Origin of the sequence: Microbacterium salitolerans (assembly GCF_019720895.1) — a bacterium.
GTDB lineage: Bacteria > Actinomycetota > Actinomycetes > Actinomycetales > Microbacteriaceae > Microbacterium.
The window spans coordinates 282,921-511,162 of the sequence record NZ_JAHKSH010000003.1 but is presented as its reverse complement, the minus strand read 5'-3'; the positions used below and the strand labels follow the sequence as shown (position 1 = coordinate 511,162).

At 70.6% G+C, this 228,242-nt stretch carries 210 protein-coding genes and 1 tRNA gene (2 of these 211 cut by a window edge); 72 read left to right on the top strand and 139 right to left on the bottom strand.

The genetic code is table 11. From position 1 onward, the window contains the following. From KOL93_RS08915 to KOL93_RS08900, 4 genes are all read right to left on the bottom strand, one after another. Positions 1-517, bottom strand: partial view of a GH1 family beta-glucosidase gene (locus tag KOL93_RS08915; protein WP_221584981.1) — the start only. 893 nt of this gene lie to the left of the window's left edge; only the first 517 of its 1,410 coding nucleotides appear in the window; it begins with the start codon at positions 515-517; its stop codon lies beyond the left edge, outside the window. A 70-nt stretch (positions 518-587) separates the two neighbouring features. Next, positions 588-1,412 carry a carbohydrate ABC transporter permease gene (locus KOL93_RS08910; RefSeq protein ID WP_260406352.1) on the bottom strand — a complete coding sequence of 275 codons (825 nt, stop codon included), beginning with the start codon at positions 1,410-1,412 and terminating at the stop codon, positions 588-590. Between the two features lie 89 nt (positions 1,413-1,501). Further along, a complete protein-coding gene (locus KOL93_RS08905; protein ID WP_221585125.1) occupies positions 1,502-2,527 on the bottom strand; it encodes a carbohydrate ABC transporter permease in 1,026 nt (341 codons plus the stop codon). 89 nt (positions 2,528-2,616) lie between these two features. Next, the gene (locus KOL93_RS08900; RefSeq protein ID WP_308291588.1) at positions 2,617-3,927 is read right to left on the bottom strand and encodes an ABC transporter substrate-binding protein; all 1,311 of its coding nucleotides are present in this window, start codon (positions 3,925-3,927) and stop codon (positions 2,617-2,619) included. Between the two features lie 134 nt (positions 3,928-4,061). Here KOL93_RS08900 and zapE point away from each other — a divergent pair, with 134 nt between their 5' ends. The 6 genes from zapE (at position 4,062) to KOL93_RS08870 (ending at position 7,891) form a co-directional block, all read left to right on the top strand. After that, the gene (gene zapE / locus KOL93_RS08895) at positions 4,062-5,147 is read left to right on the top strand and encodes an AFG1/ZapE family ATPase (RefSeq protein ID WP_221584978.1); all 1,086 of its coding nucleotides are present in this window, start codon (positions 4,062-4,064) and stop codon (positions 5,145-5,147) included. Between the two features lie 88 nt (positions 5,148-5,235). Then, complete coding sequence (gene purS, locus KOL93_RS08890; RefSeq protein ID WP_221584977.1) at positions 5,236-5,484, top strand: phosphoribosylformylglycinamidine synthase subunit PurS; 249 nt, start codon at positions 5,236-5,238, stop codon at positions 5,482-5,484. Next, positions 5,481-6,188: a phosphoribosylformylglycinamidine synthase subunit PurQ gene (purQ, locus tag KOL93_RS08885; protein ID WP_221584976.1), complete on the top strand. Its 708-nt coding sequence runs from the start codon at positions 5,481-5,483 to the stop codon at positions 6,186-6,188. Before purS ends, purQ begins: the two co-directional genes overlap by 4 nt. 182 nt (positions 6,189-6,370) lie before the next feature. After that, positions 6,371-7,303, top strand: coding sequence for an NAD(P)-dependent oxidoreductase (locus KOL93_RS08880; protein ID WP_308291587.1), 933 nt, complete (start codon positions 6,371-6,373; stop codon positions 7,301-7,303). Positions 7,304-7,366: 63 nt separating this feature from the next. Then, positions 7,367-7,627 (top strand): hypothetical protein, encoded by a 261-nt coding sequence (locus KOL93_RS08875; protein ID WP_221584974.1) that lies wholly within the window; start codon positions 7,367-7,369, stop codon positions 7,625-7,627. A 33-nt stretch (positions 7,628-7,660) separates the two neighbouring features. After that, positions 7,661-7,891 (top strand): hypothetical protein, encoded by a 231-nt coding sequence (locus tag KOL93_RS08870; RefSeq protein WP_221584973.1) that lies wholly within the window; start codon positions 7,661-7,663, stop codon positions 7,889-7,891. A gap of 78 nt (positions 7,892-7,969) precedes the next feature. Here the strand turns inward: KOL93_RS08870 and KOL93_RS08865 are convergent, their stop codons facing one another. From KOL93_RS08865 to KOL93_RS08835, 7 genes are read right to left on the bottom strand one after another with little or no spacing between them, the layout of a single operon-like run. Beyond that, on the bottom strand, positions 7,970-8,836 hold the full coding sequence (locus tag KOL93_RS08865) for an ROK family protein (protein WP_221584972.1): 867 nt from the start codon (positions 8,834-8,836) through the stop codon (positions 7,970-7,972). Beyond that, complete coding sequence (locus KOL93_RS08860) at positions 8,833-9,561, bottom strand: copper homeostasis protein CutC (protein ID WP_221584971.1); 729 nt, start codon at positions 9,559-9,561, stop codon at positions 8,833-8,835. The genes KOL93_RS08865 and KOL93_RS08860 overlap by 4 nt, the downstream gene beginning before the upstream one ends. Then, complete coding sequence (locus KOL93_RS08855; RefSeq protein ID WP_260406167.1) at positions 9,558-11,102, bottom strand: M81 family metallopeptidase; 1,545 nt, start codon at positions 11,100-11,102, stop codon at positions 9,558-9,560. Before KOL93_RS08855 ends, KOL93_RS08860 begins: the two co-directional genes overlap by 4 nt. Further along, positions 11,099-12,766, bottom strand: coding sequence for a dipeptide ABC transporter ATP-binding protein (locus KOL93_RS08850; RefSeq protein WP_221584969.1), 1,668 nt, complete (start codon positions 12,764-12,766; stop codon positions 11,099-11,101). The genes KOL93_RS08855 and KOL93_RS08850 overlap by 4 nt, the downstream gene beginning before the upstream one ends. Beyond that, the gene (locus tag KOL93_RS08845) at positions 12,766-13,602 is read right to left on the bottom strand and encodes an ABC transporter permease (protein WP_221584968.1); all 837 of its coding nucleotides are present in this window, start codon (positions 13,600-13,602) and stop codon (positions 12,766-12,768) included. Before KOL93_RS08845 ends, KOL93_RS08850 begins: the two co-directional genes overlap by 1 nt. Next, positions 13,599-14,630, bottom strand: a complete 1,032-nt coding sequence (locus KOL93_RS08840; protein ID WP_308291586.1) for an ABC transporter permease — start codon at positions 14,628-14,630, stop codon at positions 13,599-13,601. Before KOL93_RS08840 ends, KOL93_RS08845 begins: the two co-directional genes overlap by 4 nt. Positions 14,631-14,640: 10 nt before the next feature. Further along, the gene (locus KOL93_RS08835; protein ID WP_221584967.1) at positions 14,641-16,449 is read right to left on the bottom strand and encodes a peptide ABC transporter substrate-binding protein; all 1,809 of its coding nucleotides are present in this window, start codon (positions 16,447-16,449) and stop codon (positions 14,641-14,643) included. A gap of 208 nt (positions 16,450-16,657) precedes the next feature. On the opposite strand from KOL93_RS08835, the gene KOL93_RS08830 reads away from it, so the two are divergent. Next, entirely contained in the window at positions 16,658-17,794 is a 1,137-nt protein-coding gene (locus KOL93_RS08830; protein WP_221584966.1) for an ROK family transcriptional regulator, read from the top strand. A gap of 37 nt (positions 17,795-17,831) precedes the next feature. On the opposite strand, the gene KOL93_RS08825 is transcribed toward KOL93_RS08830, so the two are convergent. Next, entirely contained in the window at positions 17,832-19,421 is a 1,590-nt protein-coding gene (locus tag KOL93_RS08825) for a tannase/feruloyl esterase family alpha/beta hydrolase (protein WP_221584965.1), read from the bottom strand. Between the two features lie 139 nt (positions 19,422-19,560). Then, positions 19,561-20,259: a nucleotidyltransferase family protein gene (locus KOL93_RS08820; RefSeq protein WP_221585124.1), complete on the bottom strand. Its 699-nt coding sequence runs from the start codon at positions 20,257-20,259 to the stop codon at positions 19,561-19,563. Between the two features lie 81 nt (positions 20,260-20,340). Here KOL93_RS08820 and KOL93_RS08815 point away from each other — a divergent pair, with 81 nt between their 5' ends. Genes KOL93_RS08815 through KOL93_RS08805 form a run of 3 tightly spaced genes read left to right on the top strand, consistent with a single transcriptional unit; the run spans position 20,341 to position 25,108 of the window. Beyond that, positions 20,341-21,579 (top strand): XdhC family protein, encoded by a 1,239-nt coding sequence (locus KOL93_RS08815; protein ID WP_221584964.1) that lies wholly within the window; start codon positions 20,341-20,343, stop codon positions 21,577-21,579. After that, the gene (locus KOL93_RS08810; protein ID WP_221584963.1) at positions 21,570-22,361 is read left to right on the top strand and encodes an FAD binding domain-containing protein; all 792 of its coding nucleotides are present in this window, start codon (positions 21,570-21,572) and stop codon (positions 22,359-22,361) included. The genes KOL93_RS08815 and KOL93_RS08810 overlap by 10 nt, the downstream gene beginning before the upstream one ends. Continuing rightward, complete coding sequence (locus KOL93_RS08805; RefSeq protein ID WP_221584962.1) at positions 22,358-25,108, top strand: molybdopterin-dependent oxidoreductase; 2,751 nt, start codon at positions 22,358-22,360, stop codon at positions 25,106-25,108. The genes KOL93_RS08810 and KOL93_RS08805 overlap by 4 nt, the downstream gene beginning before the upstream one ends. Positions 25,109-25,135: 27 nt before the next feature. Here KOL93_RS08805 and KOL93_RS08800 read toward each other — a convergent pair whose 3' ends face one another. Continuing rightward, positions 25,136-26,584 (bottom strand): NCS2 family permease, encoded by a 1,449-nt coding sequence (locus KOL93_RS08800; protein ID WP_221584961.1) that lies wholly within the window; start codon positions 26,582-26,584, stop codon positions 25,136-25,138. A gap of 165 nt (positions 26,585-26,749) precedes the next feature. On the opposite strand from KOL93_RS08800, the gene KOL93_RS08795 reads away from it, so the two are divergent. Continuing rightward, on the top strand, positions 26,750-27,502 hold the full coding sequence (locus KOL93_RS08795) for an SDR family NAD(P)-dependent oxidoreductase (protein ID WP_221584960.1): 753 nt from the start codon (positions 26,750-26,752) through the stop codon (positions 27,500-27,502). A gap of 60 nt (positions 27,503-27,562) precedes the next feature. Here the strand turns inward: KOL93_RS08795 and KOL93_RS08790 are convergent, their stop codons facing one another. Genes KOL93_RS08790 through KOL93_RS08775 form a run of 4 tightly spaced genes read right to left on the bottom strand, consistent with a single transcriptional unit; the run spans position 27,563 to position 31,155 of the window. Continuing rightward, the gene (locus KOL93_RS08790) at positions 27,563-28,429 is read right to left on the bottom strand and encodes an ABC transporter permease (RefSeq protein WP_260406162.1); all 867 of its coding nucleotides are present in this window, start codon (positions 28,427-28,429) and stop codon (positions 27,563-27,565) included. Next, complete coding sequence (locus KOL93_RS08785) at positions 28,426-29,253, bottom strand: ABC transporter permease (protein WP_221584959.1); 828 nt, start codon at positions 29,251-29,253, stop codon at positions 28,426-28,428. The genes KOL93_RS08790 and KOL93_RS08785 overlap by 4 nt, the downstream gene beginning before the upstream one ends. Continuing rightward, complete coding sequence (locus KOL93_RS08780; RefSeq protein ID WP_221584958.1) at positions 29,243-30,061, bottom strand: ABC transporter ATP-binding protein; 819 nt, start codon at positions 30,059-30,061, stop codon at positions 29,243-29,245. The genes KOL93_RS08785 and KOL93_RS08780 overlap by 11 nt, the downstream gene beginning before the upstream one ends. Positions 30,062-30,066: 5 nt before the next feature. Beyond that, positions 30,067-31,155 (bottom strand): ABC transporter substrate-binding protein, encoded by a 1,089-nt coding sequence (locus KOL93_RS08775; RefSeq protein WP_221584957.1) that lies wholly within the window; start codon positions 31,153-31,155, stop codon positions 30,067-30,069. 567 nt (positions 31,156-31,722) lie between these two features. Between KOL93_RS08775 and KOL93_RS08770 the strand changes: the two genes are divergently transcribed. Further along, a complete protein-coding gene (locus tag KOL93_RS08770) occupies positions 31,723-32,559 on the top strand; it encodes a DUF559 domain-containing protein (RefSeq protein WP_221584956.1) in 837 nt (278 codons plus the stop codon). Between the two features lie 291 nt (positions 32,560-32,850). Here the strand turns inward: KOL93_RS08770 and KOL93_RS08765 are convergent, their stop codons facing one another. From KOL93_RS08765 to KOL93_RS08705, 13 genes are all read right to left on the bottom strand, one after another. Then, positions 32,851-33,297 (bottom strand): YbhB/YbcL family Raf kinase inhibitor-like protein, encoded by a 447-nt coding sequence (locus KOL93_RS08765; protein ID WP_260406160.1) that lies wholly within the window; start codon positions 33,295-33,297, stop codon positions 32,851-32,853. 102 nt (positions 33,298-33,399) lie between these two features. After that, the gene (locus tag KOL93_RS08760; RefSeq protein ID WP_221584955.1) at positions 33,400-34,719 is read right to left on the bottom strand and encodes an allantoate amidohydrolase; all 1,320 of its coding nucleotides are present in this window, start codon (positions 34,717-34,719) and stop codon (positions 33,400-33,402) included. Beyond that, complete coding sequence (locus KOL93_RS08755; RefSeq protein ID WP_260406154.1) at positions 34,716-35,942, bottom strand: pyridoxal-phosphate-dependent aminotransferase family protein; 1,227 nt, start codon at positions 35,940-35,942, stop codon at positions 34,716-34,718. Before KOL93_RS08755 ends, KOL93_RS08760 begins: the two co-directional genes overlap by 4 nt. Beyond that, on the bottom strand, positions 35,939-37,531 hold the full coding sequence (locus KOL93_RS08750; protein ID WP_221584954.1) for an AtzH-like domain-containing protein: 1,593 nt from the start codon (positions 37,529-37,531) through the stop codon (positions 35,939-35,941). Before KOL93_RS08750 ends, KOL93_RS08755 begins: the two co-directional genes overlap by 4 nt. After that, complete coding sequence (locus tag KOL93_RS08745; RefSeq protein WP_221584953.1) at positions 37,528-38,661, bottom strand: acetamidase/formamidase family protein; 1,134 nt, start codon at positions 38,659-38,661, stop codon at positions 37,528-37,530. Before KOL93_RS08745 ends, KOL93_RS08750 begins: the two co-directional genes overlap by 4 nt. Continuing rightward, complete coding sequence (allB, locus tag KOL93_RS08740; RefSeq protein WP_308291585.1) at positions 38,661-40,052, bottom strand: allantoinase AllB; 1,392 nt, start codon at positions 40,050-40,052, stop codon at positions 38,661-38,663. The genes KOL93_RS08745 and allB overlap by 1 nt, the downstream gene beginning before the upstream one ends. 43 nt (positions 40,053-40,095) lie before the next feature. Further along, on the bottom strand, positions 40,096-40,827 hold the full coding sequence (locus tag KOL93_RS08735) for an aspartate/glutamate racemase family protein (protein WP_221584951.1): 732 nt from the start codon (positions 40,825-40,827) through the stop codon (positions 40,096-40,098). 52 nt (positions 40,828-40,879) lie between these two features. Then, positions 40,880-41,860: an ornithine cyclodeaminase family protein gene (locus tag KOL93_RS08730; RefSeq protein WP_221584950.1), complete on the bottom strand. Its 981-nt coding sequence runs from the start codon at positions 41,858-41,860 to the stop codon at positions 40,880-40,882. Further along, positions 41,857-43,065, bottom strand: coding sequence for an amidohydrolase family protein (locus KOL93_RS08725; protein ID WP_221584949.1), 1,209 nt, complete (start codon positions 43,063-43,065; stop codon positions 41,857-41,859). The genes KOL93_RS08730 and KOL93_RS08725 overlap by 4 nt, the downstream gene beginning before the upstream one ends. Further along, positions 43,062-44,606, bottom strand: a complete 1,545-nt coding sequence (locus tag KOL93_RS08720) for an ABC transporter substrate-binding protein (RefSeq protein ID WP_221584948.1) — start codon at positions 44,604-44,606, stop codon at positions 43,062-43,064. Before KOL93_RS08720 ends, KOL93_RS08725 begins: the two co-directional genes overlap by 4 nt. A gap of 14 nt (positions 44,607-44,620) precedes the next feature. Beyond that, complete coding sequence (locus tag KOL93_RS08715) at positions 44,621-46,219, bottom strand: dipeptide ABC transporter ATP-binding protein (protein ID WP_221584947.1); 1,599 nt, start codon at positions 46,217-46,219, stop codon at positions 44,621-44,623. Further along, positions 46,216-47,109, bottom strand: a complete 894-nt coding sequence (locus tag KOL93_RS08710; protein WP_221584946.1) for an ABC transporter permease — start codon at positions 47,107-47,109, stop codon at positions 46,216-46,218. The genes KOL93_RS08715 and KOL93_RS08710 overlap by 4 nt, the downstream gene beginning before the upstream one ends. Continuing rightward, positions 47,106-48,023 carry an ABC transporter permease gene (locus tag KOL93_RS08705; protein WP_221584945.1) on the bottom strand — a complete coding sequence of 306 codons (918 nt, stop codon included), beginning with the start codon at positions 48,021-48,023 and terminating at the stop codon, positions 47,106-47,108. The genes KOL93_RS08710 and KOL93_RS08705 overlap by 4 nt, the downstream gene beginning before the upstream one ends. A 181-nt stretch (positions 48,024-48,204) precedes the next feature. On the opposite strand from KOL93_RS08705, the gene KOL93_RS08700 reads away from it, so the two are divergent. The 4 genes from KOL93_RS08700 (at position 48,205) to pucL (ending at position 50,719) form a co-directional block, all read left to right on the top strand. Next, positions 48,205-48,897, top strand: a complete 693-nt coding sequence (locus tag KOL93_RS08700) for a GntR family transcriptional regulator (RefSeq protein WP_221584944.1) — start codon at positions 48,205-48,207, stop codon at positions 48,895-48,897. A gap of 67 nt (positions 48,898-48,964) precedes the next feature. After that, positions 48,965-49,483: a 2-oxo-4-hydroxy-4-carboxy-5-ureidoimidazoline decarboxylase gene (gene uraD, locus KOL93_RS08695; protein WP_221584943.1), complete on the top strand. Its 519-nt coding sequence runs from the start codon at positions 48,965-48,967 to the stop codon at positions 49,481-49,483. Further along, positions 49,483-49,803 (top strand): hydroxyisourate hydrolase, encoded by a 321-nt coding sequence (gene uraH, locus KOL93_RS08690; RefSeq protein WP_221584942.1) that lies wholly within the window; start codon positions 49,483-49,485, stop codon positions 49,801-49,803. Before uraD ends, uraH begins: the two co-directional genes overlap by 1 nt. A 1-nt stretch (position 49,804) precedes the next feature. After that, complete coding sequence (gene pucL / locus KOL93_RS08685; RefSeq protein ID WP_221584941.1) at positions 49,805-50,719, top strand: factor-independent urate hydroxylase; 915 nt, start codon at positions 49,805-49,807, stop codon at positions 50,717-50,719. A gap of 56 nt (positions 50,720-50,775) precedes the next feature. On the opposite strand, the gene mmsB is transcribed toward pucL, so the two are convergent. The 3 genes from mmsB to chvE form a co-directional block, all read right to left on the bottom strand. Next, positions 50,776-51,999 (bottom strand): multiple monosaccharide ABC transporter permease, encoded by a 1,224-nt coding sequence (gene mmsB, locus KOL93_RS08680; RefSeq protein WP_221584940.1) that lies wholly within the window; start codon positions 51,997-51,999, stop codon positions 50,776-50,778. Beyond that, complete coding sequence (gene mmsA / locus KOL93_RS08675; RefSeq protein WP_221585120.1) at positions 51,996-53,543, bottom strand: multiple monosaccharide ABC transporter ATP-binding protein; 1,548 nt, start codon at positions 53,541-53,543, stop codon at positions 51,996-51,998. Before mmsA ends, mmsB begins: the two co-directional genes overlap by 4 nt. 84 nt (positions 53,544-53,627) lie before the next feature. Beyond that, entirely contained in the window at positions 53,628-54,779 is a 1,152-nt protein-coding gene (gene chvE / locus KOL93_RS08670) for a multiple monosaccharide ABC transporter substrate-binding protein (protein WP_221584939.1), read from the bottom strand. 244 nt (positions 54,780-55,023) lie between these two features. Here chvE and KOL93_RS08665 point away from each other — a divergent pair, with 244 nt between their 5' ends. Both KOL93_RS08665 and KOL93_RS08660 read left to right on the top strand, forming a co-directional pair. Then, the gene (locus KOL93_RS08665) at positions 55,024-56,550 is read left to right on the top strand and encodes a sugar ABC transporter ATP-binding protein (protein ID WP_221584938.1); all 1,527 of its coding nucleotides are present in this window, start codon (positions 55,024-55,026) and stop codon (positions 56,548-56,550) included. Positions 56,551-56,552: 2 nt separating this feature from the next. Next, entirely contained in the window at positions 56,553-57,809 is a 1,257-nt protein-coding gene (locus KOL93_RS08660) for an ROK family protein (protein WP_221584937.1), read from the top strand. Between the two features lie 46 nt (positions 57,810-57,855). On the opposite strand, the gene KOL93_RS08655 is transcribed toward KOL93_RS08660, so the two are convergent. From KOL93_RS08655 to KOL93_RS08645, 3 genes are all read right to left on the bottom strand, one after another. Beyond that, complete coding sequence (locus tag KOL93_RS08655) at positions 57,856-59,340, bottom strand: nucleobase:cation symporter-2 family protein (RefSeq protein WP_221584936.1); 1,485 nt, start codon at positions 59,338-59,340, stop codon at positions 57,856-57,858. 133 nt (positions 59,341-59,473) lie between these two features. Beyond that, the gene (locus KOL93_RS08650; RefSeq protein WP_260406345.1) at positions 59,474-59,941 is read right to left on the bottom strand and encodes a DUF4143 domain-containing protein; all 468 of its coding nucleotides are present in this window, start codon (positions 59,939-59,941) and stop codon (positions 59,474-59,476) included. Positions 59,942-60,000: 59 nt separating this feature from the next. After that, the gene (locus KOL93_RS08645) at positions 60,001-60,399 is read right to left on the bottom strand and encodes a PPOX class F420-dependent oxidoreductase (RefSeq protein ID WP_221584934.1); all 399 of its coding nucleotides are present in this window, start codon (positions 60,397-60,399) and stop codon (positions 60,001-60,003) included. 285 nt (positions 60,400-60,684) lie between these two features. Here KOL93_RS08645 and KOL93_RS08640 point away from each other — a divergent pair, with 285 nt between their 5' ends. Further along, complete coding sequence (locus KOL93_RS08640; RefSeq protein WP_221584933.1) at positions 60,685-61,875, top strand: VRR-NUC domain-containing protein; 1,191 nt, start codon at positions 60,685-60,687, stop codon at positions 61,873-61,875. 83 nt (positions 61,876-61,958) lie between these two features. On the opposite strand, the gene KOL93_RS08635 is transcribed toward KOL93_RS08640, so the two are convergent. Further along, on the bottom strand, positions 61,959-62,477 hold the full coding sequence (locus tag KOL93_RS08635; RefSeq protein ID WP_221584932.1) for an adenine phosphoribosyltransferase: 519 nt from the start codon (positions 62,475-62,477) through the stop codon (positions 61,959-61,961). A gap of 71 nt (positions 62,478-62,548) precedes the next feature. On the opposite strand from KOL93_RS08635, the gene KOL93_RS08630 reads away from it, so the two are divergent. Both KOL93_RS08630 and KOL93_RS08625 read left to right on the top strand, forming a co-directional pair. Beyond that, the gene (locus KOL93_RS08630; RefSeq protein ID WP_221584931.1) at positions 62,549-62,692 is read left to right on the top strand and encodes an LPXTG cell wall anchor domain-containing protein; all 144 of its coding nucleotides are present in this window, start codon (positions 62,549-62,551) and stop codon (positions 62,690-62,692) included. 63 nt (positions 62,693-62,755) lie between these two features. Continuing rightward, positions 62,756-63,337: a hypothetical protein gene (locus tag KOL93_RS08625; RefSeq protein WP_221584930.1), complete on the top strand. Its 582-nt coding sequence runs from the start codon at positions 62,756-62,758 to the stop codon at positions 63,335-63,337. Positions 63,338-63,440: 103 nt separating this feature from the next. Here KOL93_RS08625 and glgB read toward each other — a convergent pair whose 3' ends face one another. From glgB to KOL93_RS08605, 4 genes are read right to left on the bottom strand one after another with little or no spacing between them, the layout of a single operon-like run. Continuing rightward, a complete protein-coding gene (gene glgB, locus KOL93_RS08620; protein ID WP_221584929.1) occupies positions 63,441-65,690 on the bottom strand; it encodes a 1,4-alpha-glucan branching protein GlgB in 2,250 nt (749 codons plus the stop codon). Then, a complete protein-coding gene (locus KOL93_RS08615) occupies positions 65,687-67,120 on the bottom strand; it encodes a maltokinase N-terminal cap-like domain-containing protein (protein ID WP_221584928.1) in 1,434 nt (477 codons plus the stop codon). Before KOL93_RS08615 ends, glgB begins: the two co-directional genes overlap by 4 nt. Beyond that, the gene (gene treS / locus KOL93_RS08610) at positions 67,117-68,877 is read right to left on the bottom strand and encodes a maltose alpha-D-glucosyltransferase (protein ID WP_221584927.1); all 1,761 of its coding nucleotides are present in this window, start codon (positions 68,875-68,877) and stop codon (positions 67,117-67,119) included. The genes KOL93_RS08615 and treS overlap by 4 nt, the downstream gene beginning before the upstream one ends. Further along, a complete protein-coding gene (locus KOL93_RS08605) occupies positions 68,877-70,826 on the bottom strand; it encodes a maltotransferase domain-containing protein (RefSeq protein WP_221584926.1) in 1,950 nt (649 codons plus the stop codon). The genes treS and KOL93_RS08605 overlap by 1 nt, the downstream gene beginning before the upstream one ends. A 138-nt stretch (positions 70,827-70,964) precedes the next feature. On the opposite strand from KOL93_RS08605, the gene KOL93_RS08600 reads away from it, so the two are divergent. The 3 genes from KOL93_RS08600 (at position 70,965) to KOL93_RS08590 (ending at position 74,177) form a co-directional block, all read left to right on the top strand. Further along, entirely contained in the window at positions 70,965-71,606 is a 642-nt protein-coding gene (locus tag KOL93_RS08600; protein WP_221584925.1) for a TetR/AcrR family transcriptional regulator, read from the top strand. Further along, the gene (locus KOL93_RS08595; protein WP_221584924.1) at positions 71,603-72,178 is read left to right on the top strand and encodes a P-loop NTPase family protein; all 576 of its coding nucleotides are present in this window, start codon (positions 71,603-71,605) and stop codon (positions 72,176-72,178) included. Before KOL93_RS08600 ends, KOL93_RS08595 begins: the two co-directional genes overlap by 4 nt. Positions 72,179-72,284: 106 nt before the next feature. Next, complete coding sequence (locus KOL93_RS08590) at positions 72,285-74,177, top strand: YhgE/Pip domain-containing protein (protein ID WP_221584923.1); 1,893 nt, start codon at positions 72,285-72,287, stop codon at positions 74,175-74,177. Between the two features lie 113 nt (positions 74,178-74,290). Here KOL93_RS08590 and KOL93_RS08585 read toward each other — a convergent pair whose 3' ends face one another. From KOL93_RS08585 to KOL93_RS08545, 9 genes are read right to left on the bottom strand one after another with little or no spacing between them, the layout of a single operon-like run. After that, a complete protein-coding gene (locus KOL93_RS08585; RefSeq protein WP_221584922.1) occupies positions 74,291-75,373 on the bottom strand; it encodes an aminopeptidase in 1,083 nt (360 codons plus the stop codon). Further along, positions 75,370-76,884, bottom strand: coding sequence for an FGGY-family carbohydrate kinase (locus KOL93_RS16355; RefSeq protein ID WP_221584921.1), 1,515 nt, complete (start codon positions 76,882-76,884; stop codon positions 75,370-75,372). The genes KOL93_RS08585 and KOL93_RS16355 overlap by 4 nt, the downstream gene beginning before the upstream one ends. Next, positions 76,881-77,696, bottom strand: coding sequence for a BtpA/SgcQ family protein (locus tag KOL93_RS08575; protein ID WP_221584920.1), 816 nt, complete (start codon positions 77,694-77,696; stop codon positions 76,881-76,883). Before KOL93_RS08575 ends, KOL93_RS16355 begins: the two co-directional genes overlap by 4 nt. Before the next feature lie 16 nt (positions 77,697-77,712). Then, positions 77,713-78,330 carry a DAK2 domain-containing protein gene (locus KOL93_RS08570; RefSeq protein WP_221584919.1) on the bottom strand — a complete coding sequence of 206 codons (618 nt, stop codon included), beginning with the start codon at positions 78,328-78,330 and terminating at the stop codon, positions 77,713-77,715. A gap of 6 nt (positions 78,331-78,336) precedes the next feature. Then, the gene (locus KOL93_RS08565) at positions 78,337-79,338 is read right to left on the bottom strand and encodes a dihydroxyacetone kinase subunit DhaK (RefSeq protein ID WP_221584918.1); all 1,002 of its coding nucleotides are present in this window, start codon (positions 79,336-79,338) and stop codon (positions 78,337-78,339) included. Further along, positions 79,335-80,408, bottom strand: coding sequence for an ABC transporter permease (locus KOL93_RS08560; RefSeq protein ID WP_308291584.1), 1,074 nt, complete (start codon positions 80,406-80,408; stop codon positions 79,335-79,337). The genes KOL93_RS08565 and KOL93_RS08560 overlap by 4 nt, the downstream gene beginning before the upstream one ends. Next, the gene (locus tag KOL93_RS08555; protein WP_221584917.1) at positions 80,405-81,463 is read right to left on the bottom strand and encodes an ABC transporter permease; all 1,059 of its coding nucleotides are present in this window, start codon (positions 81,461-81,463) and stop codon (positions 80,405-80,407) included. The genes KOL93_RS08560 and KOL93_RS08555 overlap by 4 nt, the downstream gene beginning before the upstream one ends. Then, positions 81,460-82,974: a sugar ABC transporter ATP-binding protein gene (locus tag KOL93_RS08550; protein ID WP_221584916.1), complete on the bottom strand. Its 1,515-nt coding sequence runs from the start codon at positions 82,972-82,974 to the stop codon at positions 81,460-81,462. The genes KOL93_RS08555 and KOL93_RS08550 overlap by 4 nt, the downstream gene beginning before the upstream one ends. 57 nt (positions 82,975-83,031) lie before the next feature. Then, positions 83,032-84,078, bottom strand: a complete 1,047-nt coding sequence (locus tag KOL93_RS08545) for an autoinducer 2 ABC transporter substrate-binding protein (protein WP_221584915.1) — start codon at positions 84,076-84,078, stop codon at positions 83,032-83,034. 236 nt (positions 84,079-84,314) lie between these two features. Here KOL93_RS08545 and KOL93_RS08540 point away from each other — a divergent pair, with 236 nt between their 5' ends. Further along, positions 84,315-85,052 carry a DeoR/GlpR family DNA-binding transcription regulator gene (locus KOL93_RS08540; protein WP_221584914.1) on the top strand — a complete coding sequence of 246 codons (738 nt, stop codon included), beginning with the start codon at positions 84,315-84,317 and terminating at the stop codon, positions 85,050-85,052. Here the strand turns inward: KOL93_RS08540 and KOL93_RS08535 are convergent. The 6 genes from KOL93_RS08535 to KOL93_RS08510 form a co-directional block, all read right to left on the bottom strand. Further along, positions 85,036-85,824 carry an ABC transporter ATP-binding protein gene (locus KOL93_RS08535; RefSeq protein ID WP_221584913.1) on the bottom strand — a complete coding sequence of 263 codons (789 nt, stop codon included), beginning with the start codon at positions 85,822-85,824 and terminating at the stop codon, positions 85,036-85,038. The two genes, KOL93_RS08540 and KOL93_RS08535, sit on opposite strands and share 17 nt — an antisense overlap. Beyond that, the gene (locus tag KOL93_RS08530) at positions 85,821-86,672 is read right to left on the bottom strand and encodes an ABC transporter permease (RefSeq protein ID WP_221584912.1); all 852 of its coding nucleotides are present in this window, start codon (positions 86,670-86,672) and stop codon (positions 85,821-85,823) included. The genes KOL93_RS08535 and KOL93_RS08530 overlap by 4 nt, the downstream gene beginning before the upstream one ends. After that, a complete protein-coding gene (locus KOL93_RS08525; protein WP_221584911.1) occupies positions 86,669-87,484 on the bottom strand; it encodes an ABC transporter permease in 816 nt (271 codons plus the stop codon). Before KOL93_RS08525 ends, KOL93_RS08530 begins: the two co-directional genes overlap by 4 nt. 20 nt (positions 87,485-87,504) lie before the next feature. Further along, positions 87,505-88,497: an ABC transporter substrate-binding protein gene (locus tag KOL93_RS08520; RefSeq protein ID WP_221584910.1), complete on the bottom strand. Its 993-nt coding sequence runs from the start codon at positions 88,495-88,497 to the stop codon at positions 87,505-87,507. Positions 88,498-88,573: 76 nt separating this feature from the next. Then, complete coding sequence (locus KOL93_RS08515; RefSeq protein ID WP_221584909.1) at positions 88,574-90,199, bottom strand: AMP-binding protein; 1,626 nt, start codon at positions 90,197-90,199, stop codon at positions 88,574-88,576. A gap of 7 nt (positions 90,200-90,206) precedes the next feature. Next, positions 90,207-90,665, bottom strand: coding sequence for a MaoC family dehydratase (locus KOL93_RS08510; RefSeq protein ID WP_221584908.1), 459 nt, complete (start codon positions 90,663-90,665; stop codon positions 90,207-90,209). 99 nt (positions 90,666-90,764) lie between these two features. Between KOL93_RS08510 and KOL93_RS08505 the strand changes: the two genes are divergently transcribed. Next, entirely contained in the window at positions 90,765-91,211 is a 447-nt protein-coding gene (locus tag KOL93_RS08505) for a MarR family winged helix-turn-helix transcriptional regulator (protein ID WP_221584907.1), read from the top strand. On the opposite strand, the gene KOL93_RS08500 is transcribed toward KOL93_RS08505, so the two are convergent. Then, positions 91,208-91,492 (bottom strand): putative quinol monooxygenase, encoded by a 285-nt coding sequence (locus tag KOL93_RS08500; RefSeq protein WP_221584906.1) that lies wholly within the window; start codon positions 91,490-91,492, stop codon positions 91,208-91,210. The two genes, KOL93_RS08505 and KOL93_RS08500, sit on opposite strands and share 4 nt — an antisense overlap. A 119-nt stretch (positions 91,493-91,611) precedes the next feature. Here KOL93_RS08500 and KOL93_RS08495 point away from each other — a divergent pair, with 119 nt between their 5' ends. Next, positions 91,612-92,631 carry a winged helix DNA-binding domain-containing protein gene (locus KOL93_RS08495; RefSeq protein WP_221584905.1) on the top strand — a complete coding sequence of 340 codons (1,020 nt, stop codon included), beginning with the start codon at positions 91,612-91,614 and terminating at the stop codon, positions 92,629-92,631. A gap of 62 nt (positions 92,632-92,693) precedes the next feature. Continuing rightward, positions 92,694-95,264, top strand: coding sequence for an alpha-glucan family phosphorylase (gene glgP, locus KOL93_RS08490; protein ID WP_221584904.1), 2,571 nt, complete (start codon positions 92,694-92,696; stop codon positions 95,262-95,264). A 62-nt stretch (positions 95,265-95,326) separates the two neighbouring features. Here the strand turns inward: glgP and KOL93_RS08485 are convergent, their stop codons facing one another. From KOL93_RS08485 to KOL93_RS08465, 5 genes are read right to left on the bottom strand one after another with little or no spacing between them, the layout of a single operon-like run. Next, positions 95,327-96,427, bottom strand: a complete 1,101-nt coding sequence (locus KOL93_RS08485) for a Gfo/Idh/MocA family protein (protein WP_260406132.1) — start codon at positions 96,425-96,427, stop codon at positions 95,327-95,329. Continuing rightward, entirely contained in the window at positions 96,424-97,212 is a 789-nt protein-coding gene (locus KOL93_RS08480; protein WP_221584902.1) for a ThuA domain-containing protein, read from the bottom strand. Before KOL93_RS08480 ends, KOL93_RS08485 begins: the two co-directional genes overlap by 4 nt. Positions 97,213-97,250: 38 nt before the next feature. Further along, positions 97,251-98,114 (bottom strand): carbohydrate ABC transporter permease, encoded by an 864-nt coding sequence (locus KOL93_RS08475; RefSeq protein ID WP_221584901.1) that lies wholly within the window; start codon positions 98,112-98,114, stop codon positions 97,251-97,253. Between the two features lie 10 nt (positions 98,115-98,124). Further along, a complete protein-coding gene (locus tag KOL93_RS08470; protein WP_260406128.1) occupies positions 98,125-99,045 on the bottom strand; it encodes a carbohydrate ABC transporter permease in 921 nt (306 codons plus the stop codon). Between the two features lie 50 nt (positions 99,046-99,095). Then, complete coding sequence (locus KOL93_RS08465) at positions 99,096-100,313, bottom strand: sugar ABC transporter substrate-binding protein (RefSeq protein ID WP_260406126.1); 1,218 nt, start codon at positions 100,311-100,313, stop codon at positions 99,096-99,098. A gap of 159 nt (positions 100,314-100,472) precedes the next feature. Here KOL93_RS08465 and KOL93_RS08460 point away from each other — a divergent pair, with 159 nt between their 5' ends. Then, on the top strand, positions 100,473-101,477 hold the full coding sequence (locus KOL93_RS08460) for a LacI family DNA-binding transcriptional regulator (protein WP_221584898.1): 1,005 nt from the start codon (positions 100,473-100,475) through the stop codon (positions 101,475-101,477). 76 nt (positions 101,478-101,553) lie between these two features. On the opposite strand, the gene glgX is transcribed toward KOL93_RS08460, so the two are convergent. The 8 genes from glgX to KOL93_RS08420 form a co-directional block, all read right to left on the bottom strand. Further along, positions 101,554-103,704, bottom strand: coding sequence for a glycogen debranching protein GlgX (gene glgX, locus KOL93_RS08455; protein WP_221584897.1), 2,151 nt, complete (start codon positions 103,702-103,704; stop codon positions 101,554-101,556). A gap of 138 nt (positions 103,705-103,842) precedes the next feature. Beyond that, positions 103,843-104,274 (bottom strand): heat shock protein transcriptional repressor HspR, encoded by a 432-nt coding sequence (locus tag KOL93_RS08450; protein ID WP_221584896.1) that lies wholly within the window; start codon positions 104,272-104,274, stop codon positions 103,843-103,845. Positions 104,275-104,423: 149 nt separating this feature from the next. Then, positions 104,424-105,374 (bottom strand): DnaJ C-terminal domain-containing protein, encoded by a 951-nt coding sequence (locus tag KOL93_RS08445; RefSeq protein WP_221584895.1) that lies wholly within the window; start codon positions 105,372-105,374, stop codon positions 104,424-104,426. A gap of 73 nt (positions 105,375-105,447) precedes the next feature. Then, on the bottom strand, positions 105,448-106,059 hold the full coding sequence (locus tag KOL93_RS08440) for a nucleotide exchange factor GrpE (RefSeq protein ID WP_221584894.1): 612 nt from the start codon (positions 106,057-106,059) through the stop codon (positions 105,448-105,450). Positions 106,060-106,061: 2 nt separating this feature from the next. After that, positions 106,062-107,915 carry a molecular chaperone DnaK gene (dnaK, locus tag KOL93_RS08435; protein WP_221584893.1) on the bottom strand — a complete coding sequence of 618 codons (1,854 nt, stop codon included), beginning with the start codon at positions 107,913-107,915 and terminating at the stop codon, positions 106,062-106,064. Between the two features lie 187 nt (positions 107,916-108,102). Then, complete coding sequence (locus KOL93_RS08430) at positions 108,103-109,632, bottom strand: tripartite tricarboxylate transporter permease (protein ID WP_221584892.1); 1,530 nt, start codon at positions 109,630-109,632, stop codon at positions 108,103-108,105. A 9-nt stretch (positions 109,633-109,641) separates the two neighbouring features. Then, positions 109,642-110,058, bottom strand: a complete 417-nt coding sequence (locus KOL93_RS08425) for a tripartite tricarboxylate transporter TctB family protein (RefSeq protein ID WP_221584891.1) — start codon at positions 110,056-110,058, stop codon at positions 109,642-109,644. A 75-nt stretch (positions 110,059-110,133) separates the two neighbouring features. Continuing rightward, the gene (locus KOL93_RS08420) at positions 110,134-111,183 is read right to left on the bottom strand and encodes a type 2 periplasmic-binding domain-containing protein (RefSeq protein ID WP_221584890.1); all 1,050 of its coding nucleotides are present in this window, start codon (positions 111,181-111,183) and stop codon (positions 110,134-110,136) included. A 187-nt stretch (positions 111,184-111,370) separates the two neighbouring features. Between KOL93_RS08420 and KOL93_RS08415 the strand changes: the two genes are divergently transcribed. The 6 genes from KOL93_RS08415 (at position 111,371) to KOL93_RS08390 (ending at position 118,126) form a co-directional block, all read left to right on the top strand. Continuing rightward, positions 111,371-112,261, top strand: coding sequence for a LysR substrate-binding domain-containing protein (locus KOL93_RS08415; RefSeq protein WP_221584889.1), 891 nt, complete (start codon positions 111,371-111,373; stop codon positions 112,259-112,261). A 53-nt stretch (positions 112,262-112,314) separates the two neighbouring features. After that, entirely contained in the window at positions 112,315-113,445 is a 1,131-nt protein-coding gene (locus tag KOL93_RS08410) for an L-talarate/galactarate dehydratase (RefSeq protein WP_221584888.1), read from the top strand. After that, positions 113,438-114,136 (top strand): FadR/GntR family transcriptional regulator, encoded by a 699-nt coding sequence (locus KOL93_RS08405; RefSeq protein WP_221584887.1) that lies wholly within the window; start codon positions 113,438-113,440, stop codon positions 114,134-114,136. The genes KOL93_RS08410 and KOL93_RS08405 overlap by 8 nt, the downstream gene beginning before the upstream one ends. 134 nt (positions 114,137-114,270) lie before the next feature. Continuing rightward, positions 114,271-115,206 carry a 5-dehydro-4-deoxyglucarate dehydratase gene (locus tag KOL93_RS08400; protein ID WP_221584886.1) on the top strand — a complete coding sequence of 312 codons (936 nt, stop codon included), beginning with the start codon at positions 114,271-114,273 and terminating at the stop codon, positions 115,204-115,206. A 20-nt stretch (positions 115,207-115,226) separates the two neighbouring features. Further along, a complete protein-coding gene (locus KOL93_RS08395; RefSeq protein WP_221584885.1) occupies positions 115,227-116,804 on the top strand; it encodes an aldehyde dehydrogenase (NADP(+)) in 1,578 nt (525 codons plus the stop codon). Beyond that, on the top strand, positions 116,801-118,126 hold the full coding sequence (locus KOL93_RS08390) for an enolase C-terminal domain-like protein (RefSeq protein ID WP_221584884.1): 1,326 nt from the start codon (positions 116,801-116,803) through the stop codon (positions 118,124-118,126). Before KOL93_RS08395 ends, KOL93_RS08390 begins: the two co-directional genes overlap by 4 nt. 89 nt (positions 118,127-118,215) lie before the next feature. On the opposite strand, the gene KOL93_RS08385 is transcribed toward KOL93_RS08390, so the two are convergent. Then, positions 118,216-119,403, bottom strand: coding sequence for an MFS transporter (locus KOL93_RS08385; protein WP_308291583.1), 1,188 nt, complete (start codon positions 119,401-119,403; stop codon positions 118,216-118,218). 59 nt (positions 119,404-119,462) lie between these two features. Here KOL93_RS08385 and KOL93_RS08380 point away from each other — a divergent pair, with 59 nt between their 5' ends. The 3 genes from KOL93_RS08380 (at position 119,463) to KOL93_RS16185 (ending at position 124,430) form a co-directional block, all read left to right on the top strand. Next, positions 119,463-120,869 carry an MFS transporter gene (locus KOL93_RS08380; RefSeq protein WP_221584882.1) on the top strand — a complete coding sequence of 469 codons (1,407 nt, stop codon included), beginning with the start codon at positions 119,463-119,465 and terminating at the stop codon, positions 120,867-120,869. 36 nt (positions 120,870-120,905) lie between these two features. Further along, positions 120,906-121,742 (top strand): HAD-IIB family hydrolase, encoded by an 837-nt coding sequence (locus KOL93_RS08375; RefSeq protein ID WP_221584881.1) that lies wholly within the window; start codon positions 120,906-120,908, stop codon positions 121,740-121,742. 231 nt (positions 121,743-121,973) lie between these two features. Beyond that, positions 121,974-124,430 carry a helix-turn-helix transcriptional regulator gene (locus KOL93_RS16185; RefSeq protein ID WP_260406121.1) on the top strand — a complete coding sequence of 819 codons (2,457 nt, stop codon included), beginning with the start codon at positions 121,974-121,976 and terminating at the stop codon, positions 124,428-124,430. A 60-nt stretch (positions 124,431-124,490) separates the two neighbouring features. Here KOL93_RS16185 and KOL93_RS08365 read toward each other — a convergent pair whose 3' ends face one another. Next, on the bottom strand, positions 124,491-125,318 hold the full coding sequence (locus KOL93_RS08365; protein ID WP_221584880.1) for a PhzF family phenazine biosynthesis protein: 828 nt from the start codon (positions 125,316-125,318) through the stop codon (positions 124,491-124,493). A gap of 86 nt (positions 125,319-125,404) precedes the next feature. Here KOL93_RS08365 and KOL93_RS08360 point away from each other — a divergent pair, with 86 nt between their 5' ends. The 5 genes from KOL93_RS08360 (at position 125,405) to KOL93_RS08340 (ending at position 131,977) form a co-directional block, all read left to right on the top strand. Next, the gene (locus KOL93_RS08360) at positions 125,405-126,031 is read left to right on the top strand and encodes a SagB/ThcOx family dehydrogenase (protein ID WP_221584879.1); all 627 of its coding nucleotides are present in this window, start codon (positions 125,405-125,407) and stop codon (positions 126,029-126,031) included. 232 nt (positions 126,032-126,263) lie between these two features. Next, the gene (locus tag KOL93_RS08355; RefSeq protein WP_308291582.1) at positions 126,264-128,561 is read left to right on the top strand and encodes an immune inhibitor A domain-containing protein; all 2,298 of its coding nucleotides are present in this window, start codon (positions 126,264-126,266) and stop codon (positions 128,559-128,561) included. Positions 128,562-128,662: 101 nt separating this feature from the next. Next, positions 128,663-131,011: a tetratricopeptide repeat protein gene (locus KOL93_RS08350; protein WP_221584877.1), complete on the top strand. Its 2,349-nt coding sequence runs from the start codon at positions 128,663-128,665 to the stop codon at positions 131,009-131,011. A gap of 140 nt (positions 131,012-131,151) precedes the next feature. After that, positions 131,152-131,448, top strand: a complete 297-nt coding sequence (locus KOL93_RS08345; protein ID WP_221584876.1) for an antibiotic biosynthesis monooxygenase family protein — start codon at positions 131,152-131,154, stop codon at positions 131,446-131,448. 70 nt (positions 131,449-131,518) lie between these two features. Continuing rightward, positions 131,519-131,977 (top strand): nitroreductase/quinone reductase family protein, encoded by a 459-nt coding sequence (locus KOL93_RS08340; RefSeq protein ID WP_221584875.1) that lies wholly within the window; start codon positions 131,519-131,521, stop codon positions 131,975-131,977. A 101-nt stretch (positions 131,978-132,078) separates the two neighbouring features. Here KOL93_RS08340 and KOL93_RS08335 read toward each other — a convergent pair whose 3' ends face one another. Then, positions 132,079-132,879: a siderophore-interacting protein gene (locus tag KOL93_RS08335; RefSeq protein WP_221584874.1), complete on the bottom strand. Its 801-nt coding sequence runs from the start codon at positions 132,877-132,879 to the stop codon at positions 132,079-132,081. A gap of 111 nt (positions 132,880-132,990) precedes the next feature. Here KOL93_RS08335 and KOL93_RS08330 point away from each other — a divergent pair, with 111 nt between their 5' ends. Then, positions 132,991-133,623, top strand: a complete 633-nt coding sequence (locus KOL93_RS08330) for an SH3 domain-containing protein (protein ID WP_221584873.1) — start codon at positions 132,991-132,993, stop codon at positions 133,621-133,623. 57 nt (positions 133,624-133,680) lie between these two features. Here the strand turns inward: KOL93_RS08330 and KOL93_RS16440 are convergent, their stop codons facing one another. Beyond that, positions 133,681-133,941 (bottom strand): monooxygenase family protein, encoded by a 261-nt coding sequence (locus tag KOL93_RS16440; protein ID WP_374107115.1) that lies wholly within the window; start codon positions 133,939-133,941, stop codon positions 133,681-133,683. A gap of 132 nt (positions 133,942-134,073) precedes the next feature. Between KOL93_RS16440 and KOL93_RS08320 the strand changes: the two genes are divergently transcribed. Continuing rightward, a complete protein-coding gene (locus KOL93_RS08320) occupies positions 134,074-134,505 on the top strand; it encodes a VOC family protein (protein WP_308291581.1) in 432 nt (143 codons plus the stop codon). 91 nt (positions 134,506-134,596) lie between these two features. Here KOL93_RS08320 and KOL93_RS08315 read toward each other — a convergent pair whose 3' ends face one another. Continuing rightward, positions 134,597-135,373 carry an alpha/beta fold hydrolase gene (locus KOL93_RS08315; protein ID WP_221584871.1) on the bottom strand — a complete coding sequence of 259 codons (777 nt, stop codon included), beginning with the start codon at positions 135,371-135,373 and terminating at the stop codon, positions 134,597-134,599. A gap of 216 nt (positions 135,374-135,589) precedes the next feature. On the opposite strand from KOL93_RS08315, the gene KOL93_RS08310 reads away from it, so the two are divergent. Next, positions 135,590-136,447 carry a CPBP family intramembrane glutamic endopeptidase gene (locus tag KOL93_RS08310; RefSeq protein WP_221584870.1) on the top strand — a complete coding sequence of 286 codons (858 nt, stop codon included), beginning with the start codon at positions 135,590-135,592 and terminating at the stop codon, positions 136,445-136,447. 55 nt (positions 136,448-136,502) lie between these two features. Here the strand turns inward: KOL93_RS08310 and KOL93_RS08305 are convergent, their stop codons facing one another. The 3 genes from KOL93_RS08305 to KOL93_RS08295 form a co-directional block, all read right to left on the bottom strand. Next, entirely contained in the window at positions 136,503-137,549 is a 1,047-nt protein-coding gene (locus KOL93_RS08305; protein ID WP_221584869.1) for a hypothetical protein, read from the bottom strand. Then, entirely contained in the window at positions 137,519-138,385 is an 867-nt protein-coding gene (locus tag KOL93_RS16350; protein WP_221584868.1) for a DUF1266 domain-containing protein, read from the bottom strand. The genes KOL93_RS08305 and KOL93_RS16350 overlap by 31 nt, the downstream gene beginning before the upstream one ends. A gap of 70 nt (positions 138,386-138,455) precedes the next feature. Then, complete coding sequence (locus tag KOL93_RS08295) at positions 138,456-139,688, bottom strand: DUF418 domain-containing protein (protein ID WP_221584867.1); 1,233 nt, start codon at positions 139,686-139,688, stop codon at positions 138,456-138,458. A gap of 149 nt (positions 139,689-139,837) precedes the next feature. Here KOL93_RS08295 and KOL93_RS08290 point away from each other — a divergent pair, with 149 nt between their 5' ends. Further along, positions 139,838-140,200: a YchJ family protein gene (locus tag KOL93_RS08290; protein ID WP_308291580.1), complete on the top strand. Its 363-nt coding sequence runs from the start codon at positions 139,838-139,840 to the stop codon at positions 140,198-140,200. Between the two features lie 128 nt (positions 140,201-140,328). Here KOL93_RS08290 and KOL93_RS08285 read toward each other — a convergent pair whose 3' ends face one another. After that, positions 140,329-140,631, bottom strand: a complete 303-nt coding sequence (locus KOL93_RS08285) for a TfoX/Sxy family protein (protein WP_221584865.1) — start codon at positions 140,629-140,631, stop codon at positions 140,329-140,331. A gap of 212 nt (positions 140,632-140,843) precedes the next feature. Here KOL93_RS08285 and KOL93_RS08280 point away from each other — a divergent pair, with 212 nt between their 5' ends. After that, positions 140,844-141,719 carry a glycerophosphodiester phosphodiesterase gene (locus KOL93_RS08280; protein WP_221584864.1) on the top strand — a complete coding sequence of 292 codons (876 nt, stop codon included), beginning with the start codon at positions 140,844-140,846 and terminating at the stop codon, positions 141,717-141,719. Positions 141,720-142,063: 344 nt separating this feature from the next. Here the strand turns inward: KOL93_RS08280 and KOL93_RS08275 are convergent, their stop codons facing one another. Both KOL93_RS08275 and dcd read right to left on the bottom strand, forming a co-directional pair. Then, positions 142,064-142,891, bottom strand: a complete 828-nt coding sequence (locus tag KOL93_RS08275; RefSeq protein WP_221584863.1) for an endonuclease domain-containing protein — start codon at positions 142,889-142,891, stop codon at positions 142,064-142,066. Between the two features lie 442 nt (positions 142,892-143,333). After that, on the bottom strand, positions 143,334-143,933 hold the full coding sequence (gene dcd / locus KOL93_RS08270; protein ID WP_221584862.1) for a dCTP deaminase: 600 nt from the start codon (positions 143,931-143,933) through the stop codon (positions 143,334-143,336). Positions 143,934-144,033: 100 nt separating this feature from the next. Here dcd and KOL93_RS08265 point away from each other — a divergent pair. After that, positions 144,034-144,107 (top strand) — tRNA-Gly (locus KOL93_RS08265). A gap of 66 nt (positions 144,108-144,173) precedes the next feature. On the opposite strand, the gene KOL93_RS08260 is transcribed toward KOL93_RS08265, so the two are convergent. Further along, entirely contained in the window at positions 144,174-144,947 is a 774-nt protein-coding gene (locus KOL93_RS08260; RefSeq protein ID WP_221584861.1) for an IclR family transcriptional regulator, read from the bottom strand. Positions 144,948-145,052: 105 nt separating this feature from the next. On the opposite strand from KOL93_RS08260, the gene KOL93_RS08255 reads away from it, so the two are divergent. From KOL93_RS08255 to KOL93_RS08245, 3 genes are read left to right on the top strand one after another with little or no spacing between them, the layout of a single operon-like run. After that, on the top strand, positions 145,053-146,492 hold the full coding sequence (locus KOL93_RS08255) for a GntP family permease (RefSeq protein ID WP_221584860.1): 1,440 nt from the start codon (positions 145,053-145,055) through the stop codon (positions 146,490-146,492). After that, positions 146,492-147,718: a CaiB/BaiF CoA transferase family protein gene (locus tag KOL93_RS08250; RefSeq protein WP_221584859.1), complete on the top strand. Its 1,227-nt coding sequence runs from the start codon at positions 146,492-146,494 to the stop codon at positions 147,716-147,718. Before KOL93_RS08255 ends, KOL93_RS08250 begins: the two co-directional genes overlap by 1 nt. Then, on the top strand, positions 147,715-148,629 hold the full coding sequence (locus tag KOL93_RS08245; protein WP_221584858.1) for a beta/alpha barrel domain-containing protein: 915 nt from the start codon (positions 147,715-147,717) through the stop codon (positions 148,627-148,629). Before KOL93_RS08250 ends, KOL93_RS08245 begins: the two co-directional genes overlap by 4 nt. Here KOL93_RS08245 and KOL93_RS08240 read toward each other — a convergent pair. Then, positions 148,567-149,397, bottom strand: coding sequence for an SDR family oxidoreductase (locus KOL93_RS08240; RefSeq protein WP_221584857.1), 831 nt, complete (start codon positions 149,395-149,397; stop codon positions 148,567-148,569). The genes KOL93_RS08245 and KOL93_RS08240 overlap by 63 nt on opposite strands. Positions 149,398-149,497: 100 nt before the next feature. On the opposite strand from KOL93_RS08240, the gene KOL93_RS08235 reads away from it, so the two are divergent. Beyond that, on the top strand, positions 149,498-150,343 hold the full coding sequence (locus KOL93_RS08235; protein WP_221584856.1) for a helix-turn-helix transcriptional regulator: 846 nt from the start codon (positions 149,498-149,500) through the stop codon (positions 150,341-150,343). Between the two features lie 3 nt (positions 150,344-150,346). Here KOL93_RS08235 and KOL93_RS08230 read toward each other — a convergent pair whose 3' ends face one another. Continuing rightward, positions 150,347-151,333, bottom strand: coding sequence for a malate dehydrogenase (locus tag KOL93_RS08230; protein WP_221584855.1), 987 nt, complete (start codon positions 151,331-151,333; stop codon positions 150,347-150,349). Positions 151,334-151,417: 84 nt separating this feature from the next. On the opposite strand from KOL93_RS08230, the gene pcp reads away from it, so the two are divergent. After that, entirely contained in the window at positions 151,418-152,056 is a 639-nt protein-coding gene (gene pcp, locus KOL93_RS08225; protein WP_221584854.1) for a pyroglutamyl-peptidase I, read from the top strand. 103 nt (positions 152,057-152,159) lie between these two features. Here the strand turns inward: pcp and KOL93_RS08220 are convergent, their stop codons facing one another. The 7 genes from KOL93_RS08220 to KOL93_RS08190 form a co-directional block, all read right to left on the bottom strand. Then, complete coding sequence (locus KOL93_RS08220; protein ID WP_221584853.1) at positions 152,160-153,575, bottom strand: GntP family permease; 1,416 nt, start codon at positions 153,573-153,575, stop codon at positions 152,160-152,162. A gap of 20 nt (positions 153,576-153,595) precedes the next feature. Continuing rightward, entirely contained in the window at positions 153,596-154,351 is a 756-nt protein-coding gene (locus tag KOL93_RS08215) for a triose-phosphate isomerase family protein (protein WP_221584852.1), read from the bottom strand. A 7-nt stretch (positions 154,352-154,358) separates the two neighbouring features. Continuing rightward, on the bottom strand, positions 154,359-155,327 hold the full coding sequence (locus tag KOL93_RS08210; RefSeq protein WP_221584851.1) for a 3-hydroxyacyl-CoA dehydrogenase family protein: 969 nt from the start codon (positions 155,325-155,327) through the stop codon (positions 154,359-154,361). A 46-nt stretch (positions 155,328-155,373) separates the two neighbouring features. Then, positions 155,374-155,832, bottom strand: a complete 459-nt coding sequence (locus KOL93_RS08205) for a ribose-5-phosphate isomerase (RefSeq protein ID WP_221584850.1) — start codon at positions 155,830-155,832, stop codon at positions 155,374-155,376. Then, positions 155,829-157,565 carry a dihydroxyacetone kinase family protein gene (locus KOL93_RS08200; RefSeq protein WP_221584849.1) on the bottom strand — a complete coding sequence of 579 codons (1,737 nt, stop codon included), beginning with the start codon at positions 157,563-157,565 and terminating at the stop codon, positions 155,829-155,831. Before KOL93_RS08200 ends, KOL93_RS08205 begins: the two co-directional genes overlap by 4 nt. Before the next feature lie 37 nt (positions 157,566-157,602). Then, on the bottom strand, positions 157,603-158,595 hold the full coding sequence (locus KOL93_RS08195) for a sugar phosphate isomerase/epimerase family protein (RefSeq protein ID WP_221584848.1): 993 nt from the start codon (positions 158,593-158,595) through the stop codon (positions 157,603-157,605). A gap of 82 nt (positions 158,596-158,677) precedes the next feature. Next, on the bottom strand, positions 158,678-159,361 hold the full coding sequence (locus tag KOL93_RS08190) for a GntR family transcriptional regulator (protein WP_221585116.1): 684 nt from the start codon (positions 159,359-159,361) through the stop codon (positions 158,678-158,680). Between the two features lie 210 nt (positions 159,362-159,571). Here KOL93_RS08190 and KOL93_RS08185 point away from each other — a divergent pair, with 210 nt between their 5' ends. Next, the gene (locus KOL93_RS08185) at positions 159,572-160,204 is read left to right on the top strand and encodes a YitT family protein (RefSeq protein WP_221584847.1); all 633 of its coding nucleotides are present in this window, start codon (positions 159,572-159,574) and stop codon (positions 160,202-160,204) included. Here KOL93_RS08185 and KOL93_RS08180 read toward each other — a convergent pair. Next, complete coding sequence (locus KOL93_RS08180; protein ID WP_221584846.1) at positions 160,167-161,708, bottom strand: MFS transporter; 1,542 nt, start codon at positions 161,706-161,708, stop codon at positions 160,167-160,169. The two genes, KOL93_RS08185 and KOL93_RS08180, sit on opposite strands and share 38 nt — an antisense overlap. Before the next feature lie 99 nt (positions 161,709-161,807). On the opposite strand from KOL93_RS08180, the gene KOL93_RS08175 reads away from it, so the two are divergent. Next, positions 161,808-162,344: a TetR/AcrR family transcriptional regulator gene (locus KOL93_RS08175; RefSeq protein ID WP_221584845.1), complete on the top strand. Its 537-nt coding sequence runs from the start codon at positions 161,808-161,810 to the stop codon at positions 162,342-162,344. A gap of 15 nt (positions 162,345-162,359) precedes the next feature. Here the strand turns inward: KOL93_RS08175 and KOL93_RS08170 are convergent, their stop codons facing one another. Together KOL93_RS08170 and KOL93_RS08165 are read right to left on the bottom strand one after the other, a co-directional pair. Beyond that, positions 162,360-163,613, bottom strand: coding sequence for a serine hydrolase domain-containing protein (locus KOL93_RS08170; protein ID WP_221584844.1), 1,254 nt, complete (start codon positions 163,611-163,613; stop codon positions 162,360-162,362). A 57-nt stretch (positions 163,614-163,670) separates the two neighbouring features. Continuing rightward, positions 163,671-165,044, bottom strand: a complete 1,374-nt coding sequence (locus KOL93_RS08165; protein ID WP_221584843.1) for an ATP-dependent DNA helicase — start codon at positions 165,042-165,044, stop codon at positions 163,671-163,673. Between the two features lie 83 nt (positions 165,045-165,127). Here KOL93_RS08165 and KOL93_RS08160 point away from each other — a divergent pair, with 83 nt between their 5' ends. Beyond that, positions 165,128-166,231, top strand: coding sequence for a hypothetical protein (locus KOL93_RS08160; RefSeq protein ID WP_221584842.1), 1,104 nt, complete (start codon positions 165,128-165,130; stop codon positions 166,229-166,231). Positions 166,232-166,330: 99 nt separating this feature from the next. Here KOL93_RS08160 and KOL93_RS08155 read toward each other — a convergent pair whose 3' ends face one another. The 15 genes from KOL93_RS08155 to ykgO form a co-directional block, all read right to left on the bottom strand. Further along, positions 166,331-168,304, bottom strand: a complete 1,974-nt coding sequence (locus KOL93_RS08155; RefSeq protein ID WP_221584841.1) for a cytochrome c oxidase assembly protein — start codon at positions 168,302-168,304, stop codon at positions 166,331-166,333. Between the two features lie 258 nt (positions 168,305-168,562). After that, the gene (locus KOL93_RS08150; RefSeq protein WP_221584840.1) at positions 168,563-168,850 is read right to left on the bottom strand and encodes an HU family DNA-binding protein; all 288 of its coding nucleotides are present in this window, start codon (positions 168,848-168,850) and stop codon (positions 168,563-168,565) included. Between the two features lie 236 nt (positions 168,851-169,086). Next, on the bottom strand, positions 169,087-170,370 hold the full coding sequence (locus KOL93_RS08145; protein ID WP_221584839.1) for an MFS transporter: 1,284 nt from the start codon (positions 170,368-170,370) through the stop codon (positions 169,087-169,089). Positions 170,371-170,590: 220 nt separating this feature from the next. Continuing rightward, complete coding sequence (gene rpsN / locus KOL93_RS08140; protein ID WP_221584838.1) at positions 170,591-170,896, bottom strand: 30S ribosomal protein S14; 306 nt, start codon at positions 170,894-170,896, stop codon at positions 170,591-170,593. A gap of 2 nt (positions 170,897-170,898) precedes the next feature. After that, positions 170,899-171,069: a 50S ribosomal protein L33 gene (gene rpmG / locus KOL93_RS08135; RefSeq protein WP_110589930.1), complete on the bottom strand. Its 171-nt coding sequence runs from the start codon at positions 171,067-171,069 to the stop codon at positions 170,899-170,901. Continuing rightward, positions 171,069-171,305 carry a 50S ribosomal protein L28 gene (gene rpmB, locus KOL93_RS08130; protein WP_221584837.1) on the bottom strand — a complete coding sequence of 79 codons (237 nt, stop codon included), beginning with the start codon at positions 171,303-171,305 and terminating at the stop codon, positions 171,069-171,071. Before rpmB ends, rpmG begins: the two co-directional genes overlap by 1 nt. A gap of 192 nt (positions 171,306-171,497) precedes the next feature. Beyond that, the gene (locus KOL93_RS08125; protein WP_221584836.1) at positions 171,498-172,943 is read right to left on the bottom strand and encodes a hypothetical protein; all 1,446 of its coding nucleotides are present in this window, start codon (positions 172,941-172,943) and stop codon (positions 171,498-171,500) included. Next, positions 172,933-173,682, bottom strand: coding sequence for a TIGR03943 family putative permease subunit (locus KOL93_RS08120; RefSeq protein ID WP_221584835.1), 750 nt, complete (start codon positions 173,680-173,682; stop codon positions 172,933-172,935). Before KOL93_RS08120 ends, KOL93_RS08125 begins: the two co-directional genes overlap by 11 nt. Beyond that, complete coding sequence (locus KOL93_RS08115) at positions 173,672-174,640, bottom strand: permease (protein ID WP_308291579.1); 969 nt, start codon at positions 174,638-174,640, stop codon at positions 173,672-173,674. The genes KOL93_RS08120 and KOL93_RS08115 overlap by 11 nt, the downstream gene beginning before the upstream one ends. Positions 174,641-174,746: 106 nt before the next feature. Further along, positions 174,747-175,148: a Fur family transcriptional regulator gene (locus KOL93_RS08110; RefSeq protein WP_221584834.1), complete on the bottom strand. Its 402-nt coding sequence runs from the start codon at positions 175,146-175,148 to the stop codon at positions 174,747-174,749. A gap of 9 nt (positions 175,149-175,157) precedes the next feature. Further along, positions 175,158-176,048, bottom strand: coding sequence for a metal ABC transporter permease (locus KOL93_RS08105; protein ID WP_221584833.1), 891 nt, complete (start codon positions 176,046-176,048; stop codon positions 175,158-175,160). Beyond that, positions 176,048-176,875: a metal ABC transporter ATP-binding protein gene (locus KOL93_RS08100; protein WP_221584832.1), complete on the bottom strand. Its 828-nt coding sequence runs from the start codon at positions 176,873-176,875 to the stop codon at positions 176,048-176,050. The genes KOL93_RS08105 and KOL93_RS08100 overlap by 1 nt, the downstream gene beginning before the upstream one ends. A 143-nt stretch (positions 176,876-177,018) precedes the next feature. Beyond that, the gene (locus KOL93_RS08095; protein WP_221584831.1) at positions 177,019-178,023 is read right to left on the bottom strand and encodes a metal ABC transporter solute-binding protein, Zn/Mn family; all 1,005 of its coding nucleotides are present in this window, start codon (positions 178,021-178,023) and stop codon (positions 177,019-177,021) included. A 51-nt stretch (positions 178,024-178,074) separates the two neighbouring features. After that, the gene (locus KOL93_RS08090) at positions 178,075-181,326 is read right to left on the bottom strand and encodes a DEAD/DEAH box helicase (protein ID WP_221584830.1); all 3,252 of its coding nucleotides are present in this window, start codon (positions 181,324-181,326) and stop codon (positions 178,075-178,077) included. Between the two features lie 126 nt (positions 181,327-181,452). Continuing rightward, positions 181,453-181,575 carry a type B 50S ribosomal protein L36 gene (ykgO, locus tag KOL93_RS08085; RefSeq protein ID WP_221584829.1) on the bottom strand — a complete coding sequence of 41 codons (123 nt, stop codon included), beginning with the start codon at positions 181,573-181,575 and terminating at the stop codon, positions 181,453-181,455. Between the two features lie 75 nt (positions 181,576-181,650). On the opposite strand from ykgO, the gene KOL93_RS08080 reads away from it, so the two are divergent. Then, positions 181,651-182,664 carry a GTP-binding protein gene (locus KOL93_RS08080; protein WP_221584828.1) on the top strand — a complete coding sequence of 338 codons (1,014 nt, stop codon included), beginning with the start codon at positions 181,651-181,653 and terminating at the stop codon, positions 182,662-182,664. Positions 182,665-182,753: 89 nt separating this feature from the next. On the opposite strand, the gene KOL93_RS08075 is transcribed toward KOL93_RS08080, so the two are convergent. Genes KOL93_RS08075 through KOL93_RS08065 form a run of 3 tightly spaced genes read right to left on the bottom strand, consistent with a single transcriptional unit; the run spans position 182,754 to position 186,173 of the window. Continuing rightward, positions 182,754-184,058: a dihydrolipoamide acetyltransferase family protein gene (locus KOL93_RS08075; protein ID WP_221584827.1), complete on the bottom strand. Its 1,305-nt coding sequence runs from the start codon at positions 184,056-184,058 to the stop codon at positions 182,754-182,756. 13 nt (positions 184,059-184,071) lie between these two features. After that, positions 184,072-185,052, bottom strand: a complete 981-nt coding sequence (locus KOL93_RS08070; RefSeq protein ID WP_221584826.1) for an alpha-ketoacid dehydrogenase subunit beta — start codon at positions 185,050-185,052, stop codon at positions 184,072-184,074. Beyond that, the gene (locus KOL93_RS08065) at positions 185,049-186,173 is read right to left on the bottom strand and encodes a thiamine pyrophosphate-dependent enzyme (RefSeq protein WP_308291578.1); all 1,125 of its coding nucleotides are present in this window, start codon (positions 186,171-186,173) and stop codon (positions 185,049-185,051) included. Before KOL93_RS08065 ends, KOL93_RS08070 begins: the two co-directional genes overlap by 4 nt. 129 nt (positions 186,174-186,302) lie before the next feature. Here KOL93_RS08065 and KOL93_RS08060 point away from each other — a divergent pair, with 129 nt between their 5' ends. Beyond that, entirely contained in the window at positions 186,303-187,997 is a 1,695-nt protein-coding gene (locus KOL93_RS08060; RefSeq protein ID WP_221584825.1) for an AMP-binding protein, read from the top strand. Between the two features lie 15 nt (positions 187,998-188,012). Here the strand turns inward: KOL93_RS08060 and KOL93_RS08055 are convergent, their stop codons facing one another. Next, positions 188,013-189,077, bottom strand: coding sequence for a histidinol-phosphate transaminase (locus KOL93_RS08055; protein ID WP_221584824.1), 1,065 nt, complete (start codon positions 189,075-189,077; stop codon positions 188,013-188,015). An 88-nt stretch (positions 189,078-189,165) separates the two neighbouring features. Between KOL93_RS08055 and KOL93_RS08050 the strand changes: the two genes are divergently transcribed. Further along, complete coding sequence (locus tag KOL93_RS08050) at positions 189,166-189,564, top strand: phage holin family protein (RefSeq protein ID WP_221584823.1); 399 nt, start codon at positions 189,166-189,168, stop codon at positions 189,562-189,564. 4 nt (positions 189,565-189,568) lie between these two features. On the opposite strand, the gene KOL93_RS08045 is transcribed toward KOL93_RS08050, so the two are convergent. Both KOL93_RS08045 and KOL93_RS08040 read right to left on the bottom strand, forming a co-directional pair. After that, positions 189,569-190,990, bottom strand: coding sequence for a hypothetical protein (locus tag KOL93_RS08045; RefSeq protein WP_221584822.1), 1,422 nt, complete (start codon positions 190,988-190,990; stop codon positions 189,569-189,571). Continuing rightward, positions 190,987-191,244 (bottom strand): hypothetical protein, encoded by a 258-nt coding sequence (locus KOL93_RS08040; protein ID WP_221584821.1) that lies wholly within the window; start codon positions 191,242-191,244, stop codon positions 190,987-190,989. Before KOL93_RS08040 ends, KOL93_RS08045 begins: the two co-directional genes overlap by 4 nt. A gap of 174 nt (positions 191,245-191,418) precedes the next feature. Between KOL93_RS08040 and purB the strand changes: the two genes are divergently transcribed. Then, on the top strand, positions 191,419-192,810 hold the full coding sequence (gene purB, locus KOL93_RS08035; RefSeq protein ID WP_221584820.1) for an adenylosuccinate lyase: 1,392 nt from the start codon (positions 191,419-191,421) through the stop codon (positions 192,808-192,810). A gap of 156 nt (positions 192,811-192,966) precedes the next feature. Here purB and KOL93_RS08030 read toward each other — a convergent pair whose 3' ends face one another. After that, on the bottom strand, positions 192,967-193,872 hold the full coding sequence (locus KOL93_RS08030; protein WP_221584819.1) for a DMT family transporter: 906 nt from the start codon (positions 193,870-193,872) through the stop codon (positions 192,967-192,969). Here KOL93_RS08030 and KOL93_RS08025 point away from each other — a divergent pair. After that, the gene (locus KOL93_RS08025; protein ID WP_221584818.1) at positions 193,871-195,274 is read left to right on the top strand and encodes an aminotransferase-like domain-containing protein; all 1,404 of its coding nucleotides are present in this window, start codon (positions 193,871-193,873) and stop codon (positions 195,272-195,274) included. The genes KOL93_RS08030 and KOL93_RS08025 overlap by 2 nt on opposite strands. A gap of 83 nt (positions 195,275-195,357) precedes the next feature. After that, on the top strand, positions 195,358-195,951 hold the full coding sequence (locus KOL93_RS08020; protein ID WP_221584817.1) for a nucleoside deaminase: 594 nt from the start codon (positions 195,358-195,360) through the stop codon (positions 195,949-195,951). A gap of 113 nt (positions 195,952-196,064) precedes the next feature. Here KOL93_RS08020 and KOL93_RS08015 read toward each other — a convergent pair whose 3' ends face one another. The 4 genes from KOL93_RS08015 to KOL93_RS08000 all read right to left on the bottom strand — a co-directional run bounded on the left by KOL93_RS08015 (position 196,065) and on the right by KOL93_RS08000 (position 199,010). Further along, positions 196,065-196,859: an FHA domain-containing protein gene (locus tag KOL93_RS08015; RefSeq protein ID WP_260406103.1), complete on the bottom strand. Its 795-nt coding sequence runs from the start codon at positions 196,857-196,859 to the stop codon at positions 196,065-196,067. Between the two features lie 62 nt (positions 196,860-196,921). Beyond that, the gene (locus KOL93_RS08010) at positions 196,922-198,043 is read right to left on the bottom strand and encodes an RDD family protein (protein ID WP_221584816.1); all 1,122 of its coding nucleotides are present in this window, start codon (positions 198,041-198,043) and stop codon (positions 196,922-196,924) included. Between the two features lie 25 nt (positions 198,044-198,068). Continuing rightward, positions 198,069-198,647 carry a hypothetical protein gene (locus tag KOL93_RS08005; protein WP_221584815.1) on the bottom strand — a complete coding sequence of 193 codons (579 nt, stop codon included), beginning with the start codon at positions 198,645-198,647 and terminating at the stop codon, positions 198,069-198,071. A 33-nt stretch (positions 198,648-198,680) separates the two neighbouring features. Beyond that, on the bottom strand, positions 198,681-199,010 hold the full coding sequence (locus KOL93_RS08000) for a hypothetical protein (protein WP_221584814.1): 330 nt from the start codon (positions 199,008-199,010) through the stop codon (positions 198,681-198,683). A 122-nt stretch (positions 199,011-199,132) separates the two neighbouring features. Here KOL93_RS08000 and KOL93_RS07995 point away from each other — a divergent pair, with 122 nt between their 5' ends. Continuing rightward, on the top strand, positions 199,133-199,768 hold the full coding sequence (locus KOL93_RS07995) for a TNT domain-containing protein (protein WP_221584813.1): 636 nt from the start codon (positions 199,133-199,135) through the stop codon (positions 199,766-199,768). A 1-nt stretch (position 199,769) separates the two neighbouring features. Here the strand turns inward: KOL93_RS07995 and KOL93_RS07990 are convergent, their stop codons facing one another. From KOL93_RS07990 to KOL93_RS07950, 9 genes are all read right to left on the bottom strand, one after another. Next, positions 199,770-200,246, bottom strand: coding sequence for a hypothetical protein (locus KOL93_RS07990; protein ID WP_221584812.1), 477 nt, complete (start codon positions 200,244-200,246; stop codon positions 199,770-199,772). Continuing rightward, positions 200,243-200,962 carry a hypothetical protein gene (locus tag KOL93_RS07985; protein ID WP_221584811.1) on the bottom strand — a complete coding sequence of 240 codons (720 nt, stop codon included), beginning with the start codon at positions 200,960-200,962 and terminating at the stop codon, positions 200,243-200,245. The genes KOL93_RS07990 and KOL93_RS07985 overlap by 4 nt, the downstream gene beginning before the upstream one ends. Position 200,963: 1 nt before the next feature. After that, entirely contained in the window at positions 200,964-205,733 is a 4,770-nt protein-coding gene (locus KOL93_RS16345; protein ID WP_221584810.1) for a DNA/RNA non-specific endonuclease, read from the bottom strand. A gap of 6 nt (positions 205,734-205,739) precedes the next feature. After that, a complete protein-coding gene (locus KOL93_RS07975) occupies positions 205,740-206,048 on the bottom strand; it encodes a hypothetical protein (protein WP_221584809.1) in 309 nt (102 codons plus the stop codon). Between the two features lie 38 nt (positions 206,049-206,086). Next, positions 206,087-207,100, bottom strand: coding sequence for a WXG100 family type VII secretion target (locus tag KOL93_RS07970; RefSeq protein ID WP_221584808.1), 1,014 nt, complete (start codon positions 207,098-207,100; stop codon positions 206,087-206,089). A 66-nt stretch (positions 207,101-207,166) separates the two neighbouring features. Next, positions 207,167-207,460, bottom strand: coding sequence for a WXG100 family type VII secretion target (locus KOL93_RS07965; protein ID WP_221584807.1), 294 nt, complete (start codon positions 207,458-207,460; stop codon positions 207,167-207,169). A 100-nt stretch (positions 207,461-207,560) separates the two neighbouring features. Beyond that, positions 207,561-208,136, bottom strand: a complete 576-nt coding sequence (locus tag KOL93_RS07960) for an FHA domain-containing protein (protein WP_221584806.1) — start codon at positions 208,134-208,136, stop codon at positions 207,561-207,563. A 25-nt stretch (positions 208,137-208,161) separates the two neighbouring features. Then, complete coding sequence (locus KOL93_RS07955; protein ID WP_221584805.1) at positions 208,162-212,496, bottom strand: FtsK/SpoIIIE domain-containing protein; 4,335 nt, start codon at positions 212,494-212,496, stop codon at positions 208,162-208,164. A 49-nt stretch (positions 212,497-212,545) separates the two neighbouring features. Beyond that, positions 212,546-213,790 (bottom strand): hypothetical protein, encoded by a 1,245-nt coding sequence (locus KOL93_RS07950; RefSeq protein ID WP_221584804.1) that lies wholly within the window; start codon positions 213,788-213,790, stop codon positions 212,546-212,548. Positions 213,791-213,876: 86 nt separating this feature from the next. Here KOL93_RS07950 and KOL93_RS07945 point away from each other — a divergent pair, with 86 nt between their 5' ends. Together KOL93_RS07945 and KOL93_RS07940 are read left to right on the top strand one after the other, a co-directional pair. After that, complete coding sequence (locus KOL93_RS07945) at positions 213,877-214,440, top strand: hypothetical protein (RefSeq protein WP_221584803.1); 564 nt, start codon at positions 213,877-213,879, stop codon at positions 214,438-214,440. Then, on the top strand, positions 214,437-215,204 hold the full coding sequence (locus KOL93_RS07940) for a hypothetical protein (protein ID WP_221584802.1): 768 nt from the start codon (positions 214,437-214,439) through the stop codon (positions 215,202-215,204). Before KOL93_RS07945 ends, KOL93_RS07940 begins: the two co-directional genes overlap by 4 nt. A 3-nt stretch (positions 215,205-215,207) precedes the next feature. Here the strand turns inward: KOL93_RS07940 and KOL93_RS07935 are convergent, their stop codons facing one another. The 3 genes from KOL93_RS07935 to aztA all read right to left on the bottom strand — a co-directional run bounded on the left by KOL93_RS07935 (position 215,208) and on the right by aztA (position 216,844). Next, a complete protein-coding gene (locus KOL93_RS07935; protein WP_221584801.1) occupies positions 215,208-215,516 on the bottom strand; it encodes an amino acid transporter in 309 nt (102 codons plus the stop codon). Then, positions 215,513-216,133, bottom strand: a complete 621-nt coding sequence (locus KOL93_RS07930) for an acyl-CoA synthetase (RefSeq protein ID WP_221584800.1) — start codon at positions 216,131-216,133, stop codon at positions 215,513-215,515. The genes KOL93_RS07935 and KOL93_RS07930 overlap by 4 nt, the downstream gene beginning before the upstream one ends. Positions 216,134-216,226: 93 nt before the next feature. Beyond that, a complete protein-coding gene (gene aztA, locus KOL93_RS07925; RefSeq protein WP_260406100.1) occupies positions 216,227-216,844 on the bottom strand; it encodes a zinc ABC transporter ATP-binding protein AztA in 618 nt (205 codons plus the stop codon). A 51-nt stretch (positions 216,845-216,895) separates the two neighbouring features. Here aztA and aztB point away from each other — a divergent pair, with 51 nt between their 5' ends. From aztB to aztD, 4 genes are all read left to right on the top strand, one after another. After that, positions 216,896-217,798, top strand: coding sequence for a zinc ABC transporter permease AztB (gene aztB, locus KOL93_RS07920; RefSeq protein ID WP_221584798.1), 903 nt, complete (start codon positions 216,896-216,898; stop codon positions 217,796-217,798). Next, positions 217,795-218,991 (top strand): ABC transporter, encoded by a 1,197-nt coding sequence (locus KOL93_RS07915; RefSeq protein ID WP_221584797.1) that lies wholly within the window; start codon positions 217,795-217,797, stop codon positions 218,989-218,991. Before aztB ends, KOL93_RS07915 begins: the two co-directional genes overlap by 4 nt. Positions 218,992-219,068: 77 nt before the next feature. Continuing rightward, positions 219,069-219,974: a zinc ABC transporter substrate-binding protein AztC gene (gene aztC, locus KOL93_RS07910; protein WP_221585112.1), complete on the top strand. Its 906-nt coding sequence runs from the start codon at positions 219,069-219,071 to the stop codon at positions 219,972-219,974. A 26-nt stretch (positions 219,975-220,000) separates the two neighbouring features. After that, entirely contained in the window at positions 220,001-221,203 is a 1,203-nt protein-coding gene (gene aztD / locus KOL93_RS07905) for a zinc metallochaperone AztD (RefSeq protein WP_221584796.1), read from the top strand. Positions 221,204-221,304: 101 nt separating this feature from the next. Here the strand turns inward: aztD and KOL93_RS07900 are convergent, their stop codons facing one another. The 4 genes from KOL93_RS07900 to KOL93_RS07885 form a co-directional block, all read right to left on the bottom strand. After that, positions 221,305-222,069, bottom strand: coding sequence for an LLM class flavin-dependent oxidoreductase (locus KOL93_RS07900; protein WP_221584795.1), 765 nt, complete (start codon positions 222,067-222,069; stop codon positions 221,305-221,307). A gap of 115 nt (positions 222,070-222,184) precedes the next feature. Beyond that, positions 222,185-223,048 (bottom strand): Fpg/Nei family DNA glycosylase, encoded by an 864-nt coding sequence (locus KOL93_RS07895; RefSeq protein WP_221584794.1) that lies wholly within the window; start codon positions 223,046-223,048, stop codon positions 222,185-222,187. 145 nt (positions 223,049-223,193) lie between these two features. Continuing rightward, a complete protein-coding gene (locus tag KOL93_RS07890) occupies positions 223,194-223,652 on the bottom strand; it encodes a GNAT family N-acetyltransferase (RefSeq protein ID WP_221585111.1) in 459 nt (152 codons plus the stop codon). Beyond that, the gene (locus KOL93_RS07885) at positions 223,652-224,572 is read right to left on the bottom strand and encodes a LysR family transcriptional regulator (RefSeq protein ID WP_221584793.1); all 921 of its coding nucleotides are present in this window, start codon (positions 224,570-224,572) and stop codon (positions 223,652-223,654) included. Before KOL93_RS07885 ends, KOL93_RS07890 begins: the two co-directional genes overlap by 1 nt. A 78-nt stretch (positions 224,573-224,650) precedes the next feature. Here KOL93_RS07885 and KOL93_RS07880 point away from each other — a divergent pair, with 78 nt between their 5' ends. After that, the gene (locus tag KOL93_RS07880; RefSeq protein ID WP_221584792.1) at positions 224,651-225,535 is read left to right on the top strand and encodes an EamA family transporter; all 885 of its coding nucleotides are present in this window, start codon (positions 224,651-224,653) and stop codon (positions 225,533-225,535) included. A gap of 168 nt (positions 225,536-225,703) precedes the next feature. Here KOL93_RS07880 and KOL93_RS07875 read toward each other — a convergent pair whose 3' ends face one another. Both KOL93_RS07875 and KOL93_RS07870 read right to left on the bottom strand, forming a co-directional pair. Continuing rightward, positions 225,704-227,113 carry an anthranilate synthase component I family protein gene (locus KOL93_RS07875; RefSeq protein ID WP_221584791.1) on the bottom strand — a complete coding sequence of 470 codons (1,410 nt, stop codon included), beginning with the start codon at positions 227,111-227,113 and terminating at the stop codon, positions 225,704-225,706. After that, the gene (locus KOL93_RS07870) at positions 227,110-227,733 is read right to left on the bottom strand and encodes an anthranilate synthase component II (protein WP_221584790.1); all 624 of its coding nucleotides are present in this window, start codon (positions 227,731-227,733) and stop codon (positions 227,110-227,112) included. Before KOL93_RS07870 ends, KOL93_RS07875 begins: the two co-directional genes overlap by 4 nt. Positions 227,734-228,040: 307 nt before the next feature. Here KOL93_RS07870 and KOL93_RS07865 point away from each other — a divergent pair, with 307 nt between their 5' ends. Beyond that, positions 228,041-228,242, top strand: the 5' portion of a protein-coding gene (locus KOL93_RS07865; RefSeq protein WP_221584789.1) for an aminotransferase class IV. Its footprint extends 566 nt past the window's final position; the window shows 202 of its 768 coding nt (coding positions 1-202); its start codon is at positions 228,041-228,043; its stop codon lies beyond the right edge, outside the window.

The following is a 228,242-nucleotide window of genomic DNA, read 5'->3' as shown; positions in this document are numbered from 1 at the left end:
ACGAGAGGAACGACGAGCACCACGGCTCGTTGAGCGTCGTCCAGATGTCGACGCGGTCGCCGAGAGCGTCGTGCATCGTGAGCGCGTACTCGACGAAGCGATCGACCGTGTCGCGGGACGTCCAGCCGCCCCGCTCCTCGAGCGCCTGCGGCATGTCCCAGTGATACAGCGTGAGCCAGGGGAGGATCTCGGCATCGAGCAGCTCGTCGACGAGGCGCGAGTAGAAGTCGACGCCCGCCGCGTTGACGTCGCCGCCGTCGGGCCGCACGCGCGACCACGACGTCGAGAAGCGATACGACTGGATCCCCAGGTCCTTCATCAGCGCGACGTCGTCGGCGTACCGGTGGTAGTGATCGCATGCGACGTCGCCGTTGTCGCCGGCGATCACCGCGCCGGGCACGCGCGCGAACGCGTCCCAGATGCTCGCGGTGCGCCCTTCCTCGAACGCGGCGCCCTCGATCTGGTAGGCCGCGGTGGCGGCGCCGAACAGGAAGTCGTCGGGAAGCGAACGGGTCATGAGTGCCTTTCTGAAGGGTGCGACGGCACGAGGGAACGCCTCGGCGCCGAGGAGCACGCGGGGTGGAGCGTCAGCCCTTGACCGCACCGGCCATGATGCCGCTGATGAGCTGCCGGCCGGCGACGACGAACAGGATCAGCAGGGGAACCGTCGCCAGGACGGCTCCCGTGAGCACAACCGAGTAGTCGACGTAGTAGCCCGACTGCAGCTGGCTCAGCGCCGTCTGGAGGGTGGGGTTCTGCGGGCTGAGCACGATCATGGGCCAGAGGAAGTCGGTCCACGCGGTCATGAAGGTGAACAGGCCGAGGATCGCCATGGCGGGGCGCGCCGCCGGCAGCCCGACGGTGAGGAACGTGCGGAACTGGGTCGCGCCGTCCACGCGGGCGGCTTCGATCAGCTCATCGGGGATCACGTCGACGAGGTACTGGCGCATGAAGAACACCCCGAACGCCGTCACGAGAGTGGGGATGATGACGGCGCCGATCGTGCCCGTCCAGCCGAACTGGCGCATGACCATGAACAGCGGGATCACCCCGAGCTGCGTCGGGATCGCCATCGTCGCGACGACGAAGATCATCAGACCGTCGCGACCGCGGAACCGCAGCTTCGCGAACGCGTATCCCGCGAGCGTCGAGAACGACACGACGGAGATCGTGATGACCGACGAGACGACGACGGAGTTGCCGAGCGCGAGCCAGAACGGGATCGCATCGAACACGCGCGCCGCGTTCGCGAGGAAGTTGCCGCCGGGGACCAGCGGGATGGTCTCACCGCGCGTCGCGTTCGTCCCGCTGCCGACCACGAACGACCACCAGAGCGGATAGGCGCTGCCGAGGACGAACGCCGCGAGAAGGCCGTAGATGAGGAAGCCGGGGCGGCTTCCGATGCCGGCCATCCCTCCCCGGGCGCGGCGACGGGACGGGCGCGTGTCGACCGTGGATCCCGCCGTCACGATGGTCTTGGTGGCGTCGACGGAGTGCGTGGTCATCGGCGGGGTCCCTTCGAGGCGCGGCGGCTCCTGCGGTTCGGCTTCGGGGCGTCGCCCGTGGCGATCCGCCGCGAGAGCAGGAAGTTGATGAGCCCGATCGCCACGATGATGAGGAACAGCAGCCAGGCGACGGCCGCGGCCTCGCCGAAGTCGCGTCGGAAGAACGCCAGCTCCCAGAGGAACAGCACCGTGGTCTGGAACTGCCGATCGGATCCGCCGATGCCGCCCGCGCTCGACGCGTCGAACAGCTTGGGCTCGGCGAAGATCTGCAGGCCTCCGATCGTCGCCATGATGATGACGAAGATCAGCGTGGGCCGGATCGTGGGGATCGTGATCGAGAAGAAGCGGCGGATGCTGCCCGCCCCGTCGAGTGCGGCGGATTCGTAGAGGTCCCGCGGCACCGCCTGCATTGCCGCGAGCAGGATGAGGGCGTTGTAGCCGGTCCACCGGAAGTTGACCATGGTCGCGACCGCGACGTGGCTGAGGAACGTGTCGTGCTTCCACTCGAGATCCGGCACCCCGATGAGGTTGAGCAGGTTATTCGCGAGGCCGTCGGCTTCGTTGAACACACTGGAGAAGATGAGGGCGACGGCGACGGGCGTCACGATGAACGGCAGCAGCACGCCCATGCGCCAGAACGTCGCGGCGCGCAGCCCCTGGTCGAGCAGGTAGGCGATGCCGATCGCGACGACGAGCTGCGGAATCGCCGAGAGCAGGAAGATGCTGAGGGTGTTGCCGAGCGAGTTCCAGAACATCCCGTCGCCGAGGATCTCGACGAAGTTGCCGAACCCGAGGAACTCGCCCTTGCCCTGCAGCAGATCCCATTCGTGGAGGGACACCCAGGCGGTGTATCCGAGCGGGAAGAGGCCGACGAGAGCAAACAGGAGAAAGAACGGCGCGACGTAGATGTACGGCGAGGCCTTGACGTCGAAGCGCGAGAGGCGCTGACGAAAGGTGGGGCGCTCGGGCGGGGGCGGCGGCGCGGGCGCGGCCGCCGACGGCGGGGCGGGGGTGTCGGTCATGGTCATGTCGAGCAGATCCTCGGGTCTCGGAGGGAGGGGATCCGGTGCGCGTCGGCGATGACGCCGACGCGCACCGGATCAGCGGAGGGTCACTCGACGAGGTCGCCGAGCAGCTGGATCGCTTCGTCCCACGCCTCGTCGGCGTCGAGCTCGCCGCGATCGAGCTTGTCGAGCGGCGGGCCGAAGACGTTCTCCTGGATCACCGAGTCGTCCGGGCCTTTGAACTGGGCCTGGACGCCCTGCGCGCGCTCCGCGAGGATCGCCCCGGTCGGGGCCCCGCCGAAGAACTCGTTCGGCGTCGCGTCGGCGGCCAGCGTCTCCTGCGCCTCCACGGTCGACGGGAAGTTGCCCGCCGCGGCGGCCTGCTTCACCTGCTGCTCGGGCTGCGTCAGCCAGTCGGCGAGCTCGGCCGCCGCGTCCTGCTGCATGCTGCTCTCGGGGATCGACAGCCAGGCGCCGCCCCAGTTGCCGGCGCCGCCGGGGAACACGTCGGCGAAGTCCCAGCCGGTCTCGGCGTCGCCGCCGCCGGCCTCGACCTGGCCCTGTACGACCCCGAGCATCCAGCCGGGGCAGACGTACGTGGCGAAGGTGCCGTCGACGAACGACTTGCCGCCGTTCCAGTCCCATTCGGTCTGCGCGGCCGACTGACCGCCGTCGACCGCCTCCGCGAGCAGGTCGAAGCGGTCGCGCAGCTCGCTGTTGCCGTCGACGTTCAGCTCGCCGTCCGACGTGTAGTAGCCCTCGGGCAGCTGATTCACCATCGAGTTCCAGACGAAGCCCGACTGGTCGAACCAGGCGCTGCCGGTCGCGTCGGTGTACTCCTGCCCCACCTCGAAGTAGTGCTCCCAATCGCCCTCGAGCAGGGTCGCGACCTCGTCGCGATCCGTGGGCAGGCCCGCCGCGTCGAACGCCGGCTTGTTGTAGCAGATCCCGGCCGGCCCGATGTCGGTTCCGTAGCCGATCACGCGGCCGTCGGGATCCGTCGCGCCGTCGTACTTCCACGGCACCCAGTCGTCCTTGCGGTCGGCGATGCCGTGCTCGGTGAGGTCGACGAACTGATCGGACACCTCCATGACCGCCCCGATCCAGCCTTCCTCGACCGCGACGATGTCGGAGGCACCGGATCCGGCTGCGAGCTTGGTGAACAGGTCGGTGCGCGCGTTTCCGCCCGTGTCGATGTTCGTGGCCTCGATCGTGACGTTCTGATTGGCCTCTTCGTACTCCTCGTAGAGGTCTTCGTAGCCGAAGGTGCCGAACGTCGTGATGGTGAGGGTGATGTCTTCGTTCGGGTCGGCGTCGCCGGGTTCGCTGGTTGTTCCGGAGCAGCCGGCGAGGGCGAGGGCTCCGGCGGCCGTCGCGGCGATGCCGACGGCCGTCCTGCGCAGGGCATGTGAGGTCACGATGTCCACTCCTTTGTGGTGCTGTGGTGTGGGAGCGCTCCCACTTGGCGCTGTGAACGTTAGTGGGAGCGCTCCCACGCTGTCAAGAGGGCACTGTGCGGCGACCGCGCGGAACCCCGTGCGAGCATGGTCGGATGCGCCCCCACGCCACCGCCGCCCGGATCTGCGACGACGCCGCGGAGAGCGGGTTCGCCCTCGACGCCGACCAGGTCGCCGCCGTCGAGGCGATGACGACATCGACGCGAGGGGTCTATCTGCACGGCCCCGTGGGGCGCGGCAAGTCGTGGATCGCCGATGCATTCCACCGCCACTCTCCCGTCGAGCACCGGAGGCGCGTGCACTTCCACGGCTTCCTCGACGAGCTGCACCGCGCCGTCTTCGCGAGGCAGACAGCGATCCGGGAGCGGCGTCTCGCGGTCGTGCCGACTCCTGCGAACGACGCGGAGCCCGTCGTCATCACCACCGGCCCCCACTCCGCGGCCGACGTGCTGACCGCCGCACCTCGGACGCCCACCCCCGACCCGATCGCGCAGGGCCTCGCCGATGTGATCGGCCCGGCGACGCTTCTCGTGTTCGACGAGTTCCACGTGCACGACACGGGCGACGCACGCCTTCTCACGCGTCTGCTCGAGCACGCCCTCGCGCACGACATCCGCATCGTCGCCACCTCGAACTACGCACCGGACGACCTGCTGCCTGACCCGGTTTGGCACCACATCGCCGAGCCGGGGATCCAGCTCATCAAGGAGCACATGGCGCACGTGCACCTCGACGGCGGGCGGGACTACCGTGCGAGCGCCCGGCGCACGGCCGGATTCGCCGAGGGATCCTGGCGGACGGACGCGCCCGCCGCCGTCCCTGCCGGGGCGCGATCGACCCGCGTGCGCGATCGGGCATTCGAGGTGACGGCTGCGACCGACGACGAACTCTGGATCACGTTCGCGCAGCTGTGCGAACAGCCGACGTCGACGATCGAGTACCTCGAGTGGGCGCGTGCCCATGCGCGCTGGACGGTGCTCGACGTGCCGCCCTTCGACGAGGTGCCGCTGCCCGCGCAGCAGCGCTTCCTCAACGCGGTCGACGTGCTCGTGGACGCCGATGTGCCGACGACCTTCGTCTCGCCGACCACGCTCGACGAGTTCGGCCGATCGGCGCGCGCCCGCCCCGATGCCGACCGGCTGCTGAGCCGACTCTCCCTCCTGCGCGAGGTCGCCCGGTAGCGCATCGCACCGGGTCCGTACGCGTTCGCCGGGGGTCCCGCATACACTTGACCCCGTACCCCGCCCCCGCGATTTCCGGAGCCGCGCAATGCCCACAATCGTCGTCGACGTCATGCCCAAGGCCGAGCTGCTGGATCCGCAGGGCAAGGCCGTCACCGGATCCCTCGACCGGCTGGGTCACGGCCGCTTCCAGAACGTGCGCATCGGCAAGCGCATCGAGATGACCGTCGAGGGCGAGGTCACCGACGAGGTCCTCGCCGAGGCGAAGACGGTCGCCGACGAGGTGCTGTCGAACCAGGTGATCGAGGACGTCGTCGGCATCGAGGTGGTCGAGTGACCGCTCGGATCGGGGTCATCACCTTCCCGGGCTCGCTCGACGACCGCGATGCGCAGCGCGCCGTCCGCATCGCGGGCGCCGAGCCGGTCGCGCTCTGGCACGGATCCCACGACCTCGCGGGCGTCGACGCACTCGTCCTGCCGGGTGGCTTCAGCTACGGCGACTACCTGCGCGCCGGCGCGATCGCCGCGCTCGCCCCGCTGATGTCCGAAGTGAAGCAGGCGGCCGCGAAGGGCATGCCCGTCCTCGGCATCTGCAACGGCTTCCAGATGCTCGTCGAGGCGCACCTGCTGCCGGGCGGTCTCATCCGCAACGCGCACCAGCAGTTCATCCGCCGCGACCAGAAGCTCACGGTCGAGAACGCTGACACGGCGTGGACGAACGCCTTCGACGCGGGCCAGCAGATCGTCATCCCGCTGAAGAACGCCGATGGCGGCTTCACAGCCGACGCCGAGACGCTGAAGCGCATCGAGGGCGAGGGCCAGGTGGCCGTCCGCTACCAGGGCGTCAACCCCAACGGATCCCTGAATGACATCGCGGGCATCGCGAACGAGCGCGGCAACGTCGTGGGCCTGATGCCCCACCCCGAGCACGCCGTCGAGCCCGGCTTCGGCCCCGACACCTCGGCCGCGATGCGCTCGGGCACCGACGGCATCGGCTTCTTCCAGAGCGCGATCTCGTCGCTCGCGGCCGCCGCGGCCTGACCCCCTTCTTCGCAGCGCGCCCTCGCCGACCTCAGCGGGGGCGCGCTGTCGCGTGCGACGACCCCCTCAGCAACACAACGCAGTCGATGCGACCCGAATCGCCGCGACACGCCGGACGCCGGCGCCCGCCGACGCCGGATCGACTGCGTTGTGTTGACCGCCCCGCCGGTAGCGTGGAGCGGGTGACCGATTCCTTTGTCCTCCTCGTGCCCTCCGAGCAGCTCGCCGGCGATGTCCGCGATCTGCTGGATCCGTCCTCCGACGTCGACATCGCCGTGTGGGACGGCACCGATGCCCCGCCGCGCGAGCGCGCCGACATCGTCGTCCCCCCGTACATGAAGCAGGGGTCCGCGCTGCGGGCGCTCGCTCCCCTGCGCCCGCGCCTCGTGCAGGCGCAGTCGATCGGATACGACGGCGTCGCCGATGTGCTGCCCGAGGGCCTCATCTACGCGAACGCCGCGAGCGTGCACGAGACCGCGACGGCCGAGCTGACTCTCGCCCTGCTGCTCGTCGCTCAGCGCGATCTCGTCGACGTCGTGCGCGATCAGGACCGCGCGACGTGGAGCCCCTCCTGGTCGCCGGGCCTCGCCGACCGCCGTATCGTGCTGCTCGGCTACGGCGGCGTCGGGAAGGCGATCATGACGCGCCTCGACGGGTTCGAGGTCGAGGTCGTGCCCGTCGCCTCACGGGCTCGCGAGGAAGACGGCGTGCACGTGCACGGCATCGACGAGCTCAGCGATCTGCTGCCGACGGCCGACATCCTCGTCAACGTGCTGCCGGGCGGATCCGCGACCCACCACCTCATCGACGACGCCGCCCTGGCATCGCTGCCCGACGGCGCCCTCGTCGTCAATGTCGGCCGCGGTCCCACGTTCGACACGGACGCGCTCGTCGACCATCTGCGACGCGGGCGGATCCGCATGGCGAGCGACGTCTTCGACCCCGAGCCGCTGCCGGAAGACCACCCGCTCTGGTCGCTCGACAACGTCTTCATCACCCCGCACTCGGGCGGCCTCTCGAGCGCCATGCGGCCGCGCGTCGCGAAGCTCGTCGCCGGTCAGGTCGAGCGCCTCGCCCGCGGTGAGGATCCGATCAACGTCGTGATCGAGAGCTGACACCGCGGCGTCGTCCGGCGTCCGATAGCCACGACACGCCCGATGCACCGAGCACGATAGGGCGTGTCGTGGCGACCGAAGGATCCGTCGCGCCAGTCCCGTTCGATCTCCGCCGCGCTGCAGGCGACCGAGATCCTCCCCGACTCGACGAACGTCGGAGGATCGGACGGGCACGAGTTCATCGAGGTGTTCGACGCCATGCGCGAGCCGATCGGATTCGAGGACCACCAGCTCACGACGGCCTTCGCCGTCGAGGTCCTCTCCGACCGCGAGATCGGCGCGCAGAACGACGTCGCGTCAGGTGCCGTCGCGGCCACCGAGTAGCCCCTCGACGAGCTCGGCGAGTACGGCTGGTACGTGCGCACCGCCGATCCGCACGGCGGCATCGACATCTCGCCGGTCAACGAGTTCGCGCTCGTGCCCGAGGTCGAGGAGGCGGAGCCGGGACCGGGCCTCTCGTCCGTCGCGGCCGTATGCCGTCGGGGAGGGTTCGCCGACCTCATGGGCGCGGACGGGCGCACGTTCCGGAACACGGGCGCCTGCGTGAGCTACGTCGCGTCGCGCGGGGTGCTGTTCCCGCGCGGGTGAGGCCGCCCGGACGACGACGATGACCACCGCGAGAACCCGCAGCGCGAGTCGGGGCATCGTCGTCAGCCGCGTCGTGCGTCAGCGCGCGACGCAGGCGAGCGCGGCGCCGTGCGCACCCGCCCAGACGCCGAGCGCGGCCGGGACGACGTCCGGCAGGATGTGGAACGTGGCGCGCTCGCGAGCCCGGCGGACGGCCGGATCCACGATCACCTCCGCGGAGCGTGCGACGCCTCCGCCGATCACGATGCGCGACGGATCGACGAGAGCGACGACCTCGAGGAGGGCGCGGGCGAGACCGTCCTGCGCTTCGGACAGCACGGCGATGGCCGCCTCGTCGCCCGACGCCACCGCGGCGACGACGTCGCGAGCGGTGCCGCCCGCACCTCCGCGCTCGCGCCAGCGCACTCCGAGCTGAGATCCGCCGATCACGGTCTCGAGGCACCCGCGCCCTCCGCACGAGCAGGAGTAGTCGGCGTCCGTGACGCGCACATGCCCGATCTCTCCCGCGGCCCCGTGCGCGCCGCGGCGCGGAGTCCCGCCCAGGACGTGCGCCCCGGCGATGCCGGTGCCGAGCGCGAGGACGAAGACGTCGTCGATGCCCTGTCCCGCCCCGCGCCGCGCCTCGGCGAGGGCGGCGGCTTCGCCGTCGTGCACGGCGACTCCGGGAATGCCGAGCCTCCGCGAGAGGTCCGCGGCCGGCGCCGTCCCGTCGAGCCACGGCAGGTTGGCGCTCGTGCCGACCACCCCGGTCGTCGGGTCGAGCGTTCCCGCGACCGTGACGCCGAACGCGGCCACGTCGTCCGTCCCGACGAAGTCGCGGACCGCGTGCGCCAGGTCGCTCAGGTCCCCCGTGTCGACCGTGTGCGTGCGAATCGAGGAGCCGTCGTCGTCCGCGAGGAGGAGCTTCGTCTGGGTCCCGCCATAGTCGACGCCGAGGCGCGTCACAGTGCCGCTCCCGACGCGAGCGCGTCGCGGATGGCCTGCGCTTCGGGCTCGTCCGTCGTCGCGTATCCCGAGACGCCGGCCTGCGCACCGGACCCCAGCGAGACGAGGAGCTCGTCGCGGACGACCCGCTTCGCGGACGCGTGCACGGCGGCGACCCCGGTTGCGGCGATCTCGCCCACGTTCTCCGAGGTGACGCCCGCACCGGCCATGATCTGCACACGCCCCCCGCTCTGCGACGCGAGCGCGCTCAGCTCGTCGAGGGCCTCGACGGCACGCGAGGCGCCGCCCGAGGTGAGCACGCGGTCCACGCCGAGGTCGACCAGGTCGGCGAGCCCCCCGACGCGGTCGGGGAGCGTGTCGAACGCTCGGTGGAACGTGACCTCTCGGCCGTCCGCGGCGTCGATCGCGCGTCGCACGAGATCCGCATCGACGGCGCCCCTCGCGAGGCCGCCGACGACGACGCCCGAGGCGCCGCGGCGGACGGCATCGGCGACGTCGGCGACGATGACGGCGCGCTCCGCGGCGTCATAGACGAAGCCGCCCTCGCGCGGGCGCACCAGCACGTGCACGGGCACCTCCGTCTCGACCGCGGCATCGATCAGGGCGGCCGACGGCGTGACCCCGCCCGTGCTGAGCGCGGTGCACAGCTCGATGCGGTCGGGGCGCACGCGCGACGCGACGGCGACACCGGCCGGATCCTGCACGGCGAGCTCGAATGCCGTCATGCGCGCTCCCCTCCCGCGGCCCCGGCGATGTCGCGCACATACGCGCGGCCCTGGAGGATCGCGGCCGACAGGTCGGGTCGCGACGAGAACGCGTCGTACGGGTGCATCGGACGCGCGATCCGCTCGTGCCCGAGTCGCTCGAGATCCTGGTCGACGGGTCCCGGAGTGAGCGCAAGCGTCCACCCCTTCGCGACGTCGTACAGCGTCGGCTCGAGATAGCCGATCTTGGTCACGATGATGTCGGCGTCTCCGGGCTCGAGGCCGAGATCCGCGAAGTCGCCTGTCGAGTGGAAGGCCTTGCGGAACTCCGTCACGATGGCGCGGATCCCGCCCAAGCGGATCACCGCGGCGCGACCGGCCGCGGGATCCCCCTCGTGCAGCGAGACGAGCTCGCCGCGGATCCGCACGGGCTCGGACACACGATCGTCCACGCGGGCGCCCGCCGTGACGTCGACTGCGTCGCCCGGCGCCAGCGCGAACAGCTCGTCGATGGCACCGGCGTCGAAGATCGACGCGACGAAGGTGACGGGAGCGTCGTCGTCGGTGAGCTCCGGCCGCTCGAGCAGCCGTGTGAGCGTCCAGGTGACGTCACCGGATCCGCCGGCGCCGGGGTTGTCTCCCGAGTCGCTCACGAGATAGGGGCGTTCGCCGCCCCGGTCGCGGTGCGCGATCGCCCGGTCGATGCCTTCGTCGAGAGAGCCGGACGGACCGACGAACGCGAATCCGTCCCGCGCATCCCACAGCTCGCCCGCCATCCTCTCGGCCTCGACCGCGATGGCCCTCTCGTCGTCACCCGTGACCATGACGGTCGCGTGGCAGCGCGGCTCGTCGGCCCAGGCGTACCCGATCCAGATCGCCGCGTCCGCGATCCCGTCGCGCTTCTCGACATCTTCGATCTGCGCATAGAGGCTCTTGGCCGGCTCGACACGCGTCGACGTCTTCTCGCCGGGGAGGAGGATCGGCACGCGCACCCATGCGCGCAGGGGCTTCTCGCCCCGACGGATCCACTCGACGAGCGTGCGCGCCGCGCGCTCCTTCGTCTCCCAGACGTCCTCGTGCGGCGCGAGGCGGTAGCAGGTCGGGAGATCGAGGGCCAGGGCGAGGGTCTCGGACATGTTTCCGTGCAGATCCATCGGCGCCGTCATGAGCACGTCGGGACCGACGACCTCCCGGACGGCGGTCGCCAGATCGCCCTCCGCGTCGTCCATCCCGACGACGCTCATCGCGCCGTGGATATCGAAGTAGACGCCGTCGAGGGGGCCCGCCGCGCGAAGCCCCTCGACGATGCGCGCCCGGAAGTCGTCGTAGACCTCACGCAGCACGGCGCCACCCGGAATCGAGCGCGCCATGAAGACGGGGATCCACTCGGCCGCGTCGCGCAGCGGCTCGCCGGGAGCGAGATGCGGGTAGCGGTCGATCAGGGCGTCCCCCGTGAGGACGGGGAAGTCTCGATACCCGGCGCGATGCGCCGCGTAGGCACTCGACTCGATCGCGATCCCCACGATCGCGATGCGGGGCCTGTTGCTGGTCACGATGGTCATTCCTCCAGAAGGCCGAGGCGGGCGGCGCGGCGCTGGCGCTGCACGGCCGGGTCGGGGGCGGGCACGGACGCGAGAAGCTCCTGCGTGTACAGCTCGCGGGGCGCGGTGAGCACACGCGATGTCTCACCCTGCTCGACGATGCGCCCGCGCCGCATCACGACGACCCGGTCGGTCAGCTCGTTCACGACGCCGAGGTCGTGGCTGACGAACAGGCACCCGAAGCCGAGCTCTTCGTGCAGCCCGCGCAGAACGTCGAGCACCTCGGCCTGCACCGAGACGTCGAGCGCGCTCGTCGGCTCGTCGGCGACGAGCAGTCGCGGCTTGAGCACGAGGGCGCGCGCCATCCCCACGCGCTGGCGCTGTCCGCCCGAGAACTCATGCGGGTAGCGCTTCGCGGCGTCGGACGGCAGGCGGACGGCGTCGAGCAGCTCGGCGACGCGGGCCGCCCGCTCCGCCGAGCGCATACGCTTCCGATGGATCGCGAGCGGCTCTGCGATCGACTCGCCGACGGTCATACGCGGGTCGAGGGATCCACCGGGATCCTGGAACACGACACCCAGCTGCTCGAGCAGCTCGCGCTTGCGCCGCCCGCGAAGGCCCGAGAGGGTCTGGCCGAGCAGCCGGATCTCGCCGCCGCTCGTCGGGAGCAGCCCCAGCGCGAGGCGGCTCACGGTCGACTTTCCCGACCCCGATTCGCCGACGAGGCCCACGATCTCACCGGCGCCGACCGCCAGGCCGATGTCCTCGACGGCCGGCACGTGACGGCCGCCCACGCGATAGCCCGCCGAGACGGCGCGCATCTCGATGACCGGATCCGTCACGACGAGCGGTTCGGGATCGGCGGCCGCGGCCGCTCCCCCGACCGACCCCGGCGGAAGCTTCGGGATCGCGGCGAGGAGCGTGCGCGTGTATTCGTGCGACGGCGTCGTCAGCACCCGCGAGACCTCTCCCGACTCGACGACCACGCCGTGGCGCATCACGAAGACGCGGTCGGCGAGGTCGGCGACGACGCCCATGTTGTGCGTGATGATCAGGAGCCCCGTGCCGCGCTCGCGGACGAGTCGACGCAGCAGGTCGAGGATCTCGGCCTGCACCGTGACGTCGAGCGCCGTCGTCGGCTCGTCGGCGATGATGACGCGCGGCTCGCACGCCAGGGCGATCGCGATGACGACGCGCTGGCGCTGGCCGCCCGACAGCTCGTGAGGGAACTGCCGCGCCCTGCTCTCGGCGTCGGGGATGCCCACCGCGCGCATGAGCTCGACAGCGCGTTCGCGTGCCTCCGCGGGCGTCGCCCGCGTGTGGTTCCGCACCGCCTCGGCGATCTGGGCGCCGAGCGTCATGGTCGGGTTGAGAGCCGTCATGGGCTCCTGGAACACCATCGACTCGACCCGGCCGCGGACGTCGTCGAGCTCCTTCTCGCTCGCGCCGATCACCTGACGCGTGACATCGCCGTCCGCGAGCTCGACCGAGCCCGTCGTGCGGGCGCTGCGCGGCAGCAGCCCCATGGCGGCAAGCGAGGTCACGGACTTGCCCGATCCGGATTCGCCCACCAGCGCGACGACCTCGCCCGCGGAGACGTCGAGGCTCACGCCGCGCACGGCGTCCTCGCCTCGGCCGGAGAAGCGCACGCGCAGATCGTCGATCCGCAGCACCTGCTCGCCCATCACGCGGTCCTTCCCTTCACGTCGAACACGTCGCGCAGGCCGTCGCCGATGAAGTTCAGCGCGCACACGACCACGACGATCGCGACACCCGGCGGCAGGATCAGCCACCACGCGTTCTGGTAGATGAGTGCGAGGCCGTTGTTGAGCATGGCTCCCCAGTCGGTGGCGGGCGGCTGCAGTCCCATGCCGAGGAAGCTGACATAGGCGACGAGCAGGATCGCGTCGGCCACCTGGAACGTCGCGTTCACGACGACGGTGCCGACCGTGTTCGGGACGATGTGGCGCAGCACGATGCGGGAGTGGGATCCGCCCATCGCGCGGGCGGCCACGACGTAATCGCGCGTCTTGACCGACAGCGACTCCGCCCGCACCAGTCGCGCAGGGACGAGCCACGACACGAGGCCGATGACGAGGATCATCATCCACTCGCTCGGTCGCACGATCGTGGAGAGCACGAGCAGGAGGAAGATCGCGGGGATCGCGATGCCCGCATCGACGACGCGCATCATGATCGCGTCGACGACGCCGCCGACGTATCCGGCGATCGCGCCCCAGAGCGTGCCGATGACGGTCGCGAGCACGCCCGCGAAGATCCCGACGATCAGCGACGTGCGGCCCGCGAGCATCAGGCGCCCGAGCACGTCGTAGCCGAGCGCGTCGGTGCCGAGCGGGTGGCCCTGCTCGCCTGGGCGCAGGTTCGCCTGGTCCAGCGCCGTGCGCACCTGCTCCGTCGGGTAGACGAGCGGGCCGATCACGACGAACAGCACGACGAGCGCGAGGACGATGAGCCCGACGAGCGCCAGCCGGTTCTCGGAGAACCTCTTGAGCGCGCTCATGCGACGCCTCCTCGCGTGCGGGGATCCAGAACCGCCTGGATGATGTCGGCGAGCAGCGACCCCACGACAGTCGCGATCGAGATCACGATCACGCAGCCGAGGAGGACGGGGAAGTCGCTCGACTGCGCGGCGCTCCAGAAGAGCAGCCCCATACCGGGGTAGTTGAACAGCTGCTCGATGACGAGGGCGCCGCCGAACATGACCGGGAGCTGGTATCCGAGCATCGCGACCACCGGCGTCAGCGAGTTGCGCAGCAGGTGGCGCGACAGCACACGGCGGAACGGCGTGCCCTTCGAGCGGGCCGTGCGGATGTAGTCCTCGCTCAGGCCGTCGAGCGCGGAGGAGCGCATGTACCGGCTGAAGTTCGCCACGAGCGGGATCGCCCCCGTGAGCACGGGCAGGATCAGGCGCTGGGGCTCGAGCAGGACCGCCGAGACCGTGTCGCCCTGCGGCGCGTTCGCCGGCAGCACGCCGAGCGTCTGACTGAACAGCATGATGAGGAGCATGCCGAGGAAGAAGGTGGGCGTGGAGTACGCGACGATCGCGAGCACCGAGAGCGTGTAGTCGGCCCCGCGGTTGCGCCGGACGGCCTGGAAGATGCCGACGGGGATCGCGATCGCGAGCGCGATGACGAGCGACAGGCCCGTGAGCAGCAGCGTCTTGGGCAGACGCTGTGCGATCGCGTCGGAGACCGACATGTTCAGCAGATACGACTCTCCGAGGTCGCCCGTCACGAGGCGTCCGAGGAACATGAGGTACTGCTGCCAGACGGGTCGATCGAAGCCCTGCGCCTGGTTGAAAGCCGCGATCTGCTCGGCCGTGGCCTGCACGCCGAGCACACCGCGGGCGGGGCCGCCCGGCAGCATCTGAAGCAGCGCGAACACGATGAGCGTGACGACGAAGATCACGATGAGCGACTGGCCGATGCGTCGCAGGAGGAAGCGGAGGAACGGGCTGCGGGTGCGCCGCCCCGCGACCGTCGCCTGAACGGCGACGGTCGCGGGGATGGCTTCAGGGGTGATGCTCACGGTCGAGCGCTCACTCCCCCCACGCCCAGCGCTGGGGGTGGAAGTTTCCGAGCGAGTCCTGCTCCGTGCCCGTGAGACCCTGGTCGATGACCGACACCTGGTAGACGGGGTTGGGCAGCCACATGGCGGGCAGGTTCTCGGCGCCGTAGGCGGAGTACTCCTGCATCGCGTCCTCGTCGCCCGAGTTGAGCGACGCCTGCATGAGCGCGTCGAACTCGTCGTCGCTGTACGACCCGAAGTTCGATGCCGCTCCCGTGCCGAACAGGCGCTCGCCGGACGGATAGCCGCCGAAGTACCAGGATCCGGCGGTGCCGAAGAACGGGAGCTCCCAGGTGCACTCAGGTGACTCGGCCTCGCACGGCGCGATGGAGCCGAGGACGGTGTTCAGCGGCGCCGACTCGATGGTCACGCCCACGCCGGCCTCCTCGAAAGTCGACTTCATCTCGGCGAACATGTTGTCGGTCTCCGTGGAGCCCGACTGCGTGAGGATCGTGATCGCGAGCGTCTGGCCGTCCGCGACCCCGTCGCCGCAGTCGATGCCCGTCTCGCAGACGTAGGTCCCGTCGGATCCCATCGTCCAGCCGTTGTCCTCGAGCAGGTCCTGGGCCGCAGCGGGGTCGAACGGGTAGGGGTTGTCGCGCTGCTCGTCCGACAGGAACTTGTTGTCGGGCTGCTGCGGGACGGGTCCGTAGCCGGGGTTGGCGGCGCCGTGCCACACGACGTCGGAGATCGACTCCTGGTCGACGAGGTGCTGCAGCGCCTGGCGCACATACAGCTGCGAGTAGACGGGCCCCATGTCGGGGTGGTGGAAGTTGTACGGGAGGTACGTGATCGCCCAGCCGTCCCAGTTCACGACGTCGTAGCCGAGGCCCTCGTACTGCGCCGCGTTGTCGAGCTCGCCCGTCGGGATGTAGCCGTAGTCGACCTCGCCCGCGCGCACCGCCGCGACCTCGGCGTCGCCGCTCGTGAAGGGAAGGAAGTTGACCGTCGGGATCCCGGCGGCGTCATCGCCGTCATAGGCCTCGTTCTCGGAGAGGGTCACGTGGCCCGAGTCACTGAACGATCCGAGCGTGTAGGGACCGCTCACGACGTCGAACAGCGGGTTGCCCTGGTAGCCCGCGAGGTCCTCGCCCTCCGCCATGAGGTAGTCCCAGATCGCCGTGGCGCCCTCAGCCGTCTCGGCCAGGGCGGGATCCGCCTCGCCGCCGTCCTCGGTGACGGTCCAGGCGTGAGCGGGGATCGGGACGATGAGCGTGAGCTGCGACGCGAGCATCCACTCCTGGTTGTAGGCCTGGTCGAAGGTGAGGACGACGGTGCTCTCGTCGGGGGTCTCGACGCTCGCGACGTTGTCGGGCATCGCGCCTTCCTGATAGCTGGCCCACTCGGACCTGTTCGCCTTCACGACGTCGAACCAGAACGCCACGTCGGCCGACGTGACCGGCGTGCCGTCGGACCATGTGCGCTCGTCGAGCGTGATCGTGACCGAGAGACCGTCGTCCGCGAACTCAACGCTGTCGGCGAGGTCCGCGTCGGCGACGCGGTCGACCGTCCCCAGGGATCCGTCGTACGCGATGAGGGGCTCGTACATCGCCCGGATGAGCGACGAGTTGTGCGTGGCGAGCTTGCCCGAGATGCCGAGCGGCATGAGCCAGTTCGGCGTCGCGTTGGCGGGCAGCGCGTAGTTCAGCTCGTCTGACGGCTCTCCCGCGGCGCCCGAGTCGCCTCCGGCCGAGCAGCCGACGACGAGCGCGGCAGCGGCGACGATGCCGAGTGATGCGGCGCCGACCCGGCGGCCGCGTGATGCGAATGTCGATCGCATGGATGTCCTCCTGGGTGGTCTGCACGGATCCGCGCAGGTGCTGTGTGAGGGTGAAACTTTGATTACGGTAACCGAATCAACTTCTTCCGTACATAGTATGAACTGTCACGAGAAAGTTAATTCTCGATCGCAAGAAGTCCCTCCTCCGGGCGAACCGGCGCCGGGAGCGACACACTGGACTCGTCACCGCCCACCTCCGCGAGGGATCATGACCCGCACCACCACCAGCACCGCCGAGAACCATGTGCTCGCCGTGATCGGATCCGGCCGCGCGCGCTCACGTCGCGAGATCTCGGATGTCCTCGGCCTGTCCGCGTCGACGGTGTCGCAGCATGTCCAGTCCCTCCTCGCTCAGAGACTCGTCGAGGAGGGGACGTCCCGCGACTCGACGGGCGGCCGTCGACCCCGCGAGCTGCGTCTCGCGGGGGACACCGGACTGCTCGGCGTCATCGACCTCGGCGGAGCGCACGCCCGCCTCGGCATCGCGCCGCGCGGCGGCGGCATCGTGCGCACGGCCGAGATCCCCATCTCTCTCGACGCCGGTCCGCACGACGTGCTCGCTCAGTGCGCCCGCGAACTCTCCGCCCTCGCCGGCGGCACGCCGCTGGCGGGCGCGGGGATCGCGCTCCCCGGCCCCGTCGACGTCACGTCGCACAGCGTCGTGAGCCCGTCCCGCATGCCGGGCTGGAACGGAGTCGACGTCGGCTCGCTCCTCGCCGACCTCGTCGGCGCCCACGCCGTGGTTGAGAACGACGCCAATGCGATGGCGATCGGCGAGCACTTCGCGCACACCCCGCATGCCGTCGGGTCCGTCACGATCAAGGCAGGCACGGCGATCGGCGCCGGCATCGTGATCGACGGCGAGGTCTACCGCGGCGCGGCGGGCGCGGCGGGCGACATCACCCACACCCGGGTCGCGGCGGCGCACGAGCGCCCCTGCTCCTGCGGCAACAGGGGATGCCTCGAGACGGTGTCATCCGGCGCCGCGCTCGTGCGGCTGCTGCGTGAGTCCGGCCGCGACGTCGCGACGACGGCCGACGTCGTCGACCTCGTGCGCGACGCCGACCCCGAGGCGACCGCGCTTGCGCGCACGGCCGGCCGACATCTCGGCGAGGTGCTGTGCGCCGTCGTGAACTTCTTCAATCCGGGCGCGATCTGCCTCGGCGGCGCGCTCTCATCGCTCGAGCCGTTCGTCTCGGCGGTCCGCGGCCAGGTGTACGAGGGGTCCCACCCCCTGATGACCCGCGACCTCCGCATCGCCCCGGCGACACTCGGAGCCGACGCGATCCTCGTCGGCGTCGCGCATCAGGTCAACGAGCACCTCGCGCGCCTCCAGCGCGGGTGAGGCCGCGCCGCGCGGGGCGGCCTCGCCCACGCTCCCGTCACTCGGTCACGCAGGTGAACGACGCGGCGTCGTCGACGGATCCCTCCCCCGCGTACTCAGGCCAGGCGGGGTACTCGCACATCGGTCGCGTGCGATCGGCGCCGGGGTTCCCGTCGCCTGCGACGAGGCCCTCGGGAGCGACGTCGCCCTCGACCCAGTCGGTGATGGCCCCCAGGCCGTCGTACTGCGCCGCGAACACGCCCTGGCCGTGGCCCCACCCGGGCACCATGAAGAACTTCAGGAACCCGTCGAGGCGGTGCCCGAAGCGCTCCTCGAGCCGCTCGTAGTACTGGACGGTGTTGTGCGGGGTGATGAAGTCGTCGATCGTGCCGTGCGTGAGGATCACCTTGCCGCCGTACGCGCGGAAGCGCGTGAGGTCGACGCTCGTGACGTCCATGATCTCGCCGAGCTCCTGGATCCGCTGCTCGTGGTCGGCCGGGTCGAACGTGTACGTGTCGTGCGACGGATCCCCGCCCGCGACGCCGTAGCGACTCGTCGCGTCGAGCACCTGGAACTGCAGGCCCTGGTCGCGCGGACCGGATCCGAATCCCGCGAAGCCCTGATAGAGCGCGCCCTCGAGCAGCGCGCTCTTCGCGAAGATGCTGCTGCCCTGGATGTCGATGCCGAGGTCGTAGTCGGTCGTCATCTTCTCGACCGCGGCGATCTGCGCATCCGACAGGCAGTCGTCGCCCGCATCGGATCCGTCGGCGCAGCGCACCGAGCCGAGATCGAAGGCCGCGTCGCAGCTCGCGACATCGCTGATGATGCCGTCCGCCGCGCCGTCGAGCGGATCGCACGCGGCGGAGACCGCATCGGTGAGCGTCTGCACCTCGGCGGAGCTCATCCACCCCGCGCCGTCGTCCAGCAGCAGCGCGTCGCGGAAGTTGACGGCGCCGATGTGCATCATCGTGACGTTGTAGGCCGGATAGTTGGCGACGACGCCATCGTAGTCCTTCGGGTAGCGGGCCGCCGCGTCGAGCGCCTCGTGGCCGCCCTGCGAACCGCCGATGAAGTACGACCACTCGGGCGCGGACCCGTATGCCGCGCGCACGACATCCCACGCGGCGTCATGTGCCTTCTTCACCGACCACTGGCCGAAGTTCATGAGGAGCTCGGGATCCGTCTGGAACGACCCGTCGAAGCCCGCACCGCCCTGATGGCCGCCGTCGCTGCCGACCGTGACCCATCCCTGCTCGAGCGCCGTCGCCGTGCCGGCGGGCTGGGCCGTGTACGCGCCCGTCGCGGTGACGAGGGATCCGTCGAAGCCCCCGCCGCCGAACTGCAGCGCCCGCCCGTTCCAGTCGGCCGGGAGGTTCACCTGGAACTGCATGTCCTGCGGCGCGGTGACCGCCCGGATCCATCCGGTGACCTCGCACGCGTCGCCGGTCCAGGTCGCGGTCTCGACCGAAGCGCCCGCCGTCGGCAGATCGATGTCGCGGGCGGAGATGTCGTGGCCGACGAGGTCGGCGCACGCGGCTTCCGTCAGCGGGGGCGGGTCTGCGGGCTTCTTCGCCGGGGCGACGGCGCCCGCCGTGAGGGCGAGGGCGCCGATCGCGCACAGGGCGACCAGAGCAGAACGAACCTTCATCACACGCTCCTCTGCGCATCGATGGCCGCGCGCGGATCCTCCCCCGCATCCGCGACGCGACGGCGACCGGTGGCCGCCGCGCACAGGCTATGACCGCGGGCGCGCCGGCACCAGGGGGCTGTCGCCGAGCGGAAGGCCCTCATCGGCGGTCGATGTCGTCGCCCGACCAGAGATCGGCGCAGTCGACCTCGATGACGCCGTGTGCGACGAGGTAGGGGCGCGCTCCGCGGTCCCCGGCGGCGGCCCCGGCGAGCGCGGCGACGTGCGCGGATCCGATCAGCACGGGGTGGCCGGGCCGGGCCCCGTAGGTCGCCTGCACGAGTGCCGATGCAGGACGACGGCGATCGGCGCCCGCTGCAGACGACCTCCGCGCGATGTCGCGCTCGGAGGGCGAATCTGCCGTCGTCATGCGCGCGGCGGCGATGACCCGAGCGACCGCGCTCGGCGGGGTGTCCGGGGTGTCGACCGGGAGGATCACGACGGCATCCGACGTAGGAGTGCGGCAGTCTTCGCCGCTCACCCCCTCCCCGCGCGGGTTCGCGCGGGGTCCGTCGAGAACTGCCGTCGTCGTGCACGCGAGCAGCCCGGCCCGCAGCGTCGCAGCGACCCCCTTCGCCCAGTCTCCGGCGACGACGACGCGGGCGTCGGGCGGCACGAGCTCCCGTGCGTCGCCGGCCCCGGCGCCGAGCGCCACGACGACGTCGTCGCATCCGCCGGCCCGCAGCGTCTCGACGGCGAGGCGGATCCACGGCGTGCCGTCGTCCGCGCGCGCAAGCGCCTTGGGGCCGCCGAACCGCGTCCCCGCACCGCCCGCCAGCACCAGCCCGGTCACCCTCATCACGCCTCGACGCTACGCGCCCCCAGCTCCGACATCGGGATCCGCAATCTCACCGCAACGCGGCGCGCGTACATTGGGCCCATGCTCGACCTCGCATGCTCCGTGCTCGACCGCATCGACGGGGGTGAGCGCGTCGCGGTCGTGACCGTGACGCGCGTGGCCCGGAGCGCGCCGCGGGGCGTCGGCGCGTCGATGGCGATCACCGCGCGCGGTGAGGTGATCGGATCCCTCTCCGGCGGGTGCGTCGAGGGCGACGCCGTCGCTCTCGCGCACTGCGTCCTCGCCGATGGGGCGGCCCGCACGGCGCGCTTCGGCTTCGACGACGACACCGCGCACGCCGCGGGCCTCGCGTGCGGCGGCCTCGTCGACGTCATCGCCTACGAGGCCCACGCCTCCGACGCGCTGCGCACGGCCGCGGGCGGCGGCGCGGTGACGATCGGGATCGACCTCGACACCGGATCCGTCGTCGATCACCCCGCCCTCGCCTCGGCGGCCCTCCTGCGCGAGACGCGCGTGATCGAGGTCGACGAGCCGTCCGATCCCGGCGCCCCGCGCCCCGAGCCGCGGAGGATGCGCCCAGACGCGGATGATCTCCGGGGATCCGCGCCGCTCTCGCCGAATGACCAGCGGCCCGCGACGCCGCGCCGGATCCTCGCGATCAGCTGTGCGCCGAAGCCCCGCCTCATCCTGCTCGGGGCGACGGAGCACGCCGCCGCGCTGTGCCGGGTCGGATCCGCGGCGGGGTACGCCGTGACGGTGTGCGATCCGTGGGCGGTGCTCGCCACCCGCGAGCGGTTCCCCGACGCCGACGACCTCGTCGTCGACATGCCGCAGGACCTCCTCGCCCGTGCCGAGGTCGACGCGCGCACCGCCATCGTGGTGCTCACGCACGACACCCGCCTCGACGTTCCGGCACTCGCCCAGGCCCTCGCGCTTCCCGTCGGATTCGTCGGCGCGCTCGGCGCCCGCCGCACCGTCGCGCGGCGCGCCGAGCTCCTCCGCGAGGCAGGGGTGCCGGACTCCGACCTCGCGCGCCTCCACTCGCCGCTCGGTCTCGACCTCGGCGGATCCTCGCCCGAGGCGACGGCCGTGTCCGCGATGGCGGAGATCCTCGCGACCCGCTGTGGAGGATCCGGCGCTCCCCTGCGCGAGCTCGACGGCCCGATCCACCGCGACCGCGTCGTCGTCGAGCCGGCTGGCCGCGATGATGCGCCGACGGCCGCGGCCGACCCGCCCCACGTCCCGTCCGCGCCCCGCGACACGGCGCGCCGTCACGATCCGGCGACGGCGCCCGAGCCCCGAGAGACCGCATGGACCTGAACACCGTCACCTCGTATCGGCGCGCGGCGTCGCGGGCCGACCTCGCCCTCGCCCCGGGCGAGGCGCTGCTCGCGGGCGGGACGTGGCTGTTCAGCGAGCCGATGCCCGACGTCACCGGCCTCGTTGACCTGCAGACGATGGGATGGCCCGACATCGAGGAGACCGACGGCAGGCTGCGCATCGCGGCGACGTGCACGATCGCGCGACTCGTCGCGTACGGCGAGGAGCACGGGATCCCTCTCTTCGGCGAGGCGGCGAACGCCCTGCTCGCGTCGTTCAAGATCTGGCAGACGGCGACCGTCGGCGGCAACATCGTGCGCGCCTACGCGGCCGCGGCGATGACATCGATGGCCGTCGCGCTCGACGCCGACGCCATCGTCTACACACCGGACGGCGGCGAGCGCCGCCTGCCCGTCGCCGAGATCCCTACCGGAGACGGCACGAACTCGCTCGGGCCCGGTGATGTCCTCCGCGCGATCGACATCCCGGCGCGCGCACTCCGGTCGCGGGCCGTCCTGCGCAAGGAGGCGCTCGCCGATCACGGGCGCTCGGGCGCCGTCGTCACGGGCCGCGTCGACGCCGACGGCTCCGCGACGTTCGCGATCACCGCCGCCACGCTCACCCCGCAGGTGCGGCGCTTCGACGCCCTGCCGGATCCCGGATCCCTCGCACATGCCGTCGGGAGTGCGGACGGCTGGTACACGGATCCCCTCGGATCCGCCGACTGGCGCCGCGCGATCAGCCTCGTCCTCGCCGAGCGGATCCGGGAGGTGCTGCGATGAGGTTCGACGTCAACGGGCGATCGGTCGAGGCGGATCCACGTCCGGGGCAGTGTCTGCGCACCCTCCTGCGCGAGCACGGCCACAGCGACGTGAAGAAGGGCTGCGACGCCGGCGACTGCGGAGCGTGCGCCGTCATCGTCGACGGCGCGGCCGTGCACTCGTGTCTGATTCCGGCGGTCCGGATGGAGGGGTCCTCGGTCACGACCGCCGCAGGTCTCGCTCCGGGCGACGACCTGCACCCCGTGCAGGAGGCCCTCGCGGAGGGCTTCGGGTTCCAGTGCGGATTCTGCACGCCGGGCATGGCGGTGACGGCATCGTGCCTCGCGACCGCCGATGCCCACGACCTCGACCGCCGCATGAAGGGCAGTCTCTGCCGCTGCACGGGCTATCGTCCGATCCGCGAGGCGATCGAGTCGACGCTGGGGGCGGTGCACGAGACGGGCAGACCCATGTCCCACAACACGCCGTCTCGACGCCCGGATGACGGCGTGTCTCGGGACACGGTGACCTCCCCACCCCCACCCATGTCCCACAACACGCCGTCACGGCGACGGGATGACGGCGTGTCCTGGGACACGGAGCGCACCGGATCCGTCGGCACCTCGACGGTGCCCGAGGCCGCCCGACGGATCGTGCAGGGGCTCGAGCCGTACACCTTCGACGAGATCCCGCCGGGCGCGCTCACGCTGCGAGTCGTCGGATCCCCGCATGCGCACGCGCGGATCCGCGGCATCCGCACGGATCACGCCGCGCGGCTCCCCGGCGTCGTCGCGATCTTCACGCACCACGACGTGCCCGATGTGCGCTACTCGACAGCCCGGCACGAGCACCGCACCGACGACGCCGACGACACCCGCCTGCTCGACGACGTCGTGCGGCACGTCGGCCAGCGCGTCGCGGCCGTCGTCGCCGAGACGGCGGCCGCCGCGGAGGCCGCCTGCCGCCTCATCGAGGTCGACTACGAGGTGCTCCCCGCCGTCTTCGATCCCGAGGAGGCGCGCTCCGGCGACGCCGCGCGGATCCACCCCGACCGCACCCCGGAGGACCGAGTCGCCGACGCGAGCCGCAACGTCGTCGCCGACCTGCACACGGGCCGCGGCGACATCGAGGCCGCACTCGCGGGGTCCGCCGTCGTGGTCGAGGAGACGTGGCAGACGAGTCGCACGATCCACGCACAGCTGGAGACCCACGGATCCGTCGGCTGGATGGAGGACGGACGCCTCGTCATCCGCTCGTCGACGCAGGTGCCGTTCCTCACGCGCGACGAGCTCGCCCACATCTTCTCGCTGCCGAGGGATGGGATCCGTGTGTTCGCGCCGCGCGTCGGCGGCGGCTTCGGCGGCAAGCAGGAGATCTTCACGGAGGATCTCGTCGCGCTGGCGGTCCTGCGCACCGGGCGCCCCGTCGCGTACGAGTTCAGCCGCGCGGACGAGTTCGTGCGCTCGGCCTTCCGGCATCCGATCCGCACGCGCGTGCGGGTGGGCGCCGATGCGACCGGCCATCTCACGGGCCTCGCGATCGACCTGCTCAGCGATACGGGCGCCTACGGCAACCATGCCGCCGGCGTCATGCATCACGCGCTCGCCGAGTCGGTCTCGCTCTACCGCGTCCCCGCCGTGCGCATCGACGCCGAGGCGGTCTACACGAACAACCCGCCCTCAGGCGCCTTCCGCGGGTACGGTCTCGGGCAGGTGGTCCTCGCGGTCGAATCGGCGCTCGACATGGTCGCCGAGCAGCTCGGCCTCGATCCGTTCGCGCTGCGCCGCCGCAACGCCGTGCGCGACGGCGATCCGATCCTGCACGCCTCGGGCGAGATCGACGCCGAGACGCTGTGGGGCTCCTACGGGCTCGACCAGTGCCTCGATCAGGCCGAGGCCGCGCTCGCGGGGCCCGACGACGTCGAGGCCCCGGGCGGCTGGCTCGTCGGCGAGGGCGTCGCCGCCGCCATGATCGCGACGATGGCGCCGTTCGGCCATGTGGCGCATGCGAGCGTCACGGCGCACCCCGACGGATCCTTCACCGCCCGCACCGGCACCGCCGAGTTCGGCAACGGCACGACGACGGTGCAGCGGCAGATCGTCGCGAGCGTGTTCGACGTGTCGGCCTCGCGCGTGCGCATCCGTCACGCCGACACGGACCTCGTCGAGCACGACTCGGGCGCGTTCGCGTCGGCCGGCATCACGGTCGCCGGCAAGGCGCTGCATCGGGCGGCGCTCGCGCTGCGCGAGAGGACGAGAGGATCCGCGCCCTCGGAGGACGTGACGGAGACGTCGTGGGAGCCGGGCGAGAGGCGCTCGCTCGCGTTCAATGTGCACGCCGCACGCGTCGCCGTGGATCCCGAGACCGGAACCGTGCGCGTCCTGCGCCAGGTGCACGCCGCAGACGCGGGTGTCGTCCTGAATCCCGCGCAGTGCCGCGGCCAGATCGAGGGCGGCGTCGCGCAGGGGCTGGGCGGCGCGCTCTACGAGGAGATCCAGGTCGAGGACGGCGTCGTGCAGAACCCCGCGTTCCGCACCTATCGCGTGCCGCAGTTCGCGGATGTTCCCGACGTGCACGTCTCGTTCGCCGAGACCGACGACGCGCTCGGCCCCTTCGGCGCGAAATCGATGAGCGAGAGCCCATACAACCCCGTCGCGCCCGCGATCGGCAACGCCATCGCCCGCGCCCTCGGCCGCCGCCCCTTCGAGCAGCCCTTCACGCGCGACCGCGTCTGGCGCCTCGCGCAGTCACCGCACATCGGAAGCTGAGGGGACGACCGGCGCAGCGGAGAGCTCCTACGCCCCGATCCAGGCGCGGATCGGCTCGACGAGGAAGTAGACGACGAACAGTGCGGACACGAGCCACATCAGCCAGTGCACCTCGCGGGCCTTCCCGCGCGCGATCTTCACGATGACGAAGGCGACGAAGCCTGCGCCGATGCCGTCCGAGATCGAGTATGTGAACGGCATGACGGCGATCGTGAGGAACGCGGGGATCCCGACGTCGACGTTCTTCCAGTCGATGCCCGAGATCTGGGTCATCATGAGGAAGCCGACGAGGACGAGCGCCGGAGCCGCCGCCTCGTAGGGCACGAGCGCGACGAGCGGCGCGAACAGCGTCGCCAGCAGGAACGCGACGCCCGTCACGATCGACGCGAGGCCCGTGCGCGCTCCCTCCGCGACGCCTGACGTCGACTCCACGAAGGCCGTGTTCGAGGAGACGGATCCCATGCCGCCGAAGATCGCGCCGAGCGAGTCGACGAGCAGGATCCGATTCGCCCGCGGCGGGTTGCCCTCCGCGTCGAGCAGGTGCGCCTCGCCGCCGACCGCGACCATCGTGCCCATCGTGTCGAAGAAGTCGGCGAGCAGCAGCGAGAAGACGAGCAGGATGAGCGTGACGGCGCCGATGTTCTGCACGGATCCGAGCAGGTTGAACTGCCCGATCAGCGAGAAGTCGGGCATGGCGAAGACGCCCGTGAACGCCGGCGGGGAGTTGAATCCACCGGGGTTGTCCGCGGAGCGCGCGCCGAGGTGCAGCGTGTTCTCGATCACCACCGCGAGCACGGTCGCCACGAGAATCGAGATGAGCAGCGCACCCCGCACCCGCCGCACGTGCAGCACGATCGTGAGCACGAGGCCCACGACGAACACGAGGATCGGGAACGTGCCGAGGTTGCCGAGCGCGAGGATCGTGGCGCCGTCGCCCGTGATGAAGCCCGCGTTGCCGAGCCCGATGAGGGTGATGAACAGGCCGATGCCGACGCCGATCGCGGTCTTGAGCGCGGTCGGGACGGCCTTGAAGACCGCGGCTCGGAATCCCGTCAGCACGAGGATGAGGATGATGACGCCCTCGATCACGACGACGCCCATCGCGTCGGCCCAGGTGACTCCCTCGATGCCGGCGATCGAGAACGCGACGACGGCGTTGAGGCCGAGGCCCGCCGCCATCGCCATCGGGAAGTTCGCGATCACACCCAGGAGGATCGACAGGACGCCCGCGATGAGCGCCGTCGCCGACGCGATCATGGCGAGGTTCGGGGCGTCTCCCGCGGATCCGCCGCCCAGCAGCTGACCGGTGCCGTCGGGCGTCGTGCCGAGGATCAGCGGGTTGAGGACGACGATGTACGCCATCGCGAAGAAGGTGACGAGGCCGCCTCGGATCTCGGTGCCGATGGTGGATCCGCGTTCCGAGATCTGGAAGAAGCGATCGATCGGATTTCTCGTGGTGGCTGGGGCCGCGCTCATGCGGAAGATCGTGTCACAGCGGCCTGCGATAAAGGAGGGAGCGCGGGCGGGTCTCCTCTCGGTGAACGGGAAGCGACGAACGGACCCACGTCGCGCATGCAGGCGTAGTCTGACAGGAGTTTCCATTCACACGGATGGAATCATCGATTCTCTCTGGAGGCAGATATGGCTTTCGACAACAAGGTCGCGCTCGTCACGGGCGGCGGATCCGGCATCGGCGAGGCGACGGCGAAGGAGCTCGCGACGCTCGGCGTCAAGGTCGTCGTCACGGACATCAAGCTCGATGCGGCGCAGCGCGTCGTCGACGAGATCTCGGCAGCCGGTGGCGAGGCCGCGGCGTTCGAGGGCAACACGGCCGTCGCGGAGGACAGCGAGAAGGCCGTCGCGTTCGCGAAGGAGACCTACGGCAAGCTGAACTACGCCTTCAACAACGCGGGCATCGGCGGCGCGAGCGCGCCGATCGGCGAGATGGCCATCGACGCGTGGGACACGGTCGTCGGCATCAACCTCAACGGCGTCGCGTACGGCATGCGCTACCAGGTGCCGGCGATCCTCGAGGCCGGCGCCGAGGAGGGCGCGATCGTCAACATGGCGTCGATCCACGGCACCGTCGCGGCTGTCGGCAACGGCGCGTACACGGCGACGAAGCACGCGGTCGTCGGCATCACGAAGAACGCGGCCGCCGAGTACGGCGCTCAGGGCCTGCGCATCAACGCGGTCGGCCCCGGCTACATCGACACCCCGCTCCTCGCGGGCGCTCCCGCTGAGGTGAAGGAGGGCCTCGTCGCGAAGCACCCCCTCGGCCGCCTCGGCCGCTCCGACGAGATCGCGAAGGTCGTGCGCTTCCTGCTCAGCGACGACGCCTCGTTCGTCACGGGCGCGTACTACCTGATCGACGGCGGCTACACGGCCGTCTGACCTCGATCGCGCGGCGGCCTCGCGGGCCCCTCCCCGGATCCGCGAGGCCGCCGCCGCGTGTCAGACCCCGCGCTGGGCGCGCATGCCCATGCGCGCGAGGACGACGTCCTCGAGGATCTGCACGACGTTGTAGAGCACGAGCGCGACGGCCGTCGTGACGGCGACCGCCGCCCACACCTCCGTGAACTTCGCCTGCGAGATGGCGCCGGACAGGGATCCGCCGATGCCGTCGCCCGTCGCGAGCCACTCCGCGAGGAGGGCTCCCGTGAAGGCGCCGGGCACGGAGATCCGCACGGCCGCGAAGAACGCGGGCAACGAGGCCGGCAGGGCGACCTTGACGAGCTGCGTGACCGTGCCGCCGCCGTACACCGCGATGAGATCGTTCATCTGCGGCGACGCCGAGCGCAGGCCGAACACGATGTTCACGAGCGCCGGGAACAGCACGACGATCGCGCCGATGACGGCGACGCCGAGAACCGACCGCCCGAAGATCAACGTGATGACGGGCGCCATCGCGACGAGCGGGACGGATCGCAGCAGCATCGCGACCGGCATGAGCGCCGCCTCGATGCCCCGCGACAGCTGGAACAGCAGCGCGACGAGGAGCGCGAGCACGAGCCCGGCGACGAATCCGAGGAACGCGTGCCCGAGCGTGATGCCGAGGCGCCCGAAGATGAGGGCCCGGTTCTCCGCCGCCTCGTCGTCGGTCACGAGCCACTGCCAGACGTCGAGCGGCCCCTTGCCGACGTAGTCGCTGACGCCGAAGACGACCAGCAGCGCCTGCCACATCACGAGCACGACGGCGATCATGAGGAGGAACAGCGCGAGGCGGCGGCCGAGGGCGAGCCACATCGCGCGCGTGCGCTCGCGGCGCATCTCGCGCTCGAGGGCGCCGCCCGGCGCATCTGACATCGAGACGTGCGTCATGCCGCCGCTCCCCTCGACCAGGGTGCCGCGGCGCGCGAGATGAGGCCCAGGACGCCGTAGCCCGCGAGCGCGGCGATACCCGAGGTGAGGGCGAGCGCCCACACGAGCGGCGCGTCGACGTTCGTCTGCGCGATCATCATCGCGCGCCCGACACCCGTCTCGACCTTCCCGAAGAACTCGCCGAGCACGGCCCCGAGGAACGCGGCGGGCACGGCGATCTGCAGAGCATTGAGGATCGCAGGGAGCGCCGCGACGACCCGCACCTTGCGGAGCTGCGTGAACCGGGATCCGCCGTACACCGCGACGACATCGAGCGCGCCTCTGTCCGCCGCCTTCAGACCGAGCAGGGCGCCGACGACCGTCGTGAAGAACACGCTGAGGCCCGCGAGGATGATCGGCGTGAGCGCCGGCTCCCCCGCCTCGGGGATCGGCGTCATGACGATGAGCACCGCCCCCATCGCCACGATCGGGATGCAGTACGTGATCGTCGCGATCTGCACGACGATCCCCTCGATCGCGGGGATCACGAGCACGAGCGACGCGAACGCCAGCGCGAGCACGTTGCCGACGAGGTATCCGATCCCGGCCTCAGCGAGAGTGACGCTGAAGTGACGGGCGAAGTACTCCGCGCCGGCCGACGTCACCGACGCCACGACGTCCTGCGGGTACGGAATCGCGTCGGCCCTGCTCGCGGGGGCCTCCGGATCCGCCGCGACGCCGAGACGCCAGAGCCACGCGGCGAGGAACCAGAACGCGATGATGGCGACGCCGCCCAGCACCGACGTCGCCCACCCGGGGAGCCGTGCGGGACGCTCAGAAGTCATCGTCGGTGGGGCCGTCGGATCCGAACAGCAGATCGGACGCTTCGTCGACGTACGCGTGGAACTCCGGGGTCCGCATCATCTCTCGAGTGCGCGGCCGCGGCAGATCGATGTCGATGACGGCCGTGATGCGTCCGGGACGCGGGCTCATGACGGCGACCTTGTCACTGAGGAAGATCGCCTCCGCGATGCCGTGCGTCACGAGCAGCGTCGTCGCCGGCTTCGACGACCAGATGCGCAGCAGCTCGAGGTTGAGGCGCTGGCGCGTCATGTCGTCGAGTGCGCCGAAAGGCTCGTCGAAGAGCAGGACCTCGGGCCTCATGATGAGCGAACGCGCGATCGACACGCGCTGGCGCATGCCGCCCGACAGCTGCGCGGGCTTGGCCTTCTCGAAGCCCGCGAGCCCCACGAGGTCGATCATCTCGGAGACGTACGCGCGGTCGACGGGCGAGCCCGCAACCTCGAACGGCAGCTGGATGTTCGCTCGCACGCTGCGCCACGGCAGGAGCGCCGAATCCTGGAACGCGATGCCCAGCTTGCCGGCCTTTCTCAGCTCCTCGGGCGTGTGCCCGTCGACGCGCGTCGTGCCGCTCGTCGGCTCCTCGAGCCCCGCGAGGATCCGAAGGATGGTCGATTTTCCGCAGCCCGACGGGCCGAGAAGCGAGAGGAACGTGCCCTGCTCCGTGTGGAGGTCGGCGTCCTTCAGGGCGACCGTCTGGCGGCGGCCCGAGCGGAAGACCTTGCTGAGTCCCTCGATGTGGAGGCCGGTGCCCCGGTCGCCCGGGGCACCGGCCCGATTCGCGTCTGCCACGCTCGCTACTCCGCGGCCGCCGCGAGGTCGCCACCGAGCGTCGCATAGTCGACGAGCTCGGGGTGGTCCTCGTAGATCTCGTCGAGGAGAGAGAGGTCGAAGAGTTCCTCGGCCGCGACGTCCTGGCCCGCGGTCGCCAGGCTCTCGATCGTCTGCCGCTGCAGCGCGTCGGTCACCGTGAACAGGCCGTTCGCCTCGGTGTCCCGACTGACGATGAGGTCGAGCTGTGCCTGCATGCCCGCCTGCGTCTTGTCGGGGTCGAGGTCGGTGCCGAACTCGTCGACGACCAGTTCGGCCGCTGTCATGGGATCGTTCAGGACCTGCGCCCAGCCCTTGATCTCGGCGATGAGGAAGTCCTTGACGAGATCGCGGTTCTCGGCGAGGAACTGGTCGGTCACCGTGAAGGTCTCGACGACGAAGGGCATCCCGTTGTCGGCGAAAGTGAGGTTCGTGATCTCGTTGCCCGCGAGCTCGACCGTGAGCGCCTCGTTGGTCGTGTAGGCGAAGAATCCATCGACTTCGCCGTTGGTCAGGGGCGACGGATCGAACTGCACCGGCACGACCTCGAGCTCGGACTCGTCGATCCCGTTCGCATCGAGCAGCGCCTGGAACAGCGCGGCGTTCGAGTCCTGCACGCCGATCTTCTTGCCCTTCAGATCATCGACGGTCTCGATGTCGCCGCCGTCGGCGAGAGACAGGATCGTGAAGGGGCTCTTCTGGAACGTCGCGCCGACGATCGTGAGCGGGGCGTCCTCGTTCGCGATCGCCGCGCCCGTGACGATCGCGTCGTTGATCGCGATGTCGATCTGGCCCGAGAGCAGACCGGCCACCCCCGTATCGGGGCCGTCGATGAGGTCGACGCTGTCGAAGCCGGCCTCCTCGTAGTAGCCGTACTTCGTGGCGTAGAACTCCCCCGCGAACTCCTCGTTCTTGATCCATGACTGCTGCACGGAGATGTCGCCGTGGCTCGCCGAATCGCCGTCGGCGGAGTCCTCGTCACCGGATCCGCCGCAGGCCGTGAGCGCGAGAGCTCCGGCGGCGAGGGCTGCGCCGGCCGTGAGGCCGCGACGCGCGAAGGTGCTGCTCTTGTTCATGCGCTGTGTTCTCCAGTTTCACCACACGCCAGGCTGAGGGGGGGTGCGGGTCGGGGATGGATGATGCGGATCCGCGCCGGAAGCGCGAAGCGGTCCATTCTTCCGTGCCCTGCCTGGGCATCCTCCGGCATGGAGATTGCGTCGGTGTTACGGGGCGAGATCGCCGCCGCGCCCCGCGACAACGGTTCCTGGGTCCTGAGTCCTGGGTCCTGGGCGGACCATGTCCCACAACATGCCGTCATCGGAGTGCCGAAACGGCGTGTCGTGGGACACGGTCAGGCAGTGCCCCCTTCCGTGTCCCAGGACACGCCGTCACGCCAGCGGGATGACGGCGTGTCCTGGGACACGGGGCGTGGGCTTGTCGCGGGGCAAGGGCCGCTCTGCGTGTCGGGTGGCGTCAGCGTGTCCACAGGTGGCGAGATCGGCGGATCCGTCCACAATCGCCGCGAACGACGCGATCGTTGGCCGCGCCGTTCCGCCACCCTGGCCGACATGTACGAACCGGCACCACTCCCTGCGGCCCTCCGTGCGCGAGCGTTCACCGTCGCCGAATCTCGGGAGTTCTGCGTGCCGGACAAGCGGCTCCGCGCGAGCGACCTGCGCCGACCGTTTCACGCGGTCCGCACGCGCAGGACCCCACCGACGACGCTGATCGACGCCTGCGCGGAGCTCGCTCCGCTGCTGCGGCCATGGCAGTTCTTCAGCCACGACACCGCGCTCGCCCTGCACGGATCCCCGCTCCCGCCGAGTGCGGATCCGCTCGCCCTCCACGTGTCCGCGCATCGACCGCACTCGCAGCCGCGCACGGCGGGGATCCATGGTCATCGGCTGCAGCGCCGCGAACTCGCGGCGGAGCCATGCCGTTCGGGATTCCTCGTCGAGTCTCCGGTGCGGGCGTGGCGTCAGGTGGGCTATCGCTGGCCCCACGATGACCTCGTCGCGGCGGCTGACGCGCTGCTCGCCCGCGCGTCGCCGCTGTGCACGTGGGAGGAGCTGTCGAGTGAGATCGAGGACATGGGGGATATGCGGGGGCGGATCCTGCGCAGCGCCCTGCAGTCGGCACGCGACGGGTCGGAGTCGGCTCGCGAGACGAAGCTCCGGCTCGCGCTCGCGCGATTCGGCCTGCCGGAGCCCGAACTCAACTGGGAGCTGGTCGATCACCGGGGCACGTTCGTCGCACGATTCGACATGGCGTACCGCCGGTGGCGCGTCGCCGTCGAGTACGACGGTCGGCAGCATGCGTTCGACACGGCGCAGTTCGAGCGCGATGCCGACCGGTGGGATGCCGTTCGCGCGGAAGGCTGGGTGCTGGTGCGGATCCTCAATCATCACCTGCGGGGCGATCCGCCACGCGGCCCGGCGATGGTGCGCGATGCGCTGCGCGAACGCGGCTGGTTCGGCTGACGGCCGTGTCCCACGACACGCCGTCACTCTCCAGGCGTGACGGCATGTCCTGGGACACGCACCCGCAAGGACCTCACCGTGTCCCACGACACGCCGTCACCCGTGCGCCATGACGGCATGTCTCGGGACATGAGCGGGCAAGGGTCCACACCGTGTCCCACAACACGCCGTCACCCTCCAGGCGTGACGGCATGTCCTGGGACACGCACCGGTAGGGAGCCTGCGCTCGTGTCCCGCAACACGCCGTCACCCGTGCGCCGTGACGGCGTGTTGTGGGACACGGGCGGGCGGTCAGCGCGAGTAGATGCCGATCACGCGGTTCTGCTCGATGACCGCATCGGCGTAGTCGCGGAGGAACTCCTCGCGGGTCGGCTCGCCCTCGACCCGGCGGCTCAGTGCGTAGACCCAGAAGTAGTAGCTGTGGTCGCCGTGGCCGGGAGGGGGAAGCGGACCCGAGTAGCCGGCCTCGCCCTTCGTCGTCACGCCCTCGCGGCCCGATTCGGCCGTGATCGTGGTCTGATCGGGCGCGATGCCGAACACCGTCCAGTGCGTCCAGCCGAACGGGATCGGCGCGTCGGGGTCGTGGCAGATGAGCGCGAGCTCGACCGCCTCGGACGGAACTCCCGACACCTCAATCATCGGCGCGATGTCCTCGTGCTCGGCGGCGAACCGATCGGGCATGCGCGTGCGATCGGCGAAGTCGGGCGTCGTGACGGTGATCGTTCCTGGGAAGGCCATGGCGTCTCCTCTGTCGTCGAAAGGGGGATCCGCTCCGATCATGTCGCGCACGACGGCCGATCACAACGCGAGAGCAGCGGCTGCCTCGGCAGCGCGCTCGGGCTACGCGGCCACTTCGGCGCCCCGGTGGGCGACCGCCTCCGCGAACGCGCGCAGGCCGGTCGCGACATCGGCGGCGCTCACCGCCTCATCGGGGTGGTGGCTGATGCCGTCGGGGTTGCGGAGGAACAGCATGCCGACGGGGGTGACGGATCCGATCGCCATGCCGTCGTGGCCCGCGGGGCTGAACAGCGTGATCGGATCCTCGGCATGCGCCGGGAGGGTGGATCCGATGCCTGCCCGCATCACATCCTGCAGCAGCGGGTCGCAGAACATCGCCGGCGCGGAGTGTACCTCGCGGGCGCGCCAGCGCAGACGGCGGCGGCCCATGATGTCGTCGAGGTCATGGCTGATGCGTTCCCAGACGGTATCGCGCGCGCCGTCGAACTCGCCGCGCAGGTCGAGACTGAAGCGCGCCTCGCCCGGCACGACGTTGACGGCGCCGGGGAACGCCTCGAGCTGCCCGACCGTGCCGATGATGTGATGCTCGCCCGAGCAGATCCGCTCGACGGCGAGGGCCGCTTCGCTGGCGCCGAGGAGCGCGTCGCGGCGCATGTCGTAGGGGGTGCCGCCCGCGTGCCGGGCCTCGCCCTCGACGACGACCTGGAAACGGCGCGCCGACGCGATCGACGACACGACCGCCAGCGACTCCCCGCGACGATCGAGCTCGGGCCCCTGCTCGATGTGCGCTTCGAGGTATCCGACGAGTTGCTCGCTCGTGCGCGCCGCCTCGCCGATGCGTCCGGGGTCGAGGCCGAACTCGCGATACGCCTCGCGCAGCGTGATGCCGTCGTCGTCGGCGAGCTGCCACCAGTCCTCGTCCCACTCCCCCGCGACGGCGGAGGATCCGAGGAGCGCCTTGCCGAAGCGCGTTCCCTCCTCGTCGCTGAAGGCGGCGACCTCGATGCCGAACGGGAACGGGCTGTACCAGACGCCGTCGTCGCCGCCGGGCACGCGCAGCAGGCGCGCGAGCTCGATGCCCATGAGCACGCCGAGGATCCCGTCGAAGCGCCCCGCGTCGATGACCGTGTCGAGGTGGGATCCGAGCATGAGCGTCGGCGCATCGCGGTCGGCCGCGGGCAGCACCCCCAGCTGGTTGCCTGCCGCGTCGAGGCGCGTCGTCATGCCGACTTCGCGCATCCACTCGGCCGCGAGCCGATTGACGCGCGCGTGCTCGGGCGACAGGTAGACGCGGGTGATCTGGCCGTCGTCTGCCGAGACGCGCGCGAGCTCGTCGCAGCGGCTCATGATGCGGCGCGCAGCGGTCGCAAAGGCCCCGGGCGGGATGTCGGCGAGGCGCCCGAGCGCGGCAGCGGGCGTCATGCGGCGGCTCCGCGGAAGACGTCGGCCGCTGCGGCGACACCGCCGCCGGCGGGCACCGAGATGTATCGCCGGAGCACCTGCTCGAGCGCGGCGAGGGTCGTGAGGACCGCGTCCTTCCGCGCGTTGTAGCCCATCGTGCCGATGCGCCAGACGCGGCCATGCAGCGGACGGAACGACGTGCCGATCTCGATCGCGAAGTCGTCGAGCATCGCCTGCCGCGCCTCGTCGCCGGGGACGCCGTCGGGGATCTCGACGGCGACGACGTTGTTCATCTTGTGCGCGACGTCGCCGAAGACCGCGAGCCCGAGCCCCTCGACACCCGCGAGCATCGCGCGCCCCGCGGCCTCGTGGCGCGCGATGACCGCGTCGCGCCCCTCAGACAGGAGCACGGCCGCGCACTCGCGTGCCGCATAGAGCATGCTCGTCGCCTCGGTGTGATGGTTCAGGCGGCGCGGGCCCCAGTAGTCGATGATCATGCCGAGGTCGAAGTAGTTCGAGCGCACGAAGTCGGCGGCGCTCTCGTCGCCGATCTCGCGGATTCCGGCTTCGATGCGCCTGCGCGATCCGATCACCTCGACGGCGCGCTCCGAGAGCGTGATCGGGGCGGATCCGCTGGGCCCGCCGAGGCACTTCTGCAGGCCCGCCGTGGCCGCATCGAGGCCCCATGCGTCGGCCTCGAACGCATTGCCTCCGAGCGATGCGGTCGCGTCGGAGTAGAACAGCACGCCGTGCTTCTGGCAGATCGTGCCGATCTCGTCGAGCGGCTGGTTCATCGTCGTCGAGGTGTCGCCCTGCACCAGGGCGAGCAGCGTGGGCTTCACCCGCGCGACGGCCTCCTCGATCATCGACGTCGGCACGATCTGCCCCCACGGCACCTCGATGCGGTGGACGTCGGCCATGGCGCGCTCGGCGATCTCGGCGAGCAGGTGACCGAACCGGCCGAAGATGGGCACGAGCACCTTCTCGCCCGGGCGCACGAGCGACGTGATGGCGGCTTCGATGCCCGCGCGCGACGTGCCGTCGACGAGGAACGTCTGCTCGTTCTCGGTCGCCCACACCTCGCGGTAGAGGCGCTGCACCTCGCCCATCGCGTCGGTCATGAAGGGGTCGTACTGGCCGACGAGGGGCGAGGACATCGCCCGCAGAACGCGGGGGTGCGCCGAGATGGGGCCGGGCCCCATGAGGAGGCGGTGGGGCGGTTCGAGCGGGGCGATGTGCGTCATGCGGAGGTTCCTTCGACGGATGCGGCGAGCTCTCGCCCCAGGCGGACCAGTGCGATGTCGGTCTCGGCACGCGACGCGACGCAGATGCCGACGGGCGCCGGGCCGAGCTGCGACGGCGTCGTGAGGAGCGGAATCGACAGCGCGGGGATGCCGGCGACGGCGACAGGCGTTGTCATACGCAGCGTGGCCGTGCGCACGGCGTCGACCTTCGCGCCGTCGGACGTGCGCATCGGCGCGGGCCCCGGGACGGTCGGGATCAGCAGCTGCGCATCCGCGACGAGGACGTCGAGGCGCTGCGTGAGCGGCCCCAGCGCAGCCCGGCTCTGCTCCTCGTCCTCGGTCGTGACACGGGAGGCGGCGCGGAAGCGCGCGTCGATGGCCGGCCCCAGCGCTCCGGGGTGCTCGCGGATCCACTCGCCGTGGTTGCGCCAGGCTTCGGCGGCCTGCACGAGGCGGAACGGCTCCTGGTAGTCAGCGAGCGCGCCGATGTCGACCCGTTCGAGGGGGGCGTCGAGCGCATCGAGGAACAGCTCGAACGCCTCGCGCGTGGCGGGCTCGAGCATCGCGAGCGCCTCGTTCGGCACCCGGAATCGCCACGGCAGATCGGATCCGGATTCTCCGTAGACGCGCTCGGTCGAGTCGGATCCGCCGTAGGACAGGCACCAGTCGGCGACCTTCTGGAGCGTGCCGCCGTCGCGCGTGATCCAGCCGATCGTGTCGAAGGACTGCGCGAGGGGCAGCAGGCCCGCGCGGGGCACGAGACCGTGCGTCGTGCGCAGGCCCCAGAGCCCCTGATACGACGCGGGGACGCGGATGGATCCGGCCGTGTCGGTCGCGAGGCCGATGTCGGCTTGGCCGGTGGCGACCGCGCTCGCGGGCCCCGACGAGGATCCGCCGGGGAGGGCTCCGGGCACCGCCCCGTTGGGCGGCGTGCCGTAATGCGCGTTGTCGCCGGCGACCGAGTAGGCGAACTCGTCGGTGCGGGCGATGCCGCGCAGCGAGGCGCCCGCTCGCAGCAGATCCGTGACGGCCGGGGCCGTGCGCGGCTCGGACGCGACGGTGTCGAGGTAGGTGGGGTTGCCGGCGCCGATGGGGTAGCCCTGGATCGCGAAGAGGTCCTTGACGGCGACGGTCATGTGCGCGAGCGGCCCGCTCCGCTCCTCATGGAGAAGCGGATCGCCCACGGTGCGCCACATCGCCCGGTTGAGCGGCTGCGGCCGCCCGGACACGTGCGCCGACGTGATGCGCCAGCCGTCGGGCGTATGCCGCCACACCTGCGTCTGCAGGCCGCGTCCGCCGATGCGGAACAGCGAGACGGAGACGATCAGCGCCGTGTCGTCGGAGAGCGCGCGGTATTCGATCCGCTCGATGTCGCGAGCGGGAACGCCGCCGCGGAGGCCGCGGAACGCGCTGATCGCCTCGTGCCCCACAAGGAGGCCCGCGTCGTCGCCGCGCATCGTGCGCGGGTCGTCGAGGAACCAGCGGTCGAGCTCGTCGAGGTCGTTCGACATGATCGCTCGCTCGTAGGCGAGGAACGCGTCGAGGAGGTCGGCGGGAACATCGGCCGCCCCGGGGATCTCGTGGGTCATGCGAAGTCGGCCTCTCGGATGCGGGCGTGCACACCGCAGGTGATGTCGACCACCTGCGAGATGTCGAAGTCGGTCGCGGCCGACAGATAGGCGTAGGCGAGGTGCTCGTCCATGCCCCAGCGTGCGCCGATGAGGTCGATGGCCGCGCGCACGGCCTTGCGCATGGCCTCGTCGAGATCGGGGTCGAGGCCCGTCGGCACGAGGTACTCGGGGGTGCGCACAAGCGGCCCTGTCAGCTCGCCGAACTCTCGCCGTGCCTCGGCTGCGGGAACGACGTCGAACGTGAGGGTCGCGCGCAGCGACGCCTCGAGCGCGGTGAGGGCGACCTCGCCGTCGCCCTGTGCGAAGTGCGGGTCGCCGACATACGCCAGGGCACCCGCGACCTGGACGGGGAGGAACAGCTGCGTGCCTTCGACGAGCAGCCTGATGTCGATGTTGCCGCCGAACTCGCTCGGCGGCACGGAGTGCGGGCGCTCGTCGCTCGCGGGAGCGACGCCCATCGTGCCGAGGAACGGCGCGAGCGGGAACGCCACGTCGCGGGCGGATCCCTCGGTGCGCGGGAGCGTGCCGACGAGCCGGCCGGCCCGCTCCTCCACGGCGGCGAAGACGCTGACGGTGGATCCGTCGCGCGGGAGCTGCCCCGGCAGCGCGCCTTTGCCATGTCGGTTGCTGATGACACCGTAGGGGACCCGCGGCGTGAGGCGATCGACCGTGATGCGCAGGAGGTCGCCGGGATGCGCGCCCGAGACGTGAATCGGGCCCGTGACGACGTGCGGGCCGTCGGCGAGGGGGTCGCGCGGGCTCGACGCGGCGATCTCCGCCGCGTCGTCGAGCACGGCATGATCGGGGACGCCGTGGGCGGCGAAGAAGGCTCGCGGATCCTGCCCCTGATCGGGAAGGACGCCCTCGTGGCTGACCGTGTCGATGACGACCTGGTCGCCCGACGCGATCGCGAGCACGGGCGCGTCGGCCTGACACGGCAGGCGGCCCCAGAGCACATGCGCGGGCTCGGCGCTCAGGTAGGTCGCGCCGGCGGGGATGTCGGCGTGCGGCTGGAGGATGGGCAGGTCGGCGAACGCCGGGACCTCGTCGCCCGTGCCGTACCTGTTGTGCGCGATCTCGGCGGCCATCACCCGACCTCCGGCGCCGGCAGCGTGCCCAGTCCGAGCTGGACGTACCCCTCGAGAGCCCCCTCGTCGTCGGGGAACACCTCGCGACCCGACCGCGAGAGGACTCCCTCGCCGCGCGCGTAGACGCACTCGCCGTTCAGGTAGGTGCGGACGACGGCGCCCGTGAGCTCGGCGCCGACCCACGGCGACACCTTGCTGCGGTACTCGAGATCGCTTTCGGCGAGCGTGTGCGCGGCCTCGGGATCGAAGACCGCGAGGTGCGCAGGAGCGTCGCGTTCGATCGCGCCGCGCTCGAGGCGCACGATGCCCGCGGGCCCCGTGGTGAAGAGCGGCAGGATCTGCTCGAGGTCGACGCCCCGGCGTCTGGCCTCGGACCACACGACCGCGAGCCCCGTCTGCGCGCCCGAGATGCCGCCCCACGCGGTGCCGAGGTCGGGATCGTTCTTCAGCTCGGCCGTCGCCGGCGAGTGGTCGCTGACGATCGCGTCGATCGTGCCGTCGAGGACGCCCCGCCAGAGCACGTCCTGGTTCTTCCCGTCGCGGATCGGCGGGCAGCACTTGAACCGCCCCTGCCCGTCCGGCACGGTCGCGTCGTCGAGCGCGAGGTAGTGCGGGCACGTCTCGATCGTGATCCTGACGCCGTCGGCCTTCGCCTGACGCACGACGTCGAGCGTCTCGGCGGCCGAGACGTGGACGATGTGCACGCGCGCGCCCGTGCGACGCGCGGCCTCGACGACGAGCTTCACCGCCTCGACCTCGGCCTCGGGAGGGCGCGAGGCGACGAAGTCGGCGAACACGGATCCGGATGCCTCGCCCAGGTGCGCCTCGAGCTCGGCGTGTGCGATGAGAAGGCCGTCGTGCGACACCAGCTCGGTGAGCGCCTGCTCGACCTGCGCGCCGTCGAGATGGCCGAACTCGTCGATGCCGCTGGGAGCGAGGAAGCACTTGACGCCCACGACGCCCGCATCGAGCAGCGCGCCGAGTGAGCCGAGATTCTCGGGCACGGCGCCGCCCCAGTAGGCGAGGTCGACCGCGAGCTGCCCCGACGCCGCCTGCCGTTTGGCGCCGAGCGCCTCGGGCGTCGTCGTCACGGGGATGGAGTTGAGCGGCATCTCGACCACCGTCGTGACACCGCCCGCGGCCGCGGCGGCCGTACCCGTCGCGAAGCCCTCCCACTCGGTGCGGCCCGGCTCGTTGAAGTGCACGTGGGTGTCGACGAGGCCGGGCAGGAGGACATGCGCATCGTCGACGACGACATCCGCCTGATCGTCGAAGCGGCCGATTCCGCTGATGCGGCCGTCGGCGATGCGCACCGTGGCAGGCCGGAAGGACCCGTTCACGAAGGCGCGCCGGGCGGCGATGGACGTCGATGTCGGAGCGTCTGCTGTCACGGCTCCCACGGTACTTGCGACGTGTGACATTCGAACGCCCCGGTCACGCATCCGCGAGCGCCGCCGGCTCGCGAGTGGGCGGGGCGGCGTACTCCTGGCGCTTGCTCGTGCCGATTCCCGCCCTCGCCATCGCGAGTGCGACCCCCGTCGCCGCGGCGACGCCGTCGACGACGGGGACGTCGAGCCGCGCACGCAGCGTCGTCGTCAGCTCGGCCATCCCCGCGCACCCGAGCACGATGACGTCGGCGCCATCGTCGCGGACGGCGCGCTCGCACCACGCGAGCACCTCCGCGACCGCGTCCGCGCCGGCGCGCTCGAGTTCGAGGACGGGGATCTCCGTGCCGTGCACCGCCGCGCACGCCTTCTCGAACTCGTATCGCGCGAGCAGATCCTTCGCCCGGCCGATCGTGCGCGAGAGCGTCGTGATGATGGCGAACCGGCGCCCCGCCACCGCCGCGAGATGCATCGCGGCTTCCGCGATGCCGACCACGGGGACGTCCACGAGCTCACGAGCCGCATCGAGACCGGGGTCGCCGAAGCAGGCGACGACGTACGCGTCGCTGCCGCCGGACGCGAGGTCCTCCTGGACGAGGCGGGCGACGGCGCGCGCGGCGGCGATCTCGTCGTTGTGCGACTCGACGGCGTCCGGCCCCTGCCCCGGTGCGGGGCAGACGGCGACGATCTCGACCCCCGGCCCAGCCGCCTCGCGGGCGGCGGCGGCGACCGCGTCGGTGAACGCGCGTGAGGTGTTGGGATTGATGGCGGTGATGCGCATGGCGGGTACCTGCTTCGTGGAATCGGCGGACGGGCGGGACGGGGAGCGCCGCTCAGCCGCTCAGGTCGATCTCGTGGCCGATGCCCTGAGCGCGCGCGGCGCGCACGAGCAGGTCGGCGATCGCGAGATCCTGGGCGCCGATGCCGACGGAGTCGAACAGGGTGACCTCGGCGTCCGATCCGCGTCCGCGACGCTGACCCGCGAGCACCTGGCCGACGGTGCCCACGACGTCGGACAGCGCGACCCGCCCTTCCGCGACGGCGAGCAGGAGATCGCCGGATTTGGTCTCGGCCGTCGCCATGTCGTCGACCCAGATCGCGCCGCGGGCCATCGTGTCCCCGTCGACCTCGCGTTCGTCGGGACGCGGGCGCGCGCCGACGATGTTCAGGTGCTGGCCTGGCCGCACCCATTCCCCCTGGACGATCGGAGCGGTCGATGGGGTGAGCGTGCACACGACGTCGGCGGCGGCGAACACCTGCTCCACCGTGCCCACGACGTCGACGTCGAACCCCGGGGCGTCCGCGGCGAGCGCCTCCGCACGCGCGGCGGTGCGCGACCACACGACGACGCGATCGAATGCGCACGTGCCGCGCATCGCGTGCAGATGCTCGCGGGCGAGCGCGCCGGCGCCGACGAGACCCAGCACACGGCTGTCGGGCCGGGCGAGCGCCCGCGTGGCCACGGCGCTCGCGGCCGCGGTGCGCACGCGCGTCGGCACTCCCCCGTGCAGCACAGCGAGCGGTTCTCCGTCGCGCCGACTGACGACCAGGATCGTCGAGCGCTGCGTGGGCAGGCCGCGCGCCGCGTTCTCCGGCACATCCGCGAGCAGCTTCACCGCCGCGGTCCCCGTCGCATCCGAGGCCGCCGACATGAGCACGTACCGGCCCGTGTCGGCGGCCGTCTGCATCGACGTGGGCGCCGGCTGCGACGCCGCCCCTTTGGCGATCTCCTCGAACATCAGCCCGACGGCGTCGACCGTCGCGCGCCGATCGACGAGCCCCTCCAGCTGAGACGCGGTGAGGACGAGCGTCATGCGCCCGCGCCCACGAGTTCGAGCCCGTCGGCCACCACGACGCCGCGATGGAGCACCGTGCGGTCGGGGTCGCGGTCCATCACGGCGGCGGTCACCGTGTCGCCCGCCACCAGCACGAGATCGGCGGGATCTCCCACGGCGAGGCCCGGTCGATCCTCCACCCCGGCGAGCGTCGGCGCGGTGCCGAGGACCGCACGGCCTCCCATCGTCGCGATCGCGACGGCGTGTTCGATGTGGTCGTCTCGACGGAAGCCGTTCGTGAACGCCAGCTGCCACGTGCGGTCGAGCATGTCGCAGTTGCCGTAGGGCGACCAGTAGTCTCGCTGCCCGTCCTGTCCGAGCCCCAGCCGGATCCCGTGCTCGGCGAGGAGCAGCGTGGGCAGCGACGTCGTCGGGGCGATGGTGGCCATCGCGACGTCCCATTCGCGGAACTGCTCGAGCAGAGGTCGCAGCTCGGCTTCCGGGAGCTTCCCGAGTCCGTAGCCGTGCGAGATCGTGACGCGTCCGCGCATGTCGAGCGCACGGATCCGCTCGAGGATCAGCTCGGTCGAGAACTTCGCGAGCTGGTCGGGCTCATGCAGGTGGATGTCGATCGGCGCGTGGAAGCGCTCGGCGAGGTCGAACACGATGTCGAGGTGCTTCGCGGGGTCGCGATCGAGCGCGCACGGATCGATGCCGCCGACGACGTCCGCGCCGTTCTCCATCGCCCGCGCGAGCACGTCGGCGGATCCGTCCTCGCGCAGGAGGCCGGCCTGCGGGAACGCCATGATCGTGACGTCCGCCCGCTCGGCGTGCGTCTCCTTCGCCGCGAGCACGCCGTCGAGCTTCTCGAGCCCGGTGTCGACGTCGACCTGCGCGTAGGTGCGGACCTGCGTCGCGCCGCGGGCGATCATCCGCCCCAGCGTCTCGGTCGCGCGCCACGCGATGCTCTCCTCCGCGTCGCGCCAGTGGTTCCGGTCGTTGAGCATCATGTTCCACACGCCGGGTGCGCCGGTGTGGGGCCGGAAGGGCAGCCCGATGCGCGAGGAGTCGAGATGCACGTGCACATCGCTGAACGAGGGCAGGAGGATCCGTCCGCGGCCGTCGACCGTGTCGGGCGAAGCCGACCCGGTCCCGGCGGGGAGGATCTCGGAGATCCTCCCCTGCGAGATCAGCACGTCGGAGCGCTCGCCGCCCCAGGGTCGAACGTCGGCCAGAAGCGTCATTCGAAACTCGTCTCGTGGAAGTCGAACTGGCCGTCGGCCCGCGGGGTGAACTGCAGCGCCGGGTCGGTCGCGAAGCTGTTCATCGGAACATACAGCGGCACGAAGTACCCCTCGTCGTTGCTGTACTGCAGCAGCTCGCGGAACACCGCCTCGCGCTCCTCGCCGACGACACCGCGCTGCTCGACCGCGAGCTCCGCGGTGCGCGGATCCTGCGCGTAGTTGTTGTTGCCGTCGGGCTCATAGAAGTCGGTCAGCGGCAGGTCGCCGTCGACGGTCGAGGGCGCCCAGGTGTTGAGGTAGATGCCGGTGAACTCCTTGTTGCGCACCTTCAGGGTGTGGCTCTCCTGGTCGGAGCCGTTCATCTGCACGGAGAATCCGACATCCTCGAGAGAGGCCTGCACGGTCTGCGCCACCTCCGATGACAGGGGGATCCGCCCGTCTGTCGCGTAGTCGAAGTCGATCGTCGCCCCGGAGTACCCGGCCTCATCGAGCAGCTCCTGCGCGCGATCGGGGTCGTACCCGGTATCGGTGACCTCGTCGGAGAATCCCTCGACGGCGGGCGCGAGCATCGCGGTGGCCGGCTCGGCGAGGCCCATCAGCAGGCTGTCGGAGATCGCCTCCTTGTCGATGGCCAGCGACACCGCCTCGCGAACCAGCGGATCCGCCAGCGGGCCCTGCGTCGAGTTCACCCCGAGGAAGACGACGCCGTTCGACAGCTCGGAGTGCACCTGCGCCTGCGCGCCGTCCTCGACGCTCGACACCTGCGTGGGCCCGATCTGTGCGACGTCGAGGCTGCCGGACAGCACGCCGTTCACGCGCGACTCGTCGGAGGCCACGGGCTGCATCGAGATCGACTCGATCGCCGGCGCCTGCCCCCAGTAGTCGTCATTGCGCGCGAGGTCGTAGGCGACGCCCTTCTGCACGCTCTCGAACACGTAGGGGCCGGATCCCACGGGATCCTGCGCGAACGCCGACGCGCCCATCTCCTCGTACGTGTCGGCGGGCACGATCGAGATCAGCGACGTGTTGCGCGGGAACGCCGAGAACGGCGCCGTCAGGTGGAACCTCACGGTGTGCTCGTCGACGGCCTCGACGGACGCGAGCGAGCTGAGGTATGCGTGATTCTCGCTCGCCGGGTCTCCGAGGATCGTTTCGTAGGAGAACACCACGTCCTCGGCCGTGATGGCCTCGCCGTTGCTCGCCGTGACGCCCTCGTTCAGCACGAAGTCCCACTGCGTGACGTCGTCGTTGGGGGTCCACTCCTTCGCCAGGCGGGATTCGAGGTCGCCCTCGGGCGTGATCGTGACGAGCTGGTCGAAGGTGTGGAAGAACACCGACAGCACGACGAGCGACCCTGACTGCAGGGGATCCATCGATGTGGGGTCGGTGGGCAGGGCGGCGACGATGGTCGTCGGCGCACCACTGCTGTCGCCCGATGCGCTCTCGGCGTCGTCGAACCCTCCGGCGCATGCGGTGAGCGCGAGGCCGCCGAGGGCGATGAGAGAGCCGGCCGCGAGCAGGCGGCGTCTGGTGCGGATCATGAGTCCTCTTTCGATCAGGAGCGGAGTGAGAGCGGTGCGGGGATGCGCGGCACGGCGTCGAGCAGTGCGCGCGTGCGGGGGTGCTGTGGGTCATCGAAGATGTCAGCGGTGGCGGCCTCCTCGACGACGCGGCCCTGCTCCATCACGACGACCCGGTCGGCGATGTTGCGGATGACCCCGAGGTCGTGGGAGATGAAGAGGTAGCCGAGGCCGTGAGTGCGCTGCAGGTCGTCGAGCAGCTCGAGCACCTGCGCCTGGATCGACACATCGAGCGCGGAGACCGGCTCGTCGAGCACGAGCAGACGCGGGTGCAGCGCGAGCGCGCGAGCGATGCCGACGCGCTGCCGCTGGCCGCCCGACAGCTGGCCGGGGGTGCGCTGCGCGAAGCTGTCGTCGAGTCCGACATCGGCCAGCAGACGTCGGACGCGCTCCGGCTGATAGGACCGCCGGATCCGCAGGGGCTCCGCCACGATGTCGGCCACGGTGAGGCGCGGATCGAGAGCCGAGTACGGATCCTGGAAGACGAGCTGCGCGCCCTCTCGCTGGCGGGCGCTGCGGGCCGCGAGCGACAGCGCGACCTGCTCGCCGCCGATGGCGACGACCCCGGACGTCGCGGGATGGATCCCGAGGATCGCCCGCGCGAGCGACGACTTCCCGCAGCCGGATTCGCCGACGATCGCGACGGTCTCGCCCGCCTCGACGCGCACCGAGACGCCGTCGACGGCGCGCACAGGGGTTCCGCGCGGGCCCGGATACTCGACGACGATGTCGTCGGCGCGCAGGGCGAGATCGGGCGAGCCGGACTGCGGCGAGCGCGACGGCTCCATCGCCTCGGGTCGTGCCGCAAGCAGGCGCTCCGTGTAGACATCGCTCGGGTCGTGCAGCACCGACAGCGTCTCGCCGCGCTCGACGATGCGCCCGTCCGTCATCACTGCGATCCGGTCGGTGTGCTGGGCGACGAGGCCCAGATCGTGCGTGATCAGCACGAGAGCGCTGCCCGTGCGGTCCCGCACCTCGTCGATGAGATCCATCACCTGCGCCTGCACGGTGACGTCGAGCGCCGTGGTGGGCTCGTCGGCGATGAGAAGCACGGGGTCGTGCGCCATCGCCATCGCGATCATGGCGCGCTGGCGCATGCCGCCTGACCACTGGTGCGGACGCGTGACCGCACGCTCAGCGGCATCGCGGACGCCCACGGCCGTGAGGAGCTCGAGTGCGCGCCCCCGCGCCTGCCGACGGGAGAGCTGCGGCTGGTGCACCCGCACCGCGGTCGCGACCTGCGCCCCGACCGACCGGAGCGGGTCGAGCGCGGACATCGGATCCTGGAACACCATGGCCGCGGCTCGCCCGCGGATCCTGCGCATCCGCCGTTCGTCGAAGGTGGTGATGTCCTGCCCGTCCAGCGTGATCGTGCCGGCGACACGACGCACGCCGGCCGGGAGCAGGCCCATCGACGCGAGCATGGTCAGGCTCTTGCCGGAGCCCGACTCCCCGACCACGCCGAGCGCTTCGCCGGGGGCCACCTCGAGGGACACTCCGCGGACGAGGGTGCGGGGACCGCTCGCCCCCGTCGCCTCGATCACGAGGTCGTCGATCGTGAGCACGCTGGTCATGACATGCCTCCCCGGCGCAGGAGGACTCCGCGGCCCTCGGCGGTGAACTGGTGGCTGAGGAACTGGGCACCCGCGACCGCGAGGAACATCGCGAGCCCGGGGAGGATCGAGATCCAGGGGTCGGTGCCGAGGTGCTTCTGACCGTCGAAGATCATCCCGCCCCAGCTCGGAATGGGCGGCTGCACGCCGAGGCCGAGGTACTCGAGCGAGGACTCGAGCAGCACGATCGTCGAGATGTCGGTGACCGCGATGATCAGGGTGTGCGGCCAGACGTTGGGCACGATGTGGTGGACGAGCACCCAGGCCGTGTCGCCGCCCTGCGTCAGGGGCGAGACGACGAAGTCCTGTCGCCGCAGGGACGCGGTCACGTTCCGCGTGACGCGGGCGTATCCGACCCACCACGTGCAGCCGAGCACGAGGATCGTGAGCCCCGCGCTCGGGCGGAGGACGGCGCAGATGGCGATGAGCAGCAGCACGACCGGCATCGCGAGGGTCACGTTGCTCATCACCGACACGACGTTCTCGATGCGCCCGCCGAAGTAGCCGGCGAACACGCCGACGGCGGTGCCGATGACCGCGTTCATGCAGACGATCGCGAGCGTGATCCCGAGCGTCACGGATGTCGCGAGCGAGAGCCGATCGAACAGGTCGCGACCGAGCGCGTCGGTTCCGAGCGGATGAGCCGGATCCTCCAGGGGCGCGAGCAGCACCGACGACAGATCCTGCGCCATGGGAGCGAACCCCGGCAGCAGCGGGGGCACAGCGGCGAGCAGGGCGACGGCGGCGAGCATCACGACGCCGACGATGGCCGAGGGGGTCAGGCGCATCCGCGGTCGACGCGTGGCGACGGCCGAAGATTCGGCGAGGGGAGCGGAGATCTGCGCGGTCATGCGGCGGCCGTCCTCGGGTCGATGCGGAACACGAGCATGTCGACGAGGGTGTTCACGACGATGAACATCAGCGCGACGAACAGCAGCCCGGCCTGCACGATCGGGAAGTCGCGCTGGCTCACCGCGTCGGTGAGTAGCTGGCCGAGACCCGGCCATGCGAAGACGACCTCGACGACGACCGTGCCCCCGAGAAGACCGCCGAGGTTGAGCCCGGCCATGCCGAGCACGGGCAGCAGCGCGTTGGGCAGCATCTGCGTGACGAGGATCGCCTCGCGGCGCCTCCCCTGCGCGAAGGCCGTGCGCACGTAGTCGAGCCCGGCCTGCTCGCTCAGGGCCGCGTCGAGCAGACGCAGGTACATCACGAACTGACCGGTCGTGAGGGTGAGCACCGGGAGCACGAGGCTCTCCGGGCTGGTGCGGCCGAGCGAGGGCAGGACCCCGAGCATCACCGCGAACACGAGCACGAGCAGCAGGCCGAAGAAGAAGTCGGGCACCGACTGGCGGAGCGCGCCGCACCAGTTGGCGATCGCACGCAGAGCGCGGCTGCCGGTCAGCTGGATGAGCAGCGCGACGACGAGGGCGAGCGCGAAGCCGATGACGAACGACCACAGGGCGAGTTCGAACGTCGCGGGAAGCCGCTCGAGCACGAGGCCGAGCGCAGGCTCACGCAGGCGGTAGGAGTCGCCGAAGTCGCCGACGACGATTCCTCCGAGCGTCGCGAGGTACTGGACGAGAAGCGGGCGGTCGAACCCCAGGGTGCTGTTGAGCGCCGCGACGTCGTCGGCCGTCGCGCTGTCCGGCAGCAGGAGGGCCGCGGGTTCGCCCGTCGCGCGGCCGAGTGCGAAGGCGATCGTCGCGACGAGGAAGATCGTCACGAGCGCCAGCACGAGTCGGCGGAGGAGATAAGCGGTCACGAGAAGTGACGTTAGGGGCCCGCACAGCCGGATCCGGCCCGCGTAATCCGTTCGTCACAGAAGCCTTACCGTGGTGTCATTTTTGAATACCAAACAGCGCCATTTGAGTCCGACATGTGACACTTTGACTTGTTTGGCATGCCATACCGGCGGAACGAGCCCCGCCTGCGAAGATTCCCGCATGACTCCGGAGACCCCGTCTGGGCTTCCCGCCCGCATCGCCCACCATCTGCGCGAGCAGATCATCACGGGCGAGATCGCCATGGGCGCGCGCCTCAACGAGCGCGACATCGCCGAGCGGCTGCAGGTGTCGCGGATCCCCGTCCGAGAGGCGCTGCCGATTCTCGAAGCGGAGGGCTTCGCGGTGTCCCGCCCGCGCCGGGGCTCCATCGTCCACACCTTCACGCTCGCCGACGCCCGCGAGGTGTTCGACCTCCGCCGTCAGCTCGAACCGCTCGCGGCGGGCTTCGCCGCAGATCGCGCCGCCGACGGCGCCGACACAGCCCGTCTTCTCGACGCTCTGCAGAATGCGCACGCCGACGCGAGCGATCCCCCGCCCTCCACGCGGAACTCCGATCTCCACGACGAGATCCTGGCCCTCTCCGGGCATGCGCTCCTCCAGCGCATGAGCGGACTGCTGAGCGGACGGGTGCGCTGGCTGTTCCGCCTGACGCCCGAGCGCGACACCCCGTCGATGTGGCGCGAGCACAAGGACATCGTGGACGCCGTCGTCGACGGACGGCGCGAGCTCGCCACGATGCTGATGGCCGCACACGTCGAGCGCGCCGCTGTCGAGTCGCTCCCCCTGCTCGTCGACCGTCTTCCCGCCGAGGCGCCCGCGCCGCGGCGACGCCGGGGAGCATCGCGCGCGTGACGGGTCCCGCGGCCCCCTTCTGGCGCCCGCAACACACGGGAAACGATCCCGCGGTTAGCCTGGGCGCGTGCTCATCGCCGAATTCAACCAGCTTCCTGCCGACGAGGCTCGAGAGATCGTGCGCGTGTGGGCCGACGTGCCCGCGTGGACCCGTGCGATCGTCGAGGCTCGCCCGTTCGACGCCGTCGAGGACCTCGAGGATCTCGCCGGCCGCCTCGCGAAGGAGTGGACGGAGGACGACGTCGACGCCGCCCTCGCGCACCACCCGCGCATCGGCGACCGCGTCACCGCAGAAGGCGCGAACGCCGACCACTCGCGGCACGAGCAGTCGGCCGTGCAGCGGGCCGCCGACGACATCGTGCAGCGCATCGCCGACGGCAACGCGGCGTACGAGGAGAGGTTCGGTCGGGTCTTCCTCATCCGCGCGGCGGGCCGCTCCCCCGAGGAGATCCTCGCCGAGCTCGAACGCCGCCTCGAATCCGATCCCGAGACCGAGTGGCACGAGGCCGCGTACCAGCTCGCGCAGATCGCGCAGCTGCGCCTCGAGGACGCGATCGACGACGACGCCACGCCGGAAGCACCCTGATGCCGCACCTCACCACGCACGTTCTCGACGCCGCGCAGGGCGCGCCCGCCCCGGGGATCCGGCTGTCGCTCACCGCGGTCGACGGAACCGCGATCGCCGACGGCGTCACCGACGACGACGGGCGCGCGGGCCTCGGCCCTGACGTCCTCGATCCGGGCGACTACACGCTCCGCTTCGAGACACGCGCGCACTTCGAGGCGCGCGGCATCGACGCCTTCTACCCGTTCGTGACGGTCACGTTCACGGTCTCCGACGATCGGCACTGTCACGTGCCGATCCTCCTCAGCCCGTTCGCCTATTCCACCTACCGAGGGAGCTGACATGAGCGACGTCTCCGTGCGTCTGGGGCCGAACAAGTACGGCAAGGCCGAGGTGCGCCTCGTGCGCATCACCCGCGACACCGCGCGCCACGAGATCGCCGACCTCAACGTCACCTCGCAGCTGCGCGGCGACCTGGCCGACTCCTTCCTCTCAGGCGACAACGCGAAGATCATCGCGACCGACACCCAGAAGAACACGGTGTTCGCGTTCGCGAAGCTCCACGGCGTGCGCTCCCCCGAGCAGTTCCTGCAGACCCTCGCGGATCATTTCACGAGCGAGTTCGACTGGATCGACGGCGGACTGTGGCAGGCCGAGCAGTACGCGTGGGATCGGATCGCCTCCGGCGGCCCGGGCGAGGATCACTCGTTCGTCCGCAACGGGCGGGCGACGCGCCTCGCCGCGGTGCAGGTCGCGAGCGGCGAGACGCACGTGACGGGCGGCGTGAAGGATCTCATGGTGCTGAAGTCGACCGGATCCGAGTTCTCGGGCTACCCCAAGACCGAGTTCACGACGCTGCCCGAGACGGACGATCGCATCATGGCGACGAGCGTGACGGGTCGCTGGCGCTACCTGCCGGAGGCCGTCGAGGCGGGCATCGACTACAACGGTCTCTACGACGAGGTGTGCCAGGTGCTGCTCGACCGCTTCGCCGACGTGCACTCGCTCGCGCTGCAGCAGACCCTCTACGAGATGGGGAAGGCGGCGATCGCGGCCCGCCCCGAGCTCGCGGAGATCCGCTTCACGATGCCGAACGCGCACCACTTCGTGTACGACCTCGCGCGCTTCGGCCTCGAGAACGCCGGCGAGGTCTTCATCGCCGACGACCGCCCCTACGGCCTCATCGAGGGCACGGTCATCCGCGACGGCGTCTCCGACGCCCCGGCCGCCTGGCAGGACCTGCCCGCCTTCATCTGACGCAGGAAGGCCCTGGATCCGCCATTCGGAACCAGGGCCTTCTCACGCGCGTCAGATCAGCGCGCGACGCCCGCGCGGCGCTTGTTGTAGATGTCGAAGGCGACCGCGAGCAGCAGCACGAGTCCCTTGACGATCTGCTGCGCCGACTGCGGCCAGCCCATCAGCGACATGCCGTTCGACATGACGGCCATGACGAGGCCACCGACGAGGGCGCCGGTCACGCGGCCGACGCCGCCCGTCGTCGAGGCGCCGCCGATGAAGCAGGCCGCGATGACGTCGAGCTCGAACATGTTGCCCATGCCGGGCTGGGCGCCGTTGGATCGCGCGGAGAAGACCGCCGCGGCGATGCCCGTGAGGAAGCCCATGTTCACGAAGATCCAGAAGTTCATCTTCACGACGTTGACGCCGCTGAGACGCGCCGCGGCGAGGTTGCCGCCGACCGCGTAGACGCGACGGCCGAACACCGTGCGGTTCGTGACCACCTGGTAGACGAGCACGAGCACGCCGAGGATGACGAGCACGATCGGGAAGCCGCGGTTGTAGGCGAGCGCGAAGGCGAACGCGAGCACGACTGCGGCGACCGCGACGAGCTTGATGATGAACAGCGGCATCGACTCGACCTGCTGGTGGTACTCGACGCGGGCCCGGCGGTCGCGGAACTGGATCGCGACGAAGCCGATGACGGCGAGGACGCCGATGAGCATCGTGAAGACGTCGATCGTCTGCGGCTCCGCGAGGAGCCCCTGCCCCTGCCCGACCGTGATCTGCCCGAAGATCCCGTCGATGAATCCGGAGGCCGACTGGCGGTACTCCATCGGGAACGGCGAGAGCGACACGTTCTCGAGCACGAGCCAGGTGAGCCCGCGGAACATCAGCATGCCGGCGAGCGTCACGATGAACGCGGGGATGCCGACGACCGCGACCCAGAAGCCCTGCCAGACGCCGACGATGATTCCCGTGATGATCGCGGCGAGGATGCCGACCCACCAGGGCATGCCCATCTTGATGACGGCGACGGCGGAGACCGCCGAGGCGAATGCGAGCACGGATCCGACGGAGAGATCGATGTGCCCCGCGACGATCACCATGATCATGCCGAGCGCCATGATGAGGATGTGCGCGTTCTGCAGCACCAGGTTCGTCACGTTCTCGGGCGCGAGGAGCGTGCCGTTCGTGAGGATCGTGAACAGGACGATGATCGCGACGAACGCGATGTAGATACCGGAGGTGCGCAGGTTGCGGGTCAGCAGGTCCTTCGCCTCCACGAACACGTTCGTCATGCCGCGGTCTCCTTGTCGTTCTCGATCGTCATGAGTGTCATGAGCTCTTCCTGCGTCGCCTCGGACGCGTCCATCTGTCCGGTGATCCGCCCGTAGGCGAGTGTGTAGATGCGGTCGCTGATCCCGAGCAGCTCCGGGAGCTCGCTCGAGACGACGATGATCGCCTTGCCCTCGTCGGCGAGCCGCTGGATGATCTCGTAGATCTCGTACTTGGCCCCGACGTCGATGCCGCGCGTCGGCTCGTCGAGGATGAGGACCTCGGGATCCGAGAACAGCCACTTCGACAGCACGACCTTCTGCTGGTTGCCGCCCGAGAGGGTGCCGACGTTGTGCATGACCGTCGGCGTCTTGATGCCGAGGCTGCGACGGTACTCCTCGCTGACCTTGATCTCCTCGTTCGCGTTGATGAGCGAGGCTGAGTTGCTGATCTTGTCGAGCGCGGCGGCCGTGATGTTCGTCCGAATGTCGGTGACGAGGTTGAGGCCGTAGTGCTTGCGGTCCTCGGACACGTAGGCGAGCCCGTTGTCGATCGCCTCCGTCACGGTGCGGGTCGAGATCTCCCGACCGTGCAGGAACACCCGTCCCGAGATGTCGCGGCCGTAGGCGTGGCCGAAGACGCTCATCATGAACTCGGTGCGTCCCGCGCCCATGAGGCCCGCGATGCCGACGATCTCGCCGGCCCGGACCGAGAGATTCGCGTCGTCGACGACGACGCGTCCGGCCTGGGTCGGGTGGTAGGCCGTCCAGTTCTCGACGCGGAAGATCTCCTCGCCGATCGTCGGCGTGTGATCCGGGAAGCGGTTGTCGAGAGAGCGGCCGACCATGGCCCGGATGATCCGGTTCTGCGAGGCGTCGGGGGCGTGCATGTCGAGCGTCTCGATGGACTCGCCGTCGCGGATCACGGTGGTGTTGTCGGCCACGGCCTCGATCTCGCCGAGCTTGTGGCTGATGATGATCGACGTGATGCCCTCGTCGCGCAGCTGACGCAGGAGCCCCAGGAGGTGCTCCGAGTCGTTGTCGTTGAGGGCGGCCGTCGGCTCGTCGAGGATGAGGAGCTTGACGTCCTTCGTCATCGCCTTCGCGATCTCGATGAGCTGCTGCTTGCCGACGCCGAGCTGGCCGACGAGCGTCGTCGGGTTCTCGTGCAGGCCTACGCGCTCCATGTACTGCGCGGCCTCGTGGTTCGCCTGGTTCCAGTCGATGATCCCGCCGCGCTGGCGCTCGTTGCCGAGGAAGATGTTCTCGGCCACCGAGAGGTGCGGGACGAGCGCGAGCTCCTGATGGATGATCACGACTCCCTGCTTCTCGGAGTCGCGGATCGAGTGGAACTCGACGGGACGTCCTTCGAGCAGGATATCCCCGCCGTAGCTGCCGTGCGGGTAGACGCCCGACAGCACCTTCATGAGGGTGGATTTGCCGGCGCCGTTCTCGCCGCAGATGGCGTGGATCTCGCCGCGCTCGACGTGCAGGTCGACTCCCTTGAGCACCTTCACGCCGGGAAAGTTCTTGGTGATGCTGCGCATCTCGAGGATGGCGTCGGACATCATGACCCCTTCTGTGGGATTCGATCAGGACGGACGCCCGCCCGGTCGCTCTCGCGCCGGGCGGGCGTCGTCGGCCCGCGGGAGTTACTCCGCGACGCCCGCCTCGACCTCGGCCTCGGTCCAGTAGTCGGTGTCGATGAGCAGTTCGGTGATGTTGTCCTCCACGACGATGTCGGACTCGAGCAGGAACGACGGCACGACCTTCTCGCCGTTGTCGTACGTCTCCGTGTCGTTCGCCTCGGGCTCCTCGCCGGTCGCGTACGCGTCGGCCGCCTCGACGGCCTCGGTCGCGAGCTTGCGCGTGTCCTTGAAGATCGTCGCGAACTGCACGCCGTCGCTGATCATCTTGACCGAGCCGATCTCGGCGTCCTGACCGGAGACGACGGGCAGGCCGTCCTCGATCGAGTTGCCGTAGCCGGCGTTTCGGAGGGCCGTGATGATGCCGCGGGAGATGCCGTCGTAGGGCGACAGCACGCCGTCCAGGGGCTCGGATCCGCCGCCGTACGTCGACGTGAGCAGGTCCTCCATGCGCTTCTGCGCCGTGGCCTGGTCCCAACGCAGGGTGGCGACCTGGTCCATCTCGGTCTGGCCGGATCCGATCGTGAGGCGGCCGTCGTCGAGGTAGGGCTGGAGCGTGTCCATCGCACCGCCGTAGAAGAAGCCGGTGTTGTTGTCGTCGGGCGAGCCGGCGAACACCTCGATGGTCTTCTCCTCGTCGAGGCCGGTCTCCTCGTAGTTCTCGTCGAGGTAGCCGAGGCCGCGCAGGAGCGACTGCGCCTGCTGGACGCCGACCTGGTAGTTGTCGAACGTCACGTAGAAGTCGACGTCCTCCGTGCCGTTGATGAGGCGGTCGTAGGAGATGATCGGGATCCCCTTCTCGGCGGCCGAGCTGAGCTGGCTGGCGAGGGCGGTGCCGTCGATCGACGCGACGATGAGGATGTCGGCGCCGTTCGTGATCATCTGCTCGATCTGCTGCTGCTGCGTCGGGATGTCATCGTTCGCGAACTGCAGATCGACCTCGTAGCCCTTCTCCTCGAGCTGCGACTCGACGGCCTCGCCGTCGGCGATCCAGCGCTCGCTCGTCTCGGTGGGCATCGCGACGCCGACCGTGACGTCCTCGGCGCCGCCGTCTCCGCCGCCTTCCGATCCGCCTGCTCCGCCGGAGCAGGCGGCCAGGCTCATTCCCAGTGCGATGGCGCCGGTGACGCCGAAGATCCGCAGACCAGTTCGCTTCATTGCTGTGTCTCTCTTCGTTGAAAGGGGAGCGCTCCCACGGTGCTGCGCGAGCTGGTGCTCGCGGCATCGATCGGGACCGCGGTGTCCGATGCGGCGATGTGCCGCGTGTCGTGCAGACTACATATTGACGAGCCTGCGGACAAATTGCAATCACGTACGATAACGATGCGGACACACGGTCGTTCCGTCGGCCCGCGGGCCCACTGCGCCATGCGATTCAGAGAGGAACGCAGCCCACACCGCCATGTCCGAGCCCATCCTCCGCGTCTCCGGGATCACGAAGAGGTTCCGCGGTGCGACCGCGCTCTCGAGTGTGTCACTCGACGTGCTGCCGGGCGAGGTGCACGCGATCTGCGGCGAGAACGGGGCCGGCAAGTCCACCCTCATGAACGTCCTGAGCGGCGTCCACCCTGCGGGAACCTACGACGGATCCGTCTGGTTCGCCGGGCGCGAGACCGCCTTCCGCTCGATCAGCGACAGCGAGGCCGTGGGCATCGTCTTCATCCACCAGGAGCTCGCGCTCGTGCCGACGCTGTCGATCGCCGAGAACCTCTTCCTCGGCAACGAGGTCACCCGCCACGGCGTCATCGACTGGGTGCGCACGAACGCCCGCGCCGCCGAGCTCCTGGAGCGCGTCGGGCTCGACGAGGCGCCGACGACGCGCGTCTCCGAACTCGGCGTCGGGGGCCAGCAGCTCGTCGAGATCGCGAAGGCGCTCGCGAAGGACGTCGACCTCCTCATCCTCGATGAGCCGACCGCCGCGCTCAACGACGCCGACTCGAACCGCCTTCTGGGGATCCTCGAGCAGCTGCGGTCCCAGGGGATCACGTGCCTGCTCATCAGCCACAAGCTCCACGAGGTGCTGCGGATCGCCGACCGGATCACGGTGATCCGCGACGGAGCGACGATCGAGACGATGCGCACGGACGATGCCGAGACCGACGAGGCCCGCATCATCCGCGCGATGGTCGGCCGGGACATCGATGCGCTCTTCCCGCCGCGCGAACACGAGATCCGCGACGAGCTGCTCCGCATCGAGCACTGGTCGGTGCGCCATCGGACGGATCCGACCCGGCTTCTGGTCGACGACGCAAACCTGTCCGTGCGTTCGGGCGAGATCGTGGGCCTCGCGGGCCTCATCGGCGCGGGGCGCACCGAGCTCGCCATGAGCATCTTCGGGGAGTCCGCCGGGACCGACGTCACCGGTTCCGCGTTCAAGAACGGCGAGGAGATCTCCCTGCGTTCGGCCCGCGACGCGATCGCGCACGGGATCGCGTATGCGACGGAGGATCGCCGCACCTACGGGCTGAACCTGCTCGGCGACATCCAGACCAACGTGTCGGCAGCAGGTCTCTCCCGCCTGTCGCGCGCAGGGCTGGTCGACCAGTTCCGCGAGCACAAGGTCGCCGACGCGTACCGCTACAAGCTCAACATCAAGGCGCCCAGCGTGGCGACGCCGACGGGCGATCTGTCCGGCGGCAACCAGCAGAAGGTCGTGCTGTCGAAGTGGATGTTCGCGAACCCCGATGTGCTGATCCTCGATGAGCCGACGCGCGGCATCGACGTCGGCGCACGCTACGAGATCTACGGCGTCATCAACGAGCTCGCGGCGCAGGGCAAGGGCGTCATCGTGATCTCGTCGGAGCTGCCCGAGATCATCGGACTCTCCGACCGGATCTACACCGTCTGCGAGGGGCGGATCACGGCCGAGATCGACCGCGACGACGCGACGCAGGAGCTCCTCATGCGACACATCACCGAGGGGAGCTGAGTGTGCCCGTGGACCACAAGGACGCCGCGCACGATCGCCCCCTCGCACCGTGGGCCATGGCGCCGCCCCGCACGACGGGGTCGCGCACGACGAACGAGGAGGTGCGGCAGCAGAACCTGTCGACCGTCCTCCGCCTCGTGCACGTCGAGGGATCCCTCTCGCGCTCGCACATCGGCACCGAGACCGGACTGAATCGCTCGACGGTCACCGCCCTCGTGACCGAGCTGCTCGAGCTCGGCGTCGTGCGCGAGACGCAGACGGCGCCGACCGGACGCGTCGGGCGCCCCTCGCTCGGCGTCGCAGCCGAGGGGGACGTCGTCGCGCTCAGCATCGTCGCGGAGCCCGATGCCGTCACCGTGGCCCTCGTCGGACTCGACGGATCCATCCACTCGCGCGTCCGACACGACCTCGCCAGCGCGCCCAGCCCGCGGAAGTTCGCCCAGATCACCGCGTCGCTCGTCGACGGGATGCGGGCCGACATCGAGCGCCACTACCGCCTCGTCGGCGCCGGCCTCGTCGTGCCGGGGCTCGTGGATCCGACCGGCACCGTGCTGTTCGCCCCTCCCCTCGGCTGGAAGCGCGAGGCGATCTCGGCCCGCCTCGAGAACGCGCTCGGCGTCCGCGTCGCCGCCGGCAACAACGCGAGCATCGGCGCGATGGCGGAGGCCCGCTTCGGCATCGGACGCGGCACCGACAACCTGCTGTACCTCACCGGTTCCCGACACGGCATCGGCGGCGGGCTCATCTTCGACGGCACCCTGCTGCGCGGCACCTCGGGGTTCGCGGGCGAGCTCGGCCACACCGTGGTCGTCCCGCGCGGCGCGAAGTGCGCGTGCGGACGTCGCGGCTGCCTCGAGGCCGAGGTGAACCCCGCCCGGATCCTCGAGCTCCTCGGGCGCCGCAAGCTCGATGAGGACGAGCTCGACATCGAGCTGGGCGTCGTGCGCGATTCGGCCGTGGCGGCCGAGCTCGCACGGCAGGTCGATGTCCTCTCGGTCGCGCTCACGAACTTCGTCAACGCCTTCGCGCCGGAGACCGTCGTGCTCTCCGGCTACCTCGGCGTGCTGCTCGAGACGAGCCGCGAGCGGCTCTCGCAGGCCGTCCGCGTCGACCCCGTCGGCGCCGACAACCGCGCGATCCGCCTCGAGCGCGCTCGTATGCGGTCGCGCCTCATGCAGATCGCGCCCGCCGAGCTGGCCTTCGCCCCGCTGCTCGCGGATCCGGCCGGGCTGGCGCCGACGCTCGCCCGGCCCCGGTGACGCCGCCTGACTCGCGAAGGCGGGCGACGCATCCCGACTGACGGCGTCAGGTGTCCTTCTCCGGCACGAGCACATGCGGCTCGACGGGATTTCCCTCGCCATCGAGCGTGACGAGCTCTGCGCCGTCCTTGCCAAGGATCTGCACGGGGATGAGCCCCGTGCCTGTCGCGTCGGGGTGGACGAGCGCGGCCGCGGCCGGACCCCGCAGGCCGTCGTGCGTCGGCAGGTGCGGATCCCTGCCGTCGCGTGACGAGGATCCGCCGAGCAGCAGATTGAGGAGGATCGCCGCGATCGCGCCGGCGGAGATGCCGGAGTCGAAGATGAGCTGGAACCAGTCGGGCATCTGGTGATAGATGCTCGGCGACACGGTCGGCAGCAGCGCGACGCCCACCGAGAGCGCGACGACCAGGATGTTGCGGTTGTCGAACTTCACCTTCGCCAGCGTGCGTATCCCGCTCGCGGCGACCATGCCGAACAGCGCGACCCCCGCGCCGCCAAGCACCGCGCGCGGCACGCCTTCGACGATCGACGCGACCTTCGGGAGGAGGCCGAGGATCACGAGGATCGCACCCGCCATCGTGGCGACCCATCGAGAGCGGACGCCCGTGAGTGACACGAGCCCGACGTTCTGCGCGAAGGCCGTGTACGGGAACGTGTTGAAGATGCCGCCGAGCATCGTGCCGAACCCGTCCGCCCGCAGACCATCCGCGAGCTGGCGGCGCGTCACGGGCTTCTCGACGACGGCGATCATGTCGCCCGTCGTCTCGGTCATGATGACGATGCCGACGATGAGCATCGACAGGATCGGCACGACCTCGAACGTCGGCAGACCGAAGTGGAACGGCGTGACGACCCCGAACCAGGCGGCGTCGCCGACGCCCGACATGTCGACCATGCCGGGCACAAATGCGGCGACAATCGTTCCGAAGACGAGGCCCAGCAGCACCGAGACGCGCGCCAGGGCCCGCGGCCCGAAGCGCTCGACGAGGACGATGAACAGCAGAGTTCCCGCGGCGAACGCGAGCTGGGTCCCGGATCCGGAGCCGTCGGTCGAGCCGTCGACGATCCACCCTGCCGCCACGCCCATGAGCGACAGCCCGATGATGAGGATCACCGTGCCCGTCACGATCGGCGGGAAGAACCTCAGCAGCTGCGAGAAGAACGGCGCGACGACCATCATGAAGACGCCCGTGGCGATCGTCGCACCGAACACGGCGGTGATCGGATAGCTCTGTCCGATGGCGACCATGGGGCCGACGGCCGCGAACGTCACGCCCTGCATGAGCGGCAGCCGCACGCCGAAGCGCCAGAAGCCGACCGACTGCAGGATCGTCGCGATGCCTGCGACGAACAGGTCGGCGCTGATCAGGTACGCGAGGTCGGCGCCCTCGAACCCGAACGCCCGTCCGACGATCAGCGGAACGGCGACGGCGCCCGCGTACATCGCGAGGACGTGCTGCAGCCCGAGCGGAAACAGCCGGGCGAGAGGCGGGATCGAATCGACCGTGTTACGGGCGCGCGTGGTGCTCATGGCGCGACGCTAGCGACGTCGCGTTGCCTCGCTGTTTCCGTCCGTCGACGAACGGCCGCACGCGCGAGATCCGAGAACGGCCGCCGAACGCGTGGAGTTCAGGGATGCCGGCGGATCCGATGACCCCGGCAGGTCACGCGTCGCCCACGGTGCGCCACAGACGGTCGATCGGCATCACGTGGATCCGGTCCTCGTAGGTGTACGAGCGGCTCCCCATGCTGAACGCGACCCCGCCGATGAACCGGTCGCCCAGCGCGCGGCGCAGCGACCTCAAGCCGCTCAGCTCTCGACCTGACACCCGTTCGGCCGTCTTGATCTCGAAGGCGAGAACTCCCCCGTCAGCGAACTCGATGACGAGATCGACCTCGTCACCGTCGCTCGTACGCCAGTGGCCGATCGTGGCGGGCTCCTCCATCCATGAGACCTGCTTGCGCAGCTCGCCGACGACGAACGTCTCGACGAGGTGGCCGAGATCGCTCAGCACCGCGGGATCGAGCGTCGCGAGCTTGGCCGCGTTCACCCGCATGAGGTGCGCCGCCAGTCCGGAGTCGACGACTTCCGGGACGTTTTCGAGGCAGGTTCCGGGACTTTTCCGAGGCAGACGTCGACCAGGCCCAGCGGGCTGCTGCCCGACGCAGGCGGCCCGCTCTCGGCGTCAGATCACTGCTTCGTGAACCGTTCGATCGACATCACGAGGATGACGCGGTCGGCGCTGTCCGGCGGCGCGGGCTGGTTCGGGGCGCCGTACCGATCCGCCAGGTGCACGTAGAAGTCGCCCTGCGGATCCTCGACGACGTCGACGAGCCGGCCCGCGACCTCGAGATAGTGGACGGGCTCGTCGGGATCCGTGAGGGAGAGCGCCATCGACGGATTCTTCTGGAGGTTGCGGAACTTCTGGCGCTTCGACGTGTGCGTGAAGCGCACGTGCTCCCCGTCGAACTCGAACCACATCGGGTTGACCTGCACCGTGCCGTTCGGGCGGACGGTGCCGAGATGCCCGAAGAGCGGCAGATCGAGCAGGCGGCGGAACTGCGGCGGGATGTCATCGATCACGGTCATGCCCACAGTGTGCCGCCTCGGCGCTCCGCCCGCAGGGTCAGCCGGTGAAGACCGTGTGGACTACAGGTGAGTCTCAATTCGTGTGACGATCCCACGACGCCCGGGCGCGTCACTAGTGTTTCCGCCATGGCAGAGAAGAAGGCCGACGCAGAGGCCGCATGGGAGCCCGCGAGACTGATTCCCACAACGGGAATCTCGGGAGCACAGGAACAGGAGAGACGAGCGACATCAGCACTTCTCGCTGTGATCACTGCTGTCGATGAATTCGGGCGTTCCCTGACGCGAATGGCAGGAGCGCCCGCAGGTCGCGTCGATTGCTTCACCGAGGTCTCCTTCGAACTGCACGGCACAAAGAAGTCCGTCCGTCCGGACGGGCTCATCCGTGTCACTCGCGGCAAACGCACGTGGGTCGCACTCGTCGAGGTGAAGACGGGACGGAATCGACTCGATCCCGACCAGCTCAACAACTATCTCGATGTCGCCCGTGAACACGGTTTTGACGCACTCATCACGATCTCGAATGAGATCAGCCCCAATGCAGACAAGCATCCGACGGACGGCGTCGACGGGCGCAAGCTTCGACGGCTGACCCTCCACCACTGGTCGTGGTCACGGCTGCTGACCGTGGCCGTGATGGAGAAGGAGCATCGCGGGGTTCGCGACCCCGATCAGGCATGGGTGCTGGGCGAGCTCATCCGATATCTCGAGCACCCGAAGTCGGGCGCGCTCGCGTTCGAGGATATGGGCGACAACTGGACGACTGTGCGTGATTCCGTCCGGACCAGCACGCTGCGGACGTCTGACAAGGAGCCGATCGCAGAGATCACGGCGAACTTCGACGCCCTGATGCGCTTCACGTCGCTCCGTGCTGGCCGTCGACTGGGAGTCGACGTCAAACACCAGCTGACGCGAAAGGAGAGCCAGGACCCGGCGTTTCGACAGCAGACGCTCGCACGCGAGCTCGTCGATCAGGGGAGCCTCAGCGGTGTGATCCGCATCCCCGGCACGGTGGGCGACATCGTGATCACGGCGGATCTTCGTTCACGCACCGTGACGTGCGCCGTTGACATCGACGCCCCGAAGAGCGGCAGAAATCGCACACGCATCAACTGGCTCGTGCGACAGCTTCGGGAGGCGCGCGGCGACACCCGGATCGAGGCGTATGTTCCGCACCAGCGTGGTCAAGGCGCAGCGAACCTCCTCGACGACGCACGCGAGACACCCGATGTGCTGATAATCGATCCCGCTCGCGAGATCGTCCGATTTCGCGTCGCGGCGATGACGAAGATGGGCACGAAACGTGGGGTCGGATCCGGCTGCTTCATCGACTCGGTTCTCGAGGCGTTCGACACGTTCTACGCCGATGTCGTTCAGAACCTCTCGGATTGGGTCGCACCACCACCCAAGGCACCCACCGCGGCGAAGGAAGAACCGCCGACCGTGACCACCGAAGAAGTGGTCGCCGACGCGGAGTAGGCGCTCCGCCCGCGAGGGTGGGTGCTGTCGCCGAGAGAGGGGGATGCTGCCGCCGCTCTCGACGGCAGCGCCCGCTCTCGGCGTCAGGCGGTGAAGACCGTGTGGACGTCGCCGGCGTGGGTGCGGCCACCGAGCGCCTCGAGCTCGAGGATGACGGCGGATCCGATGGTCTCGGCTCCGAGCTGAGAGATGATCTCCTTCGCGGCCGCGATCGTGCCGCCCGTGGCGAGGACATCGTCGACGAGGAGGACGCGCTCGCCCGGTGCGAGAACGCCGGGCGCCTCGATCGTCGCGGTGCCGTATTCGAGCTCGTATGTGACGGCGGCGGCGGGCTGCGGGAGCTTGCCGGCCTTGCGGATGGGCAGCATGCCGACACCCGTGACCGCGGCAATGTAGCCGGCGAGCAGGAAGCCGCGCGCCTCGATCCCGCCGACGACGTCGAACTGTCCCCGGAACGGGTCGATCAGAGCGTCGCAGACATCCCGCAGCGCGTGCGGGTCGGCGAGGAGCGGGGAGATGTCGCGGAAGAGCACGCCGGGCTCGGGGTAGTCGGGCGTGACGGCGATGAGCGATTCCGCGCGGGCGAGTTCGGGGGTGGTCACGGATCGAGGGTAGCGGCGCGACCTGGGATCGCGCGCTTCCCCCCTCTCGACGAAAGTGGGATGCTGAGTGCATGGTCGACATCCACGCTCAGGTCACCGAGTTGGCCGCGCTCGCGGAGACGGGCACGCAGATCTCGATCGGTGTGATCATCGCCGCGATCGTGCTCATCGGCGGGGGCACGGCGCTGTTCCTGATTCGCCGCCGCAGGGGATGACGCCGCACGCCGGAGGGCTTTCCTCATCCCGACGCGGCCGCCGGGCGCCGTAAACTGGAGCCCATGACGTCCCACCTGCAGGCCGACGCCGATCCGAACCGCTGGGTGCCGATTCGGGGCGGCGGATTCGGCAGCGGAAGGCACCGGAAGGCCGCGATCCGCATGCTGCTGTCGACGGCAGGGGTCACGCACGGGCAGCCGGGTTCCGGCGTCATGAGCTTCATCGCGAACCGCGTCATCAAGGCAGGGCTGAAGAACGCCAACGGGCGCTTCCTGGCGTGGTCGTGGAAGGACGACCCCGAGGCGTTTGCCGCGCTCGCGCAGGTGCAGGAGCTCACCCCACAGGTCCGTGCCGCGCGCGCGATGATGCCGATCGAGTACGACGACACCGAGAACTTCTCGAACCCCCACCTCGGCATGGGCGAGAAGCTCGTCATGGACGAGCCGACGCAGACCGGCAAGCCGCCGTTCGCGACCTACACGTGGGACACGGGATCCCAACTGGTCACCCTGCATGCGGTGAGTCCCGACAAGGGGCGCTTCCTCACCTTCATCCCCGCCCTCGACGAGCTCGCCCGCACCCTGCGCTGGGTCGAGGATCTCGAGGTCGGCGAGTCGAACGTCCTCCGCCTCCCGCCGGCCTAGCGCCGCGCACTCCTGAGGAGATGTGCCGAATCGAGGACCCACCGGCGCGGATCCCTCCTCAGCGCGGCACTTCTCCTCGCGACGGCACGGCACGCGGCGGCGATCAGGCGTGCGACGCACCGCGCAGCCACACCGTCGCGAGGGGTGGCACCGTGATGTCGGCGTGGGCCGGGTAGCCGTACCACTCCCCCTCCACGGCCGCGACGCCGCCGAGGTTGCCGACGCCGCTGCCCGCGTACGCCGCAGCGTCGGTGTTGACCACCTCCTCCCAGCGCCCGGCGTGCGGGAGGCCAATGCGATAGCCGGTGAGCGGAACGGCGGAGAAGTTCGCGATGCACGCCAGCTGCGAGGCGTCGGCGTCGGGCGACGAGCGCCGTAGGAACGCGAGCACGTTGCGCTCGGCGTCATCGGCGTCGATCCAGCGGAAGGATCCCGGATCCGCGTCCCATGCCCACAGCGCGGGCGTCGCCCGGTAGGCGCGGTTGAGGTCGCGGATCGCGTGGTGCACGCCGCGGTGGTCGGGCAGGTCGAGCAGCCACCAGTCGAGCTCACGGGACTCCGCCCATTCGCCTTCCTGCGCGAACTCGCCGCCCATGAACAGCAGCTGCCGGCCGGGGTGCGCCCACATGAACGCGAAGTAGGCGCGCAGAGTCGCGAGCTGCCGCCAGCGGTCGCCCGGGATCTTGCGGAGGAGAGATCCCTTGCCGTGCACGACCTCGTCGTGCGAGAGCGGGAGGACGAAGTTCTCGCTCCACGCGTAGGCGAGCGCGAACGTCATCTCGTGGTGGTGGTAGGCCCGGTGCGCGGGGTCGCGCTCGACGTACTCGAGCGTGTCGTGCATCCAGCCCATGTTCCACTTGAAGCCGAACCCGAGTCCGCCCGATGAGGTCGGGCGGGTCACGCCGGGCCACGACGTCGATTCCTCGGCGATCATCGTGATGCCGGGCACGCGGCGGTAGCACGTGGCGTTGAGCTCCTGCAGGAACTGCACGGCCTCGAGGTTCTCCCGCCCGCCGTGGATGTTGGGGGCCCACTCCCCCTCCTCGCGGGCGTAGTCGAGGTAGAGCATGCTCGCGACGCCGTCGACGCGCAGGCCGTCGGCGTGGAACTCCTCGAGCCAGTACAGCGCGTTCGCGTAGAGGAAGTTGCGCACCTCGCGGTGGCCGAAGTCGAAGATGTGCGATCCCCACTGCGCGTGCCAGCCGCGCTGCGGGTTCGGGTCCTCGTACAGCGGGTGGCCGTCGAACCGCGCGAGCGCCCACTCGTCGGTCGCGAAGTGCCCGGGCACCCAGTCGAGGATCACGCCGACGCCCGCCTGGTGGAGGCGGTCGACGAGCAGGCGGAAGCCATCAGGATCCCCGAAGCGGCTGTCCGGCGCGAAGTACCCCGTCACGTGGTAGCCCCAGGAGCCGCCGAACGGGTGCTGCATGACGGGCATGAACTCGACGTGCGTGAAGCCCAGGTCGGTGACGTAGCCGACGAGCTCGTCGGCGAGGTCGTCGTATGACCGGCCGCTCCGCCAGGACGCGAGGTGCACCTCGTAGATCGACATCGGCTCGCGCACGAGCGCGCCCTCGCGGCGCGCGTCCATCCACGCATCGTCCCCCCACGCGTAGCGAGACGCGTGCACGCGGCTCGCCGCGGCGGGCGGATCCTCGGCCCAGCGCGCGAGCGGATCCGCCTTCTCGAGCCACTCCCCGGCCGTCGTGAGGATCGCGTACTTATAGCGCGTGCCGCTGCCGACGTCGGGCACGAACAGCTCCCACACGCCGCTCGATCCGAGCTGCCGCATGGGGTGCTCGCGGCCGTCCCACTGGTTGAAGTCGGCTTTGAGGCGCACCCCCTGCGCGCGCGGCGCCCACACCGCGAACGACGTCCCCGTCACGTCGGGAGCCGCGCCCAGCCCGTCGTACGTGCGCACCTGCGAGCCGAGCGCGCGCCAGAGGTGCTCGTGCCGCCCCTCGCCGATGAGGTGCAGGTCGACCTCGCCGAGCGTCGGGAGGAATCGGTACGGATCGTCGACCTCGTGCGGGGATCCGTCGGTGTACGTCGTGACGACGCGGTACGGCGGCACCTCGTCGGCGAGCGCGACGCCGACCCAGATCCCGTCCTGCTCGTGGACGAGAGGGACGTCTCGCCAGGCCGACTCCTCGACCCACTCCGCCGTGCGACGGAGCGCGACGCTGCCCGCCGGCACGCGCACGGCGACGGTCTCCGCGAGCGGCCTCAGCACGCGGAAGACGACCTCGCCGGCCGACAGGTGCGCCCCGAGGACGGCGTGCGGATCGCCGTGCCGCCCCTCGGCGATCATCGTCAGCACGTGCGGCTCGATAGGAAGGGGGTTCGTCGTCATGCGGTCTCCTCCGGGTCTCCGAGACGCGCGATCGCGGCCAGGGGGATGCCGATCCAGGTCGGACGGTTGCGCTTCTCGTAGACCGCCTCGTAGACGGCCTTGTCGGCGACGAAGGCGTCGAGGAGGAGCAGGTCGTCGCCCGCGACGCGCCCCTCGGGCAGCCCGCATTCTTCGGCGTATGCCGAGAGGAAGGCTCCCCGCGCGGCGATCCCCCATCGCTCGCAGAGCTCCCTCCGCTCGCCCGCATCGTCGGTGTCGGCGGGGGCCATGCTCACGACGGCCGGCGCGTAGTCGAACGACCGCAGCATGCCGGCGACGTCGCGCCACACGGAGTCGGGCCGCGAGCGCACGGCCAGCGGCTTCGCGGGCTCGCCCTCGAAGTCGACGATCTTCCATCCGTGCACCGTGCGGAGCGCCTGGCCGAGATGCAGGTCGCCGTGGATCCGCTGCGCGCCGAGCGTCTTCAGCTCGCCGACCCGCGCGAACAGGCCGCGGAGGCGTGGCGCGTGGGAATCGAGCTCGGGCACGGCGAGGATCGCCTGATCGAGTCGGTCGCGCATGAGGTCGGCGAGCGCGCCTGCCGCGAGGGCGTCACGGTCCTCGTAGGGGAACAGGTCGCGCAGGTCCTGGTGGATCCGGGCGACCGCCCGTCCGAGTTCGCGCGCCTCGCCGGCGTAGCTGGCGGCGCCGTCGATGTCGTCGGCGAGCATGGCGCGCACGCTCGCCATGGAGAGGTCGAATCCGTCGGTCGCGGTGCGCAGGAAGTGCTGGAGCATGCCGAGCTGCCGGACGGATCCCTCGTCGCCGTCGGCGTCGATCCAGCCGTAGAGCTCGGCCACGAAGTCGTTGCCCGCCTCGGTGAGCGCGCGGTGGATCTCGATGTCGGGGTTGTGCCCGGGGGTGACCTTGCGGAACAGCTTCATGATCGCCTGCTCGCCGAAGCGGATCGACGAGTTCGACTGCTCGCCGGCGAGCGGCGAGCTGGCCGCGTCGAGGTCGAGCTCGACGTCGACGCGCGTGCGCTGGAACACCGCCCCGGGTACGGCGAGGGATCCGTCGACGCCCGCGTCGGCGAACGCCTCGAACCAGACGTGCATGGCGTCGCGATCGTGCACGGCGTCGTAGGCCCACGTGGAGCCGAGCTCCACGCCGCCGAAGACCGCGTCGTCCCAGGCTCCGACGAAGGCGTGCCCGAGCCGGTCGACGGGATCCGCGTAGTACGCGAGCGGCACCTGGTAGGTGTCCTCGCCGCCCTCGTCATCGTCGTACGCGACGTCGACGAGGTGCACGATCACGGCGGGACCGGGATCCGCGGATCCCATCTCGGCGATCGTGCGCACCCCCGTCACGCGGAACGGGCGCCCCTTGCCGCCGAACCAGCGCGTGCGCACGAGGTAGCCCTCGAACGCGTCGGGAACGAGCGGGGTCACAATGTCCCCCCGTCCCTCTCGCTCGCAGGCTGCTGCAGGCGGAACCAGAGGAACGCGTGGCCGCCGAGCGTGAGGAAGTAGGGCAGCTCGCCGATGCGGGGGAAGGGGACGCCGCCGAGGATCTCCACGGGCTCGAGGCCCTCGTAGCGCCGCAGGTCGAGCTCGATCGGCTGCGGGAACTGCGACAGGTTGTTGACGCAGAACACGATCTCGGTCGTGCCGTCGTCGCGCTCGTGCTCGCGCGAGAACGACAGCACCGAGGGGTTGGATCCACCGAGATCGTGGAAGCCGCCGAGTCCGAAGGCGGGGTGGCGCCGACGCGCGCGCATCATCTGACGCGTCCAGTTGAGCAGGCTCGAGTGGTCTTCCTGCTGCGCCTCGACGTTGACCGCCTGGTACCCGTACACGGCGTCCTGCACGAGCGGCTGCGCGAGCTTGCCGGGGTTCGCGCGAGAGAAGCCGGCGTTGCGATCGCTCGACCACTGCATCGGCGTGCGCACGCCGTCGCGGTCGCCGAGCCAGATGTTGTCGCCCATGCCGATCTCGTCGCCGTAGTAGAGCACGGGCGATCCGGGCAGGCTGAGCAGCAGCGCCGTGAACAGCTCGATCTGATCCTGGTCGTTCTCGAGGAGCGGGGCGAGGCGGCGCCGGATGCCGATGTTGGCCTTCATCCGCGGATCCTTCGCGTACTCCTGCCACATGTAGTCGCGGTCCTCCTCCGTCACCATCTCGAGCGTGAGCTCGTCGTGGTTGCGCAGGAAGACGCCCCACTGGCATCCCGACGGGATGGGCGGCGTCTGCGCGAGGATCTCGCTGATCGGGAACCGCGACTCGCGGCGGACGGCCATGAAGATGCGCGGCATGACGGGGAAGTGGAAGCACATGTGGCACTCGTCGCCGCCGACCTCGGGATCCCCGAAGTAGTCGACGACGTCATCGGGCCACTGGTTCGCCTCGGCGAGCAGGACCCGCTCGGGGTACTCCGCGTCGATGATCCGGCGGACCTTCTTGAGGAAGCGGTGCGTCTCGGGAAGGTTCTCGCCGTTCGTACCGGGGCGCTCATAGAGGTACGGGACGGCGTCGAGCCGGAACCCGTCGACGCCCATGTCGAGCCAGAAGCGCATCGCGTCGAGGAGCGCGTCGTGCACGGCCGGGTTGTCGAAGTTGAGATCGGGCTGGTGGTGGAAGAAGCGGTGCCAGAAGTACTGGCCGCGCACGGGATCCCACGTCCAGTTGCTCGGCTCGGTGTCGACGAAGATGATCCGCGCGTCCGCGTAGAGCTCGTCGGTGTCGGCCCACACGTAGAAGTCGCCGTACGGCCCGTCGGGGTCCGCGCGCGAGGCCTGGAACCACGGGTGCTCGTCGCTCGTGTGGTTGACGACGAAGTCGATGATGACGCGGATCCCCCGGTCGTGCGCCGCGTCGACGAACGCCTGGAAGTCGCCCGTCGTGCCGACCGCGGGATGGACGTCGGTGAAGTCGGCGACGTCGTACCCGCCGTCGCGCAGGGGCGACGGGAAGAACGGCGGCAGCCAGACGCAGTCGACGCCGAGCCACTGCAGGTAGTCGAGCTTCTCGGCGAGGCCTCGGAAGTCGCCCTGCCCGTCGCCGTCGCCGTCGTGGAACGAGCGGACGAGGACCTCGTAGAACACGGCGGTCTTGAACCACTCCGGCTCGGTCGCGGCGCCGGGGTGATCGGGGAACTGCTCGTCGGCGAGGACGGGGATCGACGTCGTGAAGGGGGCGGCGTCGGTCATCAGGCGCTCCGGATCGTGAGGACGTGCGCGACCTGATGACCGGGATCGAGAGACACCCAGTTGTGCTCGCCCCACCACCAGTCCTCGCCGGTCAGGTGCTCGCGCACGGGGAAGTGCTCGTCGAGACCGAGCGCGCGCCAGTCGAGGTGGACGGTCGTGCTGCGACCGCCGTGCGGGTCCAGGTTGAGGACGACGATGACCGTGGCGGCACCTGCGCCCTTCGTGAACACGAGCACGTGATCGTCATCGGACCAGTGGATCCGCAGACCGCGCAGCGTCTGGAGCGCCGGGATCTCGCGGCGTAGGGCGTTGAGCCGCGCGATGTCCGGCGCGATCGTGCGCCCCTCGGCGAGCGCCGCGTCCCAGTCGCGTACGCGGATCTGGAACTTCTCGCTGTCGAGGTACTCCTCGGATCCCGGGCGCACGGCCACGTGCTCGCAGAGCTCGTAGCCCGCATACATGCCCCAGGTCGGGGATCCCAGCGCCGCGAGCGTCGCGCGGATGCGGAACGCGGCGGGGCCGCCGTACTGCAGGAACGCATGCAGGATGTCGGGCGTATTCGGCCAGAACGCGGGGCGCATGGTGTGGTCGGACTCGTTGGAGACCTCGCGCAGGTACTCCTCGATCTCGGTCTTCTCGGTGCGCCAGGTGAAGTACGTGTACGACTGGTGGAACCCCGCCGCTCCGAGCCCGTGCATGCGCGCGGGCCGTGTGAACGCCTCGCTGAGGAAGACGACGTCGGGATCCGTCTTCCGGATCCGCGCGAGCAGCCACTCCCAGAAGTCGGTGGGCTTCGTGTGCGGGTTGTCCACGCGGAAGATCCGCACTCCGCGGTCCATCCAGAACCGCAGGATCCGCTCGGCCTCGGCGTAGATGCCCGCGGGGTCGTTGTCGAAGTTGATCGGGTAGATGTCCTGGTACTTCTTGGGCGGGTTCTCGGCGTAGGCGATCGTGCCGTCGGCCCGCGTCGTGAAGAACTCGGGGTGCGCGTCGACCCACGGGTGGTCCGGCGCCGCCTGCAGCGCGAAGTCCATGGCGACCTCGAGGCCCAGGCGATTCGCCTCCGCGACGAACGCGTCGAAGTCGGCGAGGGTGCCGAGGTCGGGGTGGATCGCGTCGTGACCGCCGTGCCGCGAGCCGATCGCCCACGGAGACCCGACGTCGTCCGAGGACGGGTCGAGCGTATTGTTCGCGCCCTTGCGGCCGACCTCGCCGATCGGGTGGACGGGTGGCAGATAGAGCACGTCGAAGTTCATCTCGACGACGCGCTGCAGGCTGTGCTGCGCGGTGCGGAAGGTGCCGGAGACGACCCTGCCGGAGTCGGGATCCACCGTCGCACCCTCACTGCGCGGGAAGAACTCGTACCAGGCCCCGGTGAGCGCGCGCGTCCGATCGACAGCCAGCGGGAACGGGCCCTCCACCGTGAGGAGGTCGCGGAGGGGGAGCGCCTCGAACAGCGCGGTCGTCTCCGGGCTGGTGATGACGGCGAGCCGGGCCTCGAGCGGGCGGGCCGTGTCGGTCAGCGCCTGCCGCAGCGCCGTCGCGTGGGGCGCGGGACCGTGCGCGTCCTCGAGTCGGTCGAGCAGGAGGAGCCCCTCGGCGAACGTGAGGTCGACGTCGACGCCCGCCGGGATCTTCATCTCGGCCGTGTGCTGCCAGGTCGCGAGCACGTCGCCGAAGGCCTGGATCTCGAACCCCCAGTCGCCGACGCCAGACGGCGCGACCCATGCCTCGTAGCGGTCGAGGCCCTTCGCGATCTCGCGCATGCGCACGGGCGCACCCCGCGTGCCGTCGGGCGCGACGAGCACGACCTCGGCGCCGAGCCGGTCGTGCCCCTCGCGGAAGACCGTGGCGCGCACCGGCTGCGCCTCGCCCACGGTCGCCTTGGCGGGCCTGGTGCCGTTCTGCACGAGCGGGTGGACATCGACGACGGGGATTCGGCCGACCATGTGGTCAACCTAGACCTGTCGGAGACAGGTGCGGAAGACCCCTGCGTCAAGGGTTCACACAGGGTTAATAGTGCGGCTCCGCGCCCCGCGCAGATCGCACTCAGCCTAATTTGCACATTGGTGTGTAAGTTATCCCACATGACCGCCCCCCGACGCCGCGACGCCGTCGCCAATCGCCAGGCGCTCCTCGACGCTGCGGGGCGCGTGCTGCGCCACACGCCGCAGGCCTCGATCGACGCGATCGCGGCCGAGGCCGGGCTCACGCGCCGCGCGGTCTACGGCCACTTCTCCTCTCGCGACGACCTGATGCGCGAGCTCCTCGCCCGCGGCGCCGCGCAGATCGCGAGCGCCGTCGCGGATGTGCGGCACGACGATCCGTCCGTGCACGTCGTGCTGCTCGGATCCGCCGTGTGGCGCGCCATCGCGCACGTCAAGCTCGTCGCGCAGACGCTCGTCACGGGTCCGCTCGAGCGCGAGGTCGGCGCGGCGCTCGCACCGATCCGCCGCTCACTGCGCGACGCGGTCTCCCGCGGGTGCGCCGAGGGCGACTTCCGGCAGGATGCCGCGGCCGACGTGATCGCGCGCCTCATCGAGGACTCCGCGCTCGCCGTGCTCGACGTCGCCGTCGCGCGCGAGATCCCCGACGACGAGGCACAGCGCCTCGTGAGCGCGACCGCGCTCGGCGTCGCCGGCCTGTCCTGGCGCGAGGCGCAGGAGGCGATCTCACGGGCGAGCGCGCGCGACGACGCGCCCTCCGGTCCGAGCGGAGCCCCCGCGTGAGGATCTCCGCCCACGGCATCGCGAAGGGGCCGCTCACCTCGACGAGCCTCGAGGCCGCGTCCGGCGAGGTGACGCTCGTCCCCGTCGAGGGCGGGCAGCGCCCGACCCTGCTCGCCCTCATCCTCGCCGGCCGAATGACGCCGGCGGCGGGCGAGGTCCTGCTCGACGGCGCGGCCGATCCGCGCCTCCTGCGCCGCCGCGTCGCCGTCGTCGACGCGCCCGACACGAGCGCGCCGGTCGACGACCTCGCGCTCGCGTCCGTCGTGACGGAGGAGTTCGTCTTCTCCGGCCTCCGCGGCGCGCGACGCGCGACGCGGCGCCTCCTCGCCGACGAAGGGCTGAGCGACCTCGCCGGGACGCCGATCGGCGACATCCCCGCGGCCGCGCGGATCCGCGTGCTCATGCGCACGGCCGCCGTCCCACCCGAGGTCGACGCGCTCGTCCTCACCGCCCCCGACCGCCACGGCGGCGACACGAGCGCCTGGCTCGACGCCGCGCACACCTGGGCCGCGCGCCGGTACGCCGTCATCGTCCTCGCCTCCGCCGGCTCGATCGCCGCTGCCCGCGCATGACTCGTCGCCAGGATCGGAGATCTCCCTCGGATCGGAGGAATCTCGCGATCTCCTCCGATTGTGGGGATATCTCCGATTCTGGTGACGCACTCGCATTGGAGTTTTCGTGAAGTTCCCCACGCTCGTCCGCACCGAACTGCGCCGGCTGACGTCGTCGCCGATGTCGATTCTGGCGCTCGTCGCGCTCATGCTCGTGCCGGTGCTCTACTCGGGCCTGTACCTGTGGGGGAACGACGACCCCTACGGCAACCTCGACAGCGTGCCGGCCGCGCTCGTCGTGGAGGACGAGGGGGCGACGCAGGACGGCGACGACGTCAACTACGGCGAGCAGGTGCGCGACGACCTCGTCGACGACGGCACACTCGACTGGCACGACACCGACGCCGACGCGGCCGCAGCCGGGCTGCAGTCGGGCGAGTACGACTTCATCGTCACGTTCGGCACCGACTTCTCGCGCTCGCTCACGTCGATCGCCGAGGACGACCCGACGAAGGCCGTCGTCGAGGTCACCACGAACGACGCGAACAGCTACCTGGCGGGCACGATCGCCGACACCGTGACCGACACCGTGCGCGACAACCTCACGCAGGAGGTCGGCGAGCAGGCCGCACGCACCCTGCTCGACAGCCTCGCGACGATCCGCACCGGCCTGTCCGACGCGGCGGACGGATCCGCGCAGCTCGCCGACGGATCCGCGACTGCCGAAGACGGCGCCGATACGCTCGCCGAGGGCGCCGCGGCGGCGGCCACGGGGTCCGATGACCTCGTCACGGGGTTGAACACGCTGAACTCATCCGCGGCCGCGCTGCCCGACCAGGTCGCGCAGCTCGACGACGGCGCGCGCCAGGTGGCCGACGGCAACGCGCAGCTCGACGACCAGGTCGCGCCGGCGGCGCAGCGGATCGACGAGGCGGTCGGCGCCCTCCCCTCCGAGCAGGACGTCCGCGACCGCCTGTCCGGCGCCGGCCTCTCCGATGATCAGATCGACCTCGTCGTCGGCATCGTGAGCCCCGCGCACGCCGACATCGAGAACGCGAACGGCGAGGTGCAGAACGCCGCGGCCGCCGTGCACCAGCTGGCCGACGGATCCGCGCAGGTCGCCGATGGCACCCAGCAGCTCGCCGACGGCATGCCCGCGCTCGCTGACGGGATCGCGAGCGCCGCGACCGGCGCCGCCGACCTCTCGGGCGGCGTGCACCAGCTGGCAGGCGGATCCGACGAGCTCGCGTCGGGCCTGGGCGACCTCACGAGCGGATCGCGGGAGCTCGCCGACAGCCTCGACGAGGCGGTCACCGAGATCCCCGACCAGTCGGAGGACGAGCGCGCGACCGCCGCGGCGATGATGTCGGATCCCATCGCCGTCGACGAGGCGGCGACCTCCGCCGCGTCGTCATACGGCGCAGGGATGGCGCCGTTCTTCATCAGCCTCGCCGCGTGGATCGGGATCTACGCGCTGTTCCTGATCGTCAAGCCGTACTCGCAGCGCGCCGTCACCGCACTGCGGCGTCCCCTCGCGATCACGCTCGGAGCCTGGGCGACGCCCGCGATCCTCGGCGTCGTGCAGATGGTGGCCGTGTTCCTCATCGTCGCGTTCGCGCTCGGCTACTCGGTCGCGCAGCCCGCGGCGATGGTCGGGTTCATGGCGCTCACCTCGGTGACGTTCGCCGCGATCATCCTCACCCTCAACGTGCTGCTCGGCAGCGTCGGCCAGTTCCTCGGGCTCGTGCTCATGGTGCTGCAGCTCGTCACCGCCGGCGGCACGTTCCCGCACCAGACGCTCCCCACTCCCCTGCGGGCCCTGCACGAGGTGCTGCCCATGAGCCACTCGGTCGACGGGATCCGCCAGCTCATGTACGGCGGAGACATGTCACGCGCCTGGGCCGACGCCGGCTTCCTCGTGGTCTGGCTCGTGATCGCGCTCGGGGCCGCCTGCCTCGCCCTCACCCGCATGACCCGCACCCGCACCCTGCGCGACCTCAGGCCGTCGCTGATCGGGTAGGCGGCGCGTTACGGTGACGCCCGTGACCCTTCCCCGCGCCGCGAAGGGTCGCGGGCGTCACTCGAGCCGTGCCGCGCGCCCGTGGCGCGCGCTCCGGTGACGCTCCCGACCCTTCACGGGAGAAGGAGAGGCTCGAGGACCTTCCCGTCGCGGATCAGCTCGCGCCCGTCGACCATGAGCGACGCTCCGGGCTCGCGCAGGTCCTTCACGATGTCCCAGTGCAGCGACGAGCGATTCACGCCGCCGCACTCGGGGTACGCGCGGCCGAGCGCGATGTGCACCGTGCCGAGGATCTTCTCGTCGATCAGCAGGTCGCCCGTCATCGACTGCATGCGCGGGTTCGTGCCGACGCCGAGCTCGCCGACGCGGCGCGCGCCCGCGTCGGTGTCGAGCAGCCTGCGGGCGAACTCTCCGCCGCGCGCAGCCTGCACGTCGGTGGCCTCGCCATCCCGGAACTCGAGGCGCAGGTCCTCGACGGCGGCCCCCGCGAACCAGAACGTGCCGGGGAACGCGATGTGCCCGTCGACCCGATCGTCGACGGGAGCCGTCGCGATCTCGCCGTCGGGCAGGTTCGCCTCGCCCGCGAAGCTCACCCACGTGCGCCCTGCGGTGCCGAGGCGCAGATCGGTGTCGCGACTCATGATCCGCACCTCGCGAGCGGTCCCGAGCTCCCCGCACAGCGCGTCCCAGTCGCGACGCAGGCGCGGCCAGTCCGCGAGCGTGCCCGCGAAGAACTCATCGAGCAGCGTCTCGTAGGGCAGCCCGATGAGCGATGCCCACTCCGGCGTCGGGACCCGCACGAGCGCCCAGCTGGTCTGCTGCCATCGCGCCGTCGAGATCGCGCCCTTCGCCCCGCGCTGCGTCGCGAGCCTGGCCTCGTCGACCGGATCCGCGGCCGGCGCGACCATGCCGCGATACGACACGTGCACGTCGGCCCACTCCATCGACCACAGCTCGAGCGGTGCGGGAGTTGCGAGCACGTCGGCGCTGGCCGCGGCGACGGCGGCGCGGTCGAAGCGCTCGTCGGAGTCCACGACCTGCGGGAGACCCCCGCGCCGGTACACCTCCTCGACGAGGGCGAGCACCCCCGGTGTCGTCGAGGAGTCGGTGCGGAAGACCCCGACCTTCGTTCCGTTCGCGACGCCGTGCGCATCGCAGAGCTGGCGGGCGAGCTCCGCCCATCGAGGATCCGTCATCGGCGGGTGCTCCTTGCGTGGTCGATCGGGGCCAGCGCCTCGTACAGGCGCCGGTGGTCATCATGGTCGGCGCGCAGCGTGCGCACCGCGGGGGCGTCGTCGCCCCCCGGTTCGACGGTGCCGCGCAGGCGCACCCAGGCGGCGACCTCGGCGGGCGAGGAGAGCACGCCCGACGCCAGCGCGGCGAGCGCGGCGTCCCCGAGAGCCGCCCCGTCGGTGTCGGCGATCTGCAGCGGGGCGCCGATGATGTCGCTCACGGTCTGCAGGAGGATCGCGTTCTTCGTGCCGCCTCCGATCGCGACGAGCCGCTCGGGTGGGATCCCCGCCGCGTCGTAGGCGCCGAGCGCGCGGGCGATGGAGTGGGCGACGCCCTCGATGAGCGCGCGGGCGATGTCGGCGCGCGACGTGGCGAGACCGAGGCCGCTGAACGCGCCCCGCGCATCGGGGTCGTGCACGGGCGTGCGCTCGCCACTGAGGTGCGGCAGCATCAGCACTCCTCCGGCTCCGGGCGGCGACTGCCCGGCGAGGGCGACGAGCTCGCCGAAGACGGCGTCGTCGTCCCGTGCGTCGAGGCCGAGGAGGTCGCAGATCCACCGCGTCGCCGTGCCCGCCGTCGCCGTGCCCGCCGCCGCGACGTGCATTCCCTCGAAGACGAACGGGGCCGACCAGAGCACGCGCTGAGCGAGCGGCGCGTCCGTCACGCGGATCATGAACGAGCTCGATCCGCACATGAGCATCGTGTCGCCCGGAGAGACCACGGACGCGGCGATCGCCTCGGCAGGCGCGTCCGCCGTCCCCGCGATGACGGGTGTCCCGCGAGGGATCCCCGTCTCGGCGGACGCCGCCGACGTGACGGACCCGACGATCTCTCCCGCCCACGCGATCCGCGGCAGCTGCTCGCCGCGCACGACGTCGGAGAGCCCGTCGACGTTCCATCGCCCGCCGGCGAGGTCGTACAGCGGGTGGAAGTAGCCCGCCGTCGCATGATCGATCACCACCTCGCCGGTCAGACGCGCGACGACGTAGCTCTGGCTCGTGACGTACCAGCGCGTCCGCTCCGCGACCTCGGGCTCGTTCTGCCGGATCCAGAGGATCTTCGGGCCCGCGGACTGACTCGACAGCGTGTTCCCGCTCCGGCGGAGGATCTCGTCCTCGCCCAGTCGTGCCGTCAGCTCATCGACCTGCTCGTGCGCGCGCGTATCGGCGCCGTAGAGGATCCCGGCCCGCAGGGGGCGGAGCTCCTCGTCGATCGGAAGCACGCACGGCCCGATCGCACTGCAGCCCATCGCGACGACGCGATCGCCGTCCCCCACGCTCCGCATCAGCTCGCGCGAGCATCCGACCACGTCGTGCCACCACACGCCGTCGGCATCGTGCTCGATCCAGCCGGGACGCGGCGTCTGGATGTCGTGCCGGATCCGCGCCCTCGCGCGCACGGATCCGCTCGCGTCGACCAGCACGCCCTTCGTCTCGAACGTGCCGACGTCGATCCCGATGAGGAGGTCTGTCACGCAGGCACTCCCGCACGCGCCTCGCGGGCCGCACCCATGAGCGCGGCGACGCGGGAGGGATCCACGGAGTTCTCGAACCGCCCGTCCTGCTTGAAGAACGTGCCGACGATCGCCGCATCGGCGTAGGCGAACTGCGTCGCGATGTTGTCGGCATTGACACCCGTGTTGACGATGACGGGGGTGTCGCCCGCGTTGTCCTTCACGATCTTGAGCACGCTCGTGTCCGTCGCGGCGCCGGCGGTCAGACCGGAGACGCACAGCCCGTCAGGACGGCAGTTGAAGACCGTCGAACGGGCGATGTCGCCGATGTCGCGGCCGCCGAGATACGACGCCGCCTCCGGGACGATGTTGTAGAGCAGGCGCACGTCGTCCCCTCCCACCGCCTGACGGTGGCGCGCCGTCGCTCCGACGTTCGTGTCCCACGTGCCGAAATCCGACGCGTACACACCCGTGAAGATCTCGCGGACGAACTGCGCCCCCGTCGCGACCGCGAGGTCGATCGACGCGACCGCGTCCCACAGCACGTTCACGCCGAAGGGCACGGTGATCTCGTCGCGCAGCTCGCCGATCACGCGCGCCATCGTCATCGCCGTGATCGGCTCGGTCTTCGTCAGGTACGGGAGGCTGAACTCGTTCGAGATGAGGATCCCGTCGACTCCCCCCGCCTGCAGCCCGTCGATCTCGCGGCGCGCGTAGTCGACGATGCCCCCGACACCCGCGCCGTCATAGTGCGGGTCTCCGGGAAGCGCCGGCAGGTGGCACATCGCGATGACCGGCTTGCGGACCTCGAATACCTCGTGGATCCAGTTCACAGCTCTTCTCCTCTTCTCACGCGTTCGCGCGCTTCCATGACTCCAGGAACCGCCACATGGCGGTCGCACCCGGATCCTGCAGACCGATGCTCCGTTCCTGCAGCCACGACGCACGACCGCGCTGGGACTGCATGTCACGGGTGTCGACGACGCCCTTCTCGGCGGCGGCGATCGCCGCGTCCAGGGCCGCACCCGCGCCTCCGGGCGCGTTCTCGAGCGCAGACGCCGCGGGAGCGAGCGCGTCGAGGATCGTCTTGTCGCCCACGGCCGACTTCCCGCGCTTCCCGATGTTCTCGGCCGCCGCGCGAGCGAACGCCCCTGCGAGCGCGACGGTGATGTCGTCGGCGTCGTCCCACACGCGGGATCCCGCCAGCAGCCCTCCGGCGACCAGCGCCGCCATCGTGGACGGGTTGGCGTTCGCGAACGCCCGCGCGCACGTGCGGATCACCTCGGTCGGCGTCGCCTCCTCCGGCAGCTCCGCGAGCGCCGCGACGACGGCGTCGGCGCCGAGCGAGACCGTGATGCCGAGGTCGCCGTCGCCGAGCGCCTGGTCGAGGTCGCGCAGCTCGTCGGCGTGCGTCTTCAGCTCTGTGAGCGCGGCGGCCAGCGCCGTCGCCAGTTGGTTCGCGTGCATTCCGAATCAGGCCTCCAGGAAGAACGGGGATCGTGCGGGCGCGTTCAGGAGCGCGAGGCGGTCGTCGTCGAGTGCCAGGAAGGAGACCGACGCCCCGGCCATCTCGAGGCTCGTCGCATATTCGCCGACGTACGTCCGCTCGATGCGGAGTCCGCGCTCGACGGCGATCTGGTGGACGCGGCGAGAGATCACGTACAGCTCCTCGAGCGGCGTCGCACCGAGACCGTTGACGAGCACCGCGATGCGATCGCCCGATGTGAGCCCGAGGTCCGCGATGATGGGGCCGACGAGATGCTCCGCGACCTCGTCGGCCGTCTCGAGCGGTCCCCGATGGATCCCCGGCTCCCCGTGGATCCCGATGCCGATCTCCATCTCGCCGTCCTGGAGGTCGAAGCTCGGCTGCCCGGTTGCCGGGAAGATCATCGGCGACAGCCCGATGCCCATCGTCGCCGTGTGCTCGACGATGTCCTCCGCGACCGCGGCGACCGTCTCGAGATCGTCGCCGCGCTCGGCTGCCGCCCCCGCCCCCTTGTAGGCGAAGAAGATCCCCGCGACCCCACGCCGATCATGCCGGCGCTCCTTCGGCTGGCTCGCGACGTCGTCGCGCCCCAGCACGGTGCGCACCTCGATCCCCTCGAGGTCGGCCATATCGGCGGCGAGCCCGAAGTTCAGCACGTCCCCGCCGTAGTTGCCGTAGAGGTGGAGCACGCCGGCGCCGCCGTCGACGGCCTGGGTCGCGGCGAAGCACTGGTCGCCGGACGGTGAGGAGAAGACGTTGCCGATCGCGACGCCCGAGCACAGCCCCTCGCCGACGTAGCCCTTGAAGAGCGGCAGATGCCCGGATCCGCCGCCCGTCACGATGCCGACGCGGCCGGCGACCGGCGCATCGGCCCGGACGAGGATCCGCGGATCGTCGCCGGGGGTCTTCACGAGGTCGGGATGCGCGAGCGTGATGCCCTCGATCATCTCGTCAACGAAGCGCTGGGGGTCGTTGATGATCTTCTTCATGCCGGAACGCCTTCCTTCTGGGGTGGTCTCGTGCGCGTCCGTCGCCGGCGGAATCGCACCTGGTCGAGGATCATGACGGCGAGGAGGATGACGCCCTGCGCGATCGCGTACTCGTACGACGACAGGCGCACGGCCGTGAATCCGCTCTGCACGATCTGGAGGGTGACGGTGGCGAGCACGACGCCCGCCACGGTCGCGAAGCCGCCCGCCGGGTTCGTCCCGCCGAGGACGGCGATCACGATCACGAGCAGCACGTACGAGGATCCGTAGTCGGCGCTCGCCGTGGGGTTGCGCGACAGGAACAGCACTCCCGCGATCCCGCCCAGGGTTCCCGTGAGGAGGTAGGTGCTCATCAGCACGGGGGCGCGTCTGATTCCGCTGTACTTCGCCGCCTGCTCGTTCGCACCGAGCAGCTGCACGCGCCGCCCGAGAGGCGTGCGCGACACGATGATCGCGATCACCACGGCGACCCCGAGGAACAGGAGGAAGATGACCGGGATGCCCGCGATCGCGCTGATCCCGAGCGTCGTCAGCGAGGCCGGCGACCCGTAGAGCGTGCTGCCGCCCGTCCAGACCACGGCGAGCCCGTTGAAGATCTGCATCGTCGCGAGCGTCGCGAGGATCGGCGTGATGCCGACGACGCTGATCAGGATCCCGTTGACGAGGCCCGCGGCCGCGCCGACGGCGACGCCGAGGAGGACCATCGCGCCGCCGAGCGACTCGGCCATCGCGACGTCCGTCGCCGCGACCGCCGTGAAGACGGTGCTGATGGTGATCGCCGAGAGATTCGCGATCGAGACGAGCGAGAGATCGATTCCCCCGGTGAGCATCGCGAGCATCATTGCGATCGCGAGGACCCCGACCTCGGGAGACGCCAGGGCGATGTTCTGCAGGTTGAGCGGATTGAGGAAGACCTGGGGGCTGAGGATGGTGAAGATCGCGAACGCCGCGACGAGGAGGACCACCATCCGGCCCGTGCTGCGCTGCACGTGGATCCGCGCCAGCGTGCGCGCCCACCACGAGTCCACCTGCCCATTCGCCTCGGTCAGAATCGTGCGCGTATCGGTCACGAGGCCACCTCCTTCGCGTCGATGTCGATCGCCTCGTCATTCGCCTTCACGCGCTTCGCCTGACGCCGGGCCGAGATCGCCTGCACTCCGACGCCGATGACGAGCAGGAGCCCGACCGCTGTGCGCTGCCAGGCCGTCGGCACGCCGAGCAGCAGGAGGCTGTTGTTGATGAGCTGCACGAGGAAGACGCCGAGCACCGTGCCGAGCACCGACCCGCGACCGCCGAAGATCGATGCGCCGCCCAGCACCACGGCGGCGATGATGTCGAGCTCGTCGCCGACGAGCACCTGCGGATCCGCGTTCCTGTTGAGGATCACGTAGAAGATGCCGCCCGTTGCGGCCAGCATCCCCGCGAGCATGTAGAGCATCACCTGGTACCGCATGACGGGGATCCCCGCCCGACGCGCGGACTCGGCGTCGCCGCCGATCGCATAGACGCCGCGACCGAACATCGTGCGCGTCAGGAGCGCCCACATGCCGACGGCCAGCAGGGCTGCGGGGATCACGAGCACGTGGAGGTACGCCTTCGCGCTCTCGATCGAGATGATGTACGCCGTCGAGAGGGAGGCGAGGCTGTCCGGGATCTCGGCGATGTACCTCGAGCCCACGTACGCGAGCAGCACGCCCTTGAAGATCCCCTGCGTTCCGAGCGTCACGATCAGGGTCGGCAATCGGAAGCGTGCGATCACGATGCCGTTCACCGCCCCGAGCGCCGCGCCGATCACGATCGCCAGCAGCATGATGACGATGAGCCCCGGGTCGAGGCTGCCCTGCGTGAGCAGGAACACCGTCGTGTAGCCCGCGAAGACGGCGATCGCCGCGAAGGACACGTCGATTCCGCCCGAGATGATGATCAGCAGGACCGCGAGCGCGAAGATCAGGGGAACGATCACGCTGCGCAGGATCGAGAACAGCGTGCGCACGTCGAAGAAGGCCGGGCTGAGAATCGCCATCACGACGACGAGCACGATGATGATGAGGGCGAGCACGCCCTCCCCGTTCGGCCCGCGCAGCGTCTGGAGGAGACCGCCGGATCCCGTTCGTCGAGCGCTCATGCGGCCATCGCCTCCTGGATCCGATCGGCGTCCACGCCGTCGCCGGCGACCTCCTGGACGATGCGCCCGCCGCGCACGACGAGCACGCGGTGGCAGACGGCGACGAGCTCCGGCACGTCGTCCGACACGACGATCACCCCCATGCCCTCCGCCGCCTCCTGCCGCAGGATGTCGAGGATCTCGCCCTTCGAGCCGACGTCGACGCCGACGGTCGGACCGTTCAGCATGAGGATCCGCGGCCGGCTCGCCAGCCACTTCGCGAGGACGACACGCTGCGCGTTGCCGCCCGACAGCGACCGCACGGGCGCCTGGACGCTCGGAGCCTTGATCCGGAGCCGCACGAACAGCGCACCGATCGTCTCGCTGATCCGCGCGCGGTCGAGGAAGATCCCCCATCGCTTCATCCGGCCGAGCGACGACGCGATGATGTTGTCGGCGATCGGCTTCTCGAGGAACAGGCCCTGCGTCAGGCGGTCCTCCGGCACGTAGCCGATCCCGGCGCGGATGGCGTCGCGGATCGAGCGGATCGCCGTGTCCGCTCCCGCGACGCGGATCCGTCCTCGGTCGGCGGAGATGACGCCGAAGATCGATTCGACGATCTCGCTGCGCCCCGATCCCAGCAGCCCCGTGATCCCGAGGATCTCCCCCGCCCGCAGGCCGAAGGACACGTCCTGGAAGGCCCCCTCGACGCCGAGGCCCTCGACGTCGAGGAGCGCGGATCCGTCGCCGCCGATCGCGGACACGCGCCGAGACTCGTCGAGCTCCTTCCCCGTCATGTCGTGGATGAGGCGGTGACGGTCGAAGGCGTCGGACGCCTCCGATGCGACAGCGCGTCCGTTCCGGAGAACCGTGATGCGCTGCGACAGCGCGAACATCTCCTCGAGCTTGTGGCTCACGATCACGACCGCGACGCCCCGGTCCTGCAGCCGCCGGACGATCGCGAACAGCCGCTCGACCTCCGAATGGGTGAGCGCCGTCGTGGGCTCGTCCATGAAGATCACGCGCGCCTCGTTGACGAGCGCGCGGCAGATGGCGGTGAGCTGCCGGTCGGCGACCGAGAGCTTCTCGACATCGGCGTCGAGGTCCAGGTCGAGGCCGAGCTCCGCGACGATCTGCTCGGCGAGCGGCCGCGATGCACGTGCCGAGAACACGCGCTGCCGCCGGGCGACGGCGCGCGTGAGGACGATGTTCTCGCCGACCGTGAGGTTCGGGAACAGCGAGAAGTCCTGGTAGATCACCTGAACGCCGGCGTGGATCGCGCGCGCCGGCGACATGCGCGTGTGGCGCTCACCCGCGATGACGAGCTCGCCCGCGTCCGGCGCCTCTGCGCCGGAGATGATCTTGATGAGCGTCGACTTCCCGCTCCCGTTCTCGCCCGCGAGGCTGTGCACCTCGCCCGCGCGCAGCACGAGCGAGACGTCGTCGAGAGCTCGCACGCCTCCGTAGGTCTTCGTGATGCGGCGCGCCTCGAGCACGATCTCTCCGCGCGCCGTCTCCGGTGTCTCGGCCATGGTTCCGCCCAGGGGTCGGGGCGGCGGGCGCCTCATCGCGCCCGCCGCCGGAAGGGATCAGAAGTCGTAGTCGTCGATCGTGGACTCGTCGAGGACGACGGCCGCGTCGCCGACGAAGACGTTGTCGAAGCCGTCGAGCTTCGAGAGCGATTCATAGCCCTCGATGCCGAGGTCCGTTCCCTCCGCGATCTCCTCGCCCTCCGCGAGGAGCTGGGCGATCTTCAGCTGCGCCTTCCCGGCGGCGGCCGGATCCCAGAAGAAGATCTTGTCGATGGATCCGTCCATCACGTACTCCCGAGCGACCGACGGGATGCTCGTGCCCATGACGCACACCTCGTCGGTCAGGCCGGCCTCCTCGACGGCGCGTGCGGCGCCCGCGACGTCGGTTCCTGCGGATCCCTGGATGCCCGTGAGATCAGGGTGCTTCGCGAGCAACTCCTTCGTGCGCTGGTACGCGACGTTCTCGTCCTCCTTCGACTCGACCGGGTCCTCGACGCGCTCCATGTCGGGGTATTCGGCGAGCTGCAGATCCTGCGCCCCCTGCACCCAGTCCATGTGCGTCTTCGCCGTGAGTCCGCCGACGAACGAGATGTACTGCCCCTCCTCGTCCATGCACTCGGCGAGGTTCTCCATGATCAGCTCTCCGTAGGAGATGTTGTCGAACGCCTCGATGTCGACGTCGACGTTCTCGATGCCCGCCGCCTCGTGCGCGACCGTGATGATGCCCTGCGCCTGTGCCTGTCCGAGCACGGACGAGAGCGCCTCCGGCGAGTTCGGCACCACGGTGATGGCCGTCGGCGCCTGCGGGATGAGGTCCTGGATGATCTGAACCTGCTTCTCCGGGCTCGCGTCGTCCGCCCCCTCCTGCCGGGCGTCGACGCCCGATTCCTCGGCGAACTCCTGCACGCCGATCTCCATGCGGTCGAACCACCCGACCCCCTGCACTTTGACGACGGTGACCATCGTCATGTCCTCGGGCGCGAGGGCTTCCCCGCCGTCGGGGTCGCCGCCCTGCGCGCCGCCTCCGCCGACGGTGCTGCAGCCGGCAAGGAGGCCGACCGCGCCGAGTGCGACTCCCAGCCGCACGATGCTGTTCCGCTTCATGAACACTCCTTTGTGCTGGCCCGTGACGGGCGAATCGGCGGTGACAGCTCGCGTCCACGGGCCGTCTCGGTGCCGCCTGGCGGGGACACTAGCGCAGTAAACGCGCATCAAACAAGCCCTTTTCGCGCATCGTTCGTGCATTCTTGCGCGAATACGCACACTGAGTGCGCGAAACCGCGTCCTCCTTGCGTGTTAGGTTCGCCAGGAGGGATGGTCGATATCAAGGGGGATCCGCTATGGCACACGATGCCGAGATCATCGATCTGCTGCAGCAGAACGGCTACACGTCGGTGAAGGATCTCGCCGCGCACGTCGGCGTCACGCCGTCGACGGTGCGGCGCACGCTCGACCGCCTCGAGGGTATGGACCTCGTGCAGCGCACCCATGGCGGCGCGTATCCGACCCAGACGGCCGACACGCCCTACGCGATGAAGGAGACCCTCCATCAGCGCGAGAAGGCCGCGATCGGGCGGGCGATGGCAGATCGGATCCTCGAGGGGCAGACCGTGCTGCTCGACAGCGGGTCCACGACGCTCGAGGTCGCGAAGCACCTGCGCCGTTCACGCCTCACGGTCGTCACGAACGACCTGCGCATCGGGCTCGAGATCGCGAACAAGCCGGGCATGCACCTCATGTTCATCGGCGGCGAGCTCCTCCCGAACGTCTACACGATGTGGGGCCCGACCGCGGTCGAGCAGCTCACGCACCTCCGCGTCGACGTCGCCGTATTCGGAGCCGACACCGTCGACGACGACGGCGTGTACAACGCCTCGAGTTACGAGGTCGAGCTCAAGCGCACGATGCTGTCGATCACGCGCGAGGCGTTCCTCGTCGCCGACAGCTCCAAGTTCGGGCGCGAGGCGCTGTTCCAGGTGTTCGACTTCGAGAAGTTCACCGCCGGCATCACCGATTCGACGCTCGATCCGCTGCGCGCGTCGCACTTCCCGATCCCGCTCATCACGGTGAAGGCGTAGGCGCGGCGCCACCGTCCCGGATCATCCGGGCGATGGCGCCGCGGAGGTGGACGAACGCGTCGAGCTCGCGAGTCGTGACCTGGTCTCGTGGCGACGGCAGGTCGATGTCGACGGCCTGGACGATCGTCGACGGCGACTTCGACAGCACGAGCACCCGGTCGCCCAGGTAGACGCTCTCGTCGATGTCGTGCGTGACGAACAGGATCGTCATGCGGAACCGCTCGCGCACGGCGAGCATGAGGTCCTCGAGCTCGGCACGGGTCTGCGCGTCGACGGAGGCGAACGGCTCGTCCATCAGCAGGATCCGGGGGCGATACGCGAGCGCCCGTGCGATCGCGACGCGCTGCTGCATGCCGCCCGACAGCTGCCAGGGATACTTGCCCGCGGCCTCCGAGAGCCCCACGGCGTCGAGGCTCTCCTCGATGCGTTCCTGACGCTCCTGCTTCGACACCTGCCCCCGCGGGAACGCGAACGCGACGTTGCCCGCGACCGTGCGCCACGGGAACAGCGAGCGGCTGTAGTCCTGGAACACGAGCGCGAGGTCGTGGGGGACGCCGTCGAGGGGCTTCCCATCCAGCGTCACGGTGCCGCGGGTCGGCGTCATGAGTCCCGACAGGCACCGCAGCATCGTCGTCTTGCCGCACCCGGACGGACCGACGATCGACACGAACGCCCCCTCGGGGATCGTGAAGTCGAGCCGTCCGATGGCCTCGAACGGATCCTTCCCCTCGTAGACGTGGCCGAGGCCCTCGATCGTCATCAGATCGGTCATGACACTCCCTCTCGTGCGCCGCGATGCCAGCGCGTGACGCGCGCCTCCACCGCCGCGAGGATCGCGTTGAGCACATATCCGAGGATCCCGAGCAGCAGGATCCCCGACCACATGTCGAGCATTCGGTACGTGCGCTGGGCGCCGAGGATGATGGATCCGATCCCCTCCTGCTGCCCGACCATCTCCGAGATCACCATGACGATGAGCGCGACAGAGAGGCTCACGCGCATGCCGGCGAAGATCTTCGGCGACGCGCTCGGCAGGACGATGCCGAAGAACACCCGGCGCCGATCGAACTCGAAGATGCGGCCCGTGTCGAGGTGCAGACTGTCGACGGATCTCACGCCGTCGATCGTGTTGAGCACGACGGGCCAGATCACGGCGAAGGCGATGAGCGCGACGCGCATCTCGCTGCCGAAGCCGAGCAGGATGAAGAAGATCGGCAGCAGCGCGGGTGGCGGGATCGCGCGGACGAAGTGCACGATCGGCTCGATGTAGTCTCCGAGCACGCGGCTGCGGCCGATCGCGACGCCGAGCAGCACGCCGAGGACGACGGCGCCCGTCCACCCGCCGAGCATTCGCCCGAGGCTCGGGACGATGTCGGCCGCGACGCCCTCGGTGAGGAACAGCGACGACGGCGGACCCGACAGCCACAGCTCCGCGAACCGCTGGATGATCTCCGAGATGGGCGGGAAGTAGAGGGAGCCGGCGACGCGGGCCGCGACCTCCCACACGATGCCGAGCGCGAGCAGCGCGCCCCAGCGCACCGCGAACCGGCCGAGCCGGCCGCGCGCCTCCGCGGAGCGGCGCGGCGGGCGCACGACCCCGAACCACGTCGTGACCGTCATGATCCGCTCCCCGTCTGCCGCAGCGCGGGCTGCCAGGCGAGGAACCGCCGCTCGATGAGCACGAGGACCCCGTTGATCGCGAGGCCGAGCAGCCCCGCGATGATCGTCGCGGCGTACACGAGGTCGGGACGGTTGCCGGTCGCGCTGGCGTCGAGCATCCATCGCCCGAGCCCCGCCGATGCCCCGGCGAGCAGCTCCGTACTGATGGCGACGATGAGCGCGACCGACGCCGCGATCCGGATCCCCGTGAAGATGAACGGCGCCGCGCTCGGGATCGAGACCTCGAAGAGCGTCGCGATGCGCCCCCGGCCGAAGCTCCGCGCCGTGAGCTTCGCGACGGGGTCGACGTCGTGCATGCCGTAGATCGTGTTGAACAGCACGGGCCACGTCGTCGAGAACACGATCAGTGCGATCTTCATCTCGGCGTCGTTTCCGAGCACGAGCATCGCGAGCGGGATGAGCGCGACGGACGGGATCGGGCGCAGGAACTCGATGACGGCGCGGCTGCCCGAGTAGACGGCACTCGAGGATCCCAGCACGACGCCGAGGGCGACGGACACGACGATGCAGATCGCCAGGCCCGCCGCCCACGCGCCGAGGGTCGCGAGCACCGACCCGAGGAACTCCGGGGAGACGAGCAGCTCGCCGACCCGCACGAGCACGATCGACGTCGGCGGAAGATAGGCCTCGGGGACGATCCCCGAGCGCGACACGATCTCCGCGACCACGAACAGCGCGAGCAGGCCGAGCAGTCCGCGCACCGCGATCCTGCGGCGCGTGCGGGGCGCCGCACGCGCCGTCGTCGAAGTCATCGCGCGTCAGCCCGCGTGCGTCACTCGCCCTGCCACGCGTACTGCGACAGGTCGTCGAGCGGCTCCTCGAGCAGGCCGTACTCCACCATGAGATCCATCGTCAGCTCGGCGCCCTCGAGGTCGGGGGCGCCGTCCTCGACGAAGCTCGGGAGCACGATCTCCGCGGCGAGCTCAGGCGTCAGGGTCGTGAACTCGGGCAGGATCTCGACGACCGTGTCAGGATGCTCGATCGCCAGCGTCGTCGCCTTGTCCATCGCGCGGACGAAGGCGGCGACCGCCTCGGGATTCTGCTCGGCGTACGCGGTGGAGGTGTTCCAGTTGATGAGCGGGCTGTTCTGCTGGTCCTCGTTGCAGACGGAGGGCGAGAGGATGCTCGTGAGCCCCTCGGCCGCGCCGATCGTGATGAACGGCTCGGGCACCAGGCCCGCCGCGACGCGGCCCTGGGTGACGGCGGCGCCGACCTCGGGGAAGGGCACCTCGACGAGCTCGTAGTCGCCCGGCGCAAGCCCTTCCGACTCGAAGCAGTCGCGCACCTGCAGCTCGGTCGCCGACTGCAGGGTGTTGACGGCGACCGTCTCGCCACGGAGATCCTCGACCGACTCGATGCCGGCGTCCCCTGACGCGATGATGCCGTTGATCCCCTCCTTGTCGGAGTCGGTGCCCTCGCGCACGACCTGCAGCTCGAGGCCCTGCGAGACGGCCGCGAGCACGTTCGTCCACGTCGCCGCGCTGAACTGCAGCTCGTCCGAGACGAGCTGCGTGACGCCGACCGCGCCTCCCGCGATCGTCTCGATCGTGACGTCGAGCCCCTCGTCGTCGAAGTAGCCTTCTGCCTCCGCGATGTACAGCGGCGCGTAGTCGCCCGCCGGGAGCGTGCCGACGGTGATGGGGGTGGGGTCGTCGGAATCGAGCGGTTCGCCGCTCGATCCTCCGTCGGATCCGGAGCATCCGGCCGCGAGACCGGTGATGAGCACTGCTGTCGCGGTCGCCGCGACGCTCTTTCGGGGGAACATCGTCGCCCTCCTCATATCTCGCCATTGAGATCGTGCATCGGGACCGCCATGGGGCGGCCTCGAAAGTTGTGTCAGGCTACCTGAAACTCTTGGGGCCGACAATGCCGGTTTGCGCGTCACGGAACAGGGCTCGGATCCGCGCCAGATCGACCTTCCCGCTGCCGCTCCGCTGCAGATCGGCGACCGCGAGGATCCGCTTCGGCTTCTTGTACCCGGCGATCTCGTCGCCGACGTGCGCGACGATCGCGGCGGTGTCGGCGGATCCCGGATCCGTCACCGCCACCACAGCCGCGACGACCTCGCCCCAGCGCTCGTCGGGCACGCCGACGACGACGGCATCGAGCACGTCGGGATGTCGCAGCAGCGACGCCTCGACCTCGGCGGGGAACACCTTCTCGCCGCCCGTGTTCACGACGGCCGCCCCGCGCCCGAGCAGCTCGACGCCGCCGTCGTCGAGCACGCGCACGAGGTCGCCGGGGATGATGTGGCGCCGCCCCCGGATCTCGACGAAGTTGGCGGCGGTCTTGTCCGGATCCCCGTAGTATCCCTTCGGCATGCCGCCCGTGAACGCGATCCGCCCCGACGATCCGGGGGCGTCCTGCACCTCCGCGAGCTCGTCGTCGAGGACGACCGTTCCCGGCGTGAGGCGGAACCGCGCCGGCAGGTCGTCGTCCGCGCGCGTGATGCCGAGGGCGACGGCGCCGCCCTCCGTCGACGCGAGGATGTCGGTGATGACGACATCGCCGAGGGCGTGGATCCGACGCTTCACCTCGTCGCTGAACCGCATGCCCGACGAGAGCACCGAGTCGAGGTGCGGAAGCTGCGAGATCCCCTCCTCCTCGGCGGCTTCGAGCAGGGGCAGCGCGATCGCGTCGCCCGCAACGGCCACCCGGGAGACCCGCTCGTCGCGGATCGCGCGGATCGCCCGGCGCGGATCGAACCGCGCGGTCGGCAGCACCACGACGGTTCCGCCCAGCAGGAGCGCGTTGATGACCGTCGTGAGCGCGGTCCCGTGCATGAAGGGCGAGAGCGCGAGCGCGACGATCGGCTGCCGATCCGGATCGGTCGCGGTGCGCACGACGTCGTCGGGCGTCTCGGGAATCGGCAGACCCGACGAGACGTAGGCGTTGTAGATCTGCATCGTCAGCATCTGGCGCGTGCTCCACACCGCGGCCTTCGGCGCGCCCGTCGTCCCGCCCGTGTACATGAAGAAGTCGCCGTCGACGGGGTCCTCGTACGGCAGCGGATCCCTGTCATGCAGGTCGGTGAAGTCGATCGCGTTCGGCAGCAGAGGGGCCTCGACGTCGGGCACCTGCAGGAGGTGGATCGGGCGACCGAGCAGCGCCACCGCCTCCGCCACGACATCGGCCAGGCTCGCCGCGTACACGAGCGCCGACGAGTCGGAGTCGTCGAGCAGTTCGGCGACCTCGCGCGCCCGATAGCGGAAGTTCAGCGACACCGGCACGACCCCGATCCGAAGGGACCCCGCGAAGGTCAGGAGCCATTCCGGTCGGTTGTGCAGGAGGATCGACACCTTGTCGTCGCGCCCGATACCGAGGTCGCCGCACAGCGCGGCGAAGCGGGCCGCCGCGTCGTCGAATTCCGCGTACGTCATCACCCCCTCCCCGACCGTGACGAGAGCGGGGCGGTCGGGGGTCTCGCGCGCGATCCGATGCCAGAGGTCGACGTAGTGCCCGTCCATCAGCGCCTCACCGCAGGTACCGCAGCAGGATGTCGGCGACGCAGGCAGGTTTGGATCCGCCCTCGATCTCGAACGTCACGCGCGAGGTCGTCTGGTAGCCGCCGGGGATCTCGTCGACCGCGAGCATCTCGCCGATGACGCGCACGCGGGAGCCGACGCGGACCGGGGCGGGAAAGCGCAGGCGATCGAGCCCGTAGTTGATCCCCACGCCGACTTCCGTCACGCGGAAGACCTCGGCCATGAGTGGCACGACGAGGCCGAGCGTGAGGTATCCGTGGACGATCGTCCCGCCGAACGGCGTCGCCTCCGCGAGCTCCGCATCGAGGTGGATCGGATTGCGGTCTCCCGTGAGATCCGCGAACGCCGTGACCTCGTCCTGCGTGATCTCGCGCCACGACGAGGGGCCGAACGTGCGCCCGACGAGCGCGGGCAGCTCCTCGATCGATGCGCTGAGCGGGTGAGTCATCCGTGTCTCCTTTGACCTCGGTGATATCAGGCTCCCTGAAACAGGGATGCCTATGATGATGGGGCACGCGAGGACGAGTGGCAAGGGAAGGAGGGGCCCATGCCCCACAGCAGAGGCCTCATCTACGTGATCAAGCAGCTCGAGATGGGCATGCGCCGACCCTTCTTCGAAGTGGTCACCTCGCACGGGCTCAACTGGGGGCAGTACACGGCGCTCACCGTGCTCCACCGACTACCCGGGCTGACGTCATCCGAACTCGCGCGGCGATCGTTCGTCCGCCCGCAGTCGATGGCCGAGACGCTCACGCCGCTCGTCGATGCGGGGCTCGCCCGCCGCGAGCCGAACCCCGATCACGGGCGTCAGCTGCTGCTCTCGATCACGCCCGCCGGCATCGAGAAGATCGAGGCGATGGGCGAGGACGTGCGCGCCCTCGAAGACCGGATGCTCCGCGACCTCGACGACGACGAGATCGTCCAGCTCATGGACTTCCTGCGCCGCGTGCGCCACGGCGTCGAGGATCCGGCGCCGGTGGAGGCGGCGCTCTAAAGCCCGCGCACCTCGTACTCCCGCGGGATCCCGGCCGTCGCCCGCCCCCATTCGCTCCCGGCGACGCGCCGCTGGTGCGCGGCGAACGCCTCCTGGTCGACGAACCGCTCCGCGACCGACCAGATCAGCGGATCCGCCGTCGGCTCGACCGCGAACGCGGCGCAGCCCGGCTCCGCCCGCGTGCGGCGGATGTGCTCGGGGAGGTGGCGCCGGACCACGTCCGCGTCGGCCTCATCGCGGCAGCGGAGGAACCCGGTCAGCGTCACGTCGTCTCGCGGCATGGGGCATACGCTACTGCGACGCGGCGGCCGCGCGTTCCGGTGACCCGCGCGACCCTTCGCCGCGCCACGAAGGGTCAGAGGCGTCACGCGAACGCCTCCGGCCCCCTACTCTGACCTCCATGGACACGCGCGACGCTCTCCGCTTCCGCTGGCACGCGCACCTGCTCGGCGGATCCGAGCTGTCCCCCGCGCAGGTCGTCGACCGCGCCGTGGCGCTGCAGGGCCAGGACCTGCCCGCGGTGCTGCGGGCGATCGCGCTGCGCTCCGCGCCCGGGACGACGATCGACGACGTGCGCGCGGCGTTCGATCGGGGCGAGATCGTGCGCTCGTGGCCCCTGCGCGGCACGCTGTTCGCGACGACGCCCGCGCACCTCGCCGAGCTGCTCGCGCTGACGAGCGAGCGGATCCACCGGAGCACCCTGAAGCGCCGCGCCGAGCTGGGTCTGCCCGAGGACGTGCTCGACCGCGCCCGCGGGATCCTGCTCGATGCCCTCGACGAGCGCCCGCGCACGCGCTCCGAGCTGCTGGCCCTCTGGCAGGCGGCCGGCATCGACACGTCGACGGGGCGCGGGTACCACCTGATCTTCCATCACGCCGTCGCGGGCCTCGCGCACTGGGGCGCGTTCGACGGCGACGAGCAGCTCTTCACGCGCACGACCGACGCGCCGACCCCATCGGAGGACGCGCTCGTCGACATCACCCGCCGATTCGTCGACGCCCGCGGCCCCGTGACCGAGGCCGACCTCGCCTGGTGGCTCAAGCTGCCGAAGACGCAGGCACGGAAGGCCGCGGCGAGCGCCGACCTCGCCGAGGTCGTGGTGGGCGAGCAGCGCGCGTGGATCGTCGGAGAGGCAGACGTCTCCGGCGACACGGGCGTCACGCTCGTGCCCGCGTTCGACGAGTGGATCCTCGGATACGCCGACCGCTCGCTCACCGCGAGCCCCGCGATGCAGGCGGCGCTCGTGCCGGGGAACAACGGGGTGTTCCGCCCCGCGATCCTCGTCGATGGCACGGTTGTGGGGACCTGGCGCGCCCGCGCGAAGAGCCGGAAGGATCCGTCGTTCGAGCTGGTCGAGAGGGTGCCGGCTCGGACGCGGACGCGCATCGAGCGCGCCGTCGAGGCGTGGCGACTCGACTGACGTGTGTGAACCCCTCGTGAAACCTCTCGCACGGGGCCCCGGTCCGCACTAACGTCGGCGCCATGCGCGCCATTCGTCGGTTCACCGTCCGTCCGGTCCTCCCCGAGCCGCTCGCCGCGCTCGGCCCGCTCGCCGCGAACCTGCGGTGGTCGTGGGATCCGCAGACGCAGGATCTCTTCGCCGAGATCTCGCCGCAGGTGTGGGAGCAGCGGAACGATCCCGTCCGCGTCCTCAGCGACGTCCCTCGCGGGCGCTGGGAGGAGCTCGCGGAGGACGACGCGTTCCTCAGACGTCTGGCGAGCGCGGCGGCCGCGCTCGAGTCGTACCTGACGCACGACCGCTGGTACCAGCGTGCCGTGCCCGACGGCCCCGCCTCGATCGCCTACTTCTCTCCGGAGTTCGGCATCGCAGCGGCCCTCCCGCAGTACTCGGGCGGGCTCGGGATCCTCGCGGGCGATCATCTGAAGGCGGCGAGCGACCTGGGCGTGCCGATCATCGGCGTCGGTCTGTTCTACGCGCACGGCTACTTCAAGCAGTCCCTCACGCGCGACGGCTGGCAGGTCGAGACGTACCCCGTCCTGGATCCCGACGAGCTTCCCGTGACCGCGCTGCGCGAGCCCGGCGGCGAGCACGCGACGATCACGATCTCGCTGCCCGGCGGGCCAGAGCTCGTCGCGAAGATCTGGGTGGCGCAGGTCGGGCGCGTGCCGCTCCTCATGCTCGATACCGATGTCGAACAGAACCCCGACCACTACGTCGCGATCACCGACCGGCTCTACGGCGGCGGGAGCGAGCATCGCCTGCGCCAGGAGATCCTGCTCGGCGTCGGCGGCGTGCGCGCGGTCCGCGCGTACTCGCGCCTGACGGGGGCGGCGGCACCGGAGGTCTTCCACACGAACGAGGGCCACGCGGGCTTCCAGGGGCTCGAGCGGATCCGAGAGCTCACGACGGAGAGCCCGCGGCTCCCGTTCGACGCGGCGCTCGCCCTGAACCGCGCCTCGACGATCTTCACGACGCACACCCCCGTGCCCGCGGGCATCGACCGGTTCTCGCGCGACCTCATCGAGCAGTACTTCGCCTCCGAGGGCGGCGTCACGCCCGGCGTGCCGACGGATCGCGTGCTGCGGCTCGGATCCGAGACGTACGAGGGCGGGGACCCCGGGGTCTTCAACATGGCCGTGCTCGGCTTCCGCCTGGGCCAGCGCGCGAACGGCGTGAGCCGGCTGCACGGACATGTGAGCCGCGACATGTTCCACGGGCTCTGGCCGATGTTCGACGAGGCGGAGGTGCCGATCGGATCCATCACGAACGGGGTGCACGCGCCCACGTGGGTCGCGCGCGAGTTCCGCGAGCTCGTCGCCGCGCTGGGGGCCGACGCCGACGGCGACCCCGAGGATTTCGCGAAGGCGCTCGACGGCGCCGACCCCGCGCACGTGTGGGGCATCAAGCGCGTCCTCCGCGAGCGCCTCGTCGTCGACGCCCGCGCGCGCCTGCGCCGCTCCTGGCAGAAGCGCGGGGCGTCGGACGCCGAGCTCGGCTGGACCGACGAGGCGCTCGACCCCGACGTGCTCACGATCGGCTTCGCGCGCCGCGTGCCGTCGTACAAGCGCCTCACGCTCATGCTGCGCGATCCCGCACGCCTGACGCGTCTGCTCACGGATCCCGATCGCCCCGTCCAGCTGATCATCGCCGGCAAGGCGCATCCGAACGATGACGGCGGCAAGAAGCTCATCCAGGAGCTGGTGCGATTCTCCGACGACCCGGCCGTACGGCATCGCGTCGTGTTCCTGCCGAACTACGACATCGCGATGGCGCAGCCGCTCTACCCCGGCTGCGACGTCTGGCTCAACAACCCGCTGCGCCCCTACGAGGCGTGCGGGACGAGCGGCATGAAGGCGGCGCTGAACGGCGGGCTCAACCTGTCGATCCTCGACGGCTGGTGGGACGAGTGGTTCGACGGCGAGAACGGCTGGGCCATCCCGTCTGCCGATGGACTTCCGGATCCGTCGCACCGCGACGACCTCGAGGCGTCGGCGCTCTACGAGATCCTCGAGCGCGAGGTCGTGCCCCGGTTCTACGACGCGGGCGACGACGGCGTGCCGACCCGCTGGCTCGAGATGATGCGGCACACGATCGAGACGCTCGGCCCGAAGGTGCTCGCGACGCGTATGGTGAGCGACTACGTCGACGACCTCTACGTGCCCGCCGCCCGGAGCACGCGCGGGCTCGGATCCGACTTCTCCGGCGCGCGGGAACTCGCCGCGTGGGAGCAGCGCGTGTCGGACGGATGGACGTCGGTGCGCGTCGAGCACGTCGAGTCGTCGGGCGTGAGCGACGCACCGGAGGTCGGCGCGACGCTCGACGTGCGGGCGTTCGTCGCGCTCGGCGACATCGCCCCCGACGACGTCGCGGTGCAGCTCGTGCACGGCCGGGCCGGCGTCGACGACGACATCGACGACGCCCGTGTGCAGGCGCTCTCCCTCGCCGAGGCGTACGAGGGTGGGCGGTACTGCTTCACGGGATCCCACGTGCTCGAGCGCTCGGGCCCCTTCGGCTACACCGTCCGCATCGTGCCGGCCAACCCCCACCTCACCTCGCCGGCCGAGACGGGGCTCGTGGCGGTCGCCCAGTGACCCGTGTCCCAGGACACGCCGTCATCCGCTGCGCGTGACGGCGTGTTGTGGGACACGGTCGTTCAGGCGATGCGCTCGAGTTCCGTGCGCACGGCGGGATCCGTCTCCGCCGCGATCGCGTCGGCGAGCGACGCGCCCAGGACGTCCGCGATCCGCACGCGGGCGCCCGTCTCGGACGAACGCACGGCGGCCTCCACCATCGCGAGGCTGTGCACGTTGCGTCGTGCTTCGCCCGATGGGGTCACGCCGCTGCGCAGGCAGGACAGGAACTCGGCGAGCGCACCCGCCGTCTCCTCCTGCGCGCCGGGCGCCACGTCGGCGTGAAGCGGGGCGTCGTCGATGTCGGGGCGATGCGACGTCACGGACGAGGATCCGTCCCACAGCGCCGTCCCGTACTCCCCGCTCACGCGCCACCGGCCGTTCCACGACGTCTCCTCCCCCGGCGCGCACCAGCTGCCGGTGTAGACGAGCCGCTCCCCGCCGGCGAACTCGAAGACGGCGTGCGCGTTCGCCGCGCCGTCGTACCAGCTCCACCCCGGGTTGTGCTCCTCGCAGTACACCGCGACCGGCTCGGATCCGACGACGGATCGGGCCGCGTCGAACTGATGGATCGCCATGTCGACGAGGAGGACGTGAGCCATCTCCTCGCGGAAGCCGCCGAAGCGCGGCGCCTTATAGAACTCGACGACGACGGATCCGATCCGGCCGAGCGATGCGACCTCCGCGCGCAGTGCATCGAGGGCAGCGAAGTAGCGGCGCGACTGGCTGATCATGAGCAGCTCGCCGTGCACGGTGGCCGCCGCCGCCTGCCGGAGCGCGTCGGCGATCGTCGGCGCGGCGGGCTTCTCGCACAGGACGGGCAGTCCCGCGGCGAGCGCCTCGCGGTTGACGGCCTGGTGTGCGGCCGGCACCGTCACGTTGACGACGGCATCGGCCCCCGTCTCCCCCGCCACCTGCGCGGCGCTCGTGCCGAGAGCGACGCCCTCGAGGCCGATCTCGGCGAGCGCCGCGCGCGCGGTCTCGAGGTTCAGGTCGACGAGCCCGACGAGCTCGGCGCCCGGCTCGTCGGCGATCGTGCGCAGCCAGGCGCGCCCCATGCCGCCGGCGCCGACCTGGACGATGCGCAGGGGGCGGTCACCCGGCACCGTGCGGAACGCGCTCAATTGCTCATCGCCCCCTCGTAGCCGTGACCGTTGTAGAAGTCCTCGCGGTCGTAGCGCAGGAGGGTCGGCGTCGTGCGCTCGGGCCGCACGGTGCGCGCCCATTCGACGCCGTTCGCGAGCACCTTGCGCACCTCGGCCTGGTGGTAGACGGGGTAGTCCTGGTCGCCGGGGCTGAAGTAGAAGATGCGCCCGAAGCCGCGCCGATACGTCATGCCGCTGCGGAACACCTCGCCGCCCGAGAACGTCGACAGGAACACCAGTTCGTCGGGCGCGGGGACGTCGAAGAACTCGCCGTACATCTCCTGCGCGGGGATGATGAACGGGTGCGGGACGCCCTGCGCGATGGGATGGGTCGGGTCGACCGTCCACACGACCTCGCGGTCATCCTTCGAGCGCCAGCGCAGCGTGCAGGTGGTGCCCATGAGGCGGCCGAAGATCTTCGACCAGTGACCGGAGTGCAGCACGAGCAGCCCCATGCCGTCGAGCACGTGCCGCTGCACGCGGTCGACGACCTCGTCGGCGACCTCGCCGTGCGCGGCGTGACCCCACCAGACGAGCACGTCGGTGTTCCGCAGCACCTCCTCGGTGAGTCCGTGCTCGGGATCGTCGAGCGTCACGGTCGACGCGACGACGCGGTCGCCGAGATGCTCCTCGATGCCCTCGCGGATCGTCTGGTGCATCCCCTCGGGGTAGAGGTCGCGGACCTCCTGCTGCTCCTGCTCGTGGCGGTTCTCGCCCCACACGACGACGCGGATGGGCTGGTCGCGGTTCGTTTCGATGGTCATGGTGGCCTTTCGCTGCTCGAGTCGTGTCGTCGGATCCGTCATTTGACAGCGCCGCCCATCGCTCCGGCCGAGATGTACTTCTGCGCCAGAAGCAGCAGCAGGATCGCGGGCAGCGACGAGAGCACGGCGGTCGCCATGACGGCGCTCCAGTTCGACACCTGCGTGCCGAGGTACTGGTAGATGCCGAGAGTGACGGGTCGGATGTCGGGGGTGGTGGTGAGGGTCAGGGCGAACAGGAAGTCGCTCCAGGCGAACAGGAACGCGAACAGCCCTGCGGTGATGAGCGCGTTCTTCGACACGGGCAGGGCGATCGACCAGAACGCCCGGATCTGCCCTGCGCCGTCGACGCGCGCCGCCTCGAGGATCGAGGGATGCACGTTCATCATGAAGGCGCGCAGCACGAGGATCGCGAACGGGATCGAGTGCGACGCGTCGGCGAGGATGAGCCCGCCCATCGTGTTGAGCAGCCCGATGTCGTTGTAGGCGGCGTAGAGCGCGTTGGCGATCACGATGCCGGGGATCATCTGCGCGATGAGGATCACGAGCAGGGCGATGCTGATCCACCGGTAGCGGAACTGGGCGAGCGCGTACGCGGCCGGCGCGGAGATCGCGAGGCTGACGACCACGGCGCCGAGCGACACGATGATGCTCGTGACGAGGTTGGCGCCCTGGTCCTGGATCGCCCGCTCGTACCCGGCGAAGCTCGGTTCGAGCGGGATGAGCGCGGCCGAAAGGGTGTTGCCGGACGGCTGCAGCGAAGCGTTGACCATCCAGTACACGGGGAAGAGCATCACGGCGAGGAACAGGAGCCCCAGAACCGTGTGGATCATCGTGCGGCTTCCGCGCCCCCGCGCGCGCCGTGCCGCCCGCGCATCGACGGTGATGAGTGCTGTCGTCGTCATCGTCGTCTCCTCACTCGTCGACGGCCTTGCGGGTGCCGCGCAGGTAGATGAGCGCGAACACGAGCGAGACCAGGATCAGGATGTTGCTGAAGGCGGCGCCGACGCCGAACTCGAAGTCGACGAAGGACGTCTGATAGGAGCGGATCGCGATCGTCTGCGTGGCGTTCGCGGGCCCTCCGCCCGTCAGTCCGAGGATCACGTCGAGCACCTTGAGCGTGTAGACGACGCCGAGCACGAGCGTGACACCGATCACGGGGCGCAGGTTCGGCAGCGTGATGTGCCAGAACGACTTCCAGCCGGTGGCGCCGTCGAGCGACGCGGCCTCGTACAGCTCGCCGGGGATGTCCTGCAGCCCGCCATACAGCAGGGTGACGTTGAACGGGATCCCGACCCAGATGTTCACGATGATGACGGCCAGGAGGGCGACATCAGGACTCGTGAGCCAGGGCACGGCGTCGAGGCCGATCGCCGTGAGGAACTGGTTGAGGATCCCGCTGTCCTGGTCGAGGATCGACCGCCACGTCGCGCTGGCGACGATGAGCGGCAGCAGCCAGGGCAGCAGCAGGAGCGCCCGCATGATGGTGCTGAGCGGGAAGCGCTTCTGGAAGAACAGCGCGAGTGCGAGACCGATCACGAACTGTCCCGCGAGGGATCCGATCGTGAACAGCATCGTGTTGGCCATCGACGGCCAGAACAGGTTGCTCGAGATCGCCGTGATGTAGTTCTGCAGGCCGACCCACGGCGCCTCGCCCGTGAAGAAGGTCTTGGTCGTGTACTCCTGGAAGCTCATCGTCAGGTTCTTGACGATGGGATATCCGAAGTAGAACAGGATGTAGACGCCCGCAGGGATCACGAAGAGCGCCTTGACGAGGTCTTCGCGCCACCGCCGGCGCCGCCGCCGCGCGGGGGGCGCGATCGCAGCCGAGGTCATATCGCCTCCTTCCATCGCGGCCCGGCCCGTGGCCGGGCCGCGAGATCGGTTCAGCCCTGGGACGCCTGCTCGAAGGCGTCGGCGGCGGACGCCTCGCCGGTGATCGCGAGCTGGATCGCGTCGTAGATCACGGTCGCGGCCTCCGGCCACTCCTCGCCGAGCTGGCCGGTGCGCGAGCGGGCGTTCTTGACCTGCTCCGCGAAGGCGCCCATCTCGGGCACCATCTCGACGTACTCGTCGATGAGGTCGGTGCGGGTCGGCACGAGGTACCGGCTCTCGGCGACCGACATCTCGATCTCCGGGCTCGACATGCACTCGACGAACTCCGCCGCGACCGCCTTCGTCGCCTCGTCGCCCGTCTCGGGCACCGTCCACACCTCGCCGCCGAGCGGCGCGACGGGGGTCTGACCCGCTTCGTTCACCGGGACCTGCACCGACTCCCACTCGACGTCCGTCTCGGCGAGGGCCGGGATCTGCCACGGACCGTTGATCATCATGGCGGCCTTGCCGGCCGCGAACTGGTCCTTCACGTCGCCCTGCTTCCAGTTGACGACGCTCGGCGACGCGGATCCGCTGTCGACGAGGTCGACCCAGAGCTGCAGCGCCTCGGCGACCTCGGGGCTCGTGAGGTCGGTCTCGTCGCCGCCGTTCGTCCACATGAACGGCAGGAACTGCCAGCTGCCCTCGTAGTTCGCGATCGCCGAGAACGCGACGCCGTAGCGGTCGCCCTCCGTCAGCGCGGCGGCGGCCTCCTTCAGCTCGTCCCACGTCTTCGGCGGCTCGATGCCCGCCTCCTCGAGCGCCTCGACGTCGTAGAACAGACCGAGCGTGTTGACCGCCGGACCGAGCCCGTAGACCTCGCCGTCGTACGTCGCGGCGTCGAGGATGCCCTGGGTGAAGCCCGAGGTGTCGACGTCGAAGTCGCTCAGCGGTGCGAGCCCGCCCGTCGCGGCGATCTCCTGCACGTCGGGGTTGTCCAGCATGAGGACGTCGGGCAGGGTGCGCGACGACGAGCGCTGCAGCACGGTCTGGATGAGGTCGGCGCCCGGCACCGTCTCGCGCTCGAGCTCGACGCCGACCTCGGCGGCGCACGTGTCGAGCGCCTCCTGCATGAGCGTCTTGTCTGGCTCGTTGTTGTAGTAGTCGAGGACGGTGAGCGTGCCGTCGCCGCCGCCCTCGCTGGCTCCGCCGCCCTGCCCGCAGGCCGACAGCGCGAGGGGGACGACGGCGACCGCGGCCGTCGCGATGAGGATCCTGCTTCTGCGCATGAGTGACTCCTTTGTATTCATGCCGGGTCTGCGCGACTCGCGGTGCCGAGGCGCGCCATCAGTGCGGTTAAGCGCTTAAACTGTGATTGCCGAGACTGACACAGTCCCCGGCGCGTGTCAACATGTTTCGGCCGGACACGGCGACGACGAAGGGACATCATGGCGACGATGCGAGAGGTGGCCGAACGGGCCGAGGTCTCGATCGCGACGGTCTCGTTCGTCGTCAACGGCACGAAGCGCGTGACGGATGCGACTCGGCAGCGCGTGCAGGACGCGATGCGCGATCTGGGATTCTCGCGCAACCCCGTCGGCGCCGCGCTCGCCCGCGGCCGCACGGGCATCATCGCGATGCTGTACCCGGCGGTCGAGCGGCCGCTGTCGCCCACGGCCGTGTCGTTCTTCACGAGCGCGTCGCGGCGCGCACGCGAGCGCGGCCACGACCTCGTGATGTGGCCCATCGGCGACGACACCGACCAGGTCTCCGTGCTCGCCGGCACGGGGCTGATCGACGCGGCCCTGCTCATGGAGGTGCAGCTCGAGGATCCACGCGTCGCCGCGCTCCTCGACCGCGATGTCCCCTTCGCGCTCATCGGGCGCACGAGCCACCCCGACGCGCTCCCCTACGTCGACGTCGACTTCCCCGCCTCGGTGCGCCAGGCCTACGCCCATCTCCGCGACCTCGGCCACGAGGACATCGCGTTCCTGACCGGCGACGGCAACGCCTTCTCCCACGGCGCGGTCTCGCGCGCGCGCGACACCTACCGGGAGGTGGCGACCGCGAGCGGCGCCCCCGTCACGATGCTCAGCTGCGGGGAGGATCCGCGTTTCGGGCGCGAGATCGGCCAGGGGTTCCGACGCGACCAGCCCACGACGACCGCCCTCATCTCGATGAATGAGCACGCGGTCCCGGGACTGCTCGTCTCCCTCGCGCGAGACGGGGTGCGCGTGCCCGAGGATCTCAGCGTGATCTCGATGGGATCCTCGGCCTACATGGCCGGCATGACGGATCCGCGCCTCACGTTCATGCGCACGCCGGGCACCGAGCTCGGCGAGTGGGGCGTCGACGCGGTCATCGACCGCATCGAGAACCCCGACTCCCCACTGCCGCAGCGCCTGCTGCCGTGCGAGTTCGTGCCGGGCGACACGGTCGCCCCGCGCGCGTAGAGAATCCGCCCCCTCCGCCGCATGTCCCACGACACGCCGTCATCCGCTCCGCGTGACGGCGTGTCGTGGGACACGGTCACTCCGTCGACCGCATCACGACGACGCTGCGGGGCGAGAGGGTCTGCGCCTCCGCGGCGGGCAGGGTGGCGCCGAGGGGGATGCGCGGATCCGTCGACAGCACGACCTCGCCGTGCTCCATGAACTCCGGGTCGACGGAGGCGACCGCGACCTCCTCTTCGGAGGCGGTGAACCACATGAGGAACGACCGGTCGATGACCTGCTCGCCGCGCGGGCCGGGCTCGCGCAGCGGGCCGCCCGAGACGAAGACGCCGATCGTGCGAGCGGCGCCGTCCGCCCAGTCCGCGTCCTCCATGCGCCGCCCCTCCGGGTGCAGCCAGGCGAGATCGGCGGGGCCGCCCGAGTAAGTCGGGGATCCCTCGAACCAGTGCCGCTGCCGGAGCGCCGGATGGTCGCGGCGCAGCTGCAGCGCGCGCCGCGTCGACTCGTAGACGTCGAGCCAGGCGTCGTCGGCCGACCAGTCGATCCAGCTCACCTCGTTGTCCTGGCAGTACGGATTGTTGTTGCCGCCCTGCGTGCGCCCGCGCTCGTCTCCCGCCGTGATCATCGGCACGCCGTTCGACAGCGCCAGGGTCGCCATGAGGTTCGCGGCCTGACGGCGGCGCACCGCGACGATGTCGGCGTCGTCGGTCTCGCCCTCGACGCCGTAGTTCGCCGAGCGGTTGTCGTCCGTGCCGTCGCGGTTGTCCTCGCCGTTCGCCTCGTTGTGCTTGTGCGCGTAGCTCACCAGGTCGCGCACGGTGAACCCGTCGTGCGCCGTGATGAAGTTCACCCCCGCGAACGCCCAGCGCCCGTCGTCCTCGTACAGATCCGAGGATCCCGCGAGCCGCGTGGCGAGGTTGCGGATGTCGCCGGATCCGCGCCAGAAGTCCCGCATGGTGCCGCGATACTGGTCGTTCCACTCCACCCAGGGCGCCGGCATCTGGCCCACGAGGTAGCCGTCCATCGACACATCCCACGGCTCGGCGATGAGCTTCACATGGCGCAGGACGGGATCCTGATCGACGGCCGTCAGGAACGCGCACGCCATGTCGATGTCGTAGCCGGTGCGGGTGAGCGCGCTCGTGAGGTCGAAGCGGAAGCCGTCGACGTGCATCTCGGTCACCCAGTAGCGGAGGGAGTCCATGATGAGCCGCAGCGTCATCGGCTCGCTCGCCGCGACGGTGTTGCCGCAGCCGGTCACATCCCAGTAGCTGTCATCGAACGCATCGTCCCCGTGCGGGATGATCCGCTTGTACCAGCCGCGGTCGTCGAGTCCGCGGAACGAGAGCGTCGGCCCCTCCGGCCCGCCCTCCGCCGTGTGGTTGTAGACGACGTCGAGGATCACCTCGAGCCCGGCCGCGTGGTACGCCCGCACCATGTCGCGGAACTCGCCGACCTGGCCGCCGCGATCCCCGCGCGACGAGTACGCGTTGTGCGGCGAGAAGAACCCCGCTGTGTTGTACCCCCAGTAGTTGACCGCGCCGCGCTCGGTGAGGGCCGGCTCACTGAAGAACTGCTGCGTCGGCAGCAGCTCGACGGCCGTCACCCCGAGATCCTTCAGGTAGTCGATGACGTGCGGGTGCGCGAGCCCCGAGTACGTGCCCCGCAGCTCCTCCGGCACCTGATCGTGCAGCTTCGTGAAGCCCTTGACATGCAGCTCGTAGATGACGGTGTCACGCCACGCGGTCTTCGGCTGCTCGTCGCCCTGCCAGTCATATGCCGGATCCACGAGGACGCTCCGCGCCGTGAACGGAGCGGAGTCCTCGTCGTTCCTCGCCGACGGATCCCCCCACTCGTTCGCGTACAGCGGCTGCTCCGGCGTGATGTCGCCGGCTGTCGCGCGTGCGAACGGATCCAGCAGCAGCTTGTGGGGATTGAACCGGAAGCCGTTCTGCGGATCCCACGGCCCGTCGGCACGGAAGCCGTACAGCTGCCCGGGCGCGAGCCCCGGGAGGGCGCCGTGCCAGATGCCGAGGTCCTGCTCGCTGAGTGGGTAGCGGGTCTCGGATCCGTCGTCGTCGAACAGGCACACCCACACGCCCGTCGCGTCAGGCGCGGAGACGGCGAAGTTCGTCGACTCCGGAGCCCACGTCGCGCCGAGCGGCCAGTTGCGCCCCGGCCAGACAGCCGTGCGCTCCCCCTTGTGACTCCACTGATGCGGGCTCATGCGCACATCATGCCCCGCTCAGATGACCGCAGACGCACGACGGCGCCGAACTTCTTCCATCCGTCACCTGGGTGCCGGTGGCGCGGCGGGACATATGCTGGCCGCCGCGCTCTGTCACCCCGGCGGGCGGGATCCCCGTCAGCCGCGGGGCGGGTGCCAGAGCACGACGTCGGTCTGGCGGCGCACGCGGGTCGTGCCCGTGAGGGTCACGACGCCTCCCCGCGCGTTGGTCGCGAAGATGCGGGCGCCGGGGCGGGTCTCGCGCTCCTCGCGGAGCTCGTCGTGCAGCGCGCGCACTTCGCCGCGAAGCGCCTGCACCTCGTTCTCGAGGTCGAGCATGCGCTGGATCACGGCGAGCGGCACGCCCTCGCTCGACAGGCGCGCGACCTCCCGCAGCTGCGCGATGTTGCGCGCAGAGTAGCGACGGGATCCGCCGCGTGTGCGTCCCGGCACGACGAGGCCGATGCGGTCGTACTGACGCAGAGTCTGCGGATGCATGGCGGCGAGCTCGCTGGCCGCCGCGATCGGGAAGATCGGGTCGGTCTCGCTCACGCCTTCTGGCAGCTGCATCTCACACGTCCTGGGTCGTCATCTCACCATGTCGCATACCGCGCCGTCACCGCGGACCGATGTCGGCGGGTTTCGGGACCCGGCCTGTTTCGTGTCCCACGACACGCCGTCATCCCCGCGGGGAGACGGCGTGTCGTGGGACACGGGGATCACCGGAACAGCGCCGCGCGGGGGTTGTCGCCCGGCTCGACGTCGCGATAGCGCTCGAGCGCCTCGCGCTGTTCGTCGGACAGGTGCGCGGGGACCGCGATCTGCACCTCGGCGAGCAGGTCGCCCGTGCCCTTCGAGGTCGTGATGCCCCGCCCCTTCACGCGCAGCACGCGGCCCGACGGAGTCCCGGGTGCGACGCGCAGCTTCACCGCGTCCTCGTCGAGGGTCGGCACCTCGATCGTCGTCCCGAGCACCGCCTCCGTGAACGTGACGGGGACCGTGAGGCGCAGGTTGCGACCGTCGCGCGAGAACACGCGGTGCGGGCGCACCGTGACCTCGACCACGATGTCGCCGTTCGCGCCGCCGTTCGGCGACGGGCGCCCCCGACCACGCAGTCGGATCTTCTGCCCGTCCGCGACGCCGGCCGGCACCTTCACCTTGAAGGGCTTGCCGTCTTCTCCGCGCAGCGTGATCGTGTCGCCCTTCGCCGCGGTGAGGAAGTCGATCGTCGTGCGGGCGCGGACATCCTGCCCCTTCTGCGGTCCGCCGAAGCCGGCGGGGAATCCGCCGCGACCGGACGCGCCCCCCGGGGATCCGTTGAACATCGAGAAGATGTCATCGAAGTCGGGGGATCCTCCGCCGCCGCGCGAGAAGCGGCTGAAGACGTCCTCGAAGCCTCCGGTACCGGATCCGCCCGCCGTGAAGCGGGCCCCGCCACCCATTGCGCGCAGCTCGTCGTACTCCTTGCGCTGCTCGGCGTCGGAGAGGACCGAGTACGCCTCGCTCACGTCTTTGAACTTCGACTCGGCCGCGTCGTCACCCGGGTTGGAGTCGGGGTGGTACTTGCGGGCGAGCTTGCGATAGACCTTCTTCAGCTCGGCGTCGCCAACGTCCTTCGAGACGCCCAGGATCTTGTAGAAGTCCTTGTCGAACCAGTCCTGACTGGCCATGTGCACCTTCTTGCTCGTTCAGCGGTCAGGTGGGCGGAGTTCGCACTCCGCCCACCCAACCGGACGCATGCCGTTACTCGGCGGGAACGGCCACGACCACCTTGGCCGGGCGCAGCTCGATGTCGCCCAGGCGGTATCCGACTTCGGCGACCTCGAGGATCGTCGATTCGGTCGCGCCCGGCGTCGGCTGCTGGAAGACCGCCTCGTGCTGCTGCGGGTCGAACACGTCGCCTGCCGCGCCATAGGCCACGAGGCCCGTGCGCTCAGCCAGGCCGCGCATCTTGTCGGCGACGAGAGCGAACGCGGATCCCTCTTCGAGGTCTCCGTGCTTCGCGGCGCGGTCGAGGTCGTCGAGCACCGTCAGCAGGCCCTTCGCGACCTCGCCCTTGGCGCGCTCGATCTCGACCTGACGCTGCTCTTCCGTGCGGCGACGGTAGTTGGCGTACTCGGCCTGGATCCGCTTGAGGTCGTGGAGAAGCTGCGTCTCGTAGTCGCTCTTCTCGTACTCCGCGGCCTCTTCGGTCTGCTCGGCCTCGAGGATGTCGTCGACCGTCAGGCCGTCGCCCTCTGCCTGTGCGTCTCCAGCGGATGCCCCGTCGGCGGGGGCCTGGTCGGCCCCCGCCTCGGCGTCCGGCTGGACCTGGTCGTCGCCGTTCTCGGGATCGATCGGGTCCTTGTCAGCCATCGTTACTTCTTCTCGTCCTCGTCGTCGATGACCTCGGCGTCGACGACGTCCTCGTCATCCGAGGTCTGCTCGCCCGCGGCGTCCGCCTGGGGAGCCTCGCCCTCCTGCTGCGCCTGCGCGTAGAGCGCCTCGCCCAGCTTGGTCTGGCTCTCGTTGAGCTTGTCGAGCGCCGTCTTCACGGCGTCGTCGTCGTCACCCGCGAGCGCCGTCTTGAGCGCGTCGACATCGGCCTTGACCGACTCCTTGACGTCGTCGGGAAGCTTCTCGTCGTTCTCCTCGATGAGCTTCTCGATCGAGTAGGACAGCGTCTCGGCCTGGTTGCGGGTGTCCGCGGCCTCACGACGCTTCTTGTCCTCCTCGGCGTGCTCCTCGGCCTCGCGCACCATGCGGTCGATGTCGTCCTTCTCGAGCGAGGATCCGCCCGTGATGGTCATCGACTGCTCCTTGCCGGTGCCCTTGTCGGTCGCGGACACGTGCACGATGCCGTTGGCGTCGATGTCGAACGTGACCTCGATCTGGGGCAGACCGCGGGGCGCCGGGGCGATGCCCGTGAGCTCGAACGTGCCGAGCGGCTTGTTGTCGCGGGTGAACTCGCGCTCACCCTGGAACACCTGGATCGCCACCGAGGGCTGGTTGTCCTCGGCCGTGGTGAAGGTCTCGGAGCGCTTCGTCGGGATGGCGGTGTTGCGCTCGATGAGCTTCGTCATGATGCCGCCCTTGGTCTCGATGCCGAGGGACAGCGGCGTGACGTCGATGAGGAGGACGTCCTTGCGCTCGCCCTTCAGGACACCGGCCTGGAGGGCGGCGCCGACGGCCACGACCTCGTCGGGGTTGACGCCCTTGTTGGCCTCCTTGCCCGTCTCCTTCTTGACGAGCTCGGCGACGGCCGGCATGCGGGTCGATCCGCCGACGAGGACCACGTGCGCGATCTCGCTGAGCTTGACGCCCGCCTCGCGGATGACGTCTTCGAAGGGCTTCTTGGTGCGCTCGAGGAGGTCCTTCGAGAGCTCCTCGAACTTCGCGCGCGACAGCGTCTCGCTGAGCGAGGCGGGGCCCTGGTCGGTGAGCGAGAGGTAGGGCAGGTTGATGCTGGTCGACGCCGAGCTCGAGAGCTCCTTCTTCGCCTGCTCCGCGGCCTCCTTGAGGCGCTGCAGGGCGATCTTGTCGCCCGAGACGTCGACGCCCGTCGTGTCCTTGAACTGCTTGATCAGGTAGTCGACGATGCGCTGGTCCCAGTCGTCGCCGCCGAGGCGGTTGTCGCCGGCCGTGGCGCGGACCTGGATCGTCGAGAAGTCGTCGTCCTTGCCCACCTCGAGGAGCGAGACGTCGAACGTTCCGCCACCGAGGTCGAAGACGAGGATGAGCTCGTCCTCCTGGCCCTTGTCGAGGCCGTAGGCGAGCGCGGCCGCCGTGGGCTCGTTGACGATGCGCAGCACGTTGAGGCCCGCGATCTCGCCGGCCTCCTTCGTGGCCTGGCGCTCGGCGTCGTTGAAGTACGCGGGGACGGTGACGACCGCGTCGGTCACCTTGTCGCCCAGGTAGTCCTCGGCGTCGCGCTTCAGCTTCATGAGGATGCGCGCCGAGATCTCCTGCGGCGTGTACTTCTTGTCTTCGACCGTGAACGTCCAGTCGGTGCCCATGTGGCGCTTGACCGAGGCGATCGTGTGGTCGACGTTCGTGACGGCCTGGCGCTTGGCGGTCTCACCGACCAGCACCTCGCCGTCCTTCGCGAAGGCGACGACCGAGGGGGTCGTGCGCATGCCCTCTGCGTTGGCGATGACCTTGGGCTCGCCGCCCTCGAGGACCGAGACGACCGAGTTGGTCGTACCGAGATCGATACCCACAGCACGTGACATATTTGCTCCGTTTCATCGAGTGAGGGAAGACTGCTCGCGAGAGTTGAGTCGCGATGGCTCAAGCGTACGTCACGCGTTCGGGGCTGTCAACAAACTTGATACGGGTTCACTCAAGTTTCACCGGACGTACGCCGAAGGGGCGGTGGCGAGGTCTCCCTCGCCACCGCCCCTTCTGAGATCGACGCGTCTACTTCGGGTTGCGGATCGCGTACGTGTCCGTGCGCGACGCCGCGGCCTGCCTCCGGTTGCTGATCGCGCCGAACACCAGAGAGCCGACGATCAGGGCCCAGAGCACCCAGTCGATGGGGCTGCGGGTGAAGAACACGGTCAGGTCGCCGCCGCTCGCCTGCATGCTGTCGATGAAGTTCGACTCCAGGTCACGGCCGAGGATGAATCCGATCAGGAAGATCGTGACGTTGACGCCGATCTTCATGAACACGAAGCCGACCACGCCGAAGATCACCGCGGTCCAGACATCGAACATCACGCCGTTGTTGATGGCGTAGGCGCCGAGCACGCACATCACGAGGATGATCGGGAACAGCACGTGCTTCGGGATCTCGATGATCTTCGCGAAGTAGCGGATCGCGAGGAACATCATCAGGAACATCACGATGTTCGCGATGAGCAGCGAGACGATCATCCCGTTCCACAGGTCGGGGTTGTCGCCGATGAACAGCGGGCCGACCGCGATGCCCTGCAGAACGAAGGCCCCGAGGAGCACGGCGGTCGTGCTGTCCCCCGGAATTCCGAGCGACAGCAGCGGCACCATGGCGCCGCCCGTCAGCCCGTTGTTCGACCCCTCGCTGGCGATGATGCCCTCGCGCGACCCGTGTCCGAGCTTCGCGGACCGCTTGGAGAAGTTCTTCGCCTGCGAGTAGGACACGAGCGACGCCGCGCTGCCGCCGACTCCCGGCAGGATGCCGATTCCTGTGCCGATGAGCCCGGAGCGGACGAGATTGACCGTCTGCCCCTTGAAATCGCGCAGTCGGAACCGATCGCCGTCGTTCTTCCCACCCTTGCCGAGGGCGACCTTGTGCGAGGTATCGGTCTTCAGCCCCTTCTCGGAGGTGCGCAGGATCTCCGAGATGCCGAACAGACCGATCAGCACCGGCAGCAGCGAGAATCCCTCCCAGAGGTAGTCCTCGAGGAAGGGCGGCACCAGTCGGAGCTCGTTGTTCGTCGGGAAGATGCCGATGAGGCTGACCATCACACCGAGTGCACCGCTGAACAGCGCCGGCAGCATCTTGCCGTCGGCGATCGACGCGATCACGGTGAGGGCGAAGACGATGATCAGGAACTTCTCGACCGGGGTGAAGTTGATCGCGAGCGTGCCCAGCACGGGGGCGAAGCAGTAGAGGATGATCAGGCTGATCACACCGCCGACGAGCGACGCGGTGATGCCGATCTTCAGCGCACGCTTCGGCTGCCCCTTCTGCGCCATCGGGTACGCGTCGAACGTCGTCGCCACGGATGACGGCGTGCCGGGGATCTTCAGCAGCGCGGCCGGGATCATGCCGCCGCTGATGCCGCCGACGTAGAGACCGAGGAGGAGCGCGAGCCCTTCCGTCAGGTCCATGCCGAAGGTCAGCGGCAGGAAGACCGCCAGGGCCATCGTGGCCGTCAGGCCCGGAATCGACCCGAAGATGATGCCGATGAAGACACCGAAGATGACCAGCAGAACGGACATGGGCGTGAGCACTTCGGAGATATCCATGCGCGCTCCTTACGGAAGGGTGATGTCGAACAGCTGGCCGAACACGAGCCAGATGGTGAGCGGGGTGAGCACGGCGTTCAGAGCGACGCCGACCAGCGCGCGCGGGGTGAACACCGGCCGGAAGATCAGCGAGATGGCGGCGATGAACAGGATGCTCGAGACCAGGAAGCCGATCGGATCGAGCACGAGGACGTAGGCCACGATGCACGCCAGCGCGCCGAACAGCTTCTTCGCATCGAAGCCCTCATCGAAGAAGCGACGAGGCCTCCGCTTCTCGGCGGATCCCTTCGAGCGATTCACGGCGAGGGAGATGAGCTTCTGGATGCCCATCGCGACGAGCAGCAGCACGAGGAGCCCGCCGATGACATACGGGAAGAGCAGGTGGTAGCTGTCGAACGCGATGTCGAGCGTGAGGTGATATCTCATGAGCGGGCCCCTTGGGCGACAGAGGGAACGATGCCGTGGCGCGGTCTCCCGAGGGGAACCCGCGCCACGGGTGGGTCAGGACGCCAGGTCGTTGAAGTCGGGAGCCTGATCGATGAGGCTCTCCAGGCGCTCCTGCTTGGCTTCGATGTACTCGGTGCTCTCGTCGAGCGGAACGTAGTTCGTCAGGAAGCTGTTCGCGGTGAGCTCGTCGATGTAGGCGTCGGTCTCGATCGCCTCGGCGGTCGCCTCGTCGAGCGCCGTGGCGAAGGATTCGTCGACGTCCTCGGGCAGCAGCACGAAGAACTCCTTGTCGAAGGTGAAGGGCTCGCCGTCGACCTCGATTCCCATCTCCTCGAACGTGGGGATGTCGTAGCCCTCGACGCGCTCGCTGGCGGTGATCCCGAGGAACTTCTCCTTGACCTTGGCCTCGACGTCGTCCTCGGTGTACTGCGTGTTGCCGCCGATCGAGCCATAGATGATGTCGACGTTGCCCGCCCAGAGGGCCTGGTTCTTCTCCTCATCGGAGCCGGTCGCGAAGACCTTGATCCGCTCCGCGACATCGTCGCCGTAGGCGTCGGCGACCCAGATGTAGAAGGCGTCGAGCGACAGCTCGGAGGTTCCGCCGGCCTCGACCGCGAAGGTCAGGGTCTCCGACTCGTTGTCTGCCAGCCACTCCGCCGCCTCGACCATGTCGTCGTAGGGGGCATCGTCCGCGGCGAGGAACGCCGCACCGGGGTTGGTCGACACCACCGGGCCGACGGTCCAGTTCTCGAGCGCGAACTTCTCCGGCTGGCTCTCGTACTTCACAGACAGATACGCCATGTCGTGGAAGAACATGATGGTGCTGCCGTCGCTCTTCGCCCGGTCGAGGGTCTGGAACGCCTGGTTGGCGCCGATGGCATCGGCCTTCATGTCGACGCCGAGAGCCTCTCCGACATTCTCGGTGAACGCGTGGGCGTTCTGGTACGTATCGGCGGTGGTCGAGCTGGACCCGAGCACCACGCGCACGCGGTTGACGTCGACGCCGCCGTCCCCGCCGCCGTCATCGCTCGAGCACGCAGCCAGCGACAGCGCCATTGCGGGAACCGCGACCAGCGCGGTGATCGTCAGGTGCTTCTTCTTCATGTCACATCCTCAGTCGGGACGGACGCGAGTTCCCTCGGGGGAGTTGCCGTAGGTGATCGTATGGAGGACGAACAGTACGGACCTCGTTGTCCGGGTTGCAGGGTCAGAGTGTTGCGCCACCGACACTAAACAACCGTGAATGCATTACCAAACCATGTTCGACATCACGTGATACCTTCACGGCATCATGTTCACCTTGGATCAGCTCCGCTGCTTCGTCGCCGTGGCAGAGGAACTGCATTTCGGTCGCGCCGCAGACCGCCTCCGAATGACGCAGCCGCCGCTGAGCCGGCAGATCCAACGACTCGAGGAGATCCTCGGGGTCGTCCTGCTCGAACGAGACAATCGTCGAGTCGCACTGACGGAGGCCGGGCGGGCATTCCTTCGGGAGAGCCACGGAATCCTCGCCGGTGTCAGCCGCGCCCCCGAGACGGCGCGCGAGGTCGCCGCGGGGCGGCGCGGCATCCTGCGCATCGGCTTCACGGCGATGTCGGCCTACAGCGTGCTCAGCGGCATCCTGTCCGCTCTCGACGAGAAGCTCCCCTCGGTACGCGTCGAGCTCGAGGAGCTCGTGACCGGCCCTCAGAAGGACGGCATCGTGGACGGATCCCTCGACCTCGGGATCGCACGTCCGCCATTCGATCCGGACACCTTCGGCTCCCACCGCCTGTTCACCGAGGACCTGGTCCTGGCCGTGCCGAGCGATCATCCGCTCGCGAGCGCCACGCGCCCTCCGGCGAGCGACCAGCTCGCCCAGGAGCACCTCATCATGCACTCCGCCACCAAGGCGTGGTACTTTCACGACCTCGCCGCACGCGTGCTCCCGTTCGATCATGCGCGTGCGGTGCACACAGTCAGCCAGGTCGCCACGATCATGGCTCTCGTCGCCGCCGGCCGCGGAATCGGATTCGTGCCGGAGTCCGCGCGCGCCCTCGGCGTCGACGGCGTCGCACTGGTGCCCCTCGGGAAGCCCGTGCGCGGCGTCGTCGAGCTCTACGCCATCTGGCATCGAGAGAGCACCAACCCGGCCCTGCATCGGGCACTCGAGATCCTCAGGTCCCCCGAGGGCTTCCTGTAGGACAGGTATGGAATCTGTCTGATAGCTTCGGGGGAATCTCAAGGAGGAGCACCATGACCTACGCACCCGATGCCATCCGATCGATCGATCTCTCCACACTGCGACTGCCGCTCGCGACCCCCATCTCCGATGCGAAGGTGTTCACCGGCCGCCAGAAGCCCATGACCGAGGTCGCGATCCTCATCGCGGAGATCACCACCGTGCACGGCTTCACGGGCCACGGCTTCAGCTACTCGAAGCGAGCCGGCGGACCGGCCCAGTACGCCCATGCGAAGGAGGTCGCCGGGGCAGCGATCGGCGAGGACCCGAACGACATCCAGAAGCTCTACACGAAGCTGCTGTGGGCGGGAGCCTCCGTCGGCCGCTCCGGAGTCGCGACCCAGGCCCTCGCGGCGATCGACATCGCGCTGTACGACCTCAAAGCGAAGCGCGCAGACCTCCCGCTGTCGAAGCTGCTGGGTGCGCATCGCGACTCGGTCCGCACCTACAACACGTCGGGCGGCTTCCTCAACGCGTCGATCGACGCGGTGCGAGAGCGCGCCACGCAGTCGATCGAAGAGGGCATCGGCGGTATCAAGATCAAAGTCGGTCTGCCCGATTCCGCAGAGGACCTGCGCCGGGTGCGCGCCGTGCGCGAGCACATCGGCGACGACGTCCCCCTCATGGTCGACGCGAACCAGCAGTGGGATCGCGCCACGGCCCTGCGCATGGGGCGCCGTCTCGAGGATCTCGACCTGGTCTGGATCGAGGAGCCGCTGGACGCATACGACGCCGAGGGCCACGCGGACCTCACCCGCGCCCTCGACACCCCGATCGCGACGGGCGAGATGCTCGCATCCGTCGCCGAGCACGAGCGACTCATCACCGCACGGTCGTGTGACATCATCCAGCCCGACGCCCCGCGCGTCGGCGGCATCACGCAGTTCCTCCGCCTCATGACGCTCGCCGATCAGGCGGGCCTCGACCTCGCTCCGCACTTCGCGATGGAGATCCATCTGCACCTGGCCGCCTGCTATCCGCGCGAGCCGTGGGTCGAGCACTTCGACTGGCTCGACCCCCTCTTCGACGAGCGCCTCGAGACCCGCGACGGTCGGATGATCGTGCCGGACCGGCCGGGCCTCGGCATCACGTTCAGCGAACAGGCCCGCGACTGGACCACCGAGCGGGTCACGATCGATGGGTGAGGACACCACCCCGTCACGCGGGGAACAGGTCGCGCGGGCGCTCTCCGAGCGCATCGTCCGCGGCGTCATCGAGCCCGGCGAGCGACTCCCCAGCGAGGCGAAGCTCGCCATCGAGTTCGACGCGAGCCGCTCGGTGATCCGGGAAGCGCTGCAGCGACTCCAGACGCTCGGCTACGTGCGCACGCGAACCGGATCCGGCAGCTTCGCGCTCACTCCCCCGATGGAGGGCGTCGGCGACGACTGGCTCGCCGCGCACAGCGAGGCAGAGCGCACCGAGCTGCACGAGTTCCGCACCGCCCTCGAAGAGCAGGCGAGCTCCCTCGCCGCACGCCGGCGCACGGACGCCGACCTCGCGGCACTCGACGACGCCCTCGACAGGCTCGCCTCGGCATCCCTGCCGGCCGACACGGTCGACGCCGACTTCGCGTTTCATCGCGCGGTCGCCATCGCTTCCCGCAACAGATTCATCCTCGAGGCTGTCGACCGCGTCGGCGCGCGGGCCATCGTCCTGCCGACATCGCGGATCTCCTCAGACGCCCGAGATCCGTCGACGACGGCCGTGGTGATGGCCGAGCACCGGACGATCGCCCGGGCGATCCAGGCGGCGGATCCCGCGGCGGCGGCCGCCGCGATGCGCGCGCACCTCTTCGCGTCCGGCCTGCGGCGAGAGGGCGTGCGGACCGCGACGTAGGCAGCGACCCCTGCGCAGGATCCGCCCTTCGCGGTCGATACCCTCAGAGCATTGCTCCATACATAAATCGGTTTGTTGATGCATGAACGCGTGCATAGCGTGAGAGGAGCATCTCGACGACAGGAGCCCGCACCGTGACCAACTTCACCCCGGCAGAACTCGCCCTCCACCTCAGGGACGGCCTGCTCTCGTTCCCGGTGACGGCGTTCACCGCCGACCTCGAGTTCGATGAGCCGACGTATCGCTCACACGTCGAATGGCAGGCCAGCTACGACGTGAGCGGCCTGTTCGCCGCCGGCGGCACGGGTGAGGGGTTCAGCCTGACGCCCGAGGAGAATGCGCAGGTCGTGCGCGCCGCCGTCGATGCCTCGCGGCCGGAGGTCCCCGTGCTCGGGTCCGCAGGCGGATGGACGAAGAACGCCGTCATCCAGGCACAGGCAGCCGAAGCGGCTGGCGCAGAGGGCCTGCTCGTCCTGCCGCCGTACCTCACGGAGTGCACGCAGGAGGGCCTCGTCGCGCACGTGTCGGCGATCGCCGAGGCGACTCGGCTGCCGCTGATCGTCTACAACCGCGCGAACGCCATCTACTCGGCCGAGGCGGTGGCGATCCTCGCCGAGCGTCACGAGAACTTCATCGGGTTCAAGGACGCCATCGGCGACATCGAGCACCTGGCGAAGGTGACGGCGAAGAACGGCGACCGCCTGTTCTACCTCGGCGGGCTGCCCACCGCGGAGACCTACGCGCTGCCGCTGCTGCAGATGGGCATGAGCACGTACTCCTCGGCTCTGTTCAACTTCGTCCCCGACTTCGCTCTCGACTTCTACCGCGACGTGCGCGCCCAGGATCGCGCGGCCGTCACCGAGAAGCTGTCCCGGTTCGTCCTCCCCTACCTCGAGATCCGCGACCGCGGCCGCGGCTTCGGCGTCTCCATCGTCAAGGCCGGGCTCGACGCGATCGGCCGCCCCGCCGGCGGCGTCCGTCCGCCGCTGAAGAACCTCAGCGAGCAGGACCTCGCCGACCTGACCGACCTCATCGACCGCGCGGGCCTCCGCGCGGTCCAGCCCGCCTGAACCCACGAGAGGACATCGACATGACCGCTCCCGAACTCACCGGCCACTCCCTCATCGCCGGCCGCACGGTCGCCGGAACCGGCGCCTCGCTCCACGCGATCTCACCGGCGACGGGCGAGAGCCTCGAGCCCGGCTACTCGCAGATCGACGTCGAACAGCTGCGCGAGGCGACCGCGGCAGCCGCTGAAGCCTTCTCCTCGTTCCGATCGCTCTCCCCCGATGCGCACGCCGACTTCCTCGACGCGGCAGCCGACGAGATCGACGCGCTCGGCGATGCACTCATCGATCGCGCGACGCAGGAGACGGGTCTTCCCGTCGCACGACTGACGGGCGAGCGAGCGCGCACCACGAACCAGCTGCGGATGTTCGCCGGGGTCGTGCGCAGCGGCCTGTTCCGCGGCGCGCGCATCGACCCGGCGATGCCCGACCGCACCCCGGCACCGCGCCTTGACATCCGCCAGCGAAAGATCCCGCTCGGCCCCGTCGCGGTGTTCGGCGCGTCCAACTTCCCGCTGGCGTTCTCGACGGCCGGCGGCGACACCGCATCGGCTCTCGCTGCCGGATGCCCCGTCGTGTTCAAGGCGCACAGCTCCCATCCCGGCACCAGCGAGCTCGTGGCGGGCGCGATCGCACGCGCCGTCGAAAGCCACGGGCTGCACCCTGGCGTCTTCTCGCAGGTCTTCGGCCCCGGTCGCACGGTCGGGCAGGCGCTCGTGGCGGATCCGGCGATCCAGGCGGTCGGCTTCACCGGGTCCCGTGCGGGCGGCCTGGCGCTGGTCTCCGCGGCGCAGTCGCGCCCCGCGCCCATCCCGGTGTACGCCGAGATGAGCTCGGTGAATCCGGTCTTCATCCTGCCGGGAGCCCTCGCGGATGACGTGGCGGATCTCGCGGACGGCTACGTCGCAAGCGCCCTCGGATCCAGTGGACAGCTCTGCACGCAGCCCGGCAGCGTCTTCGTGCCGGCGGGTGAGCGCGGTGATGCCTTCGTCGCCGCCGTGACGAACGCGATCGAGAAGGCCGCCGGCCAGACCATGCTCTCGCCGTCGATCGCCGGCGCGTGGCGCGACGGCGCCGCGACACGCGACCAGCACGCCGAGGTCGCGGCGCGCGGAACCGAAGGAGAGGGCCCGAACGCGCCCGCCCCCGTGATCCATGCGACCGACATCGAGCGCTTCACGTCGAACGAGGTGCTCCACGAGGAGATCTTCGGTGCCGCGTCGCTGATCGTGCGCTACGACGATCCCCGCGAGCTCCCGACCGCCGCCGAGCAGCTCGAGGGCCAGCTCACCGCCACGATCCAGTTCGCCGACGACGACGTCGATCAGGCCGCGGCGCTGATCCCCGTCCTCGAGCGCAAGGCGGGCCGGATCCTCGCGAACGGCTGGCCGACGGGCGTCGAAGTCGGTCATGCCGTCGTGCACGGCGGCCCGTTCCCCGCGACCAGCGACGCCCGCGCGACGAGCGTCGGATCCCTGGCGATCGACCGATTCCTGCGCCCGGTCGCGTACCAGAACCTGCCCGAGGAGCTCCTTCCGGAGCCGATCCAGGACGCGAACCCGTGGAACGTGCCGCGCCTCGTCGACGGATCCCTCACATGAGCGCCCCCACGATCGCCCGCGTCGAGGTCGTCCCCGTCGCGGGCCGCGACTCGATGCTGCTGAACCTCTCGGGTGCGCACAGCCCGTTCTTCACCCGCAACATCGCGATCGTCACCGACTCCGACGGCCGCGAGGGCGTGGGCGAGGTGCCGGGAGGCGAGCCGATCCGGTCGACGATCGCGGACGCCGCCGAGATCCTCGTCAGCCAGCCCGTCGCACGGTTCCGCTCGCTGCTGCGCGAGGTCGCCGCACGGTTCGCGGACCGCGATGCGGGCGGGCGCGGCGTGCAGACCTTCGACCTCCGCACGACGATCCACGCCGTGACCGGCCTCGAGTCGGCGCTGCTCGACCTGCACGGCCAGCACCTCGGCGTGCCCGTCGCCGAGCTGCTCGGCGCCGGGCGGCAGCGCGACTCCGTGCCGATGCTCGGATATCTCTTCTACGTCGGGGACCCCGACCGGACCGACCTCCCGTACCTGCGGGAACCGGGCGGCGCCGACGCGTGGGAGCGCGTGCGCCGCGAGGAGGCCATGACGCCCGACGGGATCGTGCGCCTCGCCGAGGCGGCCCAGGAGCGCTACGGCTTCGCCGACTTCAAGCTCAAGGGCGGCGTGCTCGCGGGCGACGAGGAGGCCGACGCGATCGAGGCGCTCGCGGCGCGCTTCCCGGACGCCCGCGTCACACTGGATCCGAACGGCGGCTGGCTGCTCGAGGACGCCGTGCGCATCGGCACGCGGCTGCGCGGCACGCTCGCGTACGCGGAGGATCCGTGCGGACCCGAGGGGAAGTTCTCCGGCCGCGAGGTGATGAGCGAGTTCCGTCGACGCACGGGCCTGCCCACCGCGACGAACATGATCGCGACCGACTGGCGCGAGATGGCGCACGCGGTGCGCACGAACGCCGTCGACATCCCTCTCGCCGACCCGCATTTCTGGACGATGGCCGGATCCGTGCGCGTCGCGCAGCTGTGCGACGACTTCGATCTGACGTGGGGGTCGCACTCGAACAACCACTTCGACATCTCGCTCGCCATGTTCACGCACGTGGGCGCCGCCGCGCCAGGCGAGATCACGGCGCTCGACACGCACTGGATCTGGCAGGACGGCCAGGACCTCACGACGAACGCTCCGACGATCTCCGGCGGCGCGGTGCAGGTCCCGACGACTCCGGGGCTCGGTGTGACGCTCGATCGCGACCGCCTCGCCGAGGCGCACGAGCTGTACGTGGAGCACGGCCTCGGACAGCGCGACGACGCCGCCGCCATGCAGTACCTCGTGGAGGGATGGAGCTTCGACGCGAAGCGCCCCTGCCTGGTGCGGTGAGCACGACCGCGAGTGCACATGACTCCGGCGCAGGGACATGAAAAGTCATGTCCCTGCGCCGGAGTCATGTGCGCTCGGCGCGGGCGCGCCTACGACCGGCGCCGCGGGCTCATCACCCGCGACAGCAGGACCACGAGGATCCCGCCGCCGAGCGACACCGACAGCCCGGCGCGCAGCGAGGCGACGTCGGAGATCGCGCCCACGACGGGCGGCGCCGCGAGGAAGCCGAGCCGCAGCAGCCACGTCACGACGGTGAGGCCGACTCCGGGGCGCAGGCCCGGGATCCGGTCCGCCTCCTGCATCGCGAGCGGGATCGCCGGCGCGCATCCGAAGCCTGCGAGCGCGAAGCCGAGGCAGGATCCCCACACCGTCGGCACGCTGATCGCGAGGCCGATGCCCGCTGAGATGAGGATTCCGCCGCTCATCACGACGATGCGGGCGCCGAAGCGATCGACGAGCCCGTCGCTGACCATGCGTCCGACGAACTGCGCGGCCACGAAGCCGATGTAGGCGCCCGCGGCGACGGCGGCAGGTGCGCCGACCTCGCCGCGCAGGTAGAGCGCGATCCACGAGTTCGCGAGCTCCTCGACGAGGCCGCCGCCGATCGCGATGAACAGCAGCGCGATGAGGAGGAACACGACCTTCGGCGTCACACCGCCCGCCGCCGTCGCGATGCGGATCTCCTCGGTGTTGCCGACTTCGGAAGCGGGACCGGGGAGCGCCCACTGCAGAGCGAGAAGCGTCACGACGACCATCAGCGACGACGAGATGACGATGTGCAGCGTGAGCGGCACATCCAGCGCGATCGCCCCCGCGGCGAGCAGACCTCCCGAGACCGCACCCGCCGACCAGATGGCATGCATCGAGTTGATGATCGACTTCCCGCGCCGCTCCTGCACCCGGAGGGCGCTGGCGTTCTGCGCCACGTCGGTGATCGCGTCCATCGCTCCGGCCAGGAAGAAGGATCCGGCGAGCAGCACGATCGTCGGCGACGCGGATGCCGCGACGATCGCGGCGGCCATGACGATGCTCGTCGCCGCTGCGACCTTCGCGGATCCGAACCGGCGGATGAGCGCTGCGGCGGCGAGGCCCGCGACCATGGCGCCCACGGGGTTCATCGCGAGGACGATGCCGTACATCGTGCCGCTCATCCCGAGCGTCTCCTTGATCTCGGGAAGGCGCGGGATGAGGTTCGAGAACAGCGCGCCGTTCGTGAAGAAGAACGCGGCGGCGGCGATGTGGGCGCGGCGGAGCACACGATCGGGAGAGGAAGTCACCCGATCGATCCTTGCGGATGCGGCACGGTGATGTCGCATCCGCGCGATAACCTGCGCGCATGTCCGATATGCCCCACTCCTCCCCCACACCGCAGGCGGCCGCGGACAGCGCCGCCGTTCCGGTGCTCGGCCTGCAGAAGCAGCTGCACAAGGAGCCGACGAAGAAGTCGACGGTCCTCGCGTGGGCGCTGTGGGACTGGGGACTGCAGCCGTTCAACACGGTGGTGCTGACGTTCATCTTCACGGCGCTCTACCTCACGACCGACGCGTTCCTGTCGCCCGAGATCCAGGCGCTCTCGGACGACGACCCGCTGAAGGAGCAGGCCCTCGCCGGGCTGTCGAGCGGCCTGGGTGTGGGAACGACCATCGCGGGTCTCCTGATCCTCGTCCTCGCGCCCGTCCTCGGTCAGCAGGCGGATGCGCAGGGCCGGCAGAAGCTGTGGCTGGCGGTCGGCACGATCGGGACGATCGGCTGCATGCTCGGACTCTGGTTCGCCGAGCCGGTTCCGACCCTCTTCTGGCTGGGTGTGGCGCTGATCTCGGCGGGCACGGTGTTCAACGAGATCGGCACCGTCAACTCCAACGCGCTCCTCGTCAGCATCGCGACGCCGAAGAACATCGGCCGCATCTCGGGTCTCGGCTGGGGCTTCGGCTACGTGGGCGGCGTAGTCGCGCTCGTGCTCGTCGTCGTCTTCTACATCTCGGGCTGGTTCGGGCTCCCCGACGACGACGGCCTGCCGTACCGCCTCATCGCGGTCGGATGCGCCGTCTGGGCGATCGTGTTCACGATCCCCGTCTTCCTCAGGGTCCCCGAGCCCGCGCCCCTCGGCAAGCCCGAGCGTCGCGTCGGCTTCCTCCGCAGCTATGCGCTGCTCGTGCGCGACGTCGTCGGGCTGTACCGCAATCCCGCGACGCGCAACACGTTCTGGTTCCTCGTGTCGAGCTCGGTGTTCCGCGACGGCCTCAGCGGCGTGTTCACCTTCGGCGCGATCATCGCGGCGCAGGTGTTCGGGTTCGGGTTCATCGAGCTCGTCGCGTTCGGGATCTCCGCGAACCTCATCGCCGGCATCTCGACGATCATCGCGGGCCGCTGGGACGATCGCTTCGGCCCCAAGGCGATCCTCCTGTTCTCGCTCACCTCGATGGTCGTCACGGGGCTCGTGGTGTTCTTCCTCGCAGACCTCGGATCCATCGTGTTCTGGATCTTCGGGCTCGCCCTGTGCGCCTTCGTCGGTCCGGCGCAGTCGGCCGGCCGCTCGTTCCTCGCCCGTGTGACGCCTGCCGGACGCGAAGGCGAGATCTTCGGCCTGTACGCGACGACGGGCCGCGCCGCGAGCTGGATGTCGTCGCTGCTGTGGACGCTCCTCATCGTCGCGACGGGCGCGACCGTCTTCGGCGTCCTCGGGATCGTCGTCGTGCTGCTCGTCGGCCTCCTCCTCGTCCTTCCTGTGAAGGCGCCCCGCTGACCGCCCTGTCCAGCTCGCGCTGAGACGATGGGTGCCATGGGTCAGCGCATCGCCTTCCTCGACATCGACGGCACGATCATCGATCACACGGGATCCATTCCCGACTCGACCGCGGACGCCGTGCGGCAGGCGCGCGCGAACGGCCACCTCGTGCACCTCGCGAGCGGACGCACGCCGAGCGAGGTCGAGAACCGCCTCGTCGAGATCGGGTTCGACGGCGCGATCCTCGGGGCAGGGGCGTACGCCTGGGTCGGCACGCTCTGGTCGGAGGGCGGCTGGGAGCTCGAGCGCCTCATGTCGCCGTCCGACGTCGGGCGCATGGTCGAGGCGTATCGCGCGGTCGGCGCCGACTACGTACTGCAGGGCCGCGAGGGCGTGTGGTCGACGCAGCGCGCGTTCGATCGGCTCGCCCGCTCGCTCGAGGCGGAGGGGCGGCTGACTCCGGAGACCAGCGAGGCGCTGCTCGCGCACGTGACGGTCACGGAGGATCCTCCCCACGACGGCATCGCGAAGTCGGTCTTCTCGAGCGACGACCTCGGCTGCTACGCGGCCGTGAAGAGCCGTCTGGGAGCGGACTTCAGCGTCATCACAGGCACGATGCCCGGGCTCGGGACAGCGGGCGGCGAGGTCTCCCCTGCTGGCGTGACCAAGGGATCCACGATGCTGCGCGTGCTCGAGACGCTGGAGATCCCCGTCGCCGACGCCATCGCGATCGGCGACAACAACAACGACCTCGACATGCTCGAGCTCGCGGGCGTCGGCATCGCAATGGGCAACGCGACCGACGATGCGCGCCGGGCGGCCGACGAGGCGACGACGACGGTCGACGCCGACGGCATCTGGAACGCGTTCGCGCGGCACGGGCTGGTGTAGTCGCCCCAGGTACGGGAAAACCCGGGCTGCGCTCCCCCGATCGCTGCCCGGGCCCCGAACCTTTCGGCCGGTCGGCCGTGGCCATGCCACGAGAACCGACAGAGAGAACGTATCGAGACCGCGGGCCGGTATTCCAACCCACGCGACTGTTTCACCCGCAAATCACCCCCGTTCCGAATGCACTCACCCCGCGTGCGAAAATACTGATGACGGCGACGAACGGGGGAGCACATGGTCGATCGCGACCGCCTGTCGCGCCCGCGGCTCGTATCCCTCTGGCAGCGGGTGACGCCCGGCGCCACGGTGCTCGTGACGGCGCAGCACCGCAGCGGTGTCGCGTCGAGCGTGCGCGAGTGGCTCTCCGCCTCCGACCGACGCCTCGTGCACTGGTCGTCGAACAGGGTCGACGTGCCCGCGGACGCCCCCGATGCCGATGTCGTCCTGCTCGATCTCGAGGGCATGCTCGGCACCCACGTCGACGCGACGAAGGCCGTGCGCGAGCGCTGGCCGCATGCGACCCTCATCGCCGTGACGAGCACGAGCTGGCCACCCGGCCTCCTCGACGAGGGGATCCGCACGGAGCGCGTCTTCTCGGGCGCGCTCTTCGGGTTCACAGCCGACGAAGTGCTCGACAGGGCCGAGCAGCTCGACCTCCACATCACGTGGGATGAGGCGACCGACCTGCTCGACCGCGTCGGCACGCACGCAGGCTTCGTCGACGCGGTGCTGCGCGCGGCGGCCGCACGCGGATCGCTCGATGACCGGGCCGTCCGCGTCGGCTGCGACGACGCCGCCGCCCAGTTCGCCAGCGACGCCGCGGCCGGCGTCTTCCGCCCCAACGGATGGACGGCCGTCCTCATCTCGGCGCGCATCGGCCCCATGCCCCGGCGCACGCTGCTCAACGTCTGGGGGCGCGACGAGGTCGTGCGCGCGGCGCTCGACAACATCATGCAGGCCGGCTTCTTCACCGAGGATCTCGACACCGACACGGTCGAGCTGCGCCCCGCCGTCCGCGAGGCGCTGCAGCGCCGCATCGAGCGCGAGATGCAGATCGACGCGGTCGACGAGGCGGTCGCCGAGCTCGCATCCGGGCTGCTCGGCCAGGGACGCACCCACGACGGCTGGGAGATCGTGGCCCAGGTTCCCGGCGCCCGCGCGCGCACGCTCGCGCACCACTGGTGGCAGCTCAGCGAACTCGACGTCGACCGCGCGAGACCATGGCTGCAGGAAGCCGTGCAGCGCGAGGGAGCACCCGAGCTGCGAGTCGCACTCGCGCGCACCCTCATCGACGTCACGAGCGCGAACCACTCGGGGCAGGTCCCGCCCGAGGCGCGTCGCCAGGCCCGGCAGCTGCTCGACGAGGCCGACGCAGCCGGCTCCCCCCGCGACGGACAGCAGATCGTCGTCGACACCCTGCGCGGCGTGCTGCTGCGCCTCGACGGCCACTACCGCGACGCCCTGCACGCACACGAGGCTCTCGCCGATGCGGCCGCGTGCACGGCCGCCGAAGGCCTTCCCTCGGACGCCCCCGGACGCACGCACGTGCACGCGTGGGTGCTCGTGCACGCGGCGCTCAGCGCGTTCGACGCCGCACACCTCGGCATCGCATCGGCGCGCCTCAACGCGGCCGCTGCGCTCGCCCACTCCGCGCGGCATTCCCGGCTCGCGAGCTACGCGCATGACATCCATCTGGCGATCGCGCCGGAAGACGAGCCGATCGCGATGACGTATCAGGGCCTCGTCGACAACATCATCGGCGCGCACGTGATCGCGCGCCCCATGAAGAGCATCGCCGCGACGTGGGCCGCACTCTACGTCGCGGATCCGGCCGCCATCCGCGCCGCCCTCGACGACGTCGACGCCGCCTCCTTCGACGATCCCCTCGCGCTCCGCCTCATCTCGGCGGTGACCCGCTCGATCGCGCACGGAATCCTCGAGACGTCGACGTTCGCGATCCGCTCCCTCGAGATGTTCGAGCAGGACCTCGCCGGCCGCGAGCTCTCTCCCGTGCACCAGGCGCTGCTGACGTGGGCGCACACCGAGGCGCTCATCCGCGTCGGGGCGGCCGACAGCGCCGTCGCGATGCTGGAAGGGTCCCCGGCGGAGGCTCGCCGGGTGATCCCCGTCGACATCCTGCTCGCGCGCGCCCATCTGCAGAGCGGATCTCCCGAGCGCGCGATCGCCGTGCTCGCGAACGCGTCGAGCGCCCACGCGTCGGGCGTGCTCGGCATCTGGGCGCACGTGCTGCTGTTCCTCGCGTACCGCGGCATCGGCTCGGACGACTCGCACGAGATCGCCCGACAGCACCTCTCGACGGCCATCGTCGCGTCCTCGCGCGCCCGTCCCGTCATGCCGTTCGTGCTGCAGGGCATGCCGGAGCTCAACACGACGATCGCGCAGGCCGAGCAGCTGACGCTCGATCCGGCCGGGCGCCGCCTCGTCAACGACCTCGTCCGCGTGCGCGACGACCTCCAGTTCGCGACCGGTGCGACCCTGTCGCTCAGCGAGCGCGAACGCGCCGTGATCGCGCAGCTCGTGCACGCCGAGTCGACGAAGAACCTCGCCCAGCGACTGCACGTCTCTCCCAACACGGTCAAGACCCAGCTGCGCTCGATCTACCGCAAGCTCGGCGTCTCGTCCTGGGCGGACGCCGTCGCCACCGCGAAGCGCATGGGGCTCGCGGAGTAGCGCGAGCCCGCGGTCGATCGCTGTGAGGAGCCGACGACCCGGCCGGCAGGGCCCCGGCGTTCAGATCCCGAGCTCCCCCCGGATCGTCGTCGTCGTCGCTCCGCCGACCCAGATGCCGTCGGCCTTCTTCTGGACGTGCACGCGCCCGCGGCGCTGGAGCGCCGTGCCCTGGCTCGCGACGTACGAGTCGGGCAGCGCGGATCCGATGAGCCACTGTGCAAGCGCGGCGTTCAGCGATCCCGTGACCGGATCCTCGCCGAGCCCCATGTCGGGGCGGCAGAACGCGCGCACCTCGACCGCGCAGTCGGATCCGGCCGGGTAGGCGCCGACGACGCCGACATCGGCGGGCAGGGCGGCGTAGTCGGGCTCGATCGCGAGCACGGCGTCGGCGTCGGCGACGCGCACGCCGATCCAGCCGGGGCCGTTGTCGCACCAGGCCGCGTCGACGAGCGCCTCGCGGGCGACGCCGAGCGCCCGCGCGATCTGCGCCACGACCTCCTCGTCGACGGGGCCCGCGCGGAGGAGATCCGGCGCCGCGAACGCGAGGAGCCCGCCGGTTCGGCGCAGCGTCACGAGGCCGACACCGCACTCCTGCACGATCGCGTCGCGCTGCGGAGCACCCCCGGCCTCGAGCCACGCATGAGCGGATCCGAGCGTCGGGTGCCCGGCGAACGGCAGCTCGCCGCCGGGCGTGAAGATCCGCAGACGATAGTCGGCCGCCGGATCCGTCGGGGCCAGCAGGAAGGTCGTCTCGGAGAGATTCGTCCATCGAGCGAACGCCGCCATCTGCTCGTCGGCGAGGTCGTCGGCGTCGTGGACGACGGCGACGGGGTTGCCCAGCAGCGGATCGGGGCTGAAGACATCGACCTGACGGAAGGAGTGCGGCATGGATCCACGGTAGTCGCCGTGCCCCGCCCGCTCGCGTGCGCGTCGGAACATGTCGTGAGGGGTCACCCGCGTCGTAGCCTGGCTCCGTGACCGCGTCGAGGATCCGTCTGCCCGATGGCCCTGCCGCGTCCTTCGCCGCCGCCGTCGCGGCGCGGCGCTCGACGAAGACGTTCCGCGCGGATCCCCTCCCCCTCGACCTGCTCGCGGCGGCGCTGCGGCATGCCGCGAGCCGGACGGAGGCGCGCCCGCACGCGTCGGCACGCGCGCGCTATCTCGTCGGCACGACCATCATCGCCGGCGAGGTCGACGGGCTCACCCGCGGCGCGTATCGCTATGACGCCGCGTCGCATGAGCTCGCGCCCACCCGATCCGGCGATGTCCGTCGCTCTCTGGCCGACGCGACGATCGACGCCGCGTGGCTCGCGCGCTGCCCCGCGATCATCGCCCTGTCGGCTGATCCCGCCCGCGCCGACGCGGGCTTCGAGGAGCTCGACCGCGGTCAGGGCGAGCGCTTCGCCTGGTTCGAAGCGGGCATGATCGCGCAGACGCTGCACCTGTGGGCCGCCGACGCGGGCCTGGGCACGGCCGTCATCGGAGGCTTCGACTCGGCGGCGATGCCCCAGGCTGCCGACGGCCTCGTCCCCGAAGGCCACCGAATCCTCGCCCTCCTCCCGCTCGGGTTCGCCGCGGACAAAGGGCAGCGCAGGTTCTGAGGCCCGTTCCTCCAGGGCCCCGCAGCCGCCCGTGAGACGCGCCCGTCCCGGCTACTCGATCGGATCCGCCGCCGTCGTCATTTCCCGCCACTCCGTGCACGACACCCCACGGAAACGTGAAATCTGTGAAAGTGATGTGGTTGCGCCGTGCGTCCGCTGAATGCACATTCCTGGGTCCGGCGCCGAACAACGCAGGGGGCCACAAGCCCCATCATCTATCTCCGGAGGAAAAGTGAAGATTCGCACAACGTGTGCGCTCGGTTCGGCAGCGGTGCTGCTGGCCGGGTCGCTCCTCGTCCCGACCGCCGCGACCGCGGCACCCGCTGCGGCGCCGTCGTCGCCGGGCGCACAGGACGAGACGCCCAGTGACAACCGCCCGGATCCGCTCGCGGAGCGCCGGACGGCCGAGAAGAAGAAGGCCGCGGAGGCGGTCGCGACCGGTGACGCCGACGTCATCGAGCGCGGCAAAGGCAAGAACAAGAGCAAGGCCGTCGAGCTGAAGCCGGGCGAGTACGTGGAGTACGGCACGGCCGAGACGGCGCAGCTGTTCACGATCCTCGTCGAATTCGGCGACACCGTCGACGAGCGCTTCCCCGATGCTCCCGTCGGCCCGCTGCACAACGAGATCCCCGAGCCGGCCGCAGACGACAACTCGACCTACTGGGAGCCCGACTTCGATCGCGGCCACTTCGAGGAGATGTTCTTCGGCGAGGGAGAGTCGTTCGCCGACGTCTACGACGAGATGTCCTCGGGCCGCTTCGCGGTCGAGGGCGGCGTCTCCGACTGGGTGCAGGTCGCGAACAACCAGGCCTCATACGGGCAGACCGAGTCGCAGGAGGACATGACGCGATTCGTCCAGGACGCGGCGGATGCCTGGTACGACGCGCAGATCGCGGCCGGCAAGTCGCAGGACGAGATCGTCGCGGAGCTCGGCACGTACGACGTCTGGGACCGCTACGACATGGACGGCGACGGCATCACGAACGAGGCCGACGGCTACATCGACCACTTCCAGGCGGTCCACGCGGGGCCGGGCGAGGAGGCCGGCGCTCCCGAGTCGGCGATCTGGTCGCACCGCTGGGCCGCCGGCCAGGCCGGCCTCGGCGTCGAGGGCCCGTCGCAGTATCTGCCGCTCGGCGGCATCGAGATCGGCGACAGCGACGTGTGGATCCGCGACTACACGACCGAGCCCGAGAACGGCGGCCTCGGCGTCTTCGCACACGAGTTCGGCCACGACCTCGGTCTGCCGGACTACTACGACACGAACGGCGGCGACAACGGCACCGCCTACTGGACGCTCATGAGCTCCGGATCCTGGCTGAGCCACGGCGACGGCGCAATCGGAACGACGCCGAACCACATGGGCCCGGACGAGAAGCTGTTCCTCGGCTGGCTCGACTACGAGACGGTCGAGGCCGGAGCGGACGGCACGGTCGATCTCGGCCCGTCGTTCCACGCGAACACCCGCGGAGCCCAGGCGGCCGTCGTCGGCCTCCCGGACAGCGAGGCGCTCATCGAGGTCGGAGCACCGTACGAGGGCACGCAGCACCTGTACTCCGGCGCGGGCGATGAGCTCGACGTCACGGCGACGAGCCCGGTGTTCACGGTGCCCGCAGACGGCGAGCTGACCGCACAGGTCAGCTACGACATCGAGGTCGACTGGGACTACGCCTACCTCGAGGTGACGACGGACGGCGGATCTTCCTGGACGCCGGTCGAGACGAACCACTCGACGTCCACGAATCCTGAGGGGCAGAACCAGGGCTTCGGCATCACGGGCGCGACGGACGGCTGGGAGGCCCTCACGGCCGACCTCTCGAGCGTCGCGGGCGAGCAGGCGCAGGTGCGCTTCCGCTACTGGACCGACGTGGCTCAGACGAACCCGGGCCTCCAGGTCGACGCGATCGCGGTGGGCGATGCCCTCACGACCGATGACGGCGCCAGCGACTGGACGCTCGACGGCTTCCAGGTGCTGAGCGACGGCGGCTACCTGCAGCCGTTCAGTCACTTCTACATCGCCGAGAACCGCACGTACGGCGGCTACGACCAGGTGCTGCGCACGGGCGCGTACAACTTCGGCTGGGGGCTCACGAACCCCGACCGGGTCGAGCACTTCCCCTACCAGGACGGCATGCTCGTCTGGTACGTGAGCAACCTGTACGGCGACAACAACACGTCGCAGCACCCGGGTGGCGGATCCGCGCTGCCGGTCGACGCGAACGCACAGGCGCTCACGTGGTCCGACGGCACCGTCGCCCGCAACCGCATCCAGGCGTTCGACGCGACATTCAGCACGAAGAAGTCCGACGCGATCTCTCTGCACCAGGAGACGCCCGAGGGCGACCTCGCGCTCGATGTCCCGACCCAGAAGGGATCCGCCGTGTTCGACGACTCGGATCCGTACGCGTACTACGACGAGCAGAACCCGTGGGGCTCGGTCATCGTGGGCGGCACGGGCACGTCGATCGAGATCAAGAACATCCAGAAGAACAAGGGCACGATGACGATCGAGGTCACGCGAGCCGACTGATCCTCTGAGCCGCGAGCGGCCGCGCCCTGCCGGGGTGCGGCCGTTCCGCGTCTCCGGGGTTCTCGCGGCCTGGCTATGATGCGGGCACCGGAGGGGAACGCATGACGACGCTCGACGACATCGCGCGACAGCTGCGCGAATGGCGCATCGGCGCCGGGTCGCCGTCGTACGCCGACATCGCCCGCCGCGTCGGCGCCCTCCGCGGCGATCCGGATCGCCGGACGCCGGGCCGCGTCACCGTGTACGACTGCTTCCGCGAGGGCCGCTCGCGCATCGACGTCGACCTCGTCGTGCGCATCGCGCAGGCACTGGGGGTCGACGGCGTACGCCTCGATGCGTGGCGGGCGCGCTGCATCGATGCGATGCGAGGCGGCGGATCCTCCGGGCTCGTCACGGCGACGACGGACTGGCCCCCTCTCGTCGAGCCGCGCATCGACGTGGCGCTCGCCGACTCGGATCGCGCGCTGTACACGGGCCTGGACGGCTCCGGCAAGTCGCAGGCCGCGGCCCGCCACCTCGCCGACCTGCGGCAGAGCGGCCGGATCGCCGGGGCCGTCACGCTGCGCATCGCGGGAGACGGCGTCACGAGTGACGGCGTGCTCCAGGCCGCGGCGCACGCGCTCGGCCTCGCGCTCCCCGACGACGCCGCGGGCGCCGCGGAACGCCTCGCCGACGTGCTGGCACGCCGGCGTCTCGCGCTCCTCATCGACGATGCGACGTCGCCCGAGCAGCTCGACGCGATCGCGCGGACCCCGGCGGAGATCGTGCTGCTCGCCACGTCGCGCCGCACGTTCGACGTCGCGGGGATGACGCGCGTCGAGGTGCCGCTCTGGACCACCGCGCAGACGATCGCCTATCTCGCACGCGTCATCGGCGACGAGCCGATTCGCGACGATCCCGCCGCCGCACGACGCCTCGCTGATCTCTCGGGCGGCCTCCCCCTCGTCGTGACCCTGATCGCGGCGCGACTGCGCACAGGCGGATCCCTCGCCGAGCATGCGCGCGCAATCCGCGCGCAGGGAACGGGCGCGGTGCGGGCCGCGATCGACGCGGTCTACACCGACTTGACCCCCGTCGCGCGAGCGGTCCTGCGGGCGCTCGCCTCGGGGCCGCGTGCCGGGCTGTCCGACACGCAGCTGCGGGCCGCGGCGGGAGGAGAGGCCGTCGACGAGCTCGTGCACGCGTCGCTCGCCACCCGATCGGGCTCCCGCACGCTCCTCCCCGAGGCCACGCGCGACTTCGCCCGCGATCGGGCCCTCATCGAGGATCCGCCCGGCACCCGCCAGGCGCTCGAGCGTCGGCTGCTCGAGCACTTCTGCGCGGAGGCGTGGAGCGTGGCCTCGCAGCGCGCCCCGGGCGACATGGAGTCGCGGCGCTTCGGGCGACCTCCCGCCGCGGTCGAGGATCCGCGCGCGTGGCTCGCGACGGATCTGCTCGGCGCCGCGGAGCTCGCCCTGCGGGCGCACGACCGTCGGAGGCTCGTCGAGCTGTCGGAGGCGCTGGGCACGACGCTCCAGCGCGCGGGCCTGCGGCGTGTGGCGAGCGACCTCCAGCGGGGCGCGCTCGACGCGTCCATCGACGCGGGCGACGCAGTCGGCGAGGCGCGCGCTCGGTGCGAGCTCGCGATCCGCGCCGTCCACGGCGCGGGCGATGCCGATGACCTCGCACGCATCGAGGAGCTCGCGCGTGAGAACGACGACGCGTGGACGCGGGCCCGGCTCGCGAACCTCCACGGGATCCTCGCCTTCCAGGCCGGCGATGCATCCGTCGGCCTCGACCGGATGAGGGAGGCGCTCGGCATCGCCGCAGACGCCGGCCTCGAGGCCCTCGCGCCGTCGTTCACGGGCAACGTCGCCGTCGCGATGACCTACATGGGCGATGTCGAAGGGGCGCTCGCGTGGGATGACCGCACGCTCGAGGGCGCCGTCCGCACGGGGGATCGCGGCCTCGCGGCGACCGCGCTCCTCAGCAAGAGCGACGCCGAGCGGCTCCTCGGACGCACAGCAGAGGCCCTCGACTCCGCCCGCCGAGCGGCCGATCTCGCAGAGGAGGTCGGTGACAGCATCACGCTCGTGCACGCGCTCAGCGGCATCGGGCTCGCCCTCGTGACCCAGGGATCCCTCGACGACGCGATCGCGAGCCAGGAGCGCGCCGCGGCGACGGCCGCCGACATCGGATTCGCGCGCATCGAGGCGACGCTGCTCAACAACCTCGCCGAGGCGCACGCCGCCGCGGGACGGACCGACGTCGCCCGCGACCACTTCGAGCGGGCGCGCACGGCCCCCAACGACGGCACGATCGAGCCGGCACGGGCCCTGCACGGGCTGGCCCATCTCGAGGAGGATCGAGCCCGTTCGCGCGCGCTGCGCGAGGAGGCGCTCCGCGTGCTCGGCGAAGCCTCCGCCCCGCTCGAAGCCGAGATCCGCGCCGCGCTGAGTGAGCACTCCTGAGGAGAAGTGCCGCGCTGAGGATCCAGCGAGCCGGATCCGTCCTCAAGAGCGCACTTCTCCTCAGGAGCGCGAGACCATCCACGGCCGGGCGCGGCACACGCCTCGATCCACGCGTCGGCGCGCGGGGATACGCTGACGGCATGTCCGTCGTGAAGATCAACGCCATCCATGTCCCCGAGGGCGCCGGGGCCGAACTCGAGAAGCGGTTCGCCGCCCGCAAGCACGCCGTCGACAGCTCTCCCGGGTTCGAGGGCTTCCAGCTGCTGCGCCCCGTCACCGGCGACGACCGCTACTTCGTCGTCACCCAGTGGGCGGACGAGGCGTCCTTCCAGGCATGGCGAGAGGGCTCCGCGAAGGCCGCCCACGCGGGCCACGGATCCAAGCCCGTCGCATCCGGCGCCGACCTGCTCGAGTTCGAGGTCGTCGACCTCGACTGAGGTTCGGCCACCTGGCCGATGCGCGACCCGCCCACGGCGAGGGATCCTCGACACGACGAGGGAGGATCCCATGACCAGGACGCCATTCATTCCGCCGCGGGTCGTCGTGACGACCGCGTGGAAGGTGCATCGCGCGATCGCACGGCGCGGGCCCGGGCGGGGACTGTGGCACCCGGGGGAGCGCAATACCTGGGGCGCACTGGTGCTCACGACCACGGGGCGCCGATCCGGTGAGCGCCGTCCCGCCATCGTCGGCTATCTCGAGGACGGCGACCGGCTCCACACCCTCGCCATGAACGGCTGGGGCGAGGGGCACCCGGCCTGGTGGCGAAATCTGCTCGCGGATCCGCGAGCGACCGTGACGTTGCCCGACGGATCCGTCGAGGACGTCATCGCGCACCGCGCCGACGGCGACGAGCACGCCAGGCTCTGGGCCGAGTGGCTGCGCATCGAGCCGGGATCCGCCGCGCTCGCGGCCAGGCGGACGACGCCGACGGATGTCGTCGTGCTGGAACGCACGCCGTCCTGAGGGTCCGGTGCCGTCACCGCGCCGTGCGGCAGATCTCGCCCTCCGTCCACGCAGGCGTCCACCGGCGGACGCCTGCCCAGACGACACCCGGATCCGAGATCTCAGCTCGGCGACGTCGCGCCCCGCTTCCAGTACCCCGAGAACGTGACGTGCCGTCGATCGATTCCGCGCTCCTTCACGAGGTGCCGGCGGCCGGCTGCGGCGAGCGCCTGCTCGCCCACGACGAACGCGTACGGCAGCCCCTCGGGGAACGCGAGATCCGCGAGGAAGGGAAGCAGGCGCGCGCCGGGCGCCTCGCCGGGGTCCCTCACCAGCCAGTGGACGGTCACTCCGGGAGGTGCCTCGACGGCCTGCCGGTCTCGCGCGTCGAACAGCTCGATGATCGCGTGCCCCCTCGCTCCGCGGGGCAGATCCCGCAGGATCCCGGCGGCGGCGGGCAGCCCGCTCTCGTCGGCGGCGATGAGCTGCCAGTCGCTGGCGAGGCCGCGCCATCCGCAGCCCTGGTCGATGAACGCGACGCGCTCCCCCGCCACGGCCCGCTGCGCCCATGGCCCGGCGGTGCCGTCGTCGCCGTGCACGACGAAGTCGATGTCGAGCTCTGGCATCTCGGGGCGGAAGTCGCGCACGGTGTAGTTGCGGATCACGGGTCGGGCGTCCTTTCCGATCGCGAGCCACTTCAGCATTCCGGTCATGCCGAACCTCTGCGGCATGCGCCTGAGGGCCGCGTCTCCGTGCACCGGCAGCGCGAGCCGGAACCACTGGTCGAAGCCGACGTGCTCGAATCGGCGCAGGTCGTCGCCCGTGAGCGTGACGCGGACCATATGGGGTGTGACGCGCTCTGCGCGCGCGACCTCGGCATACACGAGGCCCGATGCGGCGTGGGTGACGGCGATGTTGCTCATGGCTCCCTTTCGGACGACTGAAGTAAGGGTTGCCTCACTTCGACGATCCGTCAAGCACGCCGCGCGTCCCGCTTGTGTACACCGACGCCCTCATCACCCCATACTGACCGCATGAGGATCCGCGTCACGGCCGACCACCAGACCCCGGATCGCGCGCCGCTGCGCCTGGCTCCCGGCGATGCCGTGCGCGTCGGCGAGCGCGATGACGAGTGGCCCGCCTTCGTCTTCGCGTCCGCCGAGAAGGGCGAGGGATGGGTGCCCGAGCGGATCCTCGACGGCGCGCGTCCCGACGCGGTCGTGCGCGAGGCCTACGACACGCAGGAGCTGGCGGTGCGCTCCGGCGACATCGTGCGCCTCCTCCACGACGACGCGGAGAGCGGCTGGTCCTGGTGCCGCGACGCGCTCGGAGACGAGGGCTGGATCCCCCACCGCGCTCTCGACCTCGCCGCAGATCACTGGTTCGTGCTCGATCACGCGGCGGCCCCGGGCGTGCGCAGCGTGTTCACTCACCCCGACTTCCCCCAGCACGTCGCGTTCCTGCAGAGCCTCCGTGCACGCGGCCTCCTCGTCGCCGCAGGGCCGCTTCCCGACGAGGAGGGCGCCGGCATGACGATCGTGCACGCCCCCGATGCCGCCACGGCACTCGAGGTGCTGCGCGCCGCCCAGGAGGACGATCGCGCCGTCACGGCGGGGATCCTCCGTGTCCGCGCCCGCGAGTGGAACGTGATGGTCTCCCCCGACTGACGCCCGGAGATGCGCGGGGATGAGGACGGATTCCGTTCGCGGGATCCTCGATCCTGCTCATCTCCTCAGGAGTGCACGCCGGTTGCTCCGGCCGCCATGCGATCCCGTGCGCGCTTCACCTGGACGGGCACGCGCGTTGAACGACGCCCACGCGGGACGATGCAGCGCCTGCGGCTGGGATGCGTAGTCGTAGAGCTCGTCGAGGCTCGTCCAGCACTGCAGAACCGTCGGAGTGCGAGGGAGCCCGAACAGCCGGAACCCGACCATGCCCGAGTCGGGTCCTCGTCGCGAGCGAGCTCTACGGGTCCTGAGAGCCACGGTCGCCGTGCCTGGTTGAGGAGATGCGCGCTCCTGAGGATCCCTGGCGCACGGTCCCTCCTCGATCCTGCACCTCTCCTCACGAGCGCACGCCCCATTGCGCCGCGGGCACGCCCGACATATCGTCACCCCGTGGCCGTCATCCGCATGGACAACATCGGCATCGTCGTCGACGACCTCGACGCCGCCGTCGCCTTCTTCGTCGAGCTCGGGCTCGAATTGGAGGGCACGGGAGCCGTCGAGGGCGAATGGGTCGACCGCACGATCGGGCTCGATGGCGCCCAGTGCGACATCGCCATGCTGCGCGCACCCGGCGGCGTCGGCATCGAGCTCTCGCGCTTCCGCTCCCCCTCGGCGCTCCGCGTGGATCCCGGCCCGCCGAATCAGACCGGGTACCTGCGGGCCATGTTCCAGGTCGACGACATCGACGACACGGTCGCCCGCCTGCGCCCATACGGCGCCGAACTCGTCGATCAGGTCGTGCAGTACGAGAGCGCCTACCGGCTCTGCTACGTGCGCGGGCCGGAGGGGGTCCTCATCGCCCTCGCCGAGCCGCTGGGCTGATCCGCCCCGCGAGCGCACAGGATCCGTGCGCAGGGACATGAGATGTCCTGTCTCTGCGTCGGCATCGTGTGCGCTGACGGCGCGGATCTCCTCACCCCATGCGGGCGGCGATCTCGCGCACCGTGCCGACCGGATCCACGCCGTGGTCGCGCGACTCGGGTACGACCACGAGCTCGGCCTCGGGCATCGCCTCGGCGAGCAGCTCGGAGGCGCGCACGAGAATCGGGAACGTCGGCTCCCCGCGCAGGATCGTGACCGGCACCGCGATGCCTGCCATGGCCGGCGTCGGGCGCGGCAGGGCGTTCGTGAGGATCGCATCGTAGACGGCGGACTGCGCGAGGGGCACGAGGTCGGCGAACATCGGGCTCTGCCGGATCTGCTCGATCATCGGCTCGGGCAGCCCGACTGCATCCCGCTGGAACATCGTGATGGCGTCCTCCGGCCGCCCCTCGTCGACGCAGGTCTGCAGGCGATGCGGCAGCCCCGGATCCGCCGCCTTCTCGCCGAACGAAAAGGGCGGCTCGGAGAGGAACAGGTGTGTGATCGGAGCGCCGGCGCCCGCGGCGAACAGGGCGAGCACGGCTCCCGACGAGTGGCCGAGGACCGCCGCCTCGCCGCCGACGGCCCGGATGACGGCGGCGACGTCCTCGGCCTCGCGCTCCGGTGCGTACGGCGCAGTGTCGCCGCTCGCGCCGCGTGCCCGCCGATCCATCGTCACGCCCTGGAATCCCGCCGCGGCGAGCGCGTCCGCCAGCGGTACGCCAGCCGTCGCTGTGGACATCGCCCCACCGACGATGACCACCGGAGGGCCGTCGCCGACCGTCGAGAAGAAGATCGGGCTGCCGTCGAGCGACATCGCTGTGGTCATGGGGTCTGGACTACCGGCCAGCAGGATCCGCGTCAAGGACTCCGCCCGCCGCGCGCACATGAACTCTGCAGAGGTACGTGACATCTCATGTACGCGTGTTGGGATCATGTGCGTTCGCTACGCCCCCACCCGCGAGCGGGGGCGATCCCCCGGAGCGTGTTCGGGCGCGTTCGGGAGGCCCTGCGGCCTGGGCTCCGCCCTCGTAGCGTGACGCGTGTGAACACCGCACCGAACCTCACCTACGCCCCGATCGGATCCCTGCCCGACTGGGCACCGCGCTTCCTGACGGTCGCCGGAATCGCCCTCCTGGCGGTGGTCGTCGCGGTCTGCCTGCCGTTCTGGGCGTCGGATCTCGACAGTGCGATCCTGTCGTCCGCGACGCCGGCGCTGCAATGGATCCCGTTCGTCGTCATCCTCGTCGTGCACGCGACCCTGCGGCCGGGCATGCGGTTCTGGCGCTGGTCGGCGATCGGCGTCCGACCGCTCGGCCGCACGCTTCGGACCACCGGCATCGCCCTCTGCGTCTTCGTCGGGGTGCCGCTCGCGACGATCGCCGTGACGGCGTCACTTGGGCTGGTGGACTACACGGTGATCGACGGCGCGGGCACGGCGGCGCTGCTCGTCATCCCGCTGTCGATCGTGTGGATGCTCTTCACCTTCGGCGAGGAGCTCGGCTGGCGCGGCTACGTCCAGTCGACGCTCGCACCGCTCGGCTTCTGGCGCTCGAGCGCGATCATCGGCGCGTTCTGGGCGGTCTGGCACCTGCCCCTGACGCTCACGTATGCGCTCGAGGGCACGATGCCGGCGCGCGACGTCGTGTCGACGACCGTGAACCTCCTGCTCGCCGCGTTCGCAATCAGCGCCGTCCGCTATCTCAGCGGATCCGTCTGGCCGGCCGTCTACGCGCACGCGATCATGAACATGATGGGGCAGTTCGCCTACGGCAACCTCGTCACGCCCCTCGTCGACCTCGGCGACGCCGCATACTGGGCCTTCTTCGCCGTCAGCTGGACCGTGTGGATCCTCGTGATCCTGCTGCTCGGCCAGGCGGTCCGGCGGCGCGAGCGCACATGATCCCTGCAGGGGTACATGACATTTCATGTACGGGTGTCGGGATCATGTGCGCTCGCTACGCGAACAGCCCCTGCGCCACCCCGACCGCGAGCACGCCCAGCAGCGTCGCGGCGGGCGGGGCGAGGATCAGGGCCCAGCGATTCACGCCCGTCAGGCGCCGCCCCTCCGGCTCGATGCGGCCGGGCTCGGCGGCGCGGTCGTCGGTGTAGCGGGATCCGCGCGCGACGAGATGCGCGCCGGCCGTCTCGGCGATGTACACGGCGATGAGCAGAGCAGACGGATCCGTGACGTCCAGCGGGCCGGGCAGGTACACCCACATCGTGTCGTCGACGATCTCGACGTCGCAGCCCGGCACGTGATCGACGAACGCCTGCATGAGGTCGGGCGTGAACACGAAGAGCGTATCCTGGCCATAGCCTTCGGGCACGAACAGCCGAAAGTACCGCGGGAAGTCGCCTTCGAGATCCATGCGCTGCCCGCGCTGGAACCCGACGGCGTAGGGGCGCGGCTTCGTGCGTCCCTGCGCCTGCAGATACATGTGCGGCAGGGGGCGGTCGAGCTGCACCGCGACGAAGCCGACCTCATCGAGCGATGTGAACGACCTGCCCTGCTCGGCCTGGAACGCGTAGTTGCCGAGCTCGACGTAGCGCGGGTCATGCACGTGCATCGAGTTCTCGACCCACCCGCGCATGCCGGCGCGGAAGAGCGCGCCCGTGTAGTTCTGCGGATCCCCCTCGAGCGCGTAGTGCCATCCGTGTGCGAGCGCGACGGCGGCGGCCGCGCGGCGACGGCGCCAGCGGCGGGCCACCGTGACGATCGTCGACACGAGCAGCCCGAGGAATGCGGTCCCGATCAGCAGCATGGCGACGCCGCTGAGGAAGACTTCCCGGCGGTCGGGGGCGCCGCTGTCGAGGGCAAGCGCGATCACGAAGGCGCCGATCGTGCCGAAGAGGACGAAGAAGACCACCGCGACGACCGCGAACGGCCAGACGCGCTCCGCCTTGCGCACCCGCGGCGCGTCGCGCCGCGCGTGCCGTCGGAACTCGCGCATCGATGCCAGCCCGTGCCCGCTCACCGCGCGCCCCACGGCGTCTGTGCCCACGGGCTCGCCGCGTCGGACATGAGCCAGGCGATGGCCTTCTCGTAGCGCTTCATGCCGCCGTGGCGGAACCCGCCGTACCCCGACTGCGCCAGCCCGCGCAGGTAGCGGGATCCATAATCGCCCCAGCCGTCTGCGGCGACGAGCGCGCACGTGGCGAGCACGTCGAGATCCTCGCGGCCGCGCTCGGCCGAGTGGAACCCGACGTACGCCGACCAGCGCACGAGGTTCGCGAAGCGAGCGACGTCGAAGGCGAGGGCGTCGCGGCGCTCCTCGGCGCCGTCGACGACGCCTTCCATCTCGCGGATCTCGACGAGAGTGTCGAGCTCGAGCATGTCGACCGCCTCCTCCGGTGCCCCGGCCTCGGCGAGCCGCTCGCGCACCGCGTCGGAATCCAGCTCCGGGACGGCGCACAGCACCGTGCGCGCTCCCGTGAGCGCCCGCGAGACGCGCTCGATGCACACGGCATCCGCGGTCGCCGCGTTCTTCACGCCCCAGTCCCTGCTCAGCTGCGAGACCGCCATCGGGAAAGGCAGCGCCGACGCGAACCCGAAGAACACCTGCTCAGGAGCGTGCCGACGCCGAGCGCCCTTCGTCGCCTGCCACTCGCTGCGCGCATACGGCGCGGCGAGTGCGCCCGCGAAGCGGCGCCACGGATCCGTCGGCGCCGGCACGGAGGGATCACCCGGTCCTTCCCGGAAGCGCCGCATGCGGCGGCCGCGGACGACGAACGCGAGCGTGATGGCGATGGCCCCGCCGCCGATCACCACCGCGAAGAGCGCGATGATGAGCGTCGACTGGTCGGGGCTCAGCCCCGGGATCTGCAGTGCAAGGAACACTTCTCGACGCTAGTGCGGCGCAGGGGCGAGCCCCGAGGGATCCGTGTTCGGGTTCGTTCGGGGTCGCTCGTCAGCGCCGATAGACGAGGCGCCGCAGGAGGATCTCGGCGGGGCCGCGCCAGCCCTTCGCCTCCCAGATCGCCGACAGCAGCAGCGTCACAGCCCACACGGCGATCGCGAACAGCACCATCTCGGTGCTGTTCATCACGCCGCCCAGTCCGAGGCCCCAGGCCGCGAGCACTGGTGCGCAGATGACCGACTGCATGAGGTAGCTCGACAGCGACCGCTTGCCGACGGCGACGACGGCGCCGGTGAATCCCAGGCGGCGCGGGGCCTCACGCCCGCGTCGGCGGCGCTCGATCGCGCCGCCGATCAGGCCGAACAGCGCGGCGTATCCGACGCCGGCGAACGCCCCCGTCGCCGCGGAGAGCCCCGCGAACGCCCACGACGCGTGGATCGGCAGGTCGATCACGCCGACGTGGGTGAGCATCGAGGGCACGCCGCCGAGCCACCCGACGCCGATGCCGACGATCGCGACCGTGCGCAGGAGCGTCACGTGCTCGAGGGGATTCTCGAGGATCCCGCGCCGCGCCGCCCAGAACGCCACGAGGATCATGATCGGCACGACGAGGCCGACGACGCCCTGGCCGATGGTGAGCAGGAACCAGAACCCACCGCGTTCCAGCATCGACAGCAGATAGTTCGATTCGCCCTGCGTCGCGTGCATGCTGGGGCCCGCGAACATGTCGGGGTCGATCGGGATCATCGCCATCGCGAGCCCCCCGATGACTGCGAAGAGGCTGCCGACCGCGAGGAGCCCCCAGAGGATCCACGCCCACGTGAGCAGCGTGCGATCCTTCCGGCGCAGGAACAGCCACACGAGCAGCAGCCCCGCGAGGCCGTAGGCGCCGAGCACGTCGCCCATCCAGAGCAGCAGCGCGTGCACGAAGCCGAAGGCGAGCAGCCAGAGGTTGCGGCGCTGCAGGATTCCCCGCGCCGCCTTCTCGTCGGCTCCCGCGCTCATCTGGCGGCGGTGCATCTGCACGATGCCGTAGCCGAACAGGAAGGCGAACAGCGGATACGTGCGGCCGTCGACCATGACGATCGTGAGGGCGTCGACGACCTGGTCGAGGGCGGATCCCCCGCTCGGGTGCGCGCTCACGACGCTGTCGGATTCGCTCCCCCAGAGGTAGAACGGCGTGTTCGCGATCGCGATGAACAGCAGTGCGAATCCGCGCGCGAGGTCGGGCGCGATGCTGCGTTCGGTCGTGCGAGTGGCACCGCGTGCAGCGGCAGTTCTCATGAGGTCCCCTTCTCCCGTGGTGGCCCCAGCCTCTCCTGGTTCCTCCGCGGGCGCATCCCCCATTCGGCGGAGCCTCACCGACCCCACGAGGGGCCATCGGCGGCGCCCCAGCGGGAACACCGCACATGCCGCCCGCGTACCGTGGATCCGTGACGACCGACGCCTGCCCCTGCGGATCCGACCTGCCGTACGCCGACTGCTGCGGTGCGCTGCACCGCGGCGAGCGCGAGGCGCAGACGCCTCAGGAGCTCATGCGCTCCCGATACGCGGCCTTCGCCAAGGGCGACGCCTTCTATCTCGCGCGCACGTGGCATCCGCGCACGCGCCCCGACGACCTCGCGCCTGAGAAGGGGATCCGCTGGACGAGCCTCGAGATCCTCGACGCGGGCGACGACACGGTCGACTTCGTCGCGAGCTTCGAGGGTCCGAGCGGCCCCGGAGAGCTGCGGGAGCACTCGCGCTTCGCGCAGCGCGCGGGCCGCTGGGTGTACGTCGACGGCGACGTGGCGTAGGGCGGGACCGGCGGGCGGACGGCGCTGCGGAGATGTGCGCTCCTGAGGACCGTTCACCCGCGGATCCTCCTCAGGAAGGCACTTCTCCTCACAACAGCGCATCCGAGCACTCCCGAGGAGATGCGGGCTCAGCGCGCCTGCGCCCGCGCGACGGCCTCGGGGATCCACTCCGCGAGCGTGTCGTCATCGGGATCCGTGAGCGCGGCGAAGGGGGCCGTGCGCCCGCCCGTCATCGTGAGGCGGTGCGCGCCGCGCTGCACCGCGAGGTCGAGCGCCGCGCCGCCGCCGACAGGGAAGAACACCTCGTCGCCCGAGACTCCGACGGCGATGTGGCCGTTCACGAGGAACGCGAGGCTGCCCATCATGCGCTTCTCGTCGGCCTCGCCGATGATCGCGCGCACGCGGTCGGCGATCTCGGCGTCGTACGTCATGCCGTGATCGTAGCCGCGGAGGCGCCGAGTCCGCATTGAAGCGGCCGCGCCCTGAGGCGTGCAACCCTCTTCTCCGACTGTTCGCCTGCGCGTCGCCATGGCACGCAAATCGTCACCTGTCATCCAGACGCAGATCACGGAATGGTCACGGCATGCGGCCAGCGTGAGGGGCGGATCCGCCCGGATCCTCACCCGCATCTCAAGGAGAACCCATGCGCATCCGCCACCTCGTCGGAGCCGGCGCCGTCGCCGCCGTCGGACTCTCGCTCGTCGCCGTTCCCGCTTCCGCGGCCCCGGGCGAGCCCGGACAGCCCGAGCATGTCTCGACCACGGTCATCGCGCACCGCGGCGCCTCGGCGTACGCGCCCGAGAACACGCTCTCGGCGTTCCGGGTCGGCATCGAGCAGCGCGCGACGCTCATCGAGTCGGACGTGCAGCTCTCGAAGGACGGCGTGCCCGTGCTCCTCCACGACACGACGCTGACGCGCACGACGAACGTCGAAGAGGTCTTCCCCGACCGCGCGTCGCACTTCGTCGGCGACTACACGCTCGACGAGCTCAAGCAGCTCGATGCCGGCTCCTGGTTCGGCGAGGAGTTCGCGGGCGAGCAGATCCCCACGCTCGCCGAGATGGTCGAGCAGGTCCGCGGATCCCGCAGCGGCATCATCATGGAGCTCAAGAGCCCCGAACTCCACCCGGGCGTCGAGCAGGCCGTCTACGACGTCTTCGCGTCGTACCCGGGCTACGTCAACTCGGCGCTCAACTCGGGTCGCCTCTCGGTCCAGAGCTTCGACTGGGAGTCGATGGAGACCTACAACGAGATCTCGCCGGAGACCCCGACCGGGCTGCTCGGCACCGTCCCGGTCGAGTCCATGGCCGCGTACGGCGAGTGGGCCGACGAGGTCAACCCGAACAAGAACGCGGTGACGCCGGAATACGTGGAGGCCATCCACGACGCCGGCATGAAGACGAACGTCTACACGGTCAACGACGAGCCGACGATGCACCGCCTGCTCGACGCCGACGTGGACGGCCTCATCAGCGACGTGCCCGACGTCGTCTTCGACGTGCTCCAGGCGCGAAAGTAACACCACGCACGCGGGGGCTCGGCTGCGGCCGGGCCCCTTTCGCGTGCCGGGATCCCCGGAGAGGCGCTGCGCGCGGGGATGAGGAGATGCGCCGGGATGAGGACCCGTGCGGGCGGATCCGTCCTCAGAAGCGCGCATCTCCTCACGCACGCGCCACGGGCTCACCTGTGCCCCTGCCGAGATGAGGACATGTGCCGGGTTGAGGATCCGCACACGCGGAACCCTCCTCACATGCGCACATCTCCTCACGAACGCACCGCGCTGGCCGGCACCCGCGCCGCACCGAGGACACGCGCCGGGTTGAGGACCCGCACACGCGGATCCCCCTCAAAGCGCACATGTCCTCAGGCGAGATGGAGCCCCTGGGCGATCGCCTCGAGGATGAGCTGCTGCACCGCGGGCCAGTCGTGCATCAGCTGGCGGTAGCTCACGCGGATCACGTGGTAGCCCGCCAGTTTGAGCTTCGCGTCATGCGCGATGTCGGAGTCGCGCTGCGCGCCGACGTGATGGCCGCCGTCGACCTGAACGACGAGTCGATCCCCGACGAGCGCGTCCACGCGATGACCGTGAAGCCAGACCTGTTGGACGATGCGCACCTTCAACCAGCTCAGCCGTTGGATGAAGATGCTCTCTGTCCCGGCGTCAGAGAACGGCGTCGCCCGTTCCGCCACCTCGCGCGCCGCCCGCTTGAGGGGCAGGGCGAGCATCGCGGCACGGCTCGTGATCTCCTGGTGGAACGCCGACTCCCATGTCGCGACGGCGTCCTCTCGCGGCAGACAGTCCGCGGTGAGCGCAAGCACGTTCTGCACCGGATCCTCGAGGGATCCCGGCACGCGCTCGACGACGGGTCGGGCCCAGTGCACGTGAGAGCGGGCGCGATCGAGACGGACACCACCCGACCGCGGATCCGCGGCGACGTGAACCGCCTCGTGCCGCGTCACCCAGAGACCGAGTCGCGTGGCCTGCGTGATGCAGGACAGCACGACCCCCGAGCGCGACGCGTGCACGAGCATCGGATCAGCTGTCGGCAGCGCCACCCAGCCGCGCCGCGGACGCGTGAGCTCGCCGCGGGCCACCGCGCCCTCGACCGCACGACGCCCGTGACCGCGCGTGCGCAGGTCGGTGATCCGCGCGACGCCACCGAGGTCGGCCATGTCCTGAGAGAGCTTCATCCCCGTCATCGTGGCGGGTTCGGCGAACCGGAGGATCCGCCCTCCCTCATGATCTCGCGACACCTGTGGACAACTCGATCAGATTCCCGCCTGTGCACACGTTGCGGCACCTGACGTGCCGGCGCGCCTCTCACCCCTCCGCGCGCTGTGCTGAAGACCCACACGCGCGGATCCCTCCTCAGAAGCACACATCTCCTCACGAACGCGCCACGGGCCTTCGCGCCGCGCCCATTCCTGTGCCCGGATGAGGAGATGTGCCGAGTTGAGGACCCGTGCGCGCGGATCCGTCCTCAGAAACGCACATCTCCTCAGGAACGCGCCACGGGCCTCCGCGCCGCGCCGATTCCTGTGCCCGTGCCCGGATGAGGAGATGTGCCGAGTCGAGGACCCGCACACGCGGATCCCTCCTCAGAAGCGCACATCTCCTCAGGGAGGGGCGGGGCTACTCTCCGCGAGACCCGGCGTCGGTGACCGATACGTCGCTGCGCTGGAACCGGAGGTGGGAGCGGCTCGCCGTCGGCCCGCGCTGGCCCTGGTAGCGGTTGCCGGACGTGCCGTAGGGGTTCTCGGTGGGCGACGACAGACGGAAGAAGCAGAGCTGCCCGATCTTCATGCCCGGCCAGAGCTTGATGGGGAGGGTGGCGACGTTCGACAGCTCGAGCGTCACGTGACCCGAGAACCCGGGGTCGATGAAGCCCGCCGTCGAGTGCGTGAGGAGGCCGAGGCGCCCGAGCGATGACTTGCCCTCGAGGCGCGCAGCGACGTCGTCGGGCAGCGTGACAGTCTCGAATGTGCTCGCCAGCACGAACTCGCCGGGGTGCAGGATGAACGCCTCGTCGGGCTCGACATCGACGAGGTGCGTGAGGTCGGGCTGGTCCTCCGCCGGGTCGATGAACGGATACTTGTGATTGCTGAAGAGGCGGAAGTACCGGTCGATGCGCACGTCGACGCTCGACGGCTGCACCATGCCGCGATCCAGCGGATCGAGGCGGATCCGCTCGGCATCGAGTTCGGCGTGGATGTCGCGATCGGAGAGCAGCACGGATCCGAGTCTACGGCGCGAGCGGCCGCGAGCCGCGCGCGCTTTGCGGGCCGTCGTCGAAGCGGGGTAGTCTCGGTCTATCCGGTCACGCACCGGATGCGGGGCTGTAGTTCAATGGCAGAACTTCTGCTTCCCAAGCAGACAGCGCGGGTTCGATTCCCGTCAGCCCCTCCAACACAGAACCCTGGGAGGCGCAGAGCGCCCCCAGGGTTCGTTGCATTTCCCCACGCCCCCCGCGCGTCAGCCAGTCGACGCGCGAGGCTTCCGTCCGCCGAACACGGCGGTGAGGGCGTCGGCCGCGGTGACCACGGCATCGACCATCTGCTCGCAGACCTCTCTGGGCATCCGCAGCGTGGGACCCATCACCGTGAGAGCACCCACGAGAGCCGCGTGCTGATCGAAGACCGGGGCGGCGAGACCGGACGCCGCCTCGAGTCGCTCGCCGACGGTGATCGCGTATCCGGAGACGCGCGTCTGCTCCACGGCGCGACGCAGCACCTCGGGATCCGTGATGGTCGCCCCCGTGAGCGCGGGGAGATCGCCGTGTGAGGTGATCTCGTCGAGGAGGTCGTCGCTCCACGCGAGGATGACCCGCCCCGAGCTGCCGACGTGCACCGGCTGGATCCGCCCCACGTACATCTCCTGCTTGAGGCCGTGCCGGGTCTCTGCGACGCCCGTGCACACGCGAGCGCCCTGTTCCTCCCGGAAGAAGCAGGCCGTCTCTCCGGTCTCGTCGCGAAGCGCCTGCAGCTGCGGAGCGAGGGCCTCGACGAAGTCGAGCGCCCGCGTCGCGGGGCCCGCCCAGTAGGCCATCTTCACGCCGATCCGGTACTGCTCGCCGACGCGCTCGAGGAATCCGTGGTCGACCAGGTTGGCGAGCAGGCGGTGCGTCGTGGACCCGGGCATTCCGGTGATCTCGCGGATCTCCGACGCGGACCGCACCGGCTGCGCGAGCGTGAACGCGTCGAGGATCGCCGTGATCTTCGCGAGGACCAGAAGCGGCTGTTCTGCCATGCGCCGATCATAGGTGAGCGCTCGCACCTTGCCTACATCGTGGGATCCGTCCTACAGTGTGGAAGTTCAATCGAACGTCGCTGACGCTTCAAAGGAGAGGTCACAGTGCACGAGTGGTACACCCTGGGGGTCGTCGGCCTCGTCATCGTCGCGGTGGTGTTCGCGATCGTCCGGTTCCGCATCAATCCCGTCATCGCCCTCGCGCTCGGCGCCGCCGGCATCGGCCTCCTCACGGGCCTCGGCCCCGTGGACACCGTCGCCACGATGACGCAGGGCTTCGGCGACGTGATGATGGAGGCCGGCCTGCTCATCGCCTGGGGCGTCCTCATCGGAGCGATGCTGAACGAGATGGGCGCCATCACGCGGCTCGTCGACGGTCTCCTGCGCGTCTTCGGCCGGCGCGGGGTCGCGTACGCGCTGGGGCTCTCGTTCGCGACGTATCTCCAGACGATCTTCATCGACGTCATGATCGTGATCGCGGCGCCGCTCGCCCGGCGGATCGCTCCGCGACTGGGCCGGAACGGCACGGGCATCATGGGCGTGACGTTCGCCGTCGGCCTGGAGGTGGGGATTGTCATGATGGTCCCCGGCTTCGCCGCGGTCGCGCTCGCCGGCCTGCTCGGCGTCCCGCTCGGCGTCATGCTGCTCGGCGGTCTCGTCGTCGTCATCCCCACCGTCGCCCTGACGATCCTGTTCATGTCGATCGGGTTCCGACTCGGCTTCTGGAACCCGGAGAAGGACGAGAAGGCCGTGGTCGACGAGGAGCCCGCCGAGGAGCCCGCCGCCGGCGAGCCGGTCGCCGACGGCCCGCGAATCGATCGCACCCGCACGGGGACGGTGCGCACCTCGATCGGCGGCGTGCCGCGCGGATCCGTCGCGGCCGCCGAGCACATCGAGACCGAGCGACCCCTGCTGCTCCTGTTCGCGCCGATGCTCAGCGCGCTGCTCCTGATCGCCGCACAGGCCGTGCTCACGGTGATCGAGGTCGAGGTGCCCGTGATGCAGTTCCTCGGCTCCCCCGTCATCGCCCTGCTCCTCGCGGTCGTCGCGACGGGCGTCATCGGGCGCGGAGCCGTCGGCACGAAGCGCATCGAGAAGTCGCTCGTCAAGGGCTTCCAGGACGGCGGGCAGATCTTCGCCCTCACCGGGATCGGCGGATCCCTGGCCGCGGTCATCGCGCAGGGAGATCTCGGCGAGATCCTGCAGGGCTACTTCCAGGCGACCACGTTCGCGCCGCTGCTCGTGGTCTGGGCGATGGCCGCCGTCCTGCACGTGGCCGTGGGATCCGTCACACTGTCGGCGATCACGGCGGCGGGCGTCATCGCACCGGCCGCCGCGACGATGGGGATGAACCCGCTGCTGATCGCCCTGGCGGCCGGCGCGGGCGCGCTCTTCTGCATCCACGTGACCTCGAATACGTTCTGGCTGCTTCAGTCGTTCCTCGGACAATCTGTCCGGGGCGCGCTCAAGACCGTGACCGTCGGCGTCTCCCTCGCATCCGTCATCGCTCTGGCGATGACCCTCCTCCTGGCGGTGTTCCTCTGATGACCGATCCTCGTCCGCTCGACGGCGTGCGCGTCCTCGAGCTCGGCAACTACATCGCGGCCCCGACGGCCGGGCGCCTGCTCGCCGACTTCGGCGCCGACGTCGTCAAGGTCGAGCGCCCGCGCTCCGGAGACGAGCTGCGACGCTGGCGCCTGCAGCAGGGCGACACCTCGATGCTGTTCCGCACGATCAACCGCGGAAAGCGATCCGTCGTCGTGGATCTGCGCAGCGAGGAGGGGCGCGAGATCATCCTCGACCTCGTCCGCTCCGCCGACGTGCTCCTGGAGAACTTCCGTCCGGGGACCCTCGACCGATGGGGTCTCACGAACGAGGTCCTCGAGCAGACCAACCCGGCGCTCGTCGTCGCGCGGATCTCGGCGTTCGGCCAGAGCGGCCCGCTCTCGCCCCGTCCCGGGTTCGCCGCCGTCGCGGAGGCCTACGGCGGATTCCGCGAGCTCGTCGGCGAGCCGGGCCGTCCCCCGAGCCGCACGGGCGTCTCGATCGGCGACACGATCGCCGGCATCTACGCCGCCTTCGGAGTCGTGATGTCGCTGTTCGATCGCCTGCGGGAGTCCGGCAGGACCAACGCGACGACGTTCGACGAGAGGGTGATCGACGTCGCGCTCAACGAGGCGATGCTGTCGGTGACCGAGTCGCTCGTGCCCGACTGGGAGGCGTACGGCGTGCGGCGCGAGCGCACCGGCGGGCGCATGCAGGGGATCGCGCCATCCAACGCGTACCTGTGCGCAGACGGCCGGAGCATCGTCGTCGCCGGCAACGGCGACTCGATCTATGAGCGGTACATGCGCGCGATCGGGCGCGACGACCTCGCCGAGGATCCGGCCCTGCAGTCGAACGAGGGCCGCTGGGAGGCCCGCGACCGGCTCGACGAGGCGATCGGCGCGTGGGCGGCGACGCGGACGAGCACCGATGCCCTCAGCGTGCTCGACGAAGCCGGCGTTCCCTCGGGCCCCATCTACACCGCCGAGGACGTCTGCGCCGACGAGCAGTACGCCGCACGCGACATGATCCAGCGGTTCGACGTGCACGACGGCGCCGAGGTGCGCGAGGGCGTCGGCTTCCCCGGGATCGTCCCCGTCTTCGGCGGACGCTCCCTTCCCATCTCCCACGTCGGTCCCGACCTCGGAGAGCACACGCGCGACGTCCTGTCCGAGCTCGGCTGGGACCCCGACCGGATCGACGCCTACGAGGAGGCACTCCGATGACGCTCCAGTACCGCGACGTCACGCTGCGCGACGGCCTGCAGCTCGCCGGAAAGCCGCTGCCGACCGCGCGCAAGGTGCGGCTCGTCCGCGAGCTCTTCGCCCTCGGCGTCGAGCACATCGAGGTCGGCTCCATGGCGCGACCTGACCTCGTGCCGACGCTCGCGGACACCCTCGACGTGGTGGCCGCGCTGAACCCGGAGGAGCGCGACCGCGTCTGGGTGTGGGTCGCGACCCCGCGCCACGTCGAGCGGGCCGCCGCGGCGGGCGTCCGCCGCTTCCAGTACTGCTTCTCCGCCTCCGACAGTCACAACCGCGCGAACATCGGACGCGACACCGAGGCGTCGCTGGCCGCCATGCCGGACGCGATCGCGGCGGCGGCCGACGTCGAGGGCAGCGTGCAGCTGTGCATCGCGACGTCGTTCACGTGCCCGTTCGAGGGCGACGTCCCGGTCGAGCGGATCGCGGGGATCCTGACCGACCCTCGCACGGAGGGCGCCGTCGACGTCGTCATCTGCGACACGCTCGGACAGGCCCACCCGTCCGAGGTGCGCGCCCGCGTCGGCCTCGCCGCGCGCGAGCGCGCGGGGCTCGGAGTCGTCTATCACGGCCACGACACGTGGGGCCTCGGCGTGGTGAACGCCGCCGCCGCCGCCGACGGCGGCGCCACGGTCGTCGACGGCGCGCTCGGCGGGCTCGGCGGGTGCCCGTTCGCCCCCGGCGCATCAGGCAACACGGCGACGGAGGATCTGCTCTTCGCGTTCCGACCCGACTGGCTGACGCCCGACTCCTTCGGGGAGGTCGTCCGCCTCGGCGAGGAGCTCACGACGACGCTCGAGGAGCCGAACCGCTCACGCGCCCGCTCGGGTGCCCGCAGTCGCGCGAAGGCCTTCCCCTGGGTCCTCCCCGAGTGACGCGCGATCGGCGGCTCGGTTCGCGTGCGGATCCGACGCGTTGAGCGCCTGCACCACCTGGGCGTAGTCGCCGCGCGCCTCGCCGTACCGGAGGAACCCGACGCGCTCGACCTGGATCTCGTGCGCCTCGGGATCCGCCTCGATCAGCGCGATCACCTCGTCGGCGAACGCGTCGAGCGGCATGGCGGTCGGATTCTCGGCGTGGCCGGGCATGAGATCCGTCTGCACCGCCGGCGGCACGAGCTCCTGCACGCGCACGCTCGTGCCGGCGAGCTGCAGGCGCAGCGACTCGCTCAGCATGTGCATGGCCGCCTTCGACGCGTTGTACGTCGGCGTCACGCGCAGCGGCGCGAAGGCGAGGCCGGACGAGACCGTCATGATCGTTGCGTCGGCCCGTGTGCGCAGGTGCTCGACGAACCCCGCGATGAGCCGGATCGGACCGAGCACGTTCATCGTGACGATCTCCTCGGCCGTGGCGAGGAAGCCATCGCGACGCGTCCAGTCCTCCGCACGCATGATGCCCGCCATCGCGATCAGCACGTTGACGTCGGGGTGCGCCGCGATGACCTCCGCCGACGCGCGCTCGATGCTCGCCGCGTCGCTCGTGTCGAGCGCGACGGCATGGATCCGGGGATGAGCGGGGGCCGACTCAGGCCGTCGACCTCCGACGATGACGATGTTGCCGCGGTCCGCGAGCCGCACGGCGAGAGCCGCTCCGATGCCGCGGGTCCCGCCCGGGATGAAGATGGTGTTCCCTGTGATCTGCATGATCCGAGACTCGCGCCCGAGCGGATCCGCATCCAGGCCGCGCCCATCGGGGGATCCGGGATCCCTGGCTCGCGCCCCGCAGGTGCGGGAGACTTCTCCCGTGGATCGTGAAGCGCTGTCGGAGTTCCTCGTCGCCCGTCGCGGCGCCCTGCAGCCGGCCGACCTCGGGCTGAGCGCGGGCGCCCGCCGTCGCACCGCCGGGCTGCGCCGCGAAGAGGTCGCTCAGCTCGCGACGATGTCGACCGACTACTACACGCGACTCGAGCAGCGTCGCGGCCCGCAGCCGAGCACGCAGATGCTGCAGTCGCTCGCGCGCGCCCTGCGCCTGACGTCCGCCGAGCGCGACTATCTCTTCCGCGTCGCCGGGCACAGCGCCCCCGATCCGACGGGCGACCTCGATCACGTCGCTCCCGGTCTGCTGCGCACGCTCGACCGGCTCGCCGACACTCCCGCCCTGATCCTCTCCGCCCTCGGCGAGACGCTCGTCCAGAACGGGCCAGCGCGCGCCCTCTTCGGCGATGCCTCCCCGTACACGGGCTGGGAGCGCAGCGCCGTCTACCGGTGGTTCCTGTCGCCTGAGCTCGAGCGCTCCCGCTACCCCGAGGACGATCGCCCGCGACAGAGCCGCGCACAGGTCGCGGCCCTCCGCGCGGCGTACGGGGCGACGGGGTCCTCGTCACGCGCGGGCGCGCTGGCGCGGATCCTGCGCGCGCAGTCGCCGGAGTTCGAGACCCTGTGGCAGGCGCACGAAGTCGGGCCTCTCTTCCCCGAGCACAAGACGCTCATCCATCCCGAGCTCGGCCCCATCGAGGTCGACTGTCAGGCGCTGTTCACCGAGGACGCGCGCCAGGTGCTGCTCGTGCTCTCCGCCCCACCGCACACGGACGCCGCCCGCCAGCTCGATCTGCTCGCCGTCATCGGGTCGCAGCCCATGTCGGACGGGTGACGGTCACACGAGCCCCATCGCCGCGACGGCCTCCCGCTCCTCCTCGAGCTCGGCGACCGACGCGTCGATCCGCTCCCGCGAGAACGCGTCGATCTCGAGACCCTCGACGATCCGCCACTCGCCGTCCCGCGACGTCACGGGGAACGAGCTGATGAGCCCCTCCGGCACGCCGTAGGACCCGTCCGAAGGGATCGCGGCCGAGGTCCAGTCGCCGTCCGGAGTGCCGTTGATCCAGTCCCGCACGTGGTCGATCGCGCCCGACGCCGCCGAGGCCGCCGACGACGCGCCGCGGGCCTCGATGATCGCGGCTCCCCGGGTCGCGACACCGGGGATGAAGTCGTTCTCGACCCAGTCGCGATCCACCGCGGCGAGCGCAGGGCGGCCGGCGATGCGCGCGCGCGAGAGGTCGGGGTACTGCGTCGCGGAGTGGTTGCCCCAGATCGCGAGGCGCGAGATCTCGTCGACGCGGGAGCCGGTGTGCGCGGCGAGGCGGCTGAGCGCGCGGTTGTGATCGAGGCGCGTCATGGCCGTGAAGCGCTCGGGCGGCACGCCGTCGGCATGCCGCTGAGCGATGAGCGCGTTCGTGTTGGCGGGGTTGCCGACCACGAGCACGCGCACGTCGCTCGCCGCTCCCGCCGCGATCGCCGCCCCCTGGGGCCCGAAGATCCCGCCGTTCGCCTCGAGCAGGTCGCCGCGCTCCATCCCCTGCGTGCGGGGGCGGGCGCCGACGAGCAGCGCGACGCTCGTGCCGTCGAACGCGGTGCGCGCATCGTCGGTCACCTCGATGCCGTCGAGCAGCGGGAACGCCCCGTCGTCGAGCTCCATCGCCGTGCCCTCGGCCGCGCGCACGGCGGCGGGGATCTCGAGCAGCCTCAGCCGTACGCGGGTGTCGCGCCCCAGCATCTCCCCCGCGGCGATGCGGAACAGCAGGGCGTATCCGATCTGGCCGGCGGCCCCCGTCACGGTCACGGTCACGGTCGTCGTGGGCATGTGCTCTCCTCGCGTCGTCGTGCCGCCAGCGTCGCACGCGAGCGCCGCGACGGAAAGGGATGCGGGAATCATAAAGTGGGGAGGATGACGACGATCCTCCTGACGGGCTTCGAGCCGTTCGCCGACGACCCGCGCAACCCGTCGGGCGAGGCCGTTCGCGAGGTCGCCGCGCGGTGGGGAGGGCCGGCGACGCTCGTCACCGACATCCTGCCCGTGGCCTTCGACGCGGCGGGCGAGCGGATCCGCACCCTCATCGCCGGCTGCGAACCCGACGTCGTCATCGCGACCGGCCTTGCGGGCAGGCGCACCCAGGTCGCGCCCGAGCGCGTGGCGATCAATCTGCGCGACGCGGGGATCCCCGACAATGACCGAGACCAGCCCGTCGACCTGCCGAGCATCGAGGGCGGTCCAGCCGCGCACTTCTCGACGCTGCCCGTGAAGGCGATCGCCGAGCGGATCCGCGACGAGGGGATCCCCTCCGCCGTCTCGCACTCGGCGGGAACCTTCGTCTGCAATCACGTCATGTACGTCGCCCTGCACGAGGCGGCGCGGGCCCCCGGCATGCGCGCGGGCTTCGTCCACGTGCCGTGGTCGCACGAGACGGCGCCCGAGGGATCCCCGTCGCTCCCCTCCGCCGCGATCGTGCGGGCGCTGGAGCTCGCGATCCGCACCGCGCTCGAGCAGGATGGCGACATCGCGGGTTCCGCGGGCGCGCTGCACTGAGCCGCTGAACATTCGTCGACACCGGGCGGGATCTGGCCAAAAAGCCAGCGCACCAGCGCATCGTCAGCGACTCGGGGCGTGATTCCGCGGCCAGCCGCCGACCTCAGCTGGCCAGGGCGTAGACCACCCAGCTGAGGGCGAAGCCCATGATGCCGATGGCGGTCGAGATGACGGTCCACGTGCCGAGCGCCTGCTTCGTCGAGATCTCGAGGAAGCGGCTGACGAGCCAGAACCCCGAGTCGTTGACGTGCGAGAAGCCGATGGCGCCCGAGGCGATCGCGATGACGATGCAGGCGAGGGCGATGGGGCTCTGCTCACCCGAGGCGGCGACGGCCGGCGCCATGAGGCCCGCGGCCGTCGTGCCCGCGACGGTGGCGGATCCCTGCGCCACGCGCATGATGACCGCGATGACGAAGGCGGCGAGGATCAGCGGCATCCCGACGGCCTGCAGCGACTCCGCCATCGCGGTGCCGATGCCGGTGGCCGTGAGGACCCCACCGAAGACGCCGCCGGCTCCCGTGATGAGGATGATCGAGCAGACCGGAGCGAGGGCGTCGTCGACGACCTTCTCGATGGCGCCGCCGATCGGGCCGTCGTGGCGGCGCACCACGAGGAAGTACATCGCCAGGAGCGTGGAGATCAGCAGGGCGATCGGCGTGTTCCCGATGAAGATCGCGACCTGCGCCCACACCGCGTCCTCGGGGATCGCCCCCGTCGCCTGGAGCGTCGTCAGGCCCGTGTTGAGGAAGATCAGCACGAGGGGCAGCAGGAGGAGGAGCAGCACGAGGCCGAACTTCGGCGGGTTCGGGTCGTCCTTCGGTGGCTCGCCGAGCAGCGTCGGAACGGGGATCCCCGGGTTGCGCTTCGCGAGGACGAGCGCGAGGCGATACCCCGCGAGGTACCAGGTGGGCAGGCCGACGAGCAGGCCCACCATGAGGACGATGCCGACATCGGCGCCGAGGATGCCCGCCGCCGCGACGGGACCGGGGTGGGGCGGCATGAGGCCGTGCATCACGAGGAACGCGCCGGCGGAGGGGAGCGCGTAGAGCAGCAGCCCGCCGCCCATGCGCCGTGCCACGGTGTAGATGATCGGCAGCATCACCACGAAGCCGGCGTCGAGGAAGATCGGGAAGCCGAACAGCAGCGACGCGACGGACAGCGCGAGCGGCGCGCGCTTCTCGCCGAACAGGGCGAGGAGCTTGTCGCTGATGACCTGCGCCCCGCCCGACGTCTCGACGATGCGTCCGAGGACGGCGCCGAAGCCGACGAGCATCGCGACGCCGCCGAGCGTCCGACCGAACGGCCCGACGATGGTGTCGAGCAGCTGGTCGGCGGTGACGCCGGCCGCGACGGCCGTGAGCAGGCTCACGATGATGAGCGAGAAGAAGGCGTGCAGCCGCACCTTCATGATGAGGAACAGCAGGACTGCGATGGCGGCGACCGCGATCAGCAGCAGCACCGGGACGGGAAGCGCGGCCTCCGGCGGCGTCGTCGCCGCGGGCAGGACAGACGAGAGCATTCAGGTCTCCTTCGAGGGGGTCAGGCGGCGAGCGCGTCGTCGAGCACGGCGCCGAAGTTCACCGGATCGTGCGCGAATCGGCCCAGGAACAGGCCGTCCGCCTCCGGGAGGCGGGGAAGCAGGCCCGGACGCGCGCTTCCGCCGTAGATGATGCGCACCGCTCCCGACGAGCGGCGGGCGAGTCGAGTCCGGATCCGCACGAGGACGTCCCCGACGTGCGCGGGGTCGGCGGGATCTGCCGCGCCGATCGCCCAGACGGGCTCGTAGGCGAACAGGACGGACGCAGGATCCGCGTCGCCGAGCGTCGCGTCGGCCTGCGCGAGGCAGACGGCGGCGGCCTCCTCTGGGGATCCGTGAGCGGTCTCGCCGATGCACAGGAGCGGGGTGAGTCCGGCGGCGAGCGCGGCGCGCGTCTTCGCCGCCACGACCTCGTCCGTCTCGCCGAACAGCGCGCGGCGCTCGGCGTGGCCGATCTCGACGATCCGCACCCCGAGCTCGGCGAGCATCCCGGCCGGCACCTCGCCCGTGGCGGCGCCGCCCGCCCGGTCCATGCCGACGAATCCGGCGCAGTTCTGCGCGGCGATGCGGCATCCCGTCTCGTCGAGGATCCGTGCCGCCGACTCGAGGAGCGGAAACGACGGCGCGACGAAGGTCTCGACGCCGTCGAGCTGGCGACTCAGGAGCTCTCGCCGCACGCCATCCAGCCACGCGAGGGAGCGTGCGTATCCCAGGTACATCTTCGTGCTGACGCCGATGACCAGGGGACGTGACGGCATACGGCGCTCACTCCGCCCGGTCGTCGGCCGCGACGGGCGCGGGCCCGAGCTCCTTCAGCAGCCGCCCCATCTCGACGTAGGCCTTGTTGCGGTACGCGATGAGGTCGGCGAGCTTGTCGGCGGGCACATCGAGGAAGCCGCCTCCGGTCTTCGTGCCGAGCCGGCCCTCCTCGATCTTCTCCGCGAGGATCTTCGGCGTCGCGAAGCGCTCGGGGAAGTCCTTCTGCAGCGACTTGTAGCAGAAGTCGTAGACGTCGAGCCCTGCCATGTCGGCGATGACGAACGGTCCGAAGAACGGCAGTCGGAAGCCGAAGGTCGTGCGCACGAGCGTGTCGATGTCCTCGGGGTCGGCGACGCCCTCTTCCACGAGCTGGGTGGCCTCGTGGAACAGCGCGTACTGCAGGCGGTTCAGCACGAAGCCCGTCACATCCTTGACGACGGCGGTCTCCTTGCCGGTCTCTTCCACGTAGGCGCGTGCGGCGGCGACCGTCGCCTCGCTCGTCGCCGCGTGCGGAATGATCTCGACGCCGGGGATGAACGGCGACGGGTTCGAGAAATGCACGCCGAGGAAGCGCTCGGGGTGCTCGACGGCGGTCGCCATGTCCGCAATCGAGATGGTCGACGTGTTCGATCCGATGATCGCGTCGGGGGCCGCGGCGGCGCTGATCTGGCGCAGGATGTCCTGCTTCAGATCGAGGATCTCCGGCACGGCCTCCTCCACGAAGGCGGCCCCCGTGACCGCCTCCTCGAGGGATCCGGCCGCGGAGAGGTTGCGCGTCAGCGTCTCGGTCGCCCCCGCGGGGAACAGCCCCTGCGCCTCGAAGTCAGCCGACTCCGTCAGCAGGCGCTCGAGGTTCTTCCGCGCGACGTCCGCCGATGCGTCCGCGAGAGCCACCTGCGCGCCGGCGAGGGCGAGCACCTGGCCGATGCCGCCGCCCATGTAGCCGGATCCGATGATTGCGACCTTGATGTCCATTCCACGTCCTTGTCGATGGGGTGTCTGTGCCGGGCGCCTGCGGCGCTCAGGCCTCGTACGAGCAGATCGCGTCCACCTTGGCGGCGGAGGCGCTGGTCGGGTCGAACCGATGGCCGAGCCACTCGGTCGTGAGCTTCTTGGCGAGCTCCAGGCCGATCACGCGCTGACCGAAGGTCAGCACCTGCGCGTCGTTGCTGAGCACGGATCGCTCGACGGAGTACGCGTCGTGGGCGGTCACGGCGCGGATCCCCGGCACCTTGTTCGCCGAGATCGCCACGCCGAGGCCCGTGCCGCAGATCAGCAGCGCCCGGTCGGCCTCCCCCGCCGCGACCTTGCGCGCCGCGGCGACCGCGACGTGCGGGTAGGCGGTGCCGTCGCCGGATCCGACGCCCACGTCGAGCACGGATTCGACGCGCTCGTCCGCCTCCAGCAGCGCCTTCAGCGCATTCTTGTACTCGACGCCGGCCTCGTCGTTGCCGACGATGATCCTGAACTTCTCGCTCATGGCTTCTCTCCCTCGTGGTTCGATCGATCGGCGAGCTCCCCGAAGCGCGCGGCCACGCCGCGTGCGATCAGCGCGAACGAGTGCGCACCGGGGTCGGGGTGGCCCCGTGACTTCTCGGCGAGGGGGCGGGCGCGCCCCTTCTTCGGCAGGAGGTCCGCGGTCTCGACGGCCGCGGCGGCGGCGGCATCGGCACCCGCGGCGAGCGCGTCGGCGACGGATCCGCCGGCCGCGACGGACTCGGCGACGGCGCCCGCCCAGGGCACGAGTGCGTCGACCATGGTCTTGTCGCCGAGCTCCGCCCCGCCGAGCCTGACCACCGCGTCTCGGAAGGCCTCGGCGGCGACGACGGCGTCGTCTGCCGCGTAGGCGTCTCGATTGCCGAGCGCGCGTCCCACCGCGGCGAGACCGGATCCCCACAGAGCGCCGGACGTGCCGCCCGCCTTCTCGCTCCACGCGTCTCCGGCCGCGACGAAGACCTCGGCGACGGTGACCCCGGCTGCGGCGCGTGCAGCGGCTGCGGCGGCCTCCGCCCCTCGGCGCATGCCGATGCCGTGATCGCCATCGCCCGCGATCGCGTCGAGTTCGCCCAGTTCGTCCTCGTGGTCTTCGACGACGGCGCGCGTCGCCTCGATCAGTTCGGCCGCGGCTTCTCCTGCGGCGGCCGACGCGGCCGTGGGATCCTCCTGGGCCGTCTCGTCGCCGGCGGCGGTCTCGAACGCGCGGCGCCTCCCCTCGGCGACGAAGCCGCGACGGAACGCAGGCGTCTCCGCGGGCGCCGTCCAGAGGCGCTCGAGCTCGTCGTCGACCCAGAACAGCGTGAGCGAGACGCCCGCCATGTCGAGGCTCGTGACGAACTCGCCGCACTCGGGCTCGACGACCTCGTATCCGGCGTCGGCGAGCAGCCGGTCGACGTGGCCGAACAGGACGAAGAGCTCCTCATACTTCACGGTGCCCAGCCCGTTGAGGATCGGCACCACGCGTGCGCCCGCCCCCTCCGGAATCTCCCCCAGCAGCCGGCCGACCAGCAGGTCCGCCAGCTCGGACGAGGTCGGGAGGTCGTGCTCGGAGATGCCCGGTTCGCCGTGGATCCCGAGCCCGAGCGACATCCTGCCCTCGGGCACGTGGAACAGGGCGTCGTCGGCACCGGGCAGTGTGCATCCGTCGAAGGCGGCGCCGAGCGAGCGCGTGCGGGCGTTGGCCCTGCGCGCCAGGCGCTCGACCTCATCGAGATCCGCTCCCTCCTCGCTCGCGGCGCCGGCGACCTTGTAGACGACGAGCCCGCCGGCGATGCCGCGGCGCTCGTCGATCCGCTCGGCGGGGGCGCTCGCGATGTCGTCCGTGACGAGCACCGTGCGCGTCTCGATGCCCTCCGCGTTCAGGCGCTCCTGCGCCTGCCCGAAATGCAGCACGTCTCCGGCGTAGTTTCCGAAGCTGAGCAGGACGCCGCCGCCGTTCGCGGCCGCCGTCGCCACGCGGTGGACCTGGCCGGCCGACGGCGAGGCGAAGAGGTTTCCGCACGCGGAGCCCGCCGCCCCGCCCGGCCCGACGAGACCCGCGAACGCCGGATAGTGTCCCGACCCTCCCCCGATCACGACGGCCACCTGATCGTCGGACATCTCGGTCGCGCGCACCACGCCGCCGTCGACGCGCGCGAGCACGCGGCGGTGCGCGGCGACGAGGCCGTCGATGGCGGCATCGGCGAACTGGGTCGGATCATCGAACAGTCGGGTCATGTCTGCTGCCCCTCGAGGAGTCGGCGAAGGCGTCTGGTCAGGAGAGAGGTGTCGGCGTCTGGCGCCCCTGCGCCACGAGCGGAGTGCCGAGCGCGTAGTCCTCGGTCTGAGGAAGGATCCGCCGGCGCAGGAACTCCTGATTCGTCGCCGAGACGGAGAGTCCGTCACCGCCGTAGTGCTCGGCGCAGATGATGCCCTGGAAGCCGTGAGCGAGCGCGACCCTGACGGCCTCGCGATAGCTGATGACGCCCGTCTCGAGGGGCGCGGGCATCGTCGCGTACAGCCCTCCGGCCACGTTCTCATCGCGCAGGTAGTTCTTGACGTGCCAGTAGTTCGCGTACGGCATGGTCGTGCGGATGAGCTCGTGGATGTCCTCGATCGGCCGGTGCAGACGCACGAGGTTGCCGAGGTCGGGGTTGAGGCCCACGTTGGGCAGGTCGATGTCCTGCACCATGCGCACAGCCGACTCTCCCGTGCCGAGGAAGGTGTCCTCGTACATCTCGAGCGAGACGAGCAGGCCGAGCTCGGCCGCGTGCTGGCCGAGCTCTCGAAGGCGCGACACGGCGGTCCGGCGCACCTCGTCGTCGCCGAGGGGATCCTTGTGGCCCTCGACCGTCCAGAACCACAGCTGCTTCTGCTGCTCGGCGGTGAGCGGCTGGTGGAGGCCGAACGACACGACCTCGCACCCGAGCCGCGCCGCCGCCTCGAGCGTGCGGTGACTGTAGGCGAGGTTCTCGTCGGCGTGCTCGGCGTCGATGACGCTGCGGCGGATGGCGCTGATCGCGGGAGCGCCGACGCCCGCCTCCTGCGTCGCCGCGGCGAGCTCGTCGAGTCGCGTCGCGCTCAGGTCGCCGGGGCGCAGCCAGCCGTCGAAGAGGTCGACGTCGCGGAAGCCCGCGTCGCGCACCTCGCGGAACACGTCGACCCAGTGCTGCGGATCCGCGTCCTGCATCGTGCCCCCTCCCGGGAGCTCGTGCGGGAACTGCAGCAGCGCCGCAGTGATGGGCCAGTTGTCGGCGGTGTAGGGCATGCATCGTCCACTTCGTCGTAGATCCTATTCCCTATAGGATCATGACGAGGTGGCGCGGTGTCAAGGCCTCGTGGCCAGGTTGTCAGATGACGTCGTCCGACTCCGCGCCCTTGGTGGCGGTATCCGCGACCGCACGACGGCGCACGCCTTCGAGGTGCGCATCCATCGCGGTGCGAGCCCCCTCGGCGTCGCCGCGCTCGAGCGCACTCAGGATCGCCGTGTGCTCGGCGATCGCGCTGTCCGCGTCCGTGACACCCAGTCCGCCGAAGAGACGGAACCGCTGCGCCTGGCCCCCGAGGGTGCGGTAGGCGCCGAGGAGGAAGGGATTGCCCGCGTGCTCGGCGATCAGACGATGGAAGTCCTCGTCGGCCTTCCAGTAGTCGCGGAACTCGCTGTAGGAGCGCCCCGTCGGCGCCGTCTTCAGCCGCTCGATCGTCTCCGCGAGCGCGGCGATGAGCTCCGGGGTCGCCCGCCGGCATGTCGCCTCGGCATTCGCCTCCTCGATCACCTTCCGCGCTTCCGCGAGCTGGCCCAGCTCCTCCGGCGTGAACAGCGGCGCGACACGGTACCCCTTGAGGGCGGCGCGGCGCACCATGCCCGTGTGCTCCAGGCGGGCCAGCGCCTCCCGCACCGGCGTCGGCGAGACACCGAGTTCGCGCGCCAGCCCCTCGATCGAGAGGGCGGCCCCCGGTTCGAACCGACCGTCGACCAGGGCCGCGACCAGCTCCTCGTGCACGTGATCGGCGAGCACCTGGCGATTGGCCATCTGCCTGCCCGAGAAAGGGGAAGTCACCCGCACAGCCTAATGAACGCGGCACCCGCTGCCCCCTCGGCCACCGCGGTGAGGTGAGCCGAGTGCGCCAAGCGCTCCCGTTCGACACACAGTGCGTCGTGAATGTTTCGGCTACCTGTCAATTGGGTCAGTTCATCACGGCCAAGTTGCGCATTTCGCACAGGTGCGCGCACCATCGAAGGGATGACTGCCGCACTCCCCGTCCCGAAGCCCGCGATCAGGCACTCGCTGGCCGACGACGTCCTCGGGTTCCTGTGCGCCACCGTCGTCATCTCGCTCGGCTTCTTCCTGCTGCGAGCGGGAGGAGACGTCTCGGGCGGCACGGCGGGCCTCGCCCTGCTGCTGAGCTACGCGACGCCGGTCCCGTTCGGCGTCCTGTTCTTCGTCGTGAACGTGCCGTTCTTCATCCTCGCGATCCGCAGCAAGGGCTGGGGCTTCGTCCTGCGCAGCTGCCTCGCGATCGCCCTCGTCTCGGCATCGACATCCCTCCACAGCATGCCGGGGCTCCTCGGCCACATCACACTGGATCCGTTCTACGCGGCACTCATCGGCGCCACGCTCGTGGGCCTCGGGGTACTGTTCTTCTTCCGCCACGGCGCGAGCATGGGCGGCTTCAACATCGTCGGCCTGATCCTGCAGGAGCGCTACAACCTGCGCGCGGGCTACGTGATGATGGCCCTCGACGCGTGCGTCGTCCTCGCCGCGTTCGCGGTCGCCGATTGGACGATCGTGCTGGCATCTGCGCTCGGCGCCGTCGTGATGAATCTCGTCGTGGCCCTCAACCACCGACCCGGTCGCTACGCGCCGGCGTCCTGACCGACGGCACGACCCGCCACGCGATCACGGCGGCGACCGCGACCAGCACGGCCGCGACCAGCGACGCCTGCTGCATCGCGAGGGTGAAGGCCTCGCGCCCGGCCTCGAGGATCTCCGCGGATCCGTCGACGCCGCGCGCGGCGCTCGCGAGCTGCGGCAGGGACTCGCCCGCCGGATCCGTCAGCGACTCGGGCGCGCCCTCCGGGATCACGAGCGCGGCGCGGTACATCGCATTGTGGATCGATCCGAGCACGGCGATGCCGAGGGCGACGCCCAGCTCGATCGACATCTCGGAGATCGACGACGCCGCGCCCGCCCTGTCGCGGGGCACAGAGGCGACGACCGCGTCGGTCGCGACGGCCTGCGAGAGCCCGACGCCGATGCCGACGGTGGCGAGGGCGACGGCGAACATCACGTAGCCGGGCATCCCCTCGGCGAGGGCGAGCAGCGCCAGGCCGACGGTGGCGACGAACAGCCCCGCTCCGATCGCTCGCCCCTGTCCGAAGCGCGCGACGATCAGGGCGATGAACGCGACGATCAGGACGGATCCGATCGACAGCGGCAGCTCGCCGAGCCCCGCCTGGAAGGGCGAGAACCCGCGCACGAGCTGCAGGTACTGCGAGAAGAAGAAGATGAGGCCCGAGAACGCGAACACCGCGACGAGGTTCGAGGCGATCGCTCCCGAGAAGGCGGGGATCCGAAACAGCGACATCTCGACGAGCGGGGACGCGAGGGTGCGCTGCCGCCGCACGAACGCCCAGCCGGCCGCGACGCCGACCGCGACCGCGACCGCGGCGTCGACCGACAGCCCGCCCTTCGCGACCTGCTTGATGGCGTAGACGACCGGCACGATGGCGACGACCGACAGGAGCGCCGAGAGCAGGTCGATCGGCGCAGGGCGCTGACTGCGCGATTCGGGCAGCAGCACGATTCCGAGACCCAGGACCACGATCATGACGGGCACGTTGATGAGGAACACGGATCCCCACCAGAAGTGCTCGAGCAGCGCGCCGCCGACGAGCGGGCCGGCGGCGGATCCGACCGTGAAGCCCACCGACCACACGGCGATCGCGAGGGTGCGCTGCGTCGCATCGCGGAACATGTCGCGGATGATCGCGAGCGTCGACGGCATGATCGTGGCGCCCGCGACGCCGAGCAGCGCACGCGCCGCGATCAGCAGCTCGGCCGATGGCGCGAACGCCGCCAGCACGGACGCGAGCCCGAAGGCGACGGATCCGATGAGCAGCAGGCGCTTGCGGCCGACGCGGTCGGCGAGGTTGCCCATCGTGACGAGCAGGCCGGCGATCGCGAACGAGTAGATGTCGCCGATCCAGAGCACCTGGGTGGCGGTCGGACTCAGCGCGTCGGTGAGCGCGGGAATCGCCAGCGCGAGCACCGTCGCATCGACGGCGAGCAGGACGATGGCGATCGTGAGCACGCCCAGTGCCGCCCACTGGCGGAGGCCTGCGCGGGAGTCGCTGTCGATCGTCACGGGAGTGGTCATGACAGTTACTATACCGTCTGGTAGGTACAGTAACTGGGCAGGGAATGAGCACCCTCAGTGGGTACGGTGGGAGTGCTTCGACCGCCGCGAGAGGATCACATGAGCCGCCCCAGCGCACGTCACGAGCTCGTGCAGACCGCCCTCGAGCTCGCGTCGCAGATCGGCCTGCGCGCCCTCACCTTCGACGGACTCGCGGCAGAATCCGGCAAGACGAAGGGCGGGATCCTCTACCACTTCCCGTCGAAGGAGCACCTCGTCCGCGCCGTGCTCGCGCACCTCCTCGACGAATGGGACGCCGACGCGCTGCGGCACCTCGACGGCCCCTTCGACACGGCGACCCGAGAGGACCGCATCGTCGCCTTCCTGCTGTCGGCGATCGAGTCGACGACGGAATCGGTCGGCGAGCTGTCTGTGCTCATCGACGTCATGCGCGACGACGCCTACGCCGCGATGTGGATCGAGCTGCGCGACCGCTGGGTCGGCGACGTCGCCACCCTCACGCGCACGCAGCAGATCGCACTGGCCGCCGCCGACGGGATCTGGATCGACGACGCGATGCAGCAGCCGCCGTTCTCCCCCGCGGACCGCGACGAGGTCGTCGCCGAGCTCATGCGCATGGTGCGCGGCGGCGCCTGACGCCCCGCCTCGTCGTCAGTCGATCGGGCAGACGGCCGCATCGGCGACCGCCTGGTGCGCCTGATCGGTCGTCCACGGCAGGGCCGCGTCGACGTCCGATTCGCCCGGCGCCTCCGCGGCGATCGCCGCGAGCTCGCGTGCGAGCGCACCGGCGAGCTCGCCGCCGGCCGCCGAGTTGTTCAGCGCCACGACGACCGTCAGCCCCGTGTTCACGTCGCTGTAGGCGGCCGTGCTGTAGCCCGGCATCTCGCCCTGCTGGCCGATCATCGAGCCCATCATCAGGTCGCCGCCGGCGGCGCGGATCCACTGCGGGCCGTCGGAGCTCGTCGGACTCGACTCGGCCCACCGCGGCGCGAGGTCGTCACTCGAGCCCGCGCGCCCCGCGCGCTCACTCGCGTAGTCGCGCAGGTCGTCGAGGCTCGACACGACGCCTCGGTCGGCGTAGCCGAACGAGGCCGACAGCTCGGTCATCTCCTTCGGCTCGCCCTCGCAGCCGCTCTCGCGGGCGGCGTTCGACGTGTAGAACCCGGGGAACGGCGTCGTCCCCGGCGTGCCGGCGGCGTCGATCGGGAGGTAGGTGGCGTCGAGGCCCTGCGGCTCGGCGACGTACCGCGCGTAGAGGTCGCGCATCGACGTGTGCGCCGCGTTCTCGAGCGCGATGCCGAGCAGGAAGTAGGCCGTGTCGGTGTCGCCCCACGTGTTCGGGTTGCCGAGCCCCCGGCCGAGGCCCGCGGCGATGAACTCGCGCGGCGTCCACACGCGGTCGGGGTTGCCGAGGATCACGTTCCAGCGAGCGCCCGTCGACTCCTTCAATCCGCCGAGACCGTTGCACAGGTCGACGAGCGTACGATCCTCGAGCTGCGGCGTGCTCGGAACGTACGTCGTGACAGGGTCCTCGAGATCGACGACTCGATCGCCGTCGAGCGCGTACAGGACGTCGCACGTCATGGATCGCGTGATCTCGCCCGCGCGGAAGGACATCTCCGTCGACGGCGTCTCTCCGGATCCGGGAGCCGTCTCGCCGACGCCCGCCGCCCACTCGCCCGCCCACGGCGCCCACACGCCGACGATGGCGCCCGGAGCGCCGCCCGCCTGCATCGCGCGCTCGGTCGCCGACTGGAGCTGCTCGGTCACGCCGTCGGGCAGGGGGGTGGACATGTCCTGCGGTTCTGGCATGTCCCCGCCCGTGCATCCGGACAGCAGAACGGCGCTCGCAGCGAGCGCCGCGACGGCGCCGGCGACACGACCACGACGTGCAGAGAAGCCCATGAAACCCCCTGGAAGACAGACTGGTCCGAGTCTAAGCGCTCTCCCGTCGGGACGGATTCACGGTGCCGCCTGCCGCATCTCGCTGCCGTACCTCTCCCACGCCGTGCGCATGAAGCGGCGCACGTTCTCGTCGACGCGGATATCGCGCGGGCGCAGCGGTCGCGAGAGATAGAGGCCGTCGAGCGACGAAAGACGTGAGAGCGCGACGTACGTCTGCCCGGGCGCGAACGCACCGGCGCCGAGGTCGACGATGGCGCGGTCGTAGGTCTTGCCCTGCGACTTGTGGATGGTCACGGCCCACGCGAGTCGCAGCGGGAACTGCGTGAACTCGGCCGCGACGTCGCGCGAGAGCTTCTTCTGGAACGAGTCGTACGCGTAGCGGTACTTCTCCCAGACGGCCGGCTCGACATCGAACTCCTCGCCGTCGACGTCGACGCGCACGCTGTCGCCCATGATGCGTGTCACCGTGCCGATCGTGCCGTTGACCCACCGCGGCGGCTCCCCACCTGATGCGACGTCGTTGCGCAGGAACATCACCTGCGCCCCGATCTTGAGCTTGAGGTGCTCGTCGGCCGGGTACGTGTCGCCGCGGCCGAAATCCCCGCTGACGTCGGCGACCGCCGTCTGCTCCCGCCCCGGCAGGGCGTCGAGGTGCTTCGCGTTGATCGTGTTCACGCGGTCATTGCGGGTCGCGAGCGTGATGATCGGATCCTTCGCATCCTCGGGAGGCGTGCGGGATCCGATCCTGTTCAGCGTCTCGGCGATGTCGGCCGTCACGCGGCCGTATCGCACCGCGTTCAGCATCGTCTTGAATGCGTCGTCGTCCTGGCGATGGATCTGCGTGAGCTCGCGGATGTTCAGCTCAGCTCCGACCCGGCCCATCTCGAGCAGGCCATCCCCCGCCGTGGATCCCGCCCAGACCTTCGCGTCGAAGAACCAGAACGAGTCGTAGTGGTCGGCGATGTACTTCGCCTCGTCGCCGCGAGGCGGCACGGGCGCGAGCTGATAGGGGTCGCCGAACATCACGACCTGCACGCCGCCGAACGGCTCGCGGCGGCGAGCCCGCGCCTGACGGAGGGAGCGGTCGATGCCGTCCATGAGATCGGCGTTGACCATCGAGATCTCGTCGATGACCAGCGTGTCGATCGCGTTGAGCAGCTTGCGCGTCGCGTCGGACTGGTCGATGTCGCTGTCGGCGATGAGCCCGATCGGCAGCTTGAACAGCGAGTGGATCGTCTGGCCCTCGACGTTGAGCGCGGCGACGCCCGTCGGCGCGCAGATCGCGATCTGCTTCTTCGTATTCCACGTCAGGTGGCGCAGCAGCGTCGATTTGCCCGTTCCGGCGCGACCCGTGACGAAGACGTGCTCCTGGGTGTCCTCGATCAGCCGGAAGAGCGCCTCCTGTTCGGCAGACAGAGCGGGAGCGGGCATCTCTCCAGGGTATTGGAGAACGGTCGTGCAACGACCAGGGTGTGGAGAGAGGTTCTCCAGGGCGGCGTTCCTAGACTGTGCGCATGCCAGGTGGATCCGTCGAGCACGCCCCCGCGCGGCGCTCGACGCACGCCATGCGGGATCTCATCATCGCGATCGCCCTGTTCGCGCTGCTCATCCTCGCGCTCGTCGCCGCCTTCTTCGCCCTTTACCGCGAGCTCTGGAGCGCCAGCGCCTTCGCCGAACGATACGTCGAGGAGATCGCCGATGCCGACGCGTCCGGGGCCCTGGCGATGCCCGGCGTCGCTCCCGAGTTCACAGAGCTCGAGGAGATCGACCGCGGCTATGCGTCCGAGACCCTGCTGCGTTCGGCGACGCTCACGAGCGACATCGAGGACATCCACGCCACCGAGGAGCGCGTGACCTCCGACGGCGAGGACGAGATCATCGAGATCACCGTCGGGTACACGCTCGACGGGAAGCCCGACGAGATGGTCTTCTCCGTCGAGCGCACGGGCACGGCGGGCCTCGTCCCCGCCTGGGCGTTCGAGAGAAGCCCTCTCTCCGTCATCGACCTGACGGTGCGGGGCTCCTGGCAGTTCTCCGTCAACGAGTTCGAGATCGACAAGCGCCAGGTCTCGCCGGAGGGGCTCGAGGCGAAGGCGCTCGACCCCGTCTCGCTGCTGACCTTCTCCCCCGGCACCTACGACGTCGCCGTCGACACGGCGGCCACGGTCGCGGATCCGCGGAGCGTGCGATCGGCGGGGTCCCTCGAGACCGTCGAGGTCGACATCCAGACCGAACCCACACCGGAGCTGAACGAGGTCGTCCAGGACAACATCGAGAAGTTCCTCGACGAGAAGTGCACCACTCAGGCGGTCCTCCAGCCGCAGGGGTGCCCCTTCGGCGCTCCCCCGGACATCTCGGCGTCGGGCATCGCGCAGCCCGACATCGCGTGGGAGATGGTCGACTACCCGACCACGGCGCTCGTGCCCGACGGCGATGACTGGCGCGTCTCGCCCACCTCCGGCATGGTCCGTCTCTCGCTGACGCTGCAGAACTACTACACGGGCGTGCTCGAGCCCGTCGAGCGCGACGTCTACTTCACGATGGTCGCCTCCGTCGAAGTGTCGGACGACGGCGGCGTGCACATCACGATCGACCAGGCCGGCAACCTCGACGGCTGATCTGCGCGCTCGATCGGGAGCACCACACCCTCCGCGCTCGAGTGACGCAGACGACCCTTCCGCCGCACGCGAAGGATCAGGCGCGTCACGCGGGTCGGCTCAGAGCCCGCGCGCCCTGTCACGCTCCGCGATCTCGGCGAGGCGGGCGTTGTAGTCCTGGAGCTCGGCGTCGCCCGTGCGATCGGCATGCCGATCGCGACGCTTCTGCTGACGCTCGTCGCTGCGGCTCCACTGGATCGCGACGGTGATCGCCGTGATGAGCGTCGGGATCTCGCCGATCGACCAGGCGATGCCGCCGCCCGTGTACTGATCCTCGAGTGGGCTGGGCCCCCAGGTGCGACCCATGGATCCGTACCACTCCGCGACCATCAGCCCCTCCTGGGTCATGATCGCGATGCCGAAGAACGCGTGCATCGCCATCGTGATGATCAGCGTCACGAGACGACCCGCGTGCGGCATGCGGTACGGGACGGGATCGATGCCCGTGAGCGTCATCACGAACAGGTAGCCCGTGATGAGGAAGTGGGCGACCATCCACTGATGCCCGATGTGGTCGTACAGACTCCAGCGGAACAGGTCGCTGAAGTAGAACAGCCACAGGGATCCGATGAAGATGACCGCCGCGACGATCGGATGCGTCAGGACCTTCGCGAGCGGGTTGTGCACGGCCCAGAGGATCCACTCGCGCGCGCCCCGGGTGCCGTCCTCCCGCTTGCGGATCGCGCGGGCCGCGAGCGAGACGGGCGCGGCGGCCACGAGCATGAGCGGGATGTCCATCGCGAGCAGCATGTGCAGCAGCATGTGCATGCTGAACAGGTAGTGGCCGTACGCGTTGAGCGGCCCGCAGGTCACCCAGATGAGCTGGGCCATGCCGAGCATCCAGAACACGGTGCGGAACACGGGCCACGTGTCGCCCCGCCGGCGCAGGCGCCACACGCCGACGGCGTAGAACACCATGGCGAAGGCGGCGATGAGCAGCCACAGCGGATCGATCTCCCACTGCGTGAACCAGGCGCTCGGCGTGAGCGGAGGCGGGAGGGGGGAATCGGTGAGGATCTCGGCGGGCGTCTCGAGAGGCGGAGGCACGTCGCTCACGGGCGACGCCGACCGCGCGAGCGCCGCCGCGGCACCCGACGCGATGCCCATGAACACGAACTCGAGCGCGAGCACCGCCCAGAACATCGCGTTCTTCTCCTCGCTCTTCGCGATGAGGCGGCGCCGATACCAGGCGCCGAGCAGACCCATGCCGACGAGCATGACGATCTTCACGAGCAGGACGAGGCCGTACGGATCCGTGACGAGCTGGTCGAGGGAGGCGATCGAGGCGAGCGAGCGCAGGAAGCCGGAGACCGCGACGACGACGAACGCGATGAGCGCGACCGAGGAGTACCGCTCGAGGACGACGCGCATGCGCCCGGGTTCGAGCACGGGCCGGATCGCGACGAGCGCGACGAGTCCGCCGAGCCACACGGCCGCGCCGAGGATGTGGATCGCGATCGCCGTGACGACGAGATTGTGGTCGGCGAGGTCCCCCGAGTGGCTCTGCGTCGCCATCGGCACCAGGCTGGCCGCCGCGAGGATCGCCGTCAGCAGCGTCGACAGCCATCCGCGTACGGCGAACGCGAGCACGGTGACGATCGCGCCCGCGGCCGTCTGGACGAGCCAGGCCTGCCCGACCTCGGTCTCGGTCAGATAGCGGCCCAGCTGGGTGCCGAACTCGGATCCGAGCGACAGCTCGGGGTTGAATCCATCGAGGTACAGCAGGAACGTCGTGGCTCCGCTCGCGACGGTGAAGACGGCGGCGCCGACCGAGGCCGTGTCGAGGGCGATCTCGAACGCGCGCTCTCCCGGCTTCAGGGCGAACAGGGCGAGGAGAAGGGATCCGAGCATCACGGATCCGCCGATGTTCACGAGCATCTTCGCGAACGGCACACCCCAGCGCACGACGGCGCCCGAGCTCTGCAGCGCCAGCTCCCCCGCGGCTCCCGTGACGACCAGCGACGCGACGAGCGCGCACACCGCCGCGACGAGGAGGATGACGGGCCCGGCGGCCCGCAGCGCGCGAGGACTCACCCGACCGATCCTAGTTCTGCCCGCTCGCACGCTCCCTGGACGCCCGCCCGGTCACCATGTCCCACAACACGCCGCCACGGCGGGGTGATGACGGCGTGTCGTGGGACACGGAAGCGGGAGCTCCCCACGCGTGTCCCACAACACGCCGTCACGGCGCTCAGGAGACGGCGTGTTGTGGGACACGGAGGTGGGGATGCCGTACACGCGACGCGGGCGCCCTCCCGAAGGAGAGCGCCCGCGTCGTCAGACGACGTCGTCTTACTTGACGGCGGCCTTGAGCTTGGAGCCCGCGGTCACCTTGACGCGCTTGCCGGCCGGGATCTTGATCTCGGCGCCGGTCTGGGGGTTGCGGCCCGTGCGAGCGGCCGTGTCGACCTGCTCGAACGCGATCCAGCCGGGGATCGAGACCTTCGAGCCCTTGGCGACAGCCTCGGAGACGGTGGTGAAGAGCGAGTCGAGCACACCCGAGACGGTGGCCTGGCTCTGACCGGTCGCGCTGGCGATGCTGGCAACGAGCTCGGTCTTGGTGATGTTCTTGTCGGCCATTGTGTTCCTCCATCGGCGCCGGGGCACCGTGACGAATCGTTGGACCGAGAGCGTGAACCCCCGGCTCGGTCGTGTGACCGTGCACAAAACTAACGCTTCGCCCCGCCATTCCGCGTATTTCCGGGGGTTCCGAGGCGATTCGGGCGGCGTGTCGCCCCAAATTCGGTACAGATGTGACGGATGTGGCGACATACCGCCCGGATCCGCGTGGTTCCGGGGATCCGGGCGGTATGCGGTCAGGCGTCCTCGACCTCGGGGATCCGGCGCAGCACCGTGACGGCGAGCGCACCGACGAGCAGCAGCGCGGCGGCGCTCGAGTAGAGGGCGACGTTCGTCCATCCGGCATCGATCAGGGCGCCGCCCGCGATCGGGGCGAAGATGGCGCCGATGCGGCCGACCGCGAGGGCGGATCCCACGCCCGTCGCACGGGTCATGGTGCCGTAGCGCGCCGGTGCGACCGAGTACAGACCGGCGATGCAGCCGTTGACGAGCAGGCCGGTCAGCACGCCAAGCACGAACGCAACGGCGAGCAGACCCGTCGAGAGCACGAACACGACGATCGACGCGGTCGAGAGCACGAGGAAGGCGATGAGCACGGATTCCTGCGAGAAACGCACGGCGACGACGCCGTAGAGGACGGATCCGACGGCGCCTCCGATCGCGAGGGCCATGCCGATCACGACGCCCTGCTCAGTGGTCATGCCCGCCTCGATCATGAGACGAGGCGTCCACGAATTGACGAAGTAGAAGCCGAACATCACCATGAAGAACGCCACCCACAGCAGCAGCGTGATCGCGAGCAGCCGGCCGCGGAAGAGGTCGGCGAGGCGCGAGGCGGGCGCTTCGTCGGGAAGGTCGACCATGTCCGCGAGGGACGAACGCTCGGGGTCGAAGCCGACGCGCCGCGCGATGCGGCGAAGCGCCCTGTCGGCATATGCCGGGCGGCGGTTCACGAGGAACTGCACGGACTCGGGCACGAAGAGCACGAGCGCGAGGACGACGAGGACGCTGACGCTCGCGCCGACGAGGAACACCGAGCGCCAGCCGTAGGTCTCCTGGAGGCCGTTGGCGGCGATGCCCCCGAGGAACGCGCCGACGCCGTAGCCGGCTGCGTAGAGCCCGATCGCCAGTCCGCGCCAGCGGCGGCTCGAGAACTCGGAGGTGATGACCGTGATGCTCGCGAGGATGCCGCCGACGCCGAGGCCGGTGAGCACGCGCCAGACGCCGAGCTGCACCACGTCGGCCGACGACGCCGCGAGGAACATGCCGATCGTCGAGACAGCGGCGGATCCGATGACGGTCCAGCGGCGGCCGACGATGTCGGCGAGGCGACCGATCGCGAACGCGCCGATCGCCATTCCGACGAGCGTGGCGCTGATGACGGTGCCGAGCTCGGACCCGCTCAGCGCGAACTCCTTCTCGACGTTGACGGACACGAACGACATGGCCGCGACGTCGTATCCGTCATTCGCGTTCAGCACGACGGCGCAGGCGACGATCGCCCACTGATAGAAGGACATCGGAGCGTGTTCGAGGTGACTCCGCAGGTCGCGGGTTCGAGGGACGGTCTGTGACATGGAGATGGGTGCCTTCGTTGGTACGACTCTCGGACGCGGCTGTGCGTCCGGACGCCACGATACCTACGCGTATAGGGATACGGCCAGAGGTATCTCGATATTCACTCAGAGACGAGAGAAGGGCGGGACCTCCGAGGAGATCCCGCCCTTCCGTTCGCGATGCTTACCAGCTCGACTTGGTGATGCCGGGCAGCTCGCCCCGGTGCGCCATGTCGCGGAAGCGGACTCGCGAGAGACCGAACTTCGTCAGGACACCGCGGGGACGTCCGTCGATGACGTCGCGCGAGCGGACGCGGATCGGCGATGCGTCGCGGGGCAGCTTCTGCAGACCCACGCGAGCGGCCTCGCGCTCCTCGTCGGACGCGTGCGGGTTGACGAGCGTCTTCTTCAGCTCGAGACGCTTCTCGGCGTAGCGCGCGACGATGACCTTGCGCTGCTCGTTCTTGGCGATCTTGCTCTTCTTGGCCATTATTAACGCTCCTCGCGGAAGTCGACGTGCTTACGGACCACGGGGTCGTACTTCTTCAGCACGAGACGGTCGGGGTTGTTGCGGCGGTTCTTCTTGGTCACGTACGTGAAGCCGGTTCCCGCCGTCGAGCGCAGCTTGATGATCGGACGAACGTCCTGAGTCTTCTTCGCCATCAGAGCTTCACACCCTTCGCAACCAGGTCCTTGACGACCGACTCGATGCCGCGGGCATCGATGACCTTGATGCCCTTAGCCGACAGGGTCAGCGTGACCTTGCGGCCCATCGAGGGCACGTAGTACGTCTTCTTCTGAACGTTCGGGTCGAACCGGCGCTTCGTGCGACGGTGCGAGTGCGAGACGTTGTGACCGAAGCCGGGGGTGGCTCCCGTCACCTGGCACACAGCAGCCATAGTTCACTCTCCTTCAATACCGTGGCCCAGATCGGGCCACCCAAGATCTCTTGCCTGCACGCTCTGCACCCGCCCATTGCTGAGCTGTGTTCAGGTGAGGAGCGCGCGAACTGCGCACAGGAGTGTGCACAGCCAAAGATCGATGCTACCAGAGGCGCGACACGCCCGGTGAACGTCGGCTGTGAGGATCCCTCACCAGGGCCCGACCTCGCACCAGCTGATGTCGAAGCCGTCGAGCACTGCGATCTCGTCGCCCGACGCCATGTCGACGACGCGCGTCTCGACCGATTCCGGGAGCGGCTGCGGCTGACCGCCATAGGGGTTGCTCACGATGTCCGGCGCGACGACGACGGCCGCGTACTGGGCGCTCGGCGACGCGCAGATCTGCAGCAGCGAGTCGCCCTTCTCGACCTGCGCGACATCGGCCACGGATCCGTCGGTCGCGACCTGCACGACGCGGAAGTCGCCCGGAAGGCCGTCGACCATCTCGGCGTAGGCGCGCAGCGTGCCGCCGTCGGCGAGGGGGATGAGGTGGTTGATCGCCAGGTCGTCGCCGAGGTCGGCGTCATCGAGCACACTCTGCTCGCCCGTCGCGAGGTCGAGCTCGACGAAACCCGCGTCGGCGCGGTCGACGATCGCCGTGTACGTCGAGCGGGCGACACCCTCGATGCCGAGCGCGACGCCGAACGACGAGATCTCGCCGTCCTCGCTCTCGCGGTCGACGAGGGTGAGGTCGCCCTCGAAGTCGTTCAGCAGAAGCGACGACGTCTCGGGCACGAAGCGCCAGCGGTCGATGCTCGGCTCCTTCTCGCCGACCGTCACGGGCGTCACCTCGGTGCCGCCGTCCGCGAAGGCGTCACGCAGGGATCCCGTGAACAGCACGCTCGCGCGCCCGGAGTCCTCGGTGACGTCGCGGTCGGTGTAGGTGAATCCGAACAGCTGACCGCGCTCCGAGGCCTGCAGCCCCGTGACGATCCCGTCGCCCGGCAGCGGGATCTCGGCCGCCTCGAAGGCCCCGTCCTCCGAGCGCGTCTCGAGGTCGAGCGCCACGAGTCGCATGCCGTCGCCCTCGACGATCGACGCCACGAGGTAGCGGCTCGTCGCGCGGAAGTCATCGATGCTCTCCGCGAGGAAGACCGGGGTCGGATCCTCGTCGGCGCCGATCGTGTGCCGCACGATCTTGTCCTGACCGTCGGCGTCGCGCTCGAGCACGAATGTCTGCGCGCGCGGGGTCTCGAACGTCGTCACCAGGTCGGCTTCCGGCCCGCCGCCCACGCCGGTCACTCCGTCGACGCGCACGGTGTAGCTCTCCCCCGCGTCGAGCGCCGCCGGGAAGCGCACGCCGACCGTGCGACCGGCGGCGTCGACGGTGAAGTCGGTGGCGGGTTCGACCACGACCTGTTCGGGATCGATGCCGGACAGCGACTGGTTGGCCGTGAAGATCACGCGGCTGCCCGATTCGGCGATGGCTGCGGAGGGATCCACCTGCACATCGGTGACGCGCGGACCCTGCGACAGGCTCGCCGCCGCTCCCAGTCCCCCGACCAGCGCGAGCGCGGCCAGCACGATCGCGAAGGCCGCGACGAAGCGCCCTCTGCTTCGGCCGACGCGCCGCGATCGCCGCGAGTCAGTACTCATACGGATCCTCCGGCTCGTCGATCCGCTCGATCGACGCCGCCTGGACCACCAGGGCGCCGCTGTCGTCGACCGCGATGGATCCGCGAAGCTCGACCCACTGGCCCAGCTCGAGGTCGCTCGCGCCCTCGGCATCGGAGAGGGGCAGCGCGGCCGGCTGCGCGTCGATGACGCAGTGGGTGATGACGAGGCGGTTGAGGTTGACGGATCCGTCGTCGTCCGGCGTCACGAAGCCGGTCAGCGTGACGTCCTCGCCCTCGTAGCGCTCGGGACTCGTGGCCGTCGCGAACGTCGCCGACCAGTCGCCCACGCCGAAGCCCGACGTGTCGACGACGCCGAGCTGCACGTCGTCGGCCCCCGCGAACAGGGGTGCGGAGCCGGTGTCGCGCTGCATCGCCAGCTCGGCCGACAGCGTCGCGGGCGGCAGAGCGATCGCGAGCACGGCCACCGCCGAGGCCAGGACGCCGCCGACCGCCGTGGCGCCGAGCCCCAGCACGCGTCGCGGCGACGGATGATCGTGCCCATGGTCGTGATCGTGCCCGTGATCCTCCTCCCCGAGGGGCAGCGCGAACGAGGCGATCGCCCCGAGGAGCAGCAGAACGGCCATACCGCACGCGAACCAGGCCTGCGAGGGGTTGATGTAGAGCTGCAGGCGGTCGGTCACGGTCAGCCAGATCGTGACGACGGAGATCAGCGATGCCAGCCCGACCCCGAGCCAGCGGTCGACGGCTCTAGACCACAAGGTTCATCACCGTCCCCACGGCGAAGGCGGAGAGCAGGACGACCGCGACGATCCCGGCGATTACGCGGCCCGTGAAGGTCGTGCGCAGCAGCGCGATCATCTTCACGTCGACGATCGGGCCCACGAGCAGGAAGGCCACGAGGGACCCCGTCGTGAACGTCGACGCGAACGACAGCGCGAAGAAGCTGTCGACGTTCGAGCAGATCGCGACGGTCATGGCGAGCAGCATCATCGCGACGATCGACAGGACCGGGTTCGATCCGATCGCCACGAGCGCCGACCGCGGCACGATCACCTGGACAGCTCCAGCGATCGCGGATCCGAGGATGAGGGCCGGCATGACGGCGCGGAGCTCGACGACGAGCTGGCCGAGGCTGCGCTTCCAGCGCGCGGACCCGTCGTCCACCGCCGCCGACTCGCACGTCATCTGGAAGCGCTCCGTGAGCATGCTCTGCGGATCCGGGTGGCGGCTGTAGAGCCAGCCGATCAGGAGCGCGATGCCGTAGCCGCCGAGGATGCGCGCGACGAGGATCCCGCTGTCCCAGCCGAACGCCTGGTGCGTGGTCAGGATGACGATCGGGTTGACAATCGGCGCCGCGACGAGAAACGCCAGCGTATCGGCCGGCGTGAGGCCGCGCATCATGAGACCGCGCGCGAACGGCACGTTGCCGCACTCGCACACGGGGATCAGCATGCCGAGCGCCGCGAGCACCATGCGCCGCGCCCACGCGCGCGTCGGCAGCACGCGGTGGATGATCTCCGCGGGGACCCACACCTGGATGACGATCGACAGGAAGACGCCCAACGCCACGAACGGCAGCGACTCGATGAGAACGCTCAGCGCGAGCGTCAGGCCGTCCTGCGCGCGGGTGGGAAGCGGATCCGAGAACAGCGCCGGCAGGAACGCCTCGATGAGGAACAGCACGGCGACGACCACGGCGCCGATGCCCATCGACATCAGAACTCGACGCCCTGACGGCATCGGACGGCGTGTCCGGCCGCCCGCCGCGGAATCGGCGTCGTCGCGTCCGCGGGTGGCGGGCTGAGCCGGGATCATCACTCGGTCAGTCGCCCGCGGCGGTCATCGCGGCGCACGCCTCGCACACGCCGAAGATGTCGACGACGTGCTCGGCGTCGGTGAAACCGTGCGCGCGGGCGGTCTCGCGCGCCCACTTCTCGACGGCCGTCGCCTCGATCTCGACCGTGCGCCCGCAGCGACGACAGATCAGGTGATGATGATGCGAGTCGGTCGCGCAGGCGCGGTAGAGGTTCTCGCCCTCGGGGCTCTGCAGGCTGTCGGCTTCGCCCGTCTTCGCGAGGCCGGCGAGCGCGCGGTAGACGGTCGCGAGGCCGATCCCCGTGTCGTCGCGGATGAGGGCGTGCAGGTCCTGCGCGCTCACGAACCCGTCGCTTTCGGCGAGCGCGTCGCGCACGCGCTCGCGCTGCCAGGTGTTGCGCTGAGCCATATCTCGAGCCTACTTCGCGACCGGCACGCCGGTCGTCGCGAGCGTGGCCTTCTCGAGGCGAACCCGGAGGATCCGCTCGCGGCGAGCCGCGACGACGCGGCACACGAGATAGATCGCGAAGGAGATCGTCGTGATGTACGGACTCACCGGCAGGGTGCCGGCGATCGCGAGAAGGATCCCTCCGACCGCCGACACGAAGCCGAAGAGCGCCGACAGCAGCGGCACCGCCACGGGGCCGCAGCTGAGGCGCATCGCGGCCGCCGCGGGGGTGACGAGCAGCGCCATGACGAGCAGGGCGCCGATGATGTGCACGGCGGCCGCCACGATCGCGCCGAGCAGCAGCATGAACACGATGCTGAGGCCGCGCGTCGGCAGTCCGCGCGCCTCGGCCGACTGCGGGTCGAGGGAGTCGAACCGCAGCGGGTTCCATACGACGATGAGGCCCACGAGCACGATCGCGCTGATCACGATCAGCCCGCCGAGATCGGGGTTCGACACCGACACGATCTGGCCGGTCAGGAGGCTGAAGCGGTTGCTCGAGCGCCCGTCGTAGAGCGATACGAAAAGGATCCCGAGCCCCAGCCCGAAGGGCATGAGCACGCCCACGATCGAGTTGCGATCGCGGGCCTTCGCCCCCGCGATGCCGATGAGCAGCGCGGCCGCGATGGCTCCGACGAGGGATCCCGCGACGACAGATCCGCCGAACAGCAGCGCCGCCGCCGCGCCGGCGAACGACAGCTCGCTGATGCCGTGCACCGCGAACGCCATGTCGCGCTGCATCACGAAGACGCCGATGAGCCCGCCGACGATGCCGAGTGCGGCCGCCGCCGCGATCGAGTTCGACATGAGCTGCAGCAGGGCGCCGTAGTCCTCGAAGGAGAAGATGTCGGACCAGGACATCAGAAGACCCCTGCTTCGTCGTCGTCGTGATGGTGCTCGTGGTGCGGGTGGTGGGGTTCGGCGTCGGGGATGCCCGCGACGAGCAGGCGCCCGCCCGCCCGGATGACTTCGACCGGCGCCCCGTACAGCTCGCTCAGCACCTCGCTGCGCAGCACCTCCTCGGGCGTGCCCAGGCGGAACCCGCCGCCCGCGATGTAGAGGATCCGGTCGACGGCTCCGAGGATCGGATTGATGTCGTGCGTGACGAACAGCACGCCTGCGCCGCGCTCGCGTCGCTCGCGGTCGATGATGTTCGTCACGGCGCGCTGATTCGCGAGGTCGAGGCTCGAGAGCGGCTCGTCGCAGAGCAGCAGCTGCGGCCGATCGACGAGCGCCTGCCCGATGCGGAGGCGCTGCTGCTCGCCACCCGACAGGGAGCCGACCGGATCGTCGGCGAAGCGCGCCGCGCCCACCGCCTCGAGCAGCTCGTCGACGCGCGCCCTGTCGCCGCGGCGCGGGAACGGCGGCCCGAAGCGCGTGCCGTTGATGCCGAGCGCGACGAGATCCCTCGCCCGCATGTTCGTCCCGAGCGGGAACGGGCGCTGCTGCGGGATGTACCCGACGTGCGTGCTGCCCTTGCGCACCGGGCGTCCGGCGACGCTGATCCGGCCCGCGCTCAGCTGCTGCAGGCCGAGGACCGCGCGCAGGAGCGTCGTCTTGCCCGACCCGCTCGGCCCCAGCACGGCGACGAACTCGCCCGGCTGGATCTCGAGATCCAGTCCCTGCCACAGCTCGCGACCGCGCAGGCGCAGAGCGGCGCCGTCGATGCGCAGCACGGGTTCGGTCATCCGGCTATCGTACCGGCGGACTGATAATCGTTCTCGAGAGCGGGCTGAGCGCGTGCCGCGATGAGGAGATGCGCACTCGTGAGGACGACATGCGGGCCGCGGATCCTCGATCCCGCACTTCTCCTCAGGAGCGCGCGCGGAGATCAGTCGTCGAGGGCGGTGGCGAGGGCGTCGACGTTGTCCGTCATCCACTCGGCGTAGGTGGATCCCTCGGGCAGGGTCTCGGCGAACTCGACGACCGGGACGCCCTCCCGTTCGGCCGCCTCGATGAGGCGGTCGGTCTCGGATCCGCCGGTCTGCGCGTTGACGACCAGGACGTCGACGTCGCCGCCCTCGACGGACTCGAGCGCATCGAGCAGCGTCGCGGGTGCGACATCCTGCCCGGCCTCGACCGACTCGGCGAAGCCCTCGGTCGTGACGTCTTCGAGCCCGGCCGCCGCAGCGAGGTAGCCGCCGACCGGCTCGGTGAAGAAGACGGTCGCCCCCGCATGCGCCTGCTCGATCTCGGCGAGCTGATCCTCGAGGGATCCGATCTCGGTGATCACGCTCTCGGCGTTCGCGGCGATGTCGTCGGCCGCGCCGGGGATCCGCTCTTCGAGCCCCTCGGCCATCGCCTCGACGAAGTGCTCGACCGTGTGGGGGTCGTACCAGACGTGCTCATTGAACCCCTCGATGTGGTTGTGCTCGTGCTCGTCGTGCTCCTCATCGGCGTGCTCACCATGCTCGTCTTCGGCATGGTCGTGGGCCTCTTCGGCCTCGCCGTCGTTCGGGTAGTCGTGGTTGAACGCGACGACGGTGAGGGCCTCGCGCCCGGATCCGTCGTTCGCGCCGTCGATGAGCTCTTCCATGAAGTGGTCGTACCCCCCGCCGTTCATGATCACGAGGTCGGCGTCCTGCACGGCGAGCTGGTCGCGTGCGGTCGCCTCGTAGTCGTGCGGGTCCTGTGTCGCGGAGTCGATGATCGCGGTCACCTCGGCGGCGTCACCGACGACCTGCTCGGCGAGGGAGGCGTAGACACTCGTCGAGGCGACGATCGTGTACTCGCCGTCGGCGCTCTCAGCTCCATCCGCGGACGCGCCGCACCCGGCCAGGACGAGGGCGGGAACAGCGAGCAGGGGCGCGGCGATCAGAGCACGACGGTTGAGCATGCGGCCAGTCTACGCGAAATGAGAATCGTTATCGTCTGTGAATTCGCGTCCTCACGCCAGCAGCGCCCGGAAGTCCTCGGCCGAGAGGGCTCCGGTGGCGGTCGCGTCGCCGGATCCGAGAACGTCCTCGAACAGCTTGCGCTTGCGATCCTGCAGCTGCATCACCTTCTGCTCGATCGTGCCCTCGGCGATGAGCCGGTAGACCATGACCGGGCGGTCCTGGCCGATGCGGTGCGTGCGGTCGATCGCCTGCGTCTCGGCGGCGGGGTTCCACCACGGGTCGAGCAGGATGCAGTAGTCGGCCTCGGTGAGTGTGAGCCCGACACCACCCGCCTTGAGGGAGATGAAGAACGCCGGCACGTCTCCGGAGCGGAAGCGCGCGATCATGCGCTCGCGGCCGCGCTGCGACGTGGATCCGTCGAGGTATGCGTACCGGATGCCGCGATCGTCGGCCGTCTGGGCGGCGAGGCCGAGGAACTCGGTGAACTGACTGAACACGAGCACGCGGTGACCATCGGCGACGATCTCGTCGAGGAGGCGCCCGAGCTCCTCGAGCTTCGCCGAGGGCCCCGTCGTGTCGGCGAACACCGGGTCGAGCGCGTGACGGCGCAGCGTGGTGAGGGCGGCGAGGATCTGCACGCGGTTCTCGTCGACGTTGTCGAGCATGCCCAGCAGGCGCTGCTGCTCGCGGCGGAACCGCTTGTCGTAGGCTCTGCGGTGATCGGGGCGCAGGGCCACCTCGATCGTCTGCTCGGTCTTCGGCGGCAGCTCGGGTGCGACGAGCTCTTTCGTGCGGCGCAGGAGGAAGGGACGCAGCCGCGAGCGCAGGCGGTCGAGCCGCGACCGGTCGTTCTCGCGCGTGATCGCTCGGTGGTACTCCTCGCGAAAATGCGACCGCGAACCGAAGAGGCCGGGGGCCACGAGGGTCGCGACCGCGAACAGCTCCATGAGGTCGTTCTCCATCGGCGTGCCCGACACCGCGAACTTGGTCGGGACGTCGAGCGTGCGCGCACACGCGTAGCCGCGCGACGCCGAGTTCTTCACCTGCTGCGCCTCGTCGAGCACGAGGACGCGGAACCCCATCTGCTGGAACGCCTCATGGTCGAGCCGGAAGATCGCGTAGCTCGTGACGAGGAGCCGGGCCTCGCCCGCCGCCTGGGCGAGCGCGGTGCCGCGCTTCGCGGCCGTCTGCCCGATCGCGACAGCGCCGAGCGCGGGCGCGAAGCGCTCGGCCTCGTGCACCCAGTGGCCGACGACGCTCGTCGGGGTCACGACAAGGTAGCGCGCGTCGGGCTCGTCGACACGCGCGGCGTCAAGTGCCGCGAGCACCTGCACGGTCTTGCCGAGCCCCATGTCGTCGGCCAGCACGCCGCCGAGGCGATGCCGGCGCAGGAAGTCGAGCCAGCTGAACCCGTCGCGCTGATAGTCGCGCAGCTCGGCGCGGAACGAGTCGGGCGGATCGGCTCGCTCCGCCTGCGCGTCGCCGAGTCGCCCCATCGCGTCGAACCAGGCGCTCTCCTGCGTGGCGACGACGCCGATCTCGGCGAGCTCCTGCCAGAGGTCGACCTGATAGCGGCTGACGCGCACCTGGTCGGACGGGCGGTCGTCGAGCGCCCGGGCCTCCGCGAGGATGTCGCGGAGCTTCGCGAAGTTCTCGCCGAGCAACGGGAACGTCGTGCCGCTCATGAGCGTGAAGTAGGTGCGGCCCTGCGCGAGCGCCTTGAGCAGCTCGCTGCTCGACACGGGCTCGCCCTGGATGGTGACGACGATGTTGAGCTCGAACCAGTCGTGGCCCGAGGGATCCGCGCCGACGGAGACGACCGGGGCCTCCGTCGCAAACTCGTATGACGGGACCTCGTCGTGCAGCTCGACGCGCACGTCGTCGAGCGCCCGGACGGCGGGGAGGACCTCCGCGAGGAACTCGACCGTCTCGTCGCGGCCGAGGTCGCGCGCGGGGAGCACGCGGTCGATGCGGCGCCGCCCGAGCAGGTGCGCGAACCGCCCCGCGGCGGCCTCGACGGCGTCCATGATCTCGTGCTCGACGCGCCGCTGTCGGCCGGCGCCGGCCGGGTGCTCCCACTCCCAGAAGGTGCGGCAGACGGGATCCGCGTGGCGCACGGCGAGGACGAGCACCGGCCGGGGCGGGTCGGGGATCGCGAAGGACCCGTCGCTCGACACGAGCGGCGCGACCTCGCGCAGCCTCGGCAGATAGTCGCGCGTGAAGTCGTCGATGCGCTCGGGCGGGATCGACAGATGCCCCGAGCGCTGCAGCGCGTCGTACGCGGGCCCGACGGGCTGGGCGAGCGGGACGAGCGACTCGATGGACGCGTGCGCGCCGCCGATGCGCGCGACCGCCGCCGTCGGAGCACCGAGGGGCAGCGTGCGCCCCTCGAGAGGGGCGCCTTCGTCGATCACGACCGGTTCGACCCACAGCCGCCCGCGCACGGAGCGCAGATCGACGCGCCCCTCGGCCCGTCCGGACGCGAGCGCGACCCCGCCCTGCGCGGGGTCGTCGGCGACGAACTCGACGCCCGCCTCATGCGCATCGGCGAACGCCTGCCAGAGCCCGCGCGACGGCACCGCGTCGAGACGAATCCAGTCGGGCGCACCCCAGCCGCCGCCGTAGTGCGAGCGATACCGACTGCCCGCCCGCAGTCGCTCGCCGACGGCCGCGAAGTTCTCCCGTGACGCATGCAGCGCCTCGATCTCGGCGAGCGCGCGCCACCGGGGATCCGTCGTGCGCACCTCGGTGACGTCGCGCCAGGTGACGGCGGAACGAACCCAGGCCCCGCGCGCCCCGCGCACGGCGGGCCGGATCGCGACGCCGTCGCCCTTCGGGTCGCCGCTCTCACTGCGGCGCACCGCGAACAGGAGGGCGATCTCGCTCGGCTCATCGGCGCCGTCATCGGCCTCCGTCGGATCGAAGAGACCGCTCAGCGTGCGCTCCCACGGCTCGCGCTGCGGCATCGCGCGAGGCCGCCCGATGCCGTGCCCCACCCCGCCGACGCCGAACGGCTCGTCGCGTTCGGCGAGGGCATACAGCGCCGCAGCCGCGTGCCCGCACCAGGCGTCGCCGTCGTGCGGGCACCAGCATCGGACATCGACCTCGCCGTCGTCGCGGATCTCGGCGAGCACCGAGACAGCGAGCGCGCCGACCGACACGAGTGCCGTCGACACATCGCGCCCCAGCTCGATCTGGGTGATGCGGATCGGCAGCCGGTCGGCGAGCATGCGCCCCGCCTCGGCGTCGTCGGGCAGGAACAGCCCGTTGACGAGGGCGGGGGTGAGCAGGAGCTTCGGCACGCACCTGACGCTAGGCGCCACCCCCGACAATCCAAGAACCCACGCGAGATCCGCCTCTCGGGTGACGCCTCTGACTCTTCATCGCGCGATGAAGGGTCAGACGCGTTACCGGAGCGCCGACGCGCGTCATCCCTGCCTGCCCTTGAAGCGCGGGTTGAGCTTGTTGATGACATAGACGCGGCCCCGCCGGCGCACGACCTGCGCCCCCGGCTTCGTCGTGAGCGACCTGATCGATGCACGCACCTTCATGGGAACCTCCTATTGATAATGGTTCTCATTAGAGTAGCGTGGTTCCCTCCTGCCGCGAACAGAGAGAAGGATCCGATGGACCAGGTCGACGTCATCGCCGTGACGGGCACGTGCACACCGGAACGCGCGCGCTACGCCGCCCAGCACGCCGAGACCTCTTCGCGCACGCTCGTCACCGCGGCGCGCATCGGGATGTCGCCCGACCCCGTCGCCGAGGCCCAGGCGCTCATCCCCTGGACCGACCAGCCGGGCGGATCCGTCGTCGAGTTCCCCGCGGCGATCCCGCCGACCGAGATCATCGGCCGCTTCGCCCACCCCGCGTCGACGGGCAGGCTCGTCGGCCTGACCTGCGTCGTCGACGCCATGCACCTGCTCGACGACCTCGCCCGCGAGGACTACGTGGTCCGCCCGGGCGAGGACGGAGATCGCGAGTTCCGATCACGCGCGCTGGCGACCGCGACCCAGATCGAGTACGCCACCACGGTCGTGCTCGCGGGCTGGGAGCCGCTGCCGACTCCCGACCTCTCCGTCGTCCTGGCCGTCGTGAGCGCGCTCAGCCCGCGCGCGCGGATCCGTCTGGATCCCGCGCCGTTTCCCGCACCCGAGGTCGCGGTGCCGATGCCCGCCGTGCAGGACCGGCCGGGATGGATCGCTGTGCTCAATCACGACTTCGCACCGCACATGACCGACGCGCGGGTCGCCGCCGCGCACATCGAGTCGACGCGCCCGTTCCATCCCGCCCGGCTGTCGCTGCTCCTCGACGAGATCGAGCAGGGGCGCTTCGGCACGATCCTGCGCTCGGCGGGATTCTGCCGCCTGGCGACGCGGCCCGGCGTGACCGCGCACTGGGAGCACGTCGGCGCGATGCTCTCGTTCCCGCCGGTCGCGTCGGACGGCGACCTCGGCGACGACGAGGAGCTGCTCACCGCCGGGCACGACCTCGCGTTCTTCGGACTCGATCTCGACCGCGCGGCTCTCGGCAGAGCCCTCGACGCCGCGTCGCTCACAGACGACGAGTTCGCCGCTGGCCCCGACGCCTGGGCGACCTACGAGGATCCGTTCCCGGCCTGGGAGGATGTGCCGGGTTGAGCGCCGCGCCCGCGCCGCAGGCACAGAAGTGACGCCCGCGACCCTTCCGGCCTGCAGGAAAGGACGCGGGCGTCACTCGAACACACCGCTCAGTCGAGCAGGAGAGCGGGCTCCTCCAGGACGGCCGCGATGTCCGCGAGGAAGCGGCTGATCTTGTCGCCGTCGACGATGCGGTGGTCGAAGGATCCCGACACGGTCGTCACCCACGCGGGGCGCACCTCGCCGTCCGTGACCCACGGCTTCTGGCGGATGGATCCCATCGCCACGATGCCGGCCTCGCCTGGGTTGATGATCGGGGTGCCGGCATCCATGCCGAACACGCCGATGTTCGTGATGGTGATGGTGCCGCCCGACTGCCCCTCGGGGGTCGTCTTGCCGTCGCGCGCGGTCTGCGTGAGCGTCTGCAGCTCCACGGCGAGCTCGCGCAGCGACATCTCGTGGGCGTCCTTGATGTTCGGCACGAGGAGCCCCCGCGGCGTCGCCGCCGCGATGCCGAGGTTGACATAGCCGCGCACCTGGATCTCGGCGCCCGAGTCGGTGTCGACCCACGCCGAGTTGACCTCCGGAGTGCGTCGCACGGCCCACAGCAGCGCCTTCGCGAACACGAGCAGGGGCGACACCTTCACGTCGGCGAACTGCGGCTGCTGCTTCAGGCGCGCGACGAACTCCATCGTGCGGCTCGCGTCGACGTCGGTCCAGACGGACACGTGCGGGGCCGTGTAGGCGGATCCGACCATCGCGTTCGCCGTCGCCTTGCGCACGCCCTTGACCGGAACGGCCTCGTAGCGCGGGTCCGTCGCCTTCTGCGGGGCGGGGATCCGCCGCTCGCGCTCGGCAGGCCACTCGGGCGTCGACAGGTTGCGGAACACCGACGCCTGGTCGGCGTGCTTCACGACGTCGTCGCGCGTCACCTCGCCGGCGGGCCCCGTGCCCGCGACCTCCGCGAGCGTCACGTCGAGGTCGCGTGCGAGCTTGCGCACGGGCGGCTTCGCGACGACCCCGACCGACGAGGTCACGACCGCCTGGTGGGTGCGGGGGGTGCGGCGGGTCTTCGCCTCGCCGCCGTTGCCGTACCCGACGAGCACGGCGGAGTCGGACGTGTCCGCCGCGGCCTCGGGAGTCGCGCCGCCCTCGGAGGAGGACGCCGGCTCCGCGGCCGCTTCCGTCGCGACCGTGAGGATCGGGGATCCGACGTCGACGGTCGCCCCCTCCTCGACGAGCAGCTCGCCGACCGTTCCGGCGTACGGCGACGGCAGCTCGACGACGCTCTTCGCGGTCTCGATGTCGGCGATCGTGTCGTTGACGGCGATCTCATCGCCGGGCTTCACGCGCCATTCGACGAGCTCGGCCTCCGTGAGGCCCTCGCCCACGTCGGGCAGGTGGAACGTCTCCATAGGATCCTCCGGTTCAGAAAGCGAGTGCGCGGTCGACGGCCTCGAGCACGCGATCGGCGTCGGGCAGGTACTTGCCCTCGAGCTTCGCAGGCGGGAACGGCACATCGAAACCTGAGACGCGCATGACGGGCGCCTCGAGCGAGTAGAAGGCGCGCTCCGCGACGGTCGACGCGATCTCGCCGCCGATGCTCGTGTGGCCCGGCGCCTCCTGCGCCCACACCATGCGTCCCGTCGAGCGCACCGACTCGACGATCGGGTCGTAGTCGATGGGCGACAGCGAACGCAGGTCGATCACCTCGCAGCTCGTACCCTCGCCCTCCGCGATGGCCGCGGCCTGCAGCAGCACGGCGACCATCGCGCCGTGGCCGACGAGCGTGACATCGGACCCCTTGCGCACGACGCGCGACGCGTGCAGCGGACCAGGCGAGGCGTCGAGCTCGACCTCGCCCTTCTGCCAGTAGCGGCTCTTCGGCTCCATGAAGACGACCGGGTCATTCGACGCGATCGCCTCCTGAATCATCCAGTACGCGTCGTTCGGCGTCGACGGGCTCACGACGCGGAGGCCCGCCGTGTGCGTGAAGTACGCCTCCGGGCTCTCCTGGTGGTGCTCGATCGCGCCGATGTGCCCGCCGTACGGGATGCGGATGACGACCGGCATCGAGAGGGATCCGCTGTGGCGGTTCGTGAGCTTCGCGAGCTGCGTCGTGATCTGGTCGAACGCGGGGAACACGAAGCCGTCGAACTGGATCTCGATGACGGGACGGAAGCCGCCCATCGCGAGCCCGATCGCCGTGCCGACGATGCCCGCCTCGGCGAGGGGCGTGTCGAGCACGCGGTTCTCGCCGAAGTCGCGCTCCAGGTGCTCCGTGACGCGGAAGACGCCGCCGAGCTTGCCGATGTCCTCTCCCATGAGGAGCACGCGGGGGTCGTTCTCCATCGCGCGGCGCAGGCCGGCGTTCATCGCCTTCGCGAAGGTCATCGTCTCGCGGGTCATGCCTCGCCTCCCTCGAACGACGCCTCGTACTCGGCGAGCCAGGCCGCCTGCCGCTCCATCAGGGGGTGAGGATCCGTGTACACGTGCGCGAACATGCTGTCGGGAGACGGCCCCTCCATCTTCACGACGCGGTCGCGCGCGTCGACCGCGAGCGCCTCGCCCTCGGCGTCGACGTCCGCGAAGAAGGATCCGCTCGCGCCGCGGTTCTCGAGGAACGCGCGCATGCGGGCGATCGGGTCGCGGCGCTCCCACGACTCCTCCTCCTCGCGCGTGCGGTACTTCGTCGGGTCGTCGCTCGTCGTGTGCGCGCCGAGGCGGTAGGTGACGGCCTCGATCGCCCGAGGACCACCGCCGGTGCGGGCCTCGTCGAGCTGCATGCGCGAGACGGCATACGACGCGAGCACGTCGTTTCCGTCGAGGCGCACGCTCGGGATCCCGTATCCCGCGGAGCGCTCGACCAGCGGCACCTTCGCCTGCGTCGAGACGGGCACCGAGATCGCCCACTGGTTGTTCTGCAGGAAGAACAGCTGCGGCGTGTTGTACGAGGCGGCGAAGACCATCGCCTCGTGCACGTCGCCCTCGCTCGCGGCGCCGTCGCCGTAGTACACGACGACCGCCTCGTCGGCGTCGACATCGCCCGTACCCGCGCGGCCGTCGAGGTTCAGCCCCATGGCATAGCCCGTCGCGTGCAGCGTCTGCGTGCCGAGCACGAGGGTGTACAGGCGCGTGTTTCCGTTCGCCGGATCCGACGGATCCCATCCGCCGTGCGTCGTGCCGCGCATCAGCGCGAGCACGTTCACGGGGTCGACGCCGCGGATCCGCAGGACCGCGTGCTCGCGGTATGACGGGAACACTGCGTCCTGCGGGCGCGTCGCGCGCGCAGATCCGACCTGCGCGGCCTCCTGCCCGAGGGACGGGGGCCACAGGGCGAGCTGGCCCTGGCGCTGCAGCAGCGTCGCCTGATGGTCGAACGCGCGGATCACCGCCATGTCGCGGTAGAGCTGCGCGAGCGCGTCGTCGTCGAGCGCGTCGACGATCTCGCGATACGGCTCGGCGTCGGGCGTGGGCGCGAACGAGCCATCGGGCTCGAGGAAGCGCACGGAGGTGTCTGCCGAAGTCACTGTTCCACGCTAGGCCCGCACGCGCGTGCCAGGCGCAGAAGAAGCGACACAATGGATCTGCGATTCCGCTGTCGATCCTCCACAGTCGCATGCCTGCAGGGGTCTGCCGTGGGTCGATACGCTCGCACGATGAGCGCCACCGACACGTATCGCGCCGCCCGCGACCAGCTTCTGGCCCTGCGCGACGCCCCCTCCCGAGCCGCTGCCGAATTCACGTGGCCCGACGTGGGCGAGGAGTTCAACTGGGCGGTCGACTGGTTCGACCGGATCGCCGACGACCGCACGGCGCTCGTCATCGTCGAGGAGGACGGCTCGTCGCTCGAACGCACCTACGCCGAGCTGTCGCGCGAGTCGGACGTCCTCGCCGCATGGCTCGCCGACCAGGGCGTCACGCGCGGCGATCCCGTCCTGCTCATGCTCGGCAACCAGGTCGAGATGTGGGTCTCGATGCTCGCGCTCATGAAGCTCGGCGCCGTGATCCTCCCCACGACGACCGCGATCGGATCCGCCGACCTGGCCGACCGCGTCACGCGCGGCGGCGTGCGCGTCGTGGTGGCGAACGCGCGCGATACGGCCTCGTTCGCGGAGATCCCCGGAGACTGGATCCGCGTGAGCGTCGGACCCACCGAGGGGTGGCGCGATCTGCGCGATGCCGGCGCGCGCGAGTGGGCGCCGCTCCCCCACCCCCGCACGCGGGCCTCGGATCCGCTGCTGCGCTACTTCACATCGGGCACGACCTCGCGGCCGAAGCTCGTCGAGCACTCGCAGGTGTCGTACCCGGTCGGCCATCTGTCGACGATGTACTGGATCGGCGTGCGGCCGGGCGACGTGCACCTCAACATCTCGTCGCCCGGATGGGGCAAGCACGCGTGGAGCAGCTTCTTCGCGCCGTGGATCGCCGAGGCGACGATCTTCGTCTACAACTACGCGCGCTTCGACGCCGACGCGCTGCTGGCCGAGCTGCGTTCGCGCGACGTCAGCACGTTCTGCGGACCGCCCACCGTGTGGCGGATGCTCATCCACGCCGAGCTCGGCGAGAAGCCCGCGGGTCTGCGGGAGCTCCTGTCGGCGGGCGAGCCCCTCAACCCCGAGGTGATCTCCCGCGTCGAGGAGGCGTGGGGACTCACGATCCGCGACGGCTACGGGCAGACCGAGACGACGGCGCAGATCGGCAACACCCCGGCATCGCCCCTCACTCCCGGATCCATGGGGCTCCCGCTTCCCGGCTACCCTGTCGTGCTGCTCGACACGGTGACCGGAGACCTCGTCGAGGGCGCCGGCGAGGGCGAGCTGTGCCTCGACCTGTCGACCGACGTCCTGCCGCTCATGACGAGCTACTGGGGCGACCCCGAGCGCACCGCCGAGGCGACCCGCGAGGGCTACTACCGCACGGGCGACGTCGCCTCGCGCGACGCCGAGGGCGTCCTCACGTACGTGGGGCGCACCGACGACGTGTTCAAGGCGAGCGACTACAAGGTGAGCCCCTTCGAGCTCGAGTCGGCGCTCATCTCGCACCCGGCGATCAGCGAGGCCGCCGTGGTCCCCGCGCCGGATCCTCTGCGCCTCGCCGTCCCGAAGGCCTACATCGCGCTCGCGCCCGGCCATGAGGAGAGCGCGGAGCTCGCGAAGGACATCCTCCTCCACGCCCGCCGCCACCTCGCACCGTACCTGCGCGTGCGCCGCGTCGAGTTCTTCCCGCTGCCGAAGACCATCTCGGGCAAGATCCGCCGGGTCGAGCTGCGCGCCCGCGAGAACGACCCCGAGACGGATCTGTCGGGCGAGTACCGCGACACCGATTTCCCGGAGATCCGCGCGGAGCGGTGACCGCGGGGGCCGGAGCTACGAGCTCACGGTGCGGGCGACGTCGACGACGCGATCGATCGACTCCTCCTCGCCGACCGAGATGCGGATCCCGTCGTCGAACGGGCGCACGATGAGGCCCGCGTCGTCGAACGCGGCCGCAACGGCCGGGTCGGCGGTCGGGAGCCAGACGAAGTTGGACTGCGTGTCGGGGACGTCCCAGCCGGCGTCGCGCAGGCCCGCGACGAGACGGGTGCGGCGCTCGACCACCACGGCGACGCGGGCCCGCACCTCCTCCTCGCGCTCGAGGCTCGCGAGCGCCGCGGTCTCGGACTGCGCCGTGACCGAGAGGGGGATCTGCGTCGCGCGGGCGCCGTCGAGCACGCGCGCGTGGCCGATCGCGTATCCGACGCGGAGGGCCGCGAGCCCGTAGGCCTTCGAGAACGTGCGCAGGACGACGACGTTGGGGTGCGCCTCGTACACGCGCTCGCCGAGGCCGTCGACCGCGTTCTCGTCGTCGACGAACTCGGCGTACGCCTCGTCGAGGAGGATGAGGACGTCGGCGGGAACCTGCTGCACGAACGCCTCGAACTCGGCGCTCGTGACGATCGGCCCCGTCGGGTTGTTGGGCGAGCACACGAGCACGCAGCGCGTGCGCTCGGTGATGGCGGCCGCCATGGCGTCGAGGTCGTGCCCGCCGTCTGCGCGGTTCGGGACCTGCACGCTCGTCGCGCCGGCGACGAGCACGAGGCCGGGATAGGCCTCGAAGGAACGCCACGCGTAGACGACCTCGTCGCCCGTGCTCGCGGCCGCCTGGATGAACGCGGCGAGCAGCGACACGGATCCGGCGCCGACCAGCACCTCGTCGGTCGCGACGCCGTAGCGCTCGCCCAGCGCCGAGCGCAGCCGGCCAGCCGTCGCGTCGGGATAGCGGTTGAGAGACGTCGCCGCCTGCACGGCCTCGACGACGCCGTCGAGCGGCGGGAACGGATTCTCGTTGCTCGAGAGCTTGAACCCCGATGCTCCCGCAGGCTTGCCCTGCTTGTAGGGCGGCAGCGCCGCGATCTCGGGGCGGATGCGGGGCAGAACAGGCTCGGTGGTCACCCGACGATCCTATGCGCGCGCCGACGCGGAGCACAGGAACTCCCGCGCTCCCCTGCCGTCACCCATCCGTCGGTGCGACACTCCTTGTATGGGCTTCCTCATTCGCTCCGTCGTCAACGGGTTCGCCATCTGGGTGATCTCGCTCATCGCCTTCCTGCAGATCACCGTGACGCCGTTCCCTCCCGGGGGCGACCTGCAGCTGATCGTGACCCTGGTCGCGCTCGGCGCGCTGTTCGGGCTCGTGAACTCGATCATCGGAACGGTCATCAGGATCGTCGCGTTCCCCCTGTTCATCCTCACGCTCGGCCTCGTCTCGCTTCTGCTCAACGGCGTGCTGCTCATGATCACGGCGTGGATCACGGGCTTCTGGAACTGGGGCCTCGCCGTCGGCGACTTCTGGCCCGGGGTGCTCGCGGGGATCCTCCTCAGCGTCATCAACTGGATCTTCGGCATCATCCTGCGCCCGCAGAAGAAGCGCCGGCGCTGACGCGTCACGCCGACGGCCTCGCGCCGCTGTCGCCGCGCGGCAGCGGCGCCTCGATGATGCCCTCCGCGAGGTCCCATTCGGGCGCGTAGTAGCTGATGCTCTGGACCGACGCCGCCTCGCCGAGCCGGGCGTAGTACGCCTGCACGCCCTCGGCGCGCGGGTCGCCGGACGCTTCGAAGGTCGCCGCCGTCTCGGCGTAGGAGCCGACGCGATGCGCCTCGGCGTCCCACTCGGCGAGGCCTTCGTCGAGGGGCTTGTACGCGTCGCGGATGAGCAGACTGTCGTCGCCGCCGAGAGCCACGGGGGATCCGCCGTCGGCGAGCATCGCGACGGGGTCGTCTTCGTGCGCGAGCGTGACCGAGGTGACGGCGTCTCCCATCGGGACATGCAGGGGCGCGCCGATCGTCGTGACGTGCTGCACGTCGAAGTCGCTGTCGGTCGCGACCCGCTGCGCGATCATGGCGCCCTGTGAGAACCCGTTGATGTCGACGACGTCGCCCGCTTGAGCGCCCGACCGCTGCAGGGCCTCGAGCACGAAGTCGTACCCCGCCGACTCAGCCTCCCCCATATAGAGGCCCAGGTTCTTCGACCAGCTGAACGGGTCGCTTGTGTCGAGCGGGAACTCGCTCGAGCCGATGACGTAGGCGACGAAGCGCCTCTCGCCGTCGCGCATCGTGTAGGCGTCGACCCGGACGCGCTCCTGATCGTCGGTGGGCGGCCCCTCGAAGTTCGGGATCCGCGTGAGCGAGTCGGACAGCCCGCGCGGTGCCGCGACGACGCCGTTGTCGCGCTCCGACATGAACACGTGCCGGTCGGACGTGCCGGGGACGAGCCCCGCGCGCTCCCGGGCGCGCTCGGGCTCGCGCACGGATCCGCGGCCCATCCCGTTCAGTGCCCGGAAGCCCCCGATCCCGAGCAGGAACAGGCCGGCCAGCGCGCCGCCGCCCGGCGCGAGCGGCGATCCCGTCTCCGCCGACCGCCAGTGATCTGCGAACCGGAGCTGCGTCAGGGCCAGCCGCGCGAGGACGAGGCGCGTCGCCTGGCGAGCGGCGTCGGGGTTCGCCTCGGCGAGCGCCTCGAGCTGCGCGGCCGCCGATCCGCCGTCGGGGGCGACGGCTCCGTCTCCGTGCATCGCGAGGAGCGTGCGCAGCTCGACGATCTCGTAGGCATCGGCCGCGTTCCGCAGCGCCAGGACGAGCCCCGCGCCCTCCTCGACGAACCAGAGGATCCGATCACCCGGGCGGCCCATCGTCGTCCAGAGCACCTGCGCCTCCCGCGGCAGCATCGCCTGCCAGGCCCGCGCCTGCTCGGCGTGACCCGAGGCCCTCCGCATGCTGTCGACGGCCGACTGCACGCGCACCGCCATCCATCGCAGCTCCTCCGGATCGACCTGCACGACGGATCCCTGCGTCACCTCGATACTCATGACGTCACGGCCTGATTGCCGCGTGCGAGCAGCACGTCGGCGTCGTCCGAGAAGTCGCCGGCGACGAAGCCCATCTGCCCCGCGAGGTCGTCAGCCGCGGCGGCGAACGCCTCGCCTGCCGACGAACGCCAGCCGAGGTCGCCCACCACCGCCCGCAGCGTGCTCTGCGCCGACATCGCGCAGTCGGCCGCCGCCACCATCTCGTCTCGCGCCCGCCAGAGCAGCTGCGCCTGCTCGAATCCCGTCATGCCCATGTGGGAAGCGTGCAGCGGTCGGCGCCCCGCCCGCTCCGCGCAGAGCGCGGTTCCTCAGATAACTCCGCGGGATCCGCGATTGTGGACACGTTGACCGGCCCGAGAGCGCGGCGTGTCGGCATCGGCGGAATAGGCTGGTTCCCACTCCTGCCCGCCTCGATCCGGAGGTGCCTCGTGAACCCCCTTCCCATCCAGCCCCTGAGCCCCCTCGACGGGCGCTACCAGTCGGCCGTCGCCCCCCTCGCCGAATTCCTCTCGGAGGCGGGGCTCAACCGCGCCCGCGTCGAGGTCGAGGTCGAGTGGATCCTCCATCTGACCGACAACAAGCTGTTCGGCACGGATCCGCTGCCGGACGCCGTGAAGGACAGGCTGCGACTCGCCTACCTGGACTTCGGCCAGGACGAGATCGACTGGCTCGCCGAGAAGGAGCGCGTCACGCGCCACGACGTCAAGGCCGTCGAGTACTTCGTGCGCGACCGCCTGGCGCAGCTCGATCTCGATCACCTGGCCGAGCTGACCCACTTCGCCTGCACGAGCGAAGACGTCAACTCGACGGCCTACGCGCTCACCGTGAAGCGGGCCGTGCGGGACGGATGGCTGCCGACGTTCCGCGACGTCATCGCGAAGCTGCGCGCCATCTCGCTCGACCTGGCCGACGCGGCCATGCTCTCGCGCACCCACGGCCAGCCCGCGACGCCGACGACGATGGGCAAGGAGCTCGGCGTCTTCGTGTGGCGCCTCGAGCGCGTCCTCTCGCGCATCGAGAAGACGGAGTACATGGCGAAGTTCTCGGGGGCGACCGGCACCTGGTCGGCGCACCTCGCGGCCGAGCCGCAGGTCGCGTGGCCGCAGATCACGCGCGAGTTCGTCGAGGGCCCCCTCGGCCTCACGTTCAACCCGCTCACGACGCAGATCGAGTCGCATGACTGGCAGGTCGAGCTCTACGACCACGTGAAGCACGCGGGCGCGATCCTGCACAACCTCGCGCAGGACATCTGGACCTACATCTCGCTCGGCTACTTCACGCAGATCCCCGTGGCCGGCGCGACGGGCTCGTCGACGATGCCGCACAAGATCAACCCGATCAAGTTCGAGAACGCCGAGGCCAACCTCGAGATCTCGGCCGGGCTGTTCTCGACACTCAGTCAGACGCTCGTCACCTCGCGCCTGCAGCGCGACCTCACCGACTCGACGACGCAGCGCAACATCGGCGTCGCGTTCGGGCACTCGCGGCTCGCCCTCACGAACCTGCTCAGCGGGCTCGACCAGATCTCCCTCGCGCGCCACGTCCTCCTCGAGGACCTCGACGGCAATTGGGAGATCCTCGCCGAGGCGATCCAGACCGTGATCCGCGCCGAGGTCGTCGCCGGCCGCTCGCACATCAGCGACCCCTACGCGCTGCTGAAGGAGCTCACGCGCGGCCACCGCATCGGATCGTCCGAGCTGACGGACTTCGTGAACGACCTCGACATCGGCGATGCCGCCAAGGCGCGCCTCGTCGCCCTCACGCCCGCGTCGTACACGGGCCTCGCCGAGAGCGTCGTCCGCTCGAAGCTCGGCAAGTAGGCGGTCTCAGAAGGCGCCGGCCCCGCGGGGTCGGCGCCTTCTGCGCGCCATCCCGGACACGACGACGCCAATTCTCACCGGCGCGCGAGCCGAGGCGCGCCGTTCCGGGGACGCCGTGGGACCTCGCGGCGATTCTGCCGTCGTCATGCGCCCGCGTCAGCGTCGAGAGCGCACCGCGAGCGCGGCGCACGCGACGACGGCGACGGCGCCGACGGCCGTCGCCCACTCGAGCGCCTCGCCGAGGAGGATCACCGACCACGCGACGGTCATGACGGGCTGCGTCAGCTGCACCTGACTGACGGTCGCCATGGGACCGATCGCGAGGCCGCGATACCAGGCGAAGAACCCGAAGAACATGCTCACGACCCCGAGGTAGGCAAACGCGAGCCAGGCGGTCGGCCCCACGACGAACGGATCCGCCTGCACCGACACGAGCGAGAGGACGAGCATGACGGGGGCGCTGAGCACGAGCGCCCATGAGATCGTCTGCCACGCGCCGATCTCGCGCGCGAGGAGGCCGCCCTCGGCGTAGCCGACACCGGCCGCGACCACGGCACCGAGGAGGAGCAGGTCGGCGCCCGTGAGGGATCCGATGCCGCCGCCCTGCACGGCGGCGAACCCGACGGTGACGATCGCACCGAGGCCGGCCGCGATCCAGAAGCGCATGCCGGGCCGCTCCTTCCCTCGCAGAACGGCGAAGGCCGCCGTGGCCGCCGGGAGCAGGGCGATGACGACGGCGCCATGGGTCGCCTCGGTCGTCACGAGCGCGTACGACGTGAGCAGGGGGAATCCGACGACGACGCCCGCCGCGACGATGGCGAGCCGCGGCCACAGGCGCCGCGGCGGGACGCGCTGGCGGGTGAGGAGGAGCGCGGTCGCGGCGAGGACGGCGGCCACGACGGCACGGGCGGATCCGACGAAGGTCGCCGACATGCCGGCCTCGACGGCGAAGCGCGTGACGGGAACGGTGAACGAGAACGTCGCGACACCGAGAAGCCCCCACAGGACGCCCGTCGATATCACTCGCGGTCGTGTAAGAGTAGCGCTACTGTTGTGATTCATGGCCAACGATAGCAGCGCCCGAATCGCCGCGCAGCTGCGCACGTGGATCCACGATGCGCCTCCTGGTTCCCGCCTGCCGTCGACGCGCACGCTCGTCGCCGAGCATGGCGCGAGCCCCGTGACGGTACAGCGCGCCCTCGCGCTGCTGCGAACCGAGGGGCTGGTCGAGACATCGCCCGGCGTCGGCACGTTCACGCGACGCGCGCGCACGACCCGGCCCAGCGACTTCTCCTGGCAGACGGCGGCGCTCGGCACCCCGGCGCGGCGGATCCCGGCCTCACCCGCGGCGCTGCGCTCGGCCGCCGGGGCGCCTTTCGCCCTGCAGTCCGGATACCCGGACCCCGATCTGCTGCCTGAGCGTCTCGTGCGCGCCGCGTTCGGTCGCGCCGCCCGCCAGGACGCGGCGATCCGCCGCGCACCGAGCGCGGGCCTTCCGGAGCTGCAGGCGTGGTTCGCGTCCGAGCTCGCGCAGGCGACGCCGCAGGGCACGACCGCCCCCACCGCGCACGATGTCCTCGTGCTGCCCGGCACGCAGACGGGCCTCAGCACCGCCTTCCACGCGCTCGTCGGATCAGGCAGGCCCCTCATCATCGAGTCGCCCACCTACTGGGGCGCGATCGCGGCGGCCGAGCGCGTCGGCGTCGAGCTCGTCCCCGTGCCGTCCGGTCCGAACGGGCCCGACATCGACGAGCTGGCGCGCGCCTTCGAGCGCACGGGCGCCCGCGCCTTCTACGCCCACCCGAACTACGCGAACCCGACGGGCGCGCAGTGGTCGGCCGCCCTCGGCGACCAGGTGCTCGACCTCGTCGCCGCGCACGGCGCCTTCCTCATCGAGGACGACTGGGCGCACGACTTCGGGATCACCACCGAGGCGATGCCGCTCGCGGCGCGGGACGAGGACGGGCACGTCGTCTACCTGCGCTCCCTCACGAAGAGCGTCTCACCGGCCGTGCGCGTCGCCGGACTGATCGCCCGCGGCCCTGCGCGCGACAGGATCCTCGCCGAGACGCAGGCCGAGTCGATGTACGTCAGCCCCGTGCTGCAGCACGTCGCCCTCGACGTCGTCACCCGGCCGGGCTGGACCAGCCACGTGCGCGGCCTCCGCGCGGCCCTCCGCGCCCGCCGCGATCAGCTCGCCGACGCCGTGGCCGCGCACGCGCCGCAGGCGCTCCTCACGTCGCTGCCCGCCGGCGGCCTCAACCTGTGGCTGCGCCTGCCCGACCACGCGGACGTCCGCGATGTCGCCGCCGCGTGCGAACGGCGGGGTCTGCTCATCGCGCCCGGCCACGAGTGGTTCCCGGCCGAGTCGCCCGGCCCGCACGTGCGGCTCAACTTCTCGGGTCCCGCGCCCGACCGCTTCGCCGACGCCGCGAGGATCCTCGGCGAGGTGCTCGCCGCCTGACAGGGACACAGCATCTCCCGGAGGCGGCACTCCTGCGCGCGGCTGGTTCGCGGGTGCAGCGCCGGGCCTGCCAGGATGGCCCCATGTCCCTCGATCTCGCGACCCGCTCACGCCTGCTCGACGTCATCGAGCAGGATGTCGTCCCGCTCACGCGCGCCGGAGTGCGGAGAGGCAACAAGCTGTTCGGCGCCGCGATCCTGCGCGCGAGCGATCTGTCACTCGTCGTCGCCGAGACGAACAACGAGATCGAGAACCCGTTGTGGCATGGTGAGATCCACGCGATCAAGCGGTTCCATGAGCTGCCCGAGCGGCCGGACCCGGCCGACTGCCTCTTCCTCGCCACGCACGAACCGTGCTCGCTGTGTCTCTCAGGCATCGCCTGGGCGGGCTTCGACTCCTTCGCCTATCTCTTCAGCCATCAGGATTCGGCGGATTCCTTCGCGATTCCGCACGACATCCGAATCCTCCGGGCGGTCTACGCCGTTCGAGATCCCGACCGCGACGCTCCTGCCGAAGGCCGCGACCTCTACAACCGGGAGAACGAGTTCTTCACCAGCCATGCGATCGGCGGCCCTGCAGAGCTCGACGAGCGCATCGCCCGTATCGCCCAGACGTACGACGCCCTGTCGACGACATATCAGGAGTCCAAGGGCTCCGCAGGGATCCCGCTGGCCTGATCGTTCGACGAGCTCGAGCGCACCCGCCGGCGAATGACCGGAGGACGGCTGATCTCGACGCGCGCCAGATGCCGAGCGGCACGAGGACGGCAGAACCGACCAGGAGCCGCGGGTCAGTCCTCGTCGAGTTCGCCGGCGTCGAGCAGCGGGAGGTCGGCGCGGCTGACGAGCTGCGACGAGACCGCGTACTCGACCAGCCGCGCGCGGCGGTTCATCGCGAGCTTTCCGGGAGCGCCGCGCAGGCCCTGCACGCCCATGCGGTCGAGCTTCTCGCACACGTTGTCGAGCTTGCGGTTGAACTTGCTCATGGACCAGCCGAGCCGCTTCGCGGCAGCCGCCGACGAGGGCAGGTCGCTCACCGACACACCCTCGCGGCGCAGCATCGGCTCGGCGAGGGCGACGATGAGCTGCTTCTGCGATCCCGTGAAGCGCACGGGCATGACGGTCGTGTCGCCCGAGATCGATGCCTGCACCTGGCTCGAGACGGCGTACTGCGCCCGCGGCGCGTGCAGCGCGATCTCGTACGTCGTGGGGCCCGCCGTGAAGACGATGACGCTCTGCTCGAACACGACGGGCAGGCGCGCGCCGGGCGACAGCCACGACTGCACAGCCCCGCCCGCGCTCGACACCGTCGCCGAGAGGCGGGAGCCGACGTTCGAGAGCCACCACATGCCGTCGGCGTACGACACCTCGAGGAACGCGCGGTGCAGGTAGGGGTTGTCGTCGACCGCGAGGTCTCCCTCGCGCCCGATCATCAGGGTCTCTCGGGGCTCGACCGTGCGCCACTCGCCCGCGAACTCGATGCGCACGGGCTCGGCGGTGCCGCGGGTCTCGCGCCCGGGGATCGCCGTATCGATGTCGATCCCGTCCTCGATCGGGTCGCCGGTGATCTCATCGCGGGGGCTCATGGTGACCCATCTTGCCAAACAACTCCGGCCGGCGAGGATCGGCGCACGTCGTCGCGGGGCGCTCAGTCGGTCACGGGAGCCATCGGCCCGACGACGATCTCGCGATCGCCGAGTCGGATCCGGTCGCCCTCGCGCACTCGCAGAGGAGTGTCCGCAGAGGCGGGCGCCGAGGTCGCTCCTCGGACGATCGTCGTGCCGTTCGCCGAGCCGCGGTCGGTGAGGACAAGCCCGTGCGCGTCGACCTGCAGGGCGAGGTGCGTCTTCGACAGCGAGCGCCCCTCGTCGGCCAGCGGCAGGAGCCGCACCGCAGGATCGTCGCCGTCCGCCGGCGCCGGCCGTCGGCCGATGAGGGTCGGGCCGGCGATCGTGAGCGTCGCGCCGTCATCGAGCGTCACGCGGACGCCGACCGACGCCGCCCGCTCGCGGGTCGGCGCCGACTCGGGCGCCCGGGGCGGGTCGCGGACGATCGGCGGCGTCGCCGGAGCCTCCGACGCGGGCGCGGGCGCCTCGGGGGCGCGAGGCGTCTCTGCGCGCGGCACGTCGGCGATCACGCGCTCGCGCGCGAACGGATCCGTCTGGCGGGCGTCGCCGCGAGCCGCGCTCTTGACGCGCGCCCGGGCTCGCGCGTCGCCGAACGCCACGGGATCGGTCGGGTCCACGGCGCGCAGATCGATCATCCACGCATCCGTGGCGTGATCGTGCCATCCCCGCCCGCGCTTCTGCGGATCCCACAGCGGCGAGAGGAACAGCAGGAGCGGACCCAGCAGCGGGACCAGGCACGCCGCGGCGACGATGAGAGCGCGCAGGAGCGCGCGCCCGAACCTGATCGGTTGCAGGCTCGTCGCCCGCAGCGTGCGGAGCTTCGTGGCCTGCTTGCCGAACGTCTGGCCGCGCCGACCGTGGGACGACAGCTGAAGGATCCCGTACAGCACCAGCAGGAGCGCGCACGCGCTTCCGAGGATGAGCATGAGGATGTCGAGCTGTCCGTCGGGCCCGACGATCGCCGTCAGGGCGAACGCGAGCGGCGCGGCGAACACGAGCGCCGGGATGACGTCGATGATCGTCGCCGACACTCGCCGACCGTACGTCGCCCGCCGGATCCCCAGGAGCTCCGCGCGGTCGACGGTCACCGGGATCGGCTCGGGTGCCGCCTCCCGGTCATCGATGATCGCCCAGCCGCTCACGTCGCCTCCTCGCCGCCCGGTGTCGTCACACTGCGCGGCCGGTCGACAGCCGATCCCACGCCGTGCTGTCGAACTCGGCGTGGGCGCTGCGCCCGCCCGCGGTCTCGAGCCACACGTGCACGCGTCGCGCCTCGCGGTCCTCCATCGACTGCAGGATCATCTTGCCGCTGCCGACCTGACCCGAGATCTCCGGGATCTCGCGCAGCGTGCCGTCGCTCAGCTGCGCTGCGTAGTGCTCGAACGCGGAATCATCGGGGAACCGCGCCACGCGACCGCTGCGCAGGCGCGATCCGGTCTGCGTATCGATCCAGGACTTGGACTTCACCACGGCGAACCAGGTGCAGAAGAGGGCGAAGAAGAGGCAGAACGCACCGATCAGCATGATGCCGAAGAACCCTCCCCCGGTGCCGTTCAACCAGGGACGGCGTACGTTGCGCGCTTCGGGGAGGGTGCTGAAGTGCTCCCACAGCGCGGGTGCGCTGACGGCGATCGCGAGCGTCGCGATCAGGAAGATCCCCGCCGCGATCGCGAACCCGCGGCGCTTTCGCGGATCCGCGGCCTGGTGGAATCGCTGCGGCTGCGTCTGCAGATAGGCGCGCTCCATCTCCTGCACTGTCCTGTCGCCTTTTCTGCCGTGTCACCAGCCCGGGAACCCGGCACAGCCGAGCCCCAGGCGGTAGAAGCCGTCGGTCTTGTCGGTGAAGAGTCGGTACGACTCAGCGCCGTCGCCGCGCTCGAGCGCCGCGACCATCGACGCGATGACCTGGCGTCCGATGGGCAGCCAGTCGGAGAACGCTCCGGATGCGATCCCCGAGGAGTCCTCGTCGAGGATCGCCTGCACCCGCTGGGCCGCCGCGAGCGTCTCGTCCATGTCCTTCGGACTCACGGTGGAGCCGAGGCTGAGGGCCGCGAGCTGCAGAACCGGCTCGCGAAGCCGCTCGCAGCGCTGCTCGAGGGTGTCGGACACGGGCGCTCCTTCGGACGGGGGTGTGCGTGACCAGCGTAACGAAGTGCGCGAGCCGCTCGACGGGGCAGTTCTGCCCGGGATGCGACGCACGCGCGGCGCGGTCCGGCCGATACGCTCGTGGCATGTTCGAGACTCTGCGCGACGAGCTGTCGCGACGACGCATCCCGGCCGCTGCCGTCTCCCTGCCCGGCGACGACGCGCCCGCGATGGAAGGCGCCCTCCGCCTGCGTCCGAGCGACGCGCAGAGCGAGTGGCTGTTCGAGACGGTCGACTACGGCACGGCGTTCCCTCTCGGATCCGCCGCCACCGAGGACGAGGCGGCCCAGCTCCTGCTCGACTACGTCGACAGGCCGCTTCCCGACGTCGCGGTGTTCGCCGCCTCCGATATCGACCAGGCTGTCGGCGCGGCGACGACCCACTGGTCCGACCTGCGCTCGCGCGCGACCGACGGATCCCTCCTCATCGAGGTTCCCGCCGGCGTGGTGCTCGACCGCGTCGGCGCTCTCGACGGCACCATGCTCTTCCCGTACGGAACGTCCTACGAGGCCCGGTCGCTCCCGCCATTCGGGGCACTCCCCGTCGGATCCGATCGCCACGCATTCGTCACCCGCGGCACCGTGCGAGTGCGCGTCGAGGTCGTGCAGCCCTGGTTCGGCCAGCCGGGTGGCGGACTGCGCTGCACGATCGCGCACGACTTCGTCGGGATCCGCGACCTCGTCGCGGACGGCGCCCTCGAGCGCTTCCGCGCCGACAGCTGACTCAGCGGGAGGACTGCACCTGGTCGGCGATCTCGTCGAGATCCGTCTCGACCCAGAGCGCGACGCGCACGGCGAGCTCCTCGCGCAACGCGAGGCCCCACACGCGCACGACGCACGCGCGCGCCTCCGCGTCCGACCACGTCACCGAGACATCCTTCGGGGTCTGCTCGAAGCACATGGACGACGGAAGATCGTCCCGGCTCAGCGAGACACCATGCGACCGAAAGAGCCGTGCGGCCAGCAGCCGCAGGACGTCGTCGAGTCGAGTCGCGAACGCCACCGGCCTCAACGAGGAGCGGTCGCTGTGATGCAGCTCGAATCCGCCCTCCACCGGCACCACGGCGAAGCGGACCTCGAGGTCCGAGAGCGTGAACAGCCTCTGCGGATTCGTCGGAGCGAGCCGCAGGCCCGTCCCCTGCGCGACCCGTTCGGCGAACCGTGCGGCGTACGACAGCCCGTCGTCAGCGGACAACGTCACCGTCGACGTCCCGAATCGGCCGGACGGAAGTGCTCCCACGGCGTTCGCCGCCCCGATGCGAACACCTCGACCGACTGATCCTCTGTCGCACTCGACGACGAGAACAGCACACCCTCATCAGATCCCACGTAGATCGTTCCACCGCCGCGCACCGCATGCGACACCGCGACGCCCCCGATCGCGGGAACCTCACGGTGCACCAGCGGCGCATCCGCGGGAACCATCCGCCGCCACAGCTCCGTCCCCACCGCCACCAGACGACCGAGATCCGGCCCCTTCTCTTCGTCGCCGGCCTCCGCGAGCTTCGCCCGCAGCCACTCCGGCCTGTTCTCGAGCGAGCGCGGGAACTTCTCCTGGTCTGCAAGCCACAGGCGCGGGATGAGGCCGACGAACTCTCGCGGCTCGTCGTCGTAGTCGTAGGTCGCCTCGGCGGCCCCGTCGCTCGTCACGATGAGCTCCATCGAGAACCACGTCCCTCGATCCTGCTCGTAGAGCGCCCGCCGCAGCCGGGAGAGCGGAAGAGCGGTTCCGGAGGGAGCGGCGAGAGACCGATCACCGCCATTCTCCAGCTCAGCCGTCACCAGAACGTCCGTGGCCCCGCCGACGCTTGCCGCCGAGAACACGATGCGAACCCAGCCCGCGGGGGCGACCGCGACGAGCTCCCGGGCGATCTCGGCACGGATCTCCGCCTCGGCGATCATCGGAGGAATGTTCATGTCAGTCATCGAAGTTCTCAAACATGTCGGTGTGCACGATGCCATTCTCAACCCATGTGACGTGGAGCATCACGGGTGTCGTCGACTCATCGCCGTAGATCGGCTCGATGCGCACTTCCAGGGGCGTGTCGGGGTTCGCTCGCTTGAGGTCCGCCCAGTGGGACTCGAGCGCGTAGAAGCTCCCCGGGTTCAGAGCCTGATTCACGTCGCGGAGCATCGGCACCACGTTGATGCGCTCGCCCCCGCCGCCGTACTGATTGCCGAAGAGGTGACCGCCGTCGAAGAACGAGCCGCCCTCCCCGCCGATCGAACTCTGGACGCCCTCGGCACGTCTCGCCTCATCGAAGCCGAGGTCGTCAGTGTGCGCCGAGATCGTGCGACCACGATCATCCGTCACGAACGTGTGAGTGCTCGTGCCGTTCGCCGTCGTCACCACATAGGTCGTGTCCGGCTGCGGCTTGTGCAGCTCGTAGTTCAGGTTCTCCGCACCGTAGGTGGTCTCGACGCGCTCGACGCGGCCGTCGGGCCCCGTGTGGAACGTCCCGCGCCCATCGATCTCGTAGACCGAATCGGGTTCGAGACCCTCCTGCCGCGCGAACGGGGTGTTCGGACTCCGCCAGTCGACCTGATAGGGGCTGCCCGGAGTGCCGTCTCCGCCGGTCACGCGGATGCGCGACCGGCCTCCCTCTCGCGTGCCGTCGCCCGGTGTCGAGTCGGCGTTCGAGGCGCCATCGGGCGTCCCTCTGCCGTCGATGAGGTCCGACGGGTCGATCGACGCGTCCCAGTAGGTCGCATCCGGCTCGTGAGGCGGCCACGGCGAGCGCGTGCCATCCTGACCGTCGACGACCCACACCTGCTCGCCGTCGAAGACGGCGTTGAACCAGTGCCCCGACTGGTCGGGGCCGCGGTCGATGCCGACGACCGCGTGGGCACCCGGCCCCTGAGCGCGCAGCGACGCCTCGATCTGCGAGGGCGTCGACTCGGTCTGCGGAAGACCCGTGCGCGCCTCGACGTCGGGGATGTCGAGCGTGCCCGTGCCCGCGTCGGTGATCGGCTTCCCATTGAGGAAGTCGTGCATGTTGACCGACACGTTGCCGCAGTTGGTCGCGTATCCGTTCGACAGGTCGTGTGGGTCGAAGCCCGTATTCGACTGCGTCAGCGCCTCGTCGATCTTGTCGCGGATCTGCTCCGGAGAGTCCGTCGACGCGGGAGAGTCGGGGTGGCGCTCCGGCGATGGGGTGTCGCCGACATCGTTCGACGCACCGGTGTCCGTCGCGTCGGCGTCGACACCCTCCGGGCGCGAGCCGCTGTCCACCCCCTCACGTGCCGGGGGGCCGTCGACGACCGACGAGGCTCCGTCGTCAGCGCGCGAAGACTCGGCTGCAGACGGCGCGCCCGCCGTCGCCTGGTCGGGTGAGACCAGGTGCTGCTTGTCCCTGAGCGTCTCGCGAGACAGCGGGTTTCCCTTGTCATCGAGGATGCGGATCTGGACCCCACCGCCATCGCGGCCGAATGCCGGGGCGATGCGGGAGATCTCGATCCGCCCATCGGGCGGCAGGCTCTGCAGCGTGTCGACGGTATACGGAGTCGTCAGGTTGCTCGGCGGCAGCGCACGCGCTTCGAACGGTGTGCCGGGCAGCGAGAAGTAGGCGCCGTTGTCGAAGCCGAGACGGTCGATGCGGCTGCCGTAGTGCTCACGGAAGGTGTCGATGTCGGTGATGTGCACCACCGACCCCGGTTCGGCTCCGTCGTTGCCCGGATACCGGTAGTCGCCGTCGGCGTCGGTGTAGCGATCCTCGAACCCGTCCTTGGTGAGCGGTTCACCATCAGCATCACGACCGTATGGCGCATCCGGATCCGCGATGAGGTCCCGCACCTCGGGCTGAAGCGCGTCTGCGCCGGGATGGCTCTGGTACTCCGCGTGGAACTCGCCGCTCTCGCCTTCCTGGCGCTTGTCACCGTAATCCGGGTCGATGGGATCGGCGTCGAGCGGGCTCTCGGCACGCTGCCAGCCGTCTCCGAACTGATCCGGCGAGTCGATGAGCGGGTCGGTCGGCTTGCCATCGTTCGGCGTCGATCCGCCGTCCGTGGCCGGCGGACCGGCGTGCGGGCCGCCCGGCATCGCGGCTCCGCGGCCGAGGCCCGGCGAGAGGCGGGGCGCCGCGACGGCTCCCGCCACGGCGGCCGCACCCGCGGCGCCGGCAGCGGCGTCCTCGGGCGTCACACCGTCGGTCGGGGCACCGTCGGCGTCGGCCGCCCCCTCGGGCGAGGCCGCGTCGGGCTGTGCACCCTCGGGCGTCGAGCCGGCGTCCGCAGCGGGCGCGCCGTCCGGTGTCGCGCCGGCGTCAGGAGCGCCGGCGTCGACAGGCGCGTCTGCAGGCGTCGGGCGGCCCACTGGAGTGGGAGCTCCGTGCTCGGGCGTCGAGCCGGCGTCCGTCTCGGCCTCGGTGAGCTGCGCGGCGTCGGCCGCCACGTCGGAGGCGACACCATCGGCTGCTGCCGCCTGCGGCACCGACGAGTCGATCGCGTCGATGCCGTCGACGATCGATCCGGCGTCCGGGGCGCCGCCATCCGGCGCTGCCGGTGACGCGGGAGCCGCGCCCTCCGGCGTTGTCGAGGCATCGGGTGCCGCGCCGTCGGGTGCGGTCGGGGCGTCCGGTGTCGTTCCCGAGTCCGGCGTCGCCGGCGCATCCGGCGTCTGACCGTCGGAGGAGGTCGGTGCGTCCGGAGTGGCGCCGTCGGGCGTCGTCGGCGCGTCAGGCGTCGCACCATCCGGTGTCGTCGGCGCGTCTGGCGTCGCCCCATCCGGCGTCGCGCCATCGGGCGTCGTCGGCGCATCAGGCGTCGCACCATCCGGCGTCGTCGGCGCATCAGGCGTCGCACCATCCGGCGTCGTCGGCGCATCAGGCGTCGCACCATCCGGCGTCGTCGGCGCATCAGGCGTCGCACCATCCAGCGTCGCACCATCCGGCGTCGTCGGCGCGTCCGGCGTCGCACCATCCGGCGTCGATCCCGTGTCCGGCGCGCCGGCGTCGCCGGGGCCGTCACCGGGCAGGCTGTCGGGCGCATCGGGCGCATCGCTCGGCACGTCGATGCCGCCGCCGTCTCCTGGCTGTCCCCCGGCGTCGCCGCCGCCGCCCGGCTGCGGACCGTCGTAGCCGTTCGAGCCGGCGCCGCCGCCCGCCTGGCCGCCGCCCGCGCCGCTGCCGCCGGCCCCGGGCTGAGGACCGTCGTAGCCGTTCGATCCGGTGCCACCTGCTCCGCCCTGCGGCGCGGGCGTCGCTCCGCCGCCGCCCGGCTGCGGAGCGGTGTTCTGCGTGTCGGGAGCGGACGTGCCGCTGCCGCCGACGTTGGCGGCGGGAGAGGTGGATCCGCCGCCGGTGTCTGGACCGTCGGTGTCGAGGTTCGGCCTGTCCCCGGCGGGACGCTTGGGCCTCGACGGCATCAGGCGCTCGCCGCCCCGACCGATCGGCCCCATGATGCCGCCCATGATGGATCCGCCCACCGCAGCGCTGAGCGGATCGAAGCCGTTGCTCGGGTCGGCGGCATACAACGCGCCTCCCTGCGCGAGACCATCGACGCCGCCACCGGCGACATCGCCCGCGTACTGTCGGGCGCCGGCGCGGAAGCCCCTCGCGTCCGGCGAGCCGCCGACGACCCGGTTGACGGGCGATGCGGCGGCGCCGCCGATGAAGGCGAGGCCGGCCACCTCCGACACAGACTGCTCCTCGTAGGCGCGATCGCCAGCCGAGTCGCTGTCGCCGTGCATCGCATTCATGACCGAGGTCGAGAACGCACTCGCCGCGGCCGCCTGCAGGCCCTCCTTGCCCGCGGCTACGGCCGCACGCGCCGACACTCCGCCGAGTCCGCGCAGCCCGCGCAGGAAGTTCTTGAGCTTGTCGATGATCTCCTTGATGCGCTTGCACCACTTGACGACCGTGGCCGCGGCCTTGGCGGATCCGGCGATCGCTCCGAGCCCGAAGGTGAAGACGCTGAGGAGCGCGGTGATCGCGAGGTCGGCCGCGAGCTCGATCGCCATCTGCTGGAGGAAGTCCTTCAGCTGCTCGCGCATGATGTGGAGCTCGTCGACGTAGTCGTTCACCCACGTGACCATGTTGTCGGAGTATCCCTGCAGGTCGGTCAGAGACCTGTTGAGCCCCGTGCGCGACGCCTCGACGCTGCTCGCCTGCGGGATCACCATGCCGCCGACCCACGCCAGGCCGCCCGACGAGCGTCGGCACGCGTCGCCGAGCCCGCTCGAGAAGGTCTCCCAGCCCGTCGCCGCGGCGCTCAGCTTGTCCTCGTCGCCCGTCGGGATGACGACGCCGATCTGCTGGAGGCCCCACTCGACGACCTCCTGCATCTCGCCGAGCAGGCCAGGGAGCCCCGGACCGAGCGCTGAGGAGACGGTCTTGTCCGGCGGATCCTGCACCTGGGTCGCCTCGGTCTTGGTCACGTTCGGCTGCTCGCCGGCACCGGGCTTCTGCGCGGCGTCGTACGTGCTCGCCGTGTTCTCGAGCGCGGCGGCGTAGACCCAGAATCCGTTTGCCACAGACTGCGCGGAGGTGAGCAGGCCCGCTGCCGAGGCGTCGTAGCCGTCCTCGCCCTGGGCGAACTCCTCGGCGGCGTTGTCGTCGCCCGCCATGCCCGAGTTGGCGCTCAGAACGCCCTGCAGGGTGCTGATCGCGCCCTCGATGTCCATCGCCGCGAGGCGGAAGGTCGCGGCATCCGACTGGATCGTGCTCGCGGTGATCTTGACTTCAGTTCCCATGACGCCTCAGCCCAGGTTGCTCTCGAGCGAGTTCCAGTACGTGTCCATGTCGCTGATCGCTCCGTCGTACGCCTTGTGTGCGGCCTCGGCCTGCTGCTTGAGCGCCTCGGCCTGCTGCTGCATCGCCTCGGCACCGAGGGCCCAGGCGTTGAAGGATCCGAGGAACGCCGACATCGCGGGACCCTGCCAGTCATTCGGCAGCATGTATGCGAATCCGGAGGCGCCCGACTTGAGCGCCTCGCAGTACGAGACGAGCTCTGTGAGCGTCTGCACGAGTGCGTTCAGATCCGTCGTGTCGGCGTACTGGTCTCCCACGTTCTCCCCCTCATCTCCCTCACCTGTCGGCGCGGAGGTCAGTCATCGGCCTCGATCGACGCGTCGTGCGCGTCCAGGTGCGGCATCCCATCCGCTCCGCCGTCGACCGACGGGACGTCCGCGTCGAGGCTCACGTCGGGACCGGCCAGCAGGCCGTTCTCGAACTCCGGCAGGTCGGCATCGACACCCTCTCCCGAGAGGTCGCCCTCGAGGAAGCCGCTGTCGAGGCCGAGATCCGCCTCCGGAACATCCGCCTCCACGTGCGGGAGGTCTGCGCCGTCGGACACCTCGGCCTCCGGGACATCCGCCTCGACCTGCGGGCTCTCGCCGTCACCCGGCACCTCGGCCTGCGGGGCGTCCGCGTCGGTCTGCGGGCCGTCCTCTGCCTCCGGAGCCTCGGCCTCGGGCGGGGCTCCGCCTTCGGCGTCGGGCGACTGCTCGATGCGTCCCTCGTCGTCGTGCACGAAGCCGGCTTCCTCGGACTCGGTCGCGTCACCGAGCTCCTCGATCGACTCGTTCGAGAGGAACGGTCCGGTGCCGATCGAGTCGTCGTCGCCGTCGCCGTCGGTGTCCCCGGCGCCCCCGCCGGTGTATCGGCCGCCGGGGCCGCGCACCGCGCCGCCGCCGAACTTCTCGGTCTCGCCGTCGCCCGCGTAGTCGCGACCGAAGAACTCGGCCATGTCCTCGGCGCGGGCCTCGCCCGTCGCGACGCCCTCCTCGAACTTCACGGCGTGCTTGCGCAGCGCCTGCACGCTCGGGGTCGTCTGCGCCATGGACTGACGCACGCCGCCCTCGGTCGTCGTGTACCCCTGGCTGGCGCCGATGAGCCCGGTCTGAAGATTCGTGAGGGACATCCGCACGGTCTCGGAGAGCGTCACGAAGGACTGCCAGTTCGCCTCGAGCTCGGTCGCGTCATCGCCCTTCCACGTCGACAGCGTGCTGCGCACGGTCGAATCGACCGCCGCGACGTTGCCGTCGAACGTCGCGAGCACGTTGCCGAGCAGACCCGCGACCTCGTTGAGCGAGGTCGCGCGCACGCGGAACTGCACCATGGGATCCCCCTCCTGCCGACGAACCGGGTCGGCGGCGCGTCACCGCGCCGCCGACCGAAGGGGCACTCAGCCCTGGAACGTGCTCGCGATCGCGGTCTCGCTGTCTTCGTAGGACAGAGCCGCCTGGTTGAGCAGATCGCTGATGCCCTGCAGCGACTCCTTCAGCTGGATGCCCGCCTGGTCCCACTGGCTGTACAGCTCGTTGAAGCTCTGCGAGGCCTGGCCGTTCCAGTCGCCGGCGATGAGGCCCTCGACGAGCGACTTGAGGTTGCTGAGCTGCGACTCGATCGACTGCGATCCGCTCGACAGCTGGCCCGCGACGCTGGCGAGCGAATCCGAAGTGACCTTGATGTCGGCCATGTGTGTCCCCCTGTAGGTGTGGTGTCTGGTGAGGCGTATTCTCACCGTAGCCCGAACGCTCAGGAGACGGGATGGGCAGAACTGCCCACCCCCTCACACGTCACACGCGCGAGGCCTCCACATGGACGTCCCCGACCCAGATGCTGTCGCCGGGCACCACGTCGACATGATCGCCGCCCGCCTCGAGCGAGATCATCCGTTCGCCGCGTTCGATGGCGGATCCGTTGCTGGATCCCGCATCGCCGATCCGGAGACGCCCGCCCTCGAGCGACAGGTAGAGGTGGACGCGCGAGACAGAGCGCGTCGTGTCCTCGATCTCGATCGCCTGCGCCCCCATGTTCGCGGCGGCCTGCTCCGGGCGGCGGCCGATCACGGCGCTGCCGCCGACCACGACCTCCTCGCCCGTCGAGAACCGCAGGGCCACCCGCTCGCTCCACGCGCGCGTCGACCGGCGACGCCGCTCCGGCTCCGCCGACGTGGCAGGCGCCGGCGCGGGCGCCGCCTCTCGGGCCGGCTCCGGATCGCGCTCGCGCGCCGGACGTCGCTCCCGCGGGATCCAGCCCTCGTCCACGCGCTCCGCGTCGACGCGCGCGCCGACCAGCTGCCCGCAGCCGAAGCAGTACATGGTGTTCGGCTCGAGAGTGGTGCCGCAGTGGACGCAGCGCGCAGAGGCCACGATGTTCTCCTCGCTGTGGGACGGGTCATTCGCGCAGGTCGGGGACCCGCACCTGCAGCCACCCCTGCGCGGTCGTGAAGACGCCGCCGCCCGCAGGGGTCGCGGTGATCATGAACTTGGGGATCGGCGTCCCGGTGAGCTGCGTGCCGTGGAGCGCCGCCCCTGGCCGCAGCACGATCGCGCGACGGGCGCGCTTGGCCTCGGCGAACGGCCCGCCGAAGAGCGACGACGTCGCCTCGATGTCGACGGCGCACATGAACTGCGCGCGATCCTTCAGAGAGGCGAGCGACGCGTCGAGCGGCGAGTTCTTCAGCTGCTCGACGTCGTCGACGATGACGGTGAGCTTCTGCCCGTCGGCGTCGGGAAGCGCAGGATCGAGCTCCATCGGACCCCAGGAGACCTCGCCCGACCCGAGAACGCGCACGCCGGCGGCGCGCGCCCTCTCCGTGAGGATCGACGGCCGCAGCGCGACCACCATCACCGGCATCTCACGCGCGACGAGCTGCTCGAGCAGGGCGGCGAGCGTCGACGAGCGACCCGTCTGCCGGCCTCCGGAGACGATGAACCCGCCATCGAGCGGCCAGTCGATCGTGAACCGCGAGAGCGTGTCGCCGCCGACGGCCACCACGAGACCGTCCGCCGTGACTCCCGGTGCCGCGGGCAGCTCACGGGCGGCGCTCATCGCGAGGAACTTCGGCAGCGGATCCACCCGGAACGGCACGGGCTCCGGTCGCCGACCGCCCGCGTCCGCGACCTGTCGGTCGAAGTCGTCCAGCACGTCCTCGACGACCCGCCGCAGCGCGGCCGTCTGCGCCTCGCCGCTCGCGTCCCGTCCGAGAATCGCGGCCTGTGCCTCCTTCGCGTCGACACCGAAGAGGATCCGCCCGGGCGGCAGGTTCTGCGGCACGTCCTTCGCGTGGATGCCGGCCGTGCGGTAGTCCGACGTGTCGCGCACCGGCAGCACGTACTGGGTGTCGATGAACGTCGCGATCTTGTCGCCGACGATCCCGCGGTCGCCGGTCACGATGACGCGCACGCCGACGGCCGGTCCCTCGCGGAGAACCCGCATGAACTGGTCTCGGAACGTGATGAGCTGGTCCGGGTTGAGAGTCGAGAGCATGCGCTCCCACCCGTCGACTGCGACGACCGCGTACGGCAGCGCATCGCCGGGTGTGGCGGAACGGCGCTGCTCGCGGATGTTGCCGACACCGGCCGCCGACATCACGGACTGACGGTGGGCGAGGTCCTCCAGCAGCCGCTGCATGAGTCGCGGCAGGCGCTCGCCGTCGAGCTGCGTCACCACCGCGCCGCAGTGCGGGGCGTCGGCGAGCGGCAGGAGCGCTCCGTTTCCGAAGTCGCACACGTACAGGTGCGCGTCGCTCGGAGCGAGCCGCTCGACGAGCTGCGCAAGCAGGACCCGCATCGCCGAGGTGCGACCGGACAGCGCCCCGCCCATGAACATGACGTGGGATCCGGTGTGCAGGCTCCACGTCAGCGTGCGCTGCGCCTGGTCGGCCGGGACGTCCTCGAGGCCGAGCACGAGCTCTCCGTCGTCGCGCCGCTCCGCGTCGAAGCGCGCGAGCGGGAGCGTCGCGGGGAGGGGCATGAGCCACGGGCTCGGGTTCTTCTCGATGGCGAGCTCCCGCGTCGCCGCCGTGATCACGTCGACGAGGGACCGCAGATCCGTGTCGTCGTGATCGCGGTTCTCCGCCTGCTTCTGCGCGGCGGGGAACCGCGGCGGGAATCCGAGCAGGTCCCACTCGAGCGGCGCCTTCGGCGGCAGCACCTTCACGTCGCGCTTGGCCCCTGGGCGGATTCCCGCGACGCGTGCCGTCTGGAACGCCTCGGGCGACGACGAGGATCCCGCTCGGACATACCCTCGTCCCGGCGTCGACGGGCCGATGAGCGCCGCCTCCGCCGTTCCGATGATGTCGTTCGAGTCACTGCGGTCGGTCACACGGAGCGCGACGCGCAGGTTGATGTTCGACTGCATCTCGGGCGTGATCACGCCCGACGGACGCTGTGTCGCGAGCACGAGGTTGACGCCCAGCGAGCGCCCGACGCGCGCGATGCGCACGAGGCCGTCGATGAACGCGGGCAGCTCGGTCTTGAGCTCCGCGAACTCGTCGATGACGAGCATGAGGCGCGCGAGACCATGCCGCGCCGCGCCCTCGGGATCCCTCGCCCACGCCGAGTCGAGATCCTTCGCGCCCATGTCGCGGAGCACCTGCTCGCGGCGCTTGAGCTCGGCGTCGAGCGACGCGAGTGCGCGCTCCGTCTCGCGGGCATCGAGGTTCGTGACCATGCCCACCGTGTGCGGCAGGCGCTCGCAGTCGGCGAACGCGGATCCGCCCTTGTAGTCGATGAGCACGAAGTTGAGGGCGTCGGGGCGATTCGCCATCGCGAGCCCGACGACCAGCGCCTGCAGGAACTCGGACTTGCCGGATCCGGTGGTGCCCGCGACGAGCGCGTGCGGGCCGTCGCGCGAGATGTCGACGGCGAACTCCCCGTCGGCGTTCGCCCCCACGACGACGTAGGTGTTGCGCGGCTGCGCCGTCCACCGGCGCACGACCGGCGACGGGTCGTCGAGATCGATGCCGAGCAGGTCGACCATGCGCACGCTCGTCGGCAGGAGGGCCTCGTCGCCGACGCCCGAGACGTGCTGGATCGAGCAGAGGCTGCGCGCGATGCGCTCCGCCTGGGGCACGCTCGTGCCGTCGATCAGGACGGACGAGTAGTACGTCGACGGCGTCTCGAGGGTCGCGAGCGACGCGTCGTCCTCGTCGATCACCACGACGTTCTTCGCCTCCTCGGGGAGCCGGGCGCGCTGGCTGTCGAGCGCGAGCACGTGGATCCCGTGCGCCGGGCCGTGCTCGAGCAGCGGCACCATGCCGGGGAGCATGCGCAGGCGGCGGGCGCCGTCGACGACGACGAGCACCTCGGTCGGCGGCGTGTAGCCGCGCTGACCGGCCATGCGCATGCGCAGGTCGAGGGCGATGCCGATCTCGCGCAGCCGCTCGCGCCGCGTGTCGTCGTCGTTGCCGATCATCGCGGGGATCGAGTCGGCCATGTGCACGTGCGGGAGCCAGGACACCCACTCCCACTCGCGATCGGATCCGTCGTCGCACAGCACGATGAGCTCGGCCTCGCGCGGGCTCCGCAGGGTCGCGAACGACGTGACGACGGATCGCGCCAGCGCGCGCACCGCGTCGGACGGGCCGGCGATGCCGGCGACGCCCTGACGCAGATCCATCCCGACCGGCGCCGGAGCGACGCCCACGCGCCGGTCGACGCCTCGATCGCCCCCGCCGCCCTCGAAGTCGACGTCGAGCGCGATCTCGGACACGCCGACGCGCAGCGTCGCGGCGTCCGCGTCGCTGCGACGACGCTCCCAGAGGCGAGACAGGGGACGCCGCGCGATGTCGCGGATGACCACGGGATCCGGCAGCCGATACCACGCGTCGAGACGCTGCCGCTTGACGAGCTCGCGGATCCGGTCCGCAGCGCGATTGATCTCGTCGATCCACTGCTTCTCGGTCTTGATGCCCTTCTTCTTCGCGAGCTTGCGCTGCGTGAGGAAGGAGCCGATGACCATGATCGGGCTCGCCGCCGCCATCATCAGCATGATGGGCCGCTCGAAGACCACGGCCATCGTCACACCGAGCACGACCGGGATCACGGCGGACAGCCACGGGAGCGGCGAACCCTCCTGATCGTCGGGCTTGTCGCCCGGCAGCGCGATCATCGGCCGCGGCTTCTGGGGCATGATGCGGCTGGGCCGGTTGAATCCGCGCCCGCCGACGGTGTCGGTGAGGTCGGCGTCGGGCACGGGCGCGATGCCGATGCGCAGCACGACGCCGCCCACCTGCACGATGTCGGCCGGCACGATGCGCTCCGGATCGGCGATGACGGTGTCGTTCACGCGCACCTGCGCATCGGCGGCGGGCGCGACGACCGCGAGGAGCGGCGAGCTCGGCTCCCCCGCCGTGATCTGGATGCCGAGGTGCACCGGCTCGAGCGAGGGATCCGCGATCTGGATGTCGGCGGCTCCGCCCGACCCGAGCGTCAGCTCATGACCGCGCCGCACCGGCACCGTCGTGCCCGCGAACGGACCGCCGATGATCTCGATGCGCACGGTGCCGGGCTCGGGCTCCGGCGCGTCTCGGGGCGGGATGACGGTTCCCGACAGCAGCCCGGAGTGCACCAGCGCAACGTCGGGCTCCGACTGCGGCGCCAGTGCGCCCGGATCGACGTCGAGCGACTCCGCCACCTCGCCGAGCGTCGTCGCCTCGTCGACGTCGAGCAGCCAGGAGCGATCGTCGTCGCCCGACGGATCCGCCAGCGTCACGCGCACGCTCATCGACTCTCCCTTACGACGTCACCGCGACGGCCTGCGCCGCCTCCTGCCATCATTCCCGACTCCCGAAGCGATCGAGCACCGCGACGAAGGCAGAGAACACGCCACCGGATCCCGCCGCCTCGTCGAGCGGCGCGGGGAACGCGAGCGGCGTCGCGACGCGCATCCCGACCAGAGCGGTCTCGGACCCCTCGCCCTCGGATTCCGGGGGCGGCTCCTCCCCCGCGGCCTCGGCCTCCTCCGCGTCCTTCTCCTCCTGAGCGGCCTGCGCCGCCTCGAGCTCGGCGGCAGACGCCCACGCCACATCGCCGAAGGGCGCGGTCGGGGCGAGCCCGTTGGTCGGCAGCCCCGTCTCGGCGTCCGCGTCGACGAACGTGACCGAGGCGGTCGCCAGGTCGGCGCCGCGGGCGAGGTGCACGGTGAGCTGGTCGACGTCGGATCCGCTGCCGGGACGAAAGCGGACCCCGCCGTCGGCCCCGCACGCGACGTCGCCGTGGAGGGGCTCGCCGCAGCCCACGACCTCGACGCCGGAGGAGTCGCCCGCGACGAGCTCGTCGACGCCGATCGTCGCCCCCTGCGCTCCCGGCATCTCGCGGAACGACACGAGCGGGACGAGCGGATCCTCGACCGGAGTCGACACGGGGACGACGAGGTCGAGCTGCTCGGACCACCCGTCGAACTGATCCGCGATGCGCAGCGCGATCTCGAGCTCGCCCTCGAACGCCGCACGCGGCCGCACGACGATATACGTCTCCGTCGCGGAGACGTCGGCGGATCCGTCGGGCGACATCGAGAAGACCTCCGCGGTCGCGCCCGCGTCGCAGGCCGCGCACGTGACGCCGAGGTCGCCGAGCGGGATCATCAGCACGCCGCCCGAGGGAGCGGGGTGGGGGTAGGTCGTGACGGAGGCGGCCGGGGGCTCCGGCGGCTCGAGCTGCACGACGTATCGACGATCGGTGCTCTGACGGCCGTTGGTCATCGGCACCTCGACGACGTCCTGCCCGTAGCGCGGGTCGTAGCTGTCCGCCTCGGCGCGGAAGCCCTCCGGCGTGCAGTCGACGATGAGGTCCGACTGCTCGAGAACCCGGGCGCAGTCGGTGATCTGCCAGCCGTCGGCGACCTGCGCGTCGGTCTCGCCGAGGTACGGGATCGTGACGGCGTTCGGCCCCTCGTAGAGCACGGTGCGCGGGCGCTCCTCGTCGGAGTCGGCGCTGTCGCCTGAGGATCCCATCGCCGGAGACGCGAGCAGGACGCCGACCGTCACGGCCGCGAGGGACGCGACGACCCGTGCACGCATCCGCTCTCCCCCGTATCCGCACTCGCTCCTGCGGCGCCGACGCCGCGGTCTACCATGGTAGACCGCGGCCACAGGGGGGATGGATCATGACGACAGCGGCACGCCCGTTCGACGCGTCGCCCACGCACGGCGAGGTCGTCGGAGCCGAGTTCGGCCACACGAGCCTGCACGCGTCCGGCCCCAAACCGCCCCTGGGCCCCGGCGGCTGGCCCCTCCCTGTCCTCACGGCGAAGCAGCAGCGGCCGCGCTCCTGGTGGCGGCACCCCGCGCTCATCGTCTCGTCGATCCTCACCATCCTGGCGATCCTCGGCATGACGGCATGGATGATCGTGTCGGCCGTGCTCTCGAGCGATGTCGTCGTGGGCGAGATCTCGCTGACGATCGAGGACGGGCAGGCGCACGTCGACTGGGACGGCCCACCGGCGTCCTACGACCTGTACGGGGTCTCCGGCGACGGATCCGTCACCGACCTGAGTCAGTTCGTGATGGGCGGCACCGACGCCTGGCTGCCGTCCGCGACCGCGACCTGGGACGACGCGACCTGCTTCGTCGTCCGCGGCTCCGAGCACGCCGACGTGCCGGTCTCGCTCTCGGCCGACGACCTCGCCGCGCAGGGGGCCCAGAGCACCTGCGTCGCGGCCGCGCAATGATCCGACGGCTCGCCGTCGTCGCCGCGTCCGCCGCGGCCGTGCTCCTCCTCGCCACCGGCTGCTCCGGCGACCGCGAGGAGAACGACGCCGCTCCCCCGCCCGTCGACTTCGAGCGCTACGACCCCGATGACCGCGGCAACGGCGTCTGGCTCATCCCCCCGCAGGAGGCGATCACCCAGATCACGGGCGCCGTGCGCGACGCGGGCGCCGTCACGATGTCCGGCGCCGTGCGCGAGCTCGTCGTCCCGGAGGACGACGGAGACCCCTCTCCGGGCCGCCTGCTCTCGGTGGTCTATGAGGGGTCGGCCGGCGAGATGCGCGCAGAGCTCGACGCCGACGGCACCACGGCGCGCGTCATCGCGAGCGGCGGGGACACGTATGTAACGGGCAATGCGCGCTACGCCGAGCAGTCCGGCATCGCCGACGTGGACCGCGGCTGGGTGTGCGTCGAGTCTCCCGAGGTCGTCCTGAGCGACTGGGAGCCCCTGCTGGATCCCGCCGATGTCGTGCGCACGCTGCTCACGTCGTCCGAGTCGGTCGCTGTGATGGAGCCGGAGCCCGACGCCGAGACGACGACCGTCTCGATCGGCACGGGGGACAGCCCCATCGGCGAGATGACGATCGCGGCTGCGGACGCGCCGCTGCCGCGCGCGTTCTCCGCCGGCGACGCGTCGGGGGACGGCGCGTTCCGCTTCGAGAGCTGGGGCGAGCAGCCCGAGATCGAGCCGCCCGGCAACGTGCTGCGCCGGTGCGCCGAGAGCTGACGGTCAGCGCGCCTCGCCGTCGCCCGTCTCCTCGTCCTTCGGCAGGAGCACCGGACCGTCCTTCGGCTTCTCGATCTCCTTGGGGTCGACGACGAGCAGCAGCAGCGCGAGCACGAGCAGCACGACGATGAAGACGACGCCGGCCATGATCGCCGCCATGCGCCACGCGGACTCGACGATCTCGGCGCCCGCGCCCGTGAAGGCGCCCATCGACATCGCCGTGACGAAGCCGGCGAAGACAGCAGCCAGGAACGCGATGCCCAGCAGGTGCATGGGCTTCATCAGGTCGCGACGAGTGGGCTTGTCTGTCATTTCGCGTCTTTCGTGAGAGTGGTCTTCTCGGGCGCGGGCGACAGGGCGCCGATGCCCAGATAGACGGCGACGATCGCGGCCCAGCCGCCGAACAGGCCGACGCCGATGATCGTTCCGGTGAGGGTGAACTCGCGCCCCGCCTCCTCGATGACGTAGTCGAGCGCGTACTGCGGGGAGACGACGAATGAGACAGCCGCGAGCAGGAGCGTGAGGGCCCCGACCGCGATGCGATCGCGCGACTCGGGCGTCGGCTGCGCGCGCCGCCCCGCGATGCCGGCCGTGAGCTCGACGGCGCCCGCGGCGACGGCCCAGCCGATGAGGATCCAGTGGAACGCGACCGCCGGATCCGCCGGGACGAGCTGGCAGAGCGCGCCCGCGAGCAGGTGGATCACCCCGAGGACGCGCGACACGGCCGCGGCACGGCGTTCGCGCACGAGGACGGCATCGACGAAGAAGAGCACCGCCGTCGCGAGCGCGAACATCTGCAGCACCGTGAGTCCGAAGGTCGCGGTGCGCTCCTGCACGAACGTCACGACGAGCGCCGCGACGGCCGTGATCGCCGCTCGCAGGATCAGCACGGTGCGCGCGGCGCGCGGCGTGGCGAAGAGCGGCGGCATGGGGATCCTCTGGAGGACGGTCGGGGTTCACCCCATCCTATTTGCCCGACGCTGAGAGGGAACGTCGGGGAGGGGCGTCCGACGATCGACCGCCTACGCGACCCGCCTGCCGTCGACGAGGTGCACCATGCGGTCGGCGTGCGCGATGTCGTCGCGGTCGTGGGTGACCCACCCGACCGCACGTCCCCGCCGGGCCTCGTCGGCGAGGATCCCGCGCACGCGCTCGCGGCTGTCCGTGTCGAGACCGGCGGCGGGCTCGTCGAGGATCATCACGTCGGCGTCGCGCGCGATCCCCTGCGCGATGAGCGCGCGCTGGCGCTGGCCGCCCGAGAGCGCGTGGATCGACCGCCGAGCGAACGCGGTGAGCCCCACCTGTTCGATGGCCGCGTCGACCGTGCGCCGCGTCTCACGACGCGGACGACGCCTCCCCCACGTGCCCATCGACACGGTCTCGCGCACGGTCAGCGGCAGCGCATCCGGCACGGCGACGCGCTGGACGACGAGGGCGACGTCGCCGGAGCGCTCGACATGCCCTTCGCGCGGACGACGCACCCCCGCGAGAATCTCGATGAGCGTCGACTTCCCGGAGCCGTTCGCGCCGATGATCGCCGTGATCGCCCCCGCATCGAGGTCGATGTCGACGTCGTGGAGCACGTCGGATCCTTCGTAGGCGAAGCAGATGCCGCGGGCGCGGAGAGGGGGTGTGAGCATCCTCTTACTGTAATTGATAACCATTCTCATTTGCATGTAGGGTGACTCCTCGTGTCCTGGTTCCTCACCCCCTTCTCCGCCGACTTCATGGCGCGCGCCCTCGTCGGCGGCGTGCTCATCGCCGTGCTGTGCGCCGTCGTGGGCACGTGGGTCGTGACGCGGGGCATGGCGTTCCTCGGCGAGGCGATCGGCCACGGGATGCTCCCCGGCGTCGCGATTGCGACGCTGGCGGGGTGGCCGGCCATCCTCGGCGGCGCCGTCAGCGCCGTCGCCATGAGCGCCGCGATCGGCGGACTGCAGCGACGCGGACGCCTCTCGTACGACACGTCGATCGGGCTGCTGTTCGTCGGCATGCTGTCGCTCGGCATCATCATCGTGTCCCACTCGCGCAGCTTCGCGACCGACGCGACCGTCATGCTGTTCGGTGACATCCTCGCGGTCGATACGGCCGAGATCGTCCTCATCGCCTGCGCGCTCGCCGTCACGATCGCGATCGCCGCGCTCCTGCACCGCTCCTTCGTCGCCGCGGCCTTCGACCCGCGCATCGCGCAGACCCTCGGCCTGCGCCCGCAGCTCGCGCACGTCATGCTCACGGGGCTCGTGACCATCGCCGTCGTGTCGTCCTACCAGGCCGTCGGATCCCTCCTCGTCGTCGGCATGCTCCTCGCACCCGCCGTCGCGGCGGGCCGGTGGACGCGCACGATCGTGTCCACCATGGCGCTCGCGTCGGCGTTCGGCACGGTCGCAGTCGTCGTCGGCCTCCTCGTCTCGTGGCACGCGGCCACGTCGACCGGCCCGACCATCGCGGGCACGGCGATCGTGCTCGCCGGCCTCTCGTCGCTCGCCGCCTCCGCGACGGCCCGATTCCGCTCGTCGCACGCCGCGCACGGATCCGTCGAGGTCGCGCGCGAGCCGTCCTCCACCCGCACTCCGATCATGGAAAGCAGTTCATGACACGTCGTCTCCTCCCGATCGCCACGCTGTCTCTCGCGGCGATCGCCCTCGCCGGGTGCGCCGGCTCCGAGCCCGCCGCACAGCCCGTGACCACCCCGACTGCCGCTGACGAGCCCGGCCACGGCGACGTCGAAGGAGCCGAGGAAGTCGGCGAACCGCAGTCCGCCCTCCTCTCCGTGTCGGCCGCCGGCGAGGTCGGGCTGCTCGATCTGCTGACGGACGATGCGCAGGAGCTCGGCGCCGTCGGCGAGCCGAACGGCGTCGCGAGCGACGGCCGGTTCGCCTTCGTGACGACAGTAGACGGTCTGGAGGTCGTCGACAGCGGCGTGTGGACCTGGGATCACGGCGATCACTCGCACTACTACCGCGCGGATCCGTCACTCGTCGGCTCCGTCCCGGGATCCGGCACCGCCCGGATCTCCACGCCGCCGCTCGCGACCGCGGGCACCACGGGCGTCTTCTTCGAGGGATCCGGCGAGGCCGTCGCGCTCGACATGGCGGCGCTCGCAGGCGGCGAGGTGCGGGAGCGACTCCGCGTCGACACGGGCGCGGAGACCGGCGTCGTCGCCCCCGTCGGCGAGTTCACGATCGTCGCACACGACGACACGGCGCATCTCTACGACGCCGACGGCGAGCTCGTCTCCGGCGCCGACGAGGCCTGCACGGATCCGCAGGGAGCGATCACCACGCGCGTCGGCACGGTCGTCGGCTGCGAGGACGGCGCGCTGCTCGCCGTCGCGACCGGAGACGAGGTCGAGATCGAGCACCTCGCGTACCCGTCGGACGCCCCGCGAGCGACCGAGTTCGCGGGCCGGAAGAACCGCCCGACCGTCGCGGGCCAATCGGACGACAGCTCCTTCTGGCTGCTCGACACCCGCGCGCGTGAGTGGACGCACGTCGAGGTCGATGCGCACCTGACGACCGTCGTCGCCGCGGACGATGCCGACGAGAACATCGTCGCGGTCGATGACGACGGCCGCGTGCGCGTGTACGGACCGGACGGATCCGAGCGAGGATCCACGGAGCCGCTCGCCGGCGAGGGATCCACCCTCACCGTCGACACGCAGCGCGCCTATCTCTCCGCGCCCGATGCGGGCGTCATCTACGAGATCGACTACGCCGACGGCGCGCGGATCGCGCGCGAGCTGACGACGCCCACCGCTCCCGACGCCGCGATCGAGGTCGGACGATGAGCGCGCGCGTGCACGGCGACAACGGTTCCGGCCTCTCCCGGCGGATTCGGGTCGAGATCGGCGGCTCCGCGACGCACATGCGTCGTCGTGCGTCTGCGGTCGCGATCACCGCCGCCGCAGGGCTCGCACTCGCCGGCTGCTCGGGAGCATCGGCCGACACCGACGCGCCTCAGATCATGGTGACCACCAACATCCTCGGCGACATCACGACCGAGGTCGTGGGCGACGCCGCCGAGGTCACGACGCTCATGAAGCCGAACGCCGACCCGCACTCCTTCGAGATGTCGGCGCACGACGCCGGCCGTCTGGCCGATGCCGATCTCATCGTCTCGAACGGCCTCGGACTCGAGGAGCAGGTCGAGCAGCACCTCGTGACGTCGGAAGCCGACGGCGCGCCGCGCTTCATCGCCGGCGACCACATCGACGTGCTCGACTACGCGCCTGGATCCCCCGATCCGCACTTCTGGACGGATCCGGCGCGCGTGATCGACGTCGTCGACGCGCTCGAGGAGCGCCTGCTCGAGATCGACGGCATCGACGCGGCCGAGGTCGAGGACGGCGCCGACGCCTACCGCGAGGAGCTCACGACGCTCGACGCCGAGATGACCGAGTCGTTCGCGGCGCTTGCCGCCGACCGCCGCGCGCTCGTCACCAATCACCACGTGTTCGGCTACCTCGCCGAGCGCTTCGACTTCGAGGTCGTCGGCGCCGCGGTGCCCGGCGGAACGACCCTGGCGTCACCGTCGGCCGCCGACCTCGAGGAGCTGGCGACCGCGATCACCGACTCCGGCGTGCCGGTGATCTTCGCCGAGTCATCGCAGCCCGACCGCCTCATGCAGGTGCTCGCCTCCGAGGCGGGCATCGAGGTCGAGGTCGTCGAGCTGTTCACCGAGTCCCTCACTGAGCCGGGCGAGCCCGGATCGACCTACCTGTCCATGATGCGCGAGAACACGCAGCGCATCGCCGACGGCCTCACCCCATGAGAGCCGCTTTCCCGGAAGGAAGCACCATGAAGAAGATGTCCACGCGAACGCTCGCAGGAGCGGGCGCTCTCGCCGCCTTCGCACTTGTCGCGACCGGCTGCGCGAGCGATCCCGCGCCGAGCGCCGGATCTGAGACCACCGAATCCGCCGATGTCGCCGCCGGCGAGCGGCTGGTGGTCTCGCTCGCTGGAGAGGTCGCCGTCCTCGACGCCGAGACGCTCGAGCTCGTCGAGTCACTCGCGAGCGAGGAGTTCACTCGCCTCAACCCCGCGGGCGACGGTCGCAACGTGTTCGTCACCACCTCTGAGGGCTTCCAGGTGCTCGACACCACGACGCCGGAGCTCACCGACCTCGTCTTCCCCGCTGAGGCCGCGGGCCATGTCGTGCGCCACGGCGGCAAGACCGTGCTCTACTCCGACGGCTGGGGAGAGACCACGATCATCGACACCGATGCGCTCCTCACCGCAGGCGGCGCCATGCCGGAGGTCCAGCAGTACGAGGCCGACGAGCCGCACCACGGCGTCTCGATCGTCCTCGAGGACGGCACCCTGCTCACGACCGTCGGAGACGAGTCCTCCCGCTCTGGAGCTCTCGCGCTCGAGCCGCATGACGACCACTTCCACGAGGTCGCCTCGTCGGATGAGTGCCCCGGCATCCACGGTGAGGGCACGGCCATGAACGAAGCCGTGGTCTTCGGATGCGAGAACGGCGCCCTGCTCTACCACGACGGCGAGTTCGAGAAGTTCACGGCGCCCGACGAGTACGGCCGCATGGGCAATGCGTACGTCTCCGAGACGAGCCCGATCATCGTCGGCGACTACAAGCACGACCCGGACGCCGAGGGATACTTCCTGCACGAGGTCGCGGTCATCGATACGGCGGCGCACGAGTACGAGGTCGTCGAGCTCGACGGCATCGAGTACACCTGGCGCGGCGTCGTCCGCGGCCCGGACGACCTGGCCTACATCCTCGGCTCGGACGGATCCATCCACGTGTTCGACCCCTCCAGCGGCGAGATCACGGAGGAGTACCCGGTCATCGATGCATGGGAGAGCCCGACCGACTGGCAGGAGCCGCACCCCGCGATGACGACCGACGGATCCGTCGCCTACATCGCCGACGTCGCGAACGACCGCGTCGTCTCGGTCGACCTCGCCACCGGCGACGTGCTCGCGGAGAGCGACGCGCTGCCCGCGGCGCCGAACGAGATGGCCGTGAACATCGGCTGATCGGAGAAGCTCGCGCGGCGTGGGGTCCGCGCGCGGCCCCGCCGGTGAGCGGCGGGGCCTCGGGGTGGGCGCGGAAGACCGCGCCCACCCCGTCTGTCCTGTCACGCCGCGAGCGGCAGGAACCTCAGGAACTCCTCGAGGTGGTCGCCGGGCGTGATCGCGCGCAGCACGACCTCGTCGACCGCCGCGGCGTAGGCGTCGAGGCGCGGCGCGATCTCGGCGTCGCCCGGCGGCGGCAGCACCGTGTCGCGCGCCGCGAAACCGAGACGCTCGAAGTTCGCGCAGTACTTCGGGAAGCCGGCGTAGCGGTCCGCCTCCTCCTCGAGGCGCCCGCGCGCGGATCCGTCGACGTTCGTGCGCACGTACAGCACGACGTCGGTCGCGGATCCCTCGAACTCGCGGCGCTGATCCGCCGCCGCGTCGGGAGTCAGCCAGTTGAGCACCACCGCGTCGGCGTGCGCGGCCGCCAGGGCGCGCATCTTCGGCCCGAGCGCGCCCACGGCGAGCGCCGCGTCCGTGCCCTCGCGCAGGTCGACGAGCGTCTGCTCGATCATCGCGAGCGCGCCCTTCGACGCCTGACCGGATCCGATGCCGAGCGTCAGCCGATCTGCCGGGAGGTCGAGCCGCGCGATGTCGTCGAGCAGCTCGCTCGCGGGACGGCGGTCGACCGGGATGACGCCGGTTGCCACCCGCAGCCGATCCGTCTCGCGCGCCGCCGCAGCCGCCACATCGAGAGCATTGTGGCCCGGCGTCTCGTTGACCCAGAGGGTGTGGAACCCCGCCTCCTCGAGCCGCGGCGCGAGCGCCGCCGCCTTCTCGGGCCCCAGCCCGCCTGCGATTCCCAGCGACACGCGTTTCGGATGCATGCGATCCAGAGTGGCAGGTCCTCCGCGTCTCCCGAAACATGACGCCGTCGATTCGTTCGGCTCCGGGCCGGGGAACCGGGATGCCGGGCGCCCGAATCGACTGCGTGCTGTCGTGCTACTTCAGCAGGCGCGAGAGCCGGCGGTCGGCGAGGGGTCTGCCGCCCGTCTGACAGGTGGGACAGTACTCGAGCGAGCGGTCGGCGAAGAACACACTCCGCACCGTGTCGCCGCACACGGGGCAGGCCTCGCCCGCGCGTCCGTGCACGCTCATTCCCCGGCGCTTGGCGTCCTTCAGCTCGACGGGCGGGCGCCCGGAGGCCGCCTCGACCGCCGCGGCGAGCGTCTCGCGCAGCGCGTCGTAGAGGCGGTCGATCTCCGCGCGGTCGCGGTCGCCCACGATCGCGTAGGGCGACATCCGCGCGGCGTGCAGGATCTCGTCCGAGTACGCGTTCCCGATGCCGGCGATGATCGTCTGGTCGCGCAGGAGGCCCTTGATCTGCGTGCGGCGCCCCGCCACGAGATCGGCGAACACGTCGCGCGAGAACTCCGGGGCGAGCGGATCCGGACCGAGGCGCGCGATGCCCGGGACGTCGGCCGGATCGCGGACGACCGAGACGGCGAGCGACTTCTTCGTCCCGGCCTCGGTGAGGTCGAACCCCGACCCGTCGTCGAATCCGACGCGCAGCGCGATCGGAGACCGCCCGGGGCGGATGACCGTCGCGGGCAGCGTCTCGTGCCAGCGCAGCCAGCCGGCCTTCGCCAGGTGGAACACGAGGCTCAGCCCGTCGCCCATCGCGATCTCGACGAACTTCCCGTGCCGCGCGACGGCGCTGACGGCCCGCCCGACGAGCGCATCGATCGGAGGATCGAACGTCTTGAGCGCGGCGATCGACGCGATGCGCGCGCTCCGCACCGTTCGGCCGCGCACGCGCCCGGCCAGGAAGTCGACAAGCCCCTGAACCTCCGGCATCTCCGGCATGCGGCCATCCTGCCACTCGGGCGCATTCGGCGGTTGCCGTCGGACGACTCCGGTCAGCGCCAGCGTCACACGTCGGGTCCGCGCCCGCTGTCGGGTCGGGCGCCCCGCCGTACGGACGCGGGCGCCGCGTGGCGCCGCGCCGCCGTCAGAGACGCATCGTCATGAACGCCGAGAGCGGATTATCGGGATAGTCGCCGAACACCCCGCACCGCTCGAAGCCCTCGCTCGCGTACAGGTGGCGGGCGGCGTCGAAGGACGCCGCCGTGCCCGTCTCCAACCAGAGCGACCCGTACCCGCGGGCGCGTGCCTCTCCGATCGCGTGGCGCAGGATCCGTCGCCCCACGCCGCGCCCGAGGAAGTCGACATGCGTGCGAAACGACTTCAGTTCGCCGCGGTCGTCGTGGAGATGCTTGAGCCCGCCGACGCCCACGAGATGCTCGCCGTGCCACGCCGACCAGAGGGTGACCGACTGATCGCGCAGCCGGTCGATGTCGTACGCGTGGACCGCCTCGGGCACCGAGCCAGCGCGCATCTCATCGACGTGCGCGGACACCAGCTGTCGCGTCGCGGGATGGCTGAGGTCGTCGGGACGGATCTCGATCATCACGGATCCATTCTCGCCGACCGTCGCGCGGAGCACGCCAGGGGGTCCGCCGCAGGTCCGCCCAAGATCTCCACGAAGGCACGGGCCGCGGGGCTCGGGTCGGACGGGTGCCACGCGAGGTGCTCGACGCGCTCGGGGGCGCCGGTCGTCGGAATCGCGACGACGTCGGGTGAGTGCACCGCGACGCCGGGAGCCACCATCGCGACGGCGAGATCGGCGGCGACGATGCCGAGGACGTGCTCTGCGTGCCACGCCTCGAACGCGACATCACGCGGGACGTCGGCGGCGGCGAACGCCATGTCGGTCTGGACGCGGCCCGGGCTGGAGGCGGGGAAGTCGACGAAGACGGATCCGGCGAGCTCGGCGATCCGCAGACGGCGCCGAGAGGCGAGCCGATGCGCACGCGACACGATCGTCACGAGGCGCTCGCGCCGCAGCTCGCGCGCGGCCGCACCGACCGGGGCGACGTCGGCGTGCAGGCCGAGCAGGGCGACGTCGAGCTCGCCCCTCCCGATCTGCGCCACCATCTCGTCGCTCGAGCCGACCGTCACCTCGACGCGCACCTCCGGGAAGCGCTCGCGGAAGGCGCGCACGGTCGTCGGTACGTCGATCGCGACGACGGTCGGAATGACCCCGAGGCGCAGCGTGCCGCGCACGACGCCCTCGGCGGCCGCGACGTCGTCTCGCGCCCGGTCGACCGCGGCGAGCGCGACGCGTGCCTGGGCCATGAGCGCGTCGCCGGCGGCGGTCTCGCGCACCTCCCGTGGTCCGCGGACGAAGAGCCGCGCACCGAGCTCGCGCTCCAGCGCCGCGACCTGGTGACTCAGCGCCGACTGGGTGACATGACACGCCTCGGCGGCGCGAGTGAAGGACCCGGTCTCGGCGATCGCGACGGCGTACCTCAGCTGCTGCAGCTCCATACCGCCATGATCTCACCTCATGCTCTCCATGCAGAGAATGCGTTGGATTCATGATGCCAATCGCGCGAGCCTGGATCCATGAGCCGCACCGCCATCCTCCTGCTCGCCGCCTTCGGCACCGCGACGTGGGGCACCACCTATGCCGTCACGACCGAGCTGCTCCCGGCCGGCCATCCGCACTTCGCGGCCCTCATGCGGGCGCTACCGGCGGGGATCCTCGCAGTCGCGATCTCGCGCACCCTGCCCCGCGGATCCTGGTGGGGGAAGGCGTTCACCCTCGGGGCCCTGAACATCGGCGCCTTCTTCCCCCTGCTGTTCATCGCGGCGGAGCGCCTGCCGGGCGGCGTCGCGGGCGCGGCGGCAGGTGTGGGGCCGCTGGCGGCGATCCTGCTCGGCGGGCTGCTCCTCGGGGAGCGGATCCGCACGGCGTCGCTCGTGATCGCGGGCGTCGGCGCCGCCGGCGTGGCGCTCGTCGCGCTCGGCCCTACAGCCGGGCTCGACCCCGTCGGGCTGCTCGCCGCCCTCGGAGGTGTGGGCGTGATGGCGGTCGGCACGGTCCTGACGAAGCGGTGGGGGCGCCCGGACGGCGTAAGCGCGCTCGCGTTCGCCGGGTGGCAGCTCACCGCAGGCGGGCTCGTGCTGCTGCCCGTCTTCCTCCTGTTCGACCGCGTGCCGGCCTCGATCGACGCCGCCGGCATCGCCGGCTACCTCTGGCTGGCGCTCGTGGGAGGGATCCTCGCCTACACGCTGTGGTTCCGCGGCGTGCAGCGCCTGCCGATCGCCGCGTCCGGACTGCTGCCGACGCTGTCTCCGCTCGTCGCCGCCGCCCTCGGCATCGGCCTGCTCGGAGAGAGCTTCACGATCGCGCAGTCCGCGGGCTTCGCTCTCGCGATCGCGGCGCTCGTGGCGGGTCAGCTGTGGGCGGTGCGGCCACGGCGTGCGGTGGTAGCGGTCGCATGCTGACGGGGGCTCTGTCCGCACGAACGCCGAGGGGCGACGGCGACAGCGACTTCACGTGACGTCCGTGACCCTTCACCTGCGCGCGAAGGGTGATACGCGTCATATGAAGCCGGCGCGCGCCCCGAAGTGGCGCCTGCGTCCTCCCCCCGCGCCGGAGACGGGCTACCCGCGTCACGCGAACGGGTGGGTGCGGCCGAACGCCCGCAGCACGGGGGTGCTCTTGGCCACCGTCTCGTCGGCCTCGTCGTCCGGGTCGCTGTCGATCGTGATCGCCCCGCCGGTGCCGATCCGCGCCTCGCCGCCGGCGACGACCGCCGTGCGGATCACGACTGCGAGGTCAACGGATCCGCACCGCGAGAAGAAGCCGATCACTCCCGAGTAGACGCCGCGCGGGGCGACCTCGAGCGCATCGAGCAGCTCGACCGTGCGCTTCTTCGGGGCGCCCGTCATGGATCCGGGCGGGAATAGCGCCTCGGCGGCGCGCACGCCGACAGCCGGTCGCGGCAGGAGCTTCGCGCGCACCGACGTCACGAGCTGGTGGACAGTCGCGTAGCTCTCGACCGCCATGAGGGAGGGGACCCGGACCGTGCCCGGTGCGCTGATACGACCGAGGTCGTTGCGCAGCAGGTCGACGATCATGAGGTTCTCGGCCCGCGTCTTCGGATCCGCGGCGAGCGCGTGCGCGGCCTGCGCATCGGCGGCGGGATCCGCGTGACGCCGCGCCGTCCCCTTGATCGGCTTCGTCTCCGCCCATCCCGCACTCGACACCGCGAGGAAGCGCTCGGGCGAGCACGACAGCACCTCGCGGCCCGGGAGCCGCAGGTACGAGGCGTAGGGGGCGGCGTTCGTGCGGCGCAGACGGCGATACGCCTCGAACCCCGACCCCGCCTGGTCGAACCGCAGCGTGTACGTGTAGCAGGCCTCATAGGAGTCGCCCGCCTCGAGCCACGTGCGCACCGTCGCCAGATGATCGACGTACTGCGCGCGCGAGACGGACGCGTCTGCGGATCCGGCGGGCGGCGGCGCGGGGGGATCCGCGAGCGGCGGCACCGCGCGGATCCGCTCGGCGGCCTCGGCGATCCACCCGCGCGCCGCGGACTCGTCGGCGTCCGGCCCGACGGCGACGATGTGCAGTGCGCGCGTCTCGTGGTCGATGATGACGAAGCGGCTGAGGTGCACGAGCTGCGCGTCCGGACCGTCGCCCCCGGGCGCACGCCCGATCGACTTCGCGCCGTATCCGACGGATCCCACGTACCCGCCCGCGAACGGCAGCGGATCCTGCGGCTCGACGGGGTGCGCATCGACGAGGTCCGCCACCACCTCCCACACGTCGCCCTCGAGCGGGACGCCGTCGACGCGCGTGCGCCCGGTCGCGCGCGAGAACTCGATGACGTGATCGCGCCGCGTCTCGGGGGCGCCCATGATCGACCAGCGCCCCATGCCGTACGCGCTCTGCGCGCTGTCGAGCCACACCGCCACGTCGCGATCGCCGTAGAGGTGCGCGAAGAGGGCCTCCGGATCCGCGGCGCACGCCACCCGCTCGGTCCACGCCCGCCACGTGCCGCGCGGGATCTCCGTCACGCCGCACCGCCCGGCATCGCGAGGAACGTGCGGATCAGCTGCGCCCCGTGCCCCGTTCCGATCGACTCGGGATGGAACTGCACGCCGAACCAGCGCCGCCGCACGTCCTCCCCCGCCATGGGCAGGCCGTCGCGCGACCGCGCCGTCACGCGCATCGGCGCCGGCTCCTCGACGACGAGCGAGTGGTATCGCACCGCCTCGAACTGCTCGGGCACGCCCGCGAACAGCGCGGATCCGTCGTGCGAGACGGTCTCGACGACCCCGTGCGCCGGCCGCGGCGCCGGCACCACGCGCCCGCCCAGCGCGACCGCCATCTCCTGGAAGCCCAGGCAGATCCCGAGCACGGGCACGCGCGCCCGCCGCAGCACCTCGAGCCCGCCGCCGACGTCGGATCCGTGGTGCGGGGTCCCTGGACCGGGGCCGAGGACGATGTGCGTGAACTCGGGGATCGTGGCGAGATCGAGCTCGTCGTTCTGCACGAGTTGCGGACGCTCCCCCGTCGCCGCCCAGATGACCTGCTCGATGCTGCCCGTGTACGAGTCGTAGTTGTCGACGAGCAGCACGTGCGGGCGCGCCTGAGCGCGCGGCGTCGCGGGAACGGGCGCGGTCTGCGTCGACATCCGTCCATTGTGCCGCGTGCCCTCAACACAACGCAGTCAATCGACCCCGCACGACCCCGGTTCAGGACGCTGCAGCCCGTTCGGCGTCCGAATCGACTGCGTTGTGTTGGCGAGCCCGCGAGGCAGGAGCAGACCCGACCCCGCCATGGGCCTCGTCGAAACCAGCGGCGGTGTGCCGTCTGCCCTCAACACAACGCAGTCAATCGGCCCCGCACGACCCCGGTTCAGGACGCTGCAGCCCGTTCGGCGTCCGAATCGACTGCGTTGTGTTGGCGCGGCGCCGCGCGCCGGGTGCGACACTGTTGCCATGCAGCAGCTCGACGGCGGAGCGGTGGATCCGGCGGATCTGCAGGCCCTCGCGTTCCTCGGCCTCGGCCACTTCACGACGATGCTCGTGGAGAGCGGATCCACGCGCGGGCTCGCGCGTCATCTCCAGCGGCTCACGAGCGACGCGCGCACGCTGTTCGACGTCGACCTCGACGAGGCCGTCGTGCGGCAGCGGATCCGTG

Bases quoted from the DNA above. Each gene is read 5' to 3' on its own strand.
- KOL93_RS08910 (WP_260406352.1), bottom strand. From the start codon at position 1,412: ATGGCCGGCATCGGAAGCCGCCCCGGCTTCCTCATCTACGGCCTTCTC.
- KOL93_RS08905 (WP_221585125.1), bottom strand. From the start codon at position 2,527: ATGACCGACACCCCCGCCCCGCCGTCGGCGGCCGCGCCCGCGCCGCCG.
- zapE (WP_221584978.1), top strand. From the start codon at position 4,062: ATGCGCCCCCACGCCACCGCCGCCCGGATCTGCGACGACGCCGCGGAG.
- purS (WP_221584977.1), top strand. From the start codon at position 5,236: ATGCCCACAATCGTCGTCGACGTCATGCCCAAGGCCGAGCTGCTGGAT.
- KOL93_RS08860 (WP_221584971.1), bottom strand. From the start codon at position 9,561: ATGACGGCATTCGAGCTCGCCGTGCAGGATCCGGCCGGTGTCGCCGTC.
- KOL93_RS08855 (WP_260406167.1), bottom strand. From the start codon at position 11,102: ATGACCATCGTGACCAGCAACAGGCCCCGCATCGCGATCGTGGGGATC.
- KOL93_RS08850 (WP_221584969.1), bottom strand. From the start codon at position 12,766: ATGGGCGAGCAGGTGCTGCGGATCGACGATCTGCGCGTGCGCTTCTCC.
- KOL93_RS08845 (WP_221584968.1), bottom strand. From the start codon at position 13,602: ATGAGCGCGCTCAAGAGGTTCTCCGAGAACCGGCTGGCGCTCGTCGGG.
- KOL93_RS08835 (WP_221584967.1), bottom strand. From the start codon at position 16,449: ATGCGATCGACATTCGCATCACGCGGCCGCCGGGTCGGCGCCGCATCA.
- KOL93_RS08830 (WP_221584966.1), top strand. From the start codon at position 16,658: ATGACCCGCACCACCACCAGCACCGCCGAGAACCATGTGCTCGCCGTG.
- KOL93_RS08825 (WP_221584965.1), bottom strand. From the start codon at position 19,421: ATGAAGGTTCGTTCTGCTCTGGTCGCCCTGTGCGCGATCGGCGCCCTC.
- KOL93_RS08820 (WP_221585124.1), bottom strand. From the start codon at position 20,259: ATGAGGGTGACCGGGCTGGTGCTGGCGGGCGGTGCGGGGACGCGGTTC.
- KOL93_RS08815 (WP_221584964.1), top strand. From the start codon at position 20,341: ATGCTCGACCTCGCATGCTCCGTGCTCGACCGCATCGACGGGGGTGAG.
- KOL93_RS08810 (WP_221584963.1), top strand. From the start codon at position 21,570: ATGGACCTGAACACCGTCACCTCGTATCGGCGCGCGGCGTCGCGGGCC.
- KOL93_RS08805 (WP_221584962.1), top strand. From the start codon at position 22,358: ATGAGGTTCGACGTCAACGGGCGATCGGTCGAGGCGGATCCACGTCCG.
- KOL93_RS08800 (WP_221584961.1), bottom strand. From the start codon at position 26,584: ATGAGCGCGGCCCCAGCCACCACGAGAAATCCGATCGATCGCTTCTTC.
- KOL93_RS08795 (WP_221584960.1), top strand. From the start codon at position 26,750: ATGGCTTTCGACAACAAGGTCGCGCTCGTCACGGGCGGCGGATCCGGC.
- KOL93_RS08790 (WP_260406162.1), bottom strand. From the start codon at position 28,429: ATGACGCACGTCTCGATGTCAGATGCGCCGGGCGGCGCCCTCGAGCGC.
- KOL93_RS08785 (WP_221584959.1), bottom strand. From the start codon at position 29,253: ATGACTTCTGAGCGTCCCGCACGGCTCCCCGGGTGGGCGACGTCGGTG.
- KOL93_RS08775 (WP_221584957.1), bottom strand. From the start codon at position 31,155: ATGAACAAGAGCAGCACCTTCGCGCGTCGCGGCCTCACGGCCGGCGCA.
- KOL93_RS08765 (WP_260406160.1), bottom strand. From the start codon at position 33,297: ATGGCCTTCCCAGGAACGATCACCGTCACGACGCCCGACTTCGCCGAT.
- KOL93_RS08760 (WP_221584955.1), bottom strand. From the start codon at position 34,719: ATGACGCCCGCTGCCGCGCTCGGGCGCCTCGCCGACATCCCGCCCGGG.
- KOL93_RS08755 (WP_260406154.1), bottom strand. From the start codon at position 35,942: ATGACGCACATCGCCCCGCTCGAACCGCCCCACCGCCTCCTCATGGGG.
- KOL93_RS08750 (WP_221584954.1), bottom strand. From the start codon at position 37,531: ATGACCCACGAGATCCCCGGGGCGGCCGATGTTCCCGCCGACCTCCTC.
- KOL93_RS08745 (WP_221584953.1), bottom strand. From the start codon at position 38,661: ATGGCCGCCGAGATCGCGCACAACAGGTACGGCACGGGCGACGAGGTC.
- KOL93_RS08735 (WP_221584951.1), bottom strand. From the start codon at position 40,827: ATGCGCATCACCGCCATCAATCCCAACACCTCACGCGCGTTCACCGAC.
- KOL93_RS08730 (WP_221584950.1), bottom strand. From the start codon at position 41,860: ATGACGCTCGTCCTCACCGCGTCTCAGCTGGAGGGGCTCGTCGATCGG.
- KOL93_RS08725 (WP_221584949.1), bottom strand. From the start codon at position 43,065: ATGACGCTTCTGGCCGACGTTCGACCCTGGGGCGGCGAGCGCTCCGAC.
- KOL93_RS08720 (WP_221584948.1), bottom strand. From the start codon at position 44,606: ATGATCCGCACCAGACGCCGCCTGCTCGCGGCCGGCTCTCTCATCGCC.
- KOL93_RS08715 (WP_221584947.1), bottom strand. From the start codon at position 46,219: ATGACCAGCGTGCTCACGATCGACGACCTCGTGATCGAGGCGACGGGG.
- KOL93_RS08710 (WP_221584946.1), bottom strand. From the start codon at position 47,109: ATGACCGCGCAGATCTCCGCTCCCCTCGCCGAATCTTCGGCCGTCGCC.
- KOL93_RS08700 (WP_221584944.1), top strand. From the start codon at position 48,205: ATGACTCCGGAGACCCCGTCTGGGCTTCCCGCCCGCATCGCCCACCAT.
- uraH (WP_221584942.1), top strand. From the start codon at position 49,483: ATGCCGCACCTCACCACGCACGTTCTCGACGCCGCGCAGGGCGCGCCC.
- pucL (WP_221584941.1), top strand. From the start codon at position 49,805: ATGAGCGACGTCTCCGTGCGTCTGGGGCCGAACAAGTACGGCAAGGCC.
- mmsB (WP_221584940.1), bottom strand. From the start codon at position 51,999: ATGACGAACGTGTTCGTGGAGGCGAAGGACCTGCTGACCCGCAACCTG.
- mmsA (WP_221585120.1), bottom strand. From the start codon at position 53,543: ATGTCCGACGCCATCCTCGAGATGCGCAGCATCACCAAGAACTTTCCC.
- chvE (WP_221584939.1), bottom strand. From the start codon at position 54,779: ATGAAGCGAACTGGTCTGCGGATCTTCGGCGTCACCGGCGCCATCGCA.
- KOL93_RS08665 (WP_221584938.1), top strand. From the start codon at position 55,024: ATGTCCGAGCCCATCCTCCGCGTCTCCGGGATCACGAAGAGGTTCCGC.
- KOL93_RS08655 (WP_221584936.1), bottom strand. From the start codon at position 59,340: ATGAGCACCACGCGCGCCCGTAACACGGTCGATTCGATCCCGCCTCTC.
- KOL93_RS08645 (WP_221584934.1), bottom strand. From the start codon at position 60,399: ATGACCGTGATCGATGACATCCCGCCGCAGTTCCGCCGCCTGCTCGAT.
- KOL93_RS08640 (WP_221584933.1), top strand. From the start codon at position 60,685: ATGGCAGGAGCGCCCGCAGGTCGCGTCGATTGCTTCACCGAGGTCTCC.
- KOL93_RS08630 (WP_221584931.1), top strand. From the start codon at position 62,549: ATGGTCGACATCCACGCTCAGGTCACCGAGTTGGCCGCGCTCGCGGAG.
- KOL93_RS08625 (WP_221584930.1), top strand. From the start codon at position 62,756: ATGACGTCCCACCTGCAGGCCGACGCCGATCCGAACCGCTGGGTGCCG.
- glgB (WP_221584929.1), bottom strand. From the start codon at position 65,690: ATGACGACGAACCCCCTTCCTATCGAGCCGCACGTGCTGACGATGATC.
- treS (WP_221584927.1), bottom strand. From the start codon at position 68,877: ATGACCGACGCCGCCCCCTTCACGACGTCGATCCCCGTCCTCGCCGAC.
- KOL93_RS08605 (WP_221584926.1), bottom strand. From the start codon at position 70,826: ATGGTCGGCCGAATCCCCGTCGTCGATGTCCACCCGCTCGTGCAGAAC.
- KOL93_RS08600 (WP_221584925.1), top strand. From the start codon at position 70,965: ATGACCGCCCCCCGACGCCGCGACGCCGTCGCCAATCGCCAGGCGCTC.
- KOL93_RS08585 (WP_221584922.1), bottom strand. From the start codon at position 75,373: ATGACGGATCCTCGATGGGCGGAGCTCGCCCGCCAGCTCTGCGATGCG.
- KOL93_RS08570 (WP_221584919.1), bottom strand. From the start codon at position 78,330: ATGCACGCGAACCAACTGGCGACGGCGCTGGCCGCCGCGCTCACAGAG.
- KOL93_RS08565 (WP_221584918.1), bottom strand. From the start codon at position 79,338: ATGAAGAAGATCATCAACGACCCCCAGCGCTTCGTTGACGAGATGATC.
- KOL93_RS08555 (WP_221584917.1), bottom strand. From the start codon at position 81,463: ATGAGCGCTCGACGAACGGGATCCGGCGGTCTCCTCCAGACGCTGCGC.
- KOL93_RS08550 (WP_221584916.1), bottom strand. From the start codon at position 82,974: ATGGCCGAGACACCGGAGACGGCGCGCGGAGAGATCGTGCTCGAGGCG.
- KOL93_RS08545 (WP_221584915.1), bottom strand. From the start codon at position 84,078: ATGAAGCGGAACAGCATCGTGCGGCTGGGAGTCGCACTCGGCGCGGTC.
- KOL93_RS08540 (WP_221584914.1), top strand. From the start codon at position 84,315: ATGGCACACGATGCCGAGATCATCGATCTGCTGCAGCAGAACGGCTAC.
- KOL93_RS08535 (WP_221584913.1), bottom strand. From the start codon at position 85,824: ATGACCGATCTGATGACGATCGAGGGCCTCGGCCACGTCTACGAGGGG.
- KOL93_RS08530 (WP_221584912.1), bottom strand. From the start codon at position 86,672: ATGACGGTCACGACGTGGTTCGGGGTCGTGCGCCCGCCGCGCCGCTCC.
- KOL93_RS08525 (WP_221584911.1), bottom strand. From the start codon at position 87,484: ATGACTTCGACGACGGCGCGTGCGGCGCCCCGCACGCGCCGCAGGATC.
- KOL93_RS08520 (WP_221584910.1), bottom strand. From the start codon at position 88,497: ATGTTCCCCCGAAAGAGCGTCGCGGCGACCGCGACAGCAGTGCTCATC.
- KOL93_RS08515 (WP_221584909.1), bottom strand. From the start codon at position 90,199: ATGGACGGGCACTACGTCGACCTCTGGCATCGGATCGCGCGCGAGACC.
- KOL93_RS08510 (WP_221584908.1), bottom strand. From the start codon at position 90,665: ATGACTCACCCGCTCAGCGCATCGATCGAGGAGCTGCCCGCGCTCGTC.
- KOL93_RS08505 (WP_221584907.1), top strand. From the start codon at position 90,765: ATGCCCCACAGCAGAGGCCTCATCTACGTGATCAAGCAGCTCGAGATG.
- KOL93_RS08500 (WP_221584906.1), bottom strand. From the start codon at position 91,492: ATGCCGCGAGACGACGTGACGCTGACCGGGTTCCTCCGCTGCCGCGAT.
- KOL93_RS08495 (WP_221584905.1), top strand. From the start codon at position 91,612: ATGGACACGCGCGACGCTCTCCGCTTCCGCTGGCACGCGCACCTGCTC.
- glgP (WP_221584904.1), top strand. From the start codon at position 92,694: ATGCGCGCCATTCGTCGGTTCACCGTCCGTCCGGTCCTCCCCGAGCCG.
- KOL93_RS08480 (WP_221584902.1), bottom strand. From the start codon at position 97,212: ATGACCATCGAAACGAACCGCGACCAGCCCATCCGCGTCGTCGTGTGG.
- KOL93_RS08475 (WP_221584901.1), bottom strand. From the start codon at position 98,114: ATGACGACGACAGCACTCATCACCGTCGATGCGCGGGCGGCACGGCGC.
- KOL93_RS08470 (WP_260406128.1), bottom strand. From the start codon at position 99,045: ATGACCTCGGCTGCGATCGCGCCCCCCGCGCGGCGGCGGCGCCGGCGG.
- KOL93_RS08465 (WP_260406126.1), bottom strand. From the start codon at position 100,313: ATGCGCAGAAGCAGGATCCTCATCGCGACGGCCGCGGTCGCCGTCGTC.
- KOL93_RS08460 (WP_221584898.1), top strand. From the start codon at position 100,473: ATGGCGACGATGCGAGAGGTGGCCGAACGGGCCGAGGTCTCGATCGCG.
- glgX (WP_221584897.1), bottom strand. From the start codon at position 103,704: ATGAGCCCGCATCAGTGGAGTCACAAGGGGGAGCGCACGGCTGTCTGG.
- KOL93_RS08450 (WP_221584896.1), bottom strand. From the start codon at position 104,274: ATGCAGCTGCCAGAAGGCGTGAGCGAGACCGACCCGATCTTCCCGATC.
- KOL93_RS08445 (WP_221584895.1), bottom strand. From the start codon at position 105,374: ATGGCCAGTCAGGACTGGTTCGACAAGGACTTCTACAAGATCCTGGGC.
- KOL93_RS08440 (WP_221584894.1), bottom strand. From the start codon at position 106,059: ATGGCTGACAAGGACCCGATCGATCCCGAGAACGGCGACGACCAGGTC.
- dnaK (WP_221584893.1), bottom strand. From the start codon at position 107,915: ATGTCACGTGCTGTGGGTATCGATCTCGGTACGACCAACTCGGTCGTC.
- KOL93_RS08430 (WP_221584892.1), bottom strand. From the start codon at position 109,632: ATGGATATCTCCGAAGTGCTCACGCCCATGTCCGTTCTGCTGGTCATC.
- KOL93_RS08425 (WP_221584891.1), bottom strand. From the start codon at position 110,058: ATGAGATATCACCTCACGCTCGACATCGCGTTCGACAGCTACCACCTG.
- KOL93_RS08420 (WP_221584890.1), bottom strand. From the start codon at position 111,183: ATGAAGAAGAAGCACCTGACGATCACCGCGCTGGTCGCGGTTCCCGCA.
- KOL93_RS08415 (WP_221584889.1), top strand. From the start codon at position 111,371: ATGTTCACCTTGGATCAGCTCCGCTGCTTCGTCGCCGTGGCAGAGGAA.
- KOL93_RS08410 (WP_221584888.1), top strand. From the start codon at position 112,315: ATGACCTACGCACCCGATGCCATCCGATCGATCGATCTCTCCACACTG.
- KOL93_RS08405 (WP_221584887.1), top strand. From the start codon at position 113,438: ATGGGTGAGGACACCACCCCGTCACGCGGGGAACAGGTCGCGCGGGCG.
- KOL93_RS08395 (WP_221584885.1), top strand. From the start codon at position 115,227: ATGACCGCTCCCGAACTCACCGGCCACTCCCTCATCGCCGGCCGCACG.
- KOL93_RS08390 (WP_221584884.1), top strand. From the start codon at position 116,801: ATGAGCGCCCCCACGATCGCCCGCGTCGAGGTCGTCCCCGTCGCGGGC.
- KOL93_RS08380 (WP_221584882.1), top strand. From the start codon at position 119,463: ATGTCCGATATGCCCCACTCCTCCCCCACACCGCAGGCGGCCGCGGAC.
- KOL93_RS08375 (WP_221584881.1), top strand. From the start codon at position 120,906: ATGGGTCAGCGCATCGCCTTCCTCGACATCGACGGCACGATCATCGAT.
- KOL93_RS16185 (WP_260406121.1), top strand. From the start codon at position 121,974: ATGGTCGATCGCGACCGCCTGTCGCGCCCGCGGCTCGTATCCCTCTGG.
- KOL93_RS08365 (WP_221584880.1), bottom strand. From the start codon at position 125,318: ATGCCGCACTCCTTCCGTCAGGTCGATGTCTTCAGCCCCGATCCGCTG.
- KOL93_RS08350 (WP_221584877.1), top strand. From the start codon at position 128,663: ATGACGACGCTCGACGACATCGCGCGACAGCTGCGCGAATGGCGCATC.
- KOL93_RS08345 (WP_221584876.1), top strand. From the start codon at position 131,152: ATGTCCGTCGTGAAGATCAACGCCATCCATGTCCCCGAGGGCGCCGGG.
- KOL93_RS08340 (WP_221584875.1), top strand. From the start codon at position 131,519: ATGACCAGGACGCCATTCATTCCGCCGCGGGTCGTCGTGACGACCGCG.
- KOL93_RS08335 (WP_221584874.1), bottom strand. From the start codon at position 132,879: ATGAGCAACATCGCCGTCACCCACGCCGCATCGGGCCTCGTGTATGCC.
- KOL93_RS08330 (WP_221584873.1), top strand. From the start codon at position 132,991: ATGAGGATCCGCGTCACGGCCGACCACCAGACCCCGGATCGCGCGCCG.
- KOL93_RS08315 (WP_221584871.1), bottom strand. From the start codon at position 135,373: ATGACCACAGCGATGTCGCTCGACGGCAGCCCGATCTTCTTCTCGACG.
- KOL93_RS08295 (WP_221584867.1), bottom strand. From the start codon at position 139,688: ATGAGAACTGCCGCTGCACGCGGTGCCACTCGCACGACCGAACGCAGC.
- KOL93_RS08285 (WP_221584865.1), bottom strand. From the start codon at position 140,631: ATGACGTACGACGCCGAGATCGCCGACCGCGTGCGCGCGATCATCGGC.
- KOL93_RS08280 (WP_221584864.1), top strand. From the start codon at position 140,844: ATGCGCATCCGCCACCTCGTCGGAGCCGGCGCCGTCGCCGCCGTCGGA.
- KOL93_RS08275 (WP_221584863.1), bottom strand. From the start codon at position 142,891: ATGAAGCTCTCTCAGGACATGGCCGACCTCGGTGGCGTCGCGCGGATC.
- KOL93_RS08260 (WP_221584861.1), bottom strand. From the start codon at position 144,947: ATGGCAGAACAGCCGCTTCTGGTCCTCGCGAAGATCACGGCGATCCTC.
- KOL93_RS08250 (WP_221584859.1), top strand. From the start codon at position 146,492: ATGACCGATCCTCGTCCGCTCGACGGCGTGCGCGTCCTCGAGCTCGGC.
- KOL93_RS08245 (WP_221584858.1), top strand. From the start codon at position 147,715: ATGACGCTCCAGTACCGCGACGTCACGCTGCGCGACGGCCTGCAGCTC.
- KOL93_RS08240 (WP_221584857.1), bottom strand. From the start codon at position 149,397: ATGCAGATCACAGGGAACACCATCTTCATCCCGGGCGGGACCCGCGGC.
- KOL93_RS08230 (WP_221584855.1), bottom strand. From the start codon at position 151,333: ATGCCCACGACGACCGTGACCGTGACCGTGACGGGGGCCGCCGGCCAG.
- pcp (WP_221584854.1), top strand. From the start codon at position 151,418: ATGACGACGATCCTCCTGACGGGCTTCGAGCCGTTCGCCGACGACCCG.
- KOL93_RS08220 (WP_221584853.1), bottom strand. From the start codon at position 153,575: ATGCTCTCGTCTGTCCTGCCCGCGGCGACGACGCCGCCGGAGGCCGCG.
- KOL93_RS08215 (WP_221584852.1), bottom strand. From the start codon at position 154,351: ATGCCGTCACGTCCCCTGGTCATCGGCGTCAGCACGAAGATGTACCTG.
- KOL93_RS08210 (WP_221584851.1), bottom strand. From the start codon at position 155,327: ATGGACATCAAGGTCGCAATCATCGGATCCGGCTACATGGGCGGCGGC.
- KOL93_RS08205 (WP_221584850.1), bottom strand. From the start codon at position 155,832: ATGAGCGAGAAGTTCAGGATCATCGTCGGCAACGACGAGGCCGGCGTC.
- KOL93_RS08200 (WP_221584849.1), bottom strand. From the start codon at position 157,565: ATGACCCGACTGTTCGATGATCCGACCCAGTTCGCCGATGCCGCCATC.
- KOL93_RS08195 (WP_221584848.1), bottom strand. From the start codon at position 158,595: ATGCCCTACACCGCCGACAACTGGCCCATCACTGCGGCGCTGCTGCAG.
- KOL93_RS08190 (WP_221585116.1), bottom strand. From the start codon at position 159,361: ATGGCCAATCGCCAGGTGCTCGCCGATCACGTGCACGAGGAGCTGGTC.
- KOL93_RS08185 (WP_221584847.1), top strand. From the start codon at position 159,572: ATGACTGCCGCACTCCCCGTCCCGAAGCCCGCGATCAGGCACTCGCTG.
- KOL93_RS08180 (WP_221584846.1), bottom strand. From the start codon at position 161,708: ATGACCACTCCCGTGACGATCGACAGCGACTCCCGCGCAGGCCTCCGC.
- KOL93_RS08175 (WP_221584845.1), top strand. From the start codon at position 161,808: ATGAGCCGCCCCAGCGCACGTCACGAGCTCGTGCAGACCGCCCTCGAG.
- KOL93_RS08170 (WP_221584844.1), bottom strand. From the start codon at position 163,613: ATGGGCTTCTCTGCACGTCGTGGTCGTGTCGCCGGCGCCGTCGCGGCG.
- KOL93_RS08165 (WP_221584843.1), bottom strand. From the start codon at position 165,044: ATGCCCGCTCCCGCTCTGTCTGCCGAACAGGAGGCGCTCTTCCGGCTG.
- KOL93_RS08160 (WP_221584842.1), top strand. From the start codon at position 165,128: ATGCCAGGTGGATCCGTCGAGCACGCCCCCGCGCGGCGCTCGACGCAC.
- KOL93_RS08150 (WP_221584840.1), bottom strand. From the start codon at position 168,850: ATGGCCGACAAGAACATCACCAAGACCGAGCTCGTTGCCAGCATCGCC.
- KOL93_RS08145 (WP_221584839.1), bottom strand. From the start codon at position 170,370: ATGTCCTTCTATCAGTGGGCGATCGTCGCCTGCGCCGTCGTGCTGAAC.
- rpsN (WP_221584838.1), bottom strand. From the start codon at position 170,896: ATGGCCAAGAAGAGCAAGATCGCCAAGAACGAGCAGCGCAAGGTCATC.
- rpmG (WP_110589930.1), bottom strand. From the start codon at position 171,069: ATGGCGAAGAAGACTCAGGACGTTCGTCCGATCATCAAGCTGCGCTCG.
- rpmB (WP_221584837.1), bottom strand. From the start codon at position 171,305: ATGGCTGCTGTGTGCCAGGTGACGGGAGCCACCCCCGGCTTCGGTCAC.
- KOL93_RS08125 (WP_221584836.1), bottom strand. From the start codon at position 172,943: ATGAGTACTGACTCGCGGCGATCGCGGCGCGTCGGCCGAAGCAGAGGG.
- KOL93_RS08115 (WP_308291579.1), bottom strand. From the start codon at position 174,640: ATGTCGATGGGCATCGGCGCCGTGGTCGTCGCCGTGCTGTTCCTCATC.
- KOL93_RS08110 (WP_221584834.1), bottom strand. From the start codon at position 175,148: ATGGCTCAGCGCAACACCTGGCAGCGCGAGCGCGTGCGCGACGCGCTC.
- KOL93_RS08105 (WP_221584833.1), bottom strand. From the start codon at position 176,048: ATGTCCTGGTCCGACATCTTCTCCTTCGAGGACTACGGCGCCCTGCTG.
- KOL93_RS08100 (WP_221584832.1), bottom strand. From the start codon at position 176,875: ATGACCGAACCCGTGCTGCGCATCGACGGCGCCGCTCTGCGCCTGCGC.
- KOL93_RS08095 (WP_221584831.1), bottom strand. From the start codon at position 178,023: ATGCTCAACCGTCGTGCTCTGATCGCCGCGCCCCTGCTCGCTGTTCCC.
- ykgO (WP_221584829.1), bottom strand. From the start codon at position 181,575: ATGAAGGTGCGTGCATCGATCAGGTCGCTCACGACGAAGCCGGGGGCG.
- KOL93_RS08080 (WP_221584828.1), top strand. From the start codon at position 181,651: ATGGACCAGGTCGACGTCATCGCCGTGACGGGCACGTGCACACCGGAA.
- KOL93_RS08075 (WP_221584827.1), bottom strand. From the start codon at position 184,058: ATGGAGACGTTCCACCTGCCCGACGTGGGCGAGGGCCTCACGGAGGCC.
- KOL93_RS08070 (WP_221584826.1), bottom strand. From the start codon at position 185,052: ATGACCCGCGAGACGATGACCTTCGCGAAGGCGATGAACGCCGGCCTG.
- KOL93_RS08060 (WP_221584825.1), top strand. From the start codon at position 186,303: ATGAGCGCCACCGACACGTATCGCGCCGCCCGCGACCAGCTTCTGGCC.
- KOL93_RS08050 (WP_221584823.1), top strand. From the start codon at position 189,166: ATGGGCTTCCTCATTCGCTCCGTCGTCAACGGGTTCGCCATCTGGGTG.
- KOL93_RS08045 (WP_221584822.1), bottom strand. From the start codon at position 190,990: ATGAGTATCGAGGTGACGCAGGGATCCGTCGTGCAGGTCGATCCGGAG.
- KOL93_RS08040 (WP_221584821.1), bottom strand. From the start codon at position 191,244: ATGGGCATGACGGGATTCGAGCAGGCGCAGCTGCTCTGGCGGGCGCGA.
- KOL93_RS08025 (WP_221584818.1), top strand. From the start codon at position 193,871: ATGGCCAACGATAGCAGCGCCCGAATCGCCGCGCAGCTGCGCACGTGG.
- KOL93_RS08030 (WP_221584819.1), bottom strand. From the start codon at position 193,872: ATGAATCACAACAGTAGCGCTACTCTTACACGACCGCGAGTGATATCG.
- KOL93_RS08020 (WP_221584817.1), top strand. From the start codon at position 195,358: ATGTCCCTCGATCTCGCGACCCGCTCACGCCTGCTCGACGTCATCGAG.
- KOL93_RS08015 (WP_260406103.1), bottom strand. From the start codon at position 196,859: ATGAGCCCCCGCGATGAGATCACCGGCGACCCGATCGAGGACGGGATC.
- KOL93_RS08005 (WP_221584815.1), bottom strand. From the start codon at position 198,647: ATGGAGCGCGCCTATCTGCAGACGCAGCCGCAGCGATTCCACCAGGCC.
- KOL93_RS07995 (WP_221584813.1), top strand. From the start codon at position 199,133: ATGTTCGAGACTCTGCGCGACGAGCTGTCGCGACGACGCATCCCGGCC.
- KOL93_RS07985 (WP_221584811.1), bottom strand. From the start codon at position 200,962: ATGAACATTCCTCCGATGATCGCCGAGGCGGAGATCCGTGCCGAGATC.
- KOL93_RS16345 (WP_221584810.1), bottom strand. From the start codon at position 205,733: ATGGGAACTGAAGTCAAGATCACCGCGAGCACGATCCAGTCGGATGCC.
- KOL93_RS07970 (WP_221584808.1), bottom strand. From the start codon at position 207,100: ATGGTGCAGTTCCGCGTGCGCGCGACCTCGCTCAACGAGGTCGCGGGT.
- KOL93_RS07965 (WP_221584807.1), bottom strand. From the start codon at position 207,460: ATGGCCGACATCAAGGTCACTTCGGATTCGCTCGCCAGCGTCGCGGGC.
- KOL93_RS07955 (WP_221584805.1), bottom strand. From the start codon at position 212,496: ATGAGCGTGCGCGTGACGCTGGCGGATCCGTCGGGCGACGACGATCGC.
- KOL93_RS07950 (WP_221584804.1), bottom strand. From the start codon at position 213,790: ATGCGTGCACGGGTCGTCGCGTCCCTCGCGGCCGTGACGGTCGGCGTC.
- KOL93_RS07945 (WP_221584803.1), top strand. From the start codon at position 213,877: ATGACGACAGCGGCACGCCCGTTCGACGCGTCGCCCACGCACGGCGAG.
- KOL93_RS07940 (WP_221584802.1), top strand. From the start codon at position 214,437: ATGATCCGACGGCTCGCCGTCGTCGCCGCGTCCGCCGCGGCCGTGCTC.
- KOL93_RS07935 (WP_221584801.1), bottom strand. From the start codon at position 215,516: ATGACAGACAAGCCCACTCGTCGCGACCTGATGAAGCCCATGCACCTG.
- KOL93_RS07930 (WP_221584800.1), bottom strand. From the start codon at position 216,133: ATGCCGCCGCTCTTCGCCACGCCGCGCGCCGCGCGCACCGTGCTGATC.
- aztA (WP_260406100.1), bottom strand. From the start codon at position 216,844: ATGCTCACACCCCCTCTCCGCGCCCGCGGCATCTGCTTCGCCTACGAA.
- KOL93_RS07915 (WP_221584797.1), top strand. From the start codon at position 217,795: ATGACACGTCGTCTCCTCCCGATCGCCACGCTGTCTCTCGCGGCGATC.
- aztC (WP_221585112.1), top strand. From the start codon at position 219,069: ATGCGTCGTCGTGCGTCTGCGGTCGCGATCACCGCCGCCGCAGGGCTC.
- aztD (WP_221584796.1), top strand. From the start codon at position 220,001: ATGAAGAAGATGTCCACGCGAACGCTCGCAGGAGCGGGCGCTCTCGCC.
- KOL93_RS07900 (WP_221584795.1), bottom strand. From the start codon at position 222,069: ATGCATCCGAAACGCGTGTCGCTGGGAATCGCAGGCGGGCTGGGGCCC.
- KOL93_RS07895 (WP_221584794.1), bottom strand. From the start codon at position 223,048: ATGCCGGAGATGCCGGAGGTTCAGGGGCTTGTCGACTTCCTGGCCGGG.
- KOL93_RS07890 (WP_221585111.1), bottom strand. From the start codon at position 223,652: ATGATCGAGATCCGTCCCGACGACCTCAGCCATCCCGCGACGCGACAG.
- KOL93_RS07885 (WP_221584793.1), bottom strand. From the start codon at position 224,572: ATGGAGCTGCAGCAGCTGAGGTACGCCGTCGCGATCGCCGAGACCGGG.
- KOL93_RS07880 (WP_221584792.1), top strand. From the start codon at position 224,651: ATGAGCCGCACCGCCATCCTCCTGCTCGCCGCCTTCGGCACCGCGACG.
- KOL93_RS07870 (WP_221584790.1), bottom strand. From the start codon at position 227,733: ATGTCGACGCAGACCGCGCCCGTTCCCGCGACGCCGCGCGCTCAGGCG.